The organism is Geopsychrobacter electrodiphilus DSM 16401 (genome assembly GCF_000384395.1).
Taxonomy (GTDB): domain Bacteria; phylum Desulfobacterota; class Desulfuromonadia; order Desulfuromonadales; family Geopsychrobacteraceae; genus Geopsychrobacter; species Geopsychrobacter electrodiphilus.
The window spans coordinates 1440128-1670813 of sequence record NZ_ARWE01000001.1; the positions used below are offsets into that span (position 1 = coordinate 1440128).

205 protein-coding genes, 9 tRNA genes, 3 pseudogenes and 1 riboswitch (2 of these 218 cut by a window edge) are annotated in these 230686 nt (G+C 50.3%); of the genes and pseudogenes, 171 read left to right on the forward strand and 46 right to left on the reverse strand.

Going from position 1 to position 230686, the window contains the following annotated elements; genetic code table 11:
* The 6 genes from D888_RS0106800 to D888_RS0106825 all read right to left on the reverse strand — a co-directional run.
* Positions 1-428: the beginning of a TatD family hydrolase gene (locus D888_RS0106800; protein ID WP_020675799.1), read on the reverse strand. 961 nt of this gene lie to the left of the window's left edge; 428 of the gene's 1389 nt are visible here — the first part of the coding sequence; the start codon lies at positions 426-428; its stop codon lies off the left edge, out of view.
* Between the two features lie 20 nt (positions 429-448).
* Complete coding sequence (gene metG, locus D888_RS0106805; protein WP_020675800.1) at positions 449-1978, reverse strand: methionine--tRNA ligase; 1530 nt, start codon at positions 1976-1978, stop codon at positions 449-451.
* A gap of 43 nt (positions 1979-2021) precedes the next feature.
* Positions 2022-3209 carry a regulatory iron-sulfur-containing complex subunit RicT gene (locus D888_RS0106810; RefSeq protein ID WP_020675801.1) on the reverse strand — a complete coding sequence of 396 codons (1188 nt, stop codon included), beginning with the start codon at positions 3207-3209 and terminating at the stop codon, positions 2022-2024.
* A 30-nt stretch (positions 3210-3239) separates the two neighbouring features.
* Positions 3240-4211 (reverse strand): DNA polymerase III subunit delta', encoded by a 972-nt coding sequence (gene holB / locus D888_RS0106815; RefSeq protein WP_020675802.1) that lies wholly within the window; start codon positions 4209-4211, stop codon positions 3240-3242.
* Positions 4208-4861, reverse strand: coding sequence for a dTMP kinase (tmk, locus tag D888_RS0106820; protein WP_020675803.1), 654 nt, complete (start codon positions 4859-4861; stop codon positions 4208-4210). The genes holB and tmk overlap by 4 nt, the downstream gene beginning before the upstream one ends.
* Before the next feature lie 239 nt (positions 4862-5100).
* Complete coding sequence (locus tag D888_RS0106825) at positions 5101-5616, reverse strand: shikimate kinase (protein WP_020675804.1); 516 nt, start codon at positions 5614-5616, stop codon at positions 5101-5103.
* Positions 5617-5878: 262 nt separating this feature from the next.
* Between D888_RS0106825 and typA the strand changes: the two genes are divergently transcribed.
* On the forward strand, positions 5879-7687 hold the full coding sequence (gene typA / locus D888_RS0106830) for a translational GTPase TypA (RefSeq protein WP_020675805.1): 1809 nt from the start codon (positions 5879-5881) through the stop codon (positions 7685-7687).
* A 110-nt stretch (positions 7688-7797) separates the two neighbouring features.
* Here typA and D888_RS0106835 read toward each other — a convergent pair whose 3' ends face one another.
* Positions 7798-9171: a sigma-54-dependent transcriptional regulator gene (locus D888_RS0106835; RefSeq protein WP_020675806.1), complete on the reverse strand. Its 1374-nt coding sequence runs from the start codon at positions 9169-9171 to the stop codon at positions 7798-7800.
* Between the two features lie 202 nt (positions 9172-9373).
* On the opposite strand from D888_RS0106835, the gene rnc reads away from it, so the two are divergent.
* The 21 genes and pseudogenes from rnc to holA all read left to right on the forward strand — a co-directional run bounded on the left by rnc (position 9374) and on the right by holA (position 29781).
* Positions 9374-10093, forward strand: coding sequence for a ribonuclease III (gene rnc / locus D888_RS20895; RefSeq protein WP_020675807.1), 720 nt, complete (start codon positions 9374-9376; stop codon positions 10091-10093).
* Positions 10086-10985, forward strand: a complete 900-nt coding sequence (gene era, locus D888_RS0106845; RefSeq protein ID WP_020675808.1) for a GTPase Era — start codon at positions 10086-10088, stop codon at positions 10983-10985. Before rnc ends, era begins: the two co-directional genes overlap by 8 nt.
* 104 nt (positions 10986-11089) lie before the next feature.
* Positions 11090-12403: a ribosome biogenesis GTPase Der gene (gene der, locus D888_RS0106850; protein WP_020675809.1), complete on the forward strand. Its 1314-nt coding sequence runs from the start codon at positions 11090-11092 to the stop codon at positions 12401-12403.
* Positions 12404-12506: 103 nt separating this feature from the next.
* Positions 12507-14141 (forward strand): response regulator, encoded by a 1635-nt coding sequence (locus D888_RS0106855; RefSeq protein WP_020675810.1) that lies wholly within the window; start codon positions 12507-12509, stop codon positions 14139-14141.
* Positions 14142-14201: 60 nt separating this feature from the next.
* Complete coding sequence (locus D888_RS0106860; RefSeq protein WP_020675811.1) at positions 14202-14567, forward strand: response regulator; 366 nt, start codon at positions 14202-14204, stop codon at positions 14565-14567.
* A gap of 13 nt (positions 14568-14580) precedes the next feature.
* Entirely contained in the window at positions 14581-16608 is a 2028-nt protein-coding gene (locus D888_RS0106865; RefSeq protein ID WP_020675812.1) for a chemotaxis protein CheA, read from the forward strand.
* On the forward strand, positions 16601-17404 hold the full coding sequence (locus D888_RS0106870; RefSeq protein WP_020675813.1) for an ExeA family protein: 804 nt from the start codon (positions 16601-16603) through the stop codon (positions 17402-17404). Before D888_RS0106865 ends, D888_RS0106870 begins: the two co-directional genes overlap by 8 nt.
* A gap of 91 nt (positions 17405-17495) precedes the next feature.
* The gene (locus D888_RS20900; RefSeq protein WP_020675814.1) at positions 17496-18164 is read left to right on the forward strand and encodes a chemotaxis protein CheW; all 669 of its coding nucleotides are present in this window, start codon (positions 17496-17498) and stop codon (positions 18162-18164) included.
* 78 nt (positions 18165-18242) lie between these two features.
* A complete protein-coding gene (locus D888_RS0106880; RefSeq protein WP_020675815.1) occupies positions 18243-18617 on the forward strand; it encodes a response regulator transcription factor in 375 nt (124 codons plus the stop codon).
* A gap of 62 nt (positions 18618-18679) precedes the next feature.
* The gene (locus D888_RS20905) at positions 18680-19135 is read left to right on the forward strand and encodes a chemotaxis protein CheW (RefSeq protein WP_281169678.1); all 456 of its coding nucleotides are present in this window, start codon (positions 18680-18682) and stop codon (positions 19133-19135) included.
* Between the two features lie 7 nt (positions 19136-19142).
* A pseudogene (locus D888_RS24945) lies at positions 19143-19238 on the forward strand (zinc-ribbon domain-containing protein); the annotation flags it as partial.
* 99 nt (positions 19239-19337) lie between these two features.
* Positions 19338-19967, forward strand: coding sequence for a response regulator (locus D888_RS0106890; protein ID WP_020675817.1), 630 nt, complete (start codon positions 19338-19340; stop codon positions 19965-19967).
* Positions 19960-21978, forward strand: coding sequence for a HEAT repeat domain-containing protein (locus D888_RS0106895; RefSeq protein ID WP_020675818.1), 2019 nt, complete (start codon positions 19960-19962; stop codon positions 21976-21978). Before D888_RS0106890 ends, D888_RS0106895 begins: the two co-directional genes overlap by 8 nt.
* 1 nt (position 21979) lies before the next feature.
* Positions 21980-22858: a CheR family methyltransferase gene (locus D888_RS0106900; protein ID WP_020675819.1), complete on the forward strand. Its 879-nt coding sequence runs from the start codon at positions 21980-21982 to the stop codon at positions 22856-22858.
* 2 nt (positions 22859-22860) lie between these two features.
* Positions 22861-23919: a chemotaxis-specific protein-glutamate methyltransferase CheB gene (gene cheB / locus D888_RS0106905; RefSeq protein WP_026362263.1), complete on the forward strand. Its 1059-nt coding sequence runs from the start codon at positions 22861-22863 to the stop codon at positions 23917-23919.
* A gap of 111 nt (positions 23920-24030) precedes the next feature.
* Positions 24031-24831, forward strand: coding sequence for a GAF domain-containing protein (locus tag D888_RS0106910; protein WP_020675821.1), 801 nt, complete (start codon positions 24031-24033; stop codon positions 24829-24831).
* 53 nt (positions 24832-24884) lie between these two features.
* Positions 24885-25259: a response regulator gene (locus D888_RS0106915; RefSeq protein ID WP_020675822.1), complete on the forward strand. Its 375-nt coding sequence runs from the start codon at positions 24885-24887 to the stop codon at positions 25257-25259.
* A 102-nt stretch (positions 25260-25361) separates the two neighbouring features.
* Positions 25362-25580, forward strand: coding sequence for a translation initiation factor IF-1 (infA, locus tag D888_RS0106920; RefSeq protein WP_020675823.1), 219 nt, complete (start codon positions 25362-25364; stop codon positions 25578-25580).
* A 129-nt stretch (positions 25581-25709) separates the two neighbouring features.
* Positions 25710-28268, forward strand: coding sequence for a leucine--tRNA ligase (gene leuS / locus D888_RS0106925; protein WP_020675824.1), 2559 nt, complete (start codon positions 25710-25712; stop codon positions 28266-28268).
* Positions 28265-28759 carry an LPS assembly lipoprotein LptE gene (gene lptE, locus D888_RS0106930; RefSeq protein WP_020675825.1) on the forward strand — a complete coding sequence of 165 codons (495 nt, stop codon included), beginning with the start codon at positions 28265-28267 and terminating at the stop codon, positions 28757-28759. Before leuS ends, lptE begins: the two co-directional genes overlap by 4 nt.
* Positions 28760-28761: 2 nt before the next feature.
* Entirely contained in the window at positions 28762-29781 is a 1020-nt protein-coding gene (gene holA, locus D888_RS0106935) for a DNA polymerase III subunit delta (RefSeq protein WP_020675826.1), read from the forward strand.
* Positions 29782-29814: 33 nt separating this feature from the next.
* On the opposite strand, the gene rpsT is transcribed toward holA, so the two are convergent.
* Positions 29815-30078, reverse strand: a complete 264-nt coding sequence (gene rpsT, locus D888_RS0106940) for a 30S ribosomal protein S20 (protein ID WP_020675827.1) — start codon at positions 30076-30078, stop codon at positions 29815-29817.
* Positions 30079-30265: 187 nt separating this feature from the next.
* Here rpsT and murJ point away from each other — a divergent pair, with 187 nt between their 5' ends.
* Positions 30266-31846, forward strand: coding sequence for a murein biosynthesis integral membrane protein MurJ (gene murJ, locus D888_RS0106945; RefSeq protein WP_026362265.1), 1581 nt, complete (start codon positions 30266-30268; stop codon positions 31844-31846).
* 91 nt (positions 31847-31937) lie between these two features.
* On the opposite strand, the gene D888_RS0106950 is transcribed toward murJ, so the two are convergent.
* Both D888_RS0106950 and D888_RS20910 read right to left on the reverse strand, forming a co-directional pair.
* A complete protein-coding gene (locus tag D888_RS0106950; RefSeq protein WP_020675829.1) occupies positions 31938-32330 on the reverse strand; it encodes an FxsA family protein in 393 nt (130 codons plus the stop codon).
* Positions 32331-32607: 277 nt separating this feature from the next.
* On the reverse strand, positions 32608-33273 hold the full coding sequence (locus D888_RS20910; protein WP_020675830.1) for a MazG nucleotide pyrophosphohydrolase domain-containing protein: 666 nt from the start codon (positions 33271-33273) through the stop codon (positions 32608-32610).
* 214 nt (positions 33274-33487) lie between these two features.
* Between D888_RS20910 and D888_RS22960 the strand changes: the two genes are divergently transcribed.
* The 17 genes from D888_RS22960 to D888_RS0107040 all read left to right on the forward strand — a co-directional run bounded on the left by D888_RS22960 (position 33488) and on the right by D888_RS0107040 (position 47348).
* Complete coding sequence (locus D888_RS22960) at positions 33488-34033, forward strand: YceD family protein (RefSeq protein WP_020675831.1); 546 nt, start codon at positions 33488-33490, stop codon at positions 34031-34033.
* A gap of 97 nt (positions 34034-34130) precedes the next feature.
* Positions 34131-34313: a 50S ribosomal protein L32 gene (gene rpmF / locus D888_RS0106965; RefSeq protein ID WP_020675832.1), complete on the forward strand. Its 183-nt coding sequence runs from the start codon at positions 34131-34133 to the stop codon at positions 34311-34313.
* A 26-nt stretch (positions 34314-34339) separates the two neighbouring features.
* Positions 34340-35320, forward strand: coding sequence for a phosphate acyltransferase PlsX (plsX, locus tag D888_RS20920; protein ID WP_051092407.1), 981 nt, complete (start codon positions 34340-34342; stop codon positions 35318-35320).
* Between the two features lie 524 nt (positions 35321-35844).
* On the forward strand, positions 35845-36768 hold the full coding sequence (gene fabD / locus D888_RS0106975) for an ACP S-malonyltransferase (RefSeq protein WP_020675834.1): 924 nt from the start codon (positions 35845-35847) through the stop codon (positions 36766-36768).
* A gap of 34 nt (positions 36769-36802) precedes the next feature.
* Entirely contained in the window at positions 36803-37540 is a 738-nt protein-coding gene (gene fabG, locus D888_RS0106980) for a 3-oxoacyl-[acyl-carrier-protein] reductase (protein WP_020675835.1), read from the forward strand.
* Positions 37541-37615: 75 nt separating this feature from the next.
* Complete coding sequence (gene acpP, locus D888_RS0106985) at positions 37616-37849, forward strand: acyl carrier protein (RefSeq protein ID WP_020675836.1); 234 nt, start codon at positions 37616-37618, stop codon at positions 37847-37849.
* Between the two features lie 119 nt (positions 37850-37968).
* On the forward strand, positions 37969-39201 hold the full coding sequence (gene fabF / locus D888_RS0106990) for a beta-ketoacyl-ACP synthase II (protein WP_020675837.1): 1233 nt from the start codon (positions 37969-37971) through the stop codon (positions 39199-39201).
* A gap of 8 nt (positions 39202-39209) precedes the next feature.
* Complete coding sequence (gene rpiB, locus D888_RS0106995; protein WP_020675838.1) at positions 39210-39653, forward strand: ribose 5-phosphate isomerase B; 444 nt, start codon at positions 39210-39212, stop codon at positions 39651-39653.
* An 83-nt stretch (positions 39654-39736) separates the two neighbouring features.
* Positions 39737-40990: a serine hydroxymethyltransferase gene (gene glyA, locus D888_RS0107000; protein ID WP_020675839.1), complete on the forward strand. Its 1254-nt coding sequence runs from the start codon at positions 39737-39739 to the stop codon at positions 40988-40990.
* Positions 40991-40998: 8 nt separating this feature from the next.
* Complete coding sequence (locus D888_RS0107005) at positions 40999-41451, forward strand: deoxycytidylate deaminase (RefSeq protein ID WP_020675840.1); 453 nt, start codon at positions 40999-41001, stop codon at positions 41449-41451.
* Entirely contained in the window at positions 41448-41903 is a 456-nt protein-coding gene (nrdR, locus tag D888_RS0107010) for a transcriptional regulator NrdR (RefSeq protein ID WP_020675841.1), read from the forward strand. Before D888_RS0107005 ends, nrdR begins: the two co-directional genes overlap by 4 nt.
* A gap of 90 nt (positions 41904-41993) precedes the next feature.
* A complete protein-coding gene (ribD, locus tag D888_RS0107015; protein WP_020675842.1) occupies positions 41994-43103 on the forward strand; it encodes a bifunctional diaminohydroxyphosphoribosylaminopyrimidine deaminase/5-amino-6-(5-phosphoribosylamino)uracil reductase RibD in 1110 nt (369 codons plus the stop codon).
* Positions 43088-43741: a riboflavin synthase gene (locus D888_RS0107020; RefSeq protein WP_020675843.1), complete on the forward strand. Its 654-nt coding sequence runs from the start codon at positions 43088-43090 to the stop codon at positions 43739-43741. Before ribD ends, D888_RS0107020 begins: the two co-directional genes overlap by 16 nt.
* 73 nt (positions 43742-43814) lie before the next feature.
* The gene (locus D888_RS0107025; RefSeq protein ID WP_020675844.1) at positions 43815-45017 is read left to right on the forward strand and encodes a bifunctional 3,4-dihydroxy-2-butanone-4-phosphate synthase/GTP cyclohydrolase II; all 1203 of its coding nucleotides are present in this window, start codon (positions 43815-43817) and stop codon (positions 45015-45017) included.
* Between the two features lie 33 nt (positions 45018-45050).
* Complete coding sequence (ribH, locus tag D888_RS0107030) at positions 45051-45515, forward strand: 6,7-dimethyl-8-ribityllumazine synthase (protein WP_020675845.1); 465 nt, start codon at positions 45051-45053, stop codon at positions 45513-45515.
* A 6-nt stretch (positions 45516-45521) separates the two neighbouring features.
* A complete protein-coding gene (gene nusB / locus D888_RS0107035; protein ID WP_020675846.1) occupies positions 45522-45995 on the forward strand; it encodes a transcription antitermination factor NusB in 474 nt (157 codons plus the stop codon).
* Positions 45996-46031: 36 nt separating this feature from the next.
* Entirely contained in the window at positions 46032-47348 is a 1317-nt protein-coding gene (locus D888_RS0107040; RefSeq protein ID WP_020675847.1) for a homoserine dehydrogenase, read from the forward strand.
* A 64-nt stretch (positions 47349-47412) separates the two neighbouring features.
* Here D888_RS0107040 and D888_RS0107045 read toward each other — a convergent pair whose 3' ends face one another.
* Positions 47413-49269: an AMP-dependent synthetase/ligase gene (locus tag D888_RS0107045; RefSeq protein ID WP_020675848.1), complete on the reverse strand. Its 1857-nt coding sequence runs from the start codon at positions 49267-49269 to the stop codon at positions 47413-47415.
* Positions 49270-49492: 223 nt separating this feature from the next.
* Here D888_RS0107045 and D888_RS0107050 point away from each other — a divergent pair.
* The 20 genes from D888_RS0107050 (at position 49493) to D888_RS0107150 (ending at position 65970) form a co-directional block, all read left to right on the forward strand.
* Positions 49493-49567: transfer RNA gene (locus D888_RS0107050), tRNA-Val, on the forward strand.
* Between the two features lie 83 nt (positions 49568-49650).
* Positions 49651-51567 carry a threonine--tRNA ligase gene (gene thrS, locus D888_RS0107055; RefSeq protein ID WP_020675849.1) on the forward strand — a complete coding sequence of 639 codons (1917 nt, stop codon included), beginning with the start codon at positions 49651-49653 and terminating at the stop codon, positions 51565-51567.
* A gap of 166 nt (positions 51568-51733) precedes the next feature.
* The gene (gene infC, locus D888_RS0107060) at positions 51734-52192 is read left to right on the forward strand and encodes a translation initiation factor IF-3 (protein WP_425402579.1); all 459 of its coding nucleotides are present in this window, start codon (positions 51734-51736) and stop codon (positions 52190-52192) included.
* A 44-nt stretch (positions 52193-52236) separates the two neighbouring features.
* The gene (gene rpmI, locus D888_RS0107065) at positions 52237-52434 is read left to right on the forward strand and encodes a 50S ribosomal protein L35 (RefSeq protein WP_020675851.1); all 198 of its coding nucleotides are present in this window, start codon (positions 52237-52239) and stop codon (positions 52432-52434) included.
* 105 nt (positions 52435-52539) lie between these two features.
* Positions 52540-52896 carry a 50S ribosomal protein L20 gene (gene rplT / locus D888_RS0107070; protein ID WP_020675852.1) on the forward strand — a complete coding sequence of 119 codons (357 nt, stop codon included), beginning with the start codon at positions 52540-52542 and terminating at the stop codon, positions 52894-52896.
* Positions 52897-53041: 145 nt separating this feature from the next.
* A complete protein-coding gene (gene pheS / locus D888_RS0107075; protein ID WP_020675853.1) occupies positions 53042-54058 on the forward strand; it encodes a phenylalanine--tRNA ligase subunit alpha in 1017 nt (338 codons plus the stop codon).
* Positions 54059-54078: 20 nt separating this feature from the next.
* Complete coding sequence (pheT, locus tag D888_RS0107080) at positions 54079-56493, forward strand: phenylalanine--tRNA ligase subunit beta (protein ID WP_020675854.1); 2415 nt, start codon at positions 54079-54081, stop codon at positions 56491-56493.
* Positions 56494-56592: 99 nt separating this feature from the next.
* A complete protein-coding gene (locus tag D888_RS0107085; RefSeq protein ID WP_020675855.1) occupies positions 56593-56871 on the forward strand; it encodes an integration host factor subunit alpha in 279 nt (92 codons plus the stop codon).
* A gap of 14 nt (positions 56872-56885) precedes the next feature.
* Complete coding sequence (locus tag D888_RS0107090) at positions 56886-57242, forward strand: MerR family transcriptional regulator (protein WP_020675856.1); 357 nt, start codon at positions 56886-56888, stop codon at positions 57240-57242.
* Complete coding sequence (gene surE / locus D888_RS0107095) at positions 57239-57994, forward strand: 5'/3'-nucleotidase SurE (RefSeq protein WP_020675857.1); 756 nt, start codon at positions 57239-57241, stop codon at positions 57992-57994. Before D888_RS0107090 ends, surE begins: the two co-directional genes overlap by 4 nt.
* 5 nt (positions 57995-57999) lie before the next feature.
* Entirely contained in the window at positions 58000-58653 is a 654-nt protein-coding gene (locus D888_RS0107100; RefSeq protein ID WP_020675858.1) for a protein-L-isoaspartate(D-aspartate) O-methyltransferase, read from the forward strand.
* Positions 58654-59130: 477 nt separating this feature from the next.
* Entirely contained in the window at positions 59131-59943 is an 813-nt protein-coding gene (locus D888_RS20925; RefSeq protein WP_083928800.1) for a M23 family metallopeptidase, read from the forward strand.
* An 82-nt stretch (positions 59944-60025) separates the two neighbouring features.
* Positions 60026-61003 (forward strand): sigma-70 family RNA polymerase sigma factor, encoded by a 978-nt coding sequence (locus D888_RS0107110; protein WP_020675860.1) that lies wholly within the window; start codon positions 60026-60028, stop codon positions 61001-61003.
* 40 nt (positions 61004-61043) lie between these two features.
* The gene (locus D888_RS0107115) at positions 61044-61559 is read left to right on the forward strand and encodes an adenine phosphoribosyltransferase (protein WP_020675861.1); all 516 of its coding nucleotides are present in this window, start codon (positions 61044-61046) and stop codon (positions 61557-61559) included.
* Positions 61560-61653: 94 nt separating this feature from the next.
* Positions 61654-61730: transfer RNA gene (locus D888_RS0107120), tRNA-Arg, on the forward strand.
* Between the two features lie 188 nt (positions 61731-61918).
* On the forward strand, positions 61919-63259 hold the full coding sequence (locus D888_RS0107125; protein WP_020675862.1) for a UDP-glucose dehydrogenase family protein: 1341 nt from the start codon (positions 61919-61921) through the stop codon (positions 63257-63259).
* Complete coding sequence (locus D888_RS0107130; RefSeq protein ID WP_020675863.1) at positions 63252-63668, forward strand: PaaI family thioesterase; 417 nt, start codon at positions 63252-63254, stop codon at positions 63666-63668. Before D888_RS0107125 ends, D888_RS0107130 begins: the two co-directional genes overlap by 8 nt.
* Positions 63669-63738: 70 nt before the next feature.
* A tRNA-Val gene (locus tag D888_RS0107135) sits at positions 63739-63813 on the forward strand.
* A gap of 473 nt (positions 63814-64286) precedes the next feature.
* Positions 64287-65591 carry a DEAD/DEAH box helicase gene (locus D888_RS0107145; protein WP_020675865.1) on the forward strand — a complete coding sequence of 435 codons (1305 nt, stop codon included), beginning with the start codon at positions 64287-64289 and terminating at the stop codon, positions 65589-65591.
* A 52-nt stretch (positions 65592-65643) separates the two neighbouring features.
* Positions 65644-65970: a zinc ribbon domain-containing protein gene (locus D888_RS0107150; RefSeq protein WP_020675866.1), complete on the forward strand. Its 327-nt coding sequence runs from the start codon at positions 65644-65646 to the stop codon at positions 65968-65970.
* 91 nt (positions 65971-66061) lie between these two features.
* Here the strand turns inward: D888_RS0107150 and D888_RS0107155 are convergent, their stop codons facing one another.
* The 5 genes from D888_RS0107155 to D888_RS0107180 form a co-directional block, all read right to left on the reverse strand.
* Positions 66062-67336: an OmpP1/FadL family transporter gene (locus D888_RS0107155; RefSeq protein ID WP_020675867.1), complete on the reverse strand. Its 1275-nt coding sequence runs from the start codon at positions 67334-67336 to the stop codon at positions 66062-66064.
* A gap of 40 nt (positions 67337-67376) precedes the next feature.
* Positions 67377-69401 carry a PilZ domain-containing protein gene (locus D888_RS0107160; protein WP_020675868.1) on the reverse strand — a complete coding sequence of 675 codons (2025 nt, stop codon included), beginning with the start codon at positions 69399-69401 and terminating at the stop codon, positions 67377-67379.
* Between the two features lie 218 nt (positions 69402-69619).
* Positions 69620-70420, reverse strand: coding sequence for a class I SAM-dependent methyltransferase (locus tag D888_RS0107165; RefSeq protein ID WP_020675869.1), 801 nt, complete (start codon positions 70418-70420; stop codon positions 69620-69622).
* Positions 70421-70454: 34 nt separating this feature from the next.
* Positions 70455-72761 carry an HD domain-containing phosphohydrolase gene (locus tag D888_RS20930; protein ID WP_020675870.1) on the reverse strand — a complete coding sequence of 769 codons (2307 nt, stop codon included), beginning with the start codon at positions 72759-72761 and terminating at the stop codon, positions 70455-70457.
* An 885-nt stretch (positions 72762-73646) separates the two neighbouring features.
* Positions 73647-73928, reverse strand: coding sequence for a peptidylprolyl isomerase (locus tag D888_RS0107180; protein ID WP_020675872.1), 282 nt, complete (start codon positions 73926-73928; stop codon positions 73647-73649).
* A 117-nt stretch (positions 73929-74045) separates the two neighbouring features.
* Here D888_RS0107180 and D888_RS0107185 point away from each other — a divergent pair, with 117 nt between their 5' ends.
* From D888_RS0107185 to D888_RS20945, 14 genes are all read left to right on the forward strand, one after another.
* On the forward strand, positions 74046-74774 hold the full coding sequence (locus D888_RS0107185; protein ID WP_020675873.1) for a 16S rRNA (uracil(1498)-N(3))-methyltransferase: 729 nt from the start codon (positions 74046-74048) through the stop codon (positions 74772-74774).
* Between the two features lie 333 nt (positions 74775-75107).
* A complete protein-coding gene (locus D888_RS0107195; RefSeq protein WP_020675875.1) occupies positions 75108-76445 on the forward strand; it encodes a Na(+)-translocating NADH-quinone reductase subunit A in 1338 nt (445 codons plus the stop codon).
* Positions 76445-77653, forward strand: a complete 1209-nt coding sequence (locus D888_RS0107200; protein WP_020675876.1) for an NADH:ubiquinone reductase (Na(+)-transporting) subunit B — start codon at positions 76445-76447, stop codon at positions 77651-77653. Before D888_RS0107195 ends, D888_RS0107200 begins: the two co-directional genes overlap by 1 nt.
* Positions 77640-78416 (forward strand): Na(+)-translocating NADH-quinone reductase subunit C, encoded by a 777-nt coding sequence (locus D888_RS0107205; RefSeq protein WP_020675877.1) that lies wholly within the window; start codon positions 77640-77642, stop codon positions 78414-78416. The genes D888_RS0107200 and D888_RS0107205 overlap by 14 nt, the downstream gene beginning before the upstream one ends.
* Entirely contained in the window at positions 78413-79033 is a 621-nt protein-coding gene (locus tag D888_RS0107210) for an NADH:ubiquinone reductase (Na(+)-transporting) subunit D (protein WP_020675878.1), read from the forward strand. The genes D888_RS0107205 and D888_RS0107210 overlap by 4 nt, the downstream gene beginning before the upstream one ends.
* Positions 79034-79036: 3 nt before the next feature.
* The gene (gene nqrE, locus D888_RS0107215) at positions 79037-79645 is read left to right on the forward strand and encodes an NADH:ubiquinone reductase (Na(+)-transporting) subunit E (protein ID WP_020675879.1); all 609 of its coding nucleotides are present in this window, start codon (positions 79037-79039) and stop codon (positions 79643-79645) included.
* 159 nt (positions 79646-79804) lie between these two features.
* A complete protein-coding gene (nqrF, locus tag D888_RS0107220; RefSeq protein WP_020675880.1) occupies positions 79805-81031 on the forward strand; it encodes an NADH:ubiquinone reductase (Na(+)-transporting) subunit F in 1227 nt (408 codons plus the stop codon).
* Between the two features lie 32 nt (positions 81032-81063).
* Positions 81064-81522, forward strand: coding sequence for a hypothetical protein (locus tag D888_RS0107225; protein WP_020675881.1), 459 nt, complete (start codon positions 81064-81066; stop codon positions 81520-81522).
* Positions 81522-82559: an FAD:protein FMN transferase gene (locus tag D888_RS20935; protein ID WP_020675882.1), complete on the forward strand. Its 1038-nt coding sequence runs from the start codon at positions 81522-81524 to the stop codon at positions 82557-82559. Before D888_RS0107225 ends, D888_RS20935 begins: the two co-directional genes overlap by 1 nt.
* Entirely contained in the window at positions 82556-82741 is a 186-nt protein-coding gene (locus tag D888_RS20940; protein WP_020675883.1) for a hypothetical protein, read from the forward strand. Before D888_RS20935 ends, D888_RS20940 begins: the two co-directional genes overlap by 4 nt.
* Before the next feature lie 249 nt (positions 82742-82990).
* Positions 82991-83851, forward strand: a complete 861-nt coding sequence (locus D888_RS0107240) for an FAD/NAD(P)-binding protein (RefSeq protein WP_211215658.1) — start codon at positions 82991-82993, stop codon at positions 83849-83851.
* Positions 83848-85878 carry a formate dehydrogenase subunit alpha gene (gene fdhF, locus D888_RS0107245; protein WP_020675885.1) on the forward strand — a complete coding sequence of 677 codons (2031 nt, stop codon included), beginning with the start codon at positions 83848-83850 and terminating at the stop codon, positions 85876-85878. Before D888_RS0107240 ends, fdhF begins: the two co-directional genes overlap by 4 nt.
* The gene (locus tag D888_RS0107250) at positions 85872-86864 is read left to right on the forward strand and encodes a 4Fe-4S dicluster domain-containing protein (protein WP_020675886.1); all 993 of its coding nucleotides are present in this window, start codon (positions 85872-85874) and stop codon (positions 86862-86864) included. Before fdhF ends, D888_RS0107250 begins: the two co-directional genes overlap by 7 nt.
* Before the next feature lie 2 nt (positions 86865-86866).
* Positions 86867-87448: a methyltransferase domain-containing protein gene (locus D888_RS20945; RefSeq protein WP_020675887.1), complete on the forward strand. Its 582-nt coding sequence runs from the start codon at positions 86867-86869 to the stop codon at positions 87446-87448.
* A 40-nt stretch (positions 87449-87488) separates the two neighbouring features.
* On the opposite strand, the gene D888_RS0107260 is transcribed toward D888_RS20945, so the two are convergent.
* Both D888_RS0107260 and D888_RS20950 read right to left on the reverse strand, forming a co-directional pair.
* Entirely contained in the window at positions 87489-88418 is a 930-nt protein-coding gene (locus tag D888_RS0107260; protein WP_020675888.1) for a 3-hydroxyacyl-CoA dehydrogenase NAD-binding domain-containing protein, read from the reverse strand.
* A 45-nt stretch (positions 88419-88463) separates the two neighbouring features.
* On the reverse strand, positions 88464-89051 hold the full coding sequence (locus tag D888_RS20950) for a carboxymuconolactone decarboxylase family protein (RefSeq protein WP_020675889.1): 588 nt from the start codon (positions 89049-89051) through the stop codon (positions 88464-88466).
* A 199-nt stretch (positions 89052-89250) separates the two neighbouring features.
* Here D888_RS20950 and D888_RS22965 point away from each other — a divergent pair, with 199 nt between their 5' ends.
* The 6 genes and pseudogenes from D888_RS22965 to D888_RS20955 all read left to right on the forward strand — a co-directional run bounded on the left by D888_RS22965 (position 89251) and on the right by D888_RS20955 (position 93159).
* On the forward strand, positions 89251-90414 hold the full coding sequence (locus D888_RS22965; protein WP_020675890.1) for a GAF domain-containing protein: 1164 nt from the start codon (positions 89251-89253) through the stop codon (positions 90412-90414).
* Positions 90415-90438: 24 nt separating this feature from the next.
* Positions 90439-91272 carry a Rossmann-like domain-containing protein gene (locus tag D888_RS0107275; protein WP_020675891.1) on the forward strand — a complete coding sequence of 278 codons (834 nt, stop codon included), beginning with the start codon at positions 90439-90441 and terminating at the stop codon, positions 91270-91272.
* Positions 91273-91289: 17 nt separating this feature from the next.
* Positions 91290-91403 (forward strand): annotated as a pseudogene (locus tag D888_RS24850) (hypothetical protein); the annotation flags it as partial.
* Positions 91404-91616: 213 nt separating this feature from the next.
* On the forward strand, positions 91617-91859 hold the full coding sequence (locus D888_RS0107285) for a hypothetical protein (RefSeq protein WP_156826961.1): 243 nt from the start codon (positions 91617-91619) through the stop codon (positions 91857-91859).
* An 87-nt stretch (positions 91860-91946) separates the two neighbouring features.
* Positions 91947-92291 (forward strand): MmcQ/YjbR family DNA-binding protein, encoded by a 345-nt coding sequence (locus tag D888_RS0107290; RefSeq protein WP_020675894.1) that lies wholly within the window; start codon positions 91947-91949, stop codon positions 92289-92291.
* Between the two features lie 352 nt (positions 92292-92643).
* Positions 92644-93159 carry a ferritin-like domain-containing protein gene (locus tag D888_RS20955; RefSeq protein ID WP_020675895.1) on the forward strand — a complete coding sequence of 172 codons (516 nt, stop codon included), beginning with the start codon at positions 92644-92646 and terminating at the stop codon, positions 93157-93159.
* A 74-nt stretch (positions 93160-93233) separates the two neighbouring features.
* Here the strand turns inward: D888_RS20955 and D888_RS0107300 are convergent, their stop codons facing one another.
* The 3 genes from D888_RS0107300 to D888_RS0107310 all read right to left on the reverse strand — a co-directional run bounded on the left by D888_RS0107300 (position 93234) and on the right by D888_RS0107310 (position 96680).
* A complete protein-coding gene (locus D888_RS0107300) occupies positions 93234-93755 on the reverse strand; it encodes a deoxycytidylate deaminase (protein ID WP_020675896.1) in 522 nt (173 codons plus the stop codon).
* A 74-nt stretch (positions 93756-93829) separates the two neighbouring features.
* Positions 93830-94516: a TSCPD domain-containing protein gene (locus tag D888_RS0107305; protein ID WP_020675897.1), complete on the reverse strand. Its 687-nt coding sequence runs from the start codon at positions 94514-94516 to the stop codon at positions 93830-93832.
* Positions 94517-94529: 13 nt separating this feature from the next.
* Complete coding sequence (locus D888_RS0107310; protein WP_020675898.1) at positions 94530-96680, reverse strand: adenosylcobalamin-dependent ribonucleoside-diphosphate reductase; 2151 nt, start codon at positions 96678-96680, stop codon at positions 94530-94532.
* Between the two features lie 733 nt (positions 96681-97413).
* Between D888_RS0107310 and D888_RS0107315 the strand changes: the two genes are divergently transcribed.
* From D888_RS0107315 to D888_RS23570, 25 genes are all read left to right on the forward strand, one after another.
* Positions 97414-98361, forward strand: a complete 948-nt coding sequence (locus tag D888_RS0107315) for a PEP-CTERM sorting domain-containing protein (protein WP_169513273.1) — start codon at positions 97414-97416, stop codon at positions 98359-98361.
* 335 nt (positions 98362-98696) lie between these two features.
* Complete coding sequence (locus D888_RS0107320; protein ID WP_020675900.1) at positions 98697-99056, forward strand: GFA family protein; 360 nt, start codon at positions 98697-98699, stop codon at positions 99054-99056.
* 39 nt (positions 99057-99095) lie between these two features.
* Positions 99096-100121 (forward strand): low-specificity L-threonine aldolase, encoded by a 1026-nt coding sequence (gene ltaE, locus D888_RS0107325; RefSeq protein WP_020675901.1) that lies wholly within the window; start codon positions 99096-99098, stop codon positions 100119-100121.
* Between the two features lie 352 nt (positions 100122-100473).
* The gene (locus D888_RS0107335) at positions 100474-100833 is read left to right on the forward strand and encodes a hypothetical protein (protein ID WP_020675903.1); all 360 of its coding nucleotides are present in this window, start codon (positions 100474-100476) and stop codon (positions 100831-100833) included.
* A 142-nt stretch (positions 100834-100975) separates the two neighbouring features.
* The gene (locus D888_RS0107340) at positions 100976-101449 is read left to right on the forward strand and encodes an FKBP-type peptidyl-prolyl cis-trans isomerase (protein ID WP_020675904.1); all 474 of its coding nucleotides are present in this window, start codon (positions 100976-100978) and stop codon (positions 101447-101449) included.
* A gap of 179 nt (positions 101450-101628) precedes the next feature.
* Complete coding sequence (locus D888_RS24950; RefSeq protein WP_020675905.1) at positions 101629-102375, forward strand: RT0821/Lpp0805 family surface protein; 747 nt, start codon at positions 101629-101631, stop codon at positions 102373-102375.
* Between the two features lie 116 nt (positions 102376-102491).
* Complete coding sequence (locus tag D888_RS0107350; RefSeq protein ID WP_020675906.1) at positions 102492-102920, forward strand: SseB family protein; 429 nt, start codon at positions 102492-102494, stop codon at positions 102918-102920.
* Between the two features lie 4 nt (positions 102921-102924).
* The gene (locus D888_RS20965) at positions 102925-103470 is read left to right on the forward strand and encodes a YaeQ family protein (protein ID WP_020675907.1); all 546 of its coding nucleotides are present in this window, start codon (positions 102925-102927) and stop codon (positions 103468-103470) included.
* 107 nt (positions 103471-103577) lie between these two features.
* Positions 103578-104642: an NADH:flavin oxidoreductase/NADH oxidase gene (locus D888_RS0107360; RefSeq protein ID WP_020675908.1), complete on the forward strand. Its 1065-nt coding sequence runs from the start codon at positions 103578-103580 to the stop codon at positions 104640-104642.
* Between the two features lie 165 nt (positions 104643-104807).
* A complete protein-coding gene (locus D888_RS0107365; protein ID WP_020675909.1) occupies positions 104808-105185 on the forward strand; it encodes a DUF423 domain-containing protein in 378 nt (125 codons plus the stop codon).
* 250 nt (positions 105186-105435) lie between these two features.
* A complete protein-coding gene (locus D888_RS0107370; RefSeq protein ID WP_020675910.1) occupies positions 105436-106833 on the forward strand; it encodes a PLP-dependent transferase in 1398 nt (465 codons plus the stop codon).
* A gap of 71 nt (positions 106834-106904) precedes the next feature.
* Positions 106905-109640 carry an ATP-binding protein gene (locus D888_RS22975; protein WP_020675911.1) on the forward strand — a complete coding sequence of 912 codons (2736 nt, stop codon included), beginning with the start codon at positions 106905-106907 and terminating at the stop codon, positions 109638-109640.
* A 149-nt stretch (positions 109641-109789) separates the two neighbouring features.
* A complete protein-coding gene (locus D888_RS0107380) occupies positions 109790-111424 on the forward strand; it encodes an ABC-F family ATP-binding cassette domain-containing protein (protein WP_020675912.1) in 1635 nt (544 codons plus the stop codon).
* Positions 111425-111472: 48 nt separating this feature from the next.
* A complete protein-coding gene (locus tag D888_RS23955; protein WP_020675913.1) occupies positions 111473-111649 on the forward strand; it encodes a hypothetical protein in 177 nt (58 codons plus the stop codon).
* A gap of 58 nt (positions 111650-111707) precedes the next feature.
* Entirely contained in the window at positions 111708-111851 is a 144-nt protein-coding gene (locus tag D888_RS0107390) for a hypothetical protein (protein ID WP_156826963.1), read from the forward strand.
* 144 nt (positions 111852-111995) lie between these two features.
* Positions 111996-112568 carry a CDP-alcohol phosphatidyltransferase family protein gene (locus tag D888_RS0107395; RefSeq protein ID WP_020675915.1) on the forward strand — a complete coding sequence of 191 codons (573 nt, stop codon included), beginning with the start codon at positions 111996-111998 and terminating at the stop codon, positions 112566-112568.
* Positions 112569-112588: 20 nt separating this feature from the next.
* Positions 112589-113158, forward strand: a complete 570-nt coding sequence (locus D888_RS0107400) for a hypothetical protein (protein ID WP_020675916.1) — start codon at positions 112589-112591, stop codon at positions 113156-113158.
* Between the two features lie 95 nt (positions 113159-113253).
* Positions 113254-113715 (forward strand): Lrp/AsnC family transcriptional regulator, encoded by a 462-nt coding sequence (locus tag D888_RS0107405; RefSeq protein WP_020675917.1) that lies wholly within the window; start codon positions 113254-113256, stop codon positions 113713-113715.
* A gap of 12 nt (positions 113716-113727) precedes the next feature.
* Positions 113728-114996: a diaminopimelate decarboxylase gene (lysA, locus tag D888_RS0107410; protein ID WP_020675918.1), complete on the forward strand. Its 1269-nt coding sequence runs from the start codon at positions 113728-113730 to the stop codon at positions 114994-114996.
* Between the two features lie 2 nt (positions 114997-114998).
* Positions 114999-116300, forward strand: a complete 1302-nt coding sequence (locus D888_RS0107415; protein WP_020675919.1) for a class I SAM-dependent RNA methyltransferase — start codon at positions 114999-115001, stop codon at positions 116298-116300.
* Between the two features lie 302 nt (positions 116301-116602).
* Positions 116603-117028, forward strand: a complete 426-nt coding sequence (locus tag D888_RS0107420; RefSeq protein WP_245554998.1) for a ferredoxin domain-containing protein — start codon at positions 116603-116605, stop codon at positions 117026-117028.
* Between the two features lie 268 nt (positions 117029-117296).
* The gene (locus tag D888_RS0107425) at positions 117297-117635 is read left to right on the forward strand and encodes a P-II family nitrogen regulator (RefSeq protein ID WP_020675921.1); all 339 of its coding nucleotides are present in this window, start codon (positions 117297-117299) and stop codon (positions 117633-117635) included.
* Between the two features lie 61 nt (positions 117636-117696).
* Positions 117697-119106: a type I glutamate--ammonia ligase gene (glnA, locus tag D888_RS0107430; RefSeq protein WP_020675922.1), complete on the forward strand. Its 1410-nt coding sequence runs from the start codon at positions 117697-117699 to the stop codon at positions 119104-119106.
* 133 nt (positions 119107-119239) lie between these two features.
* Positions 119240-120010: an ATP-binding protein gene (locus D888_RS0107435; RefSeq protein ID WP_020675923.1), complete on the forward strand. Its 771-nt coding sequence runs from the start codon at positions 119240-119242 to the stop codon at positions 120008-120010.
* A gap of 313 nt (positions 120011-120323) precedes the next feature.
* Positions 120324-120656 (forward strand): nitrous oxide-stimulated promoter family protein, encoded by a 333-nt coding sequence (locus D888_RS23570; protein WP_026362275.1) that lies wholly within the window; start codon positions 120324-120326, stop codon positions 120654-120656.
* On the opposite strand, the gene D888_RS0107445 is transcribed toward D888_RS23570, so the two are convergent.
* Both D888_RS0107445 and D888_RS20975 read right to left on the reverse strand, forming a co-directional pair.
* Complete coding sequence (locus D888_RS0107445) at positions 120644-121576, reverse strand: cation diffusion facilitator family transporter (protein ID WP_020675924.1); 933 nt, start codon at positions 121574-121576, stop codon at positions 120644-120646. The two genes, D888_RS23570 and D888_RS0107445, sit on opposite strands and share 13 nt — an antisense overlap.
* Positions 121577-121579: 3 nt before the next feature.
* Positions 121580-122092, reverse strand: coding sequence for a hypothetical protein (locus D888_RS20975; protein WP_020675925.1), 513 nt, complete (start codon positions 122090-122092; stop codon positions 121580-121582).
* A 204-nt stretch (positions 122093-122296) separates the two neighbouring features.
* Between D888_RS20975 and mutS the strand changes: the two genes are divergently transcribed.
* From mutS to D888_RS20990, 21 genes are all read left to right on the forward strand, one after another.
* Positions 122297-124912, forward strand: coding sequence for a DNA mismatch repair protein MutS (gene mutS, locus D888_RS0107455; RefSeq protein ID WP_020675926.1), 2616 nt, complete (start codon positions 122297-122299; stop codon positions 124910-124912).
* 5 nt (positions 124913-124917) lie between these two features.
* Positions 124918-126612, forward strand: coding sequence for an N-acetylmuramoyl-L-alanine amidase (locus tag D888_RS20980; protein ID WP_156826964.1), 1695 nt, complete (start codon positions 124918-124920; stop codon positions 126610-126612).
* A complete protein-coding gene (gene glnD / locus D888_RS0107465; RefSeq protein ID WP_020675928.1) occupies positions 126609-129302 on the forward strand; it encodes a [protein-PII] uridylyltransferase in 2694 nt (897 codons plus the stop codon). The genes D888_RS20980 and glnD overlap by 4 nt, the downstream gene beginning before the upstream one ends.
* 22 nt (positions 129303-129324) lie before the next feature.
* The gene (xerD, locus tag D888_RS0107470; RefSeq protein WP_020675929.1) at positions 129325-130212 is read left to right on the forward strand and encodes a site-specific tyrosine recombinase XerD; all 888 of its coding nucleotides are present in this window, start codon (positions 129325-129327) and stop codon (positions 130210-130212) included.
* A 39-nt stretch (positions 130213-130251) separates the two neighbouring features.
* The gene (locus tag D888_RS0107475) at positions 130252-131448 is read left to right on the forward strand and encodes a cofactor-independent phosphoglycerate mutase (RefSeq protein ID WP_020675930.1); all 1197 of its coding nucleotides are present in this window, start codon (positions 130252-130254) and stop codon (positions 131446-131448) included.
* 64 nt (positions 131449-131512) lie between these two features.
* Entirely contained in the window at positions 131513-131923 is a 411-nt protein-coding gene (locus tag D888_RS0107480; protein WP_245554999.1) for a DNA polymerase III subunit chi, read from the forward strand.
* A gap of 46 nt (positions 131924-131969) precedes the next feature.
* Positions 131970-132725: an RNA methyltransferase gene (locus tag D888_RS0107485; RefSeq protein ID WP_026362276.1), complete on the forward strand. Its 756-nt coding sequence runs from the start codon at positions 131970-131972 to the stop codon at positions 132723-132725.
* Positions 132718-133047: a hypothetical protein gene (locus D888_RS0107490; RefSeq protein WP_020675933.1), complete on the forward strand. Its 330-nt coding sequence runs from the start codon at positions 132718-132720 to the stop codon at positions 133045-133047. The genes D888_RS0107485 and D888_RS0107490 overlap by 8 nt, the downstream gene beginning before the upstream one ends.
* A gap of 134 nt (positions 133048-133181) precedes the next feature.
* Entirely contained in the window at positions 133182-133664 is a 483-nt protein-coding gene (rimP, locus tag D888_RS0107495; RefSeq protein ID WP_020675934.1) for a ribosome maturation factor RimP, read from the forward strand.
* 79 nt (positions 133665-133743) lie between these two features.
* On the forward strand, positions 133744-134898 hold the full coding sequence (nusA, locus tag D888_RS0107500) for a transcription termination factor NusA (RefSeq protein ID WP_156827087.1): 1155 nt from the start codon (positions 133744-133746) through the stop codon (positions 134896-134898).
* Positions 134895-135491: a DUF448 domain-containing protein gene (locus tag D888_RS0107505; RefSeq protein ID WP_026362277.1), complete on the forward strand. Its 597-nt coding sequence runs from the start codon at positions 134895-134897 to the stop codon at positions 135489-135491. The genes nusA and D888_RS0107505 overlap by 4 nt, the downstream gene beginning before the upstream one ends.
* The gene (gene infB, locus D888_RS0107510; protein WP_020675937.1) at positions 135491-138205 is read left to right on the forward strand and encodes a translation initiation factor IF-2; all 2715 of its coding nucleotides are present in this window, start codon (positions 135491-135493) and stop codon (positions 138203-138205) included. Before D888_RS0107505 ends, infB begins: the two co-directional genes overlap by 1 nt.
* A 31-nt stretch (positions 138206-138236) precedes the next feature.
* Positions 138237-138599 (forward strand): 30S ribosome-binding factor RbfA, encoded by a 363-nt coding sequence (gene rbfA / locus D888_RS0107515; RefSeq protein WP_020675938.1) that lies wholly within the window; start codon positions 138237-138239, stop codon positions 138597-138599.
* Positions 138589-139536 carry a DHH family phosphoesterase gene (locus D888_RS0107520; RefSeq protein WP_020675939.1) on the forward strand — a complete coding sequence of 316 codons (948 nt, stop codon included), beginning with the start codon at positions 138589-138591 and terminating at the stop codon, positions 139534-139536. Before rbfA ends, D888_RS0107520 begins: the two co-directional genes overlap by 11 nt.
* A 5-nt stretch (positions 139537-139541) precedes the next feature.
* On the forward strand, positions 139542-140450 hold the full coding sequence (gene truB, locus D888_RS20985) for a tRNA pseudouridine(55) synthase TruB (RefSeq protein WP_020675940.1): 909 nt from the start codon (positions 139542-139544) through the stop codon (positions 140448-140450).
* Between the two features lie 123 nt (positions 140451-140573).
* On the forward strand, positions 140574-140840 hold the full coding sequence (gene rpsO, locus D888_RS0107530) for a 30S ribosomal protein S15 (protein WP_020675941.1): 267 nt from the start codon (positions 140574-140576) through the stop codon (positions 140838-140840).
* Between the two features lie 178 nt (positions 140841-141018).
* Entirely contained in the window at positions 141019-143118 is a 2100-nt protein-coding gene (gene pnp / locus D888_RS0107540; protein WP_020675943.1) for a polyribonucleotide nucleotidyltransferase, read from the forward strand.
* Between the two features lie 200 nt (positions 143119-143318).
* Positions 143319-143780: a dUTP diphosphatase gene (dut, locus tag D888_RS0107545; protein WP_020675944.1), complete on the forward strand. Its 462-nt coding sequence runs from the start codon at positions 143319-143321 to the stop codon at positions 143778-143780.
* Positions 143777-144049, forward strand: a complete 273-nt coding sequence (locus tag D888_RS0107550) for a YbeD family protein (RefSeq protein WP_020675945.1) — start codon at positions 143777-143779, stop codon at positions 144047-144049. The genes dut and D888_RS0107550 overlap by 4 nt, the downstream gene beginning before the upstream one ends.
* A gap of 48 nt (positions 144050-144097) precedes the next feature.
* Entirely contained in the window at positions 144098-144706 is a 609-nt protein-coding gene (locus D888_RS0107555; RefSeq protein WP_020675946.1) for an L-threonylcarbamoyladenylate synthase, read from the forward strand.
* A gap of 3 nt (positions 144707-144709) precedes the next feature.
* On the forward strand, positions 144710-145117 hold the full coding sequence (locus D888_RS20990) for a hypothetical protein (RefSeq protein WP_020675947.1): 408 nt from the start codon (positions 144710-144712) through the stop codon (positions 145115-145117).
* 75 nt (positions 145118-145192) lie between these two features.
* Here D888_RS20990 and D888_RS0107565 read toward each other — a convergent pair whose 3' ends face one another.
* The gene (locus D888_RS0107565; protein ID WP_020675948.1) at positions 145193-146263 is read right to left on the reverse strand and encodes a type IV pilus twitching motility protein PilT; all 1071 of its coding nucleotides are present in this window, start codon (positions 146261-146263) and stop codon (positions 145193-145195) included.
* 57 nt (positions 146264-146320) lie between these two features.
* Positions 146321-148093, reverse strand: coding sequence for a DUF4388 domain-containing protein (locus D888_RS0107570; RefSeq protein WP_020675949.1), 1773 nt, complete (start codon positions 148091-148093; stop codon positions 146321-146323).
* 177 nt (positions 148094-148270) lie between these two features.
* On the opposite strand from D888_RS0107570, the gene D888_RS22980 reads away from it, so the two are divergent.
* Positions 148271-149176, forward strand: a complete 906-nt coding sequence (locus tag D888_RS22980) for a formylglycine-generating enzyme family protein (protein WP_020675950.1) — start codon at positions 148271-148273, stop codon at positions 149174-149176.
* 20 nt (positions 149177-149196) lie between these two features.
* Here the strand turns inward: D888_RS22980 and D888_RS0107580 are convergent, their stop codons facing one another.
* The 3 genes from D888_RS0107580 to ccsA all read right to left on the reverse strand — a co-directional run bounded on the left by D888_RS0107580 (position 149197) and on the right by ccsA (position 152151).
* A complete protein-coding gene (locus tag D888_RS0107580; RefSeq protein ID WP_020675951.1) occupies positions 149197-150186 on the reverse strand; it encodes a response regulator in 990 nt (329 codons plus the stop codon).
* 126 nt (positions 150187-150312) lie between these two features.
* Entirely contained in the window at positions 150313-151338 is a 1026-nt protein-coding gene (locus tag D888_RS0107585; protein ID WP_020675952.1) for a cytochrome c biogenesis ResB family protein, read from the reverse strand.
* A gap of 18 nt (positions 151339-151356) precedes the next feature.
* Positions 151357-152151, reverse strand: a complete 795-nt coding sequence (gene ccsA / locus D888_RS22985; protein WP_169513274.1) for a cytochrome c biogenesis protein CcsA — start codon at positions 152149-152151, stop codon at positions 151357-151359.
* 136 nt (positions 152152-152287) lie between these two features.
* Here ccsA and D888_RS0107595 point away from each other — a divergent pair, with 136 nt between their 5' ends.
* From D888_RS0107595 to bioC, 4 genes are read left to right on the forward strand one after another with little or no spacing between them, the layout of a single operon-like run.
* On the forward strand, positions 152288-153058 hold the full coding sequence (locus D888_RS0107595) for a 6-carboxyhexanoate--CoA ligase (RefSeq protein WP_020675954.1): 771 nt from the start codon (positions 152288-152290) through the stop codon (positions 153056-153058).
* Positions 153042-154247: an 8-amino-7-oxononanoate synthase gene (bioF, locus tag D888_RS0107600; protein ID WP_020675955.1), complete on the forward strand. Its 1206-nt coding sequence runs from the start codon at positions 153042-153044 to the stop codon at positions 154245-154247. Before D888_RS0107595 ends, bioF begins: the two co-directional genes overlap by 17 nt.
* Positions 154240-155052 (forward strand): alpha/beta fold hydrolase, encoded by an 813-nt coding sequence (locus D888_RS0107605; RefSeq protein WP_020675956.1) that lies wholly within the window; start codon positions 154240-154242, stop codon positions 155050-155052. The genes bioF and D888_RS0107605 overlap by 8 nt, the downstream gene beginning before the upstream one ends.
* Positions 155049-155849, forward strand: coding sequence for a malonyl-ACP O-methyltransferase BioC (gene bioC, locus D888_RS0107610; protein ID WP_020675957.1), 801 nt, complete (start codon positions 155049-155051; stop codon positions 155847-155849). The genes D888_RS0107605 and bioC overlap by 4 nt, the downstream gene beginning before the upstream one ends.
* A gap of 72 nt (positions 155850-155921) precedes the next feature.
* On the opposite strand, the gene D888_RS0107615 is transcribed toward bioC, so the two are convergent.
* Positions 155922-156248: an ArsR/SmtB family transcription factor gene (locus tag D888_RS0107615; protein ID WP_020675958.1), complete on the reverse strand. Its 327-nt coding sequence runs from the start codon at positions 156246-156248 to the stop codon at positions 155922-155924.
* A gap of 347 nt (positions 156249-156595) precedes the next feature.
* Here D888_RS0107615 and D888_RS0107620 point away from each other — a divergent pair, with 347 nt between their 5' ends.
* The 5 genes from D888_RS0107620 to D888_RS0107640 all read left to right on the forward strand — a co-directional run bounded on the left by D888_RS0107620 (position 156596) and on the right by D888_RS0107640 (position 166046).
* A complete protein-coding gene (locus D888_RS0107620; RefSeq protein ID WP_020675959.1) occupies positions 156596-157426 on the forward strand; it encodes a DUF3108 domain-containing protein in 831 nt (276 codons plus the stop codon).
* A gap of 8 nt (positions 157427-157434) precedes the next feature.
* Positions 157435-159084, forward strand: coding sequence for a putative manganese-dependent inorganic diphosphatase (locus tag D888_RS0107625; protein WP_020675960.1), 1650 nt, complete (start codon positions 157435-157437; stop codon positions 159082-159084).
* Positions 159085-159338: 254 nt separating this feature from the next.
* On the forward strand, positions 159339-160304 hold the full coding sequence (locus tag D888_RS0107630; protein ID WP_020675961.1) for an IS30 family transposase: 966 nt from the start codon (positions 159339-159341) through the stop codon (positions 160302-160304).
* Positions 160305-160418: 114 nt separating this feature from the next.
* Complete coding sequence (locus D888_RS0107635) at positions 160419-162257, forward strand: ATP-binding protein (protein ID WP_020675962.1); 1839 nt, start codon at positions 160419-160421, stop codon at positions 162255-162257.
* Positions 162258-162593: 336 nt separating this feature from the next.
* Positions 162594-166046: a pyruvate carboxylase gene (locus D888_RS0107640; protein WP_020675963.1), complete on the forward strand. Its 3453-nt coding sequence runs from the start codon at positions 162594-162596 to the stop codon at positions 166044-166046.
* Between the two features lie 92 nt (positions 166047-166138).
* Here the strand turns inward: D888_RS0107640 and ptsP are convergent, their stop codons facing one another.
* The 4 genes from ptsP to D888_RS0107660 form a co-directional block, all read right to left on the reverse strand.
* A complete protein-coding gene (gene ptsP, locus D888_RS0107645; RefSeq protein ID WP_020675964.1) occupies positions 166139-168481 on the reverse strand; it encodes a phosphoenolpyruvate--protein phosphotransferase in 2343 nt (780 codons plus the stop codon).
* A gap of 433 nt (positions 168482-168914) precedes the next feature.
* The gene (locus tag D888_RS0107650; protein ID WP_020675965.1) at positions 168915-171203 is read right to left on the reverse strand and encodes a sigma 54-interacting transcriptional regulator; all 2289 of its coding nucleotides are present in this window, start codon (positions 171201-171203) and stop codon (positions 168915-168917) included.
* 91 nt (positions 171204-171294) lie between these two features.
* A complete protein-coding gene (locus tag D888_RS0107655; protein WP_020675966.1) occupies positions 171295-172278 on the reverse strand; it encodes an ABC transporter ATP-binding protein in 984 nt (327 codons plus the stop codon).
* A 1-nt stretch (position 172279) separates the two neighbouring features.
* Positions 172280-173263 carry an ABC transporter ATP-binding protein gene (locus tag D888_RS0107660; protein ID WP_020675967.1) on the reverse strand — a complete coding sequence of 328 codons (984 nt, stop codon included), beginning with the start codon at positions 173261-173263 and terminating at the stop codon, positions 172280-172282.
* A gap of 201 nt (positions 173264-173464) precedes the next feature.
* On the opposite strand from D888_RS0107660, the gene D888_RS0107665 reads away from it, so the two are divergent.
* The 3 genes from D888_RS0107665 (at position 173465) to D888_RS0107675 (ending at position 177209) form a co-directional block, all read left to right on the forward strand.
* Complete coding sequence (locus D888_RS0107665) at positions 173465-175771, forward strand: Tex family protein (RefSeq protein WP_020675968.1); 2307 nt, start codon at positions 173465-173467, stop codon at positions 175769-175771.
* 3 nt (positions 175772-175774) lie between these two features.
* Complete coding sequence (locus tag D888_RS0107670; protein WP_020675969.1) at positions 175775-176653, forward strand: PHP domain-containing protein; 879 nt, start codon at positions 175775-175777, stop codon at positions 176651-176653.
* A 109-nt stretch (positions 176654-176762) separates the two neighbouring features.
* Positions 176763-177209 (forward strand): tetratricopeptide repeat protein, encoded by a 447-nt coding sequence (locus tag D888_RS0107675; protein WP_020675970.1) that lies wholly within the window; start codon positions 176763-176765, stop codon positions 177207-177209.
* A 69-nt stretch (positions 177210-177278) separates the two neighbouring features.
* On the opposite strand, the gene D888_RS0107680 is transcribed toward D888_RS0107675, so the two are convergent.
* The 3 genes from D888_RS0107680 to D888_RS0107690 are packed head-to-tail and all read right to left on the reverse strand — an operon-like array spanning position 177279 to position 181682.
* Entirely contained in the window at positions 177279-178061 is a 783-nt protein-coding gene (locus D888_RS0107680) for an enoyl-CoA hydratase-related protein (RefSeq protein ID WP_020675971.1), read from the reverse strand.
* Between the two features lie 28 nt (positions 178062-178089).
* Positions 178090-180546 carry an ATP-dependent helicase HrpB gene (hrpB, locus tag D888_RS0107685; protein ID WP_020675972.1) on the reverse strand — a complete coding sequence of 819 codons (2457 nt, stop codon included), beginning with the start codon at positions 180544-180546 and terminating at the stop codon, positions 178090-178092.
* A 2-nt stretch (positions 180547-180548) separates the two neighbouring features.
* Complete coding sequence (locus tag D888_RS0107690) at positions 180549-181682, reverse strand: M20/M25/M40 family metallo-hydrolase (protein ID WP_020675973.1); 1134 nt, start codon at positions 181680-181682, stop codon at positions 180549-180551.
* Positions 181683-181882: 200 nt separating this feature from the next.
* On the opposite strand from D888_RS0107690, the gene D888_RS0107695 reads away from it, so the two are divergent.
* Entirely contained in the window at positions 181883-183232 is a 1350-nt protein-coding gene (locus tag D888_RS0107695; protein WP_020675974.1) for a peptidoglycan DD-metalloendopeptidase family protein, read from the forward strand.
* A 115-nt stretch (positions 183233-183347) separates the two neighbouring features.
* Here the strand turns inward: D888_RS0107695 and D888_RS0107700 are convergent, their stop codons facing one another.
* Complete coding sequence (locus tag D888_RS0107700) at positions 183348-184685, reverse strand: radical SAM family protein (RefSeq protein WP_020675975.1); 1338 nt, start codon at positions 184683-184685, stop codon at positions 183348-183350.
* A gap of 54 nt (positions 184686-184739) precedes the next feature.
* Here D888_RS0107700 and D888_RS0107705 point away from each other — a divergent pair, with 54 nt between their 5' ends.
* A complete protein-coding gene (locus D888_RS0107705) occupies positions 184740-186473 on the forward strand; it encodes a B12-binding domain-containing radical SAM protein (RefSeq protein ID WP_020675976.1) in 1734 nt (577 codons plus the stop codon).
* Positions 186474-186479: 6 nt separating this feature from the next.
* On the opposite strand, the gene D888_RS0107710 is transcribed toward D888_RS0107705, so the two are convergent.
* Positions 186480-188159: a DUF6178 family protein gene (locus D888_RS0107710; RefSeq protein ID WP_020675977.1), complete on the reverse strand. Its 1680-nt coding sequence runs from the start codon at positions 188157-188159 to the stop codon at positions 186480-186482.
* A gap of 331 nt (positions 188160-188490) precedes the next feature.
* Between D888_RS0107710 and D888_RS0107715 the strand changes: the two genes are divergently transcribed.
* Together D888_RS0107715 and D888_RS0107720 are read left to right on the forward strand one after the other, a co-directional pair.
* Positions 188491-190878: an ATP-binding protein gene (locus D888_RS0107715; RefSeq protein ID WP_083928805.1), complete on the forward strand. Its 2388-nt coding sequence runs from the start codon at positions 188491-188493 to the stop codon at positions 190876-190878.
* Positions 190875-193004 (forward strand): LVIVD repeat-containing protein, encoded by a 2130-nt coding sequence (locus D888_RS0107720; protein ID WP_083928806.1) that lies wholly within the window; start codon positions 190875-190877, stop codon positions 193002-193004. Before D888_RS0107715 ends, D888_RS0107720 begins: the two co-directional genes overlap by 4 nt.
* A 2-nt stretch (positions 193005-193006) precedes the next feature.
* On the opposite strand, the gene D888_RS0107725 is transcribed toward D888_RS0107720, so the two are convergent.
* Positions 193007-195478, reverse strand: coding sequence for a TonB-dependent receptor plug domain-containing protein (locus tag D888_RS0107725; RefSeq protein ID WP_020675980.1), 2472 nt, complete (start codon positions 195476-195478; stop codon positions 193007-193009).
* 168 nt (positions 195479-195646) lie between these two features.
* Here D888_RS0107725 and D888_RS22990 point away from each other — a divergent pair, with 168 nt between their 5' ends.
* The 5 genes and pseudogenes from D888_RS22990 (at position 195647) to D888_RS0107745 (ending at position 201534) form a co-directional block, all read left to right on the forward strand.
* A complete protein-coding gene (locus tag D888_RS22990; RefSeq protein ID WP_020675981.1) occupies positions 195647-196432 on the forward strand; it encodes an energy transducer TonB in 786 nt (261 codons plus the stop codon).
* Between the two features lie 73 nt (positions 196433-196505).
* Entirely contained in the window at positions 196506-197855 is a 1350-nt protein-coding gene (locus D888_RS22995) for a response regulator (protein WP_156826965.1), read from the forward strand.
* A 23-nt stretch (positions 197856-197878) separates the two neighbouring features.
* A pseudogene (locus D888_RS24955) lies at positions 197879-198178 on the forward strand (Hpt domain-containing protein); the annotation flags it as partial.
* Between the two features lie 765 nt (positions 198179-198943).
* Positions 198944-199231 (forward strand): chemotaxis protein CheW, encoded by a 288-nt coding sequence (locus D888_RS24960; RefSeq protein WP_425402580.1) that lies wholly within the window; start codon positions 198944-198946, stop codon positions 199229-199231.
* Positions 199231-201534 (forward strand): hybrid sensor histidine kinase/response regulator, encoded by a 2304-nt coding sequence (locus D888_RS0107745; protein ID WP_020675984.1) that lies wholly within the window; start codon positions 199231-199233, stop codon positions 201532-201534. The genes D888_RS24960 and D888_RS0107745 overlap by 1 nt, the downstream gene beginning before the upstream one ends.
* 101 nt (positions 201535-201635) lie before the next feature.
* Here D888_RS0107745 and D888_RS0107750 read toward each other — a convergent pair whose 3' ends face one another.
* Complete coding sequence (locus D888_RS0107750; protein ID WP_020675985.1) at positions 201636-203534, reverse strand: methyl-accepting chemotaxis protein; 1899 nt, start codon at positions 203532-203534, stop codon at positions 201636-201638.
* A gap of 343 nt (positions 203535-203877) precedes the next feature.
* Here D888_RS0107750 and D888_RS0107755 point away from each other — a divergent pair.
* The 15 genes from D888_RS0107755 to D888_RS23580 all read left to right on the forward strand — a co-directional run bounded on the left by D888_RS0107755 (position 203878) and on the right by D888_RS23580 (position 215022).
* A tRNA-Arg gene (locus D888_RS0107755) sits at positions 203878-203954 on the forward strand.
* A gap of 72 nt (positions 203955-204026) precedes the next feature.
* A tRNA-His gene (locus D888_RS0107760) sits at positions 204027-204102 on the forward strand.
* 82 nt (positions 204103-204184) lie between these two features.
* Positions 204185-204269 (forward strand) — tRNA-Leu (locus tag D888_RS0107765).
* Positions 204270-204369: 100 nt separating this feature from the next.
* Positions 204370-205707 carry a trigger factor gene (gene tig / locus D888_RS0107770; protein ID WP_020675986.1) on the forward strand — a complete coding sequence of 446 codons (1338 nt, stop codon included), beginning with the start codon at positions 204370-204372 and terminating at the stop codon, positions 205705-205707.
* Between the two features lie 4 nt (positions 205708-205711).
* Complete coding sequence (gene clpP, locus D888_RS0107775) at positions 205712-206296, forward strand: ATP-dependent Clp endopeptidase proteolytic subunit ClpP (protein ID WP_020675987.1); 585 nt, start codon at positions 205712-205714, stop codon at positions 206294-206296.
* A 26-nt stretch (positions 206297-206322) separates the two neighbouring features.
* Positions 206323-207573, forward strand: coding sequence for an ATP-dependent Clp protease ATP-binding subunit ClpX (gene clpX / locus D888_RS0107780; RefSeq protein ID WP_020675988.1), 1251 nt, complete (start codon positions 206323-206325; stop codon positions 207571-207573).
* A 104-nt stretch (positions 207574-207677) separates the two neighbouring features.
* On the forward strand, positions 207678-210032 hold the full coding sequence (lon, locus tag D888_RS21020) for an endopeptidase La (protein WP_083928807.1): 2355 nt from the start codon (positions 207678-207680) through the stop codon (positions 210030-210032).
* A 103-nt stretch (positions 210033-210135) separates the two neighbouring features.
* A complete protein-coding gene (locus D888_RS0107790; RefSeq protein WP_169513309.1) occupies positions 210136-210462 on the forward strand; it encodes an HU family DNA-binding protein in 327 nt (108 codons plus the stop codon).
* 91 nt (positions 210463-210553) lie between these two features.
* Positions 210554-210630: transfer RNA gene (locus D888_RS0107795), tRNA-Asp, on the forward strand.
* Between the two features lie 9 nt (positions 210631-210639).
* Positions 210640-210715 (forward strand) — tRNA-Val (locus tag D888_RS0107800).
* A gap of 19 nt (positions 210716-210734) precedes the next feature.
* Positions 210735-210811 (forward strand) — tRNA-Asp (locus D888_RS0107805).
* A gap of 170 nt (positions 210812-210981) precedes the next feature.
* Positions 210982-211935: a peptidylprolyl isomerase gene (locus tag D888_RS23005; RefSeq protein WP_020675991.1), complete on the forward strand. Its 954-nt coding sequence runs from the start codon at positions 210982-210984 to the stop codon at positions 211933-211935.
* Complete coding sequence (locus D888_RS0107815; protein WP_026362284.1) at positions 211925-212977, forward strand: SMP-30/gluconolactonase/LRE family protein; 1053 nt, start codon at positions 211925-211927, stop codon at positions 212975-212977. The genes D888_RS23005 and D888_RS0107815 overlap by 11 nt, the downstream gene beginning before the upstream one ends.
* Before the next feature lie 89 nt (positions 212978-213066).
* Positions 213067-213858, forward strand: coding sequence for a cytochrome c3 family protein (locus tag D888_RS23575; protein WP_083928808.1), 792 nt, complete (start codon positions 213067-213069; stop codon positions 213856-213858).
* A gap of 36 nt (positions 213859-213894) precedes the next feature.
* The gene (locus D888_RS23580; protein WP_245555000.1) at positions 213895-215022 is read left to right on the forward strand and encodes a cytochrome c3 family protein; all 1128 of its coding nucleotides are present in this window, start codon (positions 213895-213897) and stop codon (positions 215020-215022) included.
* Between the two features lie 57 nt (positions 215023-215079).
* Here D888_RS23580 and D888_RS0107840 read toward each other — a convergent pair whose 3' ends face one another.
* The 6 genes from D888_RS0107840 to thiF are packed head-to-tail and all read right to left on the reverse strand — an operon-like array spanning position 215080 to position 220492.
* On the reverse strand, positions 215080-216852 hold the full coding sequence (locus D888_RS0107840) for an SLC13 family permease (protein ID WP_020675997.1): 1773 nt from the start codon (positions 216850-216852) through the stop codon (positions 215080-215082).
* Positions 216853-216893: 41 nt separating this feature from the next.
* Complete coding sequence (gene thiE, locus D888_RS21030; protein ID WP_020675998.1) at positions 216894-217556, reverse strand: thiamine phosphate synthase; 663 nt, start codon at positions 217554-217556, stop codon at positions 216894-216896.
* Positions 217553-218680: a 2-iminoacetate synthase ThiH gene (thiH, locus tag D888_RS0107850; protein ID WP_020675999.1), complete on the reverse strand. Its 1128-nt coding sequence runs from the start codon at positions 218678-218680 to the stop codon at positions 217553-217555. The genes thiE and thiH overlap by 4 nt, the downstream gene beginning before the upstream one ends.
* Positions 218681-219454, reverse strand: a complete 774-nt coding sequence (locus tag D888_RS0107855; RefSeq protein ID WP_020676000.1) for a thiazole synthase — start codon at positions 219452-219454, stop codon at positions 218681-218683. It lies immediately after the preceding gene.
* Between the two features lie 25 nt (positions 219455-219479).
* Positions 219480-219680, reverse strand: coding sequence for a sulfur carrier protein ThiS (gene thiS, locus D888_RS0107860; RefSeq protein WP_020676001.1), 201 nt, complete (start codon positions 219678-219680; stop codon positions 219480-219482).
* Positions 219677-220492, reverse strand: a complete 816-nt coding sequence (gene thiF, locus D888_RS0107865; RefSeq protein WP_020676002.1) for a sulfur carrier protein ThiS adenylyltransferase ThiF — start codon at positions 220490-220492, stop codon at positions 219677-219679. The genes thiS and thiF overlap by 4 nt, the downstream gene beginning before the upstream one ends.
* A gap of 69 nt (positions 220493-220561) precedes the next feature.
* Positions 220562-220669, reverse strand: a riboswitch (TPP riboswitch).
* Positions 220670-220811: 142 nt separating this feature from the next.
* Between thiF and D888_RS0107870 the strand changes: the two genes are divergently transcribed.
* The 8 genes from D888_RS0107870 to D888_RS0107905 form a co-directional block, all read left to right on the forward strand.
* Positions 220812-221135 carry a hypothetical protein gene (locus tag D888_RS0107870; protein ID WP_020676003.1) on the forward strand — a complete coding sequence of 108 codons (324 nt, stop codon included), beginning with the start codon at positions 220812-220814 and terminating at the stop codon, positions 221133-221135.
* 114 nt (positions 221136-221249) lie between these two features.
* Positions 221250-222131 carry an AAA family ATPase gene (locus D888_RS0107875; protein WP_020676004.1) on the forward strand — a complete coding sequence of 294 codons (882 nt, stop codon included), beginning with the start codon at positions 221250-221252 and terminating at the stop codon, positions 222129-222131.
* A 21-nt stretch (positions 222132-222152) separates the two neighbouring features.
* A complete protein-coding gene (locus D888_RS0107880) occupies positions 222153-222554 on the forward strand; it encodes an FmdE family protein (RefSeq protein ID WP_156826966.1) in 402 nt (133 codons plus the stop codon).
* A 3-nt stretch (positions 222555-222557) separates the two neighbouring features.
* Entirely contained in the window at positions 222558-223514 is a 957-nt protein-coding gene (locus tag D888_RS0107885; protein WP_020676006.1) for a permease, read from the forward strand.
* A gap of 300 nt (positions 223515-223814) precedes the next feature.
* Positions 223815-225296, forward strand: a complete 1482-nt coding sequence (locus D888_RS0107890; RefSeq protein ID WP_020676007.1) for a CRTAC1 family protein — start codon at positions 223815-223817, stop codon at positions 225294-225296.
* A 137-nt stretch (positions 225297-225433) separates the two neighbouring features.
* Positions 225434-227275, forward strand: a complete 1842-nt coding sequence (locus tag D888_RS0107895) for an outer membrane protein assembly factor BamB family protein (RefSeq protein ID WP_020676008.1) — start codon at positions 225434-225436, stop codon at positions 227273-227275.
* Complete coding sequence (locus D888_RS0107900; protein WP_020676009.1) at positions 227268-229688, forward strand: spermidine synthase family protein; 2421 nt, start codon at positions 227268-227270, stop codon at positions 229686-229688. The genes D888_RS0107895 and D888_RS0107900 overlap by 8 nt, the downstream gene beginning before the upstream one ends.
* An 8-nt stretch (positions 229689-229696) precedes the next feature.
* A protein-coding gene (locus tag D888_RS0107905; RefSeq protein ID WP_156826967.1) for a hypothetical protein crosses the window boundary here: on the forward strand, positions 229697-230686 show its 5' portion. It continues 63 nt past the right edge of the window; 990 of the gene's 1053 nt are visible here — the first part of the coding sequence; its start codon is at positions 229697-229699; its stop codon lies off the right edge, out of view.

Sequence of the window (230686 nt, forward strand, 5' to 3'; positions counted from 1 at the left end):
AGCACTTCAGCGTGGGCCTCACGATCATGCACAATAATCGGCTTCTGATGTTTTCGCGCCAGGCGGATCTGTTGGCGAAATGCCGTTCGCTGCTGGTCACGGGGCGAGTGGTCGCGGAAGAAGTCGAGACCGATCTCGCCAACGGCCACCACCTTCGGCGCAGCCAGCAGACTCTCAATTAACGCGAGCCCTTCCGCAGTGGCTTCGCCGGCATCATGTGGATGAATGCCGACCGCAGCATGGACCTGAGCATACTGTGCGGCCAGGGTGACACTTCTGGCAGAACTCTGAAGATCACAACCGATGGTCAGAATCTGTTTGATCCCAGCCTCATCGGCCCTCTGCAGGATCTGTTCAAGCTCATCGCCAAACTGGCTGCTATCGAGATGGGCGTGGCTGTCGATCAGGGTCAGAAGCTTTTCGTTCATGTCTGTTTTCTCATCCGGCCTTATTCGGCCTCTATCCGAGGGAAGAGTGGGCTGGCCTTTTTGATTTTGCTGCCCGCCTGCAAGGCACCCCAGGTATCATTGTCAGCCAGATTCGCCTTGGGGTCGACCCCTAGCAAGGCCAGGATCTTCTCAGCGGTCTCTGGCATGAAGGGGGCAATCTGGAGCGCGATCAGCCGTTGAGCCTCGAGCAGATTATAGAGCACCCGGCCCAAGCGTCCCTGTTGCGCCGGGTCTTTGGCCAGAGCCCAGGGGGCAGTTTCGTCAATATATTTATTGCCGGCCGAAATGAGTTCCCAAATCGTCTGCAGTACCTTGTTGAAGGCCATATCCTCATAGAGCTTGTCAATCTTTGCTGTCGCCAGCGGAAAGAGGTCGATATACGCTTGATCGATCTCATCGGCATGATCTGGACTCTGTACCACCCCGTCGAAATATTTGCCGAGCATGGCGGTTGAACGGCTGAGCAGGTTTCCGAGGTCGTTGGCCAGGTCGGAATTGATCCGCGAAATGAGCGAGCTGTGGGAAAAATCTCCATCAAGCCCAAAGGGGACTTCGCGCAATAGAAAGTAGCGGATGGCATCGACGCCATATTTATCGATCAACATGTTCGGTTCCACTACATTGCGCAGACTCTTACTCATCTTCTGCCCTTCAACAGTCCACCAGCCGTGAGCGAAGACCTTTTTGGGGAGCGGCAGACCGGCAGCCATAAGAAAGGTCGGCCAGTAGACGGCGTGAAAACGCAGGATGTCCTTGCCGATAACATGAACGTCGACCGGCCAGAAATTTTCGTAGAGACCGTCCTTGTCCTCGGGATAGCCTAGAGCCGAAATGTAGTTGGACAGGGCATCAAACCAGACATAAATGACATGTTTCTCATTGCCCGGCACTGGAATTCCCCAGGAGAAAGAGGTGCGTGAAATCGAAAGATCACGCAGCCCCTCTTTGATAAAGGAGATGATCTCGTTGCGGCGTGATTTCGGTTGAATAAAGTCGGGATTTTCCTCAATGTGCCTTACCAGTTGCTCCTGATATTGACTCATGCGAAAGAAATAGGACTCTTCTTTTAACTTGGTTGTCGGACGCCCGCAATCGGGGCAGGTCCCGTCGAGCAGTTGGGTCTCGGTCCAGAAGGTTTCACAAGGGGTACAGTACCAGTCTTCGTATTCGCCGAGGAAGATATCGCCCTTCGCTTCGAGTTTGCGAAACTGTTCTGAAACCGCACGCTTGTGCCGTTCTTGCGTGGTGCGGATGAAGTCATTGTGGCTGATATTGAGTTTGTCCCACAGGGCTTGATAACGTTTAACCACGCGATCGGCCAGTTCGAGCGGGGTCTCGCCGTTGGCGTCGGCGGCAGCCTCGACTTTTTGTCCATGCTCATCGGTGCCGGTCAAAAAATAGACGTCATACCCGCGTGAGCGTTTGTAGCGTGAGATAACATCGCACGCCAAGGTGGTGTATGCATGCCCGATGTGCGGGACATCATTGACGTAGTAAATCGGAGTGGTGACGTAAAATGTTCCGGCCATTACAGCCTCCTTTTGCTCTATGCTATGTAATAAAATTAATAAATTATTCGCTCTTCTGTGGTGCTGAACCCTGGTCCGATTTGCGACGTGGGCGTCTTCTATTCCGTCTGCGCGGGCGCTCGGGCGAATTCCCATCCTTTTGGGCACTCGGTTTGGAATCCGCTGTCGGGGCTGCAGGCTTGGCACTCTGTGTCGGTGGTATGTTTTCAGTGTGTGTTTGTTGCTCTGTTTTGCGCGACGAGCTGTTGCGGCCACCACGTCTGCGTGGACGTCTTTGGCTTTTGGCCTCTTCACCCTTAATCAATTCTGGCTCAGTCTGCTTTTCAGGTGACACGACAACGTTCGCACGTTCAGGCAGTTTTCGTTCTGCTTGTCTCCGTTCAGACTGTTTCCTGGGTGCTGGTACCCGTTCTTCCTGCGGGATCGATTGTTGGGGCTTATGGAGATCATCGATATGCACCTCGCGGCGGCCATCCTTATCGGCGACCGTAACTTTTTGCGCCAGGACATTCAGCGAGACGACATCGGCCGGCCCGTCGGGCAGGTTCAGCTTTTTGCCGCACTTCGGTAAATTTTTACGCAGTTCGTTATAGGTGTCATATTCATAACCAAGACAACAGAGCAAACGTCCGCATTGGCCACTGATTTTACTCGGGTTTAAAGCAAGCCCTTGGGCCTTGGCCATTTTGACAGAGACGGGGGCAAAGCTGCGTAGGTAGCTACTGCAGCAGAGCTCGCGGCCGCAACAGCCGAGGCCACCAACCATTTTGGCTTCATCCCGTACCCCGATCTGACGCATCTCGATTCGGGTTCTGAAATGCTGTGCAAGATCGCGAACCAAATCCCTGAAATCGATACGACCGTCAGCAGTAAAGTAAAAAATGATCTTTGAACCATCGAACAGATATTCAGCACGGACCAGTTTCATCTCCATGGCACGCTCGATGACTCGTTTTTTGCAGAACCTCAAGGCCTCTTCCTCGCGTTCGGCATTTGTAGCCGCCATTTGAAGGTCCTGCTCATTGGCTTTGCGGATGATGGCCTTCAATTTGGAGTGAGCACTGTCGGGCACTTCATTACGGACCAGACCGATAACTGTGCCCAGTGATTTGCCGCGTTCCGTTTCAACGATAACCTGATCCCGGTTGTTCAGGTCCAAGTCGAGGGCATCAAAATCAAACAGTTTGCCGGCGCACTGAAAGGAGACTGCAACGATTCGTTTCTTTTCCATGAATATCTAAAACTCTCTTTAATCAAGTGGTTAGGCGGCAGTCATCGCCATCAACATCGCTTCCATCGCGAGCTGGCGGTTGACGTTGCGTTGCAGGTGGAGTCGGGCCAGGTCAAGGCACTCCAGCTTTTTCAATAGCCCGCTGACTCTTTCGTTTCGGGCTTGGGCATATAGTGTTTCGCGTAGATCGATGTTAACCAGCTCGCTATTTGGACGACCATGCAGGAGCAGCAGAAGATCGCGATAGAACGATTGGAAGATGTCGAGGATTTCGGCCAGGCGCTCTTTGTCATCGGCCAGCTGTTGAGCAAGTTCAAACAGCGGGAAGATTGAGCCGCTCGACAGTGAAATCAGGCTGTTGATCAGCTTCTTGCGTTGCTCAAGGTAGAGCTCGCGATTTTCACCAAAGGCCTGTTTGAAACTTCCGTTGGAGAGCGCAGCCATGACTAGCGCTTCTGCTTCCGATAATCCCAGGCGGCGTTCCAGAATGCCGGCGAGCCGATTGCGTGAAAGGCGATTGAAACGTAATCGCTGACACCGGGAACGAATCGTATCCAGCAGCATTTCAGGTTTCGCGCTGAGCAGGATCAGCAGGGTGCCGGGGAGTGGCTCCTCAAGTGTTTTCAGCAATGCATTGCTGGCGGCCGGATTCAGGGCCTCAGCGCAGTCAATCAAACAGATTTTAACCTTGGCCTCGAGCGGTCTGAGGGAGATATCCTGTTGTAATTTCCGGATCTGATCAATCTTGATCTGGGCCCCCTCGGCCATCACTAGGTGGAGATCGGGATGATTCAGGTGGTCGACCTTGCGGCAGGCAGGACATTCGCCACAGCCTTCGCCATCGTCACAGAAGAGGGCCCGGGCGAGTGCCAGCGCCATGAGCTTTTTGCCGATACCCTCTGGCCCTTCAAACAGGTAGGCGTGGGCGAGCCGTTGGTTCTGTAACGCCAGGCGCAGAATCTTTTTTTGACGATCATGATCTATAATGTTGGCAAAGGTCACAGTTGCCCCTTGCTTTGTGCGATAAAGTCAAAAGTAGTTTTCTCGATTTTGGCAGCCAGCAGATCGATAGAGAGTGCGCCATCAAATTGCCTGAACCGGTGTGGTTCAGCGGCGGCCAGTTTTAGATAACCCTCGCGGACGCGTTGATGAAAGGCGATCTCTTCCCGTTCAAAACGTCCTTCGGAACTGTCTTGCAGATCGATTTCGCGAGCGAAGGCGCGACCGAGCCCGGTTTCCACCTTGAGATCGATCAGCATAGTCAGGTCGGGAGAGGTTTCTTGTGTGGCTACGTAGTTAAGTTGGCTAATCAGCTGGCGGTCGAGTTGGCGTCCGTCCCCTTGATAGGTGAGGGTGGCATCGGTGTATCGATCGCACAGAACTATATGACCCTGTTGCAGGGCAGGGCGGATTATTTCACAGACATGCTGGGCTCGTGCTGCTGCATACAAAAGTAGTTCGGCCGTAGGTTCAAGCGCTGTATTCTGTGGGTGAAGCAAGATCCTGCGGATCTGGTCGGCGATGTCACAACCGCCAGGTTCACGTGTCTGAAGAACCACATGCCCCGCCCGCTCTAACGCCTGGCGCAACAGGGTAATCTGGGTTGATTTCCCGGAGCCCTCAATCCCCTCAAATGTTATGAAAAAACCCATCAGTGTTCGATCTGCTTAAGAGTTGGTGGTCTTTAACTGGCCTATAAGGCATTTTGATCAGGGATCTGGCTGGACGGTGCTCCTGACCTAAAGCGGCTTATTATAGAGAATTATTTAGAGATGACGCAAGGAGAAACGCGGGTTTCCCCAGCAGACGACGGGGGGTTGTCTGGTTATTTGGTGCAGTGTCACGTCGATCTGATGGGTGAGTGATGTCCCAGGTGTTGTTTGGTGTAAATTCAAGCTGTACGGGTGAACTGCTGGAGAAGCTCGGCAATTAAATCTTTCTGGGTGCGGCCACTGGTTGAAATCTGGGTGAATTGCTGGTAACTGGCTGCACGCTGTTCGAGAAGTTGATGAATTTTTGCCAGTGGATTCTGATCCTGCAGTAGCGGTCGTATATGTTGCTGGTTTGAAATCCGCTCCAGAATTTCTTCAGCGGTTGCCGTCAGGCAGAAGATCTGACCCGTCTGTGCCAGAGCTTTGGCGTTTACAGGGTTTAGAATCAAGCCGCCGCCGGTAGCGATGACTAACTTGCGCTGGTGGGTGAGGGCGAGGACCAGTTCCTCTTCTTTTTTGCGAAAGGCCACCTCTCCTGCTTGTGCGAAAAAATCGGCAATCGTTTGACCGAGCTCTGCTTCGAGCAATTGATCGGTGTCGACAAAACGATAATCCAGTTCCTGGGCAAGAAGCCGTCCCAGAGTCGATTTTCCGGTGCCCATGAACCCTGTCAGGATGATATTTGTTTTGGGCATAGTCCTTATGGGTTCCATTGGATAGCGGGGCATCATGTTGAATGCTTATGTATGAAAATAGGCAAATCTATATAAGCCTGTCAAGTTGGATGAAAGCGAAACGGCGCGGGTAAGGCAGAATAGTTTTTTGAGACATACGTATTTTCTTGGCTTTAGGCTAGATATTTGATAACATTATACGGTTTTGCAAAGCCTGACCCGATCAGTCTGCTTCTCGCACACGTGGGGCCAGGTCACTAACGATTTATAAAGGGTTTAGCTCATGCCGCAAGCAATTCGTAACATCGCAATTATCGCCCACGTTGACCACGGTAAGACCACCCTGGTTGATGCCATGTTGGTTCAATCTGGGGTGTTTCGTGAACATCAGGTCATCACTGAGCGTGTGATGGACAGCAACGATCTTGAAAAAGAACGGGGTATTACCATTCTGGCCAAAAATCTGTCCGTGCAGCGAGATGGACTTAAGATCAACATCGTCGATACCCCGGGTCACGCCGACTTCGGGGGTGAAGTTGAGCGGATCTTGAAGATGGTCGATTCGGTCCTGCTGCTGGTCGACGCCTTCGACGGCCCGATGCCGCAAACTCGTTTTGTGTTGAAGAAAAGCCTCGAGCTCGGTCTTAAGCCGATTGTTGTGATCAACAAGATCGATCGCCCCGGTGCACGTCCAACCCAGGTTGTTGATATGGTCTTCGACCTCTTCTGCGAACTCAACGCCAATGAGAAGCAACTCGATTTTCCGATCGTCTATGCTAGCGCCAAGTTCGGTATCGCCAAAACGGAACTGGTGGATGAATCCTCAGATCTGCAGCCGCTCTTTGATGTCATCCGTGACCGGGTTGATCCTCCGGAAGGCGATACCACCGCGCCTTTTCAGATGCTGGTTTCGAATATCGATTACAATAAATTTATTGGCCGTACTGCCACTGGTAAAATTTCCAATGGTATTGTCAAGTCTGGTCAGACGGTGGCGCATATCGACCGCAATGGCAAGATCTCACAGGGACGCATCAGTAAACTGCTCGGCTATCAGGGTCTGCAGCAGATTGAGATCGAGTCTGCCTTTGCTGGTGATATAGTGACCATCGCCGGATTTGAGGAGTTGGGCATCGGTGAGACCCTGGCTTCGGCTGAGACCCCGATTGCTCTCCCCTATGTGGCGATTGATGAGCCGACATTGTCGATGAACTTTATCGTCAACTCTTCCCCCTTTGCAGGGAAGGAAGGGAAGTACGTCACTTCGCGGAATATCCGTGATCGTCTGCACAGGGAACTACGTACCAACGTGGCGCTTAAGGTTGAAGATACCGACAATACCGACACCTTCAAGGTCAGCGGGCGAGGAGAATTACACCTGTCGATTTTGATCGAAAACATGCGGCGGGAGGGCTTCGAGCTGGCTGTCTCCAAGCCAGAAGTTATCTTTCGTGAAATTGATGGCGTACGCTGTGAGCCGATGGAATATCTGACCATCGACGTCCCTGAGGAACATCAGGGGACCGTCATTGAAAAACTTGGCAAGCGGAAAGCCGAGATGTCTTCGATGACCGCGATGGAAGGGGTGAATCGCCTCGAATTTATTATCCCGTCCCGTGGGTTGATCGGCTATCGAACCGAATTTATGACCGATACCCGTGGTACCGGGGTGCTTAATCATGTATTTCACGAGTATGCCCCTTACAAAGGTGCAATCGAAGGGCGTAAAAACGGCGTGTTGATTGCGATGGACTCTGGTGAAACTGTGGCTTACGCTCTATTTAATATCCAGGAGCGTGGTATTTTGTTTGTTGGTCCCGGTGTGCAGTTTTATGACGGCATGATTATCGGTCAGCATGCCAAAGAGAGCGATCTGGTAGTTAACTGTAACCGTGGGAAAAAACTGACCAACGTCCGCTCTTCGGGGACTGACGAAGCGATCCGCATTATTCCGCCGCGCATTCTCACTCTGGAGCAAGCGCTTGAATTTATTGCGGATGATGAGCTGGTCGAAGTTACCCCGAAATCGATCCGCATGCGTAAGCGTTATCTTGATGCTAATGAACGCAAAAAGATGGAAAAACGCAAGTAAGTCAAGGGTCAACCAGGTTCGATCACCAGGGCCGGACGGTATACGTCTGGTCCTTTTATTTTTTTATTGTTCGGCGAATGTTTTTTGCTTTTGAATTTGCTGGCAGGTGTTTAGATTTTCAAGCGTTTGATTTTTTCGACCAGGGTAGTGCGGTTAATACGGAGAAGTTCGGCAGCTCGGGCTTTAACCCCTCCCGCGCGCGCCATCGCCTGACGGATCATTTGACGTTCGATATCGGCAATGACCGCTGCCATATCGGTGCCGCCAGCAGGGAGTTGGGTTGCCAGCGATGGATGAATGTTATCATTCTCGGCAATGTTCGGCGGCAGGTCATTCAGTTCGATAATGTCGCCGTCGGCAAGAGCCACGGTCCTTTCTATGACATTCTCCATCTCGCGAACATTGCCGGGCCAGTGATAAGCCTCAAGTGCGCGCATCGCGTCCTTGCTGGTAGGCATGAGGGGGCGATTCATCTCGTGACAGATTTTTTCTAGAAAGTAGCGCGTCAAAAGCGGGATATCACCCCTACGTTCACTCAGTGGGGGGAGGGTGATGGGGATGACGTTGAGGCGATAGTAGAGGTCTTCGCGAAAGTTGCCATTGGAAATCTCTTTAAGGATGTCGGCGTTGGTTGCAGAGATCAGCCGGACATTGAGGCGGATTTTCTTGGTTGAGCCAACCCGCTCAAACTCGTACTCCTGCAACACACGCAACATTTTCATCTGGAGTTGTAGCGGCATATTGCCGATTTCATCCAGAAAGATGGTGCCGCCGTTAGCGATTTCAAATTTGCCGGGCTTGTCGGCGATGGCGCTGGTGAAGGCGCCCTTGACGTGTCCGAAGAGTTCTGATTCGAGCAGGTCTGCCGGAATTGCGCCACAGTTGATGGCAACAAAGGGTTTATCGCGGCGATGGCTGTTGTAGTGGATCGCCTTGGCGACTAATTCTTTACCTGTGCCCGAAGCACCAAGAACCAGAATGGTTGAATCCGTAGAAGCGACCTTTTCCATGCGGGTAAAGACTTTTTGCATCGGCAGACTGCTGCCGATAATGTTGTCGAAGCGATAACGACCGTGAAGTTGTTGACGCAGATACAGGTTTTCGGCCAGAAGTTGACTCTTCTCCAGTGCCTTGGAGACCTGAAGTTTGAGCTTTTCGAAGTTGAAGGGTTTGGTAACGTAGTCGAAGGCGCCTTCTTTCATTGCTTCGACCGCAGTTTCGGCTGAGGCGTTGCCGGTGATCAGGATGAAGCAGGTGCGGGGTGAACTCTCCTTAACCTTTTTGAGGATGTCGATGCCGCTGACACCAGGCAGAAAGAGATCACTGATAATCAGGTCGAAGTTCTGATTTTGCAGGATTTCGAAAGCTGCTTCACCGCTATGGGTTGAGGCAACAGCGTATCCGACCTGTCGTAGTAAGGTCGAAAGCGCAAGACAACTCTCTTTTTCATCATCGATTAGAAGAATTTGGGTTGATTGTGGCATACGGGCTCCAGCGTCAGATGATTGACGCGAGACTAGCATGCGTATCCAGTGTTGGCAAGCTTGAAGACGGTTGGGAATTAAAAGCGTTAAATATGTGCTCAAAATGAGCTAATATGTTTGAATATGAAAGGGATTTTCGTTATGCTTCGTCGATTATTTATCTGCGGGAACTCCTTGCGGAAAAGGAACCTGGCGTATAAAAATGTCTGAATTTTTAATGGAAAAGTTGCAACTGGATCTTGGTTACACCTTCCTTAATCCCGACCTTCCCGTTCAGGCACTGACTCATAAGTCTTACAGCAATGAATGTCGAGAGTCGGATGTTGGGCACAACGAACGTCTTGAATTTCTCGGTGACGCGGTGCTTGAACTTGCCGTCAGTGATCTGATCTATCGAATGTACCCTGATATCCCTGAAGGGGGTCTCACCCGTATTCGCGCAGAAGTGGTTTGCGAAAAGGGGTTAAATCGTATTGCTGTGCGTTTAAACCTGGGGCCGGGTTTACGTCTGGGTCGCGGTGAAGAGAAGTGTGGAGGTCGGTCCAAGGCGAGTCTGCTCTCCGATGCCCTTGAGGCCTTGATCGGGGCAGTTTTTCTCGAGGGTGGATTTTTGGCCGCTTGTCAACTTGTCAAAAAAGTGTTTACTCCAGACCTTGAAAGATCGGCCAATCTCCGTTATGGCACCGACTATAAAACGGCACTGCAAGAGAATCTGCAGGCGCGTTTTGGACGACTGCCGGAGTACCAGTTGATTCAGATCGATGGCCCGGATCATGGACGGGTATTTACCATCCAGGTCAGTTTCGATGGGCGAGAGTTGGGTTGTGGCGAAGGTAGTAGCAAAAAACAGGCGGAACAGAACGCCGCATCCGAAGCATTGCTGCACAGTTTTGTGGTCGGACTGGAGGAGATAGATGACTGAACAACAAACTTTTCGCAGCGGTTTTGTTTCGCTGGTAGGCCGACCCAATGTCGGGAAATCAACCCTGCTCAACAAAATTCTCGGGCAGAAAATTACGATTACTTCAAATAAACCTCAGACTACACGAAACCGGATTTTGGGGATTCATAATCTGGACGGGGGCCAAATTCTGTTTATCGATACCCCGGGGATTCATAAACCCCAGGGGAAGCTTAACCAGTTTATGGTTGATCAGGCGATAGCCGCTTGTAGTGACATCGATCTGGTTCTGTTTCTTGTTGAAGCAACATCGATGGCGGGTGGCGGTGATGAGTTTGTGCTGAATATACTCAAAAAATCGGCAGTGCCGGTTGTGTTGGTGATTAATAAAATTGATCTGGTTGATCCGCCGAAACTTTTGAAATTAATTGATAACTTTTCGCAATTGCACGAATTTCATGCTGTAATCCCGCTGTCCGCTAAAACAGGCAACGGCGTTGATCGTCTATTAAAAGAGGCTGAGCCTTTCTTGACGCCGGGTCCTCGCTATTACCCGGATGATATCATCACCGATCTCCCGGAGCGTTTTATTGTTGCCGAGATGATTCGTGAAAAAATCATGCGGCGGACCCGGGAAGAGATTCCTTATGGGGTCGCGGTGCAGGTCGAAACCTTTACCGAGAAACCTGAAAAGAATCTCGTCGTTATCCAGGCGATGATCCACGTAGAGCGAGAGAGTCATAAACGGATTCTGGTCGGGAAGCAGGGGCGGATGATCCGCGATTTGGGGCAGGACGCCAGGATCGAGGTCGAACGTTTTCTCGGTACCCGAGTATTTTTAGAACTCTTTGTACGAGTTGATGAAAATTGGAGCCAGAGCGATCGTATGTTGCGCGAACTCGGCTACGAATAAGCCCAACATAAAATGTTTGTCCTCTGGCTGTATCGTTTAACTCTTGCGCTTTTCCCTTTATAGAGTATTTAAGAACACATTATGAATAAGGATACCCCTACCTGATGTTGCCTGTTGTCGCTATCGTCGGTCGCCCTAATGTTGGTAAGTCGACGTTGTTTAATCGGATTCTCGGACAACGCAAGGCGATTGTCGAAGACTTTGCCGGGGTCACGCGTGATAGGAACTATGCTGAAATCACGCGTTATGATAAGCCATTTTTGTTAATCGATACCGGCGGTTTTGAGCCTGCCAGCACCGATCAACTCTTATCACAGATGCGTGAGCAGTCACAACTGGCTGTGGAAGAGGCCGATGTCGTCATTATGCTCATGGATGTGCGGGATGGTTTAACTCCGTCTGACATCGAAGTCGCTCAGTTGTTGCGTAAAGTCAGGAAACCGGTGTTCTTTGTCATCAACAAGGTTGATGGAGATAAACAAGAGACTGCTACTGCCGAATTTTATGCCCTTGGTGTTGAGCAGATCCACACGATTTCTTCTGCACACGGCCGCGGAGTCGGTGAACTGCTCGATGAAGTGATGGATCTCCTGCCGGAGAATCCTCTGCCGGAAACTGAGGGTGAGGTCCGGCTGGCTGTCATTGGGCGACCGAATGTTGGAAAATCGTCGCTGGTCAATCGTCTGCTCGGGTTTGAGCGCGTGGTTGCCAATCCGACCGCAGGTACCACACGTGACAGTGTTGATACACCGTTTGACTTTGAGGGGCAACGCTATGTTCTTATCGATACGGCCGGGATAAGGCGCAAGGGACGCGTCAGCCAGACTCTTGAAAAATACAGTGCAGTTCAGGCGCTGAAGGCGATGGATCGAGCCCATGTGGTATTGATGTTGATTGATGCAGAGGAGGGTGTCACGGATCAGGACCTTGCGGTCGCAGGTTATGCGTACGAACGTGGGCGGGCGTTGATTCTGGTGGTGAATAAATGGGATATCCCGGACAAGGATACCAACTCCATGAAGCGCTATCTTGAGGATGTGCGCTATCGTTTCAAATATCTACCTTTTGCGCCGGTTCTCTTTATTTCGGCTTTGACCGGTCAGCGTGTCGATAAAATTATGCCGACTGTCGCGCGCGTCAATGGTGAATTTAATCGCAGGGTCACGACTTCTGAACTGAATTCAGTCCTCGAAGAGGTCGTCGCCCGCCATCCGCCAGCGATGGTCAGTGGTCGACGGATTAAGCTCTACTATGCGACCCAGACCATGGTTCGTCCACCCACGTTTATGATCTTTACCAATTGCCCGGATGATATCCATTTCTCCTACGAACGTTATCTGCAGAATGCTTTTCGGGAGGCTTTCGGTTTTGAAGGTGTTCCGCTTTGGATAAAGTTTCGTGGCCGTGATAAAAAATGAGCATTTAATAATAATCTTTACTGCTGATTGCTTCTTCGGTATTTTAAGCTAGCTTTTTCAACAGGTTCAGTTAACTTCGCATGGATTCTAGGATGATTATCCAATGAGTTTGGTAGGCAACCTTGAGGATCTGGGCCTCGGCGATATTCTGCAGATTGTCAACCTCAGTAAAAAATCCGGGTTTCTTACCCTGACCTGTGGTCAGCGCCAAGGAACTGTCTCCTTTACTGATGGGTTGGTCGTGCAGGCCACTTCCAGTCTTTTTCAGTCCAGTCTGGGCAGCCTTCTGCTCAAACATAAGTTCCTGAAGCCCGAAGCTCTGGAGCTTGCTCTTGCCGAGCAGGCGACCTTGAAGCAACGAACCTTAGGCTCGATTCTTGTGTCGAACGGCCAAATCGCTTCCGAAAAAATAGAGGCCATCATTAAGGCCCAGGTTGAACGGATCGTTTATAATTTTTTCGGCTGGTTGGAAGGGACTTTCGATTTTCAACTCGATGAGTCAAATTTCCCTAGCTTGACTCCCTTGCCTTTTAGTGATTTTACTCTTGAGAATGGGCTGAATCCACAATGGTTGGTTTCTGAAGGTCGTCGGTTACTTGCCGAAGGACGTCTGGTTGCCGCTGAGACAGACATAGATTTAAATGTCGAGCTGGCTCAATCTGGCGGTCATGTAGTTCAAGAGGCTCGACCACATTTCGCGGGTGAAAGCGGTCCGCTCTTCATCATAGATGATGATGACCCGACTCGATCGGTGTTACAAAAAGCCTTTATTCGGGCCGGGTTTGAGGTTGAAGTTTTTGCGTTGATTTCTGACCTGGTTAATGCCTGTGCGGACAAATGTAAAATCGGGAGAAATCCGGCCTTACTAATCGATTTAATTATGCCAAGGTTGGATGGCAATGGCATCTTGGGTGGTCTTGAAGTTATGGAGATTATTGCAGAGGAATATCCAACTCTGCCGATGATTTTAATGACTGACCACCCCAATGCCGAGGCGGAAAAAAAAGCGAAAGAGCTTGGAGTTACTGTCGTTTTACGTAAGCCAAAGAAAATCGAAATTCGTGAAGAACGAGGGGTTGAGATCCTTAAAAACCTGTTATTTGAAGTCGATCGGCATTTAATCACGAGGGGCTATCGACCACCTCAGAAAACAGCTGATTTTGATATTGGTCGTGATCTGGTTGATGACTTTGATCGCGTCGACCAGAGAGAAGGTCCCGAGAAAGAGGGTTCTCCCGGTCTTCATCTCCTTAAGGGCATGCTGCAAGAGCTGGTTAATCCGCTTCTGTGCGGTGGGGTTATTCTGTTGATTCTGCGTTTTGCCAGTGAGCTGTTGAATCGCGCAGTGATCTTTGATGTAAAGGGGAATGAACTCATCGGTATTGGTCAATTCGGACTGGATGAAACGACCAAAAATGCCGACAGGATGGTACGCAGTCTGCGACTCACAATTGATTCTGACTCTCTCTTTGGTCGGGTTCTGAATCAGAAATGCGCATTTCGAGGTCGGTTGGGACAGAGTGCTTCGGAAATAAAATTGCGGAATCAATTAGGAGGAGTTGTTGCTCCTGAGGTGTTTGTCGGCCCTCTGGTCAGTGGAGGGAAGGTTGTGGCCGTGCTTTACGGCGATAATTTGCCAGAATTGAGGTCAGTCGGCGATATTGAGGCTTTCGAAATTTTTCTTTCGCAAGCCGGGATGGCCATGGAAAAGGTCCTGCTGGAGAGGCGGGATACATGATTCAATTCGATTTAGTGATTTTTATGCCTTGGATTTCTAGTGCGATGCGGGAGTGATGTGTTGAAAAAAATTCTGGTGACAGAAGATTCTGCAGCGATGCGCGGCTTGATAGTTTCAACTCTAGAGGAGATGCAGTGCTTTGAAGTCGTTGAGGCGTGTAATGGGTTTGAGGCCCTGCGTGCTTTGCCTCGGGAGAAGGTCGATCTGATTATCACTGATATCAATATGCCCGATATCAATGGTCTTGATCTGGTTAGCTTCTGTCGCACCAATCCCCTGTATCAGCAGACACCCGTTATTATCATCAGTACCGAAGGTAGTGAACGGGACCGCGAAAAAGGCCTGGCACTCGGTGCGAATGCTTATCTGATCAAACCCTTTCAGCCTGAAGAGTTGCAGCAGGTTGTTCGCCATTTGCTTGACTGAGTGGAAGTTGTCTATGGGTAAACAGCAGGCTGTAGATGAATTCCTTGCGGAAGCGGAGGAGTTGCTTGAAAAATTGAGCCAGGATCTCGCGATTTTGGGCGATGGGATTGAGCTTGGAGACGTCAATCCAGATCTTCTCAATGGGATATTCCGTGATGCCCACTCGATGAAGGGGCTGGCCGGTATGTTCGGGTTTACTGATATCGCCGAGATTGCCCACCACCTTGAAACATTGCTCGACAAGTTACGTCTCGGCAAGGTTTCGCTTAACGGCATTCTACTTGACCTGTTGTTTGATACTATTGAGGGTGTAGGTTCTCTCGTCCGGGGAAAGTCAGATGACCCGAATTTCACGATCGACGTCAATCCCTATATTCAACGAATTGAAAACCTGCTGTCCGGGCAAGGAAAGGGTCACGCCTTCACACTTGAAGCGCTTAATCTCGATCAGTCTCTGCTGAATGTTTTGACCGAATACGAAGAGCATCGCTTGCAGGAAAACCTGAGTCAAGGGAAGCTTATGTTGCTGGCGAATATTTCGTTTCCGCTCGATAGTTTCGACAGCGAACTCTCAGAAATTATTTCAGAGTTTAAGCATCTTGGTGAGGTTGTCAGTACTTTGCCGGGCGCTTCAAATAACGATCCGAGCCGCCTTGCCTTTCGCATCCTTTTTGCGACTAAAAATACCCTTAAAGAACTCACGAATCGTGCTGCACTGAAGGAGTGCCAATTTGACATTATCGCTGAAGCCAGAGCTGTTTCAACCGCTGGGCCGGTTCTTGACACCGGGAAGTCAACTGAACGGACTGTTCCCATGTTTCCTGTCAGCGAGGATCCTTCAGTACGGTCAGTCAGCCATTCGGTTCGGGTTGATATTGGTAAATTGGACACCTTGATGAACCTTGTCGGCGAGTTAGGGCTGGTTAAGGGGAGTATAGCCCAGGTCGTCGGCGAACTTTCAGCGGCAGGTCTCGCCCAGTCACGAGACTTGGCCAAGGCAGCTCATGCTTTTGATCGTCGCCTCGCCGAATTGCAGAAGGCCGTGATGGACGTGCGGATGGTTCCGGTTCGCCAGTTGTTTGACAAAATGGGGCGGATAGTCCGGCGTATGGCTCAGGAGTTGGGTAAAAAAGTCGAACTCAAAACTTTTGGTGCGGACACTGAATTTGACAAACTGATCGCCGAAGATCTGGCGGATCCATTGATGCACATCATCCGCAATTCTCTCGACCACGGGATTGAACCGACGTCCGAACGGCTTGCCGCAGGGAAACCTGAGGTGGGTTGTATCGAATTGCGCGCTACTCAGCGTGGCAATCACGTAGTTCTTGAAATCAGCGATGACGGGAAGGGGATCGATCCAGAAGTCTTGCGCCGAAAAGGGATCAGCAATGGGCTGATTGATCCTGATGGACATTTCACGCGACAGGACCTCTTCGGTTTACTTTTTCATCCCGGTTTTTCAACACGGGAGGAGGTCAGTGAATATTCAGGCCGCGGGGTTGGTATGGACGTCGTCAAAAATAACATCTCCTCACTCTCAGGCATTATTGATATCGATAGCGTTTATGGAAAAGGCACCCTGATCAGCTTAACCCTGCCGATTACACTGGCGATCATCAAGGCACTGGTTGTGCGCATCCAGCGTCGGGATTACGCGATCCCTTTGACGTCTGTTCTTGAGACTCTGCTCCTGGAGCCGGGAATGATTAAGACGATTGATGGGCAGGAAGTCATCGAATTACGCCAGCAAACTTTGCCGCTGTTGCGGCTGAATCGGCTATTCGGTCTGGACCAAGAAACCAGCAAGCAGGGTGCATTTATCGTCGTGACTGGTTTTGCCGACCGCCGGATCGGAATTGTGGTTGAAGAATTGCGTGGTCAGCAGGATGTTGTGATCAAATCTCTGGGGAAATCGCTCTCGTTTGTTAAGGGGATTGCCGGTGCTGCCGATCTCGGTAATCAAAAAACAGTACTGGTGCTTGATGTCAGCAGTCTGATAACCGACTCCTTGAGGGGGGACGGCAGCACTCATGTATAAAGAATTCTTTAATTTCAGGGAGCGTCCTTTCAGTAAGACACCAGACCCCCTTTATCTCTATCCTTCACGGAGTCATCGTGAAGCTCTTGCCCGCCTGCTTCACGCCGTTGAAGAGCGCGAAATAATCCTGTTGACCGGAGATATCGGATGTGGGAAGACGACGCTGTCACGTGCGTTGCTTGATGAGCTTGGCGATACAGCCAGAGTCGCCCTGGTGACGAACCCTCGCCTTTCTCCGCTCGAACTGCTTTATAGTGTTGCATTTGGGTTCGGTGTTGAGACTCCCGCAAAAGATCGCCTTGGTCTTCTTGGGCAGATTGAACAGATCCTTTTTGATCTTTTTCACCAGGGGCGATTGCCGGTCCTGATAATCGATGAAGCACATCTGATTCCGCATCGCGACACCTTTGAAGAGATTCGTTTATTGACCAACTTTCAATTGGATGATGGCAACCTGTTGTCAGTTATATTTTTAGGGCAACCTGAGTTACGCCTGCGCCTTTCACATCCTGCGTATGAGCCCTTACGCCAAAGAATCGGCTTACAATATAAGGTGGGACCGCTCAGCCTGGAAGAAACAGCGGCCTATATACGTCATCGGCTCTCTTGTGCTGGATGTGTCACAGATATTTTTTTAGAGGATGCGGTCATTGCCTTATATCGTTTTTCAGGGGGCGTGCCGCGTCGAATTAATCAAGCAGCCTCTCTCGCATTGTTGGAGGCATTCGGCCGCGAACAAGCTCAGGTCGACGCGTCAATTATCGCTGAGGTTGCTGCAGAATTGTCGGGGATTTAGAGTTTTTTAGTTTGGCCGTCCTATGTTCTGCTATACTTTGCCGGACAATAGACAGGGTCATATCTATCTTAAGCTACTTTGGATTTGCAAAATGGATCTTGCGGAAATCAGAAAAAAAGCGCGCACGCAAAGCCCGATCGTGAGCAAAAGTATCCCACTGCAGAACGCTCTGATTCCGATTCAGAGTGAAACTCAGGTGCAGCCATTTGCTCAGCAAGTTCTCGATCACTTCTGGAGTGAGATGGGGGTTGAGAAAGTTTCTACTGAAGAGGAGTACACTCAGACGTTGACCGATACGATTTCGGTTGATGAAGCTTCTCAGATTCAGTGGCTTGGGTTCTATCTTGGTAAAGAGGAATATGCACTTGATATTGAAGTTGTTTCTGAACTTATAAAACCTCGAACTTTAACCGAGCTGCCTTATGTCCCGGAATATGTCTGTGGCATAATTACCCTGCGGGGAGAAGTGATACCGGTGGTTGACCTGGTCAGTCGACTCGGGCTTGTGCATGAAGGATATGACGATATTGATCTGAAGAGGATAGTGGTTTGTGAAGGGAGGGAGCAGCGTGTAGGGTTGCTGGTCGACCGAATTTCACAAGTTGTACGCCTCTCGGCTGATGAAATAGAAAAGCCACAGTTTTTCGGCGATAACCCGGCAACGGCATTTATTTCTGGCATCGGGCGTAAGCACGGACGCAGCCTTATACAGCTACATCCCGAAAAGGTTATAGACATTGAAAAAGGCCTGACTAACTAAGTCTCTTTTTTCAAGTTGATATCTACCGTTCTGTCAAACAGACAGTTCTGACAACAAAGTGTGGAGGGCGCTGTTAAAATGCAAAAAAAAATATTGATCGTCGAAGATGAAGAGAGCTTGTTGAAGCTCGAGAGCATTTTACTGACAACCAAGGGTTATCTTGTTCAGGGAGTGACCTCCGGTTTGTCCGCTTTGGAAGCGGTCAATGAGGAGCATCCTGACCTGATTCTGTTAGACGTCATGTTGCCCAAAATGGATGGCTTTGAGGTTTGTCAGCGACTAAAAAATGATCCCGCTACGCGGGGAATCCCGGTTGTTTTGTTGACTGCCAAAAAGACACCTGAAGATCTTGCGCGCGGAGAAGAGGTCGGAGCCGATCACTACATAACCAAACCGTTTAAATCTGCCATGGTGATCGACATTATTGAGCAGTTGGTGGGCAAAAAAAGTTGAACTTGAGATTTCTGCCACCAGTAAATGAGGGGGCAGCGGATAAGGAAATTAAGCTGGCCTGCTTGCGCGTAGGGTCAGCTTTTTATGCCTTGGATATCTTGGTGATTCGTGAAATTATCAGGCCCTTGCCGATTATTCCGGTCCCGCGCGCCCCTGATTATGTAGAGGGTGTCATTACTCTGCGCAAGGCAGTGATTCCAATTCTTGATCTGCGCCGTCGTTTTGGAATTGAGCCATGTTCCGAACCTCATGAGCGGATTATTATCTGTGCGGTTGATGGGCGGATCATCGGTCTGAAGGTTGATGCGGTGACGGAGGTCGTTACTTTTTGGAGAGATGAAATACAACCTGCACCATATTATATGGCTAGAGCCGACAGTGAATTTTTCCCAGGTGTTTGTCGCCATAAGGGGAAGCTTCTGTTTTTGCTTGATCTGCGCAAAATCCTCGTGAATAACCATCGTATAAACGCCGCACAGCTTCAACAACAGGCGCTCGAAGGTGTAAAGAAAGATTAAAATTTTAATGATTATCGCCTGCCCACAATGCCAGAAAAAATTACGGATTCATGCGGGGAAGTACGCCGGAAAGAGACTTTCACTCTCATGCCGAAAATGCGGAGCTCAATTCCCCTGCCAAGTTTCCCCCGCATCAAAAATTTTACTCGCCCATGGTGACCCTGAGGTCTGCCGAACGATACTGGATGTCTGTTGTCAGGATGTGTCTGAAATTCAGACCTGTGCTGACGCCCAGCGGGCGCGACAGCTTTTAAATCAATTTTGTTTTTCGGTTCTGCTGCTTGATGTCGCGTTGCCGGGGGCTTTCCCTTTTCAACTAATTGATGAGATTCATCAAAGTGGTGAATCCACTCGGATTATCCTGATCCCTTCGGTTTACAATCGAACGGCTTATAAGAGACGTCCCTCTTCGCTCTATGGAGCAGACGCCTACCTCGAGTTGCATCACCTGTCTGATCGTCTGATTCCTTTGTTACACGAGTTGATCCCCGGGCTGACTTTGAACAGCCTTCCTTATTGCGCGATGAGCGATGTAGGAGAAGAGCGAACATTGTCACCCGAAGCGTGTCTCAACGAGCAGGCCGCAGATCTCGCGCGCATGTTAATTGCTGATATTGCTCTTTATCATCAGGATGCAATTGACTTGGGGATTCAGCAACAGGACCTTGAGGTGCGCTTGGCGCTGCAGCTTAGTGAAGGGCGACAGATGTTGGCGCGCAGAATTCCTCAAATTGAACTAGATAAACAGGATTATTTATTAGAGGCTCTAAGTCAATTTGCAGCTGCGCGAAAAAAAGAAATGTATTCTGGCGGAGAGGCATTCAATGGCTGATAAGGCGCAATTGGCACTGCTGCTTGAATCCCCTGATACTGAAGAGCGAATCGCCGCCGTGAGGCAGATTGCACAGGTGACTGACGACCCGATGACACTCTTTTCTATCGGGCTCGGGGATGGCGATTGGCGGGTTCGCAAAGCTGCGGTCGCGGCTTTTTTTCAAGTTGAGCGACCTGAAACCTATTTAGATGAGCTGATCGGGTACTTGCATAACCCTGAAAATGCCGGTTTGCGGAATGCGTCAATTGATATTTTGACCAGCCTCGGACCTTTGGCTGTCAGCCAGTTGCGAGCAGAAATTGCCTGTGAAGATATCGAAGTGCGAAAATTTATTATCGATATTTTGGGCGAAATCGGCGACTCCAGTTGTGCTGATGAGTTGACATGTTCCTTGACCGATACCGACATTAATGTTCGCTATGCCACTGTAGAAACTCTTGGGAAGCTGCGCGTTTTGGGCGCCGTTGAACCGCTTTTAGCGTTGATGACCGATCCTGATCCCGGGCTTAAATTTACAATTTTGCAATCGTTGACGCAAATCGGTGGGTCGATACCGATTGAACCCCTGGCTATTCATTTGAAGGACCCTTTATTACGTAGGGTGCTCTTTGATTGTTTTGCCAAGGTTGGCGGTTGCGATGCGATTCCGTATCTTGTCAGGGGATTGTGTGATCCTTTGCGGCAGGTCCGCGAAGCGGCGGTCATGGCTCTATTTGAATTGCAGAGTTCGGGACATTGTCCTCTCGACGAGGAGTTGATCAAGGTTAATGCCGGACAGATTGCTGGTGAGCTCGAACATTTGTTTTTGGATGAGAGGCATCAGCTTAAAAAGGCTGCGCTTGCGATTTATGCTCCATTTGGAAGAACGCGGGATTTGCGTCCCTTGCTTTCCTGTGTGGCTGATGAACACCTGCGCAGTCAGGCGCTCAAGGTTTTTGCCGATCTTGGGCCGACATCCTATAACCGTTTACTTAAATCCCTCAGTGGCCCCGAACCGCAAGAGCTCATCTCTCTTATTCATATTGGAGGCGAGCTAGGTTTTGAGCAAGGGTTGTCATTTGCGTTAGATGGTATTCATGCCGAAGACCCTCAGTTACGGCATACCTCAACCAGGACGATAGGTCAGTTAGGCAGCGCGGCAGAACTGAACCATTTATTGCGTCTGCTTGATGATGAGGTTTCTGAAATTCAGGATGCTGCAGTCGCCGCCATCGCCAGGATTGGCCGGCGGCAAAGGTCCGATATTTTACGTTCAATTGTTCCTTTCCTTGATGATCATGATGCCTCGAAACGGATGCGCACTGTGCGGATTCTTGGTTCTCTTGATGGTGAAGAGGTAGAAGCCCATCTCTTGAAAGCGTTCAAAGATTCATCGAGTCGCGTGCGTTGCGAAGCTCTCCAAGCGCTGATGGGCTGTTGCTCTGAACCCGTTATTTCAGGCGTAACTCTGGGTTTAACTGATGAATCTCCTGAAGTTAGACGCCTGGCAGTAAGTGCTCTTGGCCAATATCCTCAGTCACGAGTGCTACCAGCATTATTTCTGGCCGTCGAGGATAACGACCTGTGGGTAAGGACGGCCGTGATGCGTACATTAGGGCATTTCTCCGGTGAGGACGTAAGAAAACTTTTGCTACGCGGTATCGGAGACTCCATCGGGCTGGTAGTGATCGCCGCCCTTGAAGCTGCGATCATTGTTATTCCTGATGAGAGTCGCGGACTGCTTGAACATGCCCTTGGGCATGTTGATGAAGAGGTTGTCAAGACTGCGATGAACCACCTCGGGCGACTAGGTGCCACGGATTGGATTGAACCTTTCGGACGAGGGTTGCTTCACCATCCTCATTGGGATGTGCGTATCCATGCAGCGAGAAATCTTGGTGACAGCGAGCTGAGTCTAGCGGCTCAATGGTTGGAGGAGCGCTTGAAGGTTGAAGAGGACGAGCTTGTGCGTCAGGCCCTGAATGCCGCCCTCTCCAGCCGATTGTGTGTCCTGAGCCGCGAGCATTAGAATGTTTGTTTTCAGTCCCGATATTATCCTCGAAAGAGAAGAATTCCAGCTTTTGCGAGATTTTATATATCAGCACTGTGGCCTTCATTTTGCCGATGAATCAAAGTATCTGCTTGAAAAACGTCTAAATAAGCGTCTGTCTGAACTTCACCTGAGTTGTTTCCGTGAGTACTATTATCAGTTGCGTTATGGCCAGAATCGAGATCAGGAACTTGCTGCGGCGATTGATCTGTTGACGACCAATGAAACCTATTTTTTCCGCGAAGATTTTCAACTGCAGACCTTTACTAATGAAGTTATTCCTGAACTGGTAAAGACTAAACTGATGCGGAGAGAGAGGTCTATCCGTATCTGGAGTGCGGGCTGTTCCAGCGGCGAAGAACCTTATACCCTTGCAATGCTTTTACTAGAAAACCCCCTATTGCAGGGATGGTCGATCGAAATAATAGGAACCGATATCAGCCAGCGGGTTTTGAAGACTGCGCGCGAAGGTCTTTATGGTCAAAATTCGTTTCGAGCGACTGATGAAAATATTTTGAAGAGGTTTTTTACCCCCGTTGGGCAGAAGTGGCAGATCGATAGTCGGGTTAAGGATTTGGTTTCGATCAGCCATCTCAATTTTTTTGATAATCATCGAGTGGCTTTGCTCGGCATGATGGATGTTGTTTTTTGTCGAAACGTCATAATTTATTTTGATCTGGATGCGAAAAAGAGAGCCATCAGCATTCTTCATAATCGTTTGCGTCCAGGTGGTTATCTTCTCCTGGGTCATTCTGAGTCTCTGATGAATGTCAGTTCCGATTTTTGCTTGCGGCATTTTACCAATGATATGCTTTATCAGCGACCGGATTCGGCGAAAAATGCGGAGCGGGGGAGTTGATGATGAAAAAAATTCGAGTGCTGGTTGTTGATGATTCGGCATTCAATCGTGTCTCTATTGGGAAAATGCTGGAACAGATTTCTGAAGTCGAAATCGTTGGATACGCCGCAGATGGAGAAGCCGGCCTGCGAAAGGTTTTTGATTTAAAACCGGATCTGGTGACGCTGGATCTAGAAATGCCGAAGATGGGCGGCTTCAGCATGCTACGTTTAATAATGAAGAGCTGTCCAACCCCTGTTCTGGTGATCTCCTCGCGCAGTGGTGATGCGGATGTTTTCAAGGCTCTAGAATTGGGGGCAATCGATTTTGTCGCCAAGCCTTCACGTCCGATCAGTTCAGAATTTTATTCGATCCAGACGGATCTCGAACGCAAAATTCGTGATTTTTCAAGTTTCGAGCCGGATCAGTTTCGGTTACAAAACTCGTTGCGGGGGGAGGGGAAAATTTGTTCTGACGTAAGGGTATTTGCTGGGTCACCGGTGCTCCATCCTCCCAAAGCGGTGGTGATTGGCTCTTCAACAGGAGGGCCACCGGCTCTGCATCATTTTTTATCTGAATTCAAGACCTCTCCCGGCGTCAGTTTTGCGGTTGCGCAGCATATGCCCCCTGGGTTTACTCGGAGTTTTGCCGATCGCCTAAATGATCACTCGGTCTTCACTGTGACTGAAGCAGCTACTGGTGATTGTATGCGCCCAGGCCATGTGTATATCTGTCCCGGAGGTTGCAATATGCTATTGCGCCGATTCGCAGATGAAGTGAAAATTCAAATTGTTACACCAGATGAGAGCCAGATATATACTCCGTCGGTCGATGCCCTTTTTAAATCAGCTGCAAGCGTCTATGGCGCTGAGTTGCTCGGCATTGTCCTGACCGGGATGGGGAATGATGGTGCCGCCGGTGTCCGTGACATCAAAGAAGCCGGTGGGAGAGTCATTGCCGAAGCAGAGGACTCTTGTGTTGTTTATGGTATGCCGAAGGAAGCGATCGCTACAGGGTGCGTTAGTCTGGTGGTTCCGCTTTCCGGTCTGTGCGAAGAGATTAAACGTTGTTGCGTAGGATGACCGCTTCTTGTAGTTTTTTTTCTGTATTTTTGCTAGGATAGCGCGATTTAATTGTTTGTTTAAACGACTTGCAGGAACAGGGGTCGAATTCACTTTTATTTGGAGAGTATTTTGACAGACAGTGCTGACTCAGGTGGTATCCAGTCCAGAGCCGAAGAATTTATGCAAGTCTTCAAAAAGGGAGCTGAATTTACCCAGGGGCTTCTGAAGGAGAACGAGCGGCTGCGCTATCGCGTCCTCGAAGTCGAACAACAACTTCGAGCAGAACCCCCTGCTAACGAATTGCAGCAATTGAAGGAACGACTGCAGCGAGTTGAATTTGAAAAGCAGGAAATCCTTGATCGGATCAGTTCTGTCGAAAAAGAGAACCTTGATTTCTCCAATCGCTACCTTGAAATTGAGGCCGAAAATAATCTGCTGGCAAATCTTTACATCACGACCTATCAGTTGCATTCAACCTTTGAGGTCCAGGAATTATTCAGGATTATCGAGGAGATTCTCTTGAATCTTGTCGGAGTCGAGGAGTTCCTTCTGCTGTTGCGCAACGAGAATGGCGAAATTGTTCAGTCGGTTGTCTCCGATTCAGGTGATTACCAATTGAAGTGTATTGAAATTGTTGAGCCTAAGATAATCGAGGGATTTTCCACCGGTCAGAGCTGGGTTGCAAGTGCTGAACAATTGCTTCAACTTTCCCCCGCAGCTCCTTTGGCAGTTATCCCGCTGCTGGTTGGGGATGAGATCGTCGGATTGCTTGCTGTCCAGCGTCTGTTGGCCCAGAAGCAAGGCTTTACCAATACTGATGAAGAGATTTTCGGTTTGCTGAGAGGTCATGCTGCAATGGCGATTTGTACCGCTGTCCTGCGGCTTGAAAACAAGGGTCGTCTCGGTTTTAGGTCCGGGCCTTTAGGGTAAAATAATTTTATTGAGTTTATTTAAATAAATCGTACCGCAGGAGAGAGGCTGTTATGTCTGAGTTTAAGGTTCTGGTCGTTGAAGATTCTCCGACCATGCGGCAGTTAATTGTTTTTGCGCTTAAACGTATTCGCAACCTGCACATTGAAGAGGCTGGTGACGGTGTCGGTGGTCTTAAAAAACTATCGGCACAGAAATTTGATCTGATAGTAACCGATATCAATATGCCGATTATGGATGGTCTTAAGCTGGTCAGCCTGATCCGGAACGATCCCCAGTATAAGGATGTACCTGTGGTGGTCATAACTACAGAAGGGGCGGTCGAAGATCGTGATCGAGCACTAAGCCTCGGCGCCAATGAGTATATTACCAAACCGATTCAAACAGCTCGGATTCTAGAAGTTGCTAAAAAGCTTCTCGGTATCTGATCCTGCTTGAACTTGACAGGTTTTTTAGTTCATGACATAAGACGCTCAAAGCAGTCGTAAGTAGTGCCCTTGTATGGGCGGTTGGTATCTCAGGAGGAACTCTTGTCTAAAGAAGAAGCAATTGAGGTCGAAGGTGTGGTTGTTGAGCCTTTGCCGAACGCGATGTTTCGCGTTAAGCTCGACAATGATCATGTTGTCCTAGCGCATATTTCCGGGAAAATGCGCAAATATTATATTCGTATTTTGCCGGGTGACCGGGTGACGGTGGAACTTTCCCCCTATGACCTGACTCGTGGGCGGATTACTTATCGCGCAAAGTAGACCCAACTCTTAAGAGTTAATTCAGGCCCTTGGCCTGTTTTAATGCCCTGACATGATACCGGCTTGTGCCGGTTTTCGTGTATCTGACCAAAAAAATTCTGAACCGGACGCTTAGGTTGCGGAGGACCAATGGAACGCCTGTACATCCCTGGTGAAATCGAAGAGAAGTGGCAAGGGTTCTGGGAAAAAAATGAATCCTTCAAGGTCGATGAACTTAATGATAAGCAGAAATATTATTTACTCGAAATGTTTCCTTATCCTTCAGGTCGCATCCATATGGGGCATGTACGCAATTATGCGATCGGCGATGTTGTCGCGCGGTTTAAGCGTCTGCAGGGGTTTAATGTTTTGCATCCAATGGGCTGGGATGCTTTCGGCATGCCAGCTGAAAATGCGGCGATTGAACATGGCACTCATCCGGGAAAATGGACCTATGAAAACATTGAGAGCATGCGTGTTCAGTTAAAAAGGATTGGTCTGAGTTATGACTGGTCACGGGAGTTTGCAACCTGTGACGTTGAATATTCACGCTGGGAACAGCTTATTTTCCTGCGTATGCTGGAAAAAGGTCTGGCTTATAAAAAAACCTCGAACGTTAACTGGTGCAACGACTGTCAAACAGTTTTGGCCAATGAACAGGTTGAAGATGGTTGCTGCTGGCGTTGCAGCAATCAGGTCACGCAGAAAGAATTGGATCAGTGGTTCTTTCGTATTACCAAGTACGCTGATGAATTGCTCAATGAGAGCGAAAATCTAACGGGTTGGCCAGAGAAAGTTCTGGCGATGCAGCGGCACTGGATCGGTAAAAGCTACGGCTGTGAAATAGATTTTGCTATCAAGGGAGCGACGCAAAAGATCAAGGTCTTCACCACGCGGCCAGATACCCTGTTTGGCGCAACATTTATGAGCCTGGCTCCTGAACACCCCTTGGTGAATGTCTTGGTGGGCGTTGGACAAAAGGGCGAGGTCGATGCCTTCATCGAAGAAGTTTCACGTCAGGATAAACTCGATCGGACCAGTGGTGAGCTTGAGAAAAAAGGCGTTTTTACCGGTAGCTATTGTATCAACCCATTGACCGGCAAAGAGATCCCGGTCTTTCTAGCCAATTTTGTTTTGATGGACTATGGCACTGGTGCGGTCATGGCGGTTCCGGCACATGATCAACGCGATTTTGAGTTTGCCCGTAAATACAATTTGCCGATTCAGGTGGTTATTCAACCTGAAGGTCAACTGCTTCAGCCTGATACCATGTCTGAGGCGATGACGGGTGTTGGCACTTTGATCAATTCGGGCGACTTTGATGGTCTCGCCAACGCAGATGCGAAGGAAAAAATAGCCAGTTTTCTTGACGATAACAAGCAGGGGCGTAAATCGATTAATTATCGTCTGCGAGATTGGGGAGTCTCACGCCAGCGTTACTGGGGGACGCCAATCCCGATCATTTACTGTGACGCCTGCGGAACAGTCCCTGTCCCTGAAAAAGATCTGCCGGTCAAGTTGCCAATGGATGTTCAGATTACCGGGGAAGGCGGCAGTCCCCTGGCTCGGCACAAGTCATTTCTGGCCGTTGATTGCCCCTGTTGTGGTGCTCCGGCCCGTCGCGAAAGCGATACCTTTGATACCTTTGTTGAGAGCTCCTGGTATTTCGCGCGCTATGCCTGTCCGCAGTATGATAAATCTCCACTGGACAGCGCAGCCGTCAATTACTGGCTGCCGGTTGACCAATACATTGGTGGCATTGAACATGCGGTTATGCATCTGCTTTATGCGCGTTTCTTTACCAAGGTATTGCGTGATCTTGGAATGGTGAAAGTAAACGAACCTTTTACCAACCTTTTGACCCAGGGAATGGTCTGCATGGAATCCCAGCGCTGCGCCGAACATGGCTGGCTCTATCCGGAACAGGTCAGCGAAGGGGCCTGTACCCTGTGTGGCAAACTTGTTGAGCTTGGTCGCACCGAAAAAATGAGTAAATCGAAAAAGAATGTTGTCGACCCAAATGAGTTGATAGCCCGTTATGGCGCCGATACCGCGCGCTTGTTCTCTCTATTTGCAGCGCCTCCCGAAAAAGACCTTGAGTGGAACGAACAGGGTGTCGAGGGGTGTTATCGATTTTTGGGCCGTGTCTGGCGGTCCGTTCACGATAACCTGGACTTATTGGCCGGCAACGATGAGAGTGGCGAGTTGACAGGGATAACCTCTGATTTACGCCGCAAGACGCATCAAACGATTAAAAAAGTTACGGAAGATGTTGATGGCCGGTTTCACTTTAATACCGCGATCTCTTCAGTTATGGAGTTGGTCAATGCGATCTACGCCTGTGACAAAAAATTAGAGGCGCCGCCGATTTTGCGAGAAGCGATTGAATCTGTGGTGCGTTTGCTTTCTCCATTTGTGCCGCATATTTGTGAAGAGCTCTGGGAGCGACTGGGCCACTCGGGTGGTATCGAAAAGTTTGGTTGGCCTAGCGTTGATGCCGCCGCGCTGATGACCAATGAACTTGAACTAGTGGTCCAGGTTAATGGCAAAGTCCGCGGCAAGGTAATAGTTGCTGTCGGGGCAGAGAATGCCGCTCTGGAAAGGGCTGCCTTGTCGGAGCCGAATGTGGCCCGTTTTATTGAAGGTCAACAGGTGCGCAAAGTTATCTGCGTCCCAGGTCGCTTGATCAATATTGTCGTCAGCGGATGAAATCTCTTATCCTGTTACTTCTTTTGTTGTCAGGCTGTGGTTACCAGTTCTCTGGAGGTCAGTTACCTGGCGATATACGTCTGCTGTATCTCCCTCTGGCTGCTAACCGCACCGCTGAGCCTCTGCTGGAAAATAAGTTGGCGGGACCTGTTACTGCTGTCCTTGCCCGGCAAAAAGGGGTCGAACTGGTTGCGTCTGAGTCCCACGCAGATGCTGTGTTAAACGGCACGATCTCACGTTATTCTGTTATCCCAATTTCCTATGATGCCAACGACCGGATCAGTGTACTTCAGGCCACCATGGTGGTCCGGTATCAGCTGGTGCAGCAGAGAGATGGAAAACTATTATGGCAGGGTGACCTCATGCGCCAGGAAACCTACAATGCAGTGGTTGATAAGAATGCGCAGGAGGATCTCGAGTCGATCGCGATTGAGATGCTGGCAAAAAATATAGCGGATGATCTGCTCTCCCGCCTGGTGAACCGGTTCTAGGTATGACGCCCGAGGTCCTACAACAGCTCATTCAAAGCCACACCCTACCGCCGGTGCTCTATCTCTTTGGCGGGGAACCATTTCTCCAGCAGAGCATTTTGCAACAAATTGAAAAAGCGGTTTTATCCCCTGGCAGCGAAGATTTTAATCGTGATTTGTTTCATGGTAAGGGAGTCGCCGTTGATAAAATTTTAGAAACTGTTATGACCTATCCCGTTTTCGCTGAAAGACGCCTGGTTCTGGTTAAGGATGCTCAATCACTAACCACATCAGATTATGATGCACTCCTCGAATATATTCAGAACCCCGCCCCTGAGACTTGTTTGATTTTTAGCGGTGACAAGATTGATAGTCGCCGCAAGTTTTTTCAAACGCTCAAGAAACACGATGCGCTGGTTGAATTCAAAGCATTGAATGAACGCCAGATTCCGGGGTTTATCAGGCACCAATTGGATGTTTCTGGTTTCTCAATGACTGGAGATGCTCTCAGCCTTTTTGTCAATCGGGTCGGGAGCAGTCTGTTCGAAGTGATGATTGAGCTTGAAAAATTATTTCTTTATGTCGGGGAAGGCCGGTTGATTGATGTGCCGGATGTTCGCGCGGTGGTCTCAAGCATACGCGCGGAAAATATATTTGAAATTGGCAATGCTGTCGGATGTCAGGACGCCGGCCGGGCGTTGAACCTGGGGCGTCACCTGATCGCTGATGGCGAGGCCCCACTGAAAATTCTGTCACTTCTCGTTCGGCATTTCCGGCAACTCTGGAAAGCGCGAGAGTTGCAGGTAGAAGAGCGCCCGAGCAATGAAATTGCCCGTAGAGTTGGTGTGCCTCCATTTGTTGTAGAAGGTTTGATTGTACAGGGTCGTCGCTATTCACGCGTTGACTTCAGACGTGCATTCGGCCTCTTTGTCGAAGCTGACCTTGCGATGAAATCGAGTGGTTCTCAACCTGAGGTTGTTTTGGAGGATCTGCTGTTAAAGCTCGCGGGGGAGAATTCCAGAAATAAAAAGGGACCTCGTTGAGGTCCCTTTTTATTATTTCTATATAGGCGTTACTCAGCCGAGGGTATTGACAAGTTTGGTCAGGCGCGCAATTTTGCGACTTGCGGTCGACTTGTGAATAACACCCTTGGTAGAGATTTTGTCAATGCAGGGGATTGCAAGCTTCAGCGATTGCTGCGCAAGTTCATTATCCCCAGCCGCAACTGCTTCACGAACTGTTTTAACAAGGTTTCGCATGGTGGAACGGAGATGATTGTTGCGAGCATTACGCGCTTGATTTTGGTTGTTGCGTTTGATCGCTGATTTGTGATTTGCCACGATAAACTCCTTTTAAGACGATCTGGCCGTCAGTTGTTGTTTTAAACAGGCGCACTATTTAACATTCGAATCTCACACAGTCAAGTTAAAATGCACTTAAATTTCTTAAAAAAACACAAACTATCGGGGTGTTAGGAATTTTAATCTTGGTATTAAAAAATAACAATATTGATTGGACTTGGCTGGAATGAGTCATCGAAGGAAAATATCAACTGCAGCACTGGTCATGGCGCTTGCAACATTTATCAGTCGAATTGCTGGTCTGGTGCGGGATGTAGTGGTGGCCAGAATTTTTGGTGCTGGTTTTGTCAGTGACGCCTTCTTTATGGCTTTCACCATCCCGAATCTGTTACGGCGTTTTTTTGGTGAAGGCGCTCTGACCGCTGCGTTTGTGCCTGTTTATACTGAGATTTCTGCTCAGCAGGGGGAAGAAGAATCCCGTCTGTTGGCATGCCGTTGTGTCACCTTGTTGAGTATGGTCATGCTTATAGTAGTTGCTGCGGGCATGTTGCTGGCGCCCTGGGTCGTCAAAGGGATTGGATTTGGCTTCAGTGACATCAGTGGCAAACTTGAACTTACCACCCGCTTAACCCAGATCATGTTCCCATACGTTGGTCTTGTCAGCCTGCTGGCCCTTTTAACCGGAATTCTTAACGTCAGGGGACATTTTTTTCTCCCGTCTCTTTCCCCACTATTGCTGAATGCAGGTATGATTTTTGGTGCTTTGTGGCTCGGGAGCTATTTTACACATCCGATCTATGGGTTAGCAACGGGTGTTTTACTCGGGGGGGGGGCTCAATTGTTGCTGCAGTATCCGGTTCTGTTGCGCTACAGGGTGCGATTGCGGCCTGATTTCCATTTTAGGGGAGATCCCGCGCTGCGACAAATCTTTCGTTTGATGTTACCTGGTATCGCGGGTGTGGCGATTTACCAAATAAATGTGGTCGTGACGAGACTCCTCGCATCATTTTTGCCACAAGGGAGTGTTTCCTATCTGTATTATGCCCAGCGACTGTTTGAATTTCCACAGGGGATCTTCATCGTTTCGCTGGCACAGGCCGTTTTGCCAATGATGAGTCGGCATGTAGCAGATGGAGATGAGCACGCGTTTAAGGACTCACTGCAATTCGCGCTCTCTCTAATGGTTGTTTTTACGCTCCCCGCTCTCTTGGGACTGATAATTTGTGCACGGCCTATTTATAGCCTGTTTTTTATGGGTGGTGAATTTGGTACAACCGCGCTTGATGCAACCTCTTTGACATTGATGTATTACGCCCCGGGTTTACTTTTTGTTGGGCTCAGCCGGGTCGCTGCGCAAACATTTTATGCCCTGAAGGATACACGAACTCCTGTTCTGGTCTCGTTTTGGACGCTTCTGGTTAATGTCAGTCTCGGACTGATGTTGATGGGGCCAATGCAGTACCTGGGCTTGGCTTTGTCCCTCACTCTGGCCTCGGCTTTTAATGCTTTTTTGTTGATTTTTCTGCTCCGAAGGCGGGTTGGGCCTTTTCTGCGTGAGGCTATGATCAGACCTTTGCGTGGCGTGCTTCCTGCGACAATAGGGATGGGTCTTGTGGCTTATGTTGTTGTCAATCTGTGTGATTGGACGCAGCCGGGTGCTGTCTGGCTTAAGAGTTTTCTTCTTTTGGGTTCGATTACTGCTGGTGTCTCTGTTTTTCTGCTGATCTGTGCCTTGTTGAAAGTTGATGAAATTGCACGTGGTTGGCAATTATTACGTGGATCCAGAGGAAAAGGGCATAATGCCTGAAGTTTATTTTATAAAAATTTAGCGCTCATTTGTCGCCAGGTCAGATGACAACATATGCACTCCTGGTTTGGCAGGCATGCTCCAATCATTTTTATTTACGATATATACGCAGATTTCCTGTGGCCAATTTTTTCTCAAAAGCTTTGATCAGCCAACTTTTCAAGAAAACCCGACTGAAAGGTGCAAGGAGAAAAAAACCAGCCAAATCAGTGCAAAATCCCGGTGTTAAAAGGAGTAACCCCCCGACAAGGACCATGGCTCCGTCAATCAACTCTTCAGTGGGCATGCGACCGGCGGCCATTTCCTGCTGTATCCTCTTCACTAAGACTATTCCCTGACTTCTGGCTAAATGAGCACCTGCAACTCCAGTTGCGAGGACCATGAAAATTGTTGGGGCGATGCCGATGGTATTTCCTACAGCGAGAAGAACGTAAATCTCTAGAATCGGGACTAAAATAAACAGGCTAAGAAATATTATAAACATGGAGAATCCTCTATATAGGGGGGGAATTAAAATTTACATAGGTGGTATCTGGTAATTCATTCTAGATGGGTTTACTTTCTGTAAGTAGTTGAAAATAAAAGAGAAAAAAAGTGATTAAAATTTATGCAAGATGCTGAGGTTGCCGTTTCTCCCTGTGCCCTGGAGATTATTCACAGTCCTGTCAACAGGTTTTGCACAGATGATGTTGAAAAACAAGAAACCCCCTTGAAAGATCTACATTTTTTTGTTTCCAATGTTTTTCGGCAAATAATACATATCATTGTTGTCCATTCTGGTCTGCTTTCAGAGCGAGATTCAGAACATAGCGCCGCAGCGCTAAATCTGTGTCGATGTTCTGTTGCTGGGCTTGTTTGACGAGTTTAAAAATTGCGGCAGAGATGCTCTCTGGGCTCTGTTGAATATTTTGCTGTTCATCAACCCTGGGGGGTAAGGTTGATTTATTATGACCTGAATTTTTTTGTTGTTGGCGACACCATTTGTCAGCGAGTTTTAATGCCGGAAGATTTAGGGGTTGACGTGCCCCGAAAGTTGTTGCTTGCCCTTTTGCTTTTAGTTCAAGTTGCTTGATCTGCTCCCAGTCAGGGTATTCTTCATCTGTGTCCGTTAAGGCGAAGATGTGAGGATGACGACGTTTCAGCTTTTGGTCAATCGACTCGGCAATGGCGCCGATTCCGAAGAGCCCTCTTTCGGAGTAGATCTGTGCCTGGAAAATGACTTGTAGAAGAAGATCTCCTAATTCAGCAAGGATTTCAGCGGGGTCGCCTTTTTCTATCGCGTCCACAAGCTCATAGGCTTCTTCCAGAATATAGGGTCGCAGGCTTTCGGGGGTTTGGTTGCGATCCCAGTCGCAGCCATCTGCCGAACGTAGATGTCGCATCGTCTTTACCAGGGAGGCCATCTGATCCATCTCTTGGGCATTCATTCTTTTTAGACCCTTACGGATTGTTGTGAATTTCTGTGATGAAGTTTACTTGCCCCTGTTATTCTGTCATGTTTTAGAGGCCGAGCAAATTGAAAATAAAGTCTTGCAAAGCCCTGAACGATGGGCTATCTAATGTCGCCCGTTTTTACTGGAATTTCCTTGACATGATTCGGCGCTCTTATATAGTGTGTCGCTTTGCCTTGGGGATAGGTTGTTGCGTCTGTTTATAGATAAAATTACAGATATTGGCAGGCCATACACCCAAGTATTGTCCGCTGACGAAATGAATCAACAAATTGGGACTGGTCGTGAGAACTTCTTGTCTCTCTTTGTCGGCGATACTTATATCAGCTATAGGCTCTCTCGCAGCGAAGACAATCTTCTGCTTGATGGTGAAATTACAGGCAAATTCGCAGTGCAGTGTAGTCGTTGTCTGGCCGATATCTCAACTGACTTGTGCGAGACGTTTTCAATGGCGCTGTTTCTTGTGTCTGATGAAGGCTTGACTGCTGAAGAGTTGGAGCTGGATGAAGAGTTGATCAATAGTATTCCTGTTAATGGTGGCGAGGTCGATCTCACCCCTGTTTTGACCGAGCAGGTATTACTTAGTCTTCCAACTCATCCGCTTTGTGATGTCTCATGTGCAGGGCTCTGCCCCTACTGTGGCGTCGATCGCAATAGGACATCCTGTACGTGTGAACCGAAACCTTTTAACAATCGTTTCGGAAAGCTTGTTAATATCAAAGTTGGTCGGTCTTAGCAGTCAATTATGGCCGCTCACCCGAGAGTTCTGTTTCTTTCGGGGGTAATTTATTAAACAATGATCGGCTCTCGGTCGGTCGCAAGGAGACATCAAGATGGCAGTTCCGAAGAAGAAAACTTCAAAGTCAAAAAAGAATATGCGTCGTTCCCACGATTTTATCACCGCTCCCGGGATTTCTACCTGTCCACAGTGCCAGGAGCCGAAACTTCCACATCGTGTATGCGCAAATTGCGGGACCTACAAAGGGAAAGAAATCCTCAACAATACAAATATTTGATCTGACAGTGACTTAATATTATGTCTATCAGAGTTGCTGTTGATGCGATGGGTGGGGATTTTGCTCCGGTGTCTGAAGTGGCTGGAGCTGTTTCTGCCTGTCGGCGTTGGGGTTGCGACGTCGTGTTGGTTGGCGATGAAACACTCGTTCGTGCTGAGTTGGCCAAGCACCAGACGGAGAATCTAAAAATCTCTATTCATCACGCCAGCCAGGTCGTGGGGATGGAAGATTCTGCCTCGGATGCTGTGCGAAAAAAGAAAGATTCTTCAATCCGGGTTGCTTTCGATCTGGTGAAAAGCGGAGAGGCTCACGCGGTTGTCAGTACCGGTAATTCTGGAGCAACCATGGCTGCCGGGATGTTTGTTCTCAAGCGTGTTAAAGGGATAGATCGTCCAGCCATTGGGACCCTTTTACCCAATGTAAAAGGAATGACTTTGGTTCTCGATATGGGAGCTAATGTTGATTGTAAACCGTTGAACCTTAAGCAGTTCGCCATCATGGGTAGTCTTTATATGCAGCATGTTGCCGGGGTTAAGTCTCCGCGTGTCGGGTTGCTGTCTAATGGTGAGGAAGAAAAAAAAGGCACTGAACTGACTCGAGGTGCTCATCATCTGCTGGTTGAGACAGATCTCAACTATGTCGGTAATGTTGAAGGTGGCGATGTCTTTAACGGTTCAGTTGACGTAGTTGTCTGTGATGGCTTTGTTGGAAATGTATTACTTAAGGTGGCTGAGGGTCTGGCAGTAGCGATGACCAGCATGCTACGCTCCGAAATAGAAGGACGTTTTCTATCAAAAATTGGCGCTCTTCTGAGTCGATCCGCCTTTCGCGCTTTCAAAAAAAAGGTTGACCCTTGTGAATATGGTGGGGCTCCGTTATTAGGTCTCGACGGGACCGGGGTGGTCTGTCATGGCAAGGCGACACCTTTAGCTATTGCGATTGCTATTCGTCAAGCACAAGAATTTGCTGGCATTCGAGTTGAAGAGAAACTGGTTCATTTCATCTAATGATAAGCCGTCTATTCAAGTGTAGGTAAGGTTAGTGTTTGGTGTTTCTAACTGTCGCCCATTACAATCAATGTCGAGAGGCATCATCTGGGTCGTCTCTCAGTACAAACCTCTTGCCGAGTATGTAGGGAGGGCAACGATTGTTCTTGATTACTCAAAAGGCTGGAGGATAAAGACTATTTAATGGAATGTGTGCTCCCTGGCGGATTTTTCCATTTATGCTCTCGAAGCTAAACAACCAGAGCGCAGTTGATCCTTCCTCTTACTCCCGCGTTCAGGCTGACCCGCGTATTATTGATACGATGGCCAAGCGGGTCAAGTGATCTGATGGGCGGGTCTGTATTTAAATTAATGTAAACTAGGGTAGCTATTTAGAGTGGAGTCTCTTGCTTTGCGCTGTATGAGAAAAATTGGGGCGGGTCGGAATACTGAGCTTACAAGGTACTTTTCTGTTTGCGTCTTTAGAGGGAGATTTTCCGAAGCCCCCCTGAATTGTGGATAGGTACAGAAAAGGGATAAAAATAATGATTGCGTTTTTATTTCCCGGGCAGGGATCACAATACCCTGGGATGGGTCAACAGTTGGTTGATAATTTCCCTGAGGCACGTCGCGTTTTCGATGAAGCGAGCGATGCCCTGGGATTTGATATGGCTGAGCTCTGTTTTCGCGGTTCGGAAGATGATTTGCGGATGACTGCAAACACCCAGCCGGCTATTTTGACAACCAGTATTGCTGCCTTACGTGTTTTGGAGCAGGAAACGGGGCTGTCCCCTGCATATGCGGCCGGTCATTCATTGGGCGAATTTTCGGCATTGGTTGCGGTTGGAGCACTCGGCTTTGCTGATGCTGTGCGGACGGTACGTCAGCGCGGTACCTTTATGCAGGAGGCTGTTCCGGTGGGCGTCGGCGCCATGGCCGCTATAATGGGCGTTGAGCGTGAGATTCTGGAGATAATTTGCCAGCAGGCTTCCGCTGACGAGATTGTCTCTCCCGCCAATTTTAACAGCCCTGGCCAGATAGTTATTGCTGGTCATGCCGTTGCGGTGGAGCGGGCAATTACCTTGGCCAAAGAACAGGGGGCCAAGAGGGCTATGCTCTTGCCTGTCAGTGCGCCATTTCATTCAGCTTTAATGCAACCTGCTGCTAAACGTCTCGCAGAGGTTTTGATTGCGCTTGAAATTGGTCAGTTTCGTTGTCCGGTTGTTGGTAATGTTGAGGCCCTCATTTACACCGTGCCTGAGCGGGTTAAACCGCTTCTTGTGCAGCAGGTTTGTGCTCCTGTTCGTTGGGATGAATCTGTGCTTGAGATGGACCGACTCGGCGTTAAGCGTTATGTTGAAATTGGTCCGGGGAAAGTGCTCTGCGGGTTGGTTAAACGTATTGTTAGGGGGAGCGAAACGGCGCAGGTCGATTCGGTAGATACTTTGGCCCAATTGGTTGACTGCTGACTTGATTCAACCTCTGTATGGGGGAGTAAATATTATGTTACAAGGTAAGGTAGCAATAGTCACAGGTGCTTCACGAGGGATAGGACGTTGTACAGCGCTTGAGCTCGCGCGGGCTGGTGCTGATCTCGTTGTTTGTGCCAGATCGGTTGCTCCACTCCAGACCCTTGTCACCGAAATTGAGGGCTTGGGTCGCAAAGCGCTTGCGGTGGTCGTTGATGTGGTTAATCCAGAGGATGTCAGTCATTTGATTGATAAGACGCTGAAGACCTTCGGTCGGATCGATATCCTGGTGAATAACGCGGGCATCACACGAGATGGTCTACTGTTGCGCATGAAGGATAGTGACTGGGATCAGGTGCTTGACACCAACCTCAAGAGTGCTTTTCTCATGACCCGTGCCGTTGCTAAAATTATGAGTAAACAACGCTCCGGTCGAATGATTAATATTTCGTCAGTAGTGGGCGAAATGGGCAATCCTGGGCAGGTGAACTATAGTGCCAGTAAGGCCGGTCTGATCGGCCTCACCAAGTCCGTTGCACGCGAACTTGCGCGGCGTAACGTGACTGTCAATGCGATTACCCCGGGATTCATAGAGACAGATATGACGAACGAACTCGGTGAAAAAGCTCGCACCGAGCTTGCTTCACAGATCCCCCTTGGCCGACTAGGTCAGGCGGAAGATATTGCACACGCTGTCATCTATCTCGCTTCCGATTTTTCCGGGTATATTACCGGTCAGGTTCTTGGCGTGAATGGCGGAATGTACATGTAACTGACTGACTTCAGTCGCACATAAACCTTGTCTATCGGGCCCGTAAACAGGGTCTCAACAACAGGAGGAAACCAAATGGCTTCTATTGAAGAACGTGTAAAACAGATTGTTGCCGAACAACTTGGCGTTGATGAGGATCAAGTTACGAATGGGGCTTCCTTTATGGATGATCTCGGTGCGGATTCTTTGGATACCGTAGAGTTAGTTATGGCTCTTGAAGAGGAGTTTGATATTGAAATCTCCGATGAAGATGCTGAAAAGATTCAAAAAGTACAGGACGCAGTTGACTATATCAGTCAGGCCTCCTGATTAGTTGAAATCGGGGGTAGCGAAAACCGTTGCCCCCGATTCTGCATACCCGCCATACGTCATACGCTGTGTATGGCAGTATCCAGAGCTTCCATTTAACTACAGGAAAAGAGAGTCGTATGCGTAGAGTAGTGGTGACCGGTGTCGGGATGGTTACTCCCCTGGGGATCGGTGTAGCAAAAACCTGGGATGCCTTGCTGGCAGGGCGTTCTGGCATCGACAAAATTACCCGGTTTGACGCTTCGAATCTGCCGACCCAGATTGCCGGTGAAATCAAAGATTTTGTTGCTGAAGATTTCATTGACAGAAAAGAGGTCAAGAAGATGGATCTCTTTATTCAGTATGGCTTGGCTGCCAGTCAAGAAGCCTTTGATGACTCCGGGCTGAAAATAACCGATGAAAACGCCGAACGTGTAGGGGTTATCGTTGGGTCAGGTCTTGGCGGTCTACCAACTATTGAAAATTATCATTCGGCCTTACTTGAGCGGGGCTACAAGAAAATTTCCCCCTTCTTTATTCCGATGCTGATTATAAACCTTGCACCTGGTCAGATTTCGATTCGTTTTGGCGCCAAGGGCCCAAACGCCTCTACTGTTTCTGCCTGTGCCACCGGAACTCATTCGATTGGTGATGCCTACCATGTTATCAAGCGTGGCGATGCTGACGCGATGTTTGCTGGAGGGACCGAGTCGACGATTACGGAACTCGGTATTGGTGGTTTCAATGTTATGAAGGCCCTTTCGACGCGAAATGACAATCCGCAGGCCGCCAGTCGTCCGTTCGAAAATGGACGTGATGGCTTTGTTATGGCTGAGGGAGCAGGGATTGTGATTCTTGAAGAATATGAACAGGCCAAGGCGCGTGGCGCCAAGGTCTATTGCGAAATCATTGGATACGGAGCAAGTTCAGACGCTTTTCACCTTACGCAACCGGCTGCGGGGGGTGAAGGTGCGGCACGTTGTATCGCCATGGCCCTTAAAAATGGTGGCATCAAGCCCGAAGAGGTCGACTACATTAACGCTCATGGCACCTCGACCCACTTTAATGATCTTTATGAAACTATGGCGATCAAAACAGTCCTGGGCGAGCATGCTCACAAGGTCATGGTCAACTCAACCAAGAGTATGCTTGGCCACTCTCTGGGCGCAGCTGGTGGAATGGAAGCGGTTATATCAGCCATGGCTATTGATCGTGGCATTTCTCCGCCAACTATCAATTATGATGAGGCTGACCCTGAGTGCGATCTTGACTATGTGCCGAACAAGGCGCGCCAGGCTGTGATAAACGTTGCCTTGTCGAATTCATTCGGTTTTGGTGGGACTAACGCAACTTTGGCGTTTCGCAAGATCTGAGGCCGAAAATGATAGCTGTTGGTAGTGATCATGGTGGGTTGGACCTGAAAAATGCGGTTTGCGCTTTACTGATAACTCGCGGACTTGCTTTTTCCGATATGGGAACGGTTGATACGAATTCAGTTGATTATCCTGATTTTGGTTTCAGGGTCGCCAGTGCTGTCGCTGGTGGGGGGTATACTGAAGGTATCCTGATCTGTGGGACCGGTATCGGTATGTCTATTGCGGCGAACAAGGTCAACGGTATTCGCGCTGCGCTGGTTCACGATCCTTTTACCGCTCAGATGGCGAAACAACATAATAATGCCAATGTGCTGGTTATGGGAGGTCGTGTTTTAACTTGCGAGCAGGGGTGTGAGCTGGTTGAGATCTGGTTGGATACTCTTTTTGAAGGTGGCCGTCATCAGTCCCGGCTTGAGAAAATCCAACAAATAGAGTTGGATCAAAAGTAAATTTAGTTCTTTAGTGTTTTGCGGGGCGGACTTGTTCGCCCCGTTACTTTATAAAATGACCAATAGAGTTCGGAGAAATACGCATGATTGAACAGTCCCTTGCCGAATTTGATCCCGAAATTGCCAAAACGATTTTCGAGGAGACAAGCCGCCAGGAATATAACCTTGAGTTTATCGCTTCGGAAAACTTTGTAAGTGAAGCAGTCCTTGAGGCCCAAGGTTCTGTCTTGACCAACAAATATGCCGAAGGCTATCCAGGCAAACGTTACTATGGCGGCTGCGAAGTGGTCGACATTGCCGAGCAGCTGGCAATTGATCGTGCGAAAGAACTCTTCGGTGCTGAGCATGTCAATGTTCAGGCACATTCAGGCTCTCAGGCCAATATGGCGGTGTATTTTACCGTTTGTAAGCCAGGAGATACGGTGCTGGGGATGAATTTGGCGCATGGTGGACACTTAACCCACGGTTCCCCTGTCAATTTTTCGGGAAAGCTCTTCAATATTGTCGCTTATGGGGTCAAGAAAGAGACCGGCATGATCGATTATGAAGAGGTTGCGACCCTTGCACGTGAGCATAAGCCGAAGCTGATTGTGGTCGGCGCAAGTGCTTATACCCGCACCATAGATTTTGCGGAATTTCGGCGCATCGCTGATGAAGTCGGAGCGGTGGTCATGGTCGATATGGCCCACATCGCCGGACTTGTTGCGGGGGGGCAACACCCCAATCCGGTGCCCTATGCCGAGTTCGTGACGACGACCACGCACAAAACCTTGCGTGGCCCGCGCGGTGGCATGATCATGTGTACCGACGAGTGGGCCAAAAAACTTAACAGCAATATTTTTCCTGGGATTCAGGGTGGCCCCCTGATGCATGTTATAGCGGCCAAGGCCGTTGCTTTTAAGGAGGCCCTGAGCCCTGAGTTTAAGGCCTATTCCGCACAAGTTGTGGCTAACGCCAAGGCTTTAGCCGAGGCACTGGTCGCTAAAGGTTATAAACTGGTTTCAGGCGGTACAGATAACCACCTGATGTTACTTGATTTTAGCGGCACCGAGATTACCGGGAAAGTCGCCGAGGAGACGCTTGAAAAAGCTGGGTTGACGGTCAATAAAAACGCGGTGCCTTTTGATACTCGGTCGCCATTTGTAACGAGCGGAGTACGGATCGGCACCCCAGCCACTACGACACGTGGTCTGAAGGAAGTCGAAATGCGCCAGGTGGCCGCCTGGATAGATCGTGCGCTTAAGGTGATTGGTGATGAGCAGGCTCTGGCAACAATCCGTGCTGAGGTCAAGGAGCTCTGCCTGCGCTTCCCACTCTACGCACATCGGTTGATTTAGGCAGAAGTATGCGTCCGACCTGGGACCAATATTTTATGCAGATCACCACGTTGGTAGCCACTCGCTCGACCTGTCTGCGTCGTCAGGTCGGGGCGTTGCTGGTCAAGCACAAGAATATTCTGGCGACCGGATATAACGGGGTTCCCAGCGGCATTTGTCACTGTGAGGAGGTTGGTTGTTTGCGTGAACAACTTAAGGTCCCCTCTGGTGAACGGCATGAGCTGTGTCGTGGTCTGCATGCTGAGCAGAATGCGATCATCCAGGCCGCGCGACATGGAATTAATATTGAGGGCTCAACCCTTTACTGTACCGATTCCCCCTGTATTATCTGCACTAAGATGTTGATCAACGCAGGTGTTAAGCAGGTCATCTTTGGACGTGGCTATCCCGATATCCTTTCGAAAGAGATGCTCGGTGAGGCAGGTATCGAAACGGTTCAGTTTGAGGGAGCCGCCGAGTGAACTGCCCCTTTTGTACTCATGGTGATACGCGTGTCGTCGATTCTCGACTCGGCAAAGAGGGGAATAATGTTCGTCGTCGACGCGAATGTCCGGAATGCGAGCGGCGCTTTACGACATATGAACGTGTCGAGGAGATGCTCCCTCTGGTCATCAAAAAAGATGGCCGACGCGAGGCCTTCGATCGTGCAAAAATTATTTCGGGGATGCAACGGGCTTGTGAAAAGCGGCCTGTTTCGATAGAGCAGATTGAGTTGATGGTAGATCGTCTCGAACGCTATTTTCAAGAGAGCGGTGAAAAAGAGATCAGGGCCAGTGTCGTCGGTGAAGAGGTCATGACGGCGCTTCAGCAGGTTGATGAAGTTGCTTATGTGCGTTTCGCCTCGGTTTATCGTCAGTTTAAAGACATAAATGAATTCATGCATGAACTGAAGGACCTGCTTGCCAAGCCCTGATTACGTAGAGCCAGCAGGAGAATCCAATGCCAGCCGGGGCACCTTAAAGGGCCCCGGCTGTGTGGTTTTTATCACCCCGGGGTTTTAGTCATGGCAGAGTCGCAAGTCTATATGCAGCGTGCCATTGAGCTCGCGCGCAACGCTCTGGGCCGGACTGCGCCTAATCCTCCTGTCGGAGCTGTGATTGTGCGGGATGGCCTGATTGTCGGTGAGGGGTTTCATCCTCGGGCCGGCGATCCCCATGCCGAAATTTTTGCCTTGAGAGCCGCCGGCGTTCGAGCCTGTGGTGCGGATATATATGTAACCCTCGAGCCCTGTTCTCATCGAGGGCGAACCGGGCCCTGTGCCGATGCGTTGATCGCAGCCGGTATCCGGAGGGTTTTTGTCGGGACGGTTGATCCGAACCCTCTGGTCGCCGGTCGTGGAATCCAACGGCTCAAGGCGGCTGGTCTTGAAGTTGGAATTGGCCTCAATGAGGATGCTTGCCGCGAATTGATTGCTCCCTTCGCCTGGCATATTACCTCTGGCCTTCCGTTTACCGTCTACAAGGCAGCCATGACCCTGGATGGTCAGCTTGCGACATGTGCAGGTGATTCCCGCTGGGTTTCATGCGCAGACAGCCGACAGCGCGTCCATCAACTTCGCGATCAGGTCGATGCAATTATGATCGGCGTTCAGACTATTTTGGCCGATAATCCGCAGTTGACGACCCGCTTGGATCAGGGGGGGCGTGATCCGCTTCGAGTTGTGGTTGACAGTCACCTGCGTATCCCGCTTGAGAGTCGTATTCTGACACAGCCTTCAGCTGCACGGACTTTGGTTGCGACGACCACGCTAGCTCCTGCGGCAAAGTTAGTCGCACTTGAGAAGTTGAACGCTGAGGTGCTCGTGCTTCCGGTGGTAGAAGGGCGGGTTTCGTTATGCGCTCTCTGGCAGGAGTTGGGGCGCAGAAGTGTGCAGCATCTTTTGCTTGAGGGGGGGAGAACTCTTGCCTCTGCCGCACTTCATGCACGGCTGATAAACAGCATTCAGGTTTATATCGCACCTAAATTATTAGGGGGCGAAGGCCTCTCCGGTTTGTTTGCCGGCGAGGGGAGTTCCTTAATGGATGATGCGATTCCCCTTGAGAATTTACGGGTTGAATCGGTGGGAGCGGATCTGCTATTGACAGCTGAGGTGAAAAGATGTTTACCGGATTGATCGAAGGTAGCGGCACCCTTGCCCATATTGAGAAAAATGGCACACTCTGCCGCATAAGAATTAACACTGAGTTGGCTCAGGCAGACTTGCAGCTGGGTGAAAGCATTGCGGTTAATGGTGTTTGCTTGACCTTGACGGCTTGGGATCAGCGAAGTTTTTTGGCAGATGTCTCCTCTGAGACACTCAAGGTTACGACTCTGGGCCGCCTGGAACATGGCGCTCCTGTGAACCTTGAACGGGCTTTACGTCTGTGTGATCGACTCGGCGGTCATCTCGTCAGTGGCCATGTTGACGCTATTGGCATATTACAGGCGAGAATTGGTGAAGGGGAGGCGCAGCGCCTCGAATTCAGTTTGCCGCAAGAGATCAGACGCTACGTTGCCTCCAAGGGGTCTATTGCAATCGACGGAATCAGCCTTACGGTCAATGAAGTTTCCGCTGACAGTTTCTCCGTCATGCTCATTCCACATACCCTAGGGAGAACAACCTTGAAGTCAATGCGTATCGGAGGGGAAGTCAACCTCGAATCGGATATGCTAGCGCGCTACATCGAAAGATTGACCAGTTTCAGTGCCGAAACAGGGAGTAAAACATCCGGTCTTTCGCTTGAGTTTCTTGCCAAGAATGGCTTTATGTGACATGATTCGCGCCTGCCGCCGCCGGGGCTGCAGATCAATATTCTTTCAGTACCGCGAACGGAAAGACTAAGCAATGCCGATAGCAAAGGTTGAAGCCGCCCTTGAGGATATCCAGGCCGGTAAAATGGTCATTCTGGTTGATGATGAGGATCGTGAAAACGAAGGGGATCTCACCATGGCCGCTGAGTTGGTGACGCCGGAGGCGATCAATTTCATGGCGACCGAAGGTCGCGGCCTGATCTGCCTCTCACTCACCGAAGAGCGTGCTGACCACCTTAATTTGCCGTTAATGGTTTCTGATAACAGCTCATCTTTTGGGACGGGATTCACGGTTTCGATCGAGGCTCGGAAAGGTGTTACGACGGGGATTTCAGCTGCAGACCGCGCTAAAACAATTCAGGTCGCACTAGCAGACGAGAGTATCGCTTACGATCTGGCCCGTCCCGGCCATGTCTTCCCGTTACGTGCACGCAAGGGTGGGGTCATGGTGCGTACGGGGCAGACCGAAGGTTCCGTTGATCTCGCGCGTTTGGCAGGATTGAAGCCTGCCGGGGTGATTTGCGAAATCATGAACGCTGACGGCACCATGGCGCGGATGCCGCAACTTATGGAATTCGCTGAAAAATTTGGCATGAAGATTGTGTCTATTGCTGATCTCATCGCATATCGCATGCGTAAGGAATTGTTGGTCCGTCGGGCCGCAGAAACAATTCTACCGACCAGCTATGGTGGAGAATTCAAGGCGATTGTCTACGAAAATGATGTCGATAAGGCGCAACATGTCGCTCTGATCAAGGGAGATATTGATACGAGTAAGCCGGTTCTGGTCCGTGTTCATTCAGAATGCCTGACGGGAGATGTCTTCGGTTCACAGCGTTGTGACTGTGCCGATCAACTACACGCGGCTATGCAGAAGGTAGCGGATGAAGGTGCTGGCGTTATCCTGTATATGCGTCAGGAAGGACGCGGTATTGGTCTGGTCAACAAGATCAAGGCCTATGCGCTACAGGATGAAGGCAGTGATACCGTCGAAGCGAATGAAGAACTCGGATTCGGCGCCGATCTGCGAGACTATGGTATTGGTGCCCAGATGCTGACCGATCTTGGCATTTCGCAGCTACGCTTGATGACAAATAACCCGAAAAAAATTGTTGGACTTGAAGGCTATGGGATTGAAATTTGCGAACGGATTCCGATTGAAATCGCTGCTCAGGATAGCAATCGTAAATATTTGAAGACCAAACGGGAAAAACTTGGTCACATGTTGGAACTTTGATCCTTATTTTCCTAACGATAGGGAGAGGTCGCTATGTCGAATCTGATTGAAGGAAAACTTGACGCCGCTGGCTTCAAATTTGCGCTGGTTGTCAGTCGTTTTAACAGCTTTATTTGTGATCGTTTGGTTGAGGGAGCAATCGATACCCTCAAGCGTCACGGTGCCGACGATGCGGGCCTGACCCTGGTCAAGGTGCCGGGTGCGTTTGAAATCCCGCTTGTGGCCAAGAAATTGGCAGCCAGTGGCCAGTATGATGCTTTAATCTGCCTTGGCGCTGTTATCCGCGGTGGTACACCCCATTTTGAATATGTAAGCGCAGAGGTCTCCAAGGGCATTGCCGGTGCTTCCCTCGATACTGGTGTTCCCATTGCGTTCGGCGTGTTGACCACAGACAGTGTCGAACAGGCCATTGAGCGTGCGGGCACTAAGGCGGGAAACAAGGGGAGCGAAGCCGCCATGACGGCCATTGAGATGGTCAACCTCTTTAAGGCTCTATAAGTATCGATGCAAATTCAACATCGTAGGCTCGGGCGAGAATGTGCCCTCAAAATTCTGTTCGCTTTGCGCCTCGATACCAATCTGGGGCTGGAAGAGTTACTCGAGCGCTTCTGGCAGGGCTTTCGTTTTGCCGATGACGCCCTGGGCGAACCCCTCGATAGTCTTGATAAACCGGTCCCTGAATCAGCTAAACGTTTCACCGAGCAGTTGGTGCGGGGCATTGTTGAGTATCGTTCGGTTTTGGATCAGCGGATCAGTGAGGCGGCCAAAAACTGGTCACTCGAACGGATGACTGCCGTCGACCTGTCCATTCTGCGTGTTGCCGTTTTTGAACTGTGTTACATGTCCGACATCCCTTCTCCGGTTACCATGAATGAAGCGATTGAAATTGCTAAACGCTATGGGACCAAAGAATCCCCTGCCTTTATTAATGGCTTACTTGACAAAATTTCAAAAACTGTTGATAAAAAAGATAGTTAACTATAAAGAGTTCATTGGTTGTCTAGGACTATTCTGATGCTCAAAACACAAATTAATGTCGGACTTCTCGGTTTAGGAACCATCGGCACCGGTGTGGTGAAAGTTTTTCAGCAGAATGCTGATATTGTCCGCCAGCGGACCGGCATTGAAATGCGTCTGACCCGAATTGCTGATCTTGATACGAAGACGGATCGTGGTGTCTCGCTTCCCGATGGGGTCCTGACCAATGACGCGGATGCGGTCTTGACCGATCCGAATATCGATATTGTGATCGAGTTAATCGGGGGGTATAAGCCTGCGCTGCAGTTTATTCTGAAGGCGATCGAGAACGGCAAGCATATTGTCACTGCAAACAAGGCACTGATGGCTGTGCATGGTCAGGAGATCATCGCGGCAGCTGGTCGAGCCAAGGTCGACGTGATGTTCGAGGCCGCCGTGGGAGGTGGGATCCCGGTGATCTCAGCGATTAATGAAAATCTGTGTGCAAACCGGTTTTCTACAGTGCTTGGTATATTGAATGGCACCTGTAATTTTATTCTGACCAAAATGACCGATGAGGGGAGTGACTTCGTCCCGGTTTTGGCCGAAGCACAGAGACTCGGCTATGCCGAGGCGGACCCGACCTTTGATATAGAAGGAGTTGATACTGCCCATAAAATTACACTGCTCTCTGAGCTCTGTTTCGGGACGCGCATTGATTTTGATCAGGTTTACACTGAGGGGATTACCAAGATCTCCGCGGTTGATATCGATTTTGCTACCCAGATGGGTTACAAAATCAAACTGCTGGCGATTGGTAAGCTCTCTGATGGCGTAGTAGAGGTTCGCGTCCACCCAACCATGATCCCGGTCAGTTTTCAGTTGGCTGATGTTGATGGTGTGTTTAATGCTGTTCGCCTGTCGGGGGATTTTCTCGGACCCGTAATGCTCTACGGTAGCGGTGCTGGAATGAATGCTACTGCCAGTGCGGTTATGGGAAACGTGATGTCTATTGGGCGCAATATCTGTCATGGGTCTGCCGGTCGGACGCCGATCATGGGCTACTGTCAGGATCAGATTATTGATCTCCCTCTGCGACCGATGAGCGAGATTATCAGTCGCTTCTACTTACGCTTTACAACCCTTGATCAAACTGGTGTCTTAGCGAAAATTTCCACCATTCTGGGTCAGCATGATATCAGCATCCAGTCAATGATCCAGCCAGAGAGTCATGCGGCGGATTCTGTGCCGATTGTGCTGATGACCCATGAGGCGCGGGAGGTGGATATTGTCAATGCGCTTGAAGAAATTGGACGACTCGATATTATCCAGCAACCGACTCGTCTGATCCGGGTGGTGGACGATTTAGATTGAATTCAGTCTGATGATGAGAAAAGGGGTCCACTTCACATGAGGCGGATTCCTTTCTTTATGATTTTTATTCTTCTGTTGATATCGTCGGTTCAATGGCGAAACGTTTGATTTTACGCGTTGTCGTCTTAGGGAATTCATCTTCTCGTAGATTGAATTTTTTGACTCGCTTGTAATCTGAGAGCTCATTACCATATTTCAGGACTTCCTTGCGGATCAAAGTTTCAACTTCTACGGGAGACAGGGGGCCTTTCCCCAGTTGCTGCTGGTATTCAAATAAGGCTTCTTCGTTGGGGAAAATACTGGCGTAGACCTCCTCGGCGGTGGAACTTACCTTGTGACCATAAACCATAATCTCCGCGATAAACGGACTGTTGGCGAGCTGATTCTCGATCTCTTCTGGGTAGACGTTTTTACCATTCGGCGTCACGATGAGGTTTTTAACCCGCCCACAGATTGTCAGAGTCCCGTCACTGGCGATGGTGCCCAGGTCGCCGGTGCGGTACCAGTTGTCCTGTAAAACTTCCTGTGTTGCCAGTTCATTCTTATAGTAACCCAGCATCACATTAGGTCCACGGACCTGGATCTCGCCAGCCCCTTCGGCATCAGGATTGTCGATTCTGATCTCCACGTTTTCAAGAGGAAGACCAACACTCCCAGCCCTTAGACAATCTGGCGTTTCAGCCGCGATTACCGGTGAGGTTTCGGTGATGCCGTATCCCTGAAGAAGCGTCAGACCCAATTCTTTGAAACCAAGTGCGATCGCAGGATCCAGCGCGGCACCACCACTGACAAAAATCGTCGTCTTTCCAAAAACTTTTTGAATTTTACCGGTGACAATCTTGCGGCCTAACGGCAGAGAAAAGAGCAGGCGCGAAAGTTTTTTGCTGTTGATATTCTTCATGATGCGGTCAAAAAGCAGCCTGTAAACGGCCGGGACTCCGAGAAGGAAGCTCGGTTTAATCTCGTGCAGGTTGTCCCCCAATTTTTTAATAGATTCGGCAAAGGTGACTTTTCCGCCCAGTGAAAGAGGAAGAAGCACGCCGCATACCTGTTCAAAGACATGATTAATCGGAAGGAATGAAAGGGTGTGAATACTGCTATCTAACTTGAATTGCCTGGCCGTCGCCTTGATGTTGCTGACGATATTGCTATGGCTGAGCATGGCCCCCTTAGAGCGGCCAGTTGTGCCCGAGGTGTAAAGGATAACAGCGCAGTCTAGGGCATTGTGTCTTGCTGGCGGCAAAGAGACGTCCGATTTTAATTCATTGAGATACTGGAGTCGATGAATATCACGCAGATGCCGGTACATATCTTCGTTAATACCCAGAATATTGGCTTTTTCCTTCTGGTTTTTGGGGTCTGGCCCGATTTCAAGCAGCAATTTATGGTTCAGGGCGATAACAAGATTTTGTTTGTCTGCCGTGAGACCCGGTTCTGTCGAGAGGGTCTTAAGGGCCCCTGAAACCTCGGAGAGAAGTCCATTGATGCTGCTTTGACCTGTCTGCTGCCGCGGATCGATATCTATCAGAATAATCTGTTTGAGGTTGGGGAGATCGTCGACAATTTCCAATAGAGTTTCAAGTTGCTGTCCCCCTACAAAAACAAGTTTGGCGTCAGAGTCAGCCAGGATGTGTCTGAGTTCAGCAGATTTAAGTTCTTTATCTATTGGGATGGCAATCCCACTGTTGCGCAGAACGCCGAGGTAACAGGCGATCCAATGGGGAGAAGATGGGGCGAGCAACGCAACATGGTCACCTGGTGCAACACCTGAAGCTCTTAACCCGGCAGCAATAGCTTCAGTTTTGGTCCACAGGGACTCAAAACTGGTTTCTGTCCAGATGTTGTTCTGTTTGTATTGCAACGCACATCTGTCAGGATTTTGCAGACAACTGCTGGCGATAATGTGATCGATGGTTTGCACTCTGTGTACTCCGTGTCGGTGTCTGACTTGTTTGCATCATGTTTAAAATAGGTTCCTAAATCTAACTTTTTGCAATGTTCAGGGCAAGCAGATAACGGCAGGAGACGTCCGAACACGCTTTCATTAATAAGAAGGCTGGTCAATTATGAAATTAAATGTTTGAACTGCTAAAATCCCTTGACAGGTTGGGAGGCGGTTTGGTAAAACAGCGCCCGTTGGTTGCAGGCGCGTAGCTCAGTGGGAGAGCACTACCTTGACACGGTAGGGGTCGGCGGTTCAATCCCGCCCGCGCCTACCATGGCCAAAAGAGATACACGAAAATAATAAATTGATAACCTGAGGCATCGCTTAAGATGCCTCTTTCTGTTTCGGGAGTCTGTTATGGCGATTATTCATATTGAACTGCCAGACGGCTCGGTCAAGGACATCGCGGCCGGGTCAACTCCGTATCATGTCGCGTTGTCCATCGGCGAGGGTCTGGCACGGCAGGCGATTGCTGCGAAGTTTGATGGGCATCTGGTTGATATGTCGTTCCCGCTTGAAACCTCTGGCGGGCTGACACTCATTACCCTCAATTCTCCTGAAGCTCTTGGGCTTATTCGCCATTCCTGTGCGCACCTGATGGCTCAAGCGGTCAAAGATCTTTATGGCGATGATGTCCAGGTGACCATCGGCCCGGCGATTGATAACGGTTTTTATTACGATTTTTTCAGCGAAAAAAAAATCTTTGCTCCTGAAGATTTTGAAAAGATTGAAAAGAAGATGGCCGAACTGGCCAAAGCAGACCTGCCGATTACGCGTGAAGAGATGTTAAGCTCGGATGCCATTCAGATGTTTGGGGCGATGGGTGAAACTTACAAGGTTGAATTGATCGAAGATCTCGGGGTTGAAAGCATCAGTCTTTATCGGCAGGGCGATTTTGTCGATCTCTGTCGAGGCCCTCATCTCCCGCGTACCGGGTTACTTAAAGCTTTTAAACTAACCAGTGTTGCCGGTGCCTATTGGCGTGGCAGCGAAAAAAATGCCATGCTGCAGCGTATTTACGCCACGGCGTTTTCTGATAAGAAGCAACTTAAACTCCATCTGGAGCGACTTGAAGAGGCCAAGAAACGAGATCACCGTAAACTTGGTCGCGAGCTTGATCTGTTCTCTTTTAACGAAGAAGCCGGGGCTGGTCTGGTTATCTGGCACCCCAAGGGCGCTTTGCTGCGGACCCTGATTGAAGACTTTGAGCGCAAAGAACATCTCAAGCGTGGCTATGACATTGTCATGGGCCCGCAGATCCTAAAAACAGAACTGTGGAAAACCTCGGGCCATTACGATAATTACCGCGAAAATATGTATTTCACGGAGATCGACGAGCAAAGTTACGGCATCAAGCCGATGAACTGTCTGGCTCACATGTTGATCTATAAATCGAAGATCCGTTCTTACCGTGACTTGCCGCAACGTTATTTTGAGCTAGGGACGGTCCATCGCCATGAAAAATCAGGGGTTTTGCACGGTCTTTTGCGGGTGCGCGGATTCACTCAGGATGACGCGCATATCATCTGTCGGCCTGATCAGATTGATGCTGAAGTCAAAGGTGTCATGAAATTTGTGCAGGATGTTGCTGGAATCTTCGGTTTCGAGTATTGTATGGAACTTTCAACTCGGCCTGAAAAGGCGATTGGGAGTGATGAAGATTGGGAGCGTGCTACGAATGCTCTACGCTCTGCGCTGGATGACAGCGGTCTTCCGTATGAAATCAATGAAGGTGATGGTGCCTTCTATGGACCGAAGATCGATGTCAAGCTGAAGGACGCGCTTGACAGGAAATGGCAGTGTGCTACTATTCAGTGCGATTTTACCCTGCCTGAAAGATTCGATCTTAATTACGTCGGGGCCGATGGAGAGAAGCATCGACCGGTTATGTTGCACCGGGTCATACTTGGCTCCATTGAACGGTTTATCGGCGTACTGATTGAGCATTATACCGGTAATTTTCCACTTTGGATTTCGCCTGTGCAGGCTGTCGTGGTGAATGTGACTGATGCCCAGGCGGAGTATGTTCAAAAAGTCGAGTCTCAGCTTCGTGAGGCTGGTATCCGTGTTCAGGCGGATCTGCGAAATGAAAAACTTGGATTCAAAATCCGTGAAGCCCAAATGAATAAGATTCCCTATATGCTGGTGGTCGGTGACCGCGAGCTGGCAGAAGGGAAGGTCGCTCCACGGTTCAGGGACGGAACCTCGCTTGATCCGATGACCGTTGATGAGTTCGTCAGCTACGTTGAGGATCAGACTAAACGTTTTCACTGATTTATTTTAAGTGGAGGCCCTGCTTTTCAGGGTCTCTTCTTGTGTTGATAGGGGTACGCAGAGTGCTGCGATACCGTTGCGAAGGTGATGGAGCGAAGGAGTTAAAACCATAGCTAAGCAGGAGACAAACATTAACGATGCAATCCGGGTCCCTCAGGTCCGGGTTATCGACGACGAAGGAAATCAGCTCGGGGTTCTGGGTACACCTGAAGCCCTGCGAGTAGCACTTGAAAGAGGTTTGGACCTCGTTGAGGTCTCACCTCAGGCTGATCCCCCGGTCTGTCGCATCATGGACTTCGGTAAGTATAAGTATCAGATGGCCAAGCGGTCTTCTGAGGCACGTAAAAAGCAGGTGCGCGTTGAACTTAAAGAGATCAAGATGCGGCCCAAGACCGATGATCATGATTTCGATTTTAAAATTAAACACGCCCGCCGGTTTCTCGAAGAGGGGAACAAGGTCAAGATGACCATTATGTTCCGCGGCCGGGAAAATGCGCACCCCGAGCAGGGACTCATACAGCTTGATCGTGCTATAGAGGCTTTAAAAGATCTGGGACAGGTTGAATCAAGACCAAGCAAGATGGGTCGCTTCATGACAATGGTTGTTGGCCCGATTAAAAAATAGTGCTACACGGATAAGTAGCACGGCGACTGTACAGGAGTTAAAAAATGCCAAAAATTAAGACAAATCGGGGTGCTGCGAAGCGCTTCCGCAAAACCGGAACGGGTCGTATTCGCCGTAACAAGGCCTATACCAGTCACATTCTGACCAAAAAATCGACCAAGCGTAAGCGCGAGTTGCGTCAAGGAACCCTGGTTCACAAAGCCGACGAGCGTAATATTGCAAGGTTGATCCCCTATTTGTAGGGAGCTGTAAACGTTGTGAACTGTGGGGACCATCTCCCCCTGCAGATCCGGCAGCGGTCTTAACCGCAATCTTAAAATCTTATTACCCAAGAAGGAGCAAGAGAGATGCCAAGAGTTAAAAGAGGCTTTAAGGCTCGTCAACGTCGTAATCGAGTGTTAAAGCTCGCCAAGGGTTACCGGGGCGCCCGCAGTAAACTGTTTCGTTCGGCGACTGAAGCCGTTGACCGGGCCCTGAACTATGCTTTTCGTGATCGTCGTGTGCGCAAACGGGATTTCCGCGCTTTGTGGATCACCCGAATTAATGCAGCTGCCCGCGAGAATGGGCTTTCCTACAGTCGTTTAATTCATGGCCTGAAATTGGCCCAAATCGGCCTTGATCGTAAAATTATGGCCGAACTGGCAGTCACCGATCCTGCTGCCTTTGCCTGTGTTGCTGAAGCGGCCAAGGCGAAGCTGCAATAGATCTTTCGTTGCCGAATCAGGGAGGCAGGCTTTTGGCCTCGCCTCCCTTTTTTCATTCAGGGCTCTTTATTTCATAGGGGTCTGGTAACAATCTGAACCATTCTCGAATCAAATTCTTTATGACTCTTATATTGTGGATTGTTTTATGAAGGATCAATTGTTGGACCTTGAGAATGACGCACTCGCAGTTATTGCAGGTGCCGAATCAATGATAGCGCTGCAGGATATCCGGATTCGCTACCTTGGGAAAAAAGGGGCAGTCACTGATGTCATGAAGGGGATGCGCGAGCTGGACCCGGAGGAACGCCCTGTTCTGGGGGCGTTAGTTAACCGTCTAAAGGAAACGCTTGAAGAAGCCTTTGGTGAGCGGAGTAAGCTGTTGCGGCAAACTGAAGTCGCAAACCGGCTTGCCTCTGAAAAAATCGATGTAACTCTTCCTGGCCGTCAGTCTTTCAGTGGGTCAAAACACCCGGTGACCCTGGTGACAGAGGAGATCGTCGATATCTTCAGCAGCCTCGGATTTTGTGTTGAAGAAGGCCCTGAAATTGAACAGGATTTCTATAATTTTGAAGCACTGAATATCCCCAAAGATCACCCTGCACGCGATATGCAGGACACCTTCTATGTTAGTGATGATGTGGTGTTGCGAACTCATACCTCTCCGGTTCAGGTGCGCACTATGCTGAAGCAGAAACCTCCAGTGCGGGTGATTGCGCCAGGGACTGTTTATCGACGCGATTCAGATATTACCCATAGTCCGATGTTTCACCAGATAGAAGGTTTTCTGGTTGATGAGCATGTCACCTTTGGTGATCTGAAAGGGATTCTAACCCATTTCTTGACCAGTTACTTTGGCAAGGACCTGGGGGTTCGTTTCCGCCCCTCCTTCTTTCCGTTTACCGAGCCCAGTGCCGAGGTCGATATTGCTTGCGTTATGTGCGGGGGCAAGGGCTGTAGGGTCTGTAAGGGGACCGGGTGGCTTGAAATACTTGGCTGCGGCATGATCGATCCTGAGGTCTTCAAGTCGGTCCACTATGATGCGGAGAAAGTGAGTGGCTTCGCTTTCGGTATGGGCCTTGAGCGGATTGCGATGCTCAAGTACGGCGTAAGTGACTTACGTCTTTTCTTTGAAAATGATCTGCGCTTCCTGCGGCAGTTTTAATTCGTTTAAAGGTTGATCCAATGATTGTCACTTGTAATTGGCTCAGAGAGTTTGTCGATTTTGATTTTTCACCGCAAGACTTGGCACATCGTTTGACGATGGCTGGACTTGAAGTCGAGGGGATGACCTCAATCGGCGAAGGTCTTGACACTGTTGTCGTTGCGCGTCTCGAACAGGTTGAGCGTCATCCTGACGCTGATCGACTGACCGTTTGCCAGGTGAATAACGGTGATGAATTCGTGCAGGTTGTCTGCGGCGCAACCAATCATAAAGCCGGCGATTACATCGCCCTGGCACAACCTGGATCGACGTTGCCCGGCGATTTTAAAATCAAGAAATCGAAAATTCGTGGTCAGGAATCAATGGGGATGCTCTGTTCTGAAAAGGAACTCGGCTTGTCCAATGAATCGGCCGGGATCATGATCCTTGACTCAAACTTGGCACTTGGGACCCCTATATTTGAAGCCCTGGGGCTAAAGGATACTGCCTTCGAAATTGGTCTTACGCCGAACCGCCCAGATTGTCTCAGCGTTGTTGGTATTGCCCGTGAAGTCGCTGCGATGTGCTCGAGGCCATTACGTTTGCCTGTGTCTGAAGTTAAAGCGTTTGGTGATGACATAACGACTTCAGCCAGCGTCGAATTGGCCGATCCTCAGGGGTGTCCACGTTACGCTGCCCGATTTGTGCGGAATGTCAAGATCGGTGCTTCGCCCGACTGGATGGTAAAACGTCTCGAGAGTGTCGGCATGCGTTCAATCAATAACGTTGTCGATATTACCAACTATGTCATGCTCGAACTTGGTCATCCGATGCACGCCTTCGATTATCGCTATCTTGATGGCGGGAAGATCGTTGTCAAGCGCGCCGATGAGGGGGAGTTGTTTACCACTCTTGATGGGACTGAGCATACGCTGACGGCTGAAGATTTGATGATCTGTGATGGCAGTCGTTCTGTGGCTATGGCAGGAGTGATGGGTGGCTTGAACTCTGAAGTGAAGGATGATACGACCTGTGTCCTGCTTGAGGCAGCCTATTTCAACCCGATTTCGATCCGTCGGACCAGCAAACGCCATGGTTTGCATACGGAATCCTCACATCGTTTTGAGCGCGGTGCCGATATCGATATGATCCCGGTCGCGCTTGATCGTGCTGCGAGTCTGATCGCCGTATTGGCCGGTGGAGAAATTGCTGCGGGTCTGATAGATGCTTATCCGGCCCCTTTGCCGAAGGTTACAATTAATTTGACGGCGGATAAATCCGAAAGGTTGCTGGGAACACGGATCGAACTTGTCAAAATCATGTCTCTGCTGGAGGGGATTGGTTTGACAGTTGCTCCAGGGACGGTCGTTCCAGACGGATCCATCGATGTCAGTGTGCCGAGCTTTCGCCCTGATCTTGAGCGGGACGTTGATCTGATCGAAGAGGTGGCGCGTCTTTTTGGTTACGACAACATTCCACCAACGATGCCAGTCGCCAGCCTTGGGGCGCAACTCTCTAAAATTGAGTTGAAACAGGAATCAAAGCTGCGAAATTTGATGGCTGGCTGGGGCTTCTCTGAAATTATCAATTATTCTTTTATTGCCGTCGATACGGCGGCCCGCTTGAGGCTCGTAGAGCCCGATCCGCGTCTTGGCCCGGTTAAAATTATGAACCCTCTGACAGAAGATCAAGCCGTCATGCGGACAACGCTGGTGCCGAGTATGCTCGAGACGCTGTCGAGGAACCTTGCTTATCGTTCCAATGATCTTCATATGTATGAATTGCGACCGGTCTTTTTTACTGCTGAAGGAACACGTGGTAGTCGCCAGGAGCTTCATTTGACCGCAGCGATTACCGGACGGAATGCACCTGTTGGTTGGGCGAGCAGCATCCGGCCAGTTGATTTTTATGACCTCAAGGGGGTCCTGGAAAAAATATTAATGACACTTGGAGTCAAGGACTTTACTTTTAGCAGTGAAAGAAGTGAGCCCTATCTGCACCCGGGGAAATCCGCTTTGGTTAAAAGTGGAAAAATAGTGCTCGGTTCCATTGGTGAACTTCATCCTCTGGTTCAAAAGGATTTTAATCTCGATCAAACCGTTTTTATCTTTGATCTCAATCTGGATTTGCTCTTTAATCAGACTATCAAGCAGGTTGTTTTTGATTTTCCTTCTAAATTTCCGGCGGTTGATCGTGACAGTGCTCTCCTGCTTGCGGCGGATATTGAGGCTGAACAAGTATTGAATGTTGCCCGACGCCACTTAGGAAAATATGGGCAAAGCGTTGTAATCTTTGATGTTTATACCGGCAAGGGTATTCCCGAAGGGAAGAAAAGCCTCGCTTTAAGGGTACGTTATGGCTCGGCAGAAAAGACCCTGACGGAAGAGGATGTGACCAAGGCCCACGGTAAGTTGGTGAATTCGATCTGTCATCAATTGGCTGCTGAAATTCGTTAAAAGGTATTGCGGCTAGTCAAACCCTGTGATATAAAACCTGAAATATCAAGTAGATAGTAGTTGCATTGATGGACCTGCCAATGTTTCGCAGGAGGGAACATGACCAAGGCTGATCTGATTGAAAGTGTTTATCTGGCTACCGGTTTCTCGAAAAAAGAATCTGCGGCCATCGTAGAGCTCGTCTTCGACCTGATGAAAGAAACCCTTGAAATTGGCGAAAAAATCAAAATCGCCGGTTTTGGTAACTTTGTTGTCAAGGAGAAGGCATCGCGTCGCGGACGGAATCCGCAAACAGGGAATGAAATTGAAATTTCATCTCGACGTATCCTGACCTTTAAACCGAGTCAGGTTCTCAAAACTTCCATCAATCAAGACTAGTTGAAGCGGCTGCGGTGGCGGTTCTGATTCCGGACAAGATTTTTTTTAAGATCGGAGAAGTTGCGGAGCTTGTCGGCGTTAAGTCACATGTTCTGCGCTATTGGGAATCTGAGTTCAAGTCGCTGAAACCGGTCAAAAGCCGTTCCAATCAACGGCTTTATCGCCGTGAAGATATCGAACAGGCCCTGCTGATAAAGTCATTACTCTATCAACAGGGCTTTACTATAACTGGCGCTCGCCAGAAGTTAAAGAGTTCGCAGAAGCTAGCTGTCCCTGAAGAACATTCCCTCGTTAATATTGAGAGTATCATTGAGCGCCTGAAAAAACTGCGTGATTTGCTGAAAGAGCAAGCAGGGGAGCGGTTGTCGTGAGTTTTATTCTGGTGACGAACGACGATGGCGTTCATTCCCCCGGGCTGGCCTGTCTAGCAGATGCAGTTGCCGAATTTCACCAGATCGTTATTGTCGCTCCGGATCGTAATCGCAGCGCCATTGGCCATGCGTTGACCCTTGATTCCCCCTTGCGCGCCGACGAGATCCGCCGCGGAGTGTTTTCGATCGATGGCACCCCGACCGACTGCGTTAACCTTGGCGTTCATGGTCTCGTTGAGGGGAAGCCCCTGCTTGTGGTGTCAGGAGTGAATCTGGGTGCAAATATGGGTGATGATATTACCTATTCAGGGACGGTCTGTGCTGCGCTGGAAGCAGCTTTGATGGGAATACCCGCGATCGCTTTTTCGCTGGACGCACGCGAATTTACTCATGCTGATTTGATCCGTGTGAGCACTATCGCACGCAATCTGGTGCGTCAGGTTCTGATAATCGGAATGGCTGAGGGTACCTTTCTCAATGTCAATATTCCTACTGGTGAAATCAATGGAATCTGTTTGACGTGTCAGGGGAAGAGACATTACGGGGAGGGGATTATTCAGAAAACAGATCCTCGCGGACGGATTTATTACTGGATAGGCGGGGGAATTGCCGGGTTTGAAAATATTCCCGGGAGTGATTGTAACGCCGTTGCAGCCGGTCAGGTTTCGATCACACCTCTGAGGACAGGCTTGACCAGCGAAGTCGCCCTAAAAGAGATGGCGGATTGGGACCTTTCGCGAACTCTGGATTAGTTTATATGGACTATGCAGTTGCCCGACGCCGAATGGTGGAAAACCAGATAAAGGCGCGAAATATTACTGATGAAGGTGTTTTGAGGGCGATGCGCGCAACTCCCCGGCACCTTTTTGTCGATGAGGGTTACCGGCAGCATGCCTATTCTGATTCGACCCTGCCGATCGGAGAAAAACAGACAATTTCGCAGCCTTTCATGGTGGCCGCCATGACCTCAGCGCTGGAGTTAAAAGGAGGAGAGCGAATCCTGGAGATAGGCACGGGTTCGGGCTATCAGACCGCAGTCCTGGCGCAGTTGGTCAGCCGGATCTACACTATCGAACGTATTCCGATCCTTGCCAGCCGTGCACGGCGTATTTTTGATCATCTTCGTCTGACCAACATTAATCTTAAAGTTGGTGATGGCACGATTGGTTGGAAAGACCAGGCCCCTTTTAATGGAATTATTGTCACCGCAGGAGGGCCGGAGATTCCGGTCGAATTCCTCGATCAACTTGCTGTAGGTGCTCCCTTGGTCGTTCCGGTCGGGCCCCTTGACCGACAAGTCTTATTGCGCTTGCGTCGCAATATCGATGGTAGCTTTACTCGCGAAGAGCTCATGGATTGCCGCTTTGTTCCTCTGATCGGGGAGCGGGGTTGGCCGAACGAAGGCCAGTGAACAAAATGATTTAGGTGGTTTTGAGTGAAGAGGGATGTCCCATCCTTTGTGCTGAACCTGGCCGCAGTTGGATTCTTTCATCGGCTGACACGACATATGCTCCACAGGTGTTGAGGGGTTAGTCTTTGCGATTGCTTCTTTCTTTAGATTCCTGACTCGCGCCTGTTTGATTGAGTTGAGCTGCGCTCGACTTGGTCGCGGGGGAATTTTCGTGAAGTGCTTTTATATGAAACCGGTCGTTTCATACTTATTTTTTTATACTTAATAATTCTGGAATTGCCCTGGAATTTTTAACACGTTGGTAAGTTCTTCGCGTGGTAGGGTGTCTGGACAGTCATTGCTGCCGGATTTTTATTGGACTTTACCTGGATCTCTTAACCTTAATTGTTCTACTCCTTTTTGTGGTTATTATTGGCGATCTGGATATTTTACCTACACTCTTCGTCCCTTTAAACTCGAGGGAAAACCCAAGGGGTTATGAATTACACCAGCCGATGTTTTCGACAGATGGGGATGCTTTTTAGTCAATATCTGTTGATTGTGGTACTCGTACTGCTTTTGAACGGTTGTGTCGGGCAGGGAGTCTACCATCAGGTTGCTCCGGGGCAAACTCTCTACCGTATCAGTAAGACCTACGGGGTTGATGAAGCTTATCTGGCGAGGATCAATGGAATTAGCAATCCCTCTCAACTCCGGATAGGAACGAGAATTTTTATTCCTGGTGCCAGCCAGTCAAAGTACGTTCCCGCGACAGTTTCAGCATCGGTAAAACCGGTTAAAATTGTCAAGGCTGACATCATCGGGCCCAATAAAGAGTCGCCAGCGCTGGATGAGACAAGTACAAGCTCAATCTCGGTTACTAAGCCTTCAACTCTGACTCTTCCTCGAGATCTGAACCCAATAAAAACAAACAAGGTCAAGATTAAACTGCACTGGCCTTTACGTGGCAAGATATTGCGCGCTTTCGGTGTCCCGGGAAAAGGGGGCGGGAAGGGCCTTGAGATAGCCGCGAGAGAAGGGAGCATGGTCAGAGCTGCAGCTGCAGGGAAGGTAATTTATAGTGGCAATGGCGTCCAGGGCTTTGGACATTTGATGATTTTGCAACATGAAAATGATTTCTTTACGGTTTACGGTTTTAATAGTAAAAATTATGTCAGTCAGGGGCAGTTCGTCAGCCAGGGAGAACGGATTGCCAGTTCCGGCCGCCCCCCTAACGGGGAGAGTGGCAGATTACATTTCGAGGTTCGAATTGGGAAGCATGCGGTGGACCCCATTTTGTATTTGCCCTGAATAGACTCTATACTCGAGACTGTTTTGTAATTTTCTTAATGAGTATGTACCACTTGCTGCTACTTTTTACCCGGGAGGGACGATGAACGAGTACCTGTCTGATTTTGATGAGAGTCGTGACCCTGAAGCCTCGGATAATGATTTCGATGGTTTCAACGTGGTGGCTGAATCCGATGAGAAAGCTTCGGATTCAGGTGACAAGGTAACACTTGCGCATGAAGAAGGTGAACACTCCGCCGACGCAATAAAGCTCTATCTCAAAGAGATCCAGCGCGGGACCCTGCTGACTGCGCAGGATGAACGCGATCTGGCCGGGCTTATCGCTCAGGGGGACATGGCGGCGCGAGACCGGATGATTGAATCAAATCTGCGTCTGGTTGTGAAGATTGCCAAGCGTTACATGAACCGCGGACTTCCGTTTCTGGATTTGATTGAAGAGGGGAATATGGGGCTGATCAAGGCCGTCGAGCGCTTTAAGGTCAGTAAGGGCTGCCGTTTTTCCACATACGCGACCTGGTGGGTGCGCCAATCGATCGAACGGGCCCTCGTCAATCAGAGTCGGACAATCCGTTTACCTGTCCACGTTGCCGATGACATCAACAAATTGGTCAAAATAACGCGCGAGTTGGTACAACGTCTCAAACGCGAACCGAATCATGCCGAAATCGCTGTTGCGATGGGATGTGATGAGAAATATGTTCGCCGCATGCAGGTGTTGGTCAAAAAAACTTTTTCGATCGAGCATCCCATGGGGGAGAACAACGATTACAGTTTGATCGATACTATTGAAGACAAAACGGCGGTTGATCCCGAAACAACTATCCAGGATTTGGATCGTTTTAGTCAATTGCTCGAATGGATGGAAGACCTTTCTGAAACCGAACGTGAAATTTTGGCGCTGCGTTTCGGGCTTAATGATCGCGAGCCACAGACTCTTGACACGATCGGTCAGCAGTTCGGGGTTACCCGTGAACGTATTCGTCAGATTGAAGCTAAAAGCCTGAATAAACTGCGCAAGGCCATGGCTGATAAAACTGGCGAAGAGTTTGATGAAGATTAATTCACCCTTCTGACAACAGAGCTTAATGGAGAACAGCAGTATGGACCAACTTAAAGATATTATTCGCGACATCCCTGATTTTCCAAAAAAAGGGATTGTTTTCAAAGATATCACCACACTTTTGGCTGATCCGCGTAGTTTTCATCGTATGGTTGATTTGATTGCTCACCGCTATGTCGGTGAAAAAATAGATCAGATTGTGGGGATTGAGGCGCGCGGGTTTATTCTTGGTTCTGCCCTGGCCTATAAACTGGGGACCGGTATCACCCTGGTGCGCAAACCGGGAAAACTCCCCTCCAAAACACGCAGTATCAGCTATGAGCTTGAGTATGGTCGCGACACCCTTGAGATTCATGAAGATGCTTTTAAGCCCGGCGACCGTGTCATCATTGCCGATGATCTGCTCGCTACGGGAGGCACCATGGCAGCAGTGGTCGATTTGGTGAATGACTGTGGTGCTGAAATTTTCGAGTGTGCCTTTATGGCTGAACTTGAATTTTTGCATGGTCGCGAAAAGCTTCCAGATGGGAAGGTTTATAGTTTGTTGAAATTTTGAGTATTGCAGTGTTGAGCCAAATCTTCACGGTGCTCTTCTTTCCTTAAGGAATCTTGTCTTTTTGGGCATGTTCCTGTATAAACCCCAAACCTTTGATCTCGTAGCTCAGCTGGATAGAGCAGCCGCCTCCTAAGCGGCAGGCCCCCGGTTCAAATCCGGGCGGGATCACCATAAACTCAATGGGTTAACCGTTCCGGTTAACCCATCATTTTTTATACGGCTTGAAAATTTCTTCATTATATAAAAGGTTACCCGCCAGAGTCGCCGATGTCGTGTTGATCCAACCTTGCGCCAACAGCCAATTCAGTTTAAATTTCTACGGTCATAAATATGCAAAACCATACTAAAGGGGATATTTGATGAATTTAACAGTTGTCGGAACAGGTTATGTCGGACTTGTGACTGGTACCTGCTTTGCCGAAATGGGGAACAACGTCGTTTGTGTCGATGTGGACAAAGCCAAGGTTGAGGCCTTGAGACTTGGTAAACTACCAATTTATGAACCGGGTTTGGATCCATTGGTGTTGCGCAATGCAGAAGAGGGGAGACTGCTCTTTACCTCTTCCTTAGCTGATGGGATGTCCAACACAGAGGTCTTCTTTATCGCGGTCGGTACTCCACCGGGAGAAGATGGCTCAGCGGATCTCAAATACGTTCAATCGGTTGCGCGCGAGATCGGTCAGCTTCTTCAGCGTTACGCGGTTATCGTTGATAAGTCGACAGTTCCGGTCGGTACAGCCGAGCTGGTACGTAAAACGATCCAGTCAGAGCTAGACCAACGTAGAGTGGCGATTACCTTTGATGTTGTCAGTAATCCTGAATTTCTCAAAGAGGGCGCTGCGATTGAAGATTTTATGAAACCCGATCGTGTGGTTATCGGCAGCGACAGCGAAAAAGCATGTGAGCTGATGCGGCAACTCTATGCCCCCTTCAACCGGAATCATGAGCGTACCCTTTTTATGGGCGTTCGCGACGCTGAGATGACCAAGTATGCCGCCAACTCGATGCTGGCTACCAAGATCAGCTTTATCAACGAGATCGCCAACCTGTGCGAAAAGCTCGGGGTTGATGTTGAGAACGTACGTAAGGGGATCGGTTCAGATTCGCGCATCGGCATGTCGTTTATCTACCCGGGTTGCGGCTACGGAGGTTCCTGTTTCCCCAAGGATGTGCAGGCCCTGATCCGTATGGCCGACGGGGTAGATTTTGAAGCTGGTTTACTCAAGGCGGTTGAAAATCGTAATTTCAGCCAGAAGGGCTGGATCGCTGCTCAGGTCAGAGAACGCTTCGGGAGTGATCTTTCTGGAAAAATCTTCGGTCTCTGGGGGTTGGCGTTTAAGCCGGGCACCGATGACATGCGCGAAGCGCCGGCCAAGGTCCTGCTCGCCGAATTGATAACTGCCGGCGCACGGGTGCTGGCTTATGATCCTGTCGCTATGGAAACCGCACGCAAGGAGTTACCTGCAGAGTGGTTTGAATCTGGAGCTCTGGTCCTGACTGATCATCAATACGACGCACTGCAAGGGGTCGACGCGATGTTGCTCGTCACCGAATGGAAGCCATTCCGAAATCCCGATCTCAATGCCATGAAGCGATTGATGCGTCAACATGTCATTATTGATGGCCGGAACCAATACGACCCCCGATTGATTCGTGAGTCCGGGTTCGACTATACCGGGGTAGGGCGTAAAATTGTCTGAAACTGAGAAGCTACAGGTCCTGGCTGATCGAGGTTGTTTCGTATGTGGCAGCGAAAACTCAAGCGGGCTTCAAGCGAGCTTTTCGATTGATGCCGAACTGGGTCGCGCGACCAGCTTGCTGCAATTGGATCAACGCTTTCAGGGCTGGCAGGGTGTCATCCACGGAGGCATTTTAGCGACCTTGCTTGACGAGGTGGCAATCTACGCCTGTCGCGGCAAGGGAGAACAATTCGTTACAGCTGAAATCAACGTTCGTTATCGCAAGCCGGTACCGGTCGCTAGTCTGATTCTACTGTCCGGCCAGATCACAGAGGTCCGGCGGCGCATCTATAAGGTTGCTTCACGCATCGAAATTGATGGCGTCCTGCATGCCGAAGCCGATGTCCGAGTGATGCGACTTGATAAATGAAAAGTCGATCTTCAGACGAGTCGCCGGTTGACAGTCTTGAGCGATATTGATATAAAGACCATCCAATTCAGGGCGTTTAGCTCAGGGGGAGAGCACTGCCTTCACACGGCAGTGGTCCGGGGTTCGATCCCCCGAACGCCCACCATTAAAAGAAAAGGGTTTCGCCATATATGGCTAAACCCTTTTCTTTTTGTGCCCATTTTGTGCTCACTATTTTTTGAGCTTTTCCGATTTTCACCTGCAGGAAGTAAATTAGCATTTACTTCCTACAGGGCAGGAGCCGCCATCTTTGAAGCCCATTGGGACAGTCTTCCCGAGATTAGTTGCGCGGCCCTTACTTGACAGCAGAGGGCTGGGGCTGGTACTTTGGCGAATCAGCTGTACCTCGGAAAAAGAAACGATAACATCTTAAGCCCCGGTATTCGACCGTGGGCTTTTTTGCGTGTATCGTATAAACATTGTAACTGTTCAGCATATCAGCGACAGCATCTGGTCTGTCGCCATTGCCTGCGTTCAACGTTGTCAATCAACATCCCGCAAGCAGCAGCTGCAACCTGGATGCGGAGCAATAGCGTCCTGGTGCTGAATAGATACCAATAGAAAGAACAAGAAGGTTTTATGGAGTTTAACAGTTTTAATTTTCATCCTAATATTGCGGCTGGTATCAGCGCCGCAGGGTATAGCACCCCGACCCCGATTCAGGCGCAGGCGATGCCACCGGTGATGCTGGGACGTGATGTTATGGGCCTGGCCCAAACCGGGACCGGGAAAACGGCAGCCTTTGTGCTGCCGATGTTGCAGCGGCTGTTGCAGGGCGAGCGTGGCAAAGTGCGTGCTTTAATCGTAGCCCCGACCCGCGAACTTGCCGAGCAGATCAACGAGACCGTTATCGCCCTTGGGAAACAGACCGGGTTGCGGAGCATGACTGTTTATGGCGGGGTCAGTATCAACCCGCAGATTCAAAAACTCAGACGCGGGGTAGAGATTGTCGTGGCCTGCCCCGGGCGCCTGCTCGACCATATCCAGCAACGGACGATTAATCTCAGTCAGGTTGAAGTGCTGGTACTGGATGAAGCCGACCGTATGTTCGACATGGGGTTTCTTCCCGATATCCGCAAGATCGTCAAGCGGCTCTCGACCAAACGCCAGACACTGCTCTTCTCGGCGACTATGCCGAAGGAGATTCTCAAGTTGGCTCAGGAGGTTTTAACCAATCCTGAAACCGTGCAGGTCGATATGATCGCCCCGCCGCAAACCGTGAGTCATGCACTCTACCCGGTCGCACAGCATTTAAAGACTGACCTGCTGTTACACCTGCTCAAGCAGACCAGCACAGAATCTGTATTGGTCTTTACTCGCACCAAGCACCGCGCCAAACGCCTCGGTGAAAAACTGAGCAAGGTTGGTTACAAGGCCGCTTCCCTGCAGGGGAATCTATCGCAGAATCGACGTCAGGCGGCCCTGAACGGCTTTCGTGATGGCAGTGTTCAGATTCTTGTTGCGACCGATATCGCCGCTCGCGGGATTGATGTCAGTCAGATATCGCATGTGGTCAATTTTGATATCCCTGATACGCCGGAAGCCTATATCCACCGCATCGGTCGGACCGGACGCGCTGCGCGTACCGGAGAAGCGTTTACGATGATTGCCGGAGAGGACACTCAGATGGTGCGTGCTATCGAAAGGACCCTCGGCAAACAGATCCTGCGCCACACATTGAGCGATTTTGACTATTCTGCCGCCGCGCCCCCCAAGGAGGCACAGGCAACCCGCCCGCCAAAATCTTTCAAATCGAGCAAACCCACCGGGGGTAAGGGACCTCGGTCCGAGGGGGCTGGTGGGGCAGCCAGAACATATAACAAGCCGGCCTCCCGCCGTCGTCCGCAGAGTGCGCGACCGACCTCAGTAGTCCGAGGGCACTGAGATTAAATATGCTATCGCAGGGCATCAGGCTTTACGACCCGGAGTTGCATCGATGAAAAATTGCCCCTTTTGTGCCGAAGAAATCCTGGATGCCGCGCTTAAATGTAAGCATTGCGGCGAGTTTCTTGAGGGTTCAAGACCTCCATTTTCGAGGGAGACGAGTAGCCCCTGGTATCTGCGCAAGGCCTTTATTGTGATCGCTATCGGTTTTGTTGGACCACTGGCACTGCCTCTGGTCTGGATGCGGCCACAGACATCGGTGGCCTGGAAAGTCGGCATATCGGTCGTAACCCTGATTCTGAGCTGGTTTCTATATCAGGCGACGATGCAGGCGCTGCAGATGTTGGACGAGACCATGCGGACGTTAAACGGGATGTGACCTGATGAATCCTGCAGAACAAAAAGAAAACGGCCTTGCGATTATGCGAGGCCGTTTTCTTTTCAGCTAACCTGATCTATCAGCCCGGGTTTTAAAACCTGTAGCCGATACTGACTGCCGCTAGATGAACATTGGCTGAGTATTTTCCATTTGCGGTAGCACCTGTTGTCGCTCCTATCCCATTGGTTTTGTTGCGGTCTTTGTGGTGCTCAAAGCCATAGGCCAGATCAATCCCCCAGGGGCCGAAGGTCAGGCCGGTCCCGAGTGTAAACAGCTGGGCATCAGCATCCGGGATGGAGGGCTCAAACGTGTTATCAGGGACCGGGTTTTTGCTGTAGAGGTAACCCGCGCGTAAGGCCAGGATTTTATTCACTTGATATTCCCCGCCGAGGTTAAATGCCCAGGAATCCTTCCACTCACGCTGTGTTACGTCGGCCGTTTGACCTAGAACCGGTTGGTCCAAGTTTATGCTTATATCGTGGGTTGAACTCCACCCTTCCCAGCGGGCTCCCAACTCTACCGTAAGTTGTTTCGAGGCGTCCCACGCCAAACCAACACTGGCTTGCTGAGGCAATTGAAGGGTTGAGTTACCGGTCGTATTGTTCAGGACTGCATTCAGGGGCGCTGCCCCGGTTGGGATTGAGAAACTAAGGTCGCCATCAACCTTGACCTCGATCTGGCTGCGATAGCTGGCGCCGAACGAGAGCGTGTCAGTGATGTTGGCAAGCAGCCCTAAATTGTAGCCCAGCCCCCAGCCGTCGCCTGAAAACTTTTGGCTGGCATCGGGGAGTAGCCCAAATCCACCTGGTGGGTTGATTAGAAAACCGATCCCTGTGGAGTTGACCTGGCGCTCCAGCGTCGCATCAAGGTAAAGGATATCAAGGCCTGCCGCTACCGAGAGCTGGTCATTCAGTTGGTAGGCAAGCACAGGGTTGAAATTTGTGGTCGACAGCTCGGATTTGGTCGCAATGTAACGACCCTCCCAGTTTGTTCCCCATTCCGTTGTGAGCCCAAACGGGAAAAATATTCCCAGACCGGCACTTAATTGATCGTTGAACTGGTGGGTTGCGTAAAAGGTGCTGGGAAATTTTGCTGAACTTTCACCTTTTTCCGTCAAGCCGCTCAGGTCGCTAATAAACTCTCGTTTAGCGTAGATCAAGGTCGTTCCCAGTTCGATCTGTGTTCCGGCTAACTGCGGCAATAATGCCGGATTAAAATATAGACTCGATGGGCCTGTCACATGAGCGGTGACCGCATTCCCCTGTCCCAACCCATTTGCGCCCTGGGTAAAGACCCCAAAGCCTGAAGCGTACAGGTTTCCGGCAGTAAACGTGAACAGCAACAGAGCAAGATAGATTTTTTTCATTTAAATTCCCTCCTGTATACGTGGAGTTTATTTGTTTGGGTTAATCGCTGCTACGGGGTGTTGTTAAGTTGTTAAGAAAGTGCATATATTCCTCGATATGGAGCATATTCAAGATCATCATTTGATATTTTTTGTCAGCCTTGAGGCCGTGGCTGGAAGCGTAGTCTTGAGGATATATCATCAGTGGCGGATTATCCAGATTGAACTTTGTGGAGAGACTCTTCAACATAACTTTTAACTGTGTCGAGGGGAGGGCGTCGTCGAGAACGTAACATAATACCACCTGATCCATTCGGGAGAGGGAGAGACTCGTGTTTGATTCGTGCAGTTCGATGACCGCCATCAGTTCCTGCTCGCGTTTGATAGAATAGAGATGACGTCGCCTCGTCATTCCCAGTGCCTGATATTCTTCCTCAACGACCTTGCGGCCAAGCATTTCAGGTTTCAAATCCAGTGCATCGGTCATACACCCCCCGGAAACCTGCTCATAAAATCCATTCAACTCAACCAGGTCCCCTTTGGTTGTCTGCACCAGTTGCCATTCGACCTGGATGTCGGGCCAGGCCCATTGATCCTTAATTTCGGGAATAAAATTGAAATAGGCAAAAAGATCGAGACTTGCCGCTTTCTGATTTTTCAGGTGCTTGACAGCCCCGCTGAAGCAGCGCGTGGGAAAACGATTTTCGGGGCGATAAATACCTGCTATATAGCCAATTTTTTCATTGCTTAGCGAGAAGGCATTGTAGAAATATTCAGCCAATTGCAGAATGACCTCAAAGCCGACGGCGTGTTTTCCTGAACGCTTGGCTGCGTGATGTTGCTTGAACCAGGTTCGTTCATAAAGTCTGACGGCTGACAGGTGGGCTTGGATTTGACCATCGGCCTGAAAAGTGAAATGCCGTGAAATGGAAGTTTGCTCCGTGTAGGTTTTTTGCAGCGTCTCCTTGAAATCTTCTTTGCGTTTGGCCAGTTGCAGATATTTTGACGGGTAGATGAAGCCGGTTTCAAACAAAAACTCCCACAAGGATTCAACGTCGACCACGGCGCTCAGGTGAGCATTCCGGTTCCGAGCTCGTTGCAGCATGGAGAGGAGGCGCAGGTGGTTCATTGTCTCGATTTCAAGCAGAGCGATTCCACACCGCGCCTGCCTGGTGTTGTCCGTGGGCTCTGCGCGATAGACAACCTGCCCCTTGCAGGGAATCGCTACGGCCCCCAGTTGAAGGTGCATCTTCGGCAGGATCATCCCCGGCAGCAGCATGGCCTGTGCTGGCAACTCTTCGACGCACATTCCAAGCCCGGATAAATTGACAACATTCAATTCAACGCGGCGACCCGTCAAGGGATGCAGCAGGGCAAGACTCGGTTCCGGAATGAGACACATCCGGACGGAGCGATAATGTTTGGTTTCAAATCTGGGGGTGTTTAATTCCAGTGGTTCCAAAACGAATAAAAGGTTGTCTGGACTTAACCTACTGCGAATAATCTTCATGCCACCGCTAAAAATAACCTCGTGTTGTGTTTCCAGTGTCAGTTGGACTGGCCGCTCGGGGGTAATCCAGTAGCGACTGTTGGGCTTGTCAATTTTGATCTTCACACAGAGGGTGTGGGCGGAAAAATCACTTAAAATCCCCTCGAAACAAATACTATGTTGGGAGATAGTGGCCTTTATCCCGGCAGGGACCTGTACGCGTGAGAATTGACGTTCAAAAAGTGAAACGCCTTGCGGAGGCAACGAACAGCAAAGCCCTGCGGCGGAGAGGGTTGGGTTTTCAGCCGTGAAGGATAAGGCTTCGGGTGCGCCGGGTAACACGATACTGGTAATTTTATACTGAGAAATATTATCTGGAAGACCCTCACGCCAGCGAACTTCAAAAATCTCGCCGTTGCAGGGCAGGGGATCAGCAGTAACGGTGATCTTGTGGCCATACTTGGGATGTGAAAAAAGAATAATGATGGCTTTATCAAGGAAATTCAGTCGGTTGACACGATCGGTCAGGCGTTTTTTTGAGACAGATCTGCCCTCCTTCCGCTCCGGGGATTCTTCAGGGACCAAAACAATTGACATAGGCATCCAATTAAAAGACAACAAATCATTAGAAAAAACAAAACAGCCAGGAACCTGTCGTCCTATTCATAATTTAGCTGCTAATCCAGCTGTTTGGCACATATCTCGGCACCTTTTTGCCCCATAGTTACAACTATGAGCCTGCAAGCGAGTCAAGGTCGGTGCCTGAATAGCCGAATTTTAGCTTCATCCCACATAGTTCGACAAGGTTCTAGTGATTAATCAAGGGGTTTTGTCCCTCTGACAATGATAAGCGGTGTGTAAATGAACCGGCGAGGGTCAAAAAAATACTGTTTAAACTCTTCGATACAGGCATCGAAGTCTCCGGCATATTCTTCGAACCGGCAACCAGAGTTTTTTACGGCTATTTCGATTTTACTCAGCCAGTTTTCGCTATCTACGGGGTTGAGTTCCCCAAAGAAAAGATGGTGTGCTTCAAGGGCGACGTTGATGTCGTTGAAATTCAAATCTGTCATGTGAGCATAAAGTTTACGCCCGGCATAAGGATCAAAATTACGATTTTTCTGTAGGCAGAAAAGGATGTCCTGAATGGTTCTTTCCAGACGCTCCGGATGCCCGAAGTGCGTTAGACAGTTATTGTCCAGGTCCGCGATAATCAACAGCCCACCCGGTTTGAGACTGTGAATGACATTCTTGATAATCGCTAGCGGATCATCAAGGAAATATTCGAGTACAAAACGGATCCAAACCGCATCAAAAGAATCCGTAGAAAGAAATGGCGTCTGCAGATCATGCTCAATGAAATTAACCCCAGGCGCACTATATGTGGTACGCGCTTTATCGATGCGTGAAGGGGAAAAGTCCAGGCCCGTTACCCGGCCGTCATCGCCGACAACATCTTTCAGAATAGCGGTTGTTTTTCCGACACCACAGCCTGCATCGAGAACATGCATGCCGGGTTTAATTCCAGCCCATATTGCCTGGCGTATGACCTGGCCCGCTTCAGTTTTTTTTTCGAGGCGCAGGTGTTCCTCCGGATGCTCCATCAAATAACTCATAAAGTCTGTTCACTTTCGTAGGAAGAAATATAAATCAGGGTGACGTCCGACGGGCCGAATCCAGACGTGTTGCGATATATTTTTGTATTATTTTATGGGTTTTTGGATCGATATTGCCAAATTTGACTCCAAATCCTTCAGGCAGTTGCGGATTGGGTTGGGGGTAAATGTTAATCCAGGCAACCGTTCCCAGAAGTTGAACAAGTTCATTTTTACCCGGCAGGGTGAAGGTGATTTGAATCTCATTTTCAGGGGCTAGCCTGATCGCTTGAGGACTGTTGATATACATCCCCCCCGCGCTGATATTAACACTAGTTCCGGTTATGACTCTCTGTCCAGCTTTGGCCGAAATATCAGAACGGTAAGCGATTCGGTGATGATGAGGCTTCTCTCTGAAATTAATTTTTGTCTGTTCGGCACCATTTTTTCTAAACGGCAGGCGAACTGTCCCGCGCTTAAGGCAGCGTAAGAAGGCCTCCGCAATTTTAGGTTGGAAGTGCTTTCCAATCTCGGACCGAAAGACCTTTAATGCTTCTGTCCTGGACATTGGATCACGGTAATGCCGTTCTGCGGTAATGGCTTCATAGAAATCGGCCACCGCGATAATCCGGGCTCCCAGTGGAATCTCCTTCCCCTTGAGCGCATTCGGATAGCCCGTCCCGTCCCATTTTTCATGATGAGATTCGCACATCTCAGGGATTTCTTGATAAGGCCCCTCAAAGGCGACCTTCTCAAGGATCCGTCGGGTTTTCGTCGGGTGGGTTCTGATGATTGCATGCTCTTTTTCTGTAAGTGGTCCAGACTTCTTCAGGATTGAATCTTCGATACCGATTTTGCCGTAGTCGTGGAGCAATGCTGCCAGACGAATAACCCGACACTCCTCTTCATTTAACCCCAGCTCTTCTGCTATCCCGTTCGCGTATTCAGCGACCTGCTCTGAATGACCGGCCGTTAGAAAATCACGGGCGTCAATCGATCCAGCCAGCACAAGAAGTGTTGATTCAAATTGTGCCGCTCGAGCCTCAAGCAGTCGAGCATTCTGGATGCTGACGGCGATTGCCGGGGTAATCCCCATTAGCAGGTTAATGTCGGACACCACCAGGGGTCTCTTGGTTTTCAGGTTATCGACGGCCAAAACTCCGATTGACTTTCCTTTAAAAACTATCGGTACGCAGATGAAACTTTGGGTACCAAGGGTTTGCATAAACTGGCGGGATCTTGGTGAAAGAGACTCCATAATCTCTGTGACATCATTAATCAGAAACGGTTTTTGCTCGCGATAGGATACAACGAACATCCCCAGACTGTTTGGATTATTGAGTTTAAAAGATATGTTGGTAAGGATGTCATGATGCTGTTCGTTGTATCCATAGGCACCGCAAATTTCAAGTTGCGCCTCTTTTTCGTCGGCCAACAAAAACAACCCGCGGTCGTAATCCAGTTTGTTTTGTAAAACATGGACGACCGATTCGATAACATCCTTGATGCTGGTTTGATTAACAACAACATCGCCAACTTCAGCGGCCAGCTGTGTGTTGCGATAGTTGTGGTCGATCTGTTCGGTCAACTGGTTAGAGATGTCCCAAAGTTGGGCCATCCCTTTTTCCCTTTCAGCTGACCTGATATATTCAAAAAACCAGGCAGAAAGTAACCCTGCAACCGTGCTGCCTGGTAGCACGACCCTTACAGCGGTCAATGGGTCGAGAAAAAAGGATGTTGCCGTTGTGATGACTCCGAGCAGGACGGTCGCGTCGCGTAACCTCCTGATGATTGTGATACGATTTTGGCTCCAGGAGATTATATAACGACACTTTTTACCTCCCTTAAAAATGCATTCTGGGTGCTCAATTTGATGATTATGAAGATTGAAAATATTGATGATGGCCTCAAAGAAACCGATCCTATTGTCACACTGGAAAGGTTTTTCTTTGCTCTCCGGGCGGGGAATGACGGTAATTTCAACTTTCGTGTTGCCTATTTTGCGCGAGGAATAATCACTGGAGCGCACGAATTTCTGAGTCGAACCACCGATAAGAGCAAAGGCTCTGAGCGGGCCAGACATGCTCAAGATGTAATGCCGCATTGTTCCCAGAGTCCCAAGAGTTGCCGCAAAACGACCCGCTTCTCGTGCGATATGTTCATTGCCGGTTAACTGGACACATTTCTCGTGGAACAGGTCAACTTGGTTTTGAGTGAACCAGTGCCCCTGGTCTGCAACCTCATAGGATTCCATGCCTGCATGGCGCAAGATTTCTTTGGTGTCGACATGCGGATATCGCGCAGCCAAAAGCTTCAGGTAGGTATCAATGATGCGGCTGTTATAGAGCGCTGCGGAGTCCATAAAGGGTAAGCTCATCCTTATCAGGCAGCATATCGCTATGGCCTCATGGGATAGATCGGGTTCATGGGGCTGATATGATTGGCGACCATCAGGGAGTCATTCAGCGAATGAAACCGTTTGATGTTGTCAGTCGCTTCACATCGGACCACAGGGCCCGACAGTTTCTGGGCAACCCCTCCATTTATGTCCTTACGTCACTCGAATCTTTCCTGGCTTCCCTTGAAGGGTAAAATTGCGCAAGCCCTTTCAGGCGTTCCAAAAAATCGAGGGCTTGAAACATCGGCAGTGAGCTCTTGATCTCCTCTTTTGTTTATCTTTCTTTAAAGAATCTACATATTAGAACTTTTTTTCTTTAGAGGCAATAACAAACCTCCCCTTCTAACCGTGATATCCGATAGAAAACAAATACTTAGGCCCTCATCATAATATAGTAAAATATCTATATTTCAAATGCTTATGAGGTAATTTCTGACTTTCTGATCAAAATGACTGATGAGCGGCATCATGGAACCTTCAACTTTGTAATTGGTGATCAGTTGTGTTCAGGCCCATGCCCTGACAAGGTTATGGTACCTCTGATGTTCGGCATCATAGTATTATTTACAGGTTGGTAGCTTCACTTTGCAAGAGGCTTCGAGATTATGGAGTTGTCAGAGAGGTCTCAGGCAGGAGGTTGCAGGGGGGGGGGGGCAGGCGGGGAAGTGATAATATTTTTGGCTGCGAGATATACGGTATTTACGCTGCAGATTTTGTTATGTAATTTTCCGCCAGCATATCTTTGAAACTCTGCCAGGTAATGGCTCTTGAAAAGTTAATTTGGCCGAAAATCATGGCAACAAAGAGCCTCCCAGCTTGCAGCCCTTTGTTGCCATAGTTCTCTTCACTCTATGCCGTACGTTTGGTGATTTCGATCAGGTGATAACCAAACTGGGTCTTGACCGGACCAAGTACCTTGCCGATCTCGCCACTGAAAACCACCTCGTCAAATTCTTTGACCATTTGGCCAGGGCCGAACGAGCCGAGCGCACCACCGGAGCGGCCGGAAGGACATTTTGAATGTTCGGCTGCGGCGGCAGCAAAATCGAGGCCCCCCTCGATCTTTGTTTTCAGTTCGATACAGGCCTCTTCGGTAGGGACCAGAATGTGACGTGCTTCAGCTTGAGCCATGTTAGTTCTCCTCTTGGAATCGGAATGTTTGAAAAATTAGGGGTTATCTAATACCTTGTTTGGGGCTTTGTGGTCAACTCGTCCGGCCGCGTCAATGAGCCGCCTGGAGATCAAGGAATGAATACAATCCTGTTACACGACGAAGACTTTATCAGCGATAATCGGGTGACACTCACCGGACGGAGGCTGCAACATGTGCTTGAGGTGCATCGCGCTCAGATCGGCGATAGTCTGCGCCTCGGCAAGTTGGGTGGTTTGATGGGTGAGGGGAGGGTGTGTTCTCTGACATCTGAGAGGTTGGAGCTTGAAGTTCAACTCGACCAGCGGCCACCGGCAGCCCTCCCGATTACCCTTCTGCTTGCGCTTCCCCGTCCCAAAATGCTCAAGCGTGTATTGCAGGCTGTCACCTCACTCGGGGTTAAACAGATTTATCTGATTAACAGTTACCGGGTTGAAAAGAGTTTCTGGGGGAGTCCGCTGCTGCAGGCAGAAAAACTACAGGAGCAACTACTGCTCGGGTTGGAACAGGCTTGTGATACAATCCTGCCTCAGGTTCACCTGAAACAGCTGTTCAAGCCATTTGTCGAAGATGAGTTGCCCCGGATTATTTCCGGGTCCAGAGCTTATGTCGCTCACCCGGTTGCGGCCAGCAACTGTCCAACCGGCATCCGTGAATCGATATCTCTGGCCATTGGCCCCGAAGGCGGCTTCATCCCCTATGAAGTTGAAAAATTACAGGCCTGCGGATTCACCCCGATCAGTCTCGGTCGACGCATCCTTCGCGTTGAAACCGCCGTCCCGGTACTTTTAAGCCGACTTTCGGCGGAGCAAATAATGGGGAAATGATCCATACGCAAGAGAAGCCCGCATCTTGTCTCTGTGTGCCCTCTTTATGTGACCTCCTCTTCATGCTCTCATCCTGTGACAGGGGGACGTAATGGTTCTGGCTGTGTTGGTTGAACGAATGCAAAAAGCGCCGCTGGCAGAGGTCTTTGCTCCAACCTGCAGCCCTCAACCGATCGACCAATGGTTTCAGGCCCACAAAACGGGCTTGAGAGTTCCGTTATCCCTACCATCTTTCATATATACTCTGGTCATCATGCAAGTGCTTCCTTTAGTATGGCTGTTGAACCATCTTCAGTCGGGCACCACGTACTTGTTCAGCTTGAAGGCATCCCTATGATACGGATAAAAAAAGGTCTCGATCTGCCGCTCAGCGGTGCTCCCCGAATGCAGGTGGAGGCGGGGCCGCCGGTTCAGCATGTCGCGCTCTTAGGCAGTGATTATCAGGAGATGAAGCCGACCCTGCTGGTGGCCGAAGGGGATGTCGTAATGCTTGGACAGCCCCTCTTTGTGGATAAGAAGCATCCTGCCATTCGCTACACCGCCCCGGCCGCGGGGAACGTCATCGCGATCAACCGCGGTGAGCGGCGCGCCTTTCTTTCGCTGGTGATCCAGATCGTCGGTGCTGACGAGCTCACCTTTAGCGCCTACACTCCAGAGCACCTCGGCCAGCTTGAGACCAACGAGGTTGAACAACAGCTGCTGGTTTCCGGCTTGTGGACCTCCTTCCGCACCCGGCCATTCAGTAAGGTGCCGGAGCCGCAGACCCGTCCGGCGGCGATTTTTGTGACCGCCATTGACACCAATCCGCTGGCGGCGGATCCAGCTTTCGCGATCGGAATGAGAGCGGCCGAGTTCGAGGCGGGCCTCACCGTTATCCGCCAACTCACTGCAGGTAAGACCTACCTGTGCAAGCAGCCCGGAGCTCGGATCACCGCACCCGCAGGGATCACTATCAGCGAGTTTTCCGGCTGCCATCCCGCGGGGCTGGTCGGCACCCATATCCATTTTCTTGAAAAAGTTAACCAGCAACGCTGTGTCTGGCATATCGGTTACCAGGATGTGATCGCCATTGGTCACCTGTTTTTGACCGGGCGCATTCTTACCGAGCGGATTGTTTCGCTCTGCGGGCCGGCGGTTAAAGATCCGCGCGCAATCCGTACGCGCCTCGGTGCCTCGCTACCAGAGCTGGTCGCGGGTCAACTGCAGCCTGGGGAGAACCGGGTTATTTCCGGATCGGTCCTGGCTGGTCGGCGGGCGGTTGAGCCGCTCGATTTTTTGGGGCGATTCCACAATCAGGTTTCGGTTATTGCCGAAGATTCGCAGCGTGAATTTCTCGGCTGGTGTCTGCCCGGGTTCAGGAAGTTTTCGATTAACCGGGTGTTCGCCGCCGCGCTGCTGCCAAAGCGGCCTCAGGCCATGACCACCAGCACCCACGGGAGTTTGCGCGCTATGGTGCCGGTGGGCTCATTTGAAAAGGTGATGCCACTCAACGTCAAGGCCACCTGGCTGTTGCGCACGCTCCTGACCCTGGATACAGATCTGGCTCAGTCGCTGGGCTGTCTGGAACTGGATGAAGAGGATCTGGCCCTGTGCAGCTTTGTCTGCTCGGGGAAGATCGATTACGGTATACATTTGCGCCAAACCCTGCAGAAGATAGAAAAAGAGGGCTAATGAAATTGTTGCGGACCTTCCTCGATAAACTTCATCCCCACTTCGCCAAGGGGGGGAAGCTTGAGCGGCTGTATCCTTTATTCGAAGCGGCCGACAGTTTTCTTTACACCCCCGGTGAGGTGACCGGCGGTGCGCCGCACGTTCGGGATGCCATTGATCTGAAGCGGGTGATGATCACGGTGGTGGTCGCGCTGCTGCCGTGTTTTTTTATGGCGATGTGGAATACCGGTTTTCAGGGCAACACAGCGCTCCAGGTAACCGGTGGCGGGGTCGAAGGCTGGCGCGGATCCTTACTCGCCCTGCTCGGCTATGCCGGAAATCCCGGCAGCCTGGCCGACAACCTGATGTTTGGCGCGGTCTGGTTCGTGCCGATCTATTTGGTGACCAATATTGTCGGTGGTATCTGGGAATCGCTGTTCTGCATGGTCCGCGGTCATGATCTGAACGAAGGTTTTCTGGTCACCGGCTCGCTTTTCCCGCTGATCTGTCCGCCGACCCTGCCGCTCTGGCAGGTGGCGCTGGGGATCAGTTTCGGGGTCGTGATCGGTAAAGAAATTTTTGGTGGCACCGGCAAGAACTTCCTCAACCCGGCGCTGACCGGACGGGCCTTCTTGTTCTTTGCTTATCCGGCCCAGATCTCCGGGAACAGTGTCTGGACTGCGGTCGATGGCTTCAGCGGGGCGACTCCACTGAGTAGAGCCGCCGAAGGTGGGGTGCATGCGGTCACCGCTGCAACCAGCTGGTTCGATGCCTTTATCGGCCTGATCCCCGGTTCGATGGGGGAGACCTCGGCCCTCGCCTGCCTGTTCGGAGCGGCGGTGCTTATCTTTACCGGAATCGGCTCCTGGCGCATCATGCTCTCCGGCCTGATCGGTGCGGTGTCGCTCTCCAGCTTGTTTCTTGTCATCGGCAGCAGCACTAACCCGATGTTCTCTCTCGGGCCGCTCTGGCATCTGGTGCTTGGCGGCTTCGCCTTTGGTCTGGTGTTTATGGCGACCGACCCGGTCTCGGGGGCGATGACCGAAGAGGGCCAGTGGCTGTACGGTTTGCTGATTGGTGCCATGTGTATTCTGATTCGGGTGGTTAATCCGGCCTTCCCCGAGGGGATGATGCTGGCCATCCTGTTTGCCAATGTCTTCGCGCCGCTGATCGACCAGTTTGTGCTGAAAGTCCATATCAAGCGGAGGCTGCGTCATGTCGAGGGATAGTACCCGTAAAGTCCTGGGCGTCGCTTTTCTGCTCTGTCTGATCTGCTCGATTCTGGTCTCGGTGGCGGCGGTCGGTCTGCACGCGCGCCAGGAAAAAAACAAAACTGAGGAGAAACGCAAGAACATCCTGCAGGCGGCAGGCCTCTATCAGGCGGATATCCCGGTTGAGGAGCAGTTCAGCAAAATTGAGACCCGTATTCTCGATCTGAAAACCGCCAAATTTACCGACAAGTTCTCCCTCGCCGGGTTTGACAGCCGGACCCTGGCGCGTGACCCCGCAAGTAATCGAGCGATTCCGCAAGCTCTTGATCTGGCCCACATCAAGGTCCGGTCGCGCTACAAGGCGGTTTATCTGGTCATAACCAATAATCAGCTCCAGCAATTAATTCTGCCGGTTCATGGCAAGGGGCTCTGGTCGACGATGTATGGCTTTATCTCGCTGGCTAGCGATCTGACCACGGTCAAGGGCTTCGCTTTTTACGAACATGGCGAAACGCCGGGGTTGGGAGGTGAAATTGACAACCCGAACTGGAAAAAACAGTGGCCGGGGAAGAAGATATACGATGAGGCCGGTAATACCCGCATTGAGGTTCTGAAAGGCAGGGTCGATAAGACCTCGCCCGATGCCATATATCAAGCCGACGGTCTTTCCGGTGCGACCCTGACCGGGCGTGGAGTCAGCAATCTGCTTAAATACTGGATGGGGGAAGACGGTTACAAACCGTTTCTCGAAAAGCTGAAGAAGGAGGGGCTCAAACTATGAGCAGTGCCAGAGAAGTTTTACTCGATCCCATTTTTAACAAGAATCCCATCGGCCTGCAGGTTCTCGGGATCTGTTCGGCTCTGGCGGTGACCTCCAAGCTGGAGACGGTAATTGTCATGTCCCTGGCGGTGACCTTTGTTGTGGCCAGCTCCAACTTTTCGGTCAGCCTGATGCGCCACCAGATTCCCAGCAGCATTCGTATCATCGCCCAGATTACGGTGATTGCGACCCTGGTTATAATTGTTGATCAGTTTCTGAAGGCCTATGCTTTCGGCGTCAGCAAGCAACTGTCGGTGTTCGTCGGCCTGATTATAACCAACTGTATCGTGCTCGGGCGGGCGGAGGCCTTTGCGATGAAGAACCCACCGGTCTTAAGCTTTATCGACGGCATCGGCAACGGCATCGGTTACAGTCTGGTACTTCTGATCGTGGCCTTTTTTCGCGAGCTGCTCGGCGCCGGAAAACTGCTCGGCATGACCGTCCTGCCGACTACCAACGACGGCGGCTGGTACCAGCCGAACGGCTTGATGCTGCTGCCGCCGAGTGCATTTTTTATCATCGGCTTGCTGATCTGGGCGTTGCGCAGCTGGAAAACAGATCAGATCGAGGAGAGCTAGGAGATGGAACATTATCTCAGCCTCCTGATCAAATCGATCTTCATCGAGAACATGGCGCTGGCCTTTTTTCTCGGCATGTGTACCTTTCTTGCCGTATCGAAAAAGGTCGACACCGCCGTCGGTCTTGGCGTCGCGGTGGTGGCGGTACAAACCATTACGGTGCCGATCAACAACCTGATCTACCAGTACTTTCTTAAGGCAGGGGCACTCTCCTGGCTGGGGATACCGGATACCGACCTGACCTTTATCGGGCTGATCTGCTATATCGGGGTGATTGCTGCTATTGTGCAGATTCTCGAAATGGTCCTCGATCGCTACGTTCCCTCGCTCTACAATGCCCTCGGCATCTTCCTGCCTTTGATCACGGTCAATTGCGCCATTCTTGGCGGTTCGTTGTTTATGGTTGAGCGGGACTATACCTTTGCCGAAAGCGTCGTCTTCGGTTTCGGCAGCGGCACGGGCTGGGCGCTGGCCATCGTCGCGCTGGCCGGGATCCGCGAGAAGATGAAATACTCGGATGTGCCCGTCGGTCTGCGCGGGCTGGGGATCACCTTCATGATCGCGGGCCTGATGGCCATGGCGTTTATGGCGTTCTCCGGCATCCAACTCTGAAGTCTGCGCAAAAAGTCCGTCCTGCTGCGGTAACGCTTTTTTCAAACTCTCGACAGACAAGCGTATGCCTTCGCCACTGAAAATTTATCAGGCCTTGCAGGACGAAATCTTTGCCTAGCCATCGATTTTGCGGAAGTATCAACTTAAACGGAATTGATCATGACTGAAATTGCCTTAGGCGTTCTCATATTTACCGGAATCGTGTTGTTTCTGGTCGCGTTAATTCTGGCGGCGCGCTCGCGGTTGATCCCCTCCGGTGAGATCAGCATCAGCATCAATAACGATGCGAGCAAACGGCTGCTGGTAGAACCTGGAGACAAGCTGCTGGGTGTGCTCGGCAACAAAAATATCTTTATTCCTTCGGCCTGTGGCGGTGGCGGGACCTGTGCCCAGTGCCGGGTCAAGATCAAGGCAGGAGGCGGCGATATCCTGCCGACCGAAACTGCGCATATCAATAAACGCGAAGCGAAGGAGGGGTACCGGCTCTCCTGTCAGGTCAACGTCAAACAGGACCTGGAACTTGAACTTCCGGCCGATATCTTTTCGATCAGTAAGTGGGAATGTCGGGTGCGTTCCAACATCTGTCGCTCAACCTTTATCAAGGAGTTGATTCTCGAACTGCCCGAAGGGGCAGATCTCGATTTTCGTGCGGGCGGTTATATTCAGATCGAAGCCCCGCCACATGTTTCAGAATACAAGACCATGGAGGTTGACGAACTTTTCCGGCCTGATTGGGATAAATTCGACTTCTGGCGGTACCGTTCAGAGGTTAAAGAACCCATCATGCGCGCTTATTCGATGGCTAACTATCCCGACGAAAAGGGGCTCGTTATGCTCAATGTGCGCGTCTGCCCGCCGCCGATGCAAATTCCGGATGCACCTCCCGGCCAGATGTCCTCATTTATCTTTAATCTGAAACCGGGCGACAAGGTCGAAATCTCCGGTCCCTATGGTGAATTTTACGCCCGCGAGACCGACGCCGAGATGGTCTTTATCGGTGGCGGTGCGGGAATGGCGCCGATGCGTTCGCACATTTTTGATCAACTTAAACGCTTGCATTCGCAGCGCAAAATCAGTTTCTGGTACGGTGCCCGCAGTCTGCGTGAAGCTTTTTACGTTGAGGAGTTTGACGAACTGGCCGCCAAGCATGAGAATTTTGAATGGCATCTGGTGCTGTCTGAACCCTTGCCTGAAGATAACTGGGACGGGGCGGTAGGTTTTGTTCATCAATATCTCTATGACAATTACCTCGCCATGCATCCGGCTCCTGAGGATTGCGAATATTACATGTGCGGTCCGCCGATGATGAACAAGTCGGCATCCGCGATGCTCTACCATCTCGGCGTAGAACAGGACAATATCCTCTTCGACGATTTCGGCATCTAAAGTACAGTGGGCACGAACAGCAGGAGTGGGCGATGCGCTTTGAACAGACACGGACAATATTGAAAAAACTGGCTCCGGACTACCATCGCGCTGTCAGCCGATTTTACCAGCATCTGGCAGACGGGGAGGTTTCGCCGCGAGTGCGATTGATGCTCGATTACCTCATCGATCATGAACAGCACCGGGCGTTGGCCTTGAAAGAGTTTTGTGAAGAGGCTCCTTCCCAGTCCCTAGATTACTGGCATAAGGGGCTGGAGCTCGAATTCCCCCTGGCCGATGCAGCAATCCTGGGCGAAAACGCCAGAACCGATCTGGATTCCCTGTTATGTGCGGCGATCAACTACAAAAAGATACTCTTCAATTACTTTGACCACCTGCTCGAAAAGTGTGACGACCAGAAGGCCTCCGATTTATTTCTCGCTTTGAAGAATCAGGAAGAGAAGGCGATGAAACGGATGATTCGTCATGCGCAAGGGCTGGCCGATCTTTAATGGTGCGTCTTCTTCTTAAGTTGCTGTCAGCTGCTTTGTTACTGGGTCTGGTCGCCGCATGCCAGCAGCAGAAAACAACCCAAACCCTGCATCTCAGTGGCGCGACCATGGGCACTACCTGGTCGGTCAGCCTGCTGCCCGGCGCCGCAGAGCCAGACCCTGTGGTCTTGAAAAAAAAGCTGCAGCAGCGTCTTGATCAAATTAATCGGCTGATGTCCACCTATGATCCCGACTCCGAAATTTCACGTTTTAACCAGCTACAGAGCACTGATTGGTTCAGCATTTCGGTGGAGACAGCCGAGGTTATTCGACTCTCGCAGAAAATCAGTCGCCTGAGCGGCGGCGCCTTCGATATCAGCGTCGGCCCCCTGGTCGAACTCTGGGGCTTTGGAGCCAGACAGCGGCAGGCAAAGACTCCGAGTGTAGAACAGATTCGCGAACAGCTGGCGCGGGTCGGTTATACAAAACTTGAATTGCGAAACAATCCGCCGGCCATCAGAAAGCAGGTACCGCTTCTGCAGCTTGATCTCTCTGCGGTGGCCAAGGGGTACGCCGTCGATCAGCTCGCCCTGCTGCTCAAACAGCAGGGGATCAACAACTTTCTACTGGAAATCGGCGGTGAAATGCAGGTTGTCGGACGAAGGGGAGATGGCTCTCCCTGGCGGGTGGCGATTGAAAAACCGTTGGAAGACAGCCGTGAAGTCGAGAAGGTTTTCCCTCTCAGTGGCACTGCTGTCGCCACCTCCGGCAACTATCGCAACTTTTATATTGAAGACGGGCAACGCTACGTCCACACCATTGATCCTGCCAGTGGTCAGCCTATCCGCCACAAGCTGGCGTCGGTGACTGTGTTAGACTCAACCTGTGCGCGGGCTGATGCCCTGGCGACGGCCTTGATGGTTTTGGGGGAAGAGCGGGGGCGTGAGCTGGTTGAACAAAACCGGATCGCCGCCTATTTTCTAATCCATGACAATGAAGCGATAATAGAATACTCAAGTCCGGCTTTTCTGACCTTTATGAAACAGGTTAAACAATGAAACTTTTTGCCCTCGCTCTGGTGCTTTTTCTGCTCGCCTTTGCCGGCCTGGCTGCGGGCCTGTTAATGCGCCGTCGCGGCTTGCGTGGAGCATGTAATTCTGCGAAGACCAGTCATGATTGCCGTTGCGAATCAGAACTGGATTCCAGCATGCGTGCCCAGAGCAACTGTCAGAAAAAGTAGAGTCGATCAGGGTTTCAACGCTGGTCTGGTCTTATTGAAACAGCTTATCTGCCTTGGTTCTCTTCTCAACGCACATGTGGCCTGCGGCTGTTGCCTTCGTCCAACGTTGGCACTTAACTTCCCTACGGCAACAGCCGCAGGCCACATGCTGTTCAGGTTGGAAGAGGTGTCGCACCTATCAACCTTATATTAAGCGGGGAGGACATCCCGCCGGTTCCTGCTTTTATTGCTCTCTTTTACCCTGGAGTCATGATGCGCCAAGCTACAGCGAACACTTCAATCTACGCGCCGCGTCCCTGTCGCTTACTGGCGGTCAGTGACCTGACTCCACAGGAAAAGCTGTTCCGGCTTCAGTTGGAAGACGGCAGTGAATTGAATCATCAGCCGGGTCAGTTCATTCAGCTGTCGATTCCTGGTTTGACTGAAGCGCCGATCTCCATTGCTAACTCACCAACCCGCACCGGCTACTTCGAGCTGGGGGTGCGCAAGGCCGGTCTGCTCACCAGCGCCCTGCATCAGCTGCAACCTGGCGCGCAAGTCGGAATCCGCGGTCCCTTCGGCCGCCCCTTTCAACTTGATGCCTTGTACGGCAAACAGCTGCTGCTGCTCGCTGGCGGCTGTGGTCTCGCACCGCTCAGATCCTTAATCCAGTATTGTCAGGATCAACCGACCGCTTACCCTCTGGTCCAAATCCTTTACGGCGCACGTTCGCCGCAGGATCTGCTGTTTAAGGAGGAGTTGGTCAACTGGCAGCTCAGCGATAGTTTCAGTTGCCGCTATATCGTTGATCAGAGCCCGGCGACCTCCTGTTACGATGGTGAGACCGGCCTGCTAACCAATCTGTTGGCCGATTTGTCGCTTAATGTACAGCTCGTCCCTGCCAACAGCTGCGCGGTGATCGTTGGGCCTCCGTCGATGTATCGACCGGTGATCGCGGAGCTACGTCGTTTGGGGCTTACCGGGCCGCAGCAGATCATGCTGTCCCTTGAACGTCAGATGCGTTGCGGTGTCGGCAAGTGCGGGCACTGCACGATCGAGCATCTCTATTGTTGCACGGACGGCCCGATCTTCTGGCTGGAAGAAGTTGAACATTTACGGGGGGCACTATGAAGGCGACTCTGACCACTTGCCCCTATTGCGGTACCGGCTGTAATTTCTACCTGCTCAGCGATGCTCAGGGGGGGCTGCTCGGGGTCGAACCGGCGGGGCATCATCCGACCACTCGGGGCCAGCTCTGCATCAAGGGCTGGAACGCGCATGCCTTTGTCGACCATCCTGAGCGTTTAAAAACACCTCTGATCCGTAAAAATGACAGTCTGCAACCCACCGACTGGCAGACGGCGCTTGATCTGCTTCACGCAAAATTGAGCGGTATTGCCCGCAAACATGGCCCCGACAGTCTGATGTTCCTCTCTTCGGCCAAAGTCAGCAACGAAGAGAATTACCTGCTGATGAAGCTGGCCCGCGCCGGTTATGGCACCAACAATATTGATCACTGCGCGCGTCTCTGCCATTCCTCAACCGTCACCGGACTGGTCGAGACTCTCGGTTCGGGGGCCATGACCAACAGTTTGAGCTGTTTTGAAGAGACCGATCTGATCTTTGTCATCGGTTCCAACACCACCGAGCAACATCCGCTGATCGGCAGTCGGATTTTGCAGGCGGTGCAGCGTGGTGCCAGATTGATTGTCGCCGACAGCCGCAAGATTCGCCTGAGTAGGCACGCCGATCTGCACCTGCGCCACCAGAACGGCAGCGACGTCGCCCTGCTCAACGGCATGATGCGCCAGATTCTGCAGGATGGGCTGGAGGACCGGGCTTTTATCGAGGGACGCACCGAAAATTTTGCCGAGCTGCAGCAGTCGCTGGACCCTTTCACTCCTGACCAGGTGGCGCACATCACTGGTCTGCAATCCGGGCAGATTATAGACGCTTCACGTCTCTTCGCCGGCGCTGACAAGGCAATGCTCGTCTACGCCATGGGGATCACCCAGCACAGCCATGGAGTCGACAACGTGCGCGCGGTGTCAAACCTAGCGCTGTTGACCGGCAACCTGGGGCGCCCCGGCACCGGGATCAATCCCCTGCGCGGTCAGAACAACGTTCAGGGAGCCTGCGACATGGGGGCTTTACCCGACGTTTTTAGTGGCTACCAGCAGGTGGCCGACCCGCTGGTCCGGCAGAAGTTTTCCTGCGCTTGGGGGGTGAAACTGCCGGGAACTCAAGGTCTGATGTCGACTCACGCCATCGAGGCCGCGGCCGAGGGGAGGCTGCACGGGATGCTGATTCTCGGTGAGAATCCGATGATTTCCGATGCCAATCAGGCGCTGGTGCGAAAAGGGCTGGAGGCGCTGGAGTTTTTGGCCGTGATTGATATTTTTCCGACAGAAACCGTGCAGTTGGCGGATCTGGTTTTGCCTGCGGCCTGTTACGCCGAGCGTGAGGGGACCTATACTTCGACTGAACGCCGCGTGCAGCGCGGTCGCAAGGCGGTCGATCCGCCCGGAGAGGCCCGCGCGGACTGGCAGATCCTGAGGGCATTGCTGCAACGCTGCGGATTGCCTGGCGATTATGCCGATCCAGCCGAGATCATGACTGAGATTGCCAGCCTGACCCCCAGCTACGGCGGCATCAGTTATCCCCGCCTCGAAGGGGAGGGGTTGCAATGGCCCTGCCCGGACGGCGCCCACCCCGGCACGCCGATTTTGCACCGTGAGCAATGCACCCGCGGCAAGGGGCGTTTCAGTCCGGTCGCTTACCGACCATCTATGGAGCTGCCGGATGCCGACTATCCCTTGCTGCTTAACACCGGTCGCACCAATGTTCATTGGCACACCGGCAGTATGACCCGTCGCAGTCACCTGCTCGACCGCGAGGAACGCCAGGCGTTTGTTGAAATCAACCCTGAGGATGCAACCCGGCACCAGCTGAGCGACCGGCAGCAGCTCAGAATCAGCAGCCGCCGGGGATCGATCACCCTGGCAGTGCGGCTGACCGACCGCGTGCCGCCGGGTCAGGTCTTTATCCCTTTCCACTTTGCGGAGGGGGCGGCCAACGCCCTGACCAATAATATTCTCGATCCGGAGTCGGGGATTCCCGAATTCAAGGTCTGTGCGGTGAGGATCGAACCATGCTGAAACAATTAGATCGGGCCGGACTTGATCGACTGCTGCGGGAGATCGCCACGGACTATCGACTGCAGGTTCCGCAGCACCTGGCCGACGGCACACGTCAACTCGCCGGTTTCGGGGATGGCGAGCTCAGTCTTTTTGGCGCTGTCCCGCAACGCAAACCGACGAGCTACTTTTTTCCGCAGATCCAGAGGCTGTTGAATATCGATGCCGCTGGCGGCGTCGAATTACCCGAGGCGGCGCTGCGACCGCTGGCCTTGTTCGGTCTGAACCGCGCGGACCTGGCCGGGCTTCATTTTCTCGATCGCTTCTTCCTGGCCGCACCCGCCGATGACGTCTACCTGCGTCAGCGCAGCGGGGCGTTGCTGATCGGCCTGACCGGCGAGGCGGGAGCGGACCGAAGTTTTCTGCCCCTGTCTGCGGGCGACTGTGATATCGAAATGGTCGCCATTGAACAGCATTGGCTGGCACTGGGGCATTCCACCCTTGGAGCGAAACTGCTGCAGGGTTTCCCCGCTGGCGATGAAGAGCAACTGTGTCGGTTACGAAACCGCGGTGTCGAAAGGGACGGAGAGTCGGACCTTTTGCAGCAGGCCAGCCTTCTGCTCAGGGAAGACAAGGTACCGGATCGGTTCTGGGCCGAGATCGCGGATCGTTGCATCCTCTGCAGCGGCTGCAATCTTGTCTGTCCGACCTGCAGCTGCTTCTGTGTTCAGGACCGGATCCGCGGTGGTGTCACCGAACGCAGCCGGGTCTGGGATTCCTGCCAGCTTGACGCCTTCATGCGCGAAGCCAGCGGACATAATCCTCTGGGGACCGAAGTCTTGCGGACCCGCCGCCGGATTCACCACAAACTGGTGGTAGATGTTGAGCGTTGGGGCGAGCTCGGTTGTGTCGCCTGCGGGCGCTGTGATCGCGCCTGCCCGAGCGGCATCGGGATGCTGGCCGTTTTGCAGGAGCTGGTACAGCGTTACGGTGAAGAGCTTGGCTGATCATGAGTGAGCCGAGAGATAAATGGAATCGTCGCTGGCGCGAGCGGAGCGGTGAAGAATTGGTCGCCGATGCCTGGTTGCTTGAGGTGTGTGATTTGTTGTCGGTCGGGCGTGCCCTTGATCTGGCCTGTGGTCGTGGGCGTAACACCCTGGAGTTGGCCCGTCGTGGGTTTGTTTTGACCGCGGTTGATCTTGCTGAAGAAGCGCTGGCCCAGCTGGCGGCTACTGCGGCGGCTGAGGGTCTATCGATCGATTGTCAGTGCTGTGATCTGGAATCACGGCCGCCAGTGCTGACGCAGGGCTATGATCTGGTGCTCTGTTTCTTTTATCTGCACCGGCCGCTGTTCCCCTGGCTGCTGGCGGCGATCAAGCCAGGCGGGCTGGCGGTGCTGCGTACTTTCAGCAGTGCGGGCGATTTTCCGCCCGGGCAGCTCGATGCGCAGTTTATTCTGCAGCCCGGAGAGCTGCTGAGGATCTTTTCCGGTTGGGAGATCTTGCGTCACGAGGAGGGGCTAGAACCTTCACGCAAAGGCGGTTCGCTGGCGGGCATCGTGGCCCGCAAACCCTTTCCTTCAGAGCCTTAGCGCGCAGCCGTTTCAACCCGTATAGTCGGACGGACACTAGCTAAAATCCGTATTTTTGCTTCAGTTTGTAGAGTTCGACCAGTGCGTCGTCGCGTCGCTGCGCCAATGTTTGCTGATCCTGACTCTCCAGCTCCTTTTTCATCCCCGCTACCAGCATGGTTTTAAGTTCTGCGGTCAGCCTGGGGCTGCCAAGTTCTTTCCATCGAGTTTCCTGGGTCGGGCCGAGATGGTCGAGGTAGGCTTGATAACCTCCGACGCCACCTCCTAGATGATAGGTCAAATGCGGACCCAGAAGCGCCCAGCGCATGCCGGGGCCATAGGTGATGGCCTTATCGATATCTTCAACCGAGGCTATCCCTTCTGCCGCAATGTGCACCGCCTCGCGATAGAGTGCCGAGGTGAGACGATTGGCCAGATGGCCGACCACTTCCTGCTGTACACGGATGGTGACACGTTGCATCTGTCGATAAAAGGTCTCAGCCGTTTGCAGGCTCGCTAGGGAAGTCAGTTCGCCTGCGACAAGTTCCACCATCGGCACCAGATGTGGCGGGTTCATGGGGTGTCCTACGAGAATCCGCTCTGGATATCGCGCTTCGGCTTGAATGTCAGAAGCCAGCAGCGAGGAGGTGCTGGAGGCAATCACGACCTGCGGAGCGATCACTTGCTCTATCTGTTCGATTAATTGGCGCTTTATCTCAATCCGATCGGGACCGTTCTCCTGAACAAAGTCGACCTGACTCAGGCGTTCGAAGTCGGCGCTGAAATCGGCGTGGCGTACGGTGTCGCTGGTTGTCAGTCCCAACGCTTGAAGCTTCGGCCAGGCCTCTAGCACAAAATTGCGCAGCTCTGCTTCGGCCTCTTGCCGCGGGTCAATAACGACAACTGTCATACCCCGGGCCAGAAACAGGCTGGCCCAACTCATGCCGATCAGACCACCACCGATCACGCCGATTTTTTGCAGTTCTTTCATCTTGTTCTCTTCTCTCATGCGCTGCCCAAACCGGAAGTGTTGGTCTCAGCGGGGAAACTCGACCTTGAATTTATCTTCGCAGACCGATGGCGGCAATTTGTGTTTAACGTGTTCATCCAGTTTTAGGCCCCAGGTATTGAGCATGCCACCGAGGGTTACATACATGCCCTGAATGGCGATCAGGTCCATCACCTGCTGAACAGTATAGTGTTGGCACAGCTTGTTCAGAGTTTCTGGCGTAATGGCATGGACGGTCATTAATTCGTCCACCGCTGTGAATAACAGGGCTTCATCCGGTTGCCATTCCATGGCTTGTGCCCCCTGCTTGACGCGTTCAATCTCATCTATGGTCAGGCCACAGGCTAGCGCGCGTTCGACATGTGAACCCCATTCGTACCAGGATCTCAGCTGCAGGGCGACGCGCAGAATGATCAACTCGCTTCTGCGTCTTCCCAGGTCACCCCCGCCTACCGCATGGTTGCGGAAGTTCCACCAGGCCTTGAGCAGTTCGGGGTGATGTGCCATCAGGGCGTGAACATTGAGGGGCAGGCCCTGCATATCCTCGCTGATATGGGCGAGGGAGGCATCCCAGGCAGAGAGGGGAAGGGGTGATATGTGCAAACTCTTTTTCATCAGGCAATCCTTTTTACGCTGAAATTATCCAATCTCAATAACAGGCTTTACCGCGGTTGATGGGCTGAATTTACATGAGCATCACCCGGAATGTTTAGAAAATATTTGTGGCCGGTAAAATGAGTGCCCGGTTTATGTTTTTCGCATATACTCCAACTATGGACCCCCGTTGGTTATTCTGCGAAGGAGAATTCGATTCATGCCCCAAGAACATACAAATGAATACTTTAGACTCTTTTTTGAAACAGTCCAGGAGATACTCTCCGCCAGAAATCTACAAGCGACCCTCGATTCCCTGGTGCGGCGAACCGTTACCGCGCTGAATATCAAGGCGGGGGGCCTGCGACTCATTGACGAAAAAACGAATTTTCTGGAGCAGGTTGCGGCCTTCGGTTTGAGTGAGGCCTACCTGAATAAGGGCGCTTTAAACGCCGATCAGAGTATCCCTGAAGTTCTGGGCGGGAAACCTGTTTGTATCAAGAACGCCTACACGGACGCACGTATCCAATATCCTGGAGCCATGCGTATTGAGGGGATCGATACAATCCTTTCGGTCCCGGTGATCGCAGGGGACAAGGTGATCGGCGTGTTGCGACTCTACAGCGCCGAACCGCGTGATTACAGTCATGAAGAGCTTGAGTTCGTCTCTGCCCTGGCCGAAATGGGCGGGTTGGCGATTGCCAATGCGCGCCTCTATCAAGCCGAAGGGAAGAAACTGGCCACCCTGTTTGCCGAGATCGGCGTCGAACTGCCGACCAGCAATGAAACGCTTGAAGATGAACGCGAAAGTTGTGCCTTTCTGCCGATCGATCCACTGAAGAGTCTCGACTATTTTCATACCCTGCATGAGGTCACCCGTGCCATCCTCTCCACCCTCGATTCCAAGCAGGTGATGCAGCTGATCGTCGATAAGGTGATCAGCCTGATGCAGCTGAAGGCCAGTGCCTTGCGGCTGCGGAATGAAACCACCCATGAGCTTGAGCTGATCGTCTCGACCGGCTTGAGCAAAATGTTCCTGGGCAAGGGACAGCCGCACACCGACCAGAGTATCAGTGAAACCCTGTCCGGGAAAACGGTGCTGATCGCGGATACCGCCAACGACCCGCGTCTTGAATACCCACTTGAAACCGTTGCCGAGGGGATCGCCTCAATCCTCTCGGTGCCGATTGTCGCGCATCAGCGGGTCGTCGGTGTGCTGCGACTCTACAGCGCCGAAAAGCGTGAGTTTAGTCAAGCAGAACTTACCTTCCTCACTGCGCTTGCCGGAATCTCCGGGGTGGCCATCATGAATGCCAGAGTCTATGAGAAGACGCGTAACGATCTGTCTTTCTGGACCGCCACTCTCGACTATATGCAGGGCTGACAGCGCCGGCAAGGAAAACAACCGATGAGTATCATGGCGGAAATACGGGATATGGCGCTGGGGCTGGCCTCAACCTTTCACATTCCGAAAATTGCCGGGATTGTGTTCCCCCCTTTTCATCCTGGCGGCCAGCCGCATGACTGTGAGTTCATGGCCATGGCCCTTGAGGGCGGTGCGGGAGGGATCAGCTATGTGCTGTTGCCCGACAGCAGCGCAGAGGCCTACCGGTCTTTGCAACCTCACGCGTTTATTGATACCCAGCCTGAGCAGCACGCCGCAGTGTTTGGCGGGACCGATCCCGTTCAGAACATGCTCGGGCTGGCCGCGATTAACGCTATCTGTCAGCAGGTGATGCGGACGACCGGAAGGGTTCCTGAGGTCGCCGCGGATTCTATAGGCCTGATGCGACTTGCCGCTGGCGATCGCGTCGGGATGGTGGGTTTTTTTCCGCCGCTTCTTAAATATATTCAGAACTGCAATGTTGAGCTGGTGATCATCGAGAAGAATCCGCGCTTGATTGAGCGTTTCCCGCAGCACCATGTAACCCTCGACATTACCGAGTTGAAAAACTGCAACAAAATCCTGTGTACCAGTACGACACTCCTGAACGATACCCTTGACGAAGTCCTTTTATACTGCAGCGCAGCCGAGCATATTTCGCTGCTCGGACCGACGGCAGGGTTTTTCCCTGATCCCCTGTTCGCTGGCGGCGTGCACGTGCTGGGTGGTCGATTTGTTAATGACGGCATGCTGCTGCTGCAACTTCTTGCAGAAGGTAAGCGCTGGGGGGCGGCAACCCAAAAGCTCTGTTTTGAAGCCAGCCATTATGTTGGGATCGGAACAGAGGGCGAAGCATAAAAAAAAGCGCAGCACAGATGCTGGTCGATTGCCTGGTCAATAACGGTACCGATCGTGTCTATGGAGTTTCCGGTGAAAGCTATCTGGCGGTATTGGATGCATTGTACGGGCGTTCGGATATTCACTATCTAACTATTCTGGACCCGCCTTGATTGAACTCAAACTCGATCCTGAGGCCTTGACACCCTAATGCCAGTTTCGCCGAGATCCGAGCCGCCGCGCTATAATTTGATCAAATATCTGGGCGGAGGCGAAGCCGATTCCATGGATTCAGCGCATGACCAATTGGCGGATAGGGACTTTGGCGCGGGTCGTTTTTTTTGCTTTTGATCGGAGGTGTAACTATGACGCATAGAACAGACCCCGGCCATGATCGCAGGCGGACAATGGTTAAACAACATATGGCTCGTAGGGTTGAAGTCATTGTCATGGTGATTTTGCTGATCATCTCACTGGCACATCTGCTGCGGCTGATAACCGGAACCGAGCTCATGGTTGGCAAAACAGTGATTCCGCTCTGGGCCAGCGTATTCGGCTGTGTCGGTCCGGCTAGTCTTGCGGGACTCTTTTGGTGGTCGCGTCATTAAATTTAGATCGTGTCCCTATCTCAGGGTTTGATGCATTCCGCTGTATTGTCAGAAGGACAGGGGTGGCTGAAGGAAGGAAGCAAACGCGTGACGAGTTTTGATAGCCTGCGATCTTATTTGAATAGAAAACCAGGCGCTGTCGAAGAGTTCCCCTTTGATACGGTGACTCTTGTGGTCAAGGTCGGCGGCAAGATGTTCGCCCTCGTTGGTACCGATGAAATCCCCCTGCGCCTGAACCTCAAGTGTGATCCCATAAAAGCAGAGATTCTGCGTGAAATTTATCCGACTATTCTGCCCGGCTACCATATGAACAAACGCCATTGGAATACGGTTATTCTCGATGGATCCATCCCCGCCACTGAGATCAGGTCGATGATTGATGATTCCTACGCCCTCGTGGTTCGAGGCCTGCCCAGAGCGAAACGACCTTGAGGTTTTGCGGCTCGCTAATTTTGTTGATTACCGCTCTACCTGCCAATTAGGTTCTTATCCTCGCCATCAAATAGGAACTGGTGTGTTGGGTGGGGAGTTGCAATTTTTGTGTTATGAAAAAAGTACAACGGTGGATCATTAAGCGATTGAATGCCTCAAAAAACAGAGGAAGTGCGTGGTGTGAAAATTCTGAACAATTGAGTCGCGAGGATAGTCACCGCAAGAAATGAACCGATCTGAAACCATCCAAACCGTAAAAACAAACCCCGCACAGCTTGACCCGCCTACTACCAGCGCTTACGCTTAAGTTTAAACGTGGAGTTGACGGAAAACCGCAAACAGGGAGCTCAAGATGAATGTATTCGATTATGCGATGAAGATGGAAGCGGATGGAAAGGCCTATTATCAAAAGCTGGCCAGTCAGACCGATCTGCCGGGGTTGCAGACGATTTTTTCGCGTTTGGCAGAGGACGAACAAATTCATTATCAAATTTTTAAGAAGTTAAAAGAAGGGAAGGGCGTACCGGAGGTACCGGAAAGCCTGACATTGAAAAGTGTCAGGAATATCTTTGAAGCGCTGCCTCTGCCAGAAAAGGCGATTAAAAATATTGCGGGCACTCTCGAGGCCTACCAGCACGCGATGCAAGTTGAGGCTGAAAGCTTCCGTTTTTATGAAAAGGCGGCCGAAGAAGAAGGTAACCCGCAAATCAAAAAAGTGCTCCTGCAGATTGCCGCTGAAGAGCAAAAGCATTTCAATATCATGGAGAATATTTACCACTTCACCAATGCGCCTACCCAGTATCTGGCCGGTGCCGAAGTCAGTGACATTGATGGAGTCCGGCAGTTCGGGCGGGATATTGAAAGTTGAAAAAATAGGAAGCCCCCGTTTGGACCAACCAAACGGGGGCTTATTCTTGCTGACTGATTCTGGTTGGCACTATATCAATCGAAGGGTCTGATCTGAACATTGCCGACCCGAAGTTCTTTGTTGAGGATATCTCGCAGATAATTTTTCTGTTCAACAAATCGGGTTACGACATTCCCTTCACCCAGAATAATCAGTGATTTTTCGAAACCCTTTCCCCAGTTGCTGTCCGTCAGGTCGGGCTCAAAACAGACAATTTTACTCAAGCCTGATTGTACGATGGCCTTGGCGCAATCGACGCAGGGGTACCAGGGGACATAAATTGTACAGTTTTTGGTAGAGACACCCAGCATGGCAGCATTGTAAATCGCATTTCTTTCGGCATGTGAGGCCCAGAGATATTTTTCACCACTCTCGGCATCATGCCGTTCTTCAACGTCGTCATTCACCCCGCGTGGAAATCCGTTAAACCCGGTCGAGCGAATTTCATTATCGGGACCGACAATCACAGCGCCAACTTTTCTGCCGCGATCCTTGCTCCAGGTTGCAATAAATTGAGCCAGAGCCATCCAACGAATATCCCAGTTTGAACTCGACAAGGCCTGCTCCTTAATGAAGGAATCTGTTGTTTCCCTGGTTGTGAATCATCTGAGCCCGAACCAGCATTCCGGGCTCATCCGCACTTGGAATCACCGCAGTTCAGGCAGGTCAGACAACCGTCCATGACGATGGCCGCTTTGGTGTAGCATCTGTTGCACAGCTTGGCGTCGGCTGGAAAGCTACCGACATCTTCGGTCTGTTTGCGGCCCTTTAGCGTGTCATATTCCGCCCTCTTGACGTGAAGCATCTCACGGATAGCATCAGGCATCTTCTCTTCTTTGAGCAGGCCGATCATCTTCATATGGCTTTCCAGGGCGAAACCAATCTCGGCGACGATGGAGGGCATAAAACGCCCACCCGGCTTGAAGTACCCTCCCTGAGGATCGAAAACCGCCTTCATCTCTTCAACCAGAAAGGTGACGTCGCCGCCTTTGCGGAAGACCGCCGAGATCACCCGGGTCAGGGCTACTACCCATTGAAAATGGGCCATATTCTTTGAATTGATGAAGATCTCGAACGGCTGGCGGGCTTCATGTTCGGTCCCATAGTTCAGCACCATATCGTTGATCGTGACATACAGGGCGTGCTCGCTCTGCGGGGTCTTGATCTTGTAGGTCGCGCCGACCAGCATCTCCGGTCGTTGGACGTTCTCGTGCATGCCTTCGAGCTGAATCTTCTCTTCTTCTGCGGCTTTTTTCCGTTGCTCTTCAAGGTTGATGACCTCGTAAGCCACAATTTTTTTGTCGATTTTTGTCGGCATTTTTCTCTCCTGATTACAGCTTGCCGTAATAGCCCTCTTTGAGTGCATCAAACAGGTTGGCTGCTGTGTGAATTTCATTGTCATATTCGATCTCTTCGTTCCCGCGGGCCTGGAGCACAGTGCCGTCTTCGAGGGAGAACTGGTAGACCGTCGCCGCCAGGTCCTTCTCCTGAACCAGTACGCCCTGAAAGGATTCCGGGTTGTAGCGGAAGGTTGTACACCCCTTCAAACCCTGTTCATATGCATAGAGGTAGATATCCTGAAAATCGGCATAGGGATAATCGCTGGGGACGTTGGCTGTTTTGGAGATCGAAGAATCGATCCATTTCTGCGCCGCCGCCTGAATGTCGACATGCTGCTTGGGGGTAACGTCTTCCGAGGTGATGAAGTTCTCCGGCAGTTGTTCCTCGGGGTTGATGCTCCCGGGCATCGCCAGCGGATTGATGAGCTCGCGATAGGCCAGAAGTTCATAGGAGAAGACGTCGATTTTTTCTTTGGTTTTTTTCCCAGGGCGAATCAGGTTGCGCGAGTAATGATGGGCGAAGCTCGGCTCAATACCGTTAGACGCGTTATTGGCGATGGAGAGCGAGATGGTCCCGGTCGGCGCGATGGAGCTGTGGTGGGTGAAGCGGGCACCCACTTCGGCCAGTTCAGCTACCAGCTCCGGGGCCTCTTTGGCCAGCTGCTGCATATAGCGACTGTAACGGGCGTGCAGGATGCGACCGGGGACGCGCTGTCCCAAACGGATGCCATCGGCGGCCATCTCCGGGCGTCGGCGCAGCATTTCGGCGGTCACTTCATATTCTTCAAGAAGCGCCGGTGCCGGTCCTTTTTCGCGCGCCAGTTCGAGCGCCTGTTGCCAGCCGGCCAGGGCCATCTGCAGGGTGACCTTCTCGGTAAAAGCCACGGCATCGGCGTCGCCGTATTTCATGCCGAGCAGGGTGATGGTCGAACCGAGGCCGAGATACCCCATGCCGTGACGTCGTTTGCCGATGATTTCGTCGCGCTGCTGCTGTAGCGGCAGGCCGTTGATCTCGACCACGTTGTCGAGCATGCGTGAAAAGACCGCAACAACTTCGTTAAACAGTTCCCAATTAAAGCGTGCTTCAGGCGTAAAGGGCTGTTCGACGAAACGAGTCAGGTTGATCGAACCGAGCAGGCAGGAGCCATAGGGAGGCAAGGGCTGCTCGCCGCAGGGGTTGGTGGCGCGGATCTTCTCGCAGAACCAGTTGTTGTTCATCTCATTGACCTTGTCGATCAGAATGAAACCCGGTTCGGCAAAATCGTAGGTCGAGGCCATGATGACGTTCCACAGCTGTTTGGCGCGGATGGTGCGGAAGACCTTGCAGGCAACCTGACCGACTTCGTTTTGCAGATAATCTTCAGTGATCGGCCAATCTTTCCAGATGACCTGCGCGGGGTCTTGCAGATCGAGTTTATCGCGTTCCAGTTCTTTTGTGGTCATAGGGAAGCAAAGTGGCCAGTCAGCATCCTGTTTGACCGCTTCCATGAACTCATTGGTGATCAGCAAAGACAGGTTGAACTGGCGCAGGCGTCCGTCTTCACGCTTGGCCTTGATAAAATCGAGCACGTCCGGGTGGGAGACATCAAAGGTCGCCATCTGGGCACCCCGTCGCCCGCCGGCGGAAGAGACTGTGCAGCACATGCGGTCGAAGATGTCCATGAACGACATCGGCCCCGACGTGTAAGCACCGGCCCCGCTGACAAAGGCATTTTTGGGGCGCAGGGTTGAAAATTCATAGCCAATTCCGCAACCCGCCTTGAGGGTCAGACCTGCTTCGTGGACCTTGCGTAAAATATCGTCCATCGAGTCGCCGACTGTCGCCGAGACCGTACAGTTGATGGTCGAGGTGGCGGGCTTGTGCTCCAGGGCCCCGGCGTTCGAGGTGATACGCCCGGCGGGGATGGCACCGCGTTCCAACGCCCATTGAAAGCGTTCAAACCAGTAGCGCTGTTTAACCTCGTTATCTTCCACGGCGGCAAGTGCCTTGGCGACCCTTTCGAAGGTGGCGTTCAGATCGGCATCAAGCGGTTGACCTGCGGCGTCCTTGAGCCGGTACTTGCTGTCCCAGATGTCCAGAGAAGCTGCCTGCCAGGGAATTTCTACCGGCCCAACTGTTTTTTTGATCAATTTTACGGACATTTAACCCCCATCTTCATATATTTAGCCCGCACGGGTGAGGCTGGGAACAGCCCTGGTTCGTGAATCGGGACGTCATTTCTTCTGAGCAAATAAACACTATATATCGTGTCGGAAAGAACTATATTCCACAAGATGTTGTCCCGTAAACCCAAAATTACTTAATGAGACAAGTTTTTTTGCAAATGATTTGAAACAGGTGCTGAGGCTGGTGTTTGTACTCAGGGGAGGAGAAAATGCGTAAAAAGGTTATGAACGGAAATTTATGGTTTTTGAATATTTTAAAATGTCGCAGGTTAGGTGAAAAGCATAGCCTGAAAGACCAGATCTACTTACTCCTCAAGTGTTGCCCTCTTTTCCGACGGACAGGAAATAGCTAAAACCTGGATCGATATGATCTGACCCATGATAGCTTGCAGCAAGAGAGATTTACGACGAGAAAGAATGGGAAAAATGAACTTTTTGTCTTTTCGTATTTTTTTGTTGGAATACTTTACATTACCTCATGTTTTCCATTGTTACACCTTATTTTTCAATAAAAACGATATGTTATTGATTGGAATAATTTATGCATTTTTTAAAAGCCTTCCCACCACGAAGCCTTCCTACAAGCCAATTTAAGTACTTTTGCTCATCTTAGAATCGCTTTTTTGAATAAGTCAGCAAACATAGAAAGGAGACTCTGTAAAAACCGCTGACGTAGTCCAACATGTTGATTCACACGATGGAGGAAGATATGAGTAGAAAAGTGTTGTTGCTAGGCATCATCTTTTTGCTGACGGTATGCTCAAACGTATTCGCTTCGGATTACTATGAGTTCTCAACGTTCGGGGGTCCTGGGTCTGAATATGATGTAGGCAGCTATGGAAACGACATCTACTATGGTGGTGGTAGCTCCGTCTACAAAACAACCGTCTCAATTACCGACATGGCAAAAGCCAATGAACCAAAGTTTCTCGCGGACGGTGTCACTCCTAACCCCAACTATCAGGTGCGCACCTTTACGTCCCCGACATATATTAACCTGAGTGGTGCACCCACCTCATTAGAACAGGGAAGTTGGGGTGAAATGTATATAGACGCCAACAATATCTATACCGCTGGTTATACTTCCTATTCCTCCACGGGGAATTATGGAGCTATTTATTCCTTTGACAAAGCAACAGGTGCCTACAACGGCACTGCTGTCACAGGTGGCGGGGCTATTACATCTGACTACTGGGGCATAGGTGCGACTCTGCTCTCCTATGGCGGAGGTCAGTGGTGGGCGGCCAATGAGAGTAGTAAGGTTTACAGTTCCACGGGCGGTGCCTGGACCTATGAGTTCACCTGGCCCAGCATGGGTGGTGGTCATGGCGACGGCATGGAATATGTCAACGGTAATATCTGGGTCTCTGACATGACCTCAAACTTCATTGCACGCTGGGGGAAAGTAGGGGATGTCTGGATGGAACTGAACCGGTTCGCTTACACAGAGGCCGGTGGGAATAAATATGTCGAGGGGATGGGCTTCGGTGCCTTAGGGCATTTCTGGGCTGGTAGCGGCTCTCAGATTTATGAACTCGGTGGCGGAGTTCTTGGTGATTACACCGAAACTGTTGTTCCTGAACCGAGTACCTACCTGCTGCTCGGAATAGGATTAATCGGCCTGTTCTTGTCCCGCAAGAGAATACAACAAGGGTAAATGAATTTGTTTTTTCGCTGACTGGCCCATTCTGACATCAGAATGGGCCTTTTTTTATCGGTAAGGGAGGGGGCCAGCAGGAAGAAATCGAAAAGTATCGATCAACACGCCAGAATTCAAAATTTAAATCTCACTGCGAACTTTTTTCGTTCCTTAAATATGCGGCGATGCAGTTGATAAATTAACAATCCCCGGGAGCCGCGTTGCTGTACCCTCTCACTTTTAGGAATTTGTTGGAACATAACTTTCAAATTGTTAATGATTGCTATGTGTTTTGTCTTTTCCGGTATAATTTATAAGGAATGGAGACAATTTACAAAAAGGAGTAACAAGCGATGACAAACACATCAAAAATCTATCAAGGCACCTGTCACTGCGGCAAAGTCAGTTTTGAGCTGAAAACCGACCTCAAGCCGGCTGTACGTTGCAACTGTTCAATCTGCAAACGCAAGGGCGTGCCGATGGTAACGGCAGAGGAGGGGAGTTTCCGGGTTACCGGTGGGGAGGAATATCTCACCCTCTACCAGTTTAATACCCAGCGGGCGCGGCACTTCTTCTGTAAGGTCTGCGGTATCTACACCTTTCACAACCCGCGCTCCAATCCGGCTCTCACCCGGGTGAATTCCGGTTGCCTGGATGGGGTTGACCCTCTGGCGCTGGAGACGGATCTTATCAATGGCGCTGCTCTGGACTGAGATTTTTCTGGCTTTAACCTAATTCTGAAAGAAATTCTTATGCATATAATCGATCTGCGCAGCGACACCGTTACCCTGCCGTCTGAGCTGATGCGTGAAACCATGGCTGCGGCCAAAGTTGGTGATGACGTCTACGGTGAAGACCCAACCGTCAATCGTCTGCAGCAGGTGGCCGCCGAACTGGTGGGTAAAGAGGCCGGTTTGTTTGTGCCCAGCGGGACCATGAGCAACCTGATTGCGTTGCTGAGTCATTGTCAGCGCGGTGATGAATACATCGTCGGTCAACAGGCGCATACTTATAAGTACGAAGGGGGCGGGGCTGCGGTTCTCGGCAGCATTCAACCTCAACCGCTTGAGTTTTCGGCTGATGGATCGCTGGATCTTCAGTTGGTCAGAAAGGCGATCAAACCCCGTGACAGTCATTTTGCCAGAACGCGTCTGCTCTGCCTGGAAAATACTCAGGGAGGAAAGGTACTCTCACTGGGCTATCAGGAGCAGGCCGCGCAGTTTGCCCGCGACCACCAACTGGCTTTCCATCTCGATGGTGCCAGGGTCTGTAATGCGGCCGTGGCTCAAGGGGTCGCGCTGCAACAGATCTGCCAGTATTACGATACGGTTTCGATCTGCCTGTCCAAGGGGCTGGGGGCTCCGGTCGGCTCGGTGCTGGTCGGATCGACAGGGTTTATTGCCGAGGCCCATCGCTGGCGTAAAATGTGCGGAGGCGGCATGCGTCAGGCTGGAATTCTGGCGGCCGCCGGTCTGTTTGCCCTGGAGCATCAGTTCGAGCGGCTGGCTGAGGACCACGCTAACGCCCGTGCTCTGGCTGAAGGGTTACTGCAGATTGATCAGCTGAATATCGATCTGTCCCAAGTGCAGAGCAATATGGTTTTTGTTGATTGTGCCGCAGATGTGCAGGTGCCGCTCATCGCTTATCTACATCAACAGGGGATTCTGGTCAGTGGATATGGTCAACTGCGACTGGTGACCCACCTGAATATTGACCAGGCGGACATTACCAGAGTAATTCAGGCCTTTCGTGGCTTTTTCTCTCAGCACCAGGCCTGATCTTACCCGAAGTCGTTAAGCAGGCCTTGATGACCATCAGGGTGATGTCATCGAACTTGTAAGACAAAGTAGAGGGTGCGCTGTTTCTAATAAGGCGCCCTTGAATAAATAAAAATTCTGTTCAAACCTTTTTTGTTCTGATTGCAAGGAGCATTTTCATACGCATTTACCAGGCAGGCAAATTTCTCCAGATGATGATATAAACATGCGCATAAAATCGGCAGAGCATCCTTTCCTCGGTTGATCTGTCCGTTATTAGTTTTGATCCCTTTCCGCTCCTGGACTTTATTGGTTTGAATATTTCTAACTTTAATAAAATTTCTTATCACTCTTATTCCTTGATAGGGCTGAAATGAAAAGTCGTACTATCCGTGAATTTACCTATAAAGACGATCTCTGGTCGATCGTTGATAGCTGGGCCCGGCGCAGTGGTTTTACTATGGATCTGCTGGAGGATTCGCGGCGGGTTTACCACAAAGGGAATCGCTTGGTAATGGCGCCCGTCTGCCTGGAGATTAGACATGACGGAAGCAATGTCACCCTGGAGACCTGGATCAAGGCAGATATGTATCTGATCATGGCGCTGATGACCGGCAAGCCACCGGAGGCGGGGATTCAGTCTGGCGGCCTGACCGCCTGGATCCCGCGCAAGCGCGCCCGTAAAGTGGTAAACCCGCTCCTGATCAGCCTGGGACAATCCCCAATCACATGACAGCAGGTCAAAGGGGGCGACAGCGGATAAAGGACGTCCGTGAGCGTTTTCTTTTGTCAGCCTCTTGGTTGCCATGTTCTTTCTTTCTCTTTGTGGCTGTGCTAAAACCGAAAAAATTTCACTCGCTAAGGAAGGAAAACCGATGGCACAGGTAAAAGAAGCAGACAAGGTCGCGATTAATTTTATCGGCACATTAGCCGACGGAACTATTATTGACAGTACCTACCCAGATCCAGATGAGGATGCGTGCAACGATGAGGATTGTTGCCATGAACATGGCCCGATGGAATTGACGCTCGGCGAGGGAGACTTCTATACGCCGATCGAAACCGCATTAATCGGGATGCGGGTCGGGGACAAAAAGACTGTCGTGGTCGCGCCGGTTGATGCATTTGGTGAACATGATCCGGAAAATGTCTTCAGCATCAAGCCTGGTGAATTTCCCGAGGATATTCTTCCGGAAGTCGGACTTGAACTCGAAGTCACCGGTGACGATGATGACCTTTTTATGGTCACGATTATCGAAGTCACCGACGATGAGATCGTCCTCGATTCAAATCATCCCCTGGCAGGTGAAGAGTTGACCTACGAGATTGAGCTGGTCAAGATTTTCTAGTTTCTCGTGGACTCCACAGCAGAACCGAAAAGGGCAGATTGCATCTCAGCGATCTGCCCTTTTCACTTTCAGCTTTAAGGCTTAGAGTACAATTTTAAAAGTTTCGTTATCGGGATTCTTATTTAAGAAGAACCTCGGGTATAATGGGCGCAGAAAGCCTCAGCGAAAGGAGGACGAGCATGAGATGGATAACAGGTTTGCTGACGATATTTTTTACTCTGACGACAGGTGCAGGGCTGGTTTTTGCACAGGGGGAGCAGCAACTTAATGGTGTTGAAGTGCAGGCGATGGCTGACACCTTTCAATATGCGCTGGAAAATAATCCGACCAGCAAAGCCTCGGATTGGGCCAATCCTGATGCAGAACGTTCCGGGGCGGTCGTTCCGACGCGTACCTTTGAGAATACCCAGGGACAGCCCTGCCGGGAATTCGTAACTAAAATTACCATCGGTGGCCAGGAAGAGCAGGGTTATGGTACCGCGTGTCGGCAGCCTGATGGTCACTGGCAACTGCTTGACGAGAACGGAGCAACTGCCGGGGTGCCATCACCTCCGCCGCCAAGGAGCACGACCTATTTTGTTGAGCCTCCTCCGGTCTATTATGGATATCCGAGCGGTTTTTATGGCCCGAGCAGTATCTATTTGAGTTTCGGCTATGTTTACCGAAGCGGAAAAATCTATCACGGGAGTCGTTATCTTGATGGTCACAGTTTCCGTCAGCGTTACCCCTCTCGCGTACGAAATCAGATCTATATCGGGCCGAAAATTTTTACCAGATATCGTCTGCGGGATGAGTTGAATTACCGTGAATGGGATCGAGATCGCGCGCCGAGGCGGATCAAACATAAAAAATGGCAAAAGGAGCGTTACGAAGATCGCGAAGGGCGGCATGAAGGTCGCCGCAATAATCGCAGGGGATCCGACTGAAAACTGCTTTAACCCTGGCTCCCCCCTCGCACGACAAATGATCGACATTCTGTTATGGTGTCGATCATTTTGATTTTTTTTGCCCTCTTTCCCCTAGTTCGCTAAAGGCATTTTTCATGACCGAAATCGATACCGCACTTGTCGCTCTGCGCGCTCAACCTGATGACCACAAAGCTATGTCCGGGTTTTATGACCTGTTTCTTAATACCTTGTTTTTTGTACCCACCGCGAAAGAGCTGATTCAAATTGATGAAGCAGGGACCGAACAACAGACCGAAGTCCCGTTGATCATTGAAAATGAGGGGACCGATTATCTGGTCTTTTTTGACCAGCAGGAGCGGATGAACGCCTGGGCCGAGCAGGAGGCACCCTTCGTGAAATTGCCGGGACACCTGCTGACCGAGATGACCACGACCGATCTGCACTGGGCGATGAATATCAGCACGGATCATTTTAAGACCTTCGCCCCGGATGAGATCAAATGGTTGAAGGACGTGGTCGCGTACTGCAAGGCTGAAGACGATAAAAACGCGGCTGAAGCATAAAGCTATGGCCCTGGGTGCAACGATATTTAAAGCCGAACTCCAGATTTCGGACATGAATCGCAACTATTACGGCGAGCATCTGTTGACCCTGGCGCGACATCCTTCAGAGACCGACGAGCGGATGATGGTGCGCCTGTTGGCCTTTGCCCTGCATGCTGATGAGCGCCTGAGTTTTACCCGGGGGCTCTGTGCCGATGAAGAGCCGGATCTCTGGCTGAAGAGTTACACTGACGAAATTGAGCAATGGATCGACGTCGGACAGCCGGATGAACGTCGCTTGCGCAAGGCATGCGGTCGCGCTCAGCAGGTGACCCTGTATCTCTACGGCGGTCGGGGTGCCGACCTCTGGTGGCAAAAAAATGCAGAGAAGTTGCAACGCCTGGACAATTTGACGGTCCTCGAAGTCCCGGACGCTGCCTGCAAGGAGATGACCTGCTTTGTTCAGCGCAGCATGCAGTTACAGTGCACGGTTCAGGATGGCGAAATCTGGTTGACCGCCGGCGATCAAACCCGAAGAGTCACCCTGCAGGCGCGTAAATCGCGAGATTGATTCAGTTCTCGATTCCAGGCCTGGTGCCCGGGTTCCGTTGAAGTTGTCAGGTGAAACAATTGCCGGTGTTCTGCTCGAGGCAGCTTTTTCCTTTTGGAGGTCCTCTCATGAGTCAGTTATTTACTCCCCTGAAGATGCGTTCCCTGACGTTACGTAACCGGATTTGTGTTGCGCCGATGTGCCAATATTCCTGTGTTGACGGGGTGCCGAACGACTGGCATCTGGTCCACCTTGGCAGCCGTGCCGTTGGTGGCGCTGCCCTGGTGATGGTCGAGGCCAGCGCGGTAAGTCCAGAGGGGCGCATCAGTCCTGCTGATTGTGGCCTGTGGAACGACAAGCAGACCGCTGCTTTTGCACCGATAGCTGCCTTTATCGCCGCTCAAGGGGCGGTGCCTGCCATCCAACTGGCCCATGCCGGGCGCAAGGCCTCGGTGCAGCCTCCCTGGCTGGGCGGTGGAGCCGTCTCGATTGACGAGGGTGGTTGGCAGCCTCTGGCGCCCAGTGCACTCCCTTTCGGTCCCGATTTTCCCATGCCGCAGGAGTTGGCCGATACCGAGATTGAGCGGATTTGTGACGAGTTTGTTGCCTCGGCTCAACGCGCCTTGCGGGCCGGGTTTCATGTCGTTGAAGTTCATATGGCGCATGGTTATCTGTTGCACCAGTTTCTCTCTCCCTTGAGCAATCGCCGCACCGATGCTTTCGGCGGTAGCCTTGAAAATCGTATGCGTTTTCCGCTGCAGGTAGCGCGTCGAGTCCGCGAAGTCTGGCCGCAGGAGCTACCAGTGATGGTGCGTATTTCTGTGACAGACTGGGTTGAGAATGGCTGGGATCTGGCTCAGTCGATGGAACTCTGTCGGCAACTCAAACAACTGGGGATCGATCTGATTGATTGCTCTTCCGGTGGGCTGGTGCCCACTGCTGTCATACCGGCTGGTCCCGGATTTCAGACGCCGTTTGCGGCGGATATCCGCTCCGCAGTCGGAATCGCCACCGGCGCCGTCGGGTTGATTACCGCGGCGGTTCAGGCCGAGCAGATAATTGCGACCGACCAGGCTGATGTCGTTTTTCTGGCACGTGAACTGTTGCGCGACCCCTACTGGCCGATTCATGCCGCGCAACAACTCAAGGTGAAACATTGTTGGCCGCAGCAGTATGAGCGAGCCAAACCCTGAATCTGGCGGTCAGGGGTGTGGGTTGAATTGCATCAGCCAGAATGTCGAGATTAAAAGGATTTTGACATATGGGGCGGCGTCAAAAGGCAGCCCTCTTGAGTTACTTCTGGCTTTGCTTAACTGATGCTTTTTATAGTGTTGTCTCAGCTTATCAAGAGGTCCGATATGAAACTTTTTCTTGTGCTTGGTGGTCTTAACGCTTTTATTGGTGTCGCGCTGGGGGCCTTCGGTGCCCATGGTCTGAAATCCAGAGTCGCACCCGAGATGTTGACTGTCTGGCAGACCGGAGTTCAGTATCATCTGATTCATGCCCTGGCATTGGTGTTAATCGGCATCCTCTGCCACCTGATGCCAGAGGCGTTGCTGTTCCGGGTCTCAGGCTGGGCGTTTCTGAGCGGCATCCTGCTTTTTTCGGGCAGCCTCTATCTGATGGTGCTGACCGGTACGCGTCAGTTAGGGATGATTACACCGCTGGGTGGGCTGGCATTTCTGCTGGGCTGGCTCTTGTTGGTCCTGGCGGCCTGGCGTTATCCCGGAGTCTAAGGGATAAACCAGGTAACAGAAGTCTGTCCTTTTTGTCTCGCGTCCTGACTGAGGCTACACATGCTCCAGCGCGTGACCCTCGTTCATATCTTAATCGAGCCTTTCTTCGCGCTTCCCGCCTTCTTTTTGCTCCTCACGTGATACTGGAATCTTGGTCATATCACGATAGACTGATAGACAGCTCTTCAGGCTAGTTCTATGTTGCCGAAGGTTGAACTTCAGATCGCAAAACCTATTTCAGGAGGATTTTATGGCAGAGCAGAAGTATCCGCCCGGAATTCAGGCTTATATTGAGCGTGGGCAGCAGATGGCTGCTACCGAGGCGAAGCAGCGCACCCTGATGCGGCGTAAAAGATTCGATACTATCGCAGTGCACGGTATTTATGGACTGGAAGCGACACTGGCGCATCAGGGGAGCATCAATGAACCGGCTTTTCTGAGCTCGGCCCAGCATTTTGAAAACAGCGACCACATGGAAGCGGCGCTCGCTTATTTGATGCCATCCTGGGCCTACTCGCGTATCGCCAATCCGACCCTGCATTATCTGGAGGAGACTCTGGCTCTGCTTGAGGGCTACGGGTTCCCTGGCGAGGTCAGTTGCTGCGTCACCGCTTCTGGCATGTCTGCGATCTTTCTGGCGACCAACCCCTTTCTGGTTGAAGAGGGGCAGGGCCCGATAAATTGCGTTGTCAGCAGCAAATGTTATGGTGGCAGCTTCATGCTGTTCAACGAGCGTTATGCCAAGGAACGTGGAATTGATGTGCGTTGGGTCAAGGATCCTTTGGACCTTGGCGAGTGGGAAAATCTGGTGGATGAGCAGACTCGCTTTCTGTTCGGTGAGATGCCGAGCAATCCGGGTCTGAGCGTATTTGATGTCTGCGCCGTGGCGCAGCTGGCGCATCAAAACGGCATACCCCTGATCGTAGATTCGACCGTCGCCACCCCGGCCTTGTTGCGGCCACTCTGCCTTGGGGCAGACATCGTCGTGCATTCTGTAAGTAAAAGCATGAACACCGGCGGTCTGACTATTGCCGGTGCGGTGATCGCCCGACACCAGATTTTGAGTCTGGTCGGACCCGATGAATTGAAGGAGAATTTTGCCCTTTACCTGAAGCTGTTGCCCGGTCGGGATTTCGGCCCTGCCTTAAATCCTTTAAGCGCTCTGTTTGTCCTGAATGACCTTCATACCCTGCGCAGCAAAATGGATCTGTTGAGCCAGAATTGTCTGCAAGTTGCGCTATTTTTGGACCAGCATTCCGAAGTGACGGCAGTTTATTATCCTGGTTTACCTGCAGACAGCGGCCATGTTGTTGCAAGTCGGTTGATGCGTCTGGTCGACTGTGAATCAGATTCTGATACAGTGTCCCAGAGGTACGGACATCTGCTCAGCTTCAGGGTCAGGGGAGGGGCTGCCGCGGCGCGATTATTCTTTGATAATCTGCAGATGATCCTGCGCGCCACCGATTTGGGGCGGATCAAGAGCATCGCCACCATCCCGGCTATTTCCACTCACCAGCAACAGGGGGAACAAGGGCGGAGTCTGGCCGATATCCCTGTGGACCTGGTGAGACTCAACGTCGGAGGTGAACATCCAGAGGATATCATTCAGGACCTTGATCAGGCTTTGCGGGGGCTACGGCAGAGCTAGGAAGCTGTTGATGAGATGGTCTCTCAGGACCTTTGTGATTTGCCACACTTTGTGCGTCAGGAGTCGGATTCATGGGGGCAGAAAGCAACTTCAGTCCGGTCTCCTTTTGGGTGACGACCCGCAGATTATTCATCCTCGCGGTTTTGTGCGGTCTGCTCGGCGGAACAGTTGTCTGTGCCGCCGATACTGGACAGGTTCTGATCCTTCACTCCTACCATCCGGGGCTGCGGTGGACAGACGGCATTATGGCCGCGATGCAGGATCGACTGCTTAAACACCATCCGGGGCTCTCACTGCACGTCGAATATCTTGATACCAAGAGATATCCCGGGTCTGAATATTTATCCACCTATGTGGAAGGCGTGCTGCCACGAAAACTGGCCGGGCTCCATTTCGATCTGGTCCTGACCTCGGACAACGATGCTTTCAGTTTTGTTCGTCGTCACCGGAATGATCTATTTGCGGGGGTCCCGATCGTATTTTGTGGCGTCAACGGTTTTACTCCGCAGATGATTGCAGGTCTTGGCGGTATAACCGGCGTCGGAGAATTTCCGTCCTTCGATGAGACCATTAAATTGGCCCTGAGGCTTCAGCCTGCAACACGCGAGCTGATCCTGATCGGTGAAACCCAAACCGAGACTGGTCGTGAAATCGATCGGGGTCTGCATCGCCTGAAAGCGCATCTGTCTGAGACCCTGCCTATCCGGTTCTGGAATGACCGTCCCCTCGAAAAACTTATCGTTGCGCTCGGGCAGCTCAAAAAGGGTCAAGTCGTTTTACTCGCCAGTGTCTTGAGAAAGAGCTCGGGCGAGGTTCTCAGTTACGCCGAGAGTGCCCGGCAGGTGCATGATCACACGGTCGTACCGATTTACGGGGTCTGGGATTTTTTTCTCGGTCAGGGGATCGTCGGTGGTTATATTACCAGTTCCCAGGCTCAGGGGGATCTCGCTGCTGTTCTTGGTCTGCAGATCCTTGCGGGCGAAAGCCCTGATAACCTTCCGGTCATTCAAGCGGGTGGGAACCGCTATATGTTTGATGCCAACGAACTGCGGCGTTTCTCTATCCCGCAGGATCGTCTGCCGGCTGGAAGCATTTTTATCAATCAACCGGTATCTTTTTACCGTCTTCATAAGTGGCAGTTCTGGGCCGGCATGGTTATTTTATTCCTGTTGTGCTGCAGCCTCGTTCTGTTGAGTACGATGATCGCTATACGGCGCAAAGCTGCTATCGCGCTTGCCGAGCGAGCTCGCCTCGCATCTCTGGGGGCTGAGATTGGTCGAATTTTGACCCGTGGCGGTGATCTGCACGGGACTCTGCAGGCCTGTACCCAGGCGCTGGTCGAGCACACAGAGACGGTATTCGGCCGGATCTGGATTGTGAGCGAGAATGATCCCGAACTGCTGGAGCTCCGGGCGAGTGCCGGGCTCTATACCCGGATCGATGGCCGTCATTGTCACAAGCGGATCGGTGAATCGAAAGTTGGTCTCATCGCCCGCGACCGTCGACCGATCTTGAGCAATAATCTGATGGGTGATCCGTTGTTTACTGATCAGGAATGGATCTGTCAGGAAGGGATCGTTGGCTTCGCCGGATATCCGCTGGTAGTTAAGGAGCGACTGGTCGGGGTCACGGGGTTCTTTTCTAAAAAACCCATTACCGCTACCGTTCAGGCTTCGATCGCGTCGGTAGCCGATACGATTGCTGTCGGAATTGAGCGACACCGAGCTGAGGACGCGTTACAGGGAGCTTTTCATGCCGCAGAAGCAAGTCGCGACAACCTTGACGCCATCCTGCTCTCGGTCGCTGACGGCTTGATCGTCACCGATCTGGAAAACAGGGTGGTTTTGATCAACCAGTCGGCCGAGGAGCTGCTCGACATTCACTTCAGTGAAGCCTGCGGGCTTCCCTTTGAGACCGCGCTGCAGGGGAAGACGTTCGCGGTGCAGCTTGGAAAGCTCCTGCGCAATTTGCTTGCGGAGAACTCCCTGGAACTTGCTCTTTCCGGATCCGGGTGCGGAGAAACTCGCACACTGCTGGTACATACGGCCCCTGTCTATCGGAGTGATCAAAGCATCGGCGGCACAGTGGCAATTCTGCGTGACGTCACGCGCGAGCGAGCGCTAGATCAGCTGAAGAGCGAATTTATCGCTATCGCTGCTCATGAGCTGCGTACTCCGTTAACCACGATCCTCGGCTATGCCGAGCTCCTGTTAGCTGAGCAGGATGCACAGGCTTTTACTCAGGCGCAACGCGAAGAGTATTTGGGTTACATTGTTCAGAAAAGCGAGATACTGGAGAAGATCATTGAAGAGTTGCTTGATCTGGGGCGGATTGAAACTGGCAGGACGCTTGTTCTGGATAGTCAACCTTGTGAGATGATCGTCATGGTCAAGCAGATTGTTGGTCACTTTCAGAAGGAGACCCGTCAGCATCAGTTTGATGTCATTTGCCCGCTGGAGTGCCTTGAATTGAGGGTTGATCAGGCGAAAATGCAACGGGTGTTCGACAATCTGCTCAGCAACGCGGTTAAGTATTCGCCTGCCGGAGGGACTATTCAGGTCGAAGGCCGAGTCGTCGATGGCTGGCTGGAGGTGTCCATTACAGACAAGGGGATCGGGATGACGTCTGAACAGGTTGCCAGGGCATTCGATAAATTCTACCGTGCAGATACAGCTAATACCGCGGTGAGTGGACTCGGTCTTGGCCTGACCCTCTGTAAGGGGATCATTGAGGCGCATGGAGGTTTTATCTGGATTGAAAGTACCTTGGGTCAAGGGTCGAGGCTGACTTTCCGCCTGCCCTTATAAATATAGAATTTTTGGTGCCGGGCGATCATCAGCAAAAAGCGTTGCCTGGGCCAGGGGATCAGTGATATAGCTTGATGGTGCGAAGACCACGGGGTTTGGCCCTGTGGTCTTTTATTTTCCGAAAATCAGGTTTAAGGGATGATTGACCCATGATCAGTGCATCAAATATCTGTCTTGCTTATGGCAAACGGACCATTTTTAAGAACGTTAATATCAAATTCACGCCAGGCAACTGCTACGGTCTGATCGGTGCCAACGGTGCCGGGAAATCGACCTTTCTTAAGATACTGGCTGGAGATACCGAACCCGACAAGGGCGAGGTCGCGATCGCCAAGGGACTGCGTCTGGCCGTCTTGCGCCAGGATCAGTTTGCGTTTGATGATGAAACGGTCTTCAACACAGTGATTATGGGTCACAAGCGGCTCTATGAGGTGATGGTCGAGCGCGAGGCAATTTATGCCAAAGGAGAGTTCACCGAAGAAGATGGTGTCCGCTCTGGTGAGCTTGAAGCCGAGTTCTCCGAGATGAACGGCTACGATGTCGAATCTGAAGCGGCGGTCCTGCTGAACGGCCTGGGGATCGGCGAAGATCTGCGACAGAAGAAGATGAAAGAGCTCGAAGGAGGAGAAAAAGTTCGGGTTCTCCTGGCGCAGGCCCTTTTTGGCAATCCGGATATTCTGTTGCTCGATGAGCCGACCAACCACCTGGACCTGAAATCGATTCAATGGCTCGAAGAATTTCTTGGTCGTTTCCAGAACACCGTGATCGTGGTCTCTCACGACCGGCATTTTTTGAATCAGGCCTGCACCCATATTGCCGACATCGATTTTGGCACCATCCGCGCCTATGTCGGGAACTATGATTTCTGGTACGAGGCGAGTCAGTTGGTGCTGAAGCAGAAACAGGATGCGAACCGCAAGACCAGTGACAAGGCCAATGAACTGAAAGAATTTATTGCACGCTTCAGCTCCAACGCGTCCAAGGCCAAACAGGCAACCTCGCGCAAAAAGCTGCTTGATAAGCTGGAGATCGAGGAGATGCCGGTCTCTTCGCGCAAATACCCCTTCGTGCTCTTCAAGCCCGAACGCCCCTGCGGCGATATTATCCTCGAAGTGAAGGGTCTGACCAAAAGTATCGGTGGGATCAAGATTCTCGACAATTTTGATCTGACTGTGAGCAAGGGCGAGAAGATTGCCTTCGTTGGTGGCAACAGCCTGGCCAAGACGACTTTGTTGCAGATTTTGGCGGGGGACCTCAAACCGGACAGCGGAACTTGTCGCTGGGGTATAACGATCACCAGCTCCTACTTTCCTAAAGAGAACAGCAGCTATTTTGCCAATGACCTGAGCTTGATCGAGTGGCTCTGTCAGTATCCACCGCATGAGGGTGAAAATTTTGCCCGCGGATTTTTGGGGCGGATGCTTTTTTCAGGGGATGAAGCGACCAAGATGACCAATGTGCTGAGCGGTGGCGAAAAGGTCCGTTGCATGCTGGCGCGCATGATGCTGACCAGCGCCAATGTGCTGATTTTTGATGAGCCGACCAATCACCTGGACCTCGAATCGATTACGGCACTTAATAACAGCCTGATGGAATTTTCCGAAGTGATCCTTTTTACCTCGCACGACCAAAAGTTTGTCTCTACGATTGCGACCCGTATTATTGAATTGACCTCGGGTGGTGTGATCGATCGGGTCATGAACTTTGATGAGTATCTGATAAATCCGGATGTCAATGCATTGCGCGCCAAACTCTGTCAGGGTGAAGCTGATCTCAAACTTTAACTCTGGTAGTATTCGACGGTTTCGAAGTTTTACGCATAAGGAGTGGTCATGGAACAACTTATTCTGGTTTGGGTTGTGTTTGGTGCCGCGGCGGCCTCTATGGCAAAAGGCAAGGGGCGTAATGTCTATTTATGGATGCTGATCGGAGTCCTGATCGGTCCTTTTGCGGCCTTGATTGTCGGGCTGATGAAAAAGACAGAGACCGGCGATAAGAAATATGACTAAGGGGAAGAAAAGCCAAAAGAAACCCCAATTATCCGTTTTTGCCGAGGCTCGGCAACATATGGCGACAGATTTTGAAAAAATTCTGCCGCAAAGTTTACATGGTCGCAAAGGGAAGTGGAAGTTCGGTCTTCTGCTGGTCTTTTTCGAGTTAGTGGTGCTGGGTCTGTTGGGGGGGTCTATTTACCGTTGGTTTGCTGGTTAATCTTTCACCTTTGCCATAATTTTGCGCTCGGAACTTAACTCCTCCCATCCCCGAGTTACACGCAGCCACCCGAACTCTGGTCGGCTGGAAAATTTTCTGTTACTATCTCCGAATTCTTCTCTGACCAATCCAAATCGGGGTTCCATGCAAAAACACCGCTATCTCTATCTGCAGATTTTAACCGCGTCGCGCATTTTTCTGGCGGCCATTCTGGCGAGCGTTTTTGCCGTTTACGGTCTAAATGCCTGGACAATCCTGGCTGCGGCTATTCTGGGTTGCATGGCTGAACTGACTGACCTGTTCGATGGGATGCTGGCGCGGAAGTACGGACTGACCAGTGATTTTGGTAAGTTTTTTGACCCCTATACTGATTCGATCGCCCGCCTCATCATGTTCTTTGCGTTGGCCTATGTCCATCTGGTGCCGCTCTGGTTACCGGTCGTGATGGCGTTGCGTGATGTGTCGGTCAGCTATATCCGTCTGTTTGCCATGAAAGAGCATGTCGTCATGGCTTCACGACTGTCAGGCAAGATCAAAGCCTGGGCTCAGGGTGTCGGGTTTTTCCTGCTGTTGTTGATTGGACTTTTGGGCCGATTTGATCTTAACCTCAGCCAACTTGTCCCGTATATCGCCCTGTTTGTTCTGCTCGTCACCCTGTGGTCCCTGTTCGATTACGCAGCGTATCTCTTTTATCTGGTCAGAAAAAAAACGCCTTAGACCCCGATTACGGAATCCTGATGAATCATGTCCTTTACAGCCTGGTTGCCGGTCATCGTCAGCGTCTTGCTCTGGCCAGTTTGTTTGCTGGAGCAATCAGGCAGGGGACGGCTGAGGTCGATCTCGCCGCGTTAAAGGCTTCTGGGATCGCCGCCCTGGTGTTCGATTTCGATGGCGTCCTGGCTCCCCATGGGGCACAAGCGCCGCTGCCAGAGACAGAAAGGGTACTCGCCCAGGCTCTGGAAGTTTTTGGTTCCGGTCATGTTTATATCCTGAGTAACAAGCCATCTCCTGAGCGTCTGGCCTATTTCAAGCGACAGTTCCCCAGCATCATTTTTATCAGCGGTGTACGCAAAAAGCCCTATCCAGATGGCTTGATGAAAGTTGCATCCGTCGGACAATACGCGCCAAATCAGATCGCCCTGCTCGATGATCGACTCATGACCGGCGGTTTAGCCTGTGTTCATGCAGGCTCTAAATTCGTATATATTTCGAAACCTTACACATCATTCCTTCAACACCCTTTTAAAGAATTTTTTTTCGCCAGCGTACGTCTCTTCGAGGTGCTGCTGGCCCGCCTTGCTGCTTGAAAAAAATAAATGTTTACTGTTTATTCGTTGGCCTTTGCTTTTAGGTGCATACCCTATTGACTTCAGGCCTGTGGGCAGAATAATATTCTGCGTATATGAGTGATTCGAGAATATTTGACGATATTGATCTGAAGATTTTAGAGATTCTTCAGGAAAAAGCCCGTATCCCCAACGCCGAGGTTGCCCGTCAGGTTGGCATGGCCCCCTCGGCGATCCTGGAGCGGATTCGTAAGCTGGAGTTGCAAGGGGTTATTCAGGGGTATGAGGTACGTCTCGACCCGGCCCATTTTGGCCAGGGATTAACCGCTTTTGTTGAACTACAGACTTCCGGAGCAGTCGATATCGGGCAACAACTCATGGCGATCCCCGGTGCTCAGGAAGTCTTTCAGACCAGTGGAACCAGTAACTACCTCTGCAAATTGCGCTTAACGTCCCTGGAGGATCTGGGGCGTTGTTTGCGCGATGACTTCGGTGCCCTCGATGGTGTCAGTCATGTCAGCGCCAGAGTCGTACTTGATACCCTCAAAGAAACTCGCAAGATCAGTCTTGACCTATAAGGAGCCAGTCTCATGCCGATGTCAAAAGATTTCAAAGTCCGCTTGGAGCCCGTTATTGAGGAGATTGCCGCCCATTACGGAACCCCTTTTCATATTTATGACGAAGTTGGCATCCGCGAAACAGGTGAGGCGCTTAAGCGCGCATTTGCCGGTATCGAAGGGTTTCAGGAGTATTACGCGGTCAAGGCGTTACCAAATCCCAAAATTCTTCAATTGATGCAGGAGATGGGTTTTGGTTTCGACTGCAGTTCGATTCCGGAGTTGATTCTCAGCCGCAACGCTGGTGCGCGCGGCGAGCAGATTATGTTCACCTCGAATAATACCACCCTTGAAGAGTTCAATTTCGCCGCGCAGGACGGCGGTTGTATCCTGAATCTGGATGATATCTCGTTGCTCGAGAAAGTGCCGGAAATGCCTGAACTGGTCTGTTTTCGATATAATCCCGGTCCGCGCCGCACTGGCAATATCATTATCGGTAATCCGGTCGAGGCCAAGTACGGGGTAACCCATGATCAGCTGGTGGAAGCATACCGCAGAGCACAGAAGCTGGGGGCCTGTCGTTTCGGTCTGCATACCATGGTTGCCTCGAATGAACTCGACTACACCTACATGGTTGAAACCTCGCGGATGTTACTGGAGCTCTCCACCGTTGTTGAGAAGGAACTTGGCATCCGCTTTGAATTTGTCAATATCGGCGGCGGTTTTGGCATTCCTTATCGTCCTGAGCAAAAACCCCTCGATCTGCAGGCGATGTCACAGGAGATCACTGCGCTCTTCGCTCAATTTAAGGTCGAGCATGGGTATGCGCCGCGAATGGTTATGGAGAGCGGCCGTTTCATGACCGGCCCACATGGCGTCTTGGTGACCCGTGCGATCAACCATAAAAATACCTACCGTAAATATGTCGGGGTTGATGCCTGCATGTCATCCTTGATGCGACCGGCGATGTACGATGCCTATCATCATGTAGAGGTTGTCGGTGGTGATGAACGCGCAACCGAGGTGATTGATCTGGTCGGTTCATTGTGTGAGAACAATGACAAGTTCGCGGTCCAGCGGGAACTGCCGCAGATCGCCGAAGGTGATCTGCTCGTGATTCATGACTCCGGCGCTCATGGACATGCGATGGGTTTTCAGTATAACGGACGTCTGCGGCCCAAGGAATTGCTGCTGCGCGCTGATGGACGTGTTGAACTGATCCGGCGGGCTGAAACCAACGAAGATTACTTTGCGACCAACAACTTTAACGCTGATGAGTTCCGCCCTGCAGGTCGGGGTTAGGCGTGCCTGAAGGGCTGATCGGACCGCTCGAGATCCATTCCCTCGCTTTTGGCGGGAACGGTGTTGCCCGCTATGACGGGCGCGTAATCTTTGTGCGCGGTGCGGTCCCTGGTGACCTGGTCCGGGTTCGGGTGCTGCGTGAAAAAAAACGCTATGCCGAAGCCGAAGCCGTGCACTTTGATCGGCTGTCGCCAACGCGCTGCGAACCGGGTTGTCCGGTCTTTGGCGAATGCGGTGGCTGTCAGTGGCAGATGCTTCCTTACGCAGCGCAGTTAGAGTACAAAACCCGGATTTTTCGGGACATCTTGCGCCGGCAGGCCGGTGTCGCGGAAGAGCTGATTTTGCCGATCCTGGAATCGCCGGCCATCTGGAATTATCGATGCCGCATGCAGTTTAAGTGTGAGCTGCGTTCAGATGCCAGGCTGGCAATCGGATTTTTTCGTCCCGGCAGTCATCAGGTGGTCGATACAGACAGCTGCCCGGTAGCGGCGCCGTTATTTAATCGGTTGTTGCCTGTGGTACGAAGCCTTTTGCAACAAACTCCCTTCGCCGCGCACATTTCACAGCTCGATATGGAGTCAGGTGACGCTGAGGATGTTCGTCTGGTGCTGCACTACGCAGGCTCTGACCTCAAAGGTTTAAGTCGGTGTCTGCAGCCCTTGTTGAGTAATCAATCGCTTTCGCTTTATGTGCAGCAGGGGAGGAAATCTGCCTTGCAATATCTGGGTGGCCCGCGTGAATTGACGTTTAGTGTCGACAGTCCCGCACTGGAACTTTCTTACGGAGCCGGTGGTTTTTCACAGATTAATCTGGAACAGAATCGCAGGATGGTTGCTGAAGCGTTGCGTATGGTAGATGTCCAGCCTGACTGGCGGGTGCTTGATCTGTATTGTGGGATGGGGAACTTCAGCTTGCCCTTCGCGTCTCGAGTGGCGCAGGTAGTTGCCGTCGAGGAATTTGCTGGTTCAGTAAAGCAGGGGGCGGTTAACGCCCGTCGCAACCGGATCGAAAATATTGAATTTGTCGCGCGCTCAGCCGCGGGAGCGTATGTGGCTTTCAGCGCAGCAGCTGGCTTTGATCTGGTGATACTCGATCCGCCACGTAGCGGTGCCAGGGAGGTTGTCACTGATCTGGTTGCGCAAAAGGCGCCGCGAATTCTCTACGTTTCCTGCGACCCAATGACTCTGGTGCGGGATCTCAATGAACTCCAGCGGGGGGGGTACCATTTGGTCGCAAGCAGACCTGTCGATATGTTTCCGCATACCTGGCACCTTGAAAGCTTGACCATGCTGGTGCGTGATTGATCTGATTTTGGTTTGGTCAAAAAGGACGCTGATCAAAGCGTTTGGTTGTGATTCAATTCCATTATATTTTATCGACCATGTATGTCCAGTAGCTCCCGTTTTTAATGAGTCAAGCTTGCAGTTGTCCAACGGGATGTCTATTATGGATCCTCTGATTCGCTGCTTGTCTCTGTTGTCCCTATGCTGGAGATTTTTTGATGTTGCAATTAAATACCGAAATTGAATCAAAAGGCCTACTGGAGTCAGCGCGACAGATCTGCCTTGCAGCTCGCACAGCCCCCAAGGGACGAGGGAAGGATCTTTTGACAACTGCAATAGTTTCTGGACCAGAAAAGAAGCTGATTGCAGAACGCATGCGTCAAATCGGCGAGCGCTGTGTCCTGCCGTTTTTTCTACGTGATGCCGACAATATCGATGCGGTCGAACTGCTGGTACTTATCGGCACGTGCAAGGAACCGCTTGGTCTTCCACACTGTGGCTTCTGTGGCTTTGCTGATTGCCGGACCATGCTTGACGCTGGAGGATGCTGCAGTTTTAATGTCGGAGACCTTGGTATTGCGCTCGGTTCTGCCGTGAGTCGTGCGGCAGATATGCGCGTGGATAATCGCATCATGTATTCAGTTGGCAAGGCGGTTCTTGAACTGGAGCTGCTGGATAAATCGGTCTCACTTGTTTATGGCCTGCCACTCTCAGCGACAAGTAAAAGTCCCTTTTTTGATCGGGGTTGATGGTCTGTTTTGATGTTTGCTTATTTTCTGGACATCAGGGTCAGATGCTGTTTGTTTCTTGGGCAGTGTTGTTCAGGGTGACCAGCGCTCAATAACACCTTTTGTCGCCAAAGAGCCCGAATATGAGGCCTTTAAATATCGGTTCTTTCCGGTTGATCTCTGGGCATACATATTGCGTTGTTGCCGCAACAGGTATTGCTGGATTGCCGGAATATTTTACAAGACGCCATTTGGAAACCGTTTAACCTAGGTAGGGAGGAAACAACTAATGCGCAAGGTTGAGGCTATTATTAAGCCGTTCAAGCTCGACGAAGTTAAGGAAGCTCTCAACGAGATTGGGATTCAGGGTATTACTGTCAGCGAGGTTAAGGGGTTCGGCCGGCAGAAAGGGCATACCGAACTCTATCGCGGTGCAGAGTATGTGGTCGATTTTATTCCCAAGATAAAAATGGAAATTATCGTCAGTGATGACAACGTTGAACAGGTGGTCAACACCATTGCCGACGCTGCCAGAACTGGGCGCATCGGTGATGGCAAGATTTTTGTGACCCCGATTGACGAAGTTGTCCGTATCCGGACTGGAGAGCGGGGAGAGGAAGCACTTTAACCCCGCTTTTAATACTGATCCGTTACAATTTTAACCAAGGAAACCAAGGAGATTGAATCAGATGACAGGAAAAGAAGCACTGAAGTTTGCCGCAGATAACGGCTGCAAAATGGTTGATTACAAGTTCCTCGACTTTGTCGGTGTCTGGCAGCATTTTTCGACTCCGATGGCAGAACTCAGTGAGGATACTTTTGAAGAAGGGATCGGTTTTGACGGTTCTTCAATTCGCGGCTGGCAGCCGATTCATCAGTCCGACATGCTGCTTATGCCCCAGCCTGAAACTGCCAAGATAGACCCCTTTATTGAGGTTCCGACCCTGAGCTTGATCTGTAACGTCGCCGATCCGATCACCCGTGAGGGGTACAGCCGCGATCCGCGTTATATTGCCCAAAAGGCGGAAGCCTACCTGAAATCCAGCGGCATGGGTGACACTGCGTATATCGGTCCCGAGCCAGAGTTTTTCATTTTTGACGATGTTCGTTTTGCATCAAGCGCCAACGAATCGTTCTATTGTGTCGATTCGGTTGAGGGTGCCTGGAACACTGGCCGCGAGGAGTTTCCTAACCTCGGCTATAAACCCGCCCACAAAGGCGGATATTTTCCCTGTGCTCCGACTGACAGCCTGGTTGATCTGCGTAATGAAATGGTTGAAGTGCTGCAGAGTGTCGGTATGCATATCGAGGCTGTTCACCATGAGGTTGCTTCGGGTGGTCAGTGCGAAATCGACATGCGCTTCGATTCTCTGTTGAACATGGGTGACACCCTGCAGTGGTTCAAGTACATCGTCAAAAACGTTGCTTACCGTAACGGCAAATCGGTGACCTTTATGCCGAAACCGGTCTTCAACGATAACGGTTCAGGGATGCATTGCCATATGTCGATCTGGAAAGAAGGCAAAAACCTCTTTGCCGGTGATGGCTACGGTGGCCTGAGCAAGATGGCGCTCTATTTTATCGGCGGTATCGTTAAGCATGCCAAGGCGCTGAATGCTTTCACCAATCCGACTACCAATAGCTACAAGCGGCTGGTCCCTGGTTATGAGGCTCCGGTTAATCTGGCCTATTCAAACCGCAACCGTTCTGCCGCGCTGCGGATTCCAAATACCAACAGCGATAAGGCGAAACGTGTCGAGTGCCGCTTCCCGGATCCGGCTGCCAACGGGTACCTCTGTTTCTCGGCCTTGTTGATGGCCGGTCTTGATGGTATTGAGAACAAGATCGATCCGGGTCAGCCGATCGATAAAGATCTCTATGGTCTGTCGCCTGAAGAGATGAAGGATATCCCGCACGTCGCCGGGACTCTGCCTGAAGCCCTGAACTGCCTCGAAGCAGATCATGACTTTTTGCTGAAGGGTGATGTCTTCACCAAGGATGTTATTGATATGTGGCTCAGTTACAAGCGTACACATGAAGTTGATCCGGTCCGGATGCGTCCTTGTCCAGAAGAGTTCTCCCTTTACTACGATTGCTGATGCCTGCAGTTGTTTTTAAAAAAAGCCCCTGGCATTGCCTGGGGCTTTTTTTTTGATGTGAATCAAGGATATATATTTAAAGTTATTGCACTATGAACCTGCAAATAACAACAAACGCTGACGGAGAAAAATTATGGCAGTACGCGAAATGGTCAATATTGACGAAGCAAAATGTAATGGCTGCGGTGATTGTGTGCCTTCATGCGACGAAGGTGCGATTCAGATTATCAATGGCAAGGCGAAACTGCTGTCAGATAGCTTATGCGACGGACTCGGGGCATGTCTTGGTGATTGCCCACAGGGTGCGATTACGATTGGGAAACGAGAAGCTGATGCTTATGACGAAGAAGCTGTCACCCATCACCTGAAAGAGCTTTGCCGTGCGCCGGCCCCCCATCATGTAACTGCCGCGGTTGCACCTGCGATGGCCGGCGGTTGCCCATCGACACGCGTGCAGAGTTTCGGTGGCTGTCCCTCTGCGCAGGTTAAAGCCGTCGCTCCTGCAAGTTCAGAAATATCTGATGTCAGCGGGCAACGCTCCTCCGAGCTGCGTCAATGGCCTGTTCAACTGCATCTTATCCCAGCGACAGCACCGTTTCTGCAGGGGGCCAATCTGTTGATTGCTGCAGACTGTGTACCTTTTGCCTATGCTGACTTTCATAAGGATATGTTGAAAGAGAAGGCTCTGGTCATCGCTTGTCCAAAATTGGATGATGGGCAGGCCTATATCGAAAAACTTTCTCAAATGTTTGCGCAGGGCGGGATCAAGTCCTTGAGTGTAGCGATTATGGAAGTTCCTTGTTGTTCAGGTCTGGTCGCCATTGTGCGGCAGGCGTTGACCAAAAGTGGCGCTGACATTCCGCTTAAGGTTGTTACCATCAGCATTAAGGGAGAATTTAAGTAATTGTAGACCTGTGAGCGTTTCCCAATAAAAAGTTGACAATTAATTTCCTGATATGCTTTTATGACCCTAAGGGATGGGGGAAAAACCTAGACCTTGAAACCCGTCAGTTGGCTACCTCCGGCTGGCGGGTTTTTTTTCGTTTTATATCTCACCCTTCAGCTGATTTCCCCTCAAAATTCAGAATTTTCCCGGGTTCTTGACCTTTTGAGGAAGAGGTATGAACGCGGTGATTTAAGCATGGTGAAGTAGTATCCTGAAAGGAAGCGTCAGGTGCTTGAACTTTCCTTAAAAATAAGTAGCAGGTAAAAATTTCATGGATAAAGAAACCAAGGATTTAAAGGTACTGGCGCTCTTTACACGAGTCTATTGTGCCGATCATCACGCTGCTCGAGAGCGTGATGTCGTCGTCCCGGGGATTGCCAGTACCGCAAAAGGTCACTATTGCACAGAGTGCGCAGATTTCCTGAGCTATGCTATCGATCGTCGCCGGTGTTGTCCGTTGGATCCCAAGCCCAGTTGTCGACACTGCACCATTCACTGTTACCGGCCTGGCCATCGAGACAAGGTCCGGGAAATCATGCGTTATTCAGGCAAGGTTCTAATCATGCGGGGGCGCTTCGATCTCCTGTGGCATTATTTTTTTTGAGCCGCGACGATGCGTGATTTATCCTGTTCACAAATACCAATGCCAGGACAGTGACCTTCGGGGCAGGGCTCGACATGAATGGTGACATCGGCTCCGAGGATTCGGTCTTCGATCCCTTTTTCTAACTGATCGGCAATATCGTGGGCTTCTTTGACGCTCATGTGCTGGCAGACTTCAAGATGAAAATCCATTATTTTACGTGAACCGGCACGTCGGGTGCGCAAGTTGTGATAGCCGGCCAGCGGCAGGTTCTGATCAATAATCACCTCACGGACCTGAGTCTTGATCTCATCCGGGAGTTCGTGGTCAAGAATATCACGCAAGGCATGACGGAACAATTTAAAGGCTTCAGAGAGGATGTACGCGGCGACCAGAATTGACAGAGTCGGGTCGAGCCAAGGGAGATGAAATATACGGATGAGCAGCATGCCGAACAACAGGCCAAGGTTGCTGAAGATATCCATTCTGAAGTGTAGCGAGTCTGCGGCAAGTGCGGAAGAGTCGGTTCTGACCGCCGCTTTTTTAAGGTAGGTTGAGATTCCCCAGGCGGCAAGGGTCCCAAAGGCCAGGATGCCAATTCCCTGATCAACGTTGAGGTTCTGCTGGCCAGTGTAGAGCCGATTACCTGCTTCGTAGACGATCCAGCCGCCGGTACCCATAATAACCAGGGCCTGAAACATCGTGGCCAGGGTTTCAAATTTACCATGGCCAAAAGGGTGGCAATCATCCGCGGGCTGTTCGGCGTGTCGAATGGCGAGCAGATTCACTCCCGACATGACGATGTCGAGCAGGGAATCGACGGCCGATGCCATGACCGCCATGGAGCCGCTGGTTAATGCGAACACAACTTTGATGAGTGCCAGAAGCACGGCAGAGGTGATCGAAACCGTAGCTGCTCTGACTTTCGGGTTTTTTAGCATCGTTTATTTCAGCGGGCAGGCCTGGTTCCAGGCTCTGTACTCGTCGTCTTGCAGTTGATAAAAGGCATCGATACGGCCCTGGTAAAAATCGACCTGGGCTGCAGCCTGTTCAATCTCCTCGGCGATCGTTGAATCGACAAGGTCAAGCTCTACTGCATATTTATAGAAGAGGCTGGTCCCACGTAACATCGGTTCCAGTTCAGGCAGGTTCGGCTCAAGATTGCTGACGATATACCAGTTCCCTCCAAACTGCCGCAATTGTTCTGCGGTCGCCTGAAAGATGTTCTGACGCCTGGCGCCGATCATAAAATCACAGAGAAAGTAATCGACACCGGCGGCAAGTCGCCCCGCCTCCAGCGCTTCAGACCGTCGTTCGTCGAGGAGCCAGCGATGAAAAGCTTTGAGCAGCTGTTTACAGCAGCGGTCGGCGGTGATCTCTGTCTCAAGCGATTCTATATCATAGGTTCGCACGTTGCTTAGTTCAGCAAAGGGGATGATGGCAGGGGTTAGCCCCATTAATTTGAGTTCTCCATGAGTATTGGTTATTGAGTGATGTTTGCCGCATCATAAACAACTGCATTTGAAACCGTCAAGCACCGCAAGGAAGCGGCGACAACGTTTGCCTGACCGGGGGGTTTCTGTTAGTATGCGCGCTCCGCAACCGGTCGCTGCCGCCGAGATGCAATTCTGTGTAACCCTAAGAAAAAACAGGCTTATTAGATGTCTACCACCACCCCGCTCATGCGCCAATATCTCCAAATAAAATCAGAATATGAGGATGCGATTCTCTTTTTTCGACTGGGCGATTTTTATGAAATGTTTCTTGATGATGCGGTAACGGCATCGCGGGTCCTTGGCATTACCCTGACCTCGCGCAACAAAGGGGATAAGGATGCTATCCCCCTTTGTGGCATCCCCTATCACAGTAGTCAGGGTTATATCGCCAAACTGGTTGGCAGCGGCTATAAGGTTGCCATCTGTGAACAGGTGGAGGATCCCAAAACTGCTAAAGGAATCGTAAGACGTGAGGTGGTCAGGGTCGTCACTCCCGGGTTGGTGACTGATACTGACACGTTGGAACCGAAAGAGAACAATTACCTGCTTGCGCTGGTTGGTGATACGGCGTCCGGCTATGGTCTGGCGCATGTCGACATTACGACCGGTGAATTCCGGGTAACTCAGCTCGAAACGACCGAAAAGGTCGTGAGTGAACTTGCTTCTTTGCGTCCGCGGGAAATTCTGCTGCCGGTTGAAGTTGAGGGTGACAGCCTGCAACAGCAGTTTTTGCGCAGTCTCGAGGGGATGCTGGTCAATCGTCTGGGTGACTGGGAGTTTGAGACCGATCGGGCCTTTGAAACCATTTTCAACTTTTTTAAATGTGGCAGCTTGCAAGCCTTTGGGTGCCAGGATCTTCCGCAGGCGATTCGGGCTGCCGGAGGGCTTCTCTCTTATCTGCAACGAACGCAGATGGATGATCTGCGTCATATCAGGAATCTCACAACTTATCATACGCGCGACCACATGGTGCTTGATGAAGCGACCCGGCGTAACCTTGAGTTGACGGCGACTCTTCAGGACGGGCGAAAAAAGGGATCGTTGCTCGGTGTGCTTGATCGGACCGTGACGGCAATGGGGGGGCGCCTGTTGCGTCAATGGATCCATTATCCACTGATTGACCGAAATCGTATTACCCGCAGGCAGGATGCTCTGGAAGTGTTGCTCGATGATTCCCTCGGGCGGTTTGACCTGAGCGAAGCTCTGGACGGGATTTATGATCTGGAGCGACTGAACGGCAAGATATCGATGGCCAGTGCAAACGCGAAAGATATCGTTGCGCTGCGAGATTCCTTGCAGCGCTTGCCACGCATCGATGAACTGTTGCGAGATCGGAAATCCGAGTTGTTACAGTCCCTGCGTGACGGCATCGATCTGCTTCCCGAGCTTGTCGCTGAAATAAGCCGCGCGCTGGTGGATGATCCCCCCTTTGTTTTACGCGACGGTGGAATTATTCGTGATGGTTATAACTCTGAACTTGACGAATTGCGGGGCATGAGCCGCGAGGGGAAGGGTTGGATCGCACGCCTGGAACAACAGGAGAAGGCGCGCACCGGCATCAGTGCGATGAAGGTCAAATACAATCGGGTTTTTGGCTATTTTCTCGAGGTTCCGCGACGATTTTCAGAAGATCTCCCCGCAGATTATCAACGCAAACAAACTCTGGCCAATGCCGAACGCTTTATTACACCGGCTCTCAAAGAGTATGAAGAGAAGGTGCTGGGGGCCGAAGAGCGTCTGGTCGAACTAGAATATGAACTTTTCCAAGAGGTTCGTAAGAAAACTTCTGAACAAGGCGCTCGCATCCAGCAGACTGCCAATATGCTGGCTCAGCTGGATGCGTTGCTCTCACTCGCCGACCTCGCGCATGACCGTCAATATGTAAGGCCGCTGATTGACGACAAAGATGTGTTGGTGATTGAAGGGGGGCGCCACCCGGTTGTCGAACAGATGAACCTCCAAGAGCCATTTGTGCCGAATGACGTACAGCTTGATCTGCAGGAAAACCAGATTCTGATTATCACCGGCCCGAATATGGCCGGTAAGTCAACTTTTATGCGACAGGTAGCTCTGATAACCCTGATGGCCCAGATGGGGAGTTTTGTGCCAGCAGACAAGGCGCGGATCGGGGTTGTTGATCGCATCTTTACTCGGGTCGGGGCCAGTGATAATCTGGCAAAGGGTGAATCGACCTTTATGGTTGAAATGAATGAAACCGCCAATATCCTGCGGCATGCGACCAGCAAAAGCTTGTTGATTCTGGATGAAATTGGACGCGGGACCTCAACCTTTGACGGTGTGAGTATTGCCTGGTCGGTCGCTGAGTTTCTGCATGACAATAAAGAGATCGCGGCTAAAACTCTTTTTGCAACCCATTATCATGAATTGACCGATCTCTGCCTGACCCGTAAGCGGATTAAAAACTATAATATTGCCGTCAAGGAATGGAACGATCAGATTATCTTCCTGCGTAAAATTGTGGCTGGTGGAGCCAGTCGCTCCTACGGAATTCAGGTCGGGCGCCTGGCCGGATTACCTCAGCCGGTCATTGACCGCGCCAAAGAGATATTGCATAACCTTGAAGCCGGTGAATTCAGCCGGGAAAATGAACCGCGTATTGGACGCAGCAAAACGCAGGCAGCGCCGAAGTTTAATCCTCAACTGGCTCTGTTTTCTTCAAACGATGATCCCTTGCGCGAGCGTCTGACCCTTGTTGATGTCAGCAGGACGACGCCGCTTGAAGCCTTAAGTCTTCTTGATGAATTGAAGAAATTGCTTTGAATATCATGAAATGTACAGTTATTCAGTTTGTCATTCTAACGCTGCTGCTGTTGAGCACTTCTGGCGCTTTTGCTGCAGAGCCAAACTATCATGCTGTGCGCGCTGAATATGCAGCGCTGCTTGCCTCCCCTCGGGCCCAGCGGCAGAGGGATAATTGGCTGAGGCTGGTTAAACATATTGAATCCTTCATTGCCCTGAACAAGGATATTGCCCGCAAAGATGACGCAGAATTTCTGCTTGGGCGCGTTTGGCACGGCCTCTCACGTGCCTCCGGTCGTCGCGCCGATGCGCGGAAAGCTCAGGATCTCTATGAGTCGATGGCGCGAAACTACCCTAACAGTAATCTGGCGGACGATGCTCTGATTGCAGCCGCAGATATTGCGCTCGAAACCTTCTCAGATCAGACCGCTGCCTATAATGATTATTTGCAGATAACTACTGTCTTGCCGCCTGGAGATATGCTTGGTGTTGCTCTGTCGCGTCTCAAGAGGTTGGCTTATGCTGCTCCCTCCATTCCAGCTCAATCTCAAAAACAGCCAAGTCAGGCCTCTGGTGCCAAGGGGAAGTTATCTGCTATCCGAGTCTGGAATAGCCCTGAATATACACGGGTGGTGATTGATTTGAACCAGGCCACGGATTATGACTCTCATCAGTTAAAAGGGAGTGAGCCACGTATCTATCTTGATTTTGCCGACATCGAACTGGCGGAAGGTATTTTGGCTACCCAGCCTGTCCACAAAGGTATTTTGCGTCAGATTCGAAGTGGCCCCATAGACAGCGGAGGGGTGCGAGTCGTCCTTGATCTGCTTCAGGGCGGGGAGTTTCAGGTCTTTAACCTTGAAAAACCTGATCGTGTGGTGATCGATATACGGACAGCCAGATCGTCGGATGACAGTGCCGTTGAAATTAAGGCGTCAGCTCCGGCCGGACCCGATTCGATAGGTGGTATCCTTGATGACGTTCCCATCAGTACCCCCCCCGTTTTACATGTCCCGCAGCATAATACCAGCGAAGGAATTCATCTGATTGTCGTCGATGCAGGACACGGGGGGAAGGATCCGGGTGCGGTTGGACGCAACGATACCTTCGAGAAGGATATCACCCTCTCGGTTGCGCTCAAGCTTGCGTCAGCCCTGCGCAAAGAGCTGAAGTGCAAGGTTTTGCTGACGCGCAGCGACGATCGTTTTATTCCTTTGCACGCCAGAACCGCTTACGCCAACAAGGTCGGAGCGGACCTGTTTATCTCGTTGCACGCAAATGCCAGTGCCAATCGCAAGGCCTACGGTCTTGAAACCTATTATTTAAATCTGTCGAAGAACAATCAGGCCGCCGAAGTGGCGGCTCGGGAGAATGGCACGTCACTCGAGGAAGTCGGCAACCTCGAAGCGATTCTTTTTGACCTGATGGCGAACGCCAAAATAAACGAGTCCAGCCGTTTGGCGGCTGAAATCCAGCAAGCACTTATTCAACAACTTTCGCCGAAATTTTCTAATATTAAGGACCTCGGGGTGCGGCAGGGTCCCTTTCATGTTTTATTGGGGGCCACCATGCCGTCAGTTCTTGTAGAGACTGCGTTTATCAGTAACCGTCGCGAAGAGAAACGGTTGATTTCCAGGGCATATCAAGAACGCGTAGCAGAGGCGATCGTGCAGGGGGTCAAGGATTATTCTCAGACGATCAAACAGGTTGCGGGTAAATGAAAACAACATTACGACCTGATACTCAAGCGTTCAATCCTTTGGATCTGGTGCAAAAGGCGGTCAGTTATGAGATTGCTCGACCGCTTCTGCTTGAAGCCAGTCGTGCCTATCTCGATCAGCAGTTGGGATCTATCCGAAATTTCCATCGAACCGGTGCCAGCGGCAGTAAAGTCACTCTGGCCCTGACCCAGTTGTTTGATGATATCACCCAGCAGTTATTTGCCGCCGCCGCCTGGAAGTTGGACGCTGCATCAGTGGAAAATTGTGCCCTTTTCGCACTCGGTGGGTACGGTCGTTGTGAGATGAACCCGCGTTCGGATCTTGATCTGATGTTTTATTATATTGACGGTGGGCGCGATGCTGCCGAAAAAATATCTGATCGCATGCTTTATCTTCTCTGGGATTTGGGGCTTGATGTCGGTTATTCTGTGCGTTCGGCGCCAGATTGTCTTGAACAGGCCCGTCAGGATATTACAGTGCGCACTGCCATGTTGGACACGCGATTTCTGGCCGGCAGTCAGACGGCATGGGATGGTTTTAAGCGCAGCGTATTTCCTCATGTCCTGGGGGATACGACTTCAAAATTCATCAAAGCCAAGCTCGAAGAGAATCAGGAGCGTCGCCGGAAGTATGGTTCCTCGGTGTATCTGCTGGAGCCGAATATCAAAGAGGGTGAGGGGGGACTGCGCGATCTGCATGCCGCACTCTGGACGGCGCGCATCAAATTTAAGGCTTCCTCTCTGCGCGATCTGGTGATCAAGGGGGTGCTGAACGAAGAAGAGGCCGCTGCGATTGAGGGAGCCTATGATTATTTATGGAAGATTCGCAACGAACTCCATTTTCTGGCGACACGCAAGAGTGATCAGGTACTGTTCGAGCATCAGAGTAAAATCGCGGCATTCCTCGGTTATAAGGATGATAAACGCGCCCCTGCAGTTGAGCAGTTCATGCAGGAATACTACACTCACGCTGCTCACGTTGAGCATCTTTCCAGCGGCCTGATCATCAAGGCGACCCAGCGTGACGAATCCAGAGCTGGCGTGCTCGGGTTTTTCGTTCGTCGTAATCTTGAGGACGGTTTCACCATTTTGCGCGGTGAGATTCGTCTCGAATCTGAAGAGCGTCTGCGTGAAAAGCCGGCACTCATCATGAAAGCATTTGAACTGGCACAGTATCAGGGGGCTGAGTTGAGCGTGCCACTCAAACTGCAAATCCGCGATAATCTGAACCTGATTAATGATCGTGTCCGCCGGTCCAAGGAGATAAATGAGTCCTTTCTGCGCATCTTGCGTCACCCCAAAGGAGTCGGAAGAACCTTGCGTCAGATGCATCATCTGCACGTCCTGAATCACTTTATCCCAGAATTCAAACGGATATTCTGCAAGGTTCAGTTCGATCTGTATCATATCTACACGGTCGATATTCACAGCCTGTTTGCGGTTGAAGAGACCTGTCGGTTGTGGGATGGCGGCTACGACAAGGAATATCCGCTGCTTGCTCATCTGGCTAAAGATGTCGAAAAGCGCGAGTTGCTGTTGTTGGCCGTCCTGTTCCATGATATCGGCAAAGGGGAGGGGAAGGACCATTCAACCAAGGGTGCCTCAATGGTGCCGACCATCGCACGGCGTATGGGACTTAATCGCGAAGACAGTGCTCGCCTGGAGTTTCTGGTGCAGAATCATTTGAGCATGGTGCATGTCTCCCAGCGCCGGGACCTTAATGACCGGCGGACTATTTCAGATTTCGCGGGGTTGATGGGGATGAGCGAAAATCTGAAAATGCTCTACCTGTTAACCTTTGCCGATGTACGTTCGGTAGGACCAGATGTCTGGAGTGGATGGAAGGGGCAGTTGCTGCAGGAACTCTATGAGAAGACCTTTGACCTGCTCGAAAAAGGTGATTTCTTTCAGGAGAAACATTCAGAAAAAGTGCGCAATCGTAAACGCAAGGTACGTGCTGCGTTGCTGGAAGATTTTCCGGAATCACGGGTCAATCGCTGTCTGGCCAATCTGAGTACCCGCTACCTGTTGAGTTACCATTCCAAGGAGATTGTCGGCCATCTGCAGTTATCGCTGGGTCGTGGTAAAGAGACCCTGGCTCTGCAGGTTGAGCAGCATCAGGCGCATAACTACACCCAGGTGACGCTGGCGACCCTCGACCACCCGGGTTTGTTTTCGCAAATTGCCGGGGTGATGGCAGCGCATGCGATAAATATTCTAGGAGCGCAGATCCATACCCGTAAAAACGGTCTGGTGCTCGATGTGTTGAAGGTGAACAGTTCAACCGGAACGGCGGTTGAGAATGGTTCCAAATGGAAGCGGCTAGAAAAGGATCTGGCTGGGGTGATTGAGGGGCGTCTGTTTGTGGATAATCTACTCAAACGTCAGAAGGCACCCAGCTTTATGGCGAAGCGCGATAAACCACAGCGACCTAATCATATCGACATTTTGAATGATGTTTCAGATAAATATACCGTTATTGATATCTATACTCACGACCGGATCGGTCTGCTCTACGATATTACGCGAACCCTGACCGAACTTGGACTCTATATCGCGGTGTCGAAGATTTCGACCAAAGTCGATCAGGTTGCTGACGTTTTCTATGTTCGGGACATCTTTGGACAGAAGATCGTTCAACCTGAGAAGTTGAGGAAAATTGAAAACGATCTTCTCGCCTGCCTGGATTAATTGCCTGTCCGGATAGATGGTTATGGACTCATACCTCGATTCGTTTTTAAATTATCTAGTGGTTGAAAAAGGGTTGTCCGTCAATACTCTTGAGGCTTATGGTCGTGACCTTCGCCGATACCTTGATTATCTGATGAGTCAGGATATCAACGGAATAGATCAGATTACCCAGGCGCAGGTCATCGGTTTTCTCGCGGCCCTTAAGGATGAGGGTCTGGCGCCGAGAAGTCGCGCCCGTGTACTCAGCTCCATCCGCAGCTTTCATCGGTTTTTGCTCGGCGAAAAACATGCGAAGAATAATCCGACCCTCTTGCTTGAATCGCCACGAACCCTGCGGGCTCTGCCGCGACTCTTGTCGCAGCAGGAGGTTGAATCCTTGCTGGCGACGCCGAACGGGACCGACCCGCTGACTCTGCGTGACCGTGCGATGCTTGAAGTTCTTTATGCTACGGGACTCCGGGTTTCTGAACTTGTCGGGCTGAAGCGGGCCGATATAAATCGGGATATCGGCTGCCTGTCGGCGTTTGGCAAGGGGAGTAAACAGCGACTCGTACCTTTGGGTGAGGTTGCATTAACCGCTCTTGAAGAGTATCTTGCCCAGGGCCGTGCGCTGTTGAAGCCTGCATCTGCCTGCCAGTATCTGTTTCTTAATCGTCGAGGCGGTGGTCTCAGCCGGCAGGGGTTCTGGAAGATACTCAGGCGTATTGCACTGCAATCCGGGATCAATTGCACCATCTATCCGCACATGTTGCGTCACTCCTTTGCCACGCATCTGCTCGAAAATGGTGCGGATTTACGCGCTGTGCAGACCATGCTGGGGCATGCGGATATCAGCACGACCCAGATTTATACCCATGTTATTCGTGAACGACTGAAACAGGTTCATCAGCAATTTCATCCTCGCGGCTGAGCACTGGTCGCACTGAACACTTATTACAGGCAGGAGCGTATGAAGTATCTGGTACTTTTAGGTGATGGTATGGCCGACGAGCCGATTGAGGTCTTGGGCGGTTTAACCCCTCTGCAAAAGGCTCATACGCCGCATATGGATATTCTGGCCAATTCCGGAATCCTCGGTATGGCCGCGACGGTGCCCAAAGGGTTTCACCCCGGGAGTGATGTCGCCAATCTGGCCGTTTTCGGCTATGACCCGGCGCTCTCTTATTCGGGCCGTGCGCCGCTTGAAGCCGCCAGTATTGGGGTCGACCTCGGGCCGGATGATATTGCCTTTCGTTTGAACCTGGTCTGGCTCGAAGCACATTACGGCAAACTCTACATGGGCGACTTCTCGGCTGGGCATATCTGCACCAGCGATGCCGCTGAGTTGATCAACTCTCTGCAATCCGAATTGGGGGATGACCAGTTCAGTTTTCATCCCGGCATCTCTTATCGTCACCTTCTGGTCTGGCATGGCGGCAGGGAGAAGCTGACATGTACACCTCCTCACGATATCAGTAGTCAGAGTATCGAATCCCATCTGCCGCAGGGGGAAGGGAGCGCTGAGCTGATTGCGCTGACGACTTCGGCACAGATGCTCCTGGCCAACCATCCGGTCAATAATGCGCGGCTTGAACGCGGCGATCTCCCCGCAAATTCCATCTGGCTGTGGGGACAGGGCCGACGCCCGCAAATGAAGACTTTCCAAGAGCTTTACGGATTGGACGGAGGGGTCATCTCTGCGGTTGACCTGATTCGAGGACTGGGAGTTTGTGCTGGTCTCAAAATTGTCGAGGTTCCCGGTGCGACAGGCTATATCGATACCAATTATTTAGGGAAGGGTGAAGCGGCTCTCGAGCTTTTAAAGGAATCTGATTTTGTCTATCTGCATGTTGAAGCGCCAGATGAAGCGGCACATGGTGGTTTACTGGATGAAAAAATCCAGGCTATCGAAGATTTTGACCGTTTTGTGGTGGGGACTATTTATGCTCATCTGGACCAGATAGGGGACTGTCGTATCCTGGTGATGCCGGATCATCCAACCCCGGTCGAACTGCGAACCCATACAGCGAAGGCCGTGCCCTATCTGCTGTTTGATAGCCGCACACCTCACATTCAAAGGGATAGTGGTTATTCTGAAGTGAGCGCCGAATCTACGGGCGTGCGCTGCGCCGGGCATCTTCTCTTGCCACAACTTCTCGAACTTTGATTGTTTTATCCTATCGAAAACCAAGTCTGATATGTCCGAATCGGTGAGGCTGAAGTTGGTAGAAGTGCGGTTTATAAAACTTGATCGGCCGGAGAAGGCCCTGCATCTGTGTCGTCTGGCCGATGAGCATTTTCTCGCGGGAACCCGCAGCCTGGTTGTGATTGACGATGAAAATCGTGCCGTGACACTGGACCGTTTTATGTGGGTCTGGGACAAGTGCTCGTTTTTACCCCATGCCCTTGATAATGGCACCGTTGAGTGTTTGGATGAACCGGTGGTGATAAGCACTGAGGAGCACAACAGCAACCAGGCACAGGTGCTCATTATGGGCACCACCTGCATGGATGATGGCTTTATGGCGCAATTTGATTTGATTTATGATTTTGCTGAAACCTATGATGAACGACTGGCGGAGGAGGCCAGAACGCGCTTTCGCAGATATCGTTCTCTTGGCTATAACCCCACCATGGTATGATCATTACTCTCTCTTCCTTTTTATCTGAAAGTCTAAGACGCGAATTATGGCATCTCCGTTTCAGTTGAAAAACATTTGTGTGGTTCTGGTAGAACCTCAGGGCCCTCTAAATATAGGTTCTGTTTGCCGGGCAATGATGAATTTTGGTTTGTGCGATCTGCGTCTGGTCAATCCGCAAACCGACCATCTGGTTCACAGCGCACGTCAAATGGCCGTCAAGGCGACAGTTCTTTTAGAACAGGCCTCTGTCTTCAACTCTCTGAGGGATGCGCTGGATGATTGTGTCACCGCTTTTGGTACGACGCGACGGTTTGGCAAGTATCGCGAAGGTATGCTCTATCCCGATGTGGCGGCAGAACAAGCCTTGCCCCTGAGTATTAACGGGCGCGTCGGATTTGTTTTCGGTCGTGAAGATAAGGGATTACATACCGCTGAACTTGATCTTTGTCAGCGTTTTATCACCATCCCGACCGATGCCGATTTGCCTTCAATGAATCTGGCTCAGGCTGTAGCCCTCTGCCTCTATGAACTGCGTCGTGCCCAGGAGAGGCTTCTGGGCGCATCTAGTGCACAGAAAAAACTGGCCGGGGTGAAATCAATGGAAGAAATGTATACGCACATGGAGAATACACTGGCCAGTTGCGGTTATTTGAATCCCCAGAACCCCGACCATATTTTACGCGCCTTCCGGCGGATTTTTAGCCGTGCGGATTTGAATGCGCGCGAAGTCAGGATTTTACGTGGTCTCTGGAGCCAGATTGATTCTTTACAAAGCCAGTTGCAAGGCCCGACCAATGACTGAGGTCCTCCTCCGCAAAGTAGAGATAAATAAGAGTCTGACCCTTGAATTTTATGATCTGAGCAATCGATACTTTGGTGATTATTACCGGGTCTTGATCGAGATTGAGGCTCTGCCGGCCTCACCCTGTGGAGTGCTTCGCTTGCGTTATCAACGCCCGCTTAAAAAAATGGGTGTTGCCGGAGCTGAAGTTGAGTTGCAAAAGGAGAGATTGATCGATCAGTTTCTCCAGACTACGGCGCAGTATATGGGGCAGCCTGGATTTGTGCAGCAATTGTTGGTTGCAATGAGTAAATCAGATCAGCGGCTTTGGAAGCACATATAAGTGAATTGATGGTCTAAAAGGGGCGTTTTTTCTTGCATTCCCTCTCCTCGTTGTGATAATAATTCAGCGTTTGTTGACTGTACCATTAAGAAAGTGAGCTCCGGCTCGCTTTTTTTGTTGTTTGGGAGTCTGGTTTGAGTCGCATAATTGAACAAGTTGAGCAGCTAGTGCAGCCAGTAGCTGAAGACCTTGGGTTGGAACTGGTTGATATCGAGTACCAGCGAGAAGATCGTGGCTGGGTTCTTAGAATTTATCTCGATAAGACGGGCGGTATCAATCTTGATGACTGCGCGAATGCGAGTCGTGAGATCAGCACCCTGCTTGACGTTGAAGATGTTATCGGCACAGTTTATACTCTGGAAGTCTCTTCGCCCGGCATCGAGCGAGTGATCAAGAAATTAGACGATTTCGAGCGTTTCCGTGGTCAGATGATTAAAATAAAGACCTGTCGCAGTTGTGATCCAGATGGACGAGGACAGAATCGAAAAATCTTTATCGGAGTATTGCAAGGGGTAAGAGAAGGGCAAGTGTTTTTGATCCAGGCGGACAAAAAGACTGGAGAGATCGCTTTTGACCTGCAGGCTATTGAAAAAGCCAATCTGGTTTTTGAGTTTTAATTGAGAAATTACTGTTCACTGTTTCGGGTCTGCTTACGTCAGGCTACGGATAAAAACAACATTAAAGGGGACAATCATGATGGTGGGTAACCTGAATCACATCATCGATCAGGTGGTTAAAGACAAGGGCATTGCGCGCGGCGTTTTGGTCGAAGCGCTAGAGTCAGCCGTCCTGAGCGCCGCCAATAAAAAATATCGCAATACGCGCGATCTGGAAGCTCACTTCAACCAAGAAATCGGCGAAGTCGAGGTCTTTGAATTCGTGACAGTTGTTGACGAGGTTGTAGACTCCTACAAGGAGATCGATCTGGGAGAAGCCAAAGAAGTTGATCCCGAGGTCGAGGTTGGTGATTCCCTGGGGATGATGCTTGAAGCTAGCGGCTTCAGTCGTATTGCTGCCCAGACCGCGAAGCAGGTCATTATTCAGAAAGTTCGTGAAGCCGAACGCGAGGGTGTTTTTAACGAATTTAAAGACCGCATCGGTGAGGTTGTTAACGGGATAGTGCGCCGATATGAGCGTGGTGATCTTATTGTCGATCTCGGTCGTGCCGAGGCTCTGCTTCCTTCGCGAGAGCAGGTGCCTCGTGAAAATTATCGCCAGTCAGATCGTGTCCGAGCTTATATCTCTGAAGTGAAGATGTCGACCAAGGGGCCGCAGATTATTCTTTCCCGGACCCATCCAGGGTTGCTGATCTCTCTCTTTAAATCTGAAGTACCAGAGGTTGCCGAGGGGATTGTTGAGATCAAGGGCGCGGTGCGTGAACCAGGGAATCGGGCTAAAATTGCAGTTGTCTCACATGATGTCGATGTCGATCCAGTTGGTGCTTGCGTCGGGATGCGTGGTTCACGTGTGCAGAATGTGGTCACTGAACTCCGCGGTGAGCGGATCGATATTATCCCATGGAGTCCTGACACGGCGCGGTTTGCCTGCGCTGCGTTGGCGCCCGCTGAAGTCTCTCGTGTCTACATCGATGAAGACGGTAAGTCTCTTGAGGTTATTGTTCCGGATGACCAACTGTCACTGGCGATCGGCAAGAAAGGCCAAAACGTCCGTCTTGCGGCTATGCTAATTGGCTGGAAAATCGATATCAAGAGTGAGACACGGGCAAAAGAAGAAGAACAGGAAGAGGTCGTTCCCGATAATGAGGTTGTCAGCGAGGCAGAAGAGAACGATACTGCTGTGAACGTTGTTGAAAATTCGGGAGAAGATGTTGTCGATGAGGACCAGGATTGAGCAAACGTTGCAGAGAGCCTGAACGAACTTGTATCGCTTGTCGAACATCGCAACCGCAAGCAGCGTTGCTTCGATATGTCTTGTCTCCACAGCACCAATTGTTAGTCGATTACCGGCATAAGTTACCGGGACGAGGAATATATACCTGTTTCGAACTTGATTGCATCCGTAATGCCATTGAGCGCAAGCAGTTTCAACGTGGGTTAAAGGTCGATCATCAGCCGGTGACGGTGGACGAGATCGTTGCCTCCATCCTTGAAACCCTGCGGCAGAGGATAGAAAATCTGCTTGGGATGGCTCGTAAATCCAGTCAGGTGGTTTCGGGGAGCGAGGCCGTTATTAATGGACTTAGAAAAAAAGACGGCCTGGTCTTTGTTCTATTGAGCGATGATGTTTCCTCTGGTATAGCTGAAAAGCTTCTGCCCGTGGCCAAAAGACAGTCAATAGAAGTTTTTCAGATGTTTAGCAAGGGCAGGATAGGTGAGATTTTGGGGAAGGGTGAGCGCAGCGTTGCTGCTTTGCACGCCGGAAAACTGGCTGTTGCAATGAAGCTCGAAGTGCAACGTTATAAGCGGATGTCAAGGGAGAATTGATGGGTACCAAACGGGTATACGAACTGGCTAAGGAAATGGGCCTCGAAAATAAGGAACTGCTGGCCAAGTTGGAAGAGGCCGGAATTGAGGGAAAGTCCCACTCCAGTTCATTGTCTGATGATGAGCTTGCCGCTCTTACGCATTCGAAAACTCCAACTGAGGAAAAAATCGAGGAGAGCCGGATTAAGCCGGGAATCATTCGTCGGCGTCGAACAGTCGTGAATGTACCCGAACCCGAGCCTGAAGTTGCCCCTGTAGTGGAGGCGCCGGTCGTTGCCCCAAACGCTGAAGAGGTCGAACCCCTTGTGGCAAAAACTGCCACCAGCGTTTCCGATTCCGATGTTGGCCTTGTTAATGAACCGGAGCAACCTGCAGTAGCAAAGACAAAGGTTAAACCGACCAAGGAAACTCAATCGGAAGTCGATGCTCTTGGAAAAACCCCCAGCCAGCCTGTTTCACCTGCGGCTGCTGAGCCCCTGGCTGAATCCAGTGCCAATCGAGCTATTATCCTCGGTCGGGTCGAGTTGCCTAAGCCTGCGCCTCCGGCGCAAAGACGGCCATCCCGGCCGCAGGATCGCCCCGAGCGCGCAGGACGTCCAGAAGGTGCCGCCGCTCGTCCCGGCTCTGCGAGACCTACCGCACATCCTGGATCTGCAAGACCTTCGACACATCCTGGCTCTGCAAGACCGGCATCTGCACGACCCGGTGGTGGATCATCATTACCGAATGTTATGGCCCCGGTTGCGCCGCCTTCTGAAAAAGAGGATACACGGAGTAAACGGAAGAAAAAGTCACGTAACAATAGTAATGAATCTGAGGCTGATGGACGTGTTTCTCGTCGTGGCCGCCAGGTGGAGGTTTTCGAGCCTTCCCGTATGGGCCAGCGGCGTAAATTGAGAAAGGGTGAAAAAGCCCTGCGCAAAACTGAAATTACGATCAGCAAGGCGATTAAGCGGGTCATCCGGATTACCGATTCCATTACGGTGGGTGAGTTGGCCAAACGGATGGGCATCAAGGCAAATGAAATTATTTCTGAATTGATGCGTCAGGGAACGATGGTTTCCATTAACCATCCGCTTGATTTTGAAACTGCGGTTCTGATCGCTTCTGAATTTAGCTATGAAGTAGAGAACGTAGCATTTGACGAAGATATTGCAATCGCCGGCACCGGTGATAAAGCATCAGAGGAGCTTGATGAGAATCTTCAGTCACGTCCTCCTGTTGTTACAATTATGGGTCACGTTGACCATGGTAAAACCAGCTTGCTTGATGCCATTCGTGAGGCAAAAGTTACTGAAGGCGAAGCAGGAGGCATCACCCAGCATATTGGTGCGTATGATGTTGAGCTTGAAGGTCGTAAAATTACATTTTTAGATACTCCTGGTCACGAAGCTTTTACCGCAATGCGAGCGCGTGGTGCGGGTGTGACAGATATCGTTGTGCTGGTTGTCGCAGCGGATGATGGCGTCATGCCGCAAACTAAAGAGGCAATAAATCACTCTAAGGCGGCCGGTGTCCCGATCATTGTTGCGATCAATAAAGTTGATAAACCTGACGCAAACCCTGACCGGGTCAAGCAAGAATTGACCGAATTTGAACTCGTTCCTGAAGAATGGGGTGGAGTTACTATCTTTGTCGAAGTCTCTGCCAAGGCCAAAACGAACATTGATACGCTGCTTGAAATGATTCTGCTTCAGGCTGAGATCTTAGAACTTAAAGCCAATCCAGATAAGAATGCGCGCGGATCTATCGTCGAAGCACGTCTTGATAAGGGTCGCGGAGCAGTGGCGACGGTCCTTGTTAAAGAAGGAACGCTTAAGGTCGGAGACCATATCGTTGCTGGTACCCAGTATGGTCGTGTTCGTTCTATGACGAATGCCGCGGGGCTTGCTGTCAAAGAAGCTGGACCGTCTTTTCCGGTAGAGGTTACCGGGCTTGCGGGTGTTCCTCATGCAGGAGATCTCTTTCATGCGGTTGATAATGAAAAAACCGCACGTGAGGTTTCGATGCACCGTCAGCAGAAACAACGCGAAATTGAACTTTCAAAGACCAGTAAGGTCTCGCTTGAGCAACTCTTTGCTAAAATGCAAGAAGGCGAAGTTGAGGAGTTGGCAGTCATCATTAAAGCCGATGTCCAGGGCTCAGTCGAGGCTGTTCGTGAATCGCTTTTGAAGTTAACCACCAGTAATTGTCGTCTTAACGTGATCCACACAGGTGTCGGCGGAATCAATGAATCAGATGTGACGTTGGCGAATGCTTCGAATGCCATAGTTCTTGGATTTAACGTTCGTCCTGAGGTTAAGGCTAAGGCCCTGGCTGAAAGTGAAGAGGTTGATATTCGTCTTTATAGCGTCATTTATGATGCTGTAAATGATATACGAGATGCTATGGAAGGGCTCTTGGCTCCGACTCTGCGTGAAAGGGAACTTGGCCGTGTTGAGGTGCGGGACACTTTCCATGTTTCACGTGTCGGCACTATCGCAGGTTGTTACGTGACTGAGGGTAAGATTCTGCGTAATGCCCAGACTCGGTTGGTGCGGGATAGCGTTGTTGTGTGGGAAGGGAAGCTTCATTCTCTCAAGCGTTTCAAAGATGACGCTAAAGAGGTCGCGAGTGGTTACGAGTGCGGTATAGGTCTTGAAAATTACAATGATATTAAGGTTGGAGATATCATTGAAGTGTTCGAAATTGAATCTGTTAAGACCAGCCTCTAGTCCAGGTTTAGCTGGAACAATAGGATACAGTTTGAGTAGTTATCGTCCCGAACGTGTTGCCGGTCAGATGCATAAGATAGTTTCTGAGATGCTGTTGAGCGGCGAAATTAAGGATCCGCGGGTTGCTTTGATCACCCTGACTGAAGTCAATGTGACCCGTGACTTGAGCTTGGCCCGTATTTATTACACCTGCCTTGGTGATGAGGCCCAAAAGCAGGAGGCAGCAGAGGGGCTCAACAAGGTCGCTCCCTTTGTTCGCCGGTTGCTGGGCCAACAGATGAAGCTTCGGCACATTCCGGAAATTCGTTTTGAATATGATAAATCCTCGGATACCGGGCGGCGCATCGAAGAACTTTTGCGCGAAGCTGACTCTGAAAATAAGCATGATCACTGAAATTATTAAACAGATTGACGGTGGGCAGCGCTTTCTGGTTTGTGCCCATTCCAGTCCCGATGGTGATGCCATCGGGTCGACTTTAGGCCTTATGCTTGGCCTTGAAAAGCTGGGCAAAGAAGTTGTCGCCTATAATGCCGATGGTGTTCCAGATACACTACGTTTTCTTCCGGGAGCCGACCGCCTCGTCACGGACCTTTCTGATCAGCCCGCCTTTGATTGCGTCTTTGTGCTTGATGCCGGTGATTTAAAAAGAACCATTGACCCGGTGGCAGAACGTGCTCCGGTGCTGGTCAATATTGACCATCATCCAGGTTCAACGTTCGGTACGATTTGCTATCTGGATGTCACTGCTGCAGCGACAGCAGTGATGATCTATCGCTTGTTTAAAGCTTGCAACCTCACCCTGGATACCGATATCGCCCTGGCGCTCTATACCGGACTACTTTCAGACACGGGATCTTTTCGGTATTCCAACTCGAATGCTGAGGCCTTTGCGGTCGGCGGTGAACTGGTCGCTTTCGGGATTAATCCTTGGGATGTTGCTAGCGCACTCTATGAGAGTCAACCTCCTGAACGGATGAAGCTATTATCACTGGTGTTGGCAACCCTGCATATTTCGACCGATCATAAATATGCTTCTGTTGCGATGTCCCTCGATATGTTGCAGGAGGCAGGGGCATTGCCTGAGCATTCTGAGAGTTTTGTAAATTATCCCCGTGCTATTTCAGGCGTTGAAGTTGCAGTTTTTTTTCGTCAGGTTGATCCAACCAAGGTCAAGTTGAGCTTCCGTTCTCGCGGTCGTATTGACGTCAGCTGCCTGGCGAATCAATTAGGCGGCGGTGGTCATAAAAATGCCGCTGGTGGTGAGATGTCAGGTTCTCTTGAGTCGGTTGTCCCCCAAGTTCATTCTCTTCTAGAAACCCTTCTTAATTGAGTGTAATGCACGGACTTTTGTTGCTGGATAAACCGGCAGGGCTTTCATCTTTTGATGTTGTCCGTCAGGTACGGCGTCATTTCAAGACCCGTAAGGTCGGACACGCCGGAACTCTCGATCCGCTGGCAACCGGCGTTCTACCGGTCGCTATTGGTGAAGGAACTAAACTTCTGCAATTTCTCCTGGCAGAGAATAAGTCTTATCGTGCGACCATGCGCCTTGGTGTCACGACCGATACCCTTGATTCAGAGGGGGTTGAACTCAGCAGGCATGAAGTTCCTGAGTCTGTAATGACTGATCTGCCAGGGGTTTTTGCGAAATTTACAGGGGTAATAGAACAGATTCCTCCAATGTTCTCGGCCTTGAAACGCAATGGCGTACCGCTCTACAAGCTGGCACGGGCAGGCGAAGTTGTAGAACGTGAAGCTCGGCGTGTCAGCATTGAGCGTCTGGATTTAATCAGTACTCAATTGCCGGATGTGACGATCGAAGTTGATTGCACCAAAGGCACCTATATTCGCACCCTATGTGCCGATATCGGAGAGGCTCTCGGGTGCGGTGCTCATGTCGTAGCTTTGCGTCGATTACGCACCGGACAATATCCGATTGAAAACTGCCTTCCCCTGGAGCAGTTAAGCGAAGTTGGTGATGTGACTCAACATCCATCTTTTCTGTCGGTAGGCGATGCTTTGTTTGATCGTCCGGCTGTAGAGCTTTCAGCAGTTGCAATGTCACGTCTGAGGAACGGTGTTCCTCCCGAAATAGACGGAGTTATGAATGCTCTCACGGCGAAAGACGGAGAGCTGGTCCGGCTGTTTTATGATGGAATATTGCAGGCAATCGCGCGTTTTGCTCCGGAACGTCAGAATGATAAACGGGGCGATTTTGAATTGATAAGAATTTTTAATTGCTAGGCTGCAGGGTGATTGGCACTTTACAGTTTAGGCCAGCTGTGGTAGTTGTTTTCGTTGTATTGCTGGCAAAAATCAGCTCTCCATAACGGGGTGCATTAAAGTAAAATACAAAGGAGAATCCAGGTGCTTGGCACAGAACGCAAACAAGAAATCATTGAACAGTACAAGCGTCACGAAGGTGATACCGGTTCCCCGGAAGTGCAAATTGCTCTTCTTACCGAGCGGATTACCTATCTAACTGATCATTTTAAGACTCACAAAAAAGATCACCATTCACGTCGGGGCCTGCTGAAAATGGTCGGTCAGCGACGTCGCTTGCTCGATTATCTGATCAAGCAGGACGTTGAGGGCTATCGTTCGATCATCAAAGCTCTCGGTATCCGCCGTTAAAAAGAGCAGCATGCTCACTCGTTTGAGCATGCTGCATTTAGTTCCACCCTTGGCTCTGGAGGCTGTCCGGAGAGAGTATCTGCTTAAGCAGGTTCTGTCTCAGGCCAACCTCCAAAAGCTTTTTTTGGTTTAGAAGTTTAGGAAGGGCAGATGGCTGCCCGCTGAATAGGAGTTAAAGATGGCTTATCACAAGGTAGAAATTGACTTTAACGGTCAACCGTTAACGATTGAAACTGGCAAGGTTGCACGTCAGGCTGACGGCGCTGTTATTGTTACTTATGGCGAAACCAAGGTTCTGTGTACCGTGGTTTCTGCTCGGAAAATGCGCGAAGGTCAGGATTTTTTCCCCCTGACTGTCAACTATGCCGAAAAATTTTACGCAACCGGTAAAATACCGGGGTCCTTTTTCAGACGTGAACGTGGTTCGACAGAGCGTGAAACTCTCATCTGTCGTCTGATCGACCGCCCGATGCGGCCGCTTTTCCCAAAAGGGTACATGTTTGAAACTCAAATCATGCCGTCGGTTATTTCGGCTGATTGCATCAATGATCCGGACACCTTGGCAATGGTTGCCGCTTCGACCTCGGTCGCGATTTCTGATATCCCATTTAACGGCCCGATAGCCGCTGTTCGGGTGGGTCGCGTCGATGGAAAACTTATCGCCAACCCGACAACTGAGCAAAAGCTGTTAAGCGATCTTGAAATTGTGGTCTCCGGTTCACGTGAAGCGGTCATGATGGTTGAAGGTGAATCAGATTTTTTCACCGAGCAGGAGATGCTTGATGCGATCTTCTTCGGGCATGAAGCGCTGCAACCGCTGATCGAAATTCAATCACAGTTGGCTAAGCTTGTTGGGAAAACCAAGCGTGAATTTTTGATCGCTGAAGTTGATGCCGAACTGGCTACCAAGGTTACGAAACTCGCTGAGGCCAAGGTTCTTGAGGCCGTAAAAATTCAGGCGAAACAGGATCGTTACGCTGCGCTGGCTGAAAACCGCACTGCGGTCAAAGCTCAGCTTGCTGCTGAATATGAGGGTCGGGAAGAGGAGATTTCTTCTATCCTTGGTTCTGTTGAGAAGAAGGTCGTGAGGCAGATGGTGACCCGCGACAGAATCCGGATTGACGGTCGCGATATGAAGACTATCCGTCCGATTACCTGCGAGATTGGTGTTCTTCCGCGCGCACATGGGAGTGCGATTTTTACCCGAGGTGAGACTCAGGCGCTGGTCACTACTACTCTCGGTACCGGAACAGACGAACAGCGGATGGACAATATCCAGGGGATGGAATTCAAAAAGTTCATGCTGCATTACAATTTTCCTCCGTTCTGCGTTGGTGAGACCAGCATGCGTCTTTTCCCGGGTCGGCGTGAAATTGGCCACGGAATGTTGGCGGAGCGCAGTGCTTCTAAAATTCTGCCGAGCCACGAAGTTTTCCCTTACACAATCCGTATCGTTTCGGACGTCCTTGAATCTAATGGATCTTCTTCCATGGCTTCGGTCTGTGGGGCTTCACTCTCCCTAATGGATGCGGGTGTACCGGTTAAAGAACCGATCGCCGGTATTGCGATGGGACTGATCAAAGAAGGCGATGCAGTCGCGATTCTGTCAGACATCCTTGGTGATGAAGATCATCTGGGCGATATGGACTTCAAGGTGACCGGCTCTGCAAACGGCATTACTGCTCTGCAGATGGATATCAAGATCACCGGTGTGACTAAAGAGATCATGGAAGGCGCGCTTGAACAGGCGAAAGAAGGTCGGATTCATATTCTGGGTGAAATGGCTAAGGCCATCAGCACTTCGCGGGATGATCTGTCGGCTTACGCTCCACGTATCACTACGATCAAGGTAAAAACTGATCAGGTGCGCACGGTTATCGGTTCGGGCGGTAAGAACGTGCGTGGCATTATTGACGCCACCGGCTGCGCTATCGATATCAAGGATGATGGCACGATCAATATCGCCTCGAGTGATGGTGACGCCGCTAAATTAGCGATCAAGATGATCCGTGATCTGACCCAGGAAGCCGAGGTCGGCAAACTTTACGAAGGAACCGTCCGTAAAATTATGGAATTCGGTGCTTTCGTTGAGATTTACCCAGGGACTGATGGTCTGGTGCATATTTCTGAACTGTCCAAGGAACGTGTTCGCACTGTGAACGAAGTCCTGAATGAAGGGGACAAGGTTCTGGTTAAATGTATTGGAGTTGATAAACAGGGCAAAATCAAACTTTCGCGTAAGGAAGCTCTTGATCAGAAGTTGCCTGCAGAAGGCTGATTTTATCGGTTCAAACTGAACCTGGTTGAAAATATGTAGACGTTGAAAATAGCCCCTTAAACAGCACTGGCTCAGAAACCTGAGCTCTGCTATTTAAGGGGCTTTCACGTTCTTATGTTCCTGTTTTACTTTCAGGGGCTTATGCTTTTCCTTGTGAATCGCTGGCCTCTCCATTTCAAGATGAGAATTGAAAGGTGATTATGCCAAACAACCCGATACTTCAATTTAAAAAAATCAATTCTGCTGCTATACTCCCGGCCTATATGACAGAATTAGCCGCTGGCATGGATATTTGTGCCTTGCCGACTGAAACGATCAATCTCCTCCCCGGTGCACGCTGCCTTGTCCCCACCGGGTTGGCAGTTGCTATCGAGCCAGGATATGAAATACAGGTCAGACCACGTTCTGGTTTGGCCTTGCGCCATGGGATCACGCTGGTAAACAGTCCGGGAACTATAGATGCTGATTATCGCGGTGAGATCGGTGTGATTGTTATTAATCATGGTGATGCCCCCTTCGATATTTCACCTGGAGATCGCATTGCGCAACTTGTTGTTGCACCAGTGGTACAATCGCGCATTACCGAAGTTGTCGAACTGTCTCAGACGGTCAGAGGGGCAGGAGGCTTTGGTCATACCGGAATGAATGGAATAACAAAATGACTGAAACAACAAATCCTGAAGATTTGTTGGAGTTTCCCTGCCATTTTACTTTCAAGGCAATGGGCGTAAGTGGTGAACTTTTTGTGAAGGGCATAACTGCAGCGGCTAGAAATTATGCAGCAGTGCCACAAGATGCGATTAGTATCCGTCCGAGTCGCAATGGGAACTATCAGTCTGTCTCAATTATTGTGTGTCTGAAAAATTATCAACAGCTCAAAGATATATACGCTGGCATGAAAGAGGTCGCAGGCCTGAAAATGTTGCTTTAATTTGTTTACTGAGTTAATTTTCTCTGATTCTTAAATCAGGAGGTTGGCATGCGGCACAAGATAAACCCGGATAATCCACAACTGCGCCTTATCCGCCATGTTGTTGATAGTCTGCGGCAGGGTGGCGTTATCATTTATCCGACCGACACAACTTACGGCTTGGGATGCGACATTTTTAACCCTAAGGGGATCAAGAAAATCTACCAGATCAAACAACGTGATCCGCGTAAACCCTTCTCATTTATCTGTAGTGATCTGACCGAGGTCGCAAATTATGCTCATGTGAGTAATTTTGCCTTTCGTATTTTAAAGCGTCATTTGCCAGGCCCTTACACTTTTATTCTGGAAGCATCTAAGGTTGTGCCGGATTCACTAACCACCCGGCAGAAGACGGTGGGAATCCGCATCCCCGACAATACTATCTCCCGCATGATTGTTCAGGAGCTTGGTCATCCACTGGTGACAACCAGTGCCAATATCTCCGGGGAAAATGTCATTCAGGACCCTGAAATTATCGACCCGCGCATAGAAAGACTGGTCGATGTCATTGTCGATGGCGGTCCGTCCATGGGAAAAGAGTCCTCGGTCATCAGCCTGATCGGTGATCGAATTGAAGTTTTGCGTGAAGGCGCTGGCGACCTCTCCTGGATCGATTAATTAATGTTCACTGCTTCCTCAGATATTCAAAAGATACAAGTTGTCCTTTATCAACGCGTCTCGGCTATTGACTGTAACTGGAGAGACCAGAGTAACTGGTCGGCGATTATGACTCTTTTACACGATTTTGCCGATGAACTACGACCGTTGAATATCGATTTACAGGTTTTAACCGATGAGGCGCAGATGGTTGTTCGCGGGTATGGGGATGTTCTTAACTCGATCCGGTTGCGTTATCCGCCGGCTGGTTTTTCCAATGCTTGTCTTGGTCATATCATCGGTACCAGCTTCAATCGTGATCTGGCTGATGATCTCAGACGGGGCATCAATCGTTTGCTCTTCGCTCCAGAGACGATAGAGCCAGTAGGGAGCGATAAGGTGGTCTGCCATAATTGTGGTTGTGGTTGCTGAGGAGATCGAAGTTCGTTTATAAAAAAAGCTGTCCGGAGAATAGGGCAGCTTTTTTTATAACCTCGTGCCGAATTTTTATCGGGTGAAGGTCAACTTCCGTTCGAGATCCATTGAGTGAGAAAGACGCTTGGCTTGCTCAATACTGATAATGTCTTTCTGACAAAGTTGAATCAGGTGTTGATCCATTGACTGCATATGATATTGTGCGCGGCCTTTCTCAATATGCTGCTCGATCTCATCGAGTTGACCTTCTTTAATACAGTGCTGAATTGTAGTGGTTGAACGCATGACTTCAATCACAGGAAGGACCTTTTCTCCCTTTTTATCCTTAATCAAGCGCAGTGACACAGTTGCAACCAGAATGTCGGCCAAACGTTGGCGGATATTGTCCTGTGATTCCGGCGGATAGTAGCTGATGATCCGGTTGATGGTCGAGGAGGCATTCTGGGTGTGCAGGGTTGAAAAGACCAGATGCCCGGTTTCAGCCGCCTTAATGCAGGCATCGATTGTTTCAAGATCGCGCATTTCTCCCACCATAATGACATCGGGATCCATTCTTAACGCCGCACGTAGTGCACTGCTGAAATTCGCGGTATCAATGCCAACTTCGCGCTGAATGATACAGCTTTTATCCGAAGAGAAGAGGAATTCCACTGGATCTTCGATCGTCAGGATGTTGTAACTGAAATTCTCATTAATAAATTGAATCATTGATGCCAGGGTTGTGGATTTGCCATTCCCGGTTGGACCAGTTACTAAAACAAGGCCGTTTGGAGCCTTTACAATCTCTCCCAAAACGGGTGGAAGGCTTAATTCTTTAAAGGTGCCGATTTCTGGAGGGATGACCCGCATGACAATACCGATATACCCGCGTTGCTTGAAGAGGCTGACGCGGAAACGCCCACCATTGTCGAGTGAGTAGGACGCATCAAGTTCAGTTAAATCGTCCGGAAGAGGGCGATTATTTTTTTCCATGATTTTGCGTGCAATAAATTCAGTATCCTGCCCACTGAGTACCGGTAATTTCGAACGAATTAATTGCCCACGGCCGCGGAAAAACGGCGGGTTGTTGACTTCAAAATGGACATCTGAGACACGTTTTTCAAAAGCAATCTGCAAAATCTGGTTAAGTGTTCTTGCATCCATTTGAATCGACTCCCAAATAAGCGAAAGAAAATTAAGGTTCCATACCCTCTGCGACGTTCAGCCCTTGTTCCTGATCAATTTATCCAGAGCCATCCCAGCAACCCAGGCCAGACTTTGCAGGTATTCACAGTCGATTGTGTTGACTTTTGATTGACCGAAATCGGCATAGATCAGACCCAATGTCCGATCGACTGCAACTAGAGGTAAGAGCAGAATTTTTGATTTGTCCGGCGCGCTAATCTCTCCAAAAATTGATTCGCGGATTGTTGGGTCATCCATGGCCGAAAAGAAGAGAGTCCCGTCTTTTATAACCCTGTCCAGCAAACCCTCCTTTGTGATCTTAACTTTAAATCGAAGGGGGGCTGAGGGGCCTGATGCCTTTTCTGTATCGATGCCGAACGATCTTTCGGCGACCAATTCACCTTTTTGCAAGACAAAAGTCAGGCTACGTTCGAAGAATTGACTGATCTGTTCAAGCAGGAAAAAAGAAATTTGTGATGCTGATGACATCCTTCTGAGGTCGTTTAGCATCTCAGTCTGTTTTGTTTTGATCTGGGTTTTTCGGCGAAATAAACCGTGAATGAATTGAGGAAAACTATCCAGAAATTGAATGAAATCAGGAATAAACGTATCATGTCGGTTCTCAGCAATTGACCGCGGAATGATGGCGTTTGCCCCGGAACTCAGAGCTTGCAGAGCGTAGATATGGTCGACAGGTGATGCAATTTGTACCGTTTGCAATTGTGGATAGAGGCTCGCTGTCTTTTGACGGAGAGTGGTGATGTCATCTTTTGTGAACCCCTCTTTTGTAGCTGCCGGACAATCGAAGACCAGAATGGGGGAAAGGCCACGTTCAAGGCTTTGAACTATTTTATTTTCAAACTCCGATGGGACTGATGCGGTAAATACCATAATCCCTTCATATTTGCAGGCACTCATCAACCCATGCTCAGTTAGTTCGTCAGCGCCATAAAGGATTATTGTTTGTTTATGCTCCTGATCAACATTTTCCTGATTTTCAACAATATTAGTCAGCTCAGTAAGAAAAATGACCAGTTCTTCACGTTGCGAGGACGGGAAATCAGGAAGAATCTCGCGCACTTTTTGCCGGTGAATTTCTGAAGGGTCGAAAGCTTCCAGACTGGTAAAAAACTCCGGTATCGGCATCGCTATTTCATCGATTGATTCAAGTCCAAGAATGTCAGCAGATAGTATTTGATCCGACTCTAAATAAACGTGTTCCGGTTGTGACCTGTTTTCGGTCGTAGCATGTGCCTCGTTGGCCACTGAAAAGTCTGCTGGTTTAAGCCCGGCAGCTCGTTTTTCATCGTAGATGCGCAGGGCGTCCAGCAAGACCATCTGGGTATCAAAATTCAGGTCCTGTTGAAGGTTTTCAGGGATGTATCGGTACTCGTCATTAATATCAATACAGTCAACGTCAAGAGTAAACGTCCCTTTCTGCCAGCTGACCATTTCAACAATAATCATTTCAATCAGACACTCCAATCCCTTGTAGGCGATATTTTTTTCAATTGCATGTTTTTCTATTAACATTCCGATGAGGGGTTTTCTCTGTTCTCCCGCAAGAGTTTGCTCCTTCAGCGCCTCTTGCAAGATCTCTTCGCTGATGACCCCCATCTCGATAAGAATTTTGCCTATTCTTACAGAGCCATCATAGTGATTGGCACTGACGATAAAACCATTGATGAAGACAATCTGACTTTGACCTTTACCACAGGAAACACATAGCGTCCCAGATTTCCGGGTTGAATGCAGGAGTTGGATGACATCGACAATAGCCAGGTCTTCAAGGTTGCCGGCAAACGACATAGGTTCTTTATCTCCTCAAACTATCTGCAGGAATCAGTAGCTATTTTAGTGCTGACATTAAACTAAAAAATGGTTAAGGTTTCAAGGATTCTTATGCTTTTCCAATTAATTGTTGGTTTAACTGATAACTGTTCCATTTAATTGATCTAATCTCAACACATTCAAGAGGACTTTTCGATGCTAAAGTGTTTAATTATTTCGTTCGTACTTTTGAGCTCTTCGGTTTTGATCTATGCGCAACCGATTTCCTTAAAATCCAATACCAAACCATATTCGCAAGATACGGCATCTAGCGACAAATCGACGGAGACCAGAACTTTTAAGGAACCAGAGACCGGGATTGAATTTGTATTGCTCAAGGGCGGCTGTTATGAAATGGGAAGTTTGACAAGTGAGATGGATCGCGAACAAAACGAAGGACCAAGCCATCAAGCCTGTGTTGATGATTTCTGGATGGGTCGATATGAAGTGACAAATGCGCAATATCGGCTTTATAAGCCGAAACACCATAGCCGTAGTTTTAACAAGAATTCTCTTGATGAAGACCAGCAGCCAGTGGTGTTCGTCAGCTGGTCCGATGCCAGAGACTTTGGAAACTGGTTGGGCCATAAAATAGGCCGCTCTGTTCGTTTGCCCACCGAGGCTGAGTGGGAGTATGCCGCACGAGGGGGAACACTGACCCCTCATTATTGGGATGCTGAATCTAAAATCGCCTGTCTCTATGCAAACGTTGGTGATAAGTCAGCAAGTCAGAACTGGCATGGATCGACCTATTTTGGTTGCAATGACGGGCATATTGTAAGTTCTATCGTTGGGACCTATAAACCGAATGCTTTTGGTTTATATGACATGCTTGGGAATGTGTGGGAATGGACTGGTGATTGGTACCGCAAGATGTACGACACTAGCCTTTCAAAGGATAATCCACACGGCCCTGAGGCCGGTAATATGAAAGTTCTTCGGGGCGGGAGTTGGTTCAGCAATCCGAAAAACAGCAGGGTGGCTATGCGGTCCTGGTATCGACCTGACTCGAGCAATAACAGTCTTGGCTTCAGATTGGTTATGAGGGTAAAGAAGAAGTAGCTTCAGAGCCTGGCCCAAAACTACATCACATTTTGATCTCGCTGAGTGCTCTTGCCCTCTCGCTGGAGTTGATGGATCAGCCCTATCCGTTCAAGCTGTAATTGTGCATGAGTCGCCAGTTGGGTCATGAAGAGGAGATCGTGCTCAGCAAAAGGTGCTGTTTTCTGGTGTCCAGAAACGATCATGACACCGGCAACGCGTTCTTTGATACGAAGTGGAATGCTGAGCATTCCTGGGCAAGTGATCAGGTGTTCCCTCTCTTCCGGCGAGCTGAGAGCTTTGAGACCCTCAGGTAAATCCTCACTGACCAGAATCGGTTTTCCGCGTCTGGCGATAACCAAAGACAGGCCGGGCGGGATTTGTTTTGCATATGTTTGACAGATTGATTTACTAATATTGTGTGAGACCTTAATTCCAAGATTCTCTCCGCTACGATCAAATAAGGCGACAAATCCAGTTTTTGAGCCAACCTCATTTATTGACGCGCGCAACATCTCGGTAAAAATTGACTGGATGTCGTTACATGCAGCCAATCCTCGGAATGCGTCGTTGAGGGATTGGAGGCGATGGAGAGTCTGGTTGAGTTGGCGATTTTTTACTTCAAGCTCTAAGAGCAGGCTCTCTTTTTCTTTTTTCTGACGTTGATATTCAAATGCACGCTCCAAGGTGTTGAAGAGAATCTCTCCGGTATCAATTGGGCGGACGATAAAATCATAAGCGCCATGCCGCAATGCCTGAAGTAAAGTAAAGGAGGATGCGTTATGTGTCAGGAGGATGATTTCAACATCTGGATAATGCTTTTTGGTTTCCTGCAGCAAGTAAATACCGCTTTTCCGAGGAAGTTCAGTCTCACTGAGGATCAGACTCACTGGCTCGTGGAGAAGGATGCGTAACCCTTCTTCACAGCTTGAGGCTTGGATTGATGAAATCCCCTGATTTTCCAACAAAGCAACTAGGTGCTCACGACGGTCGACTTTGTTGTCGACAACCAGGATCCGCCCATCAATCATACCTGCCTCCTAGATATTGCAGAAATTTTAACTATATCATTAAAATTTATGAGAACAAAGGCATAAAAGTCAGGGAGTATGGCTAAATCATTGAAGTTAATTAGCCTTGAACCTTAACTTGGCGAGTTACAGCTCTGGACGATCGGTACGTTTTCGCTTGTGGTAGAAGGAGAAAAGGGTAAGGAAACAACCAATCGCTGCGATAATTCCACCAGACGCCGTCACGTGGATTCCCGGATCTTTGGTTATCGTCAGGGTGCTATAGCGGGTATAAAGCGGGTATAAAGGGCGCAACTGCAGGGGGTGCAGGATTTCGGGAGGCTTTTTGCTCAAAAAGTACCAACCCTGCCATGTTGCGCGGTCTGCTTCGTTTATACGAATCTCCAAGGCTGGAGACCCAATTCGGTCAGATCGGTATTGCATCTGTCCATTTTCGTTCAGGCGGGCATCGGGCAGGAAGCGGAGGACTTCAAGTCGTTTGTCGTCCTTGAGTTGAACTTGAGATCCACTCTGCAGGTCGACCTTATCCCCTGCAAGAAGAACGCGGAAGCCACTCGGTATGCGTCCGAAACTGGCCGGGGTAATTACTAAACCGTTTGCCAGAAGAGGGTGATTTATTCGGACCTCCCCTGATAAAATGTCGTGCTCACCGGCTAATAATCTGACCTGACTGATCATGTCCATAGGGCGGCCCTCCTCCCCTAGAACCGCCTGAAAGCTGTCGACAGCAATATAATGACCGGGCCATTGTGGAAGTGGCGTGAGTTTCCCGACTGCACAGGGCAGAGCAATGTGTCGCCATCCACAGATTGCACCCCAGCAAAAACCGCTAAGCAGTAGAATAACACCTAGATGAATCAGGTATTCTCCAATTTTACGCCATCGTGTCTGGATATTTATCAGCCAGTCACTAAAACAGCAGAGGGTGTTGAGCGCGAGTAGAACCGTTGTCATCCCAAAAGCATAGAGCCACCAGCTAAGGGAAAGCGTATGGGATGCTACAAGGGGCAGCCATTTGCCCAGGGGCATGCTGTCGAGGGAATTGAACACCTCTGGGTGGCCGGGGAAGAGCAGGGACCCGCCCATCAGTAAGAAAGTCGCCAGAGACGCAAGGAAAATCGCCAGCTTAAGCGAACAGCAGAGTTTCCACATCAGTTCTGTTGTCCTGTGTTAGGCAAGGGGATGGTTGCTCTCAAGCAACAGACCGATTCCAAGGTAGGTAAACAGGACAACCCCAAAACCGATGATAGAGAGTAGAGCATAACCGGTACCTTGCCAGCGACGAATAAATTTAGCGTGGCACATGCCGGCGTAAAACAACCAGATTAAAAATGACCATACGCCTTTTATATTCCATGAAAACCAATAACCCCAAGCCTCGTAGGCCCAGATTCCGCCGATGAGCATACAGAGGGTAAAGAGAATGAAGCCGAGGAAGATTGATTCTTCATTCAGCTTTCGTAGAAGATGGCAACTCGGCAGGATTTTCGAATTAAAGCGATTTTGATAGAGATAGAGGACTCCGAGAGAGAAAGCCATCGCGAAAAAAGCATAACCGAGAAAAGACAGAATAATATGAGAACTGAAATAGATGGTATCGAGACTCGGAATCAATTGAGGCAATGAGCCATCACGTGTGACAGCAAAACCTACCAGTATGAGATTCAGCAGCATAACGAACAGGCCCGCCGCGCCTATACGATATTTCAGGTCAAAGTAGAGGTAACAGCAGGCCAGCGCCCAACTGAAAAAAAACAGAGTCGAAAAGAGGTTGGTAACCGGCAGAAACCCCGCTAATTTCCAGCGCCATATGAGGCAAGCCGTTTGCAACGTGAATCCGCTAAGGACCAGGGTTAAAGCGCCTTTGCGTAAAATGCCAGAGGGTTTAAAAATGTGTAGCAAATAACAGCCGACAGCGCATAGGTAGGAAATCCCTGCCAGGTAAAAAAGGTACAGATTAGTCATGTTGTTCAACCCATCGCCAGAGAAAAAAGTCTGTAAAATTAGCATGCCTGAGTTCTTGTTGTGAAGTCGCATTCCTGTAAACCATGAATCTACTGTTAGGTTGACAGACGTCCTGCCGCATGATAATTTTCGCGCCATGAAATCTGAACTTTACAGCTTAAGAATGCGCGCCAGTCGCGGAGAAAAACATATCTCTGGGGCTGAACGGCTGCTCGAATATTCACTTTTAGAAGATGCGACTTCGGTCATGTTGAAGCGCGCTCTCAATCATGTACGTGGCAAGGCCGAGAAAATTTGTTTCAAGCTGCAACCGGTTCCATCAAGGCAGGTGTCAAAAAGAAATTTATTAAACCTGACGACTTTTGAGGTTGCTGATTGGCCGCAGGGGAGGGCTCTGGCCGCTCAGCTGATAGGGAATCTCGGGGTGAAGAGTTCTATTGTGCAGGAGGCCATGGCGCAACTCGCCGGGGGGCCTTCTCCCGCAGGAGAAGCAATGCGTGGTGCCATGCTGGTCAGTACGGAGACAGGTCAGCGTCTGGAACCGGACAAAACCCGGGGGGTACGCGTCAGTCGCATGGATCTGGACAAGGATGCAGGACAACGGGTTGAGGCTCTCCTTACCGATATGGGGTTGAATAATCCACGCGTGATTGAGGCCTGGACTTTGGCCAGCAAAGTCGCCCTCTATCCACAGGTTGTGGCTGCGCTCTGTTGGTCGGACGATCCGGACTATATTACCGGCTATGTTGCTTCTGCGCAGAACGGCAATCAACGGGTCATCCGGCTTAAAGAAGCCGGCAGTGAGATCGGTGGCCGAATTTTTTTTGTGCGTCCGGGGGGGGATTTAAACGATTTGATAAGCCATCTGCAGTATGAACCGGTGCTCTTTGATGCGCCATCCCACTGACACTATGCAGCATCTCAAAAAATATTTAGCTGAACTCGATACCCAAAATATGCTGCGGACCTTGCGTGAGGTTGAGTCGGCCCAAGGTCCTCATGTTCAGATTGGAGGCAGAGAATATCTCCTTCTCTGCTCGAATAACTATCTCGGCCTTGCAAACCATCCGGTCTTGATCGAAGCATCCTGCCGCGCCACACATGACTTTGGTGTCGGTTCTGGCGCCAGCCGTCTGGTGTCGGGCAGTATGAGTCTTCATCATCGGCTTGAAGAGCAAATTGCTGCATTTAAAGGGACAGAAGCGGCCCTGCTGTTCAATAGTGGCTATGCCGCCAACAACGGGATTATTCAGGGTTTGCTCGGAGCCTCTGATACGGTCTTCTCTGATGCCTTGAATCATGCCTCGATCATTGATGGCTGTCGTCTTTCAGGCGCCAAAATCGAAATCTACCCGCATAATGACATGGCAGCCCTGGAGCAGATGTTGAACGACGCCAGGGCCAAACGCCGTGGTCGATGGTTGATTGTCACCGATGGCGTCTTCAGTATGGATGGCGATATGGCCCCCTTGAATCGGCTGGTTGAACTCAAGGAGCAGTTCGATGCCTGGTTGATGGTTGATGATGCCCATGGCGGCGGTGTGTTGGGTCAACATGGACGAGGAATCGCCGAGCATTTTGGCTGTCTCGGCCGCATTGATCTGCAGATGGGGACTTTCGGTAAAGCGTTCGGTGGATTTGGCGCCTATCTGGCCGCCGCACAGCCGGTTATCGATCGACTGATCAATAGTTCGAGGGCATTTATTTTTTCAACCAGCTTACCTCCCGGTGTGATCGCGGCGAACGCTGAAGCCTTGCGTCTGGTCGACAGCTCAGAGGGGCAGAAGCGGAGGGAAAACCTTGAAAACAATCGGTACCTGTTCTCAACGCGACTTCAGCAGGCTGGGCTCAACCTTTGTGGCAGCACCACCCAGATTGTCCCAATTCTGACCTGTCACCCCGAGCCGACCATGCAAGCGGCATCAGCCCTGCTTAAGCAAGGGATTTTTTTAAGCGGCATTCGGCCCCCGACCGTTTCTTCGGGCGCCTGTCGCTTGCGAGCAACCCTGATGGCTGATCATGATCCCAGCGAAGTTGTTGCCGCGGCCGACAAAATTATTGCATTACTCAAAACCATGGACGCGGTGGATGCCTGAAGATTTAAAAACCGAACAATTCGAACATGGCCAACTTCGCTGGCGCGAGCTGGGTGAAGGGGCGCCGCTGGTCTTGTTGCATGGCTGGTCAATGTCACATGCCGTGTTCACTGAACTAGCCGAGCTGCTTGCGCCAAACTTCCGTTTACTGATTCCCGACCTTCCCGGGCACGGTGGTTCTGACCCTGTCGACCCCTGCAGTCTTTTTATGATGTCGAAAACACTTGCGACCTGGCTGAATCGTTTGGCTCTTGGCCCAGTGCTCCTGTTGGGTTGGTCTCTGGGAGGACAGGTTGCGATTCAACTCAGCGTCGACTACCCACAATTGGTCGAACGTCTATTGTTGATGTCGAGTACTCCACGTTTTTGCGCGAGTGATAATTGGGCTGCTGGCCTGCCCGTTAATGAACTTCGCGCCTTGCGCCGTGGGTTAGTTAGGCATTATCTGGCGACCATGGGTGAATTTTTTGATCTTCAATTTAGGGGAGAAGCCATATCGCCCGAGAGACGCCGAGAAATTTTGCAATTTGCCGTTCGACCTATCGGATTGCCAACACCGGACGCCGCCCTGTTAACTCTGGATATCCTGGGGCGTGAAGATTTGCGGGATCGTCTCTCTTCAATCCAGGCGCCGGCGTTGGTTATTCATGGCCAAAATGATCAGATCATTCCCCAAAGTGCTGGGGTTTATCTGACCGAGCATTTACCACGTGCAAGCTTTATCAGCCTTTCTGGTATTGGACATGCCCCCTTTTTAAGCCGTCCAGGCGAGATAGTACGAATGATAGAAGAATTCTGTCGATGATTCCGGGTGAGAATCGTCTCAAACTGAAACATGTTCGACGTAATTTTTCGTGGCATGCCGATGAATATGAGCGTTATGCTCTGGTTCAAAAAGTCGTGGTGCCACAACTGTTAAGGCACCTGTCGCCTGGGGCTGTTTGGCAGCGGGTGCTGGAAGTCGGTTGTGGTACCGGGATGCTCAGTCGGAAGTTTATGAAGGATCATCCCGACACAAAATTAATCCTTTCTGATCTTGCCCATGATATGAGCCGTCGTGTTGCTTGTGAGTTTCCCTTCCTCCCCGTGGTAGATGCCGACGCCGAAAATCTGCCTTTCAGAGATACAAGCTTTGACCTGGTTTTGTCGAGTTCGGTTTACCAGTGGGTTAATCATCTGATGCAGGCTTTTGCTGAACTTGGGAGAATATTGAGCCCTGGCGGAAAGGTTGCTATGGCGCTTTTTGGTGAGCGAACCCTCCATGAGTTGCGACATTCACATGCCACTGCTTTGTCTGCAGGGAAATCTCATAGTCAGGGATTTCCGACTATCAGTCAGGTGCGAGGAGCTGTTGGAGATCATTTCACCGTTGAGTATCTAGAGAGTCAGTTAGAGGTTGAATGGCACCCGGGAGTGCCCCACCTTTTACGCTCACTTAAGGCGATCGGCGCCCAAAATGCCAGTCGAGACCGACCCTCTGGCCTGACTTCGCGAAGGATGATGCAGCGCATGTATGATTGTTATTCAGAGAAATTCGGGAGGGAGGGGACTATCCCCGCAACCTACGAAGTGATTTATCTCGTGCTGAAGAAATGTGGTTAGCCTGAACGATGCTGAAAGGGCTCTCCCCATATTGCAGGGTGGTCTGGTTCAGGGTGAAATTTTCAAGCGGGATCAGATTCTGGAATCGCACACATCATTCGTCAGGATCAGACTACTGAGAAGGGCACCAACGACTTTTTGTGCCTCAGGGCATGTCACCTGATAGAATACTTCTACTCCCTCCCGGCGGCCCGATATAATTGATTTGTTTTTCAAGAGAGCCAGATGTTGAGAGACCGTCGCTTGTGGCAAGCCTAAACATTCCCAGATTTTTTTGACATTACAGGACTGTGACATCAGACCGGCGACAATTTTAAGCCGAACCGGATGACCCAGCACCTTGAGAATTTCAGATTCACGTGTAAAGTCCTTGTTTTGATCGAAAGGGAGATCTTCCATGTTCGGTAACCTCTTGGGTAAAATTGAATATATGGATATTAATTCTCACGATTCTTATGGTCAAGGCAATTGTTGATAATTTCAGTTAAGGACGCATATTTTTTAAACCAGCCCCCGGGGGGGGTGTATTTTTGTTCATTGGGGTCTCAGCCTTTATCTTCGGGTTGATCATTCTTACAAAGGTGTAGAATCTCCGCCCCGGGGAGGTCTAAGTCTGCAGGGTTTTCTTGGGAATTGACCGTTGGTTATCTGCATGACAGAGGTTACTTTTGTGACCGGCATGCCTGATCTGGCAGTTATTTGGTGTTTGCCTCGTTTTATCTTTTACAAACTGAAGAGAAAATCAGATGAAAAAACAGATTGTTATTATATTGCTATTAATATTAATGGACCGATCCTTTGCTGTGGCTGCAGAGACGTCCACTGTTGTTCTTACCGCTTCACGTCCAGTCAATTCTCTGTTAGGTGAAACTTTAACCTACAAAATCTCTTTCCTCTGGTTTGACAAGATCGCTCGCGGAGAAATACATCTGGAGGCTGGTAAAAAAAACGGGACATATTTGGCAACGCTTACAGCTAAAACTCTGGGCATTACCGCATTTTTTACCAGCAATCGAATCGAGACGTATACAACTCTGATGGAGGAGGGGCCTGGTGGTTTACTCCGGCCCCTGTTGCAGACTTCCGACACGCAAAAGACAAAAAGAGGTAAGGTTACTCATCGAGAGACCAGTTACACCTTTGATTTTTCTGCTCATCGAGTAACGTATCGCAAAAGAATCAATGGGGTTGATGAGCAGGGAACGGTGTTGCCAATGGATAAGAATAAACCGGCCTATGATTTTTTAACCGCATTTTATAACCTCCGACTCAAACGTCTGGGGGCCATAGAAGTTGGGCACGATATTAAACTTGCCGCTTTCTCTCGCAAAGGACCTGAAGAAATTGTGATTAGTCGCCTCAGCGCATCAGAGCAGAAAAAGCTCAACTTCTCGGATAAGCTTTTACTGTGTCGGGTTGTGATGGCACCGGAAACCTTTGGCACCAAAAGTCGCGATGTGTATGTCGGTTTTGATGCGCAAGTACGCCCACAATTTGCAATTGTGAAAAATGTTATCGGGTTGGGAGATGTGCGGGGTCTGTTGATTCAAAGCACTGAGCCAAAATTAAAACAGTGAAGGCTGATATGAAAAAAACGACTACTTATGTCATTGGACATCGCAATCCTGACACTGATTCTATCTGTAGTGCTATCGCCTACGCTGAACTTTTAGCTCGTCAGGGACAAACGGATGTTCTTCCTGCACGTGCAGGGAATCTCAACAAACAGACTGAATTTGTCCTCGAGTTCTTAGGTCAAAAGTCCCCAAGGCACCTGGCGGATGTTTACCCGCGCGTCGGAGATGTGATCAGCGAAGAAACGGTCATGATTGGTTTAGATGAACCCTTGCCCAAAGCACTGGAGTTGTTTCATCGCCATAAAATAAGAACCTTACCTCTTGTTGATGAAGAAAAAAGACCGCGGGGTTTGCTCCTGCTTAAAGAAATTACCGAGCGGTTTCTTCTCCCAACCCAACCCGGAGAGATGCGTCGCATTAAAGTCAGTTCGCAATCAGTAGCCAACTGCTTGCACGCACAAATTGGGACGCTTTATGAACCCGAAGCACTTGAAGAGTTAGACCTTTATGTCGGTGCACGTGATACTCATTCATTTGCCGATTGGTTGAAGGAGATCGATCCGCGACGCAGTATTTTGATTACAGGGCAACGACCCCAGATAATCACTGCAGCAATTGACGCCGGGATTAGAATGTTAATTCTTTCTGGGCAGTCGCCTCTGAATCCCGAATTGATTAGAAAAGCACAAGCGGCACGGACCAGTCTGATCTCCAGTCCTCTTGATACTGCCAACTGTTGTTGGCTGACGCGTCTGGCTACGCCGGTTTCTGCACTGGTTGGGGAGAGCTTTTTAAAAGTCGGACCTCTGGAGTTGCTCTCAGATTTAAGGTTCAAACTGTTGCATCAGGATGCAGTTGCCGCCGTAGTGGTTAATGAAGATGATCAGATCCTTGGGATTGTCAGTAAGAGTCATTTGTTAAAAAATGCTCCAGTTCGACTTATTCTGGTTGATCACAATGAACTTTCCCAAGCCGTAGCTGGTGCAGACAAAGTAGAAATCGATGAAGTGATTGACCATCATCGTCTCGGTAATTTTCAAACAGACAAACCTATCCGTTTTATTAATCAGCCGGTTGGTAGTACCTGCACCTTGGTGGCAACTCTCTATCGTCAGGCTGGCCTTGAGCCAACAGCTCGCATCGCCGGGTTGCTGTTGGCCGGTCTGCTTTCCGATACAATAATTCTAAAATCTCCAACCACTACCGACATAGATCGTGAGATTTTTCTGTGGTTAGAAAAATTATCGGGCCTTGATGCTGAACTATTTGGCAATAAAATCTTTTCATCTGGGAGCCCGATGGCGACTGGTCTCGGAGCTCGGGAACTCATTACAAGTGATTTTAAGGAATATGAAACCGATGGGAAAAAAATTGGTCTAGGTCAGGTAGAAGTTGTAACCTTTCAGGTCTTTTATGATCGCAAGGATGAACTCGAAGCCGAGTTGATACGACTGCGTGAAGAGAAGGGTTATGTTCTGGCGGCACTGTTGGTGACCGATATTGTAGAAGGGACCAGTTTGCTGTTAACCGCTGGTCCGAGAGAATTGCCGTTAATCATCGGATACCCAAAGCAAGATTCAAATCTTTATCTGGCGAGAGGAGTGCTGTCGCGTAAAAAGCAACTTGTTCCGCATCTTTTAAAAATTTTTAAAGTGTAGATTTTGGTGTTTTTTGACTTGCTTGATGTCGATATCGCAAACAATATCCGACGTCAGGAGGGAGAACGCAGGACAAATGAAATTGTTTTTTTAATTGTTACGTTTACCATAATCAGCGGACCGGCGGAGCCAAGTAATAATTTAAGAAAATCCCGGATTCAAGTTGTAAGTGCAACTCTAATAGTTTGGTTTGAAGGATAAGCTGCGGTAGGCTCACGGCTTCTTTCACCGACCAAAGTTAGAGGAGCGCGATGATGCACTACACACAGCTTACCCGAGAAGAAAGATATCAGATTTCCGCCTTGAAAACAGCCGGTCAATCGAAGGCGCAAATGGCCAAGGTTCTTGGCCGCCATAAATCCACCATTGGCCGGGAGATGGCACGCAATTGTGGGTTGAGAGGCTACAGACCCAAGCAGGCTGATGGTCTTGCTGTAAGTCGTCGTCAGGAAAAGGTCACTTGCCGTATCACTCGCGAGTCCTGGGCGCGCGTCGAGCAGTTGACCCGCGAATACTGGAGTCCAGAGCAGGTCAGCTATTGGCTGCGGCAGGAAGAATGTCTCCATGTTAGTCCCGAGTGGATTTATCAATATGTTCTTCGTGACAAGCGGGCTGGTGGTGACATCTACCGATATCTGCGCTGTCAGAAACAACGTAAAAAGCGTTACGGTGCGCCAGATCGTCGTGGCCAGCTCAAAGGGCGCGTTTCGATCGACGAACGACCAGAGGTGGTCAACGAACGGAGTCGAGTCGGTGATTGGGAAGCCGATACGGTCATTGGCAAACAAGGCAGCGCTGTTTTGGTCACCCTCGTGGAACGCAAGACCCGTTGGAGCATGATTGGCAAGGCACCCGATCGGACAGCAAAAAAGGTTCGGGCTGTCATAGTGAAACGATTACTACCGCTGGCCTCACACGTGAAAACGTTGACTTACGACAACGGGAAAGAGTTTGCCTTGCATCTGGACATTGACGAGATGCTTCAGTCTAGCGGTTATTTTGCGCACCCTTATCATTCGTGGGAACGCGGCTTAAACGAGAACACCAATGGCCTTATTCGCCAGTTCTTCCCAAAAGGCAAGGATCTCGCTGAAGTGACTGACGAAGAGATTCAGAGAGTGATGAACAAACTCAACAACCGCCCCAGAAAATGCCTTGGATTTAAAACCCCCAATCAGGTATTTTTTGGAATCAATCCACCGGTTGCACTAGCGAATTGAATCCGCCTTGCTTATATAATTAAATATTAGTTTTTACTTCAATCGATGGTAAAACACCTGTCTACCAGGTAGGGTTTTTAGTAAGCAAATTCCAAAGAAATAAAACGGGTTACGATGCTGAAAATTCCTTTCCTGCGCAATATTCTGCTCATCGCAATCCTCTTTGCGACCTTATTCCCCCTTTATGATGTTTTTTTTATCATACCCTCATATCAGGACATGTTGGTGCAGGAAACCGAGCGTGATGCCAAACGGTTTGCGCGCTTTCTTGTCGTTAGTAATCAACCTGACCTGTTTCATTTTACCTCTGAAGTAATACCTGAAGCATTAGCCAGGAATATTGGTCAATTGCGTGAAGAAGGGCTGCTTGAAAAGATACGAATTTTCTCGTCAGCAGGGGAAATAATATTTTCCACAGATAAAGCTGAAGTTGGAACTCTTAATAAAAATAAATATTTCAGTGAACTGGTGGCTAAGGGGAAAACTTATTCCAAAGTTGTACATAAAGAATCAGCCACTGCCGAGGGAGCGTTAAGTGATCGTGATGTTGTAGAAACGTATATTCCTGTCATGAGGGATGATACTTTTTTGGGTGCTCTGGAGGTATATTCAGACATATCAATTATTCAGAAAAGTTTATTCTATATTACACGCAAATCTCTTTCTATGTTGGTTGTAGCATCTCTTGGCCTGTTGTTTATGACATTACTTGTGTTGTTCCGAGCACGCGACAGTATTGCTGCTCGAGATCAGTCTGAGGCTGCATTACACCACGCCAAAGAAGACCTTGAACTTCGGGTTGGGCAACGTACGGTCGAACTTTCTTCTGCAAATCAGTTGTTGGCCACTGAAATTTCTGCGCGAGAAAAAGCGCAGTTTGCTCAAAAAAAAGCCTTCATTGCTACGCTTGAAGCTCGAGATCGGATTCATGCGATTATCACCTCGGTCGCTGATGCCCTGTTGGTTGTAGATAATCTGGATTGCGTTTTATTAATCAATCCTGCGGCAGAAATACTTTTTAATGTAAGAGCTGAAGCGGTTGTTGGTTGTCGCCTGGCTGATGTCATCCGTTATGACGAGCTATTGCTTCAAATAGCAAAGATCCGCAATCAACTCACCACGCAAGATGTCTGTGAGTTTGATTTTTGTTTACCAAATACAGATTTGCAACGTGTGTATCAGGGGCGTGCCTCTGGTCTGCGTGAAACCGGAACCAATGGTTGTGGCCTCATTCTGCTGATTCATGATGTCACTAACGAACGCCAAATTGATCGAATGAAAAGCGAATTTGTTTCAATGGCTGCTCATGAGTTACAAACTCCGCTAACCATGATTCTTGGTTATAGTGAATTATTACTCGACATTTCTAAGCAGTTTACACCTGAAGAAAAAAGTGAATTTTTACAGGTTATCAATGATAAGTCGGTTGAACTTTCTGCTTTGATTGATGACATTTTGGATCTGTCTCGCATCGAAGCTGGCCGCGGTTTGTTGCTTAATTTTTCTCGGGTTGATATTGGAGATCTTTGTCGCAAGCTGGTCTCTGACCTTCGTGAAATCAATACTCTGCACAAATTTGAAATGAAAATTCCAGAGCAGCCGATTATTATTGAGGCCGATGGTCCACGCTTGACACAGGTGATTGAAAATTTAATGGAAAATGCGATTAAATATTCTCCTGAAGGAGGCCGGATTCAGGTCGTTTTAAGGCAGGAAGGAAATTGGATGTGTCTTGATATCATTGACCAGGGAATCGGGTTGAGTGCCGAAGAGAAAACGCATGCATTCGAACGCTTTTATCGGGCCGATTCCTCAAATACGGCCATTCGAGGAACGGGTTTAGGATTGAGTCTTTCACGCTTCATTATTGATGCTCATGAAGGAACTATCGAAATTTTTAGCAGCAAAGGGAAGGGGACGCGTCTCGAAGTACGATTACCACGGGTTTGTTAATATTTTCCTTAAATGTATGTTTTTCAAAGCCTGCCGTTACAAAAAATATCTGACACCCTTACCATATCTGGGAACATCTATATTGACTGATAAACAGGTGTATTTACACAGTTCACTTCAGTTGATGGACTGAGGTCTGAATTTTATCTGCGTAATATGATAGAAATAGAACAGTATTATGTGTTGACATTGAGCATAGTATTCTGTTTTATGAGAGCTCAAAAAATCCATAACTACCTAAAATAATTCAAAAAAATTTAGTTTTAATGAAATTTTTTAGCCATCTCAAAAAATCACAAATTTGTAAGTTGTTTACGTCTAGAGGAGGACTTCGGCATGTCTGTAATAAAGTTTAAAAAAATTATGGCGGCCAACCGCGGCGAAATTGCGATTCGAATTTTTCGGGCATGCACTGAACTCGGGATCAACACGGTTGCCATCTATTCGGAGCAGGATCGGCTATCCTTGCATCGCTACAAGGCGGATGAGGCCTATCTGATTGGCAAAGGGAAAGGGCCGATCGATGCTTATCTCGATTTTGAAGAGATTGTTGACCTGGCTCGCAGAAGAGACATTGACGCGATTCATCCCGGGTATGGTTTTTTATCGGAAAATGCCGATTTTGCCGACGCTTGCGCGCGGGCCGGAATCGCTTTTATTGGACCCACTGGCGACATCATGCGGAGTCTTGGGGACAAGGTCGCTGGCCGTGAGGTGGCTATGGCTGCCGGAGTTCCCATCGTACCGGGGACGGTGAAACCTGTTCTGTCTCAAGAAGAGGCGTTACTCTTTGCCAAGCAGTGCGGTTATCCCATCATTGTAAAAGCGTCCGCCGGCGGTGGGGGGCGCGGCATGCGGGTTGTGCGCAATCAGCAGGAATTGAAGGAAGGTTTGCGTTCCGCCGCCAGTGAGGCTGCCGCTTCCTTTGGTAATGCTGAAGTGTTTATGGAAAAATATATCGAAAAGCCCAAGCACATCGAAGTGCAACTGCTTGGTGACCATTACGGCAATCTGGTGCACTTGTACGAGCGGGATTGCTCCATTCAGCGGCGCCATCAAAAGGTCATCGAAGTTGCTCCGGCCTTATCCTTGACCAAAAAGCAGCGTGAAGAAGTTTGTGGCTACGCACTGGCGATCGGCAACAAGGTAAAATACCGGAATGCCGGTACGGTTGAATTCTTAATGGACACCGATAACAGGTTCTATTTTATCGAGGTGAATCCACGCATTCAGGTGGAGCATACGGTTACGGAGCTGGTGACCATGCGCAATCTGGTGCAGGCCCAGATTCAGGTAGCGGAGGGCCATAAACTTTCCGATCCGGAAATCGGGATTAAGCGTCAGAGTGATATCGAACTGCGGGGAGCTGCTATCCAGTGCCGGATCACCACGGAAGACCCAACCAACAATTTTGCCCCCGATTTCGGCAAGTTGAAGGTATATCGGAGTGCGGCAGGGCTTGGTGTGCGTCTGGATGCCGGAAGTGCCTATGCCGGTGCCGAGATCAATCCTCATTATGATTCGATGCTGGTCAAAGTCTCGACCTATGGTCGTGATCTGCTGCAGGCGTCACGCACCATGGATCGTGCGCTGCAGGAGTTCCGCATCCGCGGGGTTAAAACCAATATCAGTTTTCTGGAAAAGGTGATTACCCATCCCGATTTTCTGGCCAGTAACTGCAATACCTCATTTCTTGAGACTCACCCTGAAGTATTTCAATTCCCGATTAAAAAAGACCGCGCCAACAAGATTCTTTCCTTTATCGGGCATACCACAGTCAATGGCTATCCCGGAATTTCGCCGGCCAAGCGACTTCATTCGCGACAATTACGCGATGCCACAGTCCCCGTGATCCCCTATGGACAAACCTTGCCACGGGGAAGTCGTGACATCCTGCTTGATAAGGGGCCCGAGGGGCTGGCGACCTGGGCGCGCAAGAGCAATCGATTGCTAGTGACTGATACCACCATGCGCGATGCCCATCAATCACTGATGGCGACCCGTTTCCGGACTGCCGACCTCGATCGAATTGCCGAGGCGACGGCACATCTGGGTGGCGGCCTCTTTTCCCTTGAGATGTGGGGTGGCGCAACTTTTGACGTGGCCATGCGTTTTCTGTGTGAAGACCCCTGGGAGCGTCTGGATCGTCTGCGGGCGAAGATCCCGAATATCTGCTTCCAGATGCTGCTGCGCGGCTCCAACGCTGTCGGTTACACCAACTATCCTGATAACGTAGTGCAAGAATTCGTCAAGCATGCTGCTCAAGGCGGGATTGATATTTTTCGGGTCTTCGATTCGCTGAACTGGACCAAAGGGATGCAGGTTGCGATGGAGGCAGTGCGCAAAGAAGGCGCTGTGTGCGAAGCGTCTATCTGCTACACCGGGGATATTCTTGATCCGAAACGCGACAAATATCCACTTGAATACTATATCAAGATGGCCAAGGAGCTCGAGAAGATGGGGGCACATATTCTGGCGATCAAGGATATGGCCGGGCTGCTCAAGCCGTTCGCTGCAGAAAAACTGGTCAAGGCCCTTAAAAACGAAATTGCCATTCCGATCCATCTACATACTCATGATACCTCCAGTAACGGCGGAGCCACATTGTTGATGGCCGCTCAGGCTGGTTGTGATGTGGTTGATGCGGCGCTTTCGTCGGTTTCCGGTTTAACCGCACAACCCAATATGAACGCAATGCTGGCTGCTCTTGAGGGCACGATCTGGGATCCGCAGCTTGATATGCCCGGGCTGCAGAAACTCGCGAATTATTGGGAGACCTGCCGGACCTATTATGCGCCATTTGAATCTGAGCTGCGCAGTGGAACGGCTCAGGTTTATGAGCATGAGATCCCCGGGGGGCAGTATTCGAACTACAAGCCGCAAGTTGAAGGGATGGGGTTGGGCCACCGCTGGGAAGAGTGCAAGCAGATGTACCGCAAGGTCAATGATATGTTCGGCGATTTGGTTAAGGTGACGCCAAGCTCAAAAATTGTTGGTGATATGGCGATGTTTATGATCCAGAATAATCTTGAACCCGCAGATGTGATGCAGCGTGGCCATGAGCTGACCTTTCCGCAGGGAGTCATTGATTTTTTTAAAGGGATGATCGGTCAGCCGTATGGGGGATTTCCCAAGGAGTTACAGAAGATCATCCTGAAGGGCGAGGAGCCGTTGACCTGTCGCCCCGGAGAATTGTTGGAACCGATCGATTTTGTCGCTAAAAAAGCAGAGCTCGAAAAGAAACTGGACCATAGGATCTCTGATCGTGACGTTCTCTCCGCCGTTCTTTATCCGGGGGTTTTTGAGGAGTTTAACCGGTTTCGTGAAAAGTATTCAGATACTTCCGTCCTGCCGACCCCGGTATTTTTCTATGGTCTTGATGTCGGAGAAGAAGTGACCATCGACATTCAGGAAGGGAAAACGCTGATTGTCAAACTTAACGCTATTGGTAAGGTGCGCAGTGACGGTACACGCAATATCTATTTTGAATTAAATGGTATGCCACGTTCGGCTGTCGTCACCGATCTATCGGTTGAATCCGATGTCGTCAGTCGGGTGCAGGCGGATCCGGAGAATATCCATCACATTGGGGCACCTATGCCGGGCAAGATTTTTAAACTGTTGGTCGCTGTTGGCGATGAGGTGAAAGAAGGGGAAACCCTGCTGGCGACTGAGGCCATGAAAATGGAGACCAACGTTAAGGCGAAACAGGCGGGCAAGATTAAAGAGATTCTCTTTAGTGAAGGTGAGCAGGTAGATCAGGGCGACCTGCTTGTTGTTTTCGAGTAGCGAATTGGAGAGATAAAAAGGCGTTTATTGGCGTCGACGAACTCGTTTTGCAATATTGATATGGCTGGCCCTCAAAGGGCCGGTCATTTTTTTTAGGAAAACTTCTTAATCGCCCGGGCAAGGCGTTTTCGAATGTCCTTGCTGCTGCTCATCTGTAATATTTCGGCTGCGACTCCTTGTGCTTCTTCTCTGGAAATTTTGCTGATAAAGTCTTTCATGTGGGGAATGTAAGGCGCGGAGAGTGAAAACTGGTCAATCCCTAAGCCGATCAGGGCATAGAGGCAGTTGTTGTCGGAGGACATTTCACCACAAAGACACAGATCGATCTTCTTGTTTCGCGCGACATTCGCGAGATCTGCCAGAGCGCCGAGAACCGCCGGGTGCAGGGGGTCGTAGTAGCTTTGCACCAGAGAGTTAGAACGGTCGGCGGCGAGCAGGTATTGGATGAGGTCATTGGTGCCAAGAGCAAAAAAATCAACTTCATTCGCAAGGTGCGGCGCAAGTCTGAGCGCCGCCGGAACCTCGATCATGGCTCCAATCGGGATGTCGCCTAGAAATTCAATCTTCTCCTCTTGTAAATGGGCCATAGCTTTTACCACCAGCTTTCGGCAGGCCCTGATCTCTTCTATATTGGAAATTAACGGGAAAAGCAGACGCGTCGGTCCGTGAACACCCGCCATCAGGATTGCTTCAATCTGGGTCTGAAAGACATCTTTATGGTCCAGACTGATCCGTATCGAACGCCAACCCATAAACGGATTGTCCTCTTTGGGGTGATTGAAATAGGGGAGAGCCTTATCTCCGCCGATATCAAGGGTGCGGATGGTGACGGGGGCTCCGCTAAATTCTTCGATTACTTTCCGATAGAGTTGATATTGATCATCCCGGTTGGGGAAATTGCTCCGTGCCATATAGGGGAATTCAGTACGGTAAAGCCCGACTCCTTCTGCCCCGTTGCGCTTGGCAATTTCGATATCGCTGAGCAGACCGATGTTGGCCCGTAGTTGGATGCGCTGACCGTCTTGGGTGAGGGCCGGCTTGTCGCGAAAGGTGTTAAGTCGTTCTTTCTCTTGGGTAAGATCAAACTCCAGGCGAAAATATTCATCCAGAATTGTCGCGTTTGGATTGAGAAAAACACAACCCGAATTAGCGTCAAGAATCAGTTCAGCGCCTGGCTCGATTCGGGCCATTGCTCCCTGAACCCCAATCAGGGCCGGTATCCCCAGCGCCTTGGCCATAATGACGGAGTGAGCATTGGTCTCATTCGATTCGATTATGAGACCTGAAATTTTATCGTGATCAATGCTCGCCATGTCAGAAGGAAGCAGGCGATGAGCTACCAGAATTCCCGTATGCTGGAGATGAAGGCGGCCTGATTTCTGCCCCAGCAGGTGACTGAGCAAGCGGCGTCCGATGTCTTCCATATCCGCAGCTCGTTCGCGCAGATAGGCGTCCTCCATCTTGCCAAAGGCTTCAAGGTAGTTTCTGATAACCTTTTTTAAGGCATAGGGGGCGCTATGCCCCTCATCGATCAGCTCATGGAGTTTTTCGATAAAGCCGCGGTCTTCCAGGATCATCAAATGGGTATGAAAAATGGCGGCATCTGCTTGAGTCAGGCGCTCCGCGACCCTTTTTTCCAGGTAGAGGGTCGCGATGCGGGTCTTGCGCAGCGCTTCATCAAGACGCGCCAACTCTTGTTCGATATTGACATCATATTCAGCATGAACATCCGAGAAGCCGAGTTCGTCATTAATCAAATTGGCGGGCCCGACAATAACACCGGGATAGGCGACTTTCCCCCGCAGTACTGTTTGTCCGCCCGGGGTTGTCGAATTTCTGAAGGAGCCGGGCTGTGAGCCTTCTGCAGCAGGAAGAGACGGGTGCTCTGAGGGTTCCTGTTGGCGGTCAATGGTGTCTAGCAGGCGAGCATTCACCACGATGGAGGAGACCTGAAAAGCGATAGTCGAAAGGGTTGAGGTTTCCTCTTCAGTGAAGACCCTGCGTTCCAGCGTCTGGATAACCATGACCCCGAGAGGTTCATTCCGGTCAAAGAGAGGGATGGCCAGAAATGAATGGAACTGCTCCTCACCGGTGCCGGCAAAATAGCGGTAGCGGGGATCACTTTGCGGTTCTTCAATTGAGAGGATGCTGCGTTGTTGGGCGGCAAGGCCGGTGAGCCCCTCGCCGATTTTCAGCTTTACCCTGCCGACAGATTCAGGTGCGAGTCCGCAGGTAGCGCGGAGAACCAGCGTGTCACTATTGTCATCCAAAAGGTATAGCGAACAGACTTCAGAATGTGCTCGTTCGGCGACCAGGGTGACAATATTTTCCAGGGTCTCGTTGAGGTGGTGCGATTGCAGGATGATGGTGCTGATATCCTGTAACGTACTTAGCCCGAGGCGTTTATCTGATTTTTTGAGGTTTTTGAAGCCCAAGATATTTAGCCGCCCTGTTTAAGAATAAGCTCTGTTTCCTAGGTTATTCTACCGTAGAGGGGGACGTTTGACAGTAAAAAAAACGCCGCCAGGGGGAGAGAGGTCCCTGACGGCGAAAGAAGGGATTGATCTGTGACACTTATCCGTTCGGGCGGGAACGGGTTATATCCCTTGTTGCAATAGGTGTTGCATTCGATGAAATATCCTAGCAATAGTTATGCCATGGTTTGAGCTGGAGAAAAACGCCAGTTTTTAAGCTTTTTCTGGGCTGAACGGAGAAATAAGTGATCAGTTTGTGTCACATGTGGCACAGTTTGATTAACACTGTGGGTGTTTTTGACGAACAGGTGTGGCGTTTGGGCGTTTGTTGGATGTGCCAGATATGGCACATCCAACAGTTGTTTTGTGACGCAGATGGCACAATCGGTCAGGTTTATTTGCGGGCAAATGTGATGTTCTGACGCTGCAGCATACGGTAAAACGTACGACGCGGGATGTCGGCCATGCGCGCAGCGGCAGAAACGTTGCCGCCTGCTTCTGCAAGGTAGTGCAGCATCAAGTCTTTTTCAATGGTATGCAGTTGTTGATCCCGTTGATTCCTTAAACCTGTTATCTCTTGCAAAAGATTCTGACCATTCTTCTGCCGTAATTGCTCAGCTAAAACCACCGGCAACTGTTCAAGGTGAATAATTTGGTCGGGAGAGAGTACGGACGCGCGTTCAATAACATTCTGCAACTCACGGATATTCCCGGGCCAATGGTAGCAGGAAAGTGCCTTTAATGCTGTTTCATCAATTCGGTGAATAGTCTTGTTCAATCGGGTTGATGCCTGATTAAGAAAGTGTTCAGCCAGCTTCGGGATTGACTCGAGCCGTTCGCGTAAGGGAGGCAGGGTAATGCTGAAGACATTGATGCGATAGAAGAGGTCTTCGCGAAACCAGCCCTGAGCTATGCCGTCTTCGAGATGCTTATTGGTTGCCGCAATAACCCTGACATCGACTCGAACGCTCGCTGTACTTCCGACCGGTTTTATCTCGCCACTGTCCAGGACTCTCAAGAGCTCAGCTTGCAGTTTCGGGGTGATGTCGCCAATTTCATCAAGGAAAATAGTGCCACCATCGGCCGCTTCAAAGAGCCCTTTCTTATTCGCGATGGCGCCGGTGAAGGAGCCTTTTTTATGACCGAAAAGTTCACTTTCGAGCAAACTGTCAGTCAAGGTGGTGCAGTTGACCGTGACCAGAGGATTTTCAGCGCGCAAGCTGGCCTGGTGAATCGCGCGGGCGGTTAACTCTTTTCCGGTACCACTCTCCCCGCGAATCAAGACCGAGGTCGGCGTTGGCCCGACCTGGGCAATTAATTGGCGGACACCCTGGGTTCGGCTGTCGGTGCCGATAATATCGTCACTCCCGTAGCTTTGGTCGAGGGCCCGTCGGACAAGATGGTACTTGCGTTCGAGTTTTGACCGGTCGTCTTCGAGACGTTTTTGCGAATAGGGGTGACACATGCCGACTTCGGCAAGCCCCTGAAAAACGGCAACCGCATGTTCATGGCAGGTGCTGTAACCACAACACCCGCAATTGAGTTCATCGTTGACTGAGAATTTATCGGTCTCGTGAAGGATGCGTGTCAGGGCCTCGCTGCTCGGTTGGTCCATCAGTTGTTGACGATCTGAAAAGCCGCGAGTCAGCTGGACTCGACCAGTCCCTGCGCTGTATCTGGGGGAAGATTGATAGGGAATCTGTTTCTGCCGATACTCAATAATCAGGTTGCGTTTCGAAAATGCGGTGAGTTTGTTCGTGCGTCCAGGCCCGCCGATACATCCGCCGGTGCAGAAGCGGACATCGACGTAGCGTGGTGCAATCCGCTGTGCGGCGATATCCCGAATAACCTCCATAGTCGCTTCTTCACCAACGGTTGAGATGAACTTTGGGTCGAGACCGTCATGACCGATGCCGAAGATGTGAAATGGTCCGCCGGCAATGGAAAAGCTGCGACCATTCAGGGTGCTGTTGCCGTTAAAGGGTTCCGGCAGAAGGCGTCGCGGATCTATCCGGTTTTTTTCGAGAATTTTCTTGAGTTCTTTATAGGTCAGAACCGTATCAACGGCTCCGGCAACCTCTTCATCTTCGATCTCAAACTTCCCGCCGATGCACGAACTGATATAGATCACCTTGACCGGTTGATCATGACAGGATTTTATGTAGCGCCCAATCGCGACCATCGGTGAAACGATCGGTACCAGATTACCCAATAACTGCGGATAGTGACGTTCAATCAGGTCGACGACTGCGGGGCAGTGACTTGAAATCAGCGGTACGCCATTGTCGCGACCGAGAAGATTCCGATATTCAGGAGCAATCAGTTCAACCCCTGCTGCTCCTTCCAGCACATCGACAAACCCGAGTTGCCTTAAAGCCGTTGCCAGTTGGCCGGGTTCAAGATCAAAGAAAAAGGCTGGATAAGAACAGCCGAGAACCGCCACTACCGGGGTGGCTTCATTCAGCAGGCGTTCCGTAACCCCAATGGAATCAGAAATTACTTTTGCTCCCTGAGAGCAGGCCTGAATACATTTGCCGCAGCCGATACAGCGCTCGTTCAGGACGACGGCGCAGTCCTTTCTGATTCCAATTGCTTTGGTGGGGCAGGTGCGCACGCAGGCGTAGCATTTACGACAGCGGCTGGCAATGGTCTTGATCGGTCCTTGATTGTACGCTTCTGGCATAGGTTCCCCTTTAATCGCGGCGGCAGAAGGTGACGAGGCCGGCCGAATTGTGCCATTAGTGGCACGCATGATCAAGGGTTTTAGTTGTAAATCAAACCAAGCCAACCCTGTCACTGTGGTGACAGGCGACCTGACTGCTGATCCCATTATCGAGCAAGGCCGGTGACTGCTGCCGACAGAGATCTGAAGCGTAAGGGCAGCGAGGGTGAAAAGTGCAGCCAGTTGGAGGATTGAGATGTGAGGGGAGCTCCCCTTTGAGGGGCGCAACGCAATTTTTTCTGGAGGGGTCGGGTTGCGGAATGGAGCGCAACAGGGCTTCAGTATAGGGGTGACGTGGATGGCGGTAGAGTTCTTCCGCCGGGGCGACTTCAACAATTTTTCCGAGATACATCACGGCAACCCGATCGCTGACATGTTCAACTACCGACAGATCGTGGGCGATGAAGAGAAAGCTGAGATTGTGGGCCTGCTGAATTTCACGCAGCAGGTTGAGGATTTGCGCCTGGACCGAAAGATCGAGCGCTGAAACAGGTTCATCTGCAATGATCAGTTCGGGCTCAACCGCCAACGCGCGGGCAATACTGATCCTCTGCCGTTGTCCGCCGGAAAACTCATGGGGGTAGCGTTGTGCGGCCTTGGCGTCGAGACCGACCTGGTCCAGAAGTTGCCTGATGCGACCCTCTCTGGCCGCCGCCTTGCAAAGTTTGTGGATAATGAGGGGTTCGGTCAGAGTTTCGCCGATGGTCATCCGCGGGTTAAGTGAGGAGAAAGGGTCCTGAAATATCATCTGGATTTGACGTCGATAGGGGCGCATCTGTCGAGCTGAAAGCTGTGCCAGATCAGTGCCGCGATATAAAACTTCGCCACGATCAATCGGGGTAAGTCTCAGCACCAGCTTACCCAGAGTCGATTTTCCACAGCCGGATTCGCCGACCAGGCCCAATGTCTCACCACGGGCAATCTGCAGACTCACGCCATCGACCGCTTTTAGGTGTGCGGCTCTGGTTCCGGTTTTTCCCGGCAGGCGGTAACTTTTGGCAAGGTCGCGAATCTCAAGAATCGGGGTCAGCGGCATTTTAAGTTCTCCAGCAGCGGACAAAGTGAGCAGGGTTGACCTCGTGAAGCTGGGGAACCTTTGCCCCCCCGGTTGCACAGGGTGTCGGGCAGCGCTGAAGAAAGGCACAGCCGTCGGCAGCGCGACTACGATCGTCCAGTTGGCCCTGAATGGTCGGCAACGGGCCCTTGTTCCCCAGGCGAGGGATACAGCCGAGCAGCCCTTTGGTGTAGGGGTGAAGCGGGTGGTTGAAGAGATCTTCAACTCCTGCATATTCAACAATTTTTCCGGCATACATCACCGCCACCCGGTCGGCGTTGCCTGCTACGACCCCGAGGTCATGGCTGATCAACAGGGTCGCCATCTGGCGCTCACTGGCAAGGTTTGCCAGCAGTTCCATGATTTGCGCCTGAATCGTGACATCCAGAGCCGTGGTCGGTTCGTCGGCGATGAGCAATTGCGGATTACAGGCCAGGGCCATCGCGATCATCACCCGCTGGCGCTGGCCACCAGAGAGCTGATGGGGAAAATCGCGCAATCGGGAGGTAGCCGCGGCGATCCCGACGCTGGTTAAAAGATCTGCGGCCTGATCCAGTGCTTCGTTGTTGTTCATACCCCGATGCAGGCGCAGCACCTCGGCAACCTGCTCGCCGATCTTTAACACCGGGTTGAGTGAAGTCATCGGTTCCTGGAAAATCATCGAGATCCGGTTGCCGCGCACTCGGCGAATCTCGGTGGGCGGGAGGCGCAGGAGGTCATGCTTATCGAAAAGTATTTGCCCATCGACGATGCGACCCGGTTCAGGGATCAGACGCAAAATGGAAAGCGAGGTGATAGATTTCCCGCAGCCTGATTCTCCGACCAGGGCCAGAGTCTCTCCGGCGGCGATCTCAAAGGAGACGTCATCGACGGCTTTTACTAGCCCACTCCGTGTGAAAAAATAGGTTTTAAGTCCACGAACTTGCAGCAGCGGGCCGGTTTGCGTATTTTTTAAAGGGGCGAACATCGATCATCCTTTTGGCGGACTCAATTTTAATTCAGATAAATATAACGCGATCGAACAGTGGCCCACCATCATACCTGAAGCTCTGACCCAGCGCATCTATCAATCCCTGGCAGGATCAGCCCTTGGCCCTGAGAGCCTGTTCCTGTATAGTCCCTCTGCCCTGCCATGAGCAGGCAGACTATATACTGACAGGATCGATGAATGATAGATCAACTCATTGAAATTATTGCACAAGAAGTCGGTTGCCAGAGTCGGCAGGTTGCTCAGACCATTGATCTTTTTGCCGCTGGCGGTACGGTTCCATTTATCGCGCGTTATCGCAAAGAGGCGACCGGCGAACTGGATGAGGTCGCCATCCGCGACATTGAGCAGCGGATGAACTACTACCGTGAACTCGAAGATCGTCGCCAGACGATTCTCAAGGCGATTGAAGAACAGGGGAAGCTGTCCCCCGAGTTGAAAAAACGGATCCTGGCAACCCGTCAGAAAAACGAGCTTGAGGATCTCTATCTGCCCTACAAGACCAAGCGTCGAACCAAGGCTTCAGTGGCACGAGAACGCGGGCTTGAACCCCTGGCGGCACAGATTTTGGCGATGGTTGGCTCTCCGGTTGCACTTGAATCCCTGGCTGAACCCTATATTGATGCTGAAAAAGAGCTGGTCGATGTCGAGGCGGTACTGGCAGGGGCTGGACATATTCTGGCCGAAGACTTTGCCGATCGTGCCGAGGCGCGGGCGCTGGTGCGGCGCCTGACCTGGGATCAGGGCGTGTTCTGTTCTGCGGTCGCGCGGGGTAAGGAGACCGAGGTCACCAAGTTCGAAATGTATTATGACTTTCGCGAGCCGCTCAAGGATGTCCCTTCGCACCGCATGTTGGCCATGCGCCGCGGTGAAAAGGAGGAGATCCTCCGACTCAAAATTGAAGCGCCCGAGGAGGAGATCCACGTGGGTCTGGCGCAGCTTGTCATTCCAAAAAATTCCTGCTATCGGGACTGGTTGGTCGAGGTGGTACGCGACAGCTATCAACGTCTTATCTCTTCGGCGATTGAGGTTGAGCTGCGGCTCGAAGCGAAGAAAGCCGCCGATCTGGCTGCCATTAAGGTATTTGCCGAGAATCTGCGGCATCTGTTGCTGGCGGCTCCGGCCGGAAGCAAACGGGTGCTGGGGATCGACCCCGGGCTGCGCACCGGTTCAAAACTGGCAGTGGTGGATGGCACCGGGCGCTTTCTGGCGCATACCACCATTTACCCGCACACCGGCGGTGGGAAGGCGGCTGCTTCTCATTGCGATTTTTTGAAATTGATCCGGCAGCACCAGGTTGAAATGATCGCGGTTGGCAATGGCACAGCCGGGCGTGAAATGGAACAGTTTGCGCGTCAGGCCTTGAAAGATGTCGGTCTCAAATTGCCGGTGGTGATGGTCAGTGAGTCGGGTGCCAGCATCTATTCGGCCTCGGATATCGCGCGGGAGGAGTTCCCCGATCTTGATCTGACGGTGCGCGGCGCGATTTCCATCGCTCGACGTTTGCAGGATCCTCTGGCCGAACTCGTTAAGGTTGATCCAAAGAGTATCGGGGTCGGGCAATATCAGCATGATGTGTCGCAGCCCCTGCTTAAAAAAGCCCTCGACGAAGTGGTTGAATCCTGTGTCAATTTTGTCGGCGTTGAATTGAATACCGCGTCCTGGGCGCTGCTCAGCTTTGTGTCCGGCTTAAGTGAAACTCAGGCCCGCGCCATTGTCGCCCGTCGCGACGCCATAGGGCCCTTTGCGAGCAGGGCCGAACTGCTCGATGTGCCACGCTTTGGGGCTAAAACTTTTGAACTGGCTGCCGGCTTCCTGCGTATCCGTGGTGCGCACAACCCCCTCGACAACAGTGCGGTTCACCCCGAACGCTATGCTCTGGTCGAACGAATGGCGGCTGATTCCGGATTGGATCTGGCGGCTTTTATCGCCGATCGTGGCAGGGTAGAGCAGATCGCGCTGAATCGGTATACTGATGAGGGAGTCGGGTTGCCGACTCTGGCTGATATTCAGCAAGAGTTACTGAAGCCCGGTCGTGATCCGCGTGAGACCTTTATCCTCAGCAGCTTTCGCGAAGACGTTACGGAAATATCCGATCTGAAGGAAGGGATGCGGCTCAACGGACTGGTCACCAACGTGGCCGCCTTCGGGGCCTTTGTCGATATCGGTGTGCATCAGGATGGCCTGGTCCATGTCAGCCAGTTGGCTGATAAATTTGTGCGGGATCCGGCGACGGTGGTCAAGGTCGGGCAGCAGGTTCAGGTGCGGGTCTTCTCGGTTGATGTCCAGCGGAAGCGGATCGGCTTGAGTATGCGTTCGTCAGATGGCTCCGATTCCGCTCAAATTGCTTCGGGTGTTCCTGGCTCTGCCTCGAAGTCTTCGGCAGCACAGAAAATAACGCGGCAGGTTGAACAAAAAACCGCCAAGGTAACTACCGATTTGAGCGCCGCCTTTTCGCGCGCCGGTTTCAAAGTGAAAGGGAAGTAGCTGGTGACACAACAACGGGTCGACCTGCATTTACACACCACCTGCTCGGATGGGTCTTACAGCCCGCAAGAGGTCGTCAGGCTTGCGGCTGAAGCCGGGATGAAGGCGATTGCGATTGCCGATCATGATAACGTCGACGGGATCGACAGCGCACTTCAAGCCGGAGCCGAACTGGGAATCGAAGTTCTTACGGCGGTGGAACTGTCGACCCAGTGGCAGGAGTTTCTCGATATCCATCTGCTTGGATACGGCTTCGATCATCATCATCCTGAGCTGGTTCGACAGTTGGCGGATTTCCGCGAGTTTCGGGCCAGGCGCAATCAACAAATAGTCGAAAAGGTGAATTTACAGCTCGCCGGAGAGGGGCGTGAGCCGCTTGATTTTATGGCGATCGCGGAGAGTGCCGGTGGCACGATTGGTCGCCCCCATATTGCCTTGGCGCTGCGGGCCGCAGGTTATGTACAAAATCACGATGAAGCCTTTGAGCGTTATCTGGTGCCGAACGATGTGACCAAACGCTTCTTCCCGATCGATGAAGCGATTACTTTAATTCATAATGCCGGAGGGGTGGCCGTTCTGGCTCATCCTCCCTATGTGACGCGTAATCACAATGAACTGGAAGGGTTGCTGGAATCCTTTGTGGCGATGGGGCTTGACGGCCTCGAAGCCTACAATAATGGCGTGAATCAGGAGGGGGTTTACTGGCTAATTAATCTCGCCCGGCGCCATCAGTTGATCGTAACGGGAGGGTCAGATTTTCATGGAACCGAAGACTCGATTATTTCCGTCGGCTGCGGAGTTGGCCGCTTGAAAATTCCTTATACTTGTGTAGACGAAATCCATTCGGTACTTTATCGCCGACGGAACACAACGAATCCCTGATTTCAGCCAGGGCCCTTTGCAAAACTGTATCAGTTTGGTACCTTGTCATCCTGGTCTTTTGAGAACAAGAGGGTTTACCTGTAGTGTGTTTATCTGTCGGAGAGGCGTGATGAACAGTCAACAAAATCTTGAACAAAGGCTCGAGCTTGCCGTTGAAGAGGCACGTAACGGAAGTTCTTCGGCTGCAATGGTTGAACTTGAAGAGTTGGTGAGGCTCACGAACCATCCTTCGGCGCTGGCCTGGTTAGGTTACTGTCTGGCCGTTCAGCAGCAGGATTATTCACGCGCTCTGGTGCTCTGTACCAGTGCGGTCCACACGACACCTGACGATGCTGACCTTTATCTCGCCCTGGGCCGGGTTTATCGTCTTGCCGGGCGGCGTTATCAGGCCCTTAGTACACTTCGTCGGGGGTTAAAACTGGGGCGACATGAGCTAATCATGAAAGAGCTGACTTTGATGGGGACGCGGAAAGAGCCGGTTTTTTCGGTCCTTGATCGGGCAAACCGGCTCAATGTTGTCGCCGGACGAGTCATGACGAAATTTAAATTTCGCTGAGGAACAGAGCCTCGAAGAGATTTCGGCCCGTCATTCCAGAGAGAATTGACGGGCCGTTTGGGTTTAAAATTAACGATTCTTCCATTGAGCGCTGCGTTTCTCCAAAAAAGCCGCCATCCCTTCTTTCTGATCTTCAGTCGCAAAACAGAGGCCGAAGAGATCCGCTTCATACTCAATTGCTTTATCGAGGGGCATGTCGAGTCCGTTATTCACCGCCTTGCGAATAAGCTGCACCGCGATCTGTGGCTTGCTGGCTATTTTCTCTGCCAGTGTCTGAGCGCTCTCTAGCAGCTGATCTGCAGCGACCACCTGCTCGACAAGTCCAATCTGTAAGGCTTCGGCGGCGGTTACCATCTCTCCTGTCAGCATCATTTGCTTTGCCTTGCCTGGTCCGACAAGCCGTGGCAGGCGTTGAGTGCCTCCCCAGCCAGGAATGATGCCGAGATTGATCTCTGGCTGACCGAGACGCGCCGTCTCGGCGGCGATACGAACATCGCAGGCCAGCGCCAGTTCACAACCGCCTCCCAGGGCGTAGCCGTTGATGGCGGCGATGACGGTCTTGGGGAATGACTCGATGTCGGCGAAGAGGCGTTGTGCGAGGCGGGCAACCCGACTGGCAGTTTGTGAGTCGAGTGGTTGCATGACGGAGATATCTCCACCAGCGACAAAGGCTTTCTCTCCGGCACCGGTCAGAATCACGACATGGACATTGTCATCTTCAGACAGGGCCTTAAAGGCCAGGTCCAGATCTTTGAGGGTCGCGGGGTTTAGGGCGTTGAGGGCCGTCGGGCGGTTAATCACGATCTGAGCCACCCGATTTTTGGTAGATAGTTGCAGATTATCGTATTTCATAATTTCCACTTTCTGGAAGGGGTTGAAATTATTTGAGAGCTTTTTTTAGTTTACGGGTCGGGGTTGCTCGCCAGGGGTCGTTGGGCCAGGGGTGTTTCGGGTATCGCCCCTTCATCTCTTTTTGCACCTCAGGATAGACCTGATCCCAGAAACTGCGTAGATCACTGGTTACTGCCAGGGGCCGGCCAGCGGGGGAGAGCAAGTGCAGTTTCAGAGGGATCAATCCGCGGCATATGCTCGGGGTTTGTGCCAGTCCGAAGAGTTGTTGCAGCTTAACGGCGAGCACCGGGCCTTCTGCCTGATAGTCGATCTTCATCGACTCTCCGCTTGGAACCGCGATGCGCTGCGGTGTCAGTTGTCCCAATTGCTGACTCAGTTGCCAGTCGAGCAGGCTTTGCAGCGCGGGGAGAAGTTTAACCCTCTTTAACTGCTCGGCAGTTTTAATTCCTGACAAAAACGGCGCGAGCCAGTTTTCCGGATACTGAAAAAGCTGCTCCCGGCTTAAATCAGGCCAGGGTGAATCCAGAGTTTGGTGTAGCAACCGCACCCGCTGCAGAAATTGCTCATCGTCTGTCGACCAGGTCAGCAGCTGCGCCCCATCACTGCTAATTTTTGAACAGAGAATTTCGATGCATTGGTCGGGTTCTGGAGTGAGTCGTTCGGCCCGGAGTTCAATCGCGCCCAGGCGTTTAATCCTGCGGGCCTGCACGCGTTTGAGCGTGTTATCCCAATAAATTTCTTTCCGCCAGGGGGTCACTTCAAGCTTTTGACTGAGCCATGAATCATCCAGGGGGATTGCCTGTTTGATAATGGTCTCTCCATACTCAGACTGGTGGATGGATGTTGTTGCCAGCCAGTGCGCTGCACGCAATGAACTTTGTGGGCCAAGCTGCGCGCCACGACCACTGGTGAGCAGATAATCACCGTTCGCCAGTTTAGAATGGGCAACCCGGTCGGGATAGGCGCGCACGATCAGTTCTGCCAGCGGTGCAGAATGGAGCGCTTCAGGCCCGGGGGCTGTGATTCCAAAAATTGCCGCCAGCTGTTTGAAGGCCCGCGCCGCTGAATGGAAGACTTTGTTTGATTGCTGTATCACGCGGGCAAAGTGACGCAGATCATTGGTGATATTGTCAGTGGAATCGACGCCGGCTGCAGTGGCTTCAGCGAGAAAGGCACTGATCAAACACCCGACCGGCAGTTGACCTAAACGTTCGGCCTGCATCAGCAGGCTGGCAAAGCGCGGGTGGACGGGGAGTTTTATCGCTCGACGGCCATCAACTGTGAGTCTGTCATTGGCATCAATCAGTCCCAGTTCACGCAAGAGTTGTCTGGCACCAGTGAGTGCGCCTGTCGGAGGTGGATCGAGCCAGTCGAGTTGAGAGCCATCTGGCAACCCCCAGCTGCACAGGTCGAGGGCCAACGGCGTGAGGTCGGCGCTGCGGATCTCGGGGGGTGTTTGAGGTAGAAGCGTCGCGTGCGTGCCCTGGCTCCAGAGACGGTAGCAGACCCCCGGGCCCTGTCGTCCGGCGCGACCGGATCTCTGAGTGCTGCTGGCCTGGGAAATCCGTGTTGTCTGCAAGCGGGTCAGACCTGTGCTGGGGTCAAAGCCGGGCTGGCGACACAGGCCGCTGTCGACCACGGTTGTGATGCCGTCGATGGTGAGACTGGTTTCGGCAATATTGGTCGCCAGTATCAGCTTGCGGCGAGTTGATTTTTGCAGGGCCAGCTGCTGTGCGGCAAAGCTTAAACTGCCATGCAACGGGCAGATCATCAGCTGTGGCAGGGCGCGTGTCAGGGCTGTCTTGAGGTTGTCAATTTCACGCGCACCGGGAAGAAAAGCCAGAATATCACCTGTAGTCTCTTGTGCGGCACGAGTGATGGCTACCGCCATCGGTGCGATACAGTTGACGTCAAGGGGTCCTCCCGTATAGCGGATATCAACCGGCCAGCTGCGTCCTTCTGAGCGCAGGCGTTCCGCCGCGAGCAATTTACACAGGGGCTCGCTGTCCAGAGTCGCTGACATGAGGAGAATCTTGAGATCTTCACGCAGCCCTTTACGCAGATCGTTGGTCAGGGCGAGGGCGACATCGCTGTGAATATTGCGCTCGTGAAACTCATCAAAAATTACCAGCCCTACGCCGGCCAGTTCTGGATCTGACTGCAGCCGTCGGGTCAGAATTCCCTCGGTGATAACTTCGAGTCGGGTTTGTGAAGAAGTGCGGTGTTCGTAACGGATGCTGTAACCGACCCGCGCGCCGACTTTCTCTCCCAGTTGACCAGCCATAAATTCAGCGGCACTGCGGGTTGCAATGCGCCGTGGCTCAAGCATCAGAATTTTTTGTCCTTTAAGCCAGTCAGCATCCAGGAGCGCCAGCGGAACGCGCGTGGTTTTGCCGGCACCCGGTGGCGCTTCAAGAACCAGCACCGAGTTTTGTGCCAGAAGGTTTTGGAGCTGGGGCAGAATTTCATCAATCGGTAGCGGCATGATCAGGCGCGACGGATGATCTCGACCAGCAAACCGGCGACCTGCACCATGTCGTCGACCCTGACCTCTTCTTCGACGGAATGCACCTTGTTCATGCCGGTACCGAGGATGACGGTTTCGATCCCATGGTCGTTGAAGATATTGGCATCCGAGCCGCCGCCGGCAGCTTTAACCTGCAACGGATAATTAATCGCCTCAGCCGCCTGACCGATCAACTGCAGGATGTCGGACTGCTTGTCGATTTGAAGGGAGGGATATTCATTGGTCAGATTAAGGGCCATCTGCGCCTTGATCTCCTTACCCCCAATAGTAATGAACGCCTGATTGACCTCTTCTTCAAGCAGTCCGATGATTTCTTCGGTGAACTGTTTGAGCTTTTGCGGGTCATGACTGCGAACCTCACCTTCAAGGATGACCTGACGGGGGATAATGTTGGTCGCCTGTCCTCCGTTGAAGATACCGATATTGGCCGTAGTCTCATCATCAATCCGGCCCAGTCGCATGCGGCTGATGGCTCGGGCGGCGATGATTATAGCGGAGATACCATTTTCCGGGACCACACCGGCGTGTGCCTCCTGACCTGTGATTTCGATCCTGAAGCGGTTGGCGGCTGGAGCTTTATGAATCACAATATTAATGCCCGTGGTGTCCAGGGCCAGGCCACGTTTTGCCGTGATAAGACTGTAGTCAAGGTTTTTGGCGCCGAGCAGCCCAACCTCTTCGCAGACCGTAATAGCTATTTCCAGAGGCACATGTTCGATCTGTTGCTCGCGCAACACCTCGAGTGCCTCAATGATCTCAACGATTCCGGATTTGTCATCGGCACCTAAAATTGTGTTCCCGGCGCTACGAAAGACACCGTTTTCAAGCACTGGGCAGAGGCCTTCAGTCGGGCCGACTGTATCCATGTGCGCAGACAGGAGCAGGGGGGCACCAGGATTTTTCCCCGCAAGCCGGAAGATGAGATTATTGCACTGACCGCCAACCTTGGCAGCCGCCTGATCTTCTTGCAGGGTCGCACCGAATTCGGCGAAACGTTGGCGTAAATAGTCCGCCATGCCCGCTTCTTTAAAAGAGGGACTCTCTATGGTAGCCTGGCGTGCAAATTCGTCACTGAGCCTCTGACTGTTGATCATATTCAACTCCAATTGTTGCAGGATATAACTCAGAAGAGATCAGGTATCTTAGCCGTTTCATAAGGTCTCGACAAGAGGTGATAAGACAGGTGTTAGGTTGAGGCGGACTGGACAAATTGGCGTATTTTCTGTTAAGGTCCGACTCTGTAATTACGCTCACGTCCCTCCCTTGGCGGGCCTGCATTTCGGTATAGTGCGGTATGATTAAAAAAACTCTTTATGACTACCAACCACCCCGTTCGGGTTGGCGGCCACCGGTCAAACCTGCTACCAGGCGGTTTTTCCCGGCAGCCCTGATTCTGGTCGCCTTGACCGTCGGCGGACTGGTTCTCTTCGGTCCATCAGGCCCCGAGCTTGAAGCCCGAACCTCACCGGTTGAAATCAGTGCTCCCGCAGAGGTCCCTCATATCAGAATTCCAGTTCAAAATAAGATCGAGGCTGTCATCACCTCGGGTGAAACCATCTCGTCACTTCTTGGAGGGTTTTTATCGCCGCAAGAGATTCATGACCTAAGCCAACAGAGTAAGCAGATCTTTCCCTTGACCCGCATCTGCGCCGGACAGCCTTATCAGATTTGTACGCTTGATGATAAATTTAAAAGTTTCACCTATGAAATTAATCAGGACGAGCAGCTTGTTATTCAACGAGACGGAGAGAATCTCCAGGTCGAGCGCGTACCAATCACCTATGAAGTGCGGACGGAGATGGTTCATGGCCTGGTTGAAAGCAGCTTGTTTGAAGCGGTCTCTATGGCGGGAGAGACGTCTGAATTGGCGACCTCTCTGGCGGATATCTTCGCTTGGGATATCGACTTTATCCGTGATCTGCGCAACGGCGATACCTTTACTGCCCTGGTTGAAAAACGCTATCGTGAAGGGAAGCAAGCCGGTTACGGGCAGGTTCTCGCAGCAGAGTTTCGTAATAACGGGGAGTTGTACCGAGCTATTTATTATAAGGACGCTGATCGTCCCGGCAGCTACTACGACGAAACAGGCCGCAGCGTGCGAAAGGCTTTTTTAAAGGCGCCACTCGCGTTTTCGCGGATTTCATCCGGATTTTCTCTCAAGCGTTTTCATCCGATTACCAAGACCTGGAAAGCCCACCCTGCCATTGATTACGCCGCTCCCACCGGAACGCCAATTAAAACCGTTGGTGACGGGGTGATTGACCGTATCGGTTATACCAGTGGGAATGGTAACTTTATTGAAGTACGTCACAACGGCACCTACAAGACTCTTTATCTACATATGTCCAAGTTTGCTGGCGGCATGAAAATGGGGAAACGGGTCGCTCAGGGGCAGGTAATCGGCTATGTCGGCGCCACTGGTCTCGCCACTGGGCCCCACCTTTGTTTCAGGATGTTTCGCAATGGCTCAGCCGTAAATCCGTATAAAGTGAAGGCGCCGGCGGCGATGCCCATAAGCACTGCCAGCCTTCACGATTTCAAGCAAAAGGCCCGTGACCTGATAGCTCGACTTGAAGGACGAGACACACTCCAGGTTGCAGCGCTCAAGGCTGCGGCCGTCGATAATCAATCCTCCGATAAATAATGCACGTCCGCTGCGCGCTGACCCTGGGGTCGAACTGATCAGAGCTCAAAGTCTCTTGATCCAGCGCTCTGTTTTCTTTTTTTATCCAACAAAGAAAGGTTACTCCTGACGTGGACTACAACTCCGCAGGGAGTGGCCAGTCACTCGCAAAACCCGCCGGGAAAAGATTTTCCTTCGTCCGATTGAAATAACCAAACTGAATTCGTGGAACTTCGTGCTTGATGCGAGCAAGCATTTTTGTCATGCCTATCCCGCGCCCTTCAGCGCCCATCTTGCCCCAGTAGAGGATCGGGTCAATTGCCAGGTTGCGCATCTGGATCAGGTCGATCTGGGCACTGTCGATCAATTCGAGCAGAGCGGCAATCTCATCTTCTCGATCAGTGATTCCGGGAAACACCAGATAGTTGAGCATGGTGAAGATGCCGTTCTGTTTGGCGCGATGAATGGAATCTATGACGTCGGAAAACAGATAGCCGCGCGGTCGATAATACGCGTTATAAAAGCGTTCCTGAACGGAATTGAGTGAGACGCGAATTGAATCGATTCCGGCTGCAGCCAGCTTGTCGATTGCCCCTGGAATTGAGGCATTTGAATTGAAGTTGATGGTCCCGCGCGGCGTTTCGATGCGCATCTGACGGACGGCGGTACAAATTGTATCGGCCTGTAGAATCGGATCTCCTTCGCAGCCCTGCCCGAAAGAGACAATCGCATTTTCAGCCGATTTAAGGTGCGGGATCGCGACCTCGCATAATTCCTGAGGGGTTGGCACGAAGGTCAGACGTTCCTGACTGGCGGGGCAGCATTCATTCTCCCCCTGCTCGGAGATGCAGCCGACGCAGGCCGCGTTGCAGGTTGGAGATGTCGGGAGGGGTGCCTCCCAGCGACCAAAAAAAAGATTCTTGGCCGCAAAGCAGTGATAATCAAGGGCGCAGCGCGACAGCTGATCAATCAGGCGATTCTGGGGGTGGTCGGCAACCCGCTTGCGCACCAGCGGCTCCAGGACCCGATCATCAAAATGGTCGGGTTGCCACTGTTGATTGCGGTCGACCCGCGTTGCGGCGACGTAGAAACGTTCTTCTTCGAGACACCATCCGACCGCCGTGTAAGACCATAGAGTCAGATCAACTTGCTTGGCCGCATAATCGGCCGCCGGTAACAGGGTGCGGGTAAAGCCTGGAGTGACAAAGGCTGAAACCGCCTGAGCCATGCCGCCGCCCCAGCTGTTGGGCAGCTGGTGAATGGTGCGCTGCTTGCCTGAGTTGAGATCAAAACCGATGGGTGGCGTACCAGGGATGGTGAAGAGACGACTCCCTTCAGGCAACGGGATCAGTTCGTCGTCACCCGGCCGACAGATTGTCATGCCGTTCATTCCGGCGAGGAGCAGCTCCGGATGTTCAAAAACCTCACCTTGTTCATCGGCGATCAGCGCCAGAATTGTTTTTTGTTTTGCCATCAGATTTAACCCCTTTTTTCGCAAAATGCAGCGGAGAATAGCACAGGATAGCTTTTGACGACAATCGCGCGAATCTGTTTCGGGCCGACACGAAAATGTTGTATCCTTGCCGCCATGCGCACCCTTCTCACCACCTTACACAGCAAGTATATCCATCCCAGTCTGGCTTTGCCCTGTCTGGCCGCATACTGTGGGCAGGAGTGCGGCGAGCTGCTGATCCGCGAATATACTATCCACCAGCCGAAAGAGAATCTGCTGGCACAGATCCTCGCCTGTGAGCCGGACGTCATCTGTTTTTCGGTCTATATCTGGAACCGAACCCTGAGCCTGGAGTTGGTCAGGGCCTTAAAAATAGCACGTCCGCTGCTGCGGATTGTGCTCGGCGGACCGGAAGTCAGTTTTGAGGAGGCTGTGTTTTTCGATAACTGCCCTGCCGATGCGCTGATCTGCGGCGAGGGAGAGATTCCCCTGCGGCAGCTTTTATCCGACTGGCAACAGAATCGGCAACCGGCGACCTGTCCCGGCCTGCAATTGCCGGGGATGGATGCCGGCGCTGCGGGGCAGAGTCTTCTCGAGCCGCTCGATCAACTTCCATCGCCGTTTGCCGCCGGTCTGGTCGATTTGCATCGCGGCTATGTCTATTATGAAAGCAGCCGCGGTTGTCCTTACTGTTGCAGCTTTTGCATGAGTTCGCTGGAAACCAGGGTGCGTTCATTTTCGCTTCCTCGAATCCGGCAGGATCTGGCTCTGTTGATGGGGCAGGGGATAGCACAGATTAAATTCGTCGATCGCACCTTTAACTATCATGCCGAGCGGACCCGCGAAATCATCCGTTATATCCTAGAACTGAATCGCGCCAGCCGTTTCCACTTTGAGATCGGTGCTGATCTGCTCGATGAAGAGACGCTGCAACTCCTGGAAACAGTACCTCCCGAGATGTTTCAATTTGAAATCGGTGTGCAGACTACCAGTCAGCTCACCCTTGAGCGGATCGGGCGTAAAACCTCGCTGGAAAAGCTGGAAGAAAATGTCCGACGCTTGATGCGGCGCGGGAATATCCACCTGCATCTGGATTTGATCGCTGGGTTGCCGGGGGAGACGGCACAGGATTTTTATGAGTCCTTTGAGCGCGTTTTCAGGCTTGCCCCGCATCATCTGCAGGTTGAACTGGTCAAACTTCTCCCCGGATCACCGCTGCGCAAACAGGCTCACGAGTTTGGGATTCATTTTGACCCTGCTCCACCCTACACCGTGTTACGGACGCCCGATCTGGAGTTCAACCAATTGGAAGAGCTGAGAGGGGTCGGTCGGTTATTGGATCAAACATCAAATTCTGGACGCTTTGCGTGTTTTATGCGGGCTGTGACTGAACAGTTTGTTGCCGTGGTTGACTTTTATCGGAGCCTGCAGGCCTGGTGGTTTGAATCTGGTCTTTTTGAGGAGCCGCTCGGTTTGCGTCAGCAGTTCGATGCCCTTTATGCTTTTTGCGGAAAACTTAGTCAGTCACTGCCCCTGCAAGAAGCGCTGGCGCGTGATTTTGCCCGAGCGGGGCGCGTGGTGCCGGGGAGGGCACCGGCATTTTTTGATTGTGATTTATTAATCGCCGAACAGCAGCAGGTTAAACTACGGGTTAAGCAGGAGCTGGCTCAGGTGGAGCCCGGTGAAAAGCTGCAACACTTTGCGGCCGCTTTTAAAACCCTTCAACCGGATATCTCCCGCAGCATAGTTCTCTTTTTCTATCGCAGCCGCAACGGAATGAGTCCAGTCTGTTATGAGGTTTTTTTGTAAGTCTGATCAGGTGTCGAATCTGACGATCAGACCGCTCAGATAGCGCGGGTCGATGTCTGATTCTTCAAGTTGGCAGAATTCCTCATGCCAGATCTCCAGACAATAATCGGTAAAATCGCTGGCCCCGGGGATCTGGGCGTCGAGCTGAGCTCTGACCTCTGCCACCAGTTGCGGGTTGAGTTTGGCATCCAGAACCACCAGACGATGCAGGGTAACAAGATCTGGGATCGCGAGGGGTTGAGGAGCAAAATCACCACCCAAGAGCTGGTTTGCCAGCGCGGTCAGGAACAGATCGGACAGCGTCAGATCTGTAGCTTCCTCGATGTTGCACCCTTCGATAAAGGTCTCAAGCTGGGTTAAATCAACGGTCATCAGTTGGCTGGCAATCTGCTGCTGCATTTCGATCTGTTTGAGGATCGCGTTAATTTCATCGAGTTGCTTGAGCGTGTTGATCTCAACCGCGCGTTGCTGGTCCCCGACCCGAATCCCGCAAAATAGCTGCGGTGGGTTCTGTTGCAGTGAATCGATGAAGCGCTTGAAGGGGCCGTCGAGTAGCTTGGCAACCGGAAGTTCAAGCAGCCTTTTGCTGCGATCAACCAGCTTCTGGATAAGGGAATGTCCGACCTGGAAAATTTCCTGCAAATAACAATCATTAAACAGATGGCTGGCCTTGTCGACATCCTGTCTGGCAAGATATTCCAGGCCCAGATTTATCTCGGCGTAGAGTTGTGACAGAGATGCGCTGACCGACTCTTCGCGACTCAAATCAACCAGATCTGCCGACATCTTCCGATTGGCCAGCATGCAGAGTTCCGTTGCGACGGCGTGGGTAATTCCCCCGACCAGAACCTCGGCCAGCAGGCCCCCAGGCTGGGCCAGACGCAGCAGCGGGAGTGCACTTTGCATTCCTTCGGATTCGAGACCAAACTGTTTGCCACTGGTGGGTTTGAAGCGTTCAGGGTCGACGCGTGCGTAGACTCGACGAGCTGCGGCCGGAGTGGCGAAGCCGTAGTCGAGCAAGCGGATATTGCGGGACTGAAATACTTCTTCTTCAAGGACTGAGTCGAGCTCGGCACGCACCAATTCGAGCAGTTGCATCCAGGCTTTTTCATCCTCCTGTTGGATGGCCAGAAGAATACCGCCAACAACCTTGGCCGCTTCTTCGTTGCAGTAGTCGATGTCGTAGAGGCCTTCGAGGCGGTGGGAGTTGCGGTCATCATCATCATCGTCATAGACCTCTGGGCCGGCGATGACTTTGATGAACTGTTTTAGAATAAGAGCCGCCAGTTCGGGCTCCATTTCGGTGAGGGTCTCGCGGGCTTTATCTCCCCCCGCTTCCAGGAGCAGACTCAACCACTCAAGGGTGCTCTTTTGATCGAGGCTGTCCCCCTCCCAGCAATCAAGATCAATCAAGGTGATGATCTGTTCCGTGGATGCCATCAGCAGGAGTTCTGATGCATATTCGGGACCGATGGCACTGATCGTCAGATAAATCTCTTGTGGGTGAAGTTTTGGGGTTATCTGCGCACCGTCCTTTGCATTGAGCAACATCTCATACTTTTTCTTGCCGTTCGTGTTGCGAATGACCTCAATGCGTTCGGTGCGTGACAAACTGTTCAGCTCTGCCGCAGAAAGTCGCGGTGACTCAGGAGCAAAGAAAGCATTGGCAACCATCTGTTTTGTCATCGAGAACCTCGGTCGGTCGAAAAAAAGTGAGTTTTCTGTATTTTTTTTGGATTTGGTAAAGCCGGTTAAAATAATTCATCTACTCAATAATCACAAGGTTAAAATAGCACTTGATCACTCTGGAGTCAGATGGGCCTGGGATGAAATAGCACGGTACAAAATCTTTGCACCACTTTCTCTGGTTTCCCCTGTTTTTAATCGCAGACAGAGAAAAGAGTTTCTTCCCGAGGCTTTGATTGCTATGATGTTGCGGTTCTGTTGTCCCGCTGTATAAAATTTCCATCGATATTTATACACAACGGACAACCGTTTACTTTTGTCGTGAGGGGTTGTGTCTCTTTCTGTTCCGTACCGATCTATTCGTAGCAAATTCTCTCTGGTCATTATATCAGCCTGCATTGCAGTAATTCTTCTGGTAAGTCTTCTCTTCGGGGGCATTGAGTACGTTTCTTTCCGTAAAAACTCCGCTAAAGAGTTGCGGACTCTCGCTTCTGTCCTGGGGAACCCCCTTACAAAACCTTTGTTGGAGAATCAACCGCTCCATGCAAAGGAGGTCTTGAACGCGTTAAAGCCAAATCGTTCCATCCACGCAGGCTATCTTTTTAACCATAAACAGAAACCGATCGCCCAATATCTTGACTCGAAATACATCGGTTTCGTTCAGAAATCCATTGTACTTGATTTTGAAGGGCAGGTCTCCCCGGAATGGCAACAAACTGAAGTTCCGATATTACGTTATGGCTTGAATTCACTAAGTATTTATTCGCCTATTTTTTATCAGAATAAAAAAATTGGTGGACTTTATCTGTTGTCAGACCTTTCAGATCTGGACCAGAGATTGTTTGCTCTTGCCCTGGTTGTTGTTCTTGCAGGGGGCATTGCCGTCGTTTTTGCCTGGCGTCTTTCTGACTTTTTGCAGAAGCCGATATCCGCCCCGATTCTTCAATTGGTAGAGACGGTTCATCAGGTTTCTGAAACGGGAAATTTCCAATTACGCTCAAAAAAGCATTCAGATGATGAGATCGGGCAACTTGTGGATGGCTTTAATGACATGCTTGCCCAGATTGAACTTCGTGATCTGAAAATCTCATCCTATCAAGCCTACCTTGAAGAGACGGTTGCCGAGCGGACTGCTGAACTTAACCGAACGATCCACGAGCTGGAATTTGCAAAAAGACTGGCCGATTCAGCCAATCAGGCGAAATCAACATTTCTCGCTAATATGACTCATGAGTTAAGAACACCGCTGGTTGGTGTATTGGGGATGAATGAATTATTAATCGAGAGCAACCTTGATTCAGGGCAACGATCACTTGCCGAATCAGTGGATCGCTCCGGCCAGGAATTGCTCCAGTTAATTAATGATATTCTCGACTTTTCTAAAATCGAGGGAGGGCATTTAACCCTGGAAACACAAAAGGTTGATTTATTAAGTCTGGTTGAAGACGTCATGATTGGTCTCGCCGGGCGAGCCTATCTAAAAGGGATTGAACTCGTCTGTGAGGTTGCCCCTGCTGCTTCATGGATCGTTGACGCAGATCCACAACGACTCAAACAGATTCTTGTGAACCTCGTCGGGAATGCCATCAAGTTTACCCGGCAGGGGAGCGTCTGCCTTGGTCTGAACCGGCTTGAGCATGGGAGTTTTATTTTTGTTGTCGAGGATACTGGTATCGGCATTGAAACTGAGGCTCAGACCGAGATTTTTGAAGCATTTTCGCAGGTAGATGGTTCGACTTCGCGCCTGTTTGGCGGGACGGGTCTGGGATTGTCAATTGTTCGGGATTTAACACGTATGATGGATGGCAGCATCAACGTCCAGAGTGCTCCGGGGGAGGGGACGGTCTTTCGCGTTTCTCTTCCGCTCGTCCCCGTCACCCCCTCTTTTATCCGTTTGCAGGCACAGGATCTTGGGCGCACTGTTCTTCTGTTTGAGCCTCTATCCAGAACGCGGACAGCGACATTGCGTATCTTGCTCGATCTGGGATTTTCTGCCGAGGCGGTTTCAAGTACTGAAGACCTTTTCCAAAGACTTGTAACTCAGGATTATTTTGAACTGATCATTTTAGCTGATGATGGGTGTGCTTTTAGCCCTGACCAGACAGCAAAGATCAAAAAACGGTGTGACAAACTGATTTGCTTAAGACAAAAACTATTTCCGTCATCACATGCGACCATTGGCACCGACATTCTGCGGCCATTACTCTGGAAACGTTTACTGCAGCTTGGTTCTGTTTGGGACCAGACTGCAGTCACCATCAGTAACGCTCCTCCAGAAAAAACAGCGCACATCACTCCTCTGGTTGATCATTCGGGCCATAAGGGAAGACTTTTGGTCGTTGATGACAATATGTCGACCCGTGAGCTTATAGGTTTTTCTTTAGTCGGCTCCGGATGGCGTTGTGACGCAGCCTGTAATGCGGCAGAGGCGTTTGTTGCCATAGAAAAACAGGAATATCAATTGATCCTCATGGATATCAACATGCCGGGGATGGATGGTCTTGAGGCGACTCGAATTTTGCGTCAGAAGGGGAAGAACACGCCGATTTATGCCCTGACAGCTCACGGTGATGCCATGATTTTAGCCGATTGTTCGGCCGTGGGTATGCAAGGGTTGTTGCGTAAACCTTTTCGGCAGCAGGAACTTTTCAATCTTCTTAGTCGACACGTGGCTTCAGAAGATTTGGAGAGTGTCGATTTGAAAGGAGTGAGGGCTTGAAAGGGTTGACTCTTTTCCGCAGAACTTCCTTTATGCTAACCCTGTGTTTATTGATCTTGATTGGCAGTTGTCTAACCTATCTTTATTCACGGGGGGGGGATGAAAATATTAGGGTTACGGACGTAACCTTTCTACCTGCGGCGAAAGACAATCTTGTTTTTGGTTTGGAAGGGATAAATCTAAAGCGACACTTGTCCGCTTCGCTCGCTCATGATGTCTCAAACAAGCGCGCTATAGTGGGTACATTCCCGGTCTGGGGGCTAGCAACGGATATTAAGGTCAAACATAACCTCGCTTACGTCATCACCCGGGAAGAAGGAGTAAAAGTTTACAATTTAAAGAATCCTCTTTCGCCTGAACCTATAGGGGTAACGGCAAGAAAGGCGAATGCGTGGCGCATGGATCCTGACGAAGGGAAGATGTTTATCAGCTCATTAACTCAGGGCATTTCTATCTCTGCTATGTCCCTTGATGCAGAACCTGTAAAAGTAAAATATGAGGTCAGCAAGGCGTATAGCAGTATTCATAGACAACACCAGCTGTTTGTGGCTAACGGAAAATCCGGGTTGAGTATTTTTGATGTCACCTTCCAGAACAAAACCACTCTTTTGGGGCGACTTTTATTGCCTGGAAATACGGTTAAATTGGCTTTTTTAGGCCGATATCTTCTGGCGGCCAGCCAGAGGGGTGGGCTTCATCTTATCGAGGTCAGTGACCTTGAGCATCCTCGGATACTGCAAAGTATTGATCATGATGTCGAGTATGAAAATATCATTGTCATCGATAATATCGTTTATGCCTCTGATAAGGACTTAAAGATCGATCTCTTTTCTCTTGAGAATGGTCTCTTACGCAAGCTATCCAGTTTCCCCCTGATGGGGAACGTGCGGGAATTTTTACGCGATGGATCCTCTTTGTATCTGGCCGAAAGTTATTTTGGGCTCAGTAAGCTCGATATTAGTGATCCACAAAACCCGCATCGAGTCGGTTATGTCGGGGTGGCAGGTGAGGCTAACGGTTTGGCTTTATACAAGGGGTATCTGTATGTTGCCAGTCGTACCCAGGGTGTTCAAATTGTTGATACTCGACGCATTGAATCACGAAAAGTCGTTGCTTCTCTAGATACCCCGAGTGATGCGCGCGATTTTGTCATTGATGGAAAATGGATTTATGTGGCAGATGGCCGCGCTGGTTTACAGATTATTGATAGGGGAGACCAGAATAAGTGGCGGCTGGTTGCAAATCTTCCGTCCCGTTACTATGCGACGACCCTTGTCAAGGTTAAGAATTTGTTGTACGTGGCAGTTATGGATCAAGGGCTGTTGGTCGTGGATGTCCGTGATCCCCTGGCCCCCAGACAGGTCGGTCAGCTCACACTTGACAATGAGATTTCAGACCTAGCTGTTCGTGGTTCAGATCTGTTTGTTGGTTGCTTTGACCGCAAATTGCTGCGCATTAATCTCAGTCAACCTGAACGTCCAAGGGTAGCTGAAACGTTGGTTCTTCCGGGTAAGGCACATAAAATTGCCTTGCAGGGAGATGACATCTTTATCGCTGCCGATACGGCGGGTTTGCTTGTGGTTCAACATAAGGAGGGAAAGCCCACGAGATTGATCGGCCAACTTACCAGGCCCTGGCCAATGACAAACTTCACGGCAGCCTTAGGGATTGCTGTCCGTGGAAAGTATGCTTATCTGGTTCTGGGTGAAGAGGGTTTGCAAGTCGTGGATATCAGCACCCCCGAACACCCGGTAACTGTTTCTAACTTTTTCTATCCCGGGTGGAACCTCGGGGTCGCACTGTCGACTGATTATGCTGTTCTTTCAAGTCGCTGGCAGGGCTATTTTTTTATCGATATTACCAACCCGCTTAAGCCATTTCAGATCGCGAACATTTATTCTCCGCGAAGTACCGGAACCTTTAAAGTCGAAGGTGACGGGTTGTATGTTTCAGGTCGCTCAAACGGGATCAGTCTCATTCCCTTGCCGGTTAGGAATATTGAGGTTGCCGGTTCGAAAGAGCAGGTCATCTCATTTAGAAAGCCGGAACTTGCCGGCTGGTATGATCTGAATATTACGGATGGTAAAACGCTGGAGACAACAGCTTCTGTGGTGAGAGTCGACTGACTTTAGAAATCGTAGCTCGCCCCAACCCATAGTTGACGGCCGAGTTCATAGTTGGTTTCGCTGTCACTGATATTGGACTCGTTGTTGAAAACGTTTAGAACATCCAGGGTCAGGACGAGCCCCGATAGTCTCTTAGGCGAAACTTCCCACGCAAGGTGCCAGTCGAAGACAACAGAGCTGCGCATTCGTTTTTTTTCATAATCGTATATCAGGTCGTATGCGCTTGTGCTGTTAGGTTCAAGACCATGATTTGACAGGGGCTTTATTCTTGAAAGTTTGGTGTAGGCGCTGCGGAATTTTGCCGTGTTGGTAAAGGTTAGATTAAATGGTAGTTTGCCGGTGTAAATTAAGGTTGCAATGATCGGACGATTGAAATCAGATTTAGGAATTTGATCGTAGCTCAAGAACTGGCCGTTGTACCAGATGAGATCTGTCGTTGCCTTGGTCGAGACATAATTATCATAGTCGAGGTGGCTGGTCTCGATTGTTTGATAGCTGCAATTAAGTTCGAGGTAGTGCTTTTCCCATGCACGTTGCCAGCTCACCTGATAACTTTCATACTTTGAATGTCCGTTGTTACTCAGAATCCAATATTTGTAGGAGTCAGGCTGTATTCCCGTTCTATCCTGAACCAGTTCATCTCGACCCTTACGTTTAATGTACTGCAGCTTGAGTTCTCCTCCCGCGGCCTTTTGCTTAATGCCAACCGTAATCTCATCCGTATAGGGGGTTTTCAATTCAGAGTCTCTGAAAACATAGGATCCATCCTTACTGACGCCAGGCCAACTGTCAGGAGTGTCCCCCGTAATTCCGCGAGTTTCTTTTTTACCTAAAGGAGAAATTGCTTCTCTTAACCTATAGGTCAATAGGGTTCCACTGTAATAGCGATTTTTACCCCCAAAAAGAATTGAGGACCCATTGCCATAAAGATCGTAGGAAGCGGCAAAGCGTGGGGAAAAGTTGGTCTTTTTTAGATAATCATCGTGTGACAATCGAACACCCGGAAAGAGCTCAAGACGCTTCCAAATAATAGAATCTTGAATATAAGCCGCTGATGTTGTTAACGTAACCTTGCTCCGTCCCTGTTCGTACAGTTGCCGGGTGGTCAGAAACTGTTCATTCTTGATGCATGCGATATCATCTGCGCGACAATTTATGAGCCCCCCGCCATTATTGTTTGAAGTGAAGTAGTAATAAGAGGTCTTGTCCCTTGAATAAACCTGCTCGGAGCGAACCAGTTCAGTTCCTATCTTTACCAGGTGTTTCGTTGAGCCCAGGACTCGTTCGGATAGAGCAAAATTGATATTCAGCTGAATATCCTTTTGAGTCTGCTCAATGTCACCGAGCCCCCCTTCAACGCTGCGGGTTGGTCCCCCCCAGTCAACAGAGCCCCCGGTGTTCCATTGAAGTTTATCCTTGGCTGCCTGGCGATTTACCTCGTAGTTGCTGTACCCCAATGAAACATCAAGTTGTCCTGCTTGAAAATCTTGCTCGAATTTAGCCGCTAGTGACAGATTGTCGTTGTTCAGGCGGAAGTCGCTATTTTTTTTATCAGTCCCAAAATAGGTACCCTCATTGGGGGCATAGATTCCAGTGAGATAAAGGCGGCTTTCTTCCGAAAGATGGTAGCCATATTTCAGAAAAAAGTTTTCATTTTTCCTGTCCTGGATCTTTGTTTCGCCCAGGTTTTGAAGTGGAATCCTGGAGATGAGGGTTTGGTAAGAAAGGAGCACACCCATGTCATAATTTAGCGGGATATTCAGGGTCATCCCGGCATCCTGTTTGTCGAAGCGCGGTTGCCTGCCCGTTGTATTTGAGGTACTGAAGGTTGTCTGGTCGCTTGGGGATAGATGAAACTTCGTCCACTCCTCGCGGGTCGTTCGATAGTTGATATTGCCCCAGAATTCATCGACCGGGTCGAGGGTAATCACTTCGACCTGTCCACCAGTGAATCCTCCGTGTTCGGCAGAAATATTGCTATTGAAGACATTTACCTGCTCGATCAGGTGTGGGTCCAGGAATATTTTTTGCGGGTGCCCGGGTAAAATTGAGGTTTCATACAAATCGACATTCGTTGGTTCAATTGAACTATTGTTGCTGATGCCATCAATGGTGAAATTATTTTCGTAAAAATGACTGCCGGAAATTGAGATGTTTGGAGGGGTTATTTCTCCAGCGGCCAGAGAGTTACTCATTCCTTCGCCGAATTGAACCCCAGGCACAATGCCTATTATCTCGTTAAGGCTACCGTTTCTTGTTGGAAAATTCTCGATCGTTTCACGGTCGATAATTGTTGCGCCAGTTAGGGGGGCTATGCGGGTCGCTTCTACCAGAATCGTGGGTAGAACAAGCGGGGGCGAGACTGTTTTTTCCTCTGGTTGAACAGCCGTTGGGACAATTGCGATACTGGTTTGCGGGGTAAGAAGAATCAAAAAGACAAAAAATTTACAGAGGCTTGTAAATCGGGATATCATGAAATTCGTCTTTCGATTGCAAGAGACTGCCTCTTTTCAAGGGGTTGTAGGCTAGCAACCTGATTAGGTTAATTCAAGTTTAAAATCAATGAATAAGATACTCGTTCGTTTTATGAGCGTTGGTGTGACAAAGTGAGTGATCATTTGAATCTGAAAAGGCAAGTATATATGGCTCTGTTTTTGTCTGTAGCGATCCATTTTGGGCTGCTAAGTCTTCAGGTGGATATGGACAGCGACGTTGCTTTTCAGGAACAATTCTCTGTTGAGCGGGCATTTGACCGACTTGATAATTTTATGCCGGAGCCATTGAATCCGCGGGATGAAACCTCTCCTGGTCATGCTCCCCGGGTTCTTCCTCCTTTTAAGCAGAAAACGTTTGTAGCAGCCAAAATGAAACCAGCTTCCGTGTTGCCATCCCGAAAAAGGGGAATTTCGACACATCCCTTAACGCCCAAGATTTCACCTTTGCCACTAACTCAAGTGTTGCAGTCTGGACATCCTCGGCAGGCCTCCCCTGTATTGTCAAAAAAATCACGAAAGACCGAAAATGGAGGAGATTTACCTGGCAAAATAGTTATTGCTCCCTTTGCCGCTCAGTCACTGCATGTGGCTTCGATAGACAAGTCTAAGGTCAAGACACTAATCGAAACCCGTGCAATTCCGCGCTATGTTGACAATCCTCGGCCGCATTATCCTGAGGTTGCGCGACGTAAAGGGTGGTCCGGAGAGGTACAATTATTAGTGCGGGTCGATAAGGCCGGTGCCGTTGAGCGGCTGTCGGTCGCTCAGTCTTCTGGTTTTGCCGTACTTGATCGAGCGGCGACACGGGCAGTACGTCGTTGGCGCTTTGCTCCTGCCGTAAGGGCAGGGGCTCGCGTCGCCTCTGAGGTTGTGATCCCGATTGACTTCCGTCTGCCCGGAAGCCTCAATTCTGACTCATCTATTCAGGAATAAACTCTGTCAATCCTTACAGTTAGTGGTCAGGAACCGTAGAAAATGTTTGACCTTACATAAGCAATCCCCTAGATTGATAAGAATTTCTTTAGATGAGCTGGCCTTGTTTTTGGGGCTGTTAACAGACTGGAGATGCAAGTTAATGAGCGCAGAAACAACCAGGGTGCTGATTGTTGATGATTCGCCAACTGTACGCCGGCTGGGAGAACTTATTCTCAGTCAGCAAGGTTATGTTGTTCATACAGCTGAAGATGGTGAGCAGGGGCTTGAGATCGCACGTCGGATTAAGCCTGACGCAATTTTGGTTGATTTTGTCATGCCCAAAATGAACGGGCATACTTTTTGTAAATTACTGAGAGAAGACAGCGAAATGGCACAGGTTCCACTGATCTTGATCTCTTCAAAAGGAGAAGCGGTTGGGGAGGCTTTCGAAAAAGAGTTTGGAGTTGTTCACTACTTTTCCAAACCTTTTGAGCCTGATGATCTTGTGCAGAAACTTGTAGAGGTGCTCGGCGTTGCAGCAACTTCCAAGGGGGATGGGGCACCGGAAACTTCGCAAACTACTGATCCAGCGATTATTGAGAATATTGTCGATAAGGTTTTACGCCAATATTTTCAAAAAGATTTCCCACTGTTGATGCGAAACGTCTTGTCGGACACATTAAACGAGGCTGGATTGGTACAAAAGAAAGGTATGGTTCTTTCCGGAGATCTCGCTGAAGTCATGCTGCCTGATGTGATAAATTTTGCTTATAATTCAAGACTTTCAGGACGTCTTACTGTGTTTTCGCGTGAAGTTTTTGGAGAAATCTTCATCGAACAGGGTAATTTTATTTTCGCCACATCGAGCATTAAAGGAAGCCGTAATATCTTTTTGACTGATCTATTGACTAAAGATGGTCGACTGAACGCCGATGGAGCTGAACTCAATGAATATGTTACCGAGGCCCGTTCGCGTAATATCCCAATTGGACGTGTTCTCGTTGAACGTGGATTGTTGACCTCCGATGAATTAATGGAGTATCTGCAGCAACATGCCCAGGATGCTTTTGGAACGACCCTCGATGTAAAGGAGGGACATTTTTTCCTTGAGCGCGACGAACTTCCAGTCAATCTCCAGGATTTGACGATCAGGGTACCTTTGATTAGCGTGTTGATGGAGGGGTTAAGCCATCTGGACGAAAAACACCTTGCGGCCTCAGAGTTTCGAGATGATGAGATGGTGTTGGTTCGGTTGATTACCAACGAAGACGCTCTTGAGACCGTCAATCTCAAGCCTCGTGAACTCGAACTGTTCGGGCTGATCGATGGCAAAAAATCATTGCGTGAAATTATCGAACTCAGTTTGTTGGAGCCTCTGGAAACCAAGCGGATCTGTTACGCGTTACGCAAGGTCGGACTTTTGCGGGTTAAGAGCCACTAGAACTTGAGGTGCCCATGAGTGATATGCGTCAGAAATTATTACCGGTTTTTCTGGAAGAAGCCGGGCGAAAGATTGCACTGCTTGATGAATTTCTTGCGGCCGGCGGCTGTGAAGGTCAAGCTTTGAGCCATCTTGAAGTGGCCTTTCGTGCTGCTCATACGCTCAAGGGTACAGCAGCACTCGTTCATGCTGAAGCCGTTCGCGTTCTGAGCGCCCGCATTGAAGGTTTACTCGAAGGACATTTTGAGAAAGCTCGATTTCCAACTGAAAACGAATATGACGGCATGAAGTTGGCTTTGGGCCACTTAAAAAAAATGATCGCGGCCCTTGAACAGCACCGGGAAGAACCACCCGGTCTTCTGGTTGAAGCCGAACTTGCTTTGAAATTGGCGGTTGCATTGCCAGGGCGCACCCGTCTTTTTGACCAGCAAAACCTGAGTACGTCAGATGATCCTTTCGCAGAAGACCCTGGTCTTGATCTCTTTGAGGAGACCAGCACGCCGATCAATTTATTATCCAGTACCCTATTAGAAGATCCTTTTGCTGAAGACCCCTCCATTGAACTACAGACGATACAGGAGGAAGAATTAATTGATCCTTTCGCGGAGGATCCAGAGGTAGAGTCCACTAAGTGCGTTGAGAAAGATCATGTATTTGTCAGGCAGATCTCCGTCGACACCGCTGGGGATACTGATCCTTTTGCGGAAGACCCCTCATTGGATACCGATTTTGAGACGCCGGTTGCATTTAGTTCTGACCCGTCACCAATCACATTCGCGGATCTTTCTGGCGCTGAAATTCTCACCCCTCAACAGAACCCTGTTGCTATTTCAACCCCTAGCGAAAATGCGGGCTCTCACCAGGTGCCGGATGAGCTTCCCCCTGCCAATACTTTTTCTAACCTCCCCGCTAATGAAAGCTTTATTGAGCGGATGCGTAAGCGGGTTGAAAAAGAGAGCCCCCTAGAAACCGCCAAGCGTTTAGTAGAAACCCTTCAAAGGCAGAACGAAGGCGAGGCTGTTGCACAAAATTTTAACTGTTGCCATTTTAAGGTCGGGAATAAGGATTACTTTTTACCGATTGAAAATATGCTTGAGATTGCTGATCTGCCTCAGGTCGTAAGACTCCCCCTTGCTCCGCCGATTGTCCGGGGCTTGGTTAATCTTCGTGGACAGGTGATGCCTGTTATAGATTTAGGTGTCCAGTCTGGGCCCGCGATAACCTATACCTCCTTGTGTAAATTGGTTGTCGCTGAGTCCGCTGGCGAGAAATTGGCTTTTTTGTCGGAGGGTATCCCTGATCTCGCCGAAGAATTCTGTGGGGAAAGAGTTGATGTTATGAATATTATTGCTCAATTTCGTGCAGGTGACTCCTGATGGGCGTTCTTCAGGATAGCATTTTTTCATGCTTTGTAGAAGAAGCCACTGAGCATTTAAACGTTCTTGAATCTGGTCTCCTTGAAATGGAGGGGGTCGGCTCAGTAGGTGCCGAGGATATGGAATCGCTCTTTCGGGCGGCACATACTCTTAAAGGGGCTGCCAGTCTGGTTAAGATGGCTTCTGTCGGCCAGGTTGCCCATAGAATGGAAGACTTGTTTGAGGCGGTACGTGATCGAAAGCTTGTTGTAAGCCCCATGCAAATTGATGCTCTCTTGTTTGCGCTAGACCAGATCAAAGAGCTGATCCGTTTTAAGGTTGATGGCCAGGAAGAACCAGTTGAGGTAATGGATCTGGTTATACGACGCCTAGATGCTGCCGAGAAGGGGGCTGAGCCCTCGGTTGGAGGTTCCTCCCTCCCGGGAGAGAAATTAGGGGCTAATGACTCTTCTGTCGATTCGGGGTTTGTTGGTTCCGAGCGGCGCGGTCTTGGCCGACGGGTAGAAGAGTCCGCTGCTGGTATTCGGGTGAGTGTTGATAAAATCGAATCACTGATGGGATTGATCGGTGAAGTGACTGTCATCAAAAATCACCTGGCTGATCAGTTCGGGCAGGTCGAGAAGATGCGTGATGAGATCGAATTTGTAGGTCAACGACTTCTGCGAGAAGTTACTCAATTCGCGGATCGTTATGATTACACGATGCCGACCACGGCGGAACAGCGTCATGAATCTCAGGTGAGTGATTTCCAAGAACTTGAGTTTGATCGCTACGATGATTTGAACCTGTTTAGTCGAAAATTACGCGAAATCACCAATGATGTTGGTGAGGGTCTTCGTGGCCTCAGTGAATTTTTTGAGGCTTTCGGCAAGGATGTTTCCTCTTTAGATCGGATGACAGATGAGATCAAGGAACGTATCTCAGAAGTAAGAACTGTCCCGGCAGGGGCCCTCTTTCAACGATTCAATCGTTCCGTGCGTGATATGGCGCGTGGTCTTGGTATGGATGTAGATCTTTTTGTTGTTGGGGGTGAAACCTTAATAGACCGGGTTGTTTATGATGGTTTATTTGATCCGCTGTTACACATTGTACGTAATTCCTTTGCTCATGGAATTGAATCAGCTTCTGAACGTAAAAAGCTTGGAAAATCAGAAAAAGCGTTGATTCGTCTGACTGCAGAGCGACGTGGAAATACCGTAGAGCTTTCGGTTAGCGACGATGGTCGCGGGATTGATCTTGTGCGGGTTCGTAAGCGAGCGATTGAAAAGGGTTTTATTACGACCGAAGATCGACTCAGTGAAAGTGAACTGATTCAAATGATTTTTCGGCCTGGGTTCAGTACTACCGTTGATGTTGATGCAACATCAGGACGTGGCGTTGGAATGAACGTGGTTATGGACCGTCTCGCCTCCCTTAATGGCACAATTGACGTTGAAACGGTCAAAGGGCAGGGGAGCACTTTTAGACTGCGTCTGCCGCTTTCACTTGTTATTGTCAATATTATCCGCTTCGAGGTTGCTGGTCAGGTGTTTGTTCTGCCCTCTGCGTTAGTTAAGGAAATTCAGAATTTGTCCTTTGAGTCCCGAAATATTGTTAATCGGGAAGATCTGGAGAGACAGCCGGAACAGATCGATCTGCGGACGCTGTTTAATCTGCCTCAAGGCGAGGATCGTCCAGGCTATGGGATACTAACCCAATCTGAAGGCTCTCCCATTCTATTGTTGGTGGACAGGGTTCTGGGGCAGGAAGACACCGTTATTAAACCATTTGGTTCGTTTTTGAGGGGACTTCCTTACCTCTCCGGAACCAGCTTGGCGGGTGACGGCAGTATGCGACTGGTCGTCAATCCGGCGCGAATGAGATATCAAGCGGATAGAGACTTTGCTCTTCCAGTGGGTTCTGTCTCCAGCGTCGTTGAACAGCGAAATCTGAAGGTCCTGGTAGTGGACGATTCTCTGAGTGTTCGCAAATACGCCAGCATGCTGCTGGCAGGGAAGGGGCTGACCATTTTGACTGCAGCTGACGGACTGGAGGCGGTTTCACTGCTTGAGAATGAAGAGGTTGATTCAATTATAACGGACCTTGAAATGCCACACATGCATGGTTATGAGCTATTGGCAGAGCTACAAAGACGTCCCGATTGGCAGGTGCCTATTGCAGTTCTTTCCTCGAGGGCTGGTGAACAACACCGACAGAAGGCCCTTTCGCTTGGCGCAACGGACTATCTTGTTAAGCCGTTCGAAGAAGAGCAGTTGATGGCTGTCATTAAGAAACACCTAGCAATTAATGGCAAAAGTCTATAGCTCCATCGATATTTCCCCCCATAAAAAACACCCCCTCGAAGCCACTCAGCGTTCGGGGGGGGGGTGTTTTTTATGGGAGGAAATAAGGTTTAGTTAATCGATTACGCAATTCCTCTTGGGACGATCTCATTGCTAGCGACGGGCTCGTCCTTGCTCAATATAAATTGCGACAATGATTCGAGTAGTTTTTCTGATACGCCGTTCAGTCCCTCTGAAATCTGGGAAGCTTCGGTTACCAGTGAAGATGTTTGTGCGGTGATGTCTGCCATTTTTCGAATGGAAATGACCATGTCATCTGATACCCTGTGCTGATTTTTTGACAAACCGGTGATTTCGTTGATGAGCTGTTTTGATTGTTGAGTTGCTTTTTCGATCTCCTCTAGGGCAGTACCAGTCTCTTGTGCCAGACGGGTTTGTTGCTCAACGGTTGAGGTCTCTTCTTCAAGAGCTGAAGTGACGTCGTTTGCTTCAGATTGAATCGCCTTGATGATGCCGCCGATCTCCCTGGTCGCATCAGAGGACTCGTCAGCAAGTCGTTTGATTTCGTTTGATATAACCAAAAAGCCTCGGCCTTGCTCGCCGGCTCGTGAGGCCTCTATTGAAGCGTTCATGGCCAAGATCGTAGTACGGGTTGCAACGTCTGAGATTAACTGTGAAATTGTACCGATTTCTAGAAGTCGTTCCGAAAGTGATTTCATCTTTTTGTTGATGACCTGCACAGTGACGCGGATAAGCTGCATCCCTTCAATATTCTTAGCTATTTGAGAGCTGCCGACGTTGGTCGCCTGGTCAACTTTTTCTGATGTATTTTGCGCCAACGCAGTTTTGACAGCAATTTCAGAGGCAGCCTCGGCAGTTTCTCCAGCAGAATCTGTCGCTTCGGTAACATACTGTAGTTGAGATTCTGCTCCTTTTTTCATGCGAAGAAAGATGTCATTGAGGTTTCGGGACTCATCCCCGACCTCTTTTGCATCTTTTGTTGTTTCTTTGAGTAAGCCGGCGAGACTTTCAATCATCAGATTGTATGCATCAGCAATAGAGCCAAAGGCATCTTCGGTAACTGGGGCACGAACAGTCAGGTCGCCATCGGATGCATCAGAAACAACTTCGAGAAAATTAATAACGTTCTCTTCTGTTTTCAAGCGTTGTTCATCTGTCTGAATATATTTTTTTAGCCGACCTACAGTTTCATTGAAAACTCGGGCGATTTCAGCAAATTCATCACGTGATGGGGCTTGGACTTCTACAATGTCACCTTTTCCTACGGATTCGATACCAACCATCAGATACTTAAGTGGAACAGTAATTCGATTTGAAACAAATAGACCCGCAAAAATTCCAAAAAGAACTGCCCCTAAGCCTGTCGCTAAAATAATTGTTGTTAATCGGCCGGAAAAATGGGCGCTATTTGATTTTTGAGCTTCAAGCTTTGCTAATACGTTCTCACGCATAATTTTAATTTTTTGTTCGAGGTTATGAACATTCCCTTTATAAAGGCCATATTCTCTTGTAACATCAAGAAAAGATTTCCCCGACATTAACTCTTTAAGGAGAGGCTTCAAGCTATTCTGTACGGTGGTAAAATCTTCCTGGACCTTGGTTAACATTCCCTCTAATTCAACACGATCGGGATTATTTTTAAAAACAGCTGATATGTCAGCATTGTGTAAAGATTCGATGACCTTCGCCGTGTGTTTATACTCATCGTTGAGCTCTGTGTAATATCCTTGCTGTTTTTTGACAAATTGTTCATCACCGCCAAGACTCGAAAACAGGAATAACTCCTTTTCGAACCGTCTTGCTGATGCCACAGAGTAGGCAAGTTCGTCTACCGTTGCCAACTCGGGGACAAGGTTCTCATGCATTTCTGTCAAAGACATGTTCGCCTGATTAAAACCATAATAGGCTACAGCCCCAACGCCGATTGAGACCAAAACCAGCAACATGACCATTGCGAGCAATTTGCTGCGGATTCTCCAACCCTTGGTTTGAGTGGACATTATGCATCTTCTCCTGGATGATCTAATAAATTATGGTTATTAACAGGGATAAAAATATCCTTCGCATAATAGGGGAAACTCTCTAAAATTTCAATCATTTAATCTGATTTTCAGCTCTGTTGAGATCATTTATCAGGACCCGAGTAACGGTTGAAATTTAACCAACTTCAGTATATAGGTACCAGTGGCAGGCGAGAGATACTCCGACAGCCTACGTTGGTAGATATCAATCTTATGAACCAGAAAATTATTGTTTGCAAAACCTTCAAGGCCATGCTAGATACAGGCCCCTGTCGCAGCACTGTTAACTTCAGGGGTGTCTGTTTGCTTGAAGTGTGACACTGCGCCAGTAGCTCAGTTGGATAGAGCATGTGACTTCTAATCACAGGGCCGAGGGTTCGAATCCTTCCTGGCGCGCCACCTTCTGAAATAGAGATCTTTTAGCGGTTGACATTGTTTCATGTTGTTCTTAGGATAGCCGAACTTTTTATGGTGGGTGTAGCTCAGTCGGTAGAGCACTGGATTGTGGCTCCAGATGTCGCGGGTTCAAGCCCCGTCACTCACCCCATAACAGACAATACTCACCTTCCGGCCCGGGAGCCAGTCTCACTTGATTGGTGGGTGTGGAATGTGAGTTTTTCTTTACTATTGCGAGAGTGGCGGAATTGGTAGACGCGCTGGTCTTAGGAACCAGTATCGAATGATGTGGGGGTTCGAGTCCCCCCCCTCGCACCACTTTACCTGTTGACCTAAACTATGGTATGTCGAAGTTATTAGCCCGGTTTTCCATGAAAGCCGGGCTAAGGGTTATTCTCGGAAAAAAAAGGATGAAGTAATGAACATTACTGTTGAAGAATTGGGCTCCATTAAGAAAAAGCTCGTTGTCGAAATCTCTGCTGAGCAAGTCTCTGCTTCGATTGAGAAAGCCTATCGTAAAATTGCCAAGACAGCATCAGTAAAGGGCTTTCGAAAAGGGAAGGTGCCTCGTCGTCTTCTTGAACAGCAATATGCTCCTCGCATGGAAAACGATGTCGTTGGCAGTTTGGTCAACGACAGTCTCTATAAGGCGATGATTGATCATAACATCAACCCCGTTTCGCAACCTCAAGTTGTTGAATCGGCACCTCTTGAGGCTGGCAAGCCCTTCACATATGAAGCGGAAGTTGAAGTTCGTCCCGAGGTCGTCGCCACAGGTTATGCTGGTCTTGTGCTTGAGAAGGAAAAATTTACTTTTGATGATTCCGTCGTCGAGGAGCGTCTTAAGCAATTGGCTGAATCACGCAGTAGCCTTGAAGTGACCAGTCGAAAGAAGTGCCGCGTTGGCGATACTGTTATTATTGATTTTGAGGGATCTATTGATGGCACTGCTTTCGAAAATGGCTCCGCCAGTGACTATCAGCTTGAACTAGGTTCTTCAAGCTTTATTCCGGGGTTTGAAGAGCAAATATATGGGATGGTCCGTGATGAGGAACGTGAGATAGAAGTTAGTTTCCCCGAAAACTATGGGTCAAAGGAGTTGGCTGGCAAGCCAGCCAAATTTAAAGTCTTACTTAAAGAGATTAAAGAGAAAATCTCTCAGAAGATAACTGACGAGTTAGCGACAGACGTTGGTTTCGACGATCTTAAAGCCCTGAGGGACCGCATTCGGGAGGACAGCCTACGAGAGCAGACCGAGCGGGTTGAAAATCAACTGCAGGAAAAGATGATGAATCTGCTGGTTGAGACGAATAGTTTTGAGGTTCCAGAAGGGATGATCCAATCTCAGTTGGAGCATCTGAAGAAGAACTTTTCTCAACGGTTGAAGTCGCAGGGGATGACCCTTGAGATGCTTGGCATGAATGATGAGGGTTTCTCCGCTGCCTATCGAGATATGGCTGACAACCAGGTGCGTGGCGAGTTGATTCTCGAAGCAATCGCCAAGCAGGAGGCTGTGACTGTTGATGAGTCGGAACTTGAATTAAAGATGGAAGAGTTGGCTAAACAATCGAATGCTGAGCTTGCGCAGGTGAAGGCCTATTTTTCTAACCCGCAGGCGAAGGAGGGTCTATCCGGGCAAATTCTCCACGAAAAGGTTGTCTCATTGATTATAAGTCAGGCCAAGGTAACCGAAGTTGAGCCAAAACCAGATCATACTGCCTCCGAAGTAGCAGTTACCGAAGAGAAGGAGGATTAACCTGATGAGTCTGGTGCCGATGGTTGTTGAAGATACCGGTCGCGGAGAACGCGCATATGACATCTATTCTCGCTTACTGAAAGATCGCATAATCTTTCTTGGGGGGGAGATCGAAGATCACATGGGTAATCTCATTATTGCACAGCTGCTTTTTCTTGAATCTGAAGATCCGGATCGGGATATTCATCTTTATATTAATTCGCCGGGTGGTGTCGTGACAGCGGGGATGGCTATCTATGACACAATGCAGTATTTAAGGGCTCCGGTTTCAACCATCTGTATTGGGCAAGCAGCCAGTATGGGGGCTGTCCTTTTAGCGGCAGGCGCTCCGGGTAAACGTTTTGCCCTGCCGTATGCGCGGATAATGATTCATCAACCCCTGGGTGGATTTCAGGGGCAGGCGACGGATATCAGCATCCATGCTAAAGAAATCTTGCGCATGCGGGGAAGCCTTAACGGCCTGCTTGCAAGCCATACAGGGCAGTCCTTAAAAAAGATCGAAGAGGACACAGAACGTGACTTCTTCATGGATAGTCAATTCGCCTGTGATTATGGTATTATCGATTCCATCGTTGAACGAAAATCCTGAAATTTTAAGCAGAGGAGAATAGCTACGTGAGTTCAAAAGATGGTCAGTCGCCAAATCTGACGTGCTCTTTTTGTGGAAAAACTCAAGAAGAGGTCAAAAAACTGATCGCTGGGCCTACCGTCTATATTTGTGATGAGTGTATTGAACTATGTAATGACATTATTGCCGAAGAGGGTCGACTTGATATTGATTCTGACCAGCGACCAGCATCGTTGCCAAAGCCTGCCGAGATTCGTCAGACTCTGGATGAATACGTTATAGGGCAAGAGCGCGCTAAAAAAATCCTGTCAGTTGCTGTATATAACCACTACAAGCGAATTGAGGCCATTAATCGCAATGATGGAGTTGAGATCCAAAAGAGTAATATTTTGCTTCTTGGTCCAACTGGCAGCGGCAAAACTCTGCTTGCTCAAACGCTGGCAAAGGTACTGAATGTTCCTTTTGCAATTGCCGATGCGACCAATTTAACCGAAGCGGGTTATGTCGGCGAGGATGTTGAGAATATTATTCTCAGCTTACTGCAGGATGCGGATTATGATATTGAAAAAGCCCAACGTGGAATTATCTATATTGATGAAGTTGACAAGATAGCTCGTAAGTCAGAGTCGCCTTCAATTACGCGTGATGTCTCAGGTGAGGGTGTTCAGCAGGCATTGTTGAAAATCATTGAAGGGACTACCGCCAGTGTGCCGCCCAAGGGAGGGCGTAAACACCCGCAGCAGGAATTTTTGAAAGTTGATACAACCAATATTCTGTTTATTTGCGGGGGTGCTTTTTCGGGCCTTGAAAAGATTATCAGTAAGCGGATCGGGAGCAAGGGGATGGGTTTCGGCGTTAAGGTCGAATCCGCGAAGGAAAAGAAGCTTGGTGAGTTGCTTGGGCAGACTCTGCCTGGTGATCTTTTGAAGTATGGCTTGATTCCCGAATTTGTTGGGCGCTTACCTATAATTTCGACACTGACAGAGTTGGATGAGGAGGCACTTATCCAGATTTTGTGTGAACCAAAAAATGCCCTGGTAAAACAATATCAGCGCCTTTTTGAAATGGAAAATGTAACTCTTAAATTTACCGATGGAGCTTTAGTCGCCATCGCCAAACAGGTTTTGCAACATAAAACTGGTGCGCGCGGTTTGCGTTCAATCCTCGAAAATGCCATGCTCGATGTCATGTATGATATTCCTTCGCAGGATCATGTAAAAGAAGTTCTGATTAACGAAGATGTCATTGTTGGCGGCAAGAGCCCTATAATGCTCTATAATGTTGCCGAAAGCGCCTGAATCGACATATTCCCCAAATACCATAGGGTTGTTTCCGGAGCGCGGCTTCTTCTTTTTGAGGAACCGCGCTCCTTTTCCTTGCAGACAAACAGGTTGATAAACTGATGAGCCTTTTAGATTCAAACAATTCACCCACACCGAATGGTTTAACTCTCCCTCTGTTACCTTTGCGGGATATTGTAATTTTCCCCCATATGGTTGCTCCGCTGTTTGTCGGGAGGCCTCAATCGATTGCGGCACTTGAGGCCGCCGAAAAGGCAGATAAAAAGATTTTTTTGACGACCCAGCTTAATCCTCAAACAGAATCTCCTTGTTTTGAAGAGCTCTATCCACTGGGCGTGTGCGGAAAAATTGTCCAAATGCTTAAACTTCCAGACGGGACGGTCAAGGTTCTGATTGAGGGGGTTGAGCGCGCCAGGTTAAATAACCTTCGTGATGATGGCGCTCTTTTGCTGGCGGAGATTGAGTTGCTGGAGGATGAGCCTGCATCACTGATTGAAGCTAATTCTGTGATGCGTGCAGTGCGTAATTCTTTTGACAACTATATCGGGTTGAGTAAGAAAATCCCCGCTGAAGTGAGCGTGACTTCAGCCGCGATTACAGAACCTTCAATGTTTGCCGATACGGTTTCGGCCCATCTACAGATCCCGATTTCAGATCGGCAGGAACTTCTGGAACAATTAGATGTCGCATTGCGACTCGAGAAGTTACTTGAGATGCTGGAACAGGAGATCGAAATTCTTCAAATAGAAGGACGTATCCGAAGTCGCGTAAAAACCCAGATGGAACGAAGTCAAAAGGAGTATTATCTTAATGAGCAGATGCGTGCTATTCAGCAAGAACTCGGCGACAAAGATGAATTTAAGCAAGAGTTAGCCGAAATTGAAGAGCAGATTGAAAAGAAAAAAATGTCCTCTGAGGCGACTGATAAGGCAAGGCAGGAGTTACGCAAACTCCGCTTAATGTCACCGATGTCAGCTGAGGCGACAGTTGTTCGAAATTACATTGAGTGGCTGCTCTCCCTTCCTTGGAAAAAAGGAACACGTGATCAACACGACCTTATAAAGGCCGAAGCCGTCCTTGAAGCAGACCATTATGGTTTGGAAAAGGTTAAAGAGCGTGTCATCGAGTACCTTGCAGTACAGGCTCTGGTTAAACAGATCAAGGGACCAATTCTTTGTCTGGTTGGCCCTCCGGGCGTTGGGAAGACTTCACTCGGGCAATCGATTGCCAAGGCACTCGGGCGAAAATTTCAAAGAATATCGCTGGGCGGTGTGCGCGATGAAGCGGAAATCCGAGGTCATCGGCGGACATATATCGGTGCAATGCCGGGGAAAATCATTCAAGGGCTGCGCAAGGTTGGGGTAAAAAATCCGGTCTTCATGTTGGATGAAATAGATAAGATGAGCACTGATTTTCGAGGAGATCCTTCCTCGGCCTTGCTTGAAGTTCTTGACCCAGAGCAGAATCATACTTTTGGCGACCATTTTTTGGATATTGATTACGATCTGTCTCAGGTTCTGTTTATTGCTACAGCCAATAATTTGCACTCAATACCCAGGGCATTGCATGATCGCCTCGAAATTATCAACATTGAGGGGTATACCGAAGAAGAAAAACTTAATATATCCAAACGTTATCTGCTGGATAAACAGATAGCGGCACATGGCCTTAGTCGGTCTAATGTCAGTTTTTCGGAAGCTGCCTTGTTGGAGATTATTCGTCGCTATACAAAGGAGTCTGGAGTACGAGCTCTCGATCGTTCTCTCGCTTCGGTATGTAGAAAACTGGCGCGTCGCAGCGCGCTTGAAGATAAAATATCGTTCAAGGTCGGGACAAAACAAATCGAAAAATTCCTGGGGGTTCCTCCCTACTCATACGGTATTCAGGAAGAATCTGACGCCATCGGCGTTGCAACCGGCTTGGCCTGGACCGAGGTTGGTGGAGAGCTGCTGAATATTGAAGTGAGTTTAATGCCGGGCAGTGGTAAGTTGACGCTTACTGGCAAGCTCGGTGATGTGATGCAGGAGTCTGCCCAGGCTGCCTTTAGTTATGTGCGCTCTCGTTGGAAGGCTCTTGATCTTGAAGAAGATTTTCACACCAAGATTGATGTGCATATCCACGTTCCGGAGGGGGCCGTCCCAAAGGATGGACCATCCGCTGGAATAACCATTGCGACCGCTCTGGCATCCGCTCTAACGGGACTAGCCGTTCGTTGTGACCTTGCCATGACAGGAGAGGTGACCCTGCGCGGTCGCGTCTTGCCGATAGGTGGACTTAAGGAAAAATTATTGGCGGCACGAAGAGCAGGAATCGGGACCGTGCTGATACCTGAGGCCAATCGTCGGAATTTAGTGGATATTCCTGAACCTTTACGTAATGCCCTTATACTTCAGCCGGTTGCTGATATGGACAAGGTCCTGGATTTGGCCCTTGTAAAAAATCTGAAAAAGAAGTAGGTTTAGCCGGCTTGATTATCCATGTGGTCGAGTCAGGAAAAAACTCCCCAACCCGCAAAAAATGGGGAAAAACAGCTTGACACCTTTTTTCTGACTCTGTTATATCTTATCGCGTTTTGAGACGAATTTTTATCCCTTATCTTTCAGGAGGTGTGTTGTGACTAAAGCTGATCTGGTCAATGCAATTGCGGAGAAAGCGGGACTGAGCAAGGCGGACGCCGAGGGGGCGCTTAAAGCTTTTGCTGAGACTATTACTGGTGCACTTAAGACTGGCGACAAGGTTGCGCTGGTTGGTTTCGGGACTTTCAGTGTTGGTGATCGCGCGGCCCGTACAGGCCAAAATCCCCAAACTGGCGCAAAAATTCAAATTCCGGCTGCCAAGGTTCCTAAATTTAAAGCTGGCAAGGCATTGAAAGACGCCGTCAATTAAGATTAACGCTACATAAACAAACCGAATATAGGAAGCGAGAAGCTGTCCAGACAATGCTTTTGGGCACTTCAGGCTTCCTATTTTCAACTGCGGGGCTGTAGTAGAGTCGGTTACAACGCCGGCCTGTCACGCCGGAGGTCGCGGGTTCAAGTCCCGTCAGCCCCGCCATTTTCGATCGGGCGAATAGCTCAGCTGGGAGAGCGCCTGCCTTACAAGCAGGATGTCGGGGGTTCGAGCCCCTCTTCGCCCACCAAATCAAGCAAATGTTCTATGGGGCTGTAGTAGAGTCGGTTACAACGCCGGCCTGTCACGCCGGAGGTCGCGGGTTCAAGTCCCGTCAGCCCCGCCATTTAAATAAAAAGAGCAATCCTGTTGAAGGGTTGCTCTTTTTATTTCTAGGTCTAAAGTGATTCAACTTGACTGTTAACCTCTACGGTTTTTAAGATGGCACCTTAATCATCCCTGTTATTTGGTTCTTGAGATGAAAGCTTAATTATCCTTGTTAGTTGGAGTTTATTAATGATTTTTTTACGCACTTTAATCTTCATGTTGATTCTTGCTCCTACTCCTCTCTTTGCCACTACTACGGATAGTAACTTGGTTGCTCGTGTTGGTGGAATCCCGGTGACTTCATTTGAGTTGAATCGTCAAATAAATAAGATAATACCCTTGAGGGTCAGTTTTCATGGGGGAGTTTCTGCGGAAAGAATTAAGGAGATTAGACAAGAAGCGTTGAAAGACCTGATTGAAAGAGCATACAAAGTTAAGTATGCGATCGATAATGAAATATCGGGTTCCAGTGCCAAGGTCGATGCGCAGATGAAAAAGATAAAAGGGAACTTCAAGACAGATGCTGAGTATGAAAAGGCAGTTGCCGTTGAGACTGAGACGGCATTACGCGCGTCTCTCTATCGGCAAATTCTGGCTACGGCAGCTGAAGACCTCGCAGTGACATCGAAGGTTCTCGTCAGCGATGAAGAAGTCGCTAAATATTATGCTGCGAATAAACATATCTTTTTTATGCCCAAACAGTTTCGTGCCAGCCATATTTTAATCAAGGTTGATCCGTCGTCGAACGATGCGGAACGAGCCGCGCTGAAAAAAAAAGCTGAGGAGATTTTGGCTCGTGCGAAGAAAGGCGAAGATTTCTTTAATTTAGCTTACTATAATTCCGATGACCGGACTAAATATGTCGGTGGTGATTTAGGAATGTTTCACGCTGGACAGACAGAGAAACCTTTTGAGGAGGCATTGTTGAAACTTAAGGTTGGCGGTATCTCCGATTTGGTTTGGACTCGGTACGGCTATCACATTATCAAGTTGACTCAAGTCAACGAACCACGCCAACTGAGTTTCGATGAGGTGAAATTAAAGATTAAATCAACCCTTGAAAATAAACGACGGAAGAAAGTTTATGCTGAATGGATCTCTTCGCTGAAGCAGAAATATAAGGTTGAGTTGCTTGTACAATAAATATCAAATACGTTCTTGGTGGTTCCTGATCGTTATCCTCCTGTTGTTGCCGTCTTGTGCGCCAGGCATTCGTTCCCTGTCATTGTCTGATCCTGATGTAAATGTCGTTTGGCCCAAACCACCAGCACAGCCTCGCATTAGATTGCTCCGGAGATTTTCTGGAACAGAAGATCTGGTTGAGAAAAAATCACAAAAAAGTATTTTGTTCCAATGGCTTACCGGGGAGGGCACTGAGTCCCTGCAGATGGGAACACCCTACGGTGTTGCTTCTGATGGTAAGGGGTTGCTTTGGGTTACCGATCCTGGAAATCACCTTGTTTTCAGGTTTGACCTGGCAGGCCGACGGACTGATTTACTGACGAATATTGCGGGAGAGCCATTTCAGACCCCATCTGGGATAGTTTTTGATCCTGATCGGGATCGCCTCTATGTTGCTGATTCCGGTCTGCGGCGTGTATATATTTTTTCATCTAAAGGGGAGTTTCAGGGGCAGGTTGGCTCTGATGAAATATTTCTACGTCCTGCTGGTTTAGCTATTGATCGGTCGGGAAATCTTTTAGTAGCAGATGTCCTGCAGGGTCTGGTGCTGAGATTCTCGCCACAAGGGCAAATGCTTTCGTCCTTCAGAAGTTCAGTAACAGCAGATGGTCTTTTCAACAGGCCTCTCAGCATAGCCGTCGACCGTTCCGGTCGTGTATATGTCGTCGATTCACTGAATTTTCGTGTTGAAGTTCTTGATGACAAAGGCCATGGCATAGGGACTATCGGTGGACTGGGTGACGTCCCTGGAACCTTTTCGCGCCCGCGTGGCGTAGCCGTTGATTCTGTCGGGCACATTTATGTCACCGATGCCGCTTTTGACAATATCCAGATTTTCGGTCCTGATGGTCGTCTTCTGTTGGTATTTGGCTCGGGTGGCAAATGGGGCCTCTCCCTGCCGTCCAGCCTTTTTATCGATCAAAGAGACAGGATTTACGCTGTCGACACTTATAATCACCAAGTGCAGATCTATCAGTATTTGTCGCCAGGGCAGGATAAGTGATTGTTGGTTCGCCGGTACTTTTTTTGCATAAAGAGTTTTGGATGGACCCCAGTTTCAACCGATGATTGTTAAATTCCTGTGGAGAACAAATGAAACGATTTTTTATACTCAGCCAAGCGTTGTTGTTTAGCCTGATCCTCTATGGGCAAGCGCTTGCAATACCACTTACTGCTCCAGGGAATAGACATAATCTTTCAAAAGGTTCGGGTGGTGTTATGGCCACTACCGAAACTCGCATCTGCGTCTTTTGCCATACCCCCCATGGTGCCTCCCCTCAGTCTCCGCTTTGGAACCGTCAGGACCCAGCGCAAACAAACTTTCCTCTTTATGCTTCACCGACTTTGGAAATACAAAATATTCCTGCGGCCGGATATAGCGCCGCTGACCAGACAAAATATCCTAACGGGGCATCTCGAATGTGCCTATCCTGCCACGATGGAGTGAGTTCGGTCGGTGCGGTAATTTCCCAAACCTCAAAAATTATCATGAATTATGACACTCTTGGCGCCTATGATACCGCGACCTCATCCAAGACGACGATTGATCTATCAAAATCTCATCCCATTTCTTTTGTGTATAGTGCCGCAGTAAAAGATGCAATCAACGTTGCCGAGGCCTTGCCATCTCATGGTCTCGCGACATATAAACTTCCCCTCGCGGGCTCTAAAACAACCCTGGATGGCAATGAACGTATGCAGTGCACTACCTGCCATGATCCTCACAACGATACCAACAATGGAACGACGTACACTCTTCCTTTTTGGGCCAATAATGTTACTGGCGTAGAAGCGACTGATTATGACAATACCTGTAATGAATGTCATGTAAGTGGTGACTGGAATTCATGGGCAACTCCGCCACTGTCATTTCCGAATCACTGATTTGTACTTTAATTTTTATTGGGGAAGGCATTTATCTTGCGACATATTTTACTACGTGCATCACTATTATGTGGTGTAATCCTGTTTTTACTTTCCCCTTTGCCTGGTGGGGTGAAATGTGTTGCCGCATCATCAGACAAAGGTCTGATGACAGGTGTTCATGGTGATAAACGGATCTTGCCTAAATCCTGCAGAGCTTGTCATCGTGGTATGAATATGTCTATTCAAGGCGAAGAGAAAGTTTGCTTGACCTGTCATGGCAATTCTAGCTCGCGTCAACAAATGCAAATTTCAGGTTTTCTTGATAAAAATGCGAGGGTTGATTTAAAGGATATTGGTTATGAATTAAGTAAACCCTATAATCATCCAGTGCTAGCCACTAGTGGGGTTCATCAGCAGCGGGAAGTGCTCCCTGAAGAGCTGGTCAACGCGCGCCGTCATTCGGAATGTATCGACTGCCATGAGCCGCATCAGTTGCGGAAGAACGCCCCTTATCGAGGCATCAGCAAGCGAGGGCTTGGTAATTTTAACACCGGCATAACAAAAGAATATGAACTTTGTTATAAATGTCATGCCGATAGCGCAAATCTCCCCGCTGACTCCAGTAACAAAAGAGAAGAGTTCCGTCGCTCAAATCCTTCTTTTCATCCGATTGAGGGAGAGGGGGCCAACTCGTATGTAATCAGTCTCAAGTCGCCCTATAAAGCACGTAAGGAGCAACCTGGTGACGTTTCGATTATTAGCTGTAGTGATTGCCACGGAAGTGATGACAGCAACGGTCCGAGAGGTCCTCATGGTTCAATTTACCGTGGCCTGTTGGTCGATAATTATGAGATGGAAGACGGCCGAAACGAAAACCAACGTGCTTACGCACTGTGTTATCGTTGTCATGATCGTAGCAGTATTCTTGGCAATGAAAGTTTTGCATATCATGCGTTACATATTCAGGGAAACGGTACGCGTAATTTTGCTGGAACCAGTTGTTTTACCTGTCACGACGCTCACGGTAGCAGTGTCAATCAATTTTTGATCCGCTTCAATCTGGACGTAGTCAGGCCGAATGCTGCAGGTAACCTTCAATTTAAAGCTGTTGGCGTTTCGAGTCGTCATGGTTCTTGCGCCCTCAGTTGCCACGGGGTTGATCACGGACCTAAGAATTATTAGCTTTTTATCCTCATAAAATATTTAACCTCCGGTCTTTTTGATCGGAGGTTTTTTTGTTTAAAAGGGGAAGACAAGCGGGATAAGGAGTGACGCCAGAGACCAGCAAAGAAGATTAAGGCCTACACCAACGCGGGTGTAATCAAAAAATTTATAGCCACCCGGACCCATCACGAGAGCATTGGACTGGTGACCGATGGGAGAAATGAAGCAGATGGATGCCGCGACTGCAATCCCCATAAAGAACGGCTTGGGGTCTACTGTTAACGAGACAGCGCAACTATAGGCGACAGGTGCCAGCAAAACCACAGTGGCTGCGTTACTCATAATCGCGGTGAGGATTAAGGTCAAAAATATCAGAATCGCCAGGATTGGCCAGGCGCCGAGATCGCCGGCAGAGTTTATCAGGGTTGTTGCCAGCTTTTGTGCCAGGCCACTGCTTTCCATTGCGATCCCCAATGGAAGAGTTCCCGCGATGAGAAGGATAATGGACCAGTCGATACTTTCGTAGGCTTCCTTGATTGTGAGACACCCAGAGAGGACCATTAACAGGGCGCCAAGCGTCGCCGAGAGCATGATCGGCATTACTCCAGTTGTGGCTAATAAAATAGCACCCGCCAGAATTGCGATTGAGGCTGGCCCTCTGTGAGGGCGATAGGGGCTGGTTTCAATGTTTCCCAGTAATAAAAATCCGTGGCTTTGACTGAGGTGTAGCACATGATCCCGAGTCCCCTGAAGGAGGAGGACATCGCCAAAGCGTAAGGTCACATGATCAACTTTTCGTACTACGGGCGCTCCTGAACGCCAGATGGCTAAAACCGTTAAACCATAGGTGTCTGCAAATTTCACTCGGCGCAGCGTCTTTCCTACCATTTCACTGGTTGGGGTTAATGACGCTTCAATAACCAGCACATCTTCACGAACGCGTTGAGGGTTTTTCGGATATTCTTTTTCCGGGACGACCTGTAGTCCTTCCGCACGATGCAATTCTAAAATTGTTTTCGGATTTCCTTCGATAAACAGGATATCCCCGGCCAAGATTTTGCGATTTTTGTGCGGAAACGGAAAATTTTGGCGTCCACGTAATATTGCTCTTACTTTAAGCTTGTGATTTTCTTCAAGTCGTGACGCTGCAATGGTTTTATTTGCAATCAGTGATCTTGGGAGGACCTCGACCTCTGCGATATACTCTTTAACCTGATATGCAGTCGTGAGGATGCCTGATTTGCGTTCTGGCAGTAAACGACGACCCAGAGTCATCATGTAGAAGATTCCCGTAATCAGAAGAAGAATTCCTACCGGAGAATAATCAAACATTGTGAAGGAACTATTTGCATGTTGTTTTAACAGCGCATTGGCCAAAAGATTAGGCGGTGTGCCAATCAGGGTGCACACCCCACCTAGAAGCGATCCGAAGGCGAGGGGCATAAGGAGTTTTGACGGGCTCACATTTCCTTTTTTCCCCATTTCAATGGCGAGCGGCATAAGCAACGCCGTGGCGGCGATATTGTTGATAAATGCAGAAAAAACTGCTGAAGTCGCCATGATGGTCATTACCATATAGCGTTCATTCTGTCCGGAAATATTCAGAAGTCTTGTGGTTAGTGGCTGTAGCGCTCCCGTGTGGGTTAGGCCTGCACTAATGATAAACATAACGGCGACTGTGATGACTGCAGGATTGCTGAAGCCAGAAAAAGCTTCCATCGGGGAAACTAGCTCTGTGATACCGAGAGCTAATAAAATCATCAGGCTGACGAGGTCAACCCTTAGCCAATTACAGGCGAAGAGAAAAATGGAAACGGACAGGATTACAAGAACCAGTAGCGCATCCACACGACCTCCAACAACGCTATAATTCTTATAACTCTAGTCGATCAAAGGGTATTCCTCAACTGTGCATGACTAGTTGTCATTTTTTGCAGGATGAGTCGCACTGCCTTGTGAGGGTCTCCCTCAGCCATAACCGCTGAAATAAGAGCGACACCGTATGCTCCTGCATTGATGACTTCATTGATGCGGTCGGGATTGATCCCACCCAAAGCATAGATGGGAATTGAGGACGTATTGCAGAGTTCTTGCAACGCATTGAGACCCTGAGGCGGGCCATATTGAGCTTTAGACGCTGTAAAATAGACAGGGCCAAAGGTCGCAAAATCGGCGCCTTGGGAGGCTGCATCTTCGACTTCCTGGGGGCTGTGCGCCGAGAAACCAATCAGGGCACGCTGGCCAAGGATTTTTCGTGCTTCGAAGACTTTCTCGGTGTCAATCCCAAGCTGTACACCGTCGGCGCCTATTTCAATGGCAAGTTCCAGCGATCCATTCAATAACAGTTTTGCGCCATAGGACCTTGTTAGAATCAGAACCTTCCCGGCAAGAGCGCGAAGCGCGGAAGGGGAGAGATCTTTCTCTCGCAATTGCAGCAATCTGACCCCCGCCTTCAGGGCGGCTTCAAGAACAAAAAGCAGATCCGGGGACGTCAATTTTCGATCGGTAATCAGGTAAAGCGAAGGGAGATCTGACGTGGTGCCTCCGCTCATTCCGGTTGCCCGAGAAAGGCGCCATCCCAATCTTTCCAGACGGCTTCATAGCCACGTTCGGCGAGAAGGACACGGATCTCCTCTGGACTGCGATGATCGCTGATAGCAAACTGTTCGCCATCTCCTTCATCCCCTTCATACCCCCCGGGTGCGGTGCAGGACCCGGCGCTCATCTGGGTAATGCCGAGGGGGAGGAGATTGTCTCTCAGTTCGGCGCTTTCGCGCGTCGACAGGATCAATCCAGCGTCAGGCAAAAAAAGGCGTAATGCGCAGATGAGTTGTGTTAGCTGACGATCGGTGACTATTGAGCGTGGGGCAAAACCGCCCTCAGCAGGGCGAAGGCGCGGAAATGAGATGCTGACCTGTGTGCGCCAGAAGCGGTGCATAAGATAGCGGGCGTGCAGGCCTGTGTAAAAGGCGTCGGTCAAATAATCGCCAAGCCCAAGGAGAGCACCTATGCCTATCCGTCTGAGACCTGCTTCACCGGCTCTTTCCGGAGCCTCCAGGCGATAGCGGAAATCACTCTTCGGGCCGAAGGGGTGCAGTTCCGGATAGAGCCTCTGGTCATAAGTCTCCTGGTAAAGGGCTAATCCATCGATACCAACATGTTCAAGACGTTGATAATCGTCGCGCGACATCGGGAAAACTTCAATTGAGAGTGAACTGAATTTCGCTGAAAGGAGTTTTACTGCATGTTCAAGATAGTCAACTCCGGCGGCTTCAGGGGCTTCACCGGTCAACAGCAGTATGTGTCTGAACCCTTGGCGGTGCAGGTGATCGCCTTCACGCAGGATCTCATCGTCATTCAGGGTTTTTCTACGAAGATCGTGGTTGTCGGCACTGAAACCGCAATATTTACAGCCATTGTGGCATTCATTTGAAAGGTAGAGTGGGGCGTAGAGTTGAATCGTCCGACCGAAGCGCTGACTGGTGATGCGGTGCGCAATGCCAGCCAGAGTTTCAAGTTGGTCATTATTGATCTTGGGTGACAGCAGGCAGATGAAATCAGCGACCGATAGTTTTTGCTGAGATAATGCACGGTCGATATCTTCCGGCGAAATTTCATAAAGACGCTTTTTAAGGTCTGATGCCGGATATTGCTGAAGGAGAGTGTAAAAACTCACTTATTCCTCCCTCAGAAACCCGGTAAGAGGACTGGACGCTTGGGCTTTGACACGCTGAGGACCAAGACCCGCAAGATAGGCCAGACGACCGGCCTCAACTCCCTTTTTGAAGGCCTCGCCCATAAGTGTCGGATTGGCGGTATCAGCGAGTGCAGTATTAACCAGAACAGCATCGGCACCCATCTCCATCGCCTCGGCGGCATGGGAGGGAGCCCCCAGTCCGGCATCGACCACAACCGGGATATTGGCCTGCTCGATGATGATTGCGATCAGGTCACGGGTTCTTAATCCCCGATTGGTCCCGATCGGCGCACCCAGTGGCATCAGAGTCACAGTCCCGGCTTCTTCAAGGCGGCGGGCTAGAACCGGATCGGCCGGCATGTAGGGGAGGACATTGAAGCCCTCTTTGATTAAAATAATTGCGGCTTTTAAGGTCTCGATCGGATCGGGCAACAGATAATAAGGGTCAGGGGTCACTTCCAGCTTTATCCAGGGCTCGCAGCCTGCGGCCCGGGCCAGGCGGGCCAGGCGCACGGCTTCTTCGGCATCGCGGGCACCACTCGTGTTTGGAAGGAGCAGGTAACGCTCGCGATCTATATGCTGCAGCATGTTGTCACCAGGGTTGTTAATGTCAACCCGGCGTAAGGCAACGGTGACAATTTCGCACCCCGAAGCGCCCATCGCAGACTGCATGGCTGAATGCGAAGAAAACTTGCCGGTTCCCACCATGAGACGTGAGTTGAAGTGACGACCCGCAATAACAAGAGAATCCATAGGTTCTGTCCTTTTTGTGTGCATGTCAGCCCCCACCAACAAACTGAATAATTTCAAGCTGATCCCCATCGCATAGTTCTTTGTCCAGATTTTCGGTTGCGGTAAGGATCTTCAAGTTAAGTTCAAGAACAACTCTATCGGGATAAAGTTTTAACTGCTCCAATAATTGACTAATGGTCAGCCTGTCTGCCAATTCATGAGAACTACCATTGATCAAAAGTTTCATGAGGGTTCTTCTCCCAGCAAGAGACGTAGTACGGCATTGGCCTGATGACCTGCCGCAATACTCACACGGGGAGCCATCAGGCCTTGTCCCGGTTGAGCGGCCGTTTCCAGGTCGCCAATTACATAAAAGTTGTCACGAATGCGGTGGGTTTGGATGCTGTTTGATGAGGCAAACCCGGCCATCCCCGAGGCCGCGACCAGGGGACAGCTTGACGTCTGTTGCAGATGCGCAGCTGTCAGCATCGCTTTTTGATCTGGAGCATCGAAGGCTTCGACCATTACATCAATGCTGGCGAAAATTTTTGTTAGGTTTTGTGGGTTGATGCGTTCGATAAAGGTTTCAACTTCGACATAGGGGTTGATTCGTAGGAGATTCTGTTTGAGTGCGGTGACTTTCGGAAGTCCAATCTGGTCAATAAAATATTGTTGTCGGTTAAGGTTGGATGGTTCAATCAGATCAAAATCAGCAATGATGAGTTTCCCGACTCCAACACGGGCAAGGGCGATTGCAATGTTGGACCCCAATCCTCCTGCGCCTGCAATGCCGACGCAGCTTTTTGCAATACGAGCATGGACTCCAGGAGTGTGCCGCGCCATCATCAGAGCTTCCAGATTCTCAGCGGAAGGGATTTCACCGCGTTTTATCATGACAACCTGGTCGCCGTTTCTGAGCTCATAGTCTCCAGTTGCCGGGAAACCGTTGACAATCATCAGATCCGCATTGGGTTTTAGCTCTGCGCGCAACTGTTGCAGGGTTGTTTGTGCCTGCAACTCAAGGGGATTTTCATTTAAGTGGATTTTGACTAAAGACATTTTTGGTATTTTACAGTTCTAAAATGAAAAAAGGCCGCATAAGCTGCGGCCTGCGAAATCCAAAAAAGATCGCTGAAGCATGCCGCTTCCCTACGCCGGTATGACCCGGATCAGGTACAAGGGGTCGCTTTACGTCATGTAAAGCTCTCAGTGTCAGGCACGCCCCCAGGGCTTTTATTTAATTCGGCTAAAGCTAGCAGGCGTAACGGGTTAAAGTCAATAATAAGGACGGTACCATCAATCCGCAGGCAGAGAATTGTTTTTGTCATGTAATTGCTTTAGGATGTCGATTTTTTCAAGGGAAGGAAGGGCCAGTTAAATGAAAGTTGCTGATCGTTTTCGGCAGATTGCCCTGTGTGCAAGTGCGCTGGTGCAAAAATTCAGTTGTCAGCCTGATGGAACGAGAATTGACCGCGCGGTTAATCTTTTGAGAAAAGGGTCTGAGGAGCTTGCGGAGTGGAGCGAACAGGCAGGGGAGATTCCGCAGATGAAACTTGAACACAAGCTGTCACCGGTTCTGTTGCAGGTTCATTCGACTTTTGATCGTGCTCGGGTGCTCTATGAAGAGGCTGACAAGAGCGAAGAAGGTGCTTTAATTTGGGACGTTGAACAGCAGATCTACCGTTTATTGAACGATCTTTGATAAAATAATGGCATATTTGTTGCTCAAAGATTTACAAGCTCATGGCGGTGTTTTTACCTGCTGTCCTGATGTCATCTGTTCCTGTGATCTCCCCCTTAACGTTGGATGAGGCAAATGCATAAGAAGCTTGAAAATATTTTTTATGAAGTTCGAAAACCCGTTCTTGATTGGGATGATATCGGTGGTTTTGCCGAGGTCAAAGAGATCCTTAAAGAGATGGTATGCCTCCCCTTGTTAAAGCCTGAAATGATTGCGCAACATCAACTGGGTATTCCCGCCGGGGTTATGATGTGGGGGCCGCTTGGTGTTGGAATCACTATGTTGGCGGAAGCTTGTGCCAAGGAGGCTGGTGCCTCTTTTGTATATATCAGCGGGCAGGAAATGCTGGGGAAAGCCGAGGAACTTGTTGAGGCTTTTGATACCGCTATTCACGAAGCCCCCTGTGTTTTGTTTATCTCCGATTGTGAATGGCTGGCTCCGCGTGAGAATTGCAATTATGAGTGGGGCCCGGGCAATTTGCGAGGGATCCCACCAACCTTTGCAACCAAGGAGTTGAATCGACTCTTTGTCGAGCAGATCGACCGGATTAATCAGGTTGGTAACGTGATGCTGATCGGAAGTTGCTATCGCATTGATACGGTTGATCAGGCTATTATCAAGGAGAAAAAACGCTTCAATCGTAAAGTCTTTGTTCATCCGCCGCGTGTCATAGATCGACGCGCCATGCTCGATATTTACCTGAATCAGATGCCAAATCTGGCGGAAGACGTCGATCGTGACAAACTGGCTGAACTCTCTGAGGGATACGTTGGCTGGGATGCCGAAAGTCTGTGTAAGCGTGCTACAATCAATGCGATCAAGGAAGATTCTTCAGCTGTCACCATGGCCCACTTTTTAAAATCGTTGAAAGAGGTGAGGTACTGGTTAACTCCTGATATGACGAGAGTTTATCATGAGATCTACGAGAACGATTGTCCTCATCATTATGCGTTTTAACTTCCGGGTTGTGCGTTGATTTTGGCCGAACTCCCACCGCAAAGTCTGTTTGTCTCTCTGGCTGCGAAGCACGGGCATTACTGCCCGATGAGCACTCTGGGCGTGCGGCTTGGCTGGGCTGCACGAAGGTGTATTGCAGGCAACCTGCAGTCGGCTTCCTATGATGCGAAGACCTGTGCGGCCGACGGCATTCGACTGGCCTTGGGGACCGAGTTATTGGAGGTGCTTGACCTGAATCAACACCGACTTTATTGTTCTGACTCAAGCAACACTCATTGGCAAATAGAACTGAAGTCAACCGCGTTGGCTCTTGCCGCCTCATATCGAACGCTGGTTACTGAGCCCGAGCGTGAGTGCCTCCTGGCTCAACTGCGTTCGGCCGATGAAGATTTTCTGCTCAAGATCACTTCAGGTGAGGGCTGACCCTTGAATGCTCCCTGGTGGCAGCAGTTCATTGATGTCGTGTGGCTTGAAACCACTAAAATGTGGTGGATATTTCTGCTCTCGGCATCGCTGGTCGGATTAATTAAAGGTTATAAACTTGATCTGAAAATCCGCGATTCCGTTGTGCGGGCTGGCAGTTATGCCATCCCGCTGGCGGTTTTGATCGGGATGGTCTCCCCATTATGTGCCTGCGGTATTTTACCCGTGTTCATCACCTTAGCTATGGTCGGAACCCCTCTGGCGCCACTAATGGCGCTATTGGTAACCTCTCCAATCATGGGGCCCGATGCTCTGCTTTTAACCTGGAGCGGACTCGGGGCCGAATGGGCCATCTATAAAATTATCGGGGCTGCTGTGCTTGGGCTGGTCTCCGGGTTCGTAATCCTGGCGTGTGAACGACGAGGCTGGTTGAGCAGTGAGATGATTTTGCTGAAACCCGTTTTTCGAGATGATGGTTCTTTGGCTCCCGCGGCTGAAATCGGGGCTAATATTGGCGTTCACGTTAAGCGCATGCCGGTTGTGCCTCGTGAGAGTCAACTCCGTTTTATTTTTGATCGCAGTCTGGATGCCGCCCTCTTTATCGGCCGCTATCTGCTGCTGGCGATTGTCATCGAAGCATTTATTGTCACGCTTGTACCTGTTTCCTGGGTCAAGGTTCTGGTGGGAGGGAAAAGTTTCTGGTCACTGCTCATGGCCGCTCTGATCGGGCTTCCTTTGCCGACTAACCAGATCCCGATTATTCCGATTCTATCGGGCCTTCTTGCCATGGGTATTGATAAGGGCGCCGCGTATACCTTGCTTCTGGCTGGACCCGTAACCAGTTTGCCCGCGATGATTGCGCTTGGGGCGATGTTTGAGCGACGCTTGTTGCTGGTTTTTATCGCCCTGGGGTTGGGACTTTCCGTATTGATGGGGTTAATTCTGCAACTGACGCTTTAGCTTGATTTTGTGAATAACTCTGGTCTATTAACTGTGGGCCTCGACAGCTTTTTGTCTTAGCTTTAAGGGCTTGATTTTTGCACACTTCAGACTCGAATTCAGTAATACCTTGATTCTCAGCCAATGCTTCCGTCAGTTGACGAATCGATACCGTCACTTGGCTATTTATCGTGATACGTTTTTCAAAATTAATAGATCTTTTTTGTTTGTTGCCGTTTATGTCTATGAACCAGTTATTTGGTATTTCTGTTGTCGATTATCCGTTCTATCGATCATCGATATAAAAAAGGAGAGGTTGCGATGATGAGATGGCCCGTACGTATTTTTATTTTGTTTGCCGCTGTTGTTCTGCTGGCAGGTCCAGTTTGTGCCCAGGAATTTTCAGACATTTCCAAAATGGCCGGGGTTGCTGATGATGGTCTCGGTAAAGGCGTCGCTTTTGCCGACATTGATAATGACGGCTATATTGACATCTATGTGTCTAACAAGGGCGGGGCGAATAAACTCTATCGCAATCTTGGTAATGGCACCTTTGAAGACATAACTGCGACTGCCGGTGCGGGTATTGATGACCCTGGATTTACCATGGGGAGTGTCTTTGGCGATTATGATAATGACGGTCTTGTTGATCTTTACCTGGCAACAGGCGGCCGGTATGAAATTGAAGCCAATCGTCTGTTCCACAACCTTGGTAATGGCAAGTTTGAGGAGGTCACTGACAAGGCTGGTGTCGGCCTGAAGGCATTCACCTATTCGGCCAGCTTTGTTGACTATGATAATGATGGGCGTCTGGATCTATATTGTGCCAACTACGGTCCTGGTGCAAAAAATATTCTTTATCATAATAACGGGGACGGTACTTTTACCGATGTCACGGATCTTGCCGGGGTAGGTGATCTTTCCTGGAGCTGGATGGGAGTCTGGGCTGATGTCAACGGCGACAATTTTCAGGACCTCTATGTCGTCAATGGCCGCTATCCTGCGGGTGAGCCGAATCGTCTCTATTTGAATAACGGGGACGGAACCTTTAAAGATGTCACTCGTGAAGCGGGTGTCGGGGATCCGAACTGGGGCCTTGGTGCAGCTTTTGCTGATGTTGATAACGATGGCGATCTCGACCTCTTTGTCTCTAACTATGTCGGTAAAAATGGACTTTATCTGAATAATGGCCACGGCATCTTTACTGAGGCTTCTGATCGTGTCAAAAAAGATCATGAGGGCTGGGGCAAAGGACCGACCTTTGGTGATATTGATAACGACGGCGACGTTGACCTTTATGAGGGTGATTGCAAGCTTGCCAATCAGCTATATCTGAACGATGGCAAAGGAAATTTTTCCGATGTTGCCGGAGACCAGCCTCAGCTTCAATGCGCGACCGTTCGGACGAAGGGGACCGCCTTTGCTGATATTGATAACGATGGAGATCTTGATCTCTACGTCGTCAACTGGGGTGCTCCTAACAAGCTCTATCTGAATGATCAAAATGACAGGAATTGGCTTGAGGTCAAGGCAGTTGGGACTGTCTCGAACCACGACGCCGTGGGGACCAAAATTAAGATCATGAAAGATGGCAAGCTGATTGCTGTGCGTGATGTGGCAACGGCTACCGGTTTCTGTGCTCAGAATCCGCTGGTCGTTCACTTTGGACTTGATGCCGCTGCAACCTATGATGTCGTCGCCGTATTCCCAAGTGGAATAGAAGCAAGTGTTAAGGGCGTTCATCCGGGTCAATTGCTTAAAATTGTTGAGCCGGCTGTAACCCATGCGGTTGCAAAAAAATAGACTACCCCTTCTGGTTGTTGTTGTTTAAAGAGGGCCGCATATTGCGGCTCTCTTTTTTTCTGGATACTCATTGAGTTGGAACATTTCCTGCTGAATTGTGACTTATCTTCTATTCTCCCTGTTGAACAGGAAAACCCATGTTTATTCTTATGCCGCTGCTGTTACTGCTCGCCGGATGTGCTATGCCTCATACCCCGAGCGAGAAGTTACTCTTGCAGGGCAAAGTTTTATTGAAAACGGAAACATTGTGGCAGGGTGAAATCCTTGTCGACGGTGAGGTGACGGTCGCGCATGGGGTAACTCTAACGATTGCACCGGGAACCAATGTCCGGTTTGTACGTCGTGATAAGGATCGTGATGGACTTGGCGATGCGACGATCATTGTCAAGGGAAGCCTTGTCGCTACTGGAACTGAGCAGCTTCCCATCCGTTTTCTGTCGGCCGAATCAAATCCGCAGCCAGCGGACTGGCTGGAAATTCGAAGTGATTTCGCCAAGCAACTGTTATTTGATTGGTGTGAATTCCGCGACAGTGCCTATACCCTCCACGCGCATTTCTCACGTGGTCACATACGGAACAGCTACATTCATCATAATATTGATGGCTGTCGGCTGGGTCGCTCTCGTTTCCTGGTTCAGCATAATCTGGTTGAGTACAATCGTGGCAAGGGGATTAATTTTAGAGATTCAGAAGTAACTTTGGTTGATAACATTATCCGTAATAACGGGGCCGGGATTTTCCTGTTCGAAAAGCCGGGCAAATCAGTCATTTCCCGAAACAACATTTATCATAACGGCCTCAATTTGCAGCTTGGGGATTTCTTTGCGGAAAACATCTCGGTTTCTGACAACTGGTGGGGTAGTTCCGATCCACAAATGATTGAAAACGTCATTTACGATCACATTGACGATCCCGAGCTTGGACGCGTAACGATCAGGCCCCGATCCACTTGGCTCTTTGGTGCCGGGGTCCAACATAGTGCTCAGCTGCAATTTATCTGGAAAGTCCCGACCGATGGCTTTGTTGATAGTTCACCGGTTAGCGTGGATGGCAAAATTTATTTTGCCTCATGGGACGGTGGGCTCCGGGCTGTAGATGCTTCAGGTTCAGTTTTATGGAGCGCCGAATCTGGAGATGTTATTGATGGTGGTCTGCTGGTTGATGATGACCAGCTATATTTTCAAAACTGGAGTCGGAAACTATTTCAGGTCCATTTAACCGATGGGTTGATCCGTCAAGTTTATGAATATCCCGGAAGTCCCGCCGATGATCATCGGCAGGCGGGGCTGGGAATGACTGATAAATTAATTTTGCTGCCGGCCTGGAATGGAATGCTGTTCGCTTTCGATCGTCAGACCTTGATCAAAAAATGGCAGTATGATGCCGGCATGCCCTTAAGGGCGGCTCCTTTGGTTCATTCTGGCATGATCTTTCAAGGGAGTGGAAACAATGTCCTGCATGTTTTGAATTCCGACGGGTCCTTACTGTGGAAAAGGTCATTTACCTCCCCCTTACTTACAACCACGTCTCTTGAATTGGACAATCTATTTATATTGGAAAAGTCAGGGGTTTTGACCGCCCTTGGACCTCGTGGTGATCTTCTCTGGCGTCTGACTCTTGGCGAAACCTGCTTTTACTCGGCCCCGCTTATTTCTGGGCACGCCGTGTATGTTGTTACTGCGGTGGGTACGCTATGGAAAATAGATACAGCCTCTGGCGAGGTGATATGGAAACGCTCTTTAGGTGCACCGGTTTATGCTTCTCCTGTTTTGAGTACCGCCGGACTACTCGTTGGGGATAATTCCGGAAACTTGCATTTAATCGAGTCCGATAGCGGGCGAATTCTGGCAACATTTCAGACGGGCGGCCCGATTCAATCGCGCGTCCTGGTGGCAGGGAACCGTCTCTATTTCGGTAGTCGTGACCAGAATCTGTATGCCATAAGGTTGATCAAGGGAGGGGATAGCGCTAGTGACTAAAATTGTTTTCCCCGAAAGGTTCTCATCTCTCTGTGCGGGCATTTTTATCCTGTGCATGTCGACACTGATGTATGAATTGCTTCTGACCCGAATTTTTTCGGTTTTGATGTGGTACCATTTCGCCTCAATGGCAATCAGCTTGGCCCTCTTTGGTCTTGGCGCTGCGGCATTATTCGTTTACCTGAGGCCAGACTGGTTTTCCGCAGGTAGACTGTGGCAACCTGGTTTTTTTGCTCTAGCCGCCGGGCTTTCCACCCTGCTTTTGTTTGGTGTTTTTTTATGGTTTCGCGCTGACCCTCAGTTTGGGTTTCGCATCCTCTCCTTTTTTCATCAACCCTTTTACCAGCCTTTTCAGCAAGGGAATGTCAGGCAATCCTTTGAGCTCAGTCAGTTGCTGCTTTTGGCTTTACTCTATCTGGCAACAGCCTTGCCCTTTTTTTTTAGCGGCCTGGTCGTAACCCTCCTTTTTGGTCATTATCATCAGCACCTCGGAAGGCTCTATTTTTTTGATCTGCTCGGCGCTGGATCTGGCTGTCTGCTGATTATCCTGATTCTTAATCTGGTGGGGGGGATAACCGGATTGTTGGTGGTTGGAATTTGTTTTATTTTGGGTGCTTTTTTGTTGAGTTCTCCGCAGGGCAGCATGCGGCGTTTTTTGCCAATTTTTGCCCTCCTGCTCCTGGCGCTGGCGGTAGGCAATCAGGTCGGCCGTTTCGCCGATATCCATTTTGTTCGAGGACGCTATGAACCTAACCTCCTCTGGCGTTCATGGAACTCTTTTTCAAGGGTTGCAGTCTACCCAGCTCAAGCAGAAGAGATGGGACGAGCATGGGGATTATCACGTAATTATAGAGGGCCGGTTCCTGATCAGTTGGGCATGGTGGTTGATGATACCGGCTACACAACGATGTATCGTTGGAAGGGCGAAGAAACTCTCAGGTTTTTTCGACAAAATGTCATCAATCTGGCTTACCTGTTACGTCCTGATGCCGAAAGTCTCATTATTGGGCCAGGTGGGGGCAAGGATGTTTTAACTGCGCTCGCAAATGGTGCCAGGCGGATTGTTCCGGTTGAAATAAACCCTTTGATTGTTGAAGCCGTTAACGAACGTTTTGCCGATTTTACCGGGGCTCTTTATCGCCGGCCTGGTATTGAATTACAAATTGCCGAAGGGCGTAGTTATATTCGCCGGACCACAGATCGCTTTGATATTATTCAGGCTTCAGCCGTATTCGGCAGGATGCCCCCGGCAGCGGGTGCCTTTACGCTCTCTGAAAATAATTTATATACCCTTGAAGCGTTTCAGGATTATTGGGACCATTTGAAGCCTCATGGGGTTTTGACGATTTCGCGTTTTATCTTTGAACGTGAGACCTTGCGTCTTGTCTCTCTGGGGCTTGAATTACTCAAGCGTGAAGGGATCACGAACCCGGCTGAGCACATTGCCGTCATCAAAGAACGTGGCCTGGCCAATTTTATGCTGAAGAAGAGCCCCTTCTCCAAGGACGAACTGCAAAATTTGCGCGATATCGCCAGGAAACAGGATTACGATATTGTTTATCTGCCGGGAGAAGAGAAGGGCGATAAAACCTTCAAAGCGTTAATCTCCTCTAATGGCAGTGATAAGTTCTATCAAGATTTTCCCTTCGATATAACACCTACAGATGATAATCGGCCCTTCTTCTACTACATGCTTAAGCCGGCCTCCTTTATGAACCTTTTCTCCTTTCCAGAGCGGAGTCCGTTTGAAGATCGTGCCATCCTCGTTTTACGTAACCTGTTGCTCGTTACCGCCTCACTGGTTGGCCTCGTGTTTGGGTTGCCTCTATTGTTGAACCGAAAAAAAGGTGGGACCGGGGTGGTTGCCCTGCGTCGTGCAAGTTACTTTAGTTGTCTTGGCCTTGGCTTTATGATGATTGAAATCGGATTATTACGTCGTTTTATCCTGTTCCTTGGCCAACCGATTTACTCTCTGGCGGTGATTCTTTTTTCATTGTTGATTTTTTCGGGTATCGGTAGTCGCCTCTCGGCGAGTAAATCCGGGGATAGAACCTTTCTTCGCCGGATTTTATTGGCACTTGTCTTGCTCATACCAATTTACTGTTATCTTCTGCCAGGTGTCTTATCCAGCATGGTCGGTCTGTCGTTGCTGATGCGTTGTCTGATTGCGATTCTGCTTCTGGTTCCACTTGCGCTGTTGCTGGGTATGCCCTTGCCACTTGGCATGGCCCTGTTGCACCACGATGGAAGTGCCGTCCCCTGGAGTTGGGGGATTAACGGAGCCGCGAGTGTGCTTGGGACGATCCTGGCGGTTATTGTTGCGATGAATTTTGGTTTTAACGTCACGATCCTTATGGGGGCGGGGTTCTATCTGGTCGCCGGTTTTTTGCTCCCACGGAGTCAAGCCCAGTGAGTTTTTTTATGCGTCTTTTGGTCCTTGTGTTGCTCCTGTTCGTTCAGGCCTGCTCGTCAGGGGAGACTGGCATTGAAGGGGTTTTGTCGTTTGAGCAGAAACCTGTCAGTCAGGCTCGGGTTGAATTTTATCTGAAAAGTGGTGAAAAACGTTCATCTTCCCCCTTCAGCGTCGCCACGACTGATGCTGAAGGGACTTTTCATGCAGCATTGCCACCCGGCGCTTATTATCTGGTGGGCAAGAAGAAGGAACAGGGTGGCGGGGTTAATCGTATGTTGATGATTGAGTACCCGAAAAACCCGGTGGTGGTGAAAAAGGGCTACAGTTCCATAGACAACCTTTCACTACGAGAGGTCGGCTTTGAGGGAGCTATTTCTGCCGATGGCAAGACAGTTGCGCGTGGGCAGCTTATGTATGCGGGTCAACCTCAACCTGATGCCTTTGTATATGTCTATACCCATGGGGGTGCTTTGACCGGTCCGGCCTATGGTCAGGTAGTACGCGCAGATAGTAACGGGCGCTTCGTACTTAATCTCTCGGCCGGAAGTTACTGGTTGGCAGCACGTAAGCGTGATGATGGGTCAAGAGCTGGAGGGTTAAGCGCTGGTGATCTGAATGGGGTGTATGCAGGGAACCCTCTGATTGTTAAAACAGGCGATCACCCTGATTTGGGGAAATGGCTTCTCGAACCCGTAACCAGCGCTTCCCGGCAGCGCCGTCTAGCCTTGGGCAAGTTCGCAAAAACGACCACCTGGGTGAGTGGGAGAGTTGTCGATGAGGATCAGAGGTCTGTTCCAGGGATCTATCTCTTCGCCTATCACGATAGTCGCATGATCGGGAAGCCGAACTATATCTCATCACCTACAACCGCGGATGGCAAGTTCAGAATTTATCTTGAGCAGGGTGGAGAGTATTTTATCGGCGCACGCAGTACCTTTGGTGGACCTCTGGAGCCAGGAGAATGGGTGGGAACCTTTGATCAAAGTCCCGACCATCGG

Bases quoted from the DNA above. Each gene is read 5' to 3' on its own strand.
- nqrE (WP_020675879.1), top strand. From the start codon at position 79,037: ATGGAACATTATCTCAGCCTCCTGATCAAATCGATCTTCATCGAGAAC.
- fabG (WP_020675835.1), top strand. From the start codon at position 36,803: ATGTTACAAGGTAAGGTAGCAATAGTCACAGGTGCTTCACGAGGGATA.
- D888_RS0107695 (WP_020675974.1), top strand. From the start codon at position 181,883: ATGATTAAAAAAACTCTTTATGACTACCAACCACCCCGTTCGGGTTGG.
- D888_RS0107690 (WP_020675973.1), bottom strand. From the start codon at position 181,682: ATGATCAACAGTCAGAGGCTCAGTGACGAATTTGCACGCCAGGCTACC.
- rnc (WP_020675807.1), top strand. From the start codon at position 9,374: ATGTCTGAATTTTTAATGGAAAAGTTGCAACTGGATCTTGGTTACACC.
- ribH (WP_020675845.1), top strand. From the start codon at position 45,051: ATGTCGAATCTGATTGAAGGAAAACTTGACGCCGCTGGCTTCAAATTT.
- D888_RS22975 (WP_020675911.1), top strand. From the start codon at position 106,905: ATGGGGGCAGAAAGCAACTTCAGTCCGGTCTCCTTTTGGGTGACGACC.
- D888_RS0107260 (WP_020675888.1), bottom strand. From the start codon at position 88,418: ATGAAAGAACTGCAAAAAATCGGCGTGATCGGTGGTGGTCTGATCGGC.
- D888_RS0107640 (WP_020675963.1), top strand. From the start codon at position 162,594: ATGTCTGTAATAAAGTTTAAAAAAATTATGGCGGCCAACCGCGGCGAA.
- D888_RS20935 (WP_020675882.1), top strand. From the start codon at position 81,522: ATGGTGCGTCTTCTTCTTAAGTTGCTGTCAGCTGCTTTGTTACTGGGT.
- D888_RS0107365 (WP_020675909.1), top strand. From the start codon at position 104,808: ATGAAACTTTTTCTTGTGCTTGGTGGTCTTAACGCTTTTATTGGTGTC.
- D888_RS0107100 (WP_020675858.1), top strand. From the start codon at position 58,000: ATGGACTATGCAGTTGCCCGACGCCGAATGGTGGAAAACCAGATAAAG.
- D888_RS23005 (WP_020675991.1), top strand. From the start codon at position 210,982: ATGATTTTTTTACGCACTTTAATCTTCATGTTGATTCTTGCTCCTACT.
- D888_RS0106865 (WP_020675812.1), top strand. From the start codon at position 14,581: ATGGGTAAACAGCAGGCTGTAGATGAATTCCTTGCGGAAGCGGAGGAG.
- D888_RS0107895 (WP_020676008.1), top strand. From the start codon at position 225,434: ATGTTTATTCTTATGCCGCTGCTGTTACTGCTCGCCGGATGTGCTATG.
- D888_RS0107665 (WP_020675968.1), top strand. From the start codon at position 173,465: ATGATAGATCAACTCATTGAAATTATTGCACAAGAAGTCGGTTGCCAG.
- xerD (WP_020675929.1), top strand. From the start codon at position 129,325: ATGGACTCATACCTCGATTCGTTTTTAAATTATCTAGTGGTTGAAAAA.
- D888_RS0107145 (WP_020675865.1), top strand. From the start codon at position 64,287: ATGGAGTTTAACAGTTTTAATTTTCATCCTAATATTGCGGCTGGTATC.
- D888_RS20910 (WP_020675830.1), bottom strand. From the start codon at position 33,273: ATGAATGCCCAAGAGATGGATCAGATGGCCTCCCTGGTAAAGACGATG.
- D888_RS20925 (WP_083928800.1), top strand. From the start codon at position 59,131: ATGAATTACACCAGCCGATGTTTTCGACAGATGGGGATGCTTTTTAGT.
- D888_RS0107435 (WP_020675923.1), top strand. From the start codon at position 119,240: ATGGCAGTACGCGAAATGGTCAATATTGACGAAGCAAAATGTAATGGC.
- D888_RS22965 (WP_020675890.1), top strand. From the start codon at position 89,251: ATGCCCCAAGAACATACAAATGAATACTTTAGACTCTTTTTTGAAACA.
- D888_RS0107475 (WP_020675930.1), top strand. From the start codon at position 130,252: ATGAAGTATCTGGTACTTTTAGGTGATGGTATGGCCGACGAGCCGATT.
- pnp (WP_020675943.1), top strand. From the start codon at position 141,019: ATGGCTTATCACAAGGTAGAAATTGACTTTAACGGTCAACCGTTAACG.
- D888_RS0107205 (WP_020675877.1), top strand. From the start codon at position 77,640: ATGTCGAGGGATAGTACCCGTAAAGTCCTGGGCGTCGCTTTTCTGCTC.
- D888_RS0107565 (WP_020675948.1), bottom strand. From the start codon at position 146,263: ATGGATGCAAGAACACTTAACCAGATTTTGCAGATTGCTTTTGAAAAA.
- tig (WP_020675986.1), top strand. From the start codon at position 204,370: ATGAACATTACTGTTGAAGAATTGGGCTCCATTAAGAAAAAGCTCGTT.
- D888_RS0107085 (WP_020675855.1), top strand. From the start codon at position 56,593: ATGACCAAGGCTGATCTGATTGAAAGTGTTTATCTGGCTACCGGTTTC.
- D888_RS0106855 (WP_020675810.1), top strand. From the start codon at position 12,507: ATGAGTTTGGTAGGCAACCTTGAGGATCTGGGCCTCGGCGATATTCTG.
- D888_RS0107250 (WP_020675886.1), top strand. From the start codon at position 85,872: ATGCTGAAACAATTAGATCGGGCCGGACTTGATCGACTGCTGCGGGAG.
- D888_RS0107745 (WP_020675984.1), top strand. From the start codon at position 199,231: ATGGGCGTTCTTCAGGATAGCATTTTTTCATGCTTTGTAGAAGAAGCC.
- D888_RS23575 (WP_083928808.1), top strand. From the start codon at position 213,067: ATGAAACGATTTTTTATACTCAGCCAAGCGTTGTTGTTTAGCCTGATC.
- D888_RS0107210 (WP_020675878.1), top strand. From the start codon at position 78,413: ATGAGCAGTGCCAGAGAAGTTTTACTCGATCCCATTTTTAACAAGAAT.
- D888_RS0107335 (WP_020675903.1), top strand. From the start codon at position 100,474: ATGAAAAGTCGTACTATCCGTGAATTTACCTATAAAGACGATCTCTGG.
- D888_RS0107870 (WP_020676003.1), top strand. From the start codon at position 220,812: ATGAAAGTTGCTGATCGTTTTCGGCAGATTGCCCTGTGTGCAAGTGCG.
- D888_RS0107340 (WP_020675904.1), top strand. From the start codon at position 100,976: ATGGCACAGGTAAAAGAAGCAGACAAGGTCGCGATTAATTTTATCGGC.
- D888_RS0107110 (WP_020675860.1), top strand. From the start codon at position 60,026: ATGAACGAGTACCTGTCTGATTTTGATGAGAGTCGTGACCCTGAAGCC.
- D888_RS24950 (WP_020675905.1), top strand. From the start codon at position 101,629: ATGAGATGGATAACAGGTTTGCTGACGATATTTTTTACTCTGACGACA.
- D888_RS0107700 (WP_020675975.1), bottom strand. From the start codon at position 184,685: ATGGCAAAACAAAAAACAATTCTGGCGCTGATCGCCGATGAACAAGGT.
- D888_RS0107615 (WP_020675958.1), bottom strand. From the start codon at position 156,248: ATGGAAGATCTCCCTTTCGATCAAAACAAGGACTTTACACGTGAATCT.
- glyA (WP_020675839.1), top strand. From the start codon at position 39,737: ATGATTGAACAGTCCCTTGCCGAATTTGATCCCGAAATTGCCAAAACG.
- D888_RS0107490 (WP_020675933.1), top strand. From the start codon at position 132,718: ATGACTGAGGTCCTCCTCCGCAAAGTAGAGATAAATAAGAGTCTGACC.
- D888_RS20950 (WP_020675889.1), bottom strand. From the start codon at position 89,051: ATGAAAAAGAGTTTGCACATATCACCCCTTCCCCTCTCTGCCTGGGAT.
- D888_RS0106870 (WP_020675813.1), top strand. From the start codon at position 16,601: ATGTATAAAGAATTCTTTAATTTCAGGGAGCGTCCTTTCAGTAAGACA.
- rpiB (WP_020675838.1), top strand. From the start codon at position 39,210: ATGATAGCTGTTGGTAGTGATCATGGTGGGTTGGACCTGAAAAATGCG.
- lon (WP_083928807.1), top strand. From the start codon at position 207,678: ATGAGCCTTTTAGATTCAAACAATTCACCCACACCGAATGGTTTAACT.
- thiF (WP_020676002.1), bottom strand. From the start codon at position 220,492: ATGTCTTTAGTCAAAATCCACTTAAATGAAAATCCCCTTGAGTTGCAG.
- D888_RS0107390 (WP_156826963.1), top strand. From the start codon at position 111,708: ATGGCGACAGATTTTGAAAAAATTCTGCCGCAAAGTTTACATGGTCGC.
- D888_RS0107275 (WP_020675891.1), top strand. From the start codon at position 90,439: ATGAGTATCATGGCGGAAATACGGGATATGGCGCTGGGGCTGGCCTCA.
- D888_RS0107160 (WP_020675868.1), bottom strand. From the start codon at position 69,401: ATGTCAATTGTTTTGGTCCCTGAAGAATCCCCGGAGCGGAAGGAGGGC.
- D888_RS0107240 (WP_211215658.1), top strand. From the start codon at position 82,991: ATGATGCGCCAAGCTACAGCGAACACTTCAATCTACGCGCCGCGTCCC.
- clpP (WP_020675987.1), top strand. From the start codon at position 205,712: ATGAGTCTGGTGCCGATGGTTGTTGAAGATACCGGTCGCGGAGAACGC.
- D888_RS0107360 (WP_020675908.1), top strand. From the start codon at position 103,578: ATGAGTCAGTTATTTACTCCCCTGAAGATGCGTTCCCTGACGTTACGT.
- rpmF (WP_020675832.1), top strand. From the start codon at position 34,131: ATGGCAGTTCCGAAGAAGAAAACTTCAAAGTCAAAAAAGAATATGCGT.
- D888_RS0107650 (WP_020675965.1), bottom strand. From the start codon at position 171,203: ATGCCAGAAGCGTACAATCAAGGACCGATCAAGACCATTGCCAGCCGC.
- D888_RS20965 (WP_020675907.1), top strand. From the start codon at position 102,925: ATGGCCCTGGGTGCAACGATATTTAAAGCCGAACTCCAGATTTCGGAC.
- D888_RS20990 (WP_020675947.1), top strand. From the start codon at position 144,710: ATGTTCACTGCTTCCTCAGATATTCAAAAGATACAAGTTGTCCTTTAT.
- bioC (WP_020675957.1), top strand. From the start codon at position 155,049: ATGATTCCGGGTGAGAATCGTCTCAAACTGAAACATGTTCGACGTAAT.
- infB (WP_020675937.1), top strand. From the start codon at position 135,491: ATGGGTACCAAACGGGTATACGAACTGGCTAAGGAAATGGGCCTCGAA.
- D888_RS0107315 (WP_169513273.1), top strand. From the start codon at position 97,414: ATGAGTAGAAAAGTGTTGTTGCTAGGCATCATCTTTTTGCTGACGGTA.
- D888_RS0107605 (WP_020675956.1), top strand. From the start codon at position 154,240: ATGCCTGAAGATTTAAAAACCGAACAATTCGAACATGGCCAACTTCGC.
- D888_RS0107875 (WP_020676004.1), top strand. From the start codon at position 221,250: ATGCATAAGAAGCTTGAAAATATTTTTTATGAAGTTCGAAAACCCGTT.
- D888_RS0107200 (WP_020675876.1), top strand. From the start codon at position 76,445: ATGAAATTGTTGCGGACCTTCCTCGATAAACTTCATCCCCACTTCGCC.
- thrS (WP_020675849.1), top strand. From the start codon at position 49,651: ATGGCGATTATTCATATTGAACTGCCAGACGGCTCGGTCAAGGACATC.
- D888_RS0106880 (WP_020675815.1), top strand. From the start codon at position 18,243: ATGCAAAAAAAAATATTGATCGTCGAAGATGAAGAGAGCTTGTTGAAG.
- D888_RS0107380 (WP_020675912.1), top strand. From the start codon at position 109,790: ATGATCAGTGCATCAAATATCTGTCTTGCTTATGGCAAACGGACCATT.
- D888_RS0107310 (WP_020675898.1), bottom strand. From the start codon at position 96,680: ATGTCCGTAAAATTGATCAAAAAAACAGTTGGGCCGGTAGAAATTCCC.
- D888_RS0106895 (WP_020675818.1), top strand. From the start codon at position 19,960: ATGGCTGATAAGGCGCAATTGGCACTGCTGCTTGAATCCCCTGATACT.
- mutS (WP_020675926.1), top strand. From the start codon at position 122,297: ATGTCTACCACCACCCCGCTCATGCGCCAATATCTCCAAATAAAATCA.
- nusB (WP_020675846.1), top strand. From the start codon at position 45,522: ATGCAAATTCAACATCGTAGGCTCGGGCGAGAATGTGCCCTCAAAATT.
- fabF (WP_020675837.1), top strand. From the start codon at position 37,969: ATGCGTAGAGTAGTGGTGACCGGTGTCGGGATGGTTACTCCCCTGGGG.
- D888_RS0107580 (WP_020675951.1), bottom strand. From the start codon at position 150,186: ATGATTGATGGGCGGATCCTGGTTGTCGACAACAAAGTCGACCGTCGT.
- D888_RS0107625 (WP_020675960.1), top strand. From the start codon at position 157,435: ATGAAAAAAACGACTACTTATGTCATTGGACATCGCAATCCTGACACT.
- D888_RS0107400 (WP_020675916.1), top strand. From the start codon at position 112,589: ATGAATCATGTCCTTTACAGCCTGGTTGCCGGTCATCGTCAGCGTCTT.
- der (WP_020675809.1), top strand. From the start codon at position 11,090: ATGTTGCCTGTTGTCGCTATCGTCGGTCGCCCTAATGTTGGTAAGTCG.
- lptE (WP_020675825.1), top strand. From the start codon at position 28,265: ATGAAATCTCTTATCCTGTTACTTCTTTTGTTGTCAGGCTGTGGTTAC.
- D888_RS0107150 (WP_020675866.1), top strand. From the start codon at position 65,644: ATGAAAAATTGCCCCTTTTGTGCCGAAGAAATCCTGGATGCCGCGCTT.
- dut (WP_020675944.1), top strand. From the start codon at position 143,319: ATGCCAAACAACCCGATACTTCAATTTAAAAAAATCAATTCTGCTGCT.
- leuS (WP_020675824.1), top strand. From the start codon at position 25,710: ATGGAACGCCTGTACATCCCTGGTGAAATCGAAGAGAAGTGGCAAGGG.
- D888_RS0107125 (WP_020675862.1), top strand. From the start codon at position 61,919: ATGAATTTAACAGTTGTCGGAACAGGTTATGTCGGACTTGTGACTGGT.
- D888_RS20930 (WP_020675870.1), bottom strand. From the start codon at position 72,761: ATGGACTCCGCAGCGCTCTATAACAGCCGCATCATTGATACCTACCTG.
- rpmI (WP_020675851.1), top strand. From the start codon at position 52,237: ATGCCAAAAATTAAGACAAATCGGGGTGCTGCGAAGCGCTTCCGCAAA.
- D888_RS0106950 (WP_020675829.1), bottom strand. From the start codon at position 32,330: ATGTTTATAATATTTCTTAGCCTGTTTATTTTAGTCCCGATTCTAGAG.
- holA (WP_020675826.1), top strand. From the start codon at position 28,762: ATGACGCCCGAGGTCCTACAACAGCTCATTCAAAGCCACACCCTACCG.
- D888_RS0107550 (WP_020675945.1), top strand. From the start codon at position 143,777: ATGACTGAAACAACAAATCCTGAAGATTTGTTGGAGTTTCCCTGCCAT.
- D888_RS0107005 (WP_020675840.1), top strand. From the start codon at position 40,999: ATGCGTCCGACCTGGGACCAATATTTTATGCAGATCACCACGTTGGTA.
- ribD (WP_020675842.1), top strand. From the start codon at position 41,994: ATGGCAGAGTCGCAAGTCTATATGCAGCGTGCCATTGAGCTCGCGCGC.
- era (WP_020675808.1), top strand. From the start codon at position 10,086: ATGACTGAACAACAAACTTTTCGCAGCGGTTTTGTTTCGCTGGTAGGC.
- D888_RS0107025 (WP_020675844.1), top strand. From the start codon at position 43,815: ATGCCGATAGCAAAGGTTGAAGCCGCCCTTGAGGATATCCAGGCCGGT.
- D888_RS0107570 (WP_020675949.1), bottom strand. From the start codon at position 148,093: ATGTCGTTTGCCGGCAACCTTGAAGACCTGGCTATTGTCGATGTCATC.
- nusA (WP_156827087.1), top strand. From the start codon at position 133,744: ATGGTGGGTAACCTGAATCACATCATCGATCAGGTGGTTAAAGACAAG.
- D888_RS20945 (WP_020675887.1), top strand. From the start codon at position 86,867: ATGAGTGAGCCGAGAGATAAATGGAATCGTCGCTGGCGCGAGCGGAGC.
- D888_RS0106810 (WP_020675801.1), bottom strand. From the start codon at position 3,209: ATGGAAAAGAAACGAATCGTTGCAGTCTCCTTTCAGTGCGCCGGCAAA.
- tmk (WP_020675803.1), bottom strand. From the start codon at position 4,861: ATGGGTTTTTTCATAACATTTGAGGGGATTGAGGGCTCCGGGAAATCA.
- D888_RS0107445 (WP_020675924.1), bottom strand. From the start codon at position 121,576: ATGCTAAAAAACCCGAAAGTCAGAGCAGCTACGGTTTCGATCACCTCT.
- bioF (WP_020675955.1), top strand. From the start codon at position 153,042: ATGCGCCATCCCACTGACACTATGCAGCATCTCAAAAAATATTTAGCT.
- thiS (WP_020676001.1), bottom strand. From the start codon at position 219,680: ATGAAACTTTTGATCAATGGTAGTTCTCATGAATTGGCAGACAGGCTG.
- thiE (WP_020675998.1), bottom strand. From the start codon at position 217,556: ATGAGCGGAGGCACCACGTCAGATCTCCCTTCGCTTTACCTGATTACC.
- D888_RS0107350 (WP_020675906.1), top strand. From the start codon at position 102,492: ATGACCGAAATCGATACCGCACTTGTCGCTCTGCGCGCTCAACCTGAT.
- D888_RS0107630 (WP_020675961.1), top strand. From the start codon at position 159,339: ATGCACTACACACAGCTTACCCGAGAAGAAAGATATCAGATTTCCGCC.
- hrpB (WP_020675972.1), bottom strand. From the start codon at position 180,546: ATGCCGCTACCGATTGATGAAATTCTGCCCCAGCTCCAAAACCTTCTG.
- D888_RS0107195 (WP_020675875.1), top strand. From the start codon at position 75,108: ATGATACGGATAAAAAAAGGTCTCGATCTGCCGCTCAGCGGTGCTCCC.
- D888_RS0107395 (WP_020675915.1), top strand. From the start codon at position 111,996: ATGCAAAAACACCGCTATCTCTATCTGCAGATTTTAACCGCGTCGCGC.
- glnA (WP_020675922.1), top strand. From the start codon at position 117,697: ATGACAGGAAAAGAAGCACTGAAGTTTGCCGCAGATAACGGCTGCAAA.
- D888_RS20980 (WP_156826964.1), top strand. From the start codon at position 124,918: ATGAAATGTACAGTTATTCAGTTTGTCATTCTAACGCTGCTGCTGTTG.
- D888_RS0107180 (WP_020675872.1), bottom strand. From the start codon at position 73,928: ATGGCTCAAGCTGAAGCACGTCACATTCTGGTCCCTACCGAAGAGGCC.
- nqrF (WP_020675880.1), top strand. From the start codon at position 79,805: ATGACTGAAATTGCCTTAGGCGTTCTCATATTTACCGGAATCGTGTTG.
- D888_RS0107725 (WP_020675980.1), bottom strand. From the start codon at position 195,478: ATGATATCCCGATTTACAAGCCTCTGTAAATTTTTTGTCTTTTTGATT.
- D888_RS0107320 (WP_020675900.1), top strand. From the start codon at position 98,697: ATGACAAACACATCAAAAATCTATCAAGGCACCTGTCACTGCGGCAAA.
- D888_RS20955 (WP_020675895.1), top strand. From the start codon at position 92,644: ATGAATGTATTCGATTATGCGATGAAGATGGAAGCGGATGGAAAGGCC.
- D888_RS0107155 (WP_020675867.1), bottom strand. From the start codon at position 67,336: ATGAAAAAAATCTATCTTGCTCTGTTGCTGTTCACGTTTACTGCCGGA.
- D888_RS0106900 (WP_020675819.1), top strand. From the start codon at position 21,980: ATGTTTGTTTTCAGTCCCGATATTATCCTCGAAAGAGAAGAATTCCAG.
- D888_RS0107555 (WP_020675946.1), top strand. From the start codon at position 144,098: ATGCGGCACAAGATAAACCCGGATAATCCACAACTGCGCCTTATCCGC.
- D888_RS20975 (WP_020675925.1), bottom strand. From the start codon at position 122,092: ATGGGGCTAACCCCTGCCATCATCCCCTTTGCTGAACTAAGCAACGTG.
- D888_RS0107405 (WP_020675917.1), top strand. From the start codon at position 113,254: ATGAGTGATTCGAGAATATTTGACGATATTGATCTGAAGATTTTAGAG.
- D888_RS0107285 (WP_156826961.1), top strand. From the start codon at position 91,617: ATGACGCATAGAACAGACCCCGGCCATGATCGCAGGCGGACAATGGTT.
- typA (WP_020675805.1), top strand. From the start codon at position 5,879: ATGCCGCAAGCAATTCGTAACATCGCAATTATCGCCCACGTTGACCAC.
- D888_RS23570 (WP_026362275.1), top strand. From the start codon at position 120,324: ATGGATAAAGAAACCAAGGATTTAAAGGTACTGGCGCTCTTTACACGA.
- D888_RS0107710 (WP_020675977.1), bottom strand. From the start codon at position 188,159: ATGACAAAACAGATGGTTGCCAATGCTTTCTTTGCTCCTGAGTCACCG.
- D888_RS0107425 (WP_020675921.1), top strand. From the start codon at position 117,297: ATGCGCAAGGTTGAGGCTATTATTAAGCCGTTCAAGCTCGACGAAGTT.
- D888_RS0107595 (WP_020675954.1), top strand. From the start codon at position 152,288: ATGAAATCTGAACTTTACAGCTTAAGAATGCGCGCCAGTCGCGGAGAA.
- D888_RS20940 (WP_020675883.1), top strand. From the start codon at position 82,556: ATGAAACTTTTTGCCCTCGCTCTGGTGCTTTTTCTGCTCGCCTTTGCC.
- D888_RS0107370 (WP_020675910.1), top strand. From the start codon at position 105,436: ATGGCAGAGCAGAAGTATCCGCCCGGAATTCAGGCTTATATTGAGCGT.
- D888_RS0107635 (WP_020675962.1), top strand. From the start codon at position 160,419: ATGCTGAAAATTCCTTTCCTGCGCAATATTCTGCTCATCGCAATCCTC.
- D888_RS0107485 (WP_026362276.1), top strand. From the start codon at position 131,970: ATGGCATCTCCGTTTCAGTTGAAAAACATTTGTGTGGTTCTGGTAGAA.
- D888_RS0107890 (WP_020676007.1), top strand. From the start codon at position 223,815: ATGATGAGATGGCCCGTACGTATTTTTATTTTGTTTGCCGCTGTTGTT.
- D888_RS20900 (WP_020675814.1), top strand. From the start codon at position 17,496: ATGGATCTTGCGGAAATCAGAAAAAAAGCGCGCACGCAAAGCCCGATC.
- D888_RS24960 (WP_425402580.1), top strand. From the start codon at position 198,944: ATGCTTGAGATTGCTGATCTGCCTCAGGTCGTAAGACTCCCCCTTGCT.
- D888_RS0107165 (WP_020675869.1), bottom strand. From the start codon at position 70,420: ATGAGTTATTTGATGGAGCATCCGGAGGAACACCTGCGCCTCGAAAAA.
- D888_RS0107855 (WP_020676000.1), bottom strand. From the start codon at position 219,454: ATGGATTCTCTTGTTATTGCGGGTCGTCACTTCAACTCACGTCTCATG.
- D888_RS0107680 (WP_020675971.1), bottom strand. From the start codon at position 178,061: ATGAAATACGATAATCTGCAACTATCTACCAAAAATCGGGTGGCTCAG.
- D888_RS0107750 (WP_020675985.1), bottom strand. From the start codon at position 203,534: ATGTCCACTCAAACCAAGGGTTGGAGAATCCGCAGCAAATTGCTCGCA.
- murJ (WP_026362265.1), top strand. From the start codon at position 30,266: ATGAGTCATCGAAGGAAAATATCAACTGCAGCACTGGTCATGGCGCTT.
- D888_RS22990 (WP_020675981.1), top strand. From the start codon at position 195,647: ATGGCTCTGTTTTTGTCTGTAGCGATCCATTTTGGGCTGCTAAGTCTT.
- D888_RS0107520 (WP_020675939.1), top strand. From the start codon at position 138,589: ATGATCACTGAAATTATTAAACAGATTGACGGTGGGCAGCGCTTTCTG.
- cheB (WP_026362263.1), top strand. From the start codon at position 22,861: ATGAAAAAAATTCGAGTGCTGGTTGTTGATGATTCGGCATTCAATCGT.
- D888_RS0107305 (WP_020675897.1), bottom strand. From the start codon at position 94,516: ATGCCGACAAAAATCGACAAAAAAATTGTGGCTTACGAGGTCATCAAC.
- D888_RS0107020 (WP_020675843.1), top strand. From the start codon at position 43,088: ATGTTTACCGGATTGATCGAAGGTAGCGGCACCCTTGCCCATATTGAG.
- D888_RS0107660 (WP_020675967.1), bottom strand. From the start codon at position 173,263: ATGTTCGCCCCTTTAAAAAATACGCAAACCGGCCCGCTGCTGCAAGTT.
- truB (WP_020675940.1), top strand. From the start codon at position 139,542: ATGCACGGACTTTTGTTGCTGGATAAACCGGCAGGGCTTTCATCTTTT.
- D888_RS23955 (WP_020675913.1), top strand. From the start codon at position 111,473: ATGGAACAACTTATTCTGGTTTGGGTTGTGTTTGGTGCCGCGGCGGCC.
- acpP (WP_020675836.1), top strand. From the start codon at position 37,616: ATGGCTTCTATTGAAGAACGTGTAAAACAGATTGTTGCCGAACAACTT.
- pheT (WP_020675854.1), top strand. From the start codon at position 54,079: ATGATTGTCACTTGTAATTGGCTCAGAGAGTTTGTCGATTTTGATTTT.
- D888_RS0107225 (WP_020675881.1), top strand. From the start codon at position 81,064: ATGCGCTTTGAACAGACACGGACAATATTGAAAAAACTGGCTCCGGAC.
- pheS (WP_020675853.1), top strand. From the start codon at position 53,042: ATGAAGGATCAATTGTTGGACCTTGAGAATGACGCACTCGCAGTTATT.
- D888_RS0107115 (WP_020675861.1), top strand. From the start codon at position 61,044: ATGGACCAACTTAAAGATATTATTCGCGACATCCCTGATTTTCCAAAA.
- metG (WP_020675800.1), bottom strand. From the start codon at position 1,978: ATGGCCGGAACATTTTACGTCACCACTCCGATTTACTACGTCAATGAT.
- ltaE (WP_020675901.1), top strand. From the start codon at position 99,096: ATGCATATAATCGATCTGCGCAGCGACACCGTTACCCTGCCGTCTGAG.
- fabD (WP_020675834.1), top strand. From the start codon at position 35,845: ATGATTGCGTTTTTATTTCCCGGGCAGGGATCACAATACCCTGGGATG.
- D888_RS0106915 (WP_020675822.1), top strand. From the start codon at position 24,885: ATGTCTGAGTTTAAGGTTCTGGTCGTTGAAGATTCTCCGACCATGCGG.
- D888_RS0107655 (WP_020675966.1), bottom strand. From the start codon at position 172,278: ATGCCGCTGACCCCGATTCTTGAGATTCGCGACCTTGCCAAAAGTTAC.
- D888_RS0106835 (WP_020675806.1), bottom strand. From the start codon at position 9,171: ATGCCACAATCAACCCAAATTCTTCTAATCGATGATGAAAAAGAGAGT.
- D888_RS0106825 (WP_020675804.1), bottom strand. From the start codon at position 5,616: ATGCCCAAAACAAATATCATCCTGACAGGGTTCATGGGCACCGGAAAA.
- D888_RS0107185 (WP_020675873.1), top strand. From the start codon at position 74,046: ATGAATACAATCCTGTTACACGACGAAGACTTTATCAGCGATAATCGG.
- D888_RS0107040 (WP_020675847.1), top strand. From the start codon at position 46,032: ATGCTCAAAACACAAATTAATGTCGGACTTCTCGGTTTAGGAACCATC.
- glnD (WP_020675928.1), top strand. From the start codon at position 126,609: ATGAAAACAACATTACGACCTGATACTCAAGCGTTCAATCCTTTGGAT.
- ccsA (WP_169513274.1), bottom strand. From the start codon at position 152,151: ATGACTAATCTGTACCTTTTTTACCTGGCAGGGATTTCCTACCTATGC.
- D888_RS0107675 (WP_020675970.1), top strand. From the start codon at position 176,763: ATGAACAGTCAACAAAATCTTGAACAAAGGCTCGAGCTTGCCGTTGAA.
- fdhF (WP_020675885.1), top strand. From the start codon at position 83,848: ATGAAGGCGACTCTGACCACTTGCCCCTATTGCGGTACCGGCTGTAAT.
- lysA (WP_020675918.1), top strand. From the start codon at position 113,728: ATGCCGATGTCAAAAGATTTCAAAGTCCGCTTGGAGCCCGTTATTGAG.
- D888_RS0107585 (WP_020675952.1), bottom strand. From the start codon at position 151,338: ATGTGGAAACTCTGCTGTTCGCTTAAGCTGGCGATTTTCCTTGCGTCT.
- D888_RS0107620 (WP_020675959.1), top strand. From the start codon at position 156,596: ATGAAAAAACAGATTGTTATTATATTGCTATTAATATTAATGGACCGA.
- D888_RS22980 (WP_020675950.1), top strand. From the start codon at position 148,271: ATGCTAAAGTGTTTAATTATTTCGTTCGTACTTTTGAGCTCTTCGGTT.
- rplT (WP_020675852.1), top strand. From the start codon at position 52,540: ATGCCAAGAGTTAAAAGAGGCTTTAAGGCTCGTCAACGTCGTAATCGA.